The sequence below is a fragment of the Streptomyces sp. 1114.5 genome, assembly GCF_003635085.1.
Taxonomy (GTDB): domain Bacteria; phylum Actinomycetota; class Actinomycetes; order Streptomycetales; family Streptomycetaceae; genus Kitasatospora.
In genome coordinates this window covers 4,160,754-4,391,439 of the sequence record NZ_RBXE01000001.1, presented here as the reverse complement: position 1 = coordinate 4,391,439, position 230,686 = coordinate 4,160,754, and the positions used below count along the sequence as shown (strand labels likewise).

Sequence of the window (230,686 nt, the reverse complement as noted above, 5' to 3'; positions counted from 1 at the left end):
ACGCCGGTCACTGCGCACCGTCCGGGGCCGGTGCGGAGTGGCGCAGTTCCAGGGTGCAGCACTTGACGCTGCCGCCGCCCTTGAACAGCTCGGAGAGGTCGACGCCGATCGGCTCGAACCCGCGCTCGGCCAGCCGGGCCATGAGGTCGCGCGCGGTCTGGGACAGCAGCACGTGGCGCCCGTCGGAGATCGCGTTGAGCCCGAAGGCCTCGGCGTCGGCCTCGGTGGCGAGGAGCGCGTCGGGGTACAGCGAGCGCAGGATCTCGCGGGACTCCGGCGAGAAGGCGCCCGGGAAGTACATGATCTCGTCGTCGTCGAGCACGGCGAGCGCGGTGTCCAGGTGGTAGAAGCGCGGGTCCACCAGGGTCAGGCTCACCACCGGGGCGCCCAGCACCTGCTCGGCCTCGGCGTGCGCGGCCGGGTCGGTGCGGAAGCCGGTGCCGGCCAGGATCCGGTCGCCGACGACCAGGTAGTCGCCCTCGCCCTCGTTGACGTGGCGGGGGGCGTGCACCTCGGTGTAGCCGTGCTGCTCGAACCACGCCTGGTAGGCGGGCGCCTCGGCGACGCGTTCGGCGTGCCGGAACTTGGCCACCAGGACCCGGTCGTTCAGGACCGTGGCGCCATTGGCGGAGTAGACCATGTCGGGCAGGCCGGGTACGGGTTCCACCAGTTCGACGGTGTGACCGAGCTCCTGGTAGAGGGCGTACAGCCGCTCCCACTGCAGGACGGCCAGCGCCGTGTCGGTCGGCTTGGCCGGATCCATCCACGGGTTGATGCGGTAGTCGACGGTGAAGTGGGAGGGGCGGCACATCAGGTAGTGCCGGGGGCGGGCGGTGCGCTGGATCGGCATCGGATCACGCCTCCTTGAGGGCGGCGATCAGGCTCGCCGGGCGCAGGTCGGTCCAGGTGTTCTCGATGTGGTCCAGGCAGTCCTGCCGTCCGGCCGGGCCGTGGGTGGCCGTCCAGCCCGGGGGGACCGCGAGGGAGGCGGGCCACAGGGAGTGCTGGTTCTCCTCGTTGACCAGGACGAGATAGGTGGCGTCCTCGTCCTCGAAGGGGTTGGTCACGGATGCTCCTCTTGCGTCGTGTGACGGATGACGTCGTGTCGAAGGGATGGGTCGCCGGCGATGCGCCAGCCGCTGAGCGGAGGTGAGATCGCGAGCGCGCGGCGGCAGATGGCCAGCGCGGCGTCTCCGGCGGTCAGTCCGGGCGTCGCCACGGTGAACATCCCGAGGCGGATGCCGTGCGGGCGAACCTGCACGCTGACGTGCTCCAGGCGTTCCCCGGGGGCTGCCGCGGCCCAGAGCAGATCGATGATCCGGCGGCGGTCCGGCGGGCGGACCACGACCGGGTCGGCGGGGGTGAGCGCGATGAGGGTCAGCTCCACGCCGGGCTGCGTCAGTCCCAGATGAGGCCGTCGGCGGCCACGGCCGGTCCTGCCGCGTGGAGCGCCCCCGCGGCGCGCACCTGCGGGTGCCCCTGCCCACCCGGCTGCCCGCCGGACTGCCCGGCGACGGCGGTCGCCAGGACGATGGCAGCGGCGCAGGCCGCACGGACGACGTGGATGCGAGAAGTCATGGCGGTGCCCTCATCGGAAGTGGGAGAGAGGTGGCCGGGTGAGCCCCCGGCGGGCGCCCGGCACCGGCCGGAGCGACGTGTCCATCCTCGCCGCCCGGACTCCTCCGGGGGAACGGGTGCAGGACCGGCAAAACCGTCCAGGCCGCTTTGTGACACCCGCTCACCTGCGTAGACCTGGCCGTGTATGGCTCGTAGATGCCCGGCGGGCAGGCTGGACGCGGATCCACCGGGTGACCACAGGAGGGAAGGCGGTGTCCGTGACGCTCTGCCTGGAGACGCTGGACCAGACGGTGTACGAGGAGATGCTCAGCCACACGGCGCTGGGCGTGGACGAGCTCGCGGCCAAGCTGGACGTCGGGCCCGACCGCATCCGCGACTGCCTCGACAGGCTGTTCGCGCTGCAGTTGGTCCAGGCGTCCTTCGAGGCCCCCAGCAGGTTCACCGTCGTGGACCCGGTCCTCGGGATGCAGCGGCTGCTGGAGCAGCAGCACGAGGAACTGGTCCGGAGCCACCGCCAGGCGGCGGGCAGCCAGCAGGCCCTGATCAGGATCCTGGCCGGCGCGGGCGGCGGCGCCCAGCAGGCGGACGGCGTCGAGCGGCTGGCCGGACTCGATGCGGTGCAGCGGCGGCTGGAGCGCCTGGCCCTGGAGGCCGGGAACGAGATCCTGACCCTCATGCCCGGCGGGCCCCAGTCCCCTGCCTCGCTGGAGGCCGCCCTGCACAACGACGCCCTCGTCCTGCAGCGCGGCGTGGCGATCCGCACCATCGGCCTGGACGCCGTCCGCGGCGACGCCGCGACCCTGCGCTACACCCGCGCCCTGGTCGAGCGGGGCGGTGAGTTCCGTACGGCCGCCGCGCTGCCGACCCGCATGGTGGTGGTCGACCGGGCGTACGCCCTGGTGCCGATCGATCCCGGGGACAGCCGCAAGGGCGCGCTCTTCCTCTCCGCACCGGGCATGATCGCCCCGCTGCTCGCCCTGTTCGAGCGGGAGTGGGGAGCGGCCGTACCACTCGGCAGCGACACGTCCGATGCCTCGTACGTGCCGAACGAGCAGGAACGTTGTCTGCTGGCTCTCCTCGCGCAGGGCCACACCGACGAGTCGGCCGCGGGCCAACTGCACATCTCGGCCCGCACCGCCCGGCGGATCATGGCGTCGATCATCGAGCGGCTCGGCGCCCGCAGCCGCTTCGAGGCCGGCCTGCGCGCGGCCCGGCTCGGCTGGGTCTGACCGTTCCCGGCCCGTGAGCAGGAGCCACCCGACGGGTGACGTGTCAATGTCATGATCTTGCCCCTTAGGATGACGACACCGGCGTGCACCCAGAACTGGAGACCAGCCGCCGGTGAGAGCTGTGCAGCCTCGGGGGGACTGTGGAATTCTTCGTGCTCGGACCTGTGGGCATGCGCATCGGCGGGCCCGTCGTCTCCGCCGGCCCGCCCCAGCAGCAGGCGACCCTGGCCGCGCTGGCTCTCCGTTCGGGCCATGTGGTTCCCCTCCACGAACTGATCACCGCCGTGTGGGGCGAGGCGGCACCGGACTCCGCGGTGATGATCCTGCGGACGTACGTGTGGCGGCTGCGCAAGCTCCTGGAGGCCGGTGGCCTCGATCCGCAGGTGCTGGCGTCCGCGAACGACGGCTATCGGCTCACGGTGCCGCCGGCGTCGGTCGATGCCTCCCGGGTCGAACAGCTGGCCGCCGACGCGGCGCGCGCTCGCGAGGCGGGCCGCTACGACGCGTCCGCCGAGTCGCTGGCCGAGGCCGTTTCGCTGTGGCGGGGAGAGCCGCTGGCGGGGGTACCGGGGCCGTTCGCGCAGAACCAGCGCTCCCGCCTGTCCGAGCTGCGCCTCCACCTGCTGGAGGAGCGCTTCGACCTCGACGTCCTGCGGGGGCGGCACGCCCAGGCGGTCCCTGAACTGACCGGCTTCATCCACGAGGAGCCACTGCGCGAGCGGCCGTACGGGCTCCTGATGCGCGCGCTGTACGCCGCCGGGCGTCAGGGCGACGCCCTGGCCGTGTTCGCCAGGGCGCGCGAGGTGCTGGCGGACCAACTCGGGCTGGACCCGGGCCCCGAACTCCGCGCGCTGCACGGCCGGATCCTGGCCTGCGACCCCGAACTGGCCGGCCCGGCACCGGCACCCGCCGGCACCGGGGCGGCGTCGGCGCGGGCGGAGGCCGGCGACGCCCGGGAAGCGGGTCCGCCCCCCTTCGTCCGCCCGGCCCAACTCCCCGCCCGCATCGCCGACTTCACTGGCCGGACCGCCGAACTCGCCACCCTGTCGGACGCCCTCGCCGACCGGGACCGCACCGCCCTGGCCGTCGCCACCGTCAGCGGGATGGGCGGCATCGGCAAGAGCGCGCTGGCCCTGCGGGTGGCGCATCAGGTCAAGGAGGAGTTCCCCGACGGCCAGCTCTACGCCGACCTGCGCGGCACCGGCACGGACCCGGCCGATCCGGGAACGGTCCTGGCCAGTCTCCTCGCCGCCCTGGGAGTGCCTCGGCGGGAGATACCCGGCTCATTGGACGACCGGGCCCGGCTGTTCCGGACGGTCCTCGACGGACGCCGGGTGCTCCTCCTGCTCGACGACGCGCGCGACACCGCCCAGGTCAAACCCCTGCTCCCGGGGTCCGCCCGGTGCGCGGTGATGGTGACCAGCCGGGCCCGCCTCGCCGGCCTGCTGTCGGGCAGCCACGTCCAGCTGACGGAGTTCAGCCCGGCGGAAGCCCTGGGCCTGCTGAGGAAGATCGTGGGCCCGGAGCGGATCGACCGGGAAGGGCCCGCCGCGGCCGCGCTCGTCGGCGCGTGCGCCCAACTGCCGCTCGCGGTGCGCATCGTGGCCGCACGGCTGGCGGCCCGGCCGGGCTGGACGGTGGCACACCTCGTGGGCCGGCTGGCCGACCAACGGCGACGACTGGCCGAACTGCGGGCCGACGACCTGGCAGTCGCCGCCGTCTTCGAACTCGGCTACCGCCAGCTGACGGACCGACAGGCGGAGGTGTTCCGCCGGCTGGCCTCCGTGGCCCGGCCGAGCATCGGCCTGGCCGCCGCGGCCGCGGCGCTGGACCTGGCGGAGGCCGACGCGGAGACACTGCTGGAAGCGCTGGTCGACGCCGCGCTGCTCGAATCGCCGGAACCCGGCCGGTACCGGCATCACGAACTCGGCCGGGACTTCGCGCTGAACCTGACCGGGCCGCACACCGATCTCCCGGACGAGGACGACAGCGTGGTGCAGCGTCGCCTGCTCCACCACCTGATGGGCATGGCCGCCGAGGCTTTCCAGCGGATCGTGCCCGGGGACCCGGTGCACAGCACGTTCACCGCCACGACTGCGGAGCCGGGCGACGAACGGCTCGGGGACCTGGCCGAGGCCCGGGCCTGGGTCGTCGCGGAGTTCGACTTCGCGCTCCATGCCGTCCAGCTCGCGCTCCGACGGCAGGACGGCGCCGAATCGGAGCTGCTGACGGTGGCCGCCGACCTCCTGGTGGCCCTCAGCTCGTTCGGCCAGGACATCCCGTACGCACGCATCGCCGTCACCGCCGAGGCACTCGCCCGGGCCGCGGCGCTGAGCGGGAACCACCGTGCGGCCGGACGCGCCCGATTCATCTGCGGCAACGCGGCCCTCCAGGCCACCCGGTTGACCCACGCGCGCGCCAACTCCCACCTGGCGGTGGAGGCGTGCCTCCGGGCCGGCGACCGCGCCATCCTCCAGCAGGCGTACAACGACCTGGGCGTCATCGCCCAGTTCGAGCAGCGCTACGACGACGCGGCCGAGTGCTTCGACCGGGCGCTCGCCCTGGCCCGGGAGCAGGGGCACCGCTCGGGCGCACTGACCATCACGCTCAACGCCGCACTGGCCAGGATCCGCGGCGGTCGCGCCGCCGAGGCGCTGCCCGCCTGCGAGGAGGCGCTGGACGCGCTGCGCGCGCTGGCGGACCACCACGGTGTCGCACACGCGCTGTGCGTCCGCGGCCAGGCCCTGCACGAACTGGGCCGCCTGCACGAGGCGCTGGCCACCTACGAGGAGTGCCTCGACCTCTGCGAGACCGTACGGATACCGGGCCAGCAGGCACAGGCACGCTACCGGTACGCGGACACCCTGAACGCTCTCGGCCGTACCGAGCCCGCGCTGGACGCGGCGGCCAAGGCGGTGGCCCACCTTCGCACCGTGCCCGACCGTTACCGGGACCAGGGCTACGCCCTGCTGATCCACGCCCGCATCTCGCTCGACGCCGGCCACCGTGACGACGCGCTGGCACACTCCCGCGAGGCGCTGGAGGTCTTCACCCGGGCCGGACTGCCCGAGGCCGCGCAGGCGCGCCTGATCGTGGACACCGCCGCTGCCCCGCTTCCGGCGGTCTGAGCCGGAGATCGCAGCGGGCGGCGTCCGGACGCCGTCAGGCCTTGGTGTTGAACTCCGAGGTCCCCTTGTCGGACCGCTCGGCCGAAGAAGCCGGTCGCGTGTCACCGGAGTGGCCCGTGTCGGCCACGGTTCCCAGGACGGCCAGGACGGCGGCCAGGGCGGCGGGAACGAGGAAGGCCAGACGGTGCGGGACGGACTTCTGGATGCGCTGCACGGGAGATCCCTGTCTGTTCGTCCAGGAGCCCGTGGGTGACACCTGGCGTGCGAGTTGTTCTGCGACCGACTATCGCAGGGCGCCATCTACGTCTCATATACGCGCCGAGCACGGGGCCGTCGCACGGCCGGGAACGACACCTGCCGAGGTCACGCAGGCCCCGGACGTCACCCGTGCACGCAGGTTACCGATCGGGTGAACGGCGCGGAAGACCTAGATGAATATGATTATCACCGCTACTCTGTCCCCGGCTCCCCGGACATGACGGTGAGCAGACAGGTCTCGTCGGCGGATCGGCGGCGAGTGGGCTGAGGGGCGGTCACCTTGGTGGAGACGAGTCTCGGCAGCGTCCGGCACCTCCCGGTGGCACCGGCGGAAACCCCGCCACCACGCTGGAGGTCGGCGCTGCTGATCGGAGTACCGGCGGTCGTGGCGGCGGCCGCGTTGGTAACGGTGTGGGACGCGGGGGGTGTGCAGACCTGGCGGACGGTCATGGTCGCAATCGTCGTGCAGGGCGTGCCGTTCCTGGTGCTGGGCACCGTGGTGTCGGCCGCGATCGGGGCGTTCGTCCCGGAACGGGTGTTCACCCGGGTGCTGCCGAAGAACCCGGCGCTCGCCGTGCCGGTGGCGGGGGTGGCCGGCGCCGTCCTGCCCGGCTGCGAGTGTGCGTCCGTCCCGGTGGCCGGCAGCCTGATGCGGCGCGGAGTGGCCCCGGCAGCCGCCCTGGCCTTCCTGCTCTCCGCGCCCGCGATCAACCCGGTCGTCCTGGTCGCCACCGCGATCGCCTTCCCCGGCAAGCCGGAGATGGTGCTGGCCCGGCTGCTGGCCTCGCTCGCCACCGCGGTCGTGATGGGCTGGCTCTGGGTGGCGTTCGGCCGGCCGGAGTGGCTGCGGCTGCCGAAGAGCTCGGCCGGTCACGGCGAGGGCGGCGCGCGCAACCCGCTGGAGGAGTTCCGGCGCGGGCTGCAGCACGACTTCCTGCACGCCGGCGGCTTCCTGGTGGTCGGCGCGGCGGCCGCGGCGACGTTCAACGTGCTCGTCCCGCCGTCGGTGCTGCGGATCTTCGCCGACTCGCCGTGGCTGGGCGTGCCCGTCCTCGCCTTCCTCGCCGTCATCCTCGCGGTCTGCTCCGAGGCGGACGCCTTCGTGGCCGCCTCCCTCACCGGCTTCTCCCCCACCGCCCGGCTCGCCTTCATGGTCGTCGGCCCGATGGTCGACCTCAAGCTGATCGCCCTCCAGTCGGGCGCGTTCGGACGCGCCTTCGCGCTCCGGTTCTCCAGCGCGACCTTCCTGGTCGCCGTCCTCGCCAGCATCGTGATCGGAGGCGCGCTGTGAAGGCCGCCACTGTGAAGGCCACCGTCCGGGGGCTCGCCCCGTCCCTGCTCGTCGCGCTGGTCGGCGCGGCCCTGCTGCGGATCACCGTCGGCAGCGACGTGTTCCTGCAGTACGTCAAGGAGGGCCTGCGGATCCCGCTGATCGCCTCGGGGATCGTGCTGCTCGGGCTCGGGATCGCGGGCGTGGTGCGCCGCGTGACCGCCAACCGGCAGGAGCCGGTGATGCGGTTCGGGCGGGACGCCGAGGGCAACGCGGTCTGGCTCCGGCCCGTCACGGACGACGGACACGGACACGGGAAGGGGCACGATCACGACCACGGCCCGCGCGTGGCCTGGCTGCTGGCCGTCCCCGCCGTGCTGCTGCTCTGCTTCACCCCGCCCCCGCTCGGCTCGTTCACCGCCTCCCGGGACGGCACGGACGCCGTCGTCGAGCCGGCGAGGTACACCGACCTGTCCGAGCAGCCGGCCGCCCCGGGCAGCGCGGCCGGTGCCTCCGGTGCTTCCGTCACGCTGCCGACGCCGATGTCGCTGACCGAGTTCATCGGCCGCAGCCGCGACCCGCAGAAGAGCCTGGCCGGCCGCAAGGTCCGCCTGACCGGCTTCGTCTCCCCCGGCGCGCAGCCCGGCGAGTGGTACCTCAACCGGCTGGTCGTCAGCTGCTGTGCGGCCGACGCCAGGAGGCTGCGCGTCCTGGTGCACGCCTCCGGCCCGGCCCCCGCCGCCGACAGCTGGGTGGACCTCACCGGCACCTGGAAGCCCACCCCGGACGCGCCCGCCACCGCCGCGCCGCGGATCGATGTCACCGAACAGCACGCCGTCCCCCAGCCACGTGCCCCCTACCGGGACATCCCGCCCGCGGACCAGTAGGCCTAAACGGGGCAGTCGCCGTGCGCCTCCCAGGCGGGGAACGGGTCCTCATCCCGCAGAATCGGCTCGCCGTCGGCCAGCAGGCAGGCGGTGAGCCGGTCGTGCAGGGCGTCGGCGTTCAGTGCGGTGCCGATGAAGACCAGTTCCTGGCCTTGGCCGTCCGCGTGGACGCCGGCGGGCTCGAAGCGGGCGACGGAGCCTGCCTGGGACCAGAGGCCGGTGACGTGCGGGCGGGTGGCCAGGCGGAAGAAGCCCTTGGAGCGCAGGACGGTGCCGTAGGCGCCGCCCTCCAGGTCCTCGGTGACGAACTCCCAGAGCCGGCCGGGGTGGAAGGGCCGCTCGGCGCGGAACACCGTGCTGGAGATGCCGTACTCCTCGGTCTCGGGGATGTGGTCGCCGTTGAGTTCGGCGACCCAGCCGGGGGCCTGCTGGGCGCGCTCGACGTCGAAGCGGCCGGTGCCGAGCAGTTCGGCCGGGTCCACCCGGCCGTGCCGGACCGGGACGATCCGGGCGGCGGGGTTGAGCCGGGTGAGGGCGGCCCGCAGCCGTACGGCTTCCTCCTCGCCCACCAGGTCGAGCTTGTTCAGGACGATGACGTCGGCGAACTCGACCTGGTCGATCAGCAGGTCGCTGACGGTTCGTTCGTCGTCCTCGTACTGGTCGAGGCCGCGCGCGGCCAGCTCGTCGCCGCGGGCGAGTTCGGGCAGGAAGTTGGCGGCGTCGACCACGGTGGCCATGGTGTCCAGGGCGGCGACGTCGGTGAGCGTGGCGCCGTCGTCCCGGGCGAAGGAGAAGGTGGCGGCGACGGGCATCGGCTCGGAGATCCCACTGGACTCGATCAGCAGGTAGTCGAACCGGCCGTCCCGGGCGAGCCGGTCCACCTCCTCCAGCAGGTCGTCGCGCAGGGTGCAGCAGATGCAGCCGTTGGTCATCTCGACCAGCCGCTCCTCGGTGCGGGAGAGCGCGGCTCCGCCGTCGCGGACCAGCGCCGCGTCGATGTTGATCTCGCTCATGTCGTTGACGATCACGGCGACCCGCATGCCCGCGCGGTTGTGCAGGACGTGGTTGAGCACGGTGGTCTTGCCCGCGCCGAGGAAGCCGGACAGGACGGTGACGGGCAGGGGGCGGTGGATGGTGGTCACTCGGTTCGCTTTCCTAGTCGACGGTGGTGCAGCCGGCGCAGACGCCGGCGAGTTCGACGGTGTGGTGGACGTCGCTGAAGCCGGACTCCTCGGCGATCCGGGCGGCCCAGGCCTCGACCTGTTCGGAGTCGACCGCGAGGCTGCGACCGCAGCGGCGGCAGACCAGGTAGTGCTGGTGGTGGGCCTCCGGCCGGTGACGGTAGAGGCGCTCGCCGGAGTCGTCCCGGACGATGTCGGCGAGACCGGCTCCGGTGAGTGCGGCCAGGGCCCGGTAGACGGTGCTCAGACCGACCGCACCGCCCTCCGTGACCATTCGCCGGTGCAGCACCTGGGCGCTGACGAAGCCGGGGCTGGCGGCGAGCGACTTCCGGACGAGCGCCTGCTGCGGTGTCGACCGCCAGGCCGGCACCGGTGTCCGTCGGGTCCTCGTCACGTCGTCCCTCCGCCGGTCAGGCCGTGGCCCGGCGAGTCGCCCGGCGGACGGCCGGGCGGACCAGGGCGGAGGCGCCGTAGCAGGCCGCCGCGATCGCCATGATGGCGAAGCTCGGCGGCAGTCTGGGCGCGGCGGCACTCAGTGCGAGACCCGCCCACAGTTCCAGCACGGCGAGGGCGGCGGAGAGTGCGAGGGCCCGGTACGGACGGTCGGTCAGGCGCAGGGCGGTACCGGCGGGCGCGGCCAGCAGGCCGAGCAGCAGCAGGGAGCCGACCGCCTGGGTGGCCTCGGCGGCGCAGGCACCGACCAGGGCGAGGAAACCGAGGCCGAGCGCGCCCGTCCGCACCCCGCGCGCGGTGGCGACAGCCTCGTCGAGGGTGGCGAACAGCAGCGGCCGGGCGATCAGCAGCGCGGCCGCGCTGACCGCCACGGCGACCAGGACGGCCATCGCGGTCTGGGCGCCGCTCAGGCCGTAGATGGAGCCGAACAGGACGCTGATGCCCGCGTTGCCCTGGGTGGTGCTGCGATGGGTGGTGTAGAGGGTGAGGAAGAAGGTGCCGAGGCCGAGGATCCAGGAGAACAGGGTGCCGATGACGACGTCGTCGGGCCGGCCGCGCCGGCCGAGCAGGCCGAGCAGCAGGGCGACGCCGATGGTGGCGGCGAACAGGCCGAGCCGCAGGTCGTAGCCGCCGGCGAGGGCCGCCATCGCGCCGGTGAAGGCGACGTGGCTGAGGGTGTCGCCGGTGAAGGTCTGGGCGCGCAGCACGAGGAAGTAGCCGACCAGGCCGGAGGCGAGGGCGATCGCGGTGCCGGCGAGCAGGGCGTGCTGGAAGAAGGCCTGGTGGAGGACGCTGGTCATGCGGGTGCTCCTGTCGGCAGCGGGGCGCGGCCGAGGAAGCCCGCCACCGCGCGGGCGAGGTGGGCGAGGAGGTACCCGGCGAAGGCGAAGGTGGTCACGAAGAAGCCGAGCGGGTAGGGCTGGTAGAACGCGGCGATCAGGCCGAGCCAGCAGGCGGCGAGGGCGAGCAGGACCCCGAGCAGCAGGCCGAGGGCCGGACGTGCGGTGAGCACCTGGGCGGTGGCGGCCGGGATGACCAGCAGCGCGAACACGAGCAGGCTGCCGGTGATCTGGCCGGCCTCGGCGGCGGCCGCGCCGAGCAGCAGCAGGAAGCCGAAGCCCAGCAGCCGCACGGGCACTCCGCGCGCGGCGGCGACCTCGCCGTCGAGCGAGGCGAACAGCAGCGGCCGCCCGATCAGCGCCAGCAGGGCCAGCACGGCCGCGCCGACGACGCTCAGCACGATGACCTGCTCGGTGGTGATGCCGAGGAAGGTGCCGAACAGCAGCGCCTGCGGGCCGCCGAGCAGCCCCTTGTACAGGGTGACGAACAGGAACCCGCAGGCCAGCGCGAAGGCCTGCACGGTGCCCGTCCCGGCGGACTCCTCGACGACGCCGGCCCGGCCCCGGTCGCGCAGCAGGGCGATGACGAACGCGCCGCCCAGGCAGGCCCCGAGGTAGCCGAAGGTGGTGGAGATCCCGAGCAGGGTGGCGAGGGCGGCGCCGGGGAAGGCGACCACCGACAGGGTGTGGCCGGCGAAGGTCTGGCGGCGCAGCACCATGAACCAGCCCACGGCGGCCGCGACGACGGCGACGACGGCACCGGCCCGGAAGGCGTTGACCATGAAGGGGTAGGCCCACATCTGCTGGAAGTCGGTCACCAGGTTCCAGGAGAAGGCCGGTGAGGCGGTGTCGGCTAGCAGCACGGGCCACAGCTCCTGCAGTCCTCCGGGACGCCGACCACGACGAGCCGTCCGTCGGCGGTGCGCAGGACGTCGACGGGCGCGCCGTAGAGGCGGCTGAGGGTGTCCGAGGTGATCACCTGCTCGGGCCGGCCGGTGACGGCCCGTCCTTCGGCCAGGTACACCACGCGGTCCAGGTGGTGGAGGATCGGGTTGACGTCGTGGGCGACCATGACGACGGCGACGCCGTCCTCGCGGCAGATCCGGCCGAGCAGGGCGGCCATGGCGCTCTGATTGGGCAGGTCGAGGCTGTCCAGTGGCTCGTCGAGCAGGAGCAGGCGCGGGCGGGTGACCAGGGCCTGGGCGAGCAGCAGCCGCTGCTGTTCGCCGCCGGAGCACTGCCCGATCGGCCGGTGCGCGTAGCCGGTGGCGCCGACCGACGCGATGGCCTCGTCGATGCGTCGGCGTTCGGCGCGGCGGCGGGCGCGGCGGATTCCGGGCAGCGGGACGCCCCAGCGGTGGCCGTCCAGGCCGAGGCGCACGACGTCGATGCCGCGGATGCGGACGCCTGGGTCGAAGCTGCGGCGCTGCGGGAGGTACCCGATGTCCGCGCGGGCCGGGACACGCACCGCGCCCGCGGCGGCGGGGTGGGCGCCGAGGAGGGTCCTGACGAGGGTGGACTTGCCGACCCCGTTGGGGCCGAGGATGGCGGTGAACTCCCCGGCCCCGACGGTGAGATCGACGTCCGACCAGAGCGTTCGGCCGCCCACCCGCACGGCCGCGCCGTGCAGCTCCAGGACCGGAGCGGGGGTGGGGGCCGGGGCCTCGGTGGCCACGGCGTGCTCGACCGGTGCGATGGTCACTTGCCGGTCGCCTGCTTCAACGCGTCGGCGATGCCCTGGAGTTCGGTGATCTGCCAGTCCTGGAAGGCGGCGCCGGCCGGGGTCGGGGTCTCGGTGACGGTGGCGACCGGGATGCCCTGGGCCTTGGCGGCTTCGACCTGGGCCTTGATGTCCGGGGTGTCGTTCTGGCTGTTGTAGACGTAGACCTTGATCTGCTTGCTCTTGATCTGCTCGTCGGCGGTCGCCTTGTCGGCGGCGGTCGGGTCGGTGCCCTCGCTGACGGCGTCCAGCAGGCCCTCGGGGGTGACCAGTTTGAGGCCCAGGCCCTCGGCGAGCGGGGTGACGATCGACTCGGAGGCGCCGATCGGGGTGCCGGCGTACGTGGCCTTGATGTCGGCGATGAGCCGGTCGTACGGGGCGAGGGTCTTGCCGAGGAAGTCGGTCTTGTGCTGGTCGAAGTAGCCGGCGTCGGCCGGGTCGAGCTTCTTGAGGTCGGCGGTGATCCGGTCGACCACCTTGTGGACGCTCTCCGGGGAGTACCACTGGTGCGGGTTGCCGCCCTCCTTGACCCCGACCAGGTCGCCGACCTTGAGGGCGGCGCGACTCGGCGCAGGATTGGCGGCTATCAACTTGTCGGACCAGGCGTCGTAACCGATGCCGTTGGTGATGACGTACTGCGCGCCGGCGACGGTGCGGCCGTCGGCGGCGGTGGGCTCGTAGTCGTGCGGGTCGGCGTCGGGGTTGCTGATGATGTTCGTCACCTTGACGTGGTCGCCGCCGAGTTGGGCGGCCAGCGAACCCCAGAAGCTCTCGGCGGCGGCGACCTGGACGACCTTGCCGGAGCCGCCGGCGGTGTCCTGGGCCGGGGTGCTCTTGGCCGGCGCGGTCGAGCAGGCACTGGTGGCGGCCAGCGCGGCGACCGCGACGGCGGCGAGTCTGACGAAACGGGCAGGCAGGGCAGTACGCATGGTGGGGCGCTCCTCGCGGATGGGAGAGGGGGAGACGAGGCCACACACTAGATGGAAACGGTTTTCATCACCAGCCTGTTTAAGCAAATATGAAAATCATTACCGAACTTTGACCTCGCCCACGGCGGGTTCCGTGGCCCGCCGGTCCGTCAGCGGCTCGCGAGCCACCTCAGGGCCGATTCGGCCGCGTGGAAGCCGGCCATGCCGTGGACGCCGGCGCCCGGTGGGGTGGCGGCGGAACAGAGGTGGACGCCGGGCACGCCGGTGGCGTACGGGTCGGCTGAGAGGCGCGGGCGCAGGGCGAGTTGGCGTGCGGTGTTGGCTCCGCCGGTGATGTCGCCGCCGACCTGGTTGGCGTTCTCCGACTGCAGCCGGGCCACCGTGCGGACGGCCCGGGCGCGGATGCGGGTCCGGAAGCCGGGGGCGAAGCGCTCGATCCGGTCCAGCACCGCCTCGGTCGCGTCGCCCCGGTAGCCGTGCGGGACGTGGGCGTAGGCGTAGACCGGGTGGAGGTCCCCGGCCGAGCGGGACGGGTCGGCCAGGTACTGCTGGCCGACGAGTACGAAGGGCCGGCGGGGCATCCTGCCGCGGAAGGTCGCCTCCTCGGCGGCGGCGACCTCCTCGAAGGTGCCGCCGAGATGGACGGCGCCCGCGGACCGGCAGTGCTCGTCGGTCCACGGGATGCCGCCCTCGACCGCCAGGTCCACCTTGAAGGCCGCCGGGCCGTACCGGTAACGCCGGTAGGCGCGGGCGGTGCGGGGCGGAAGGCGATCGCCGAGGATCCGGGCGGCGGCGTGCGGGCCGGTGTCCAGCAGGACGAGGTCGGGCCGGTCGAGTTGTTCGAGGTCGAGGACCTCCGCGCCGGTCTCGACGGTGCCGCCGAGCCGTGCCAGCAGCCGCGCCATCGCGGTGGTGATCGCCTGTGAGCCGCCCTCCGCCACCGGCCAGCCGTGGGCGTGGCCGACGGCGATCAGCATCAGGCCGATGGCACTGCTGAACGGCGTGCGCAGCGAGCTGAAGGCGTGGGCCGCCGCCCCGCCGAACAGGGCCCGGGCCTGGTCGCCGCTCCACCTCCCGGCCGTCCAGGAGGCGGGCAGCAGGGCCTGGGCGCCGAACTCGGCGAGGGCGAGCGGCGAAGCGGGCAGGTGCAGGACGGGGCGGAGGACGTCGTCGGCGAGCCGGTCGAAGCGGCGCGACAGGCGGCCGAACACCCGCCGCCACGTCCTGGCGTCTGCCGGAGGCATCTGCCCGGCCGTCCGGTCCAGGTCGCGCCACAGCACTCCGGCGGCGCCCGGGTCCAGCGGGTGGGCGAGCTCCACCGGGGCCCAGCGCCAGCGCAGGCCGTACTCCGCCAGGCCCAGCGACCGCAGGAACGGCGAGGCGACGCCGGTGGGGTGGAAGGCGGAGCAGTCGTCGTGGATCAGCCCGGGTAGGGTCCGCTCACCGGACCGGGTGCCGCCGCCGATCGTCTCCCGCGCCTCCAGCACCCGGACCCGGACGCCCGCCTGCGCGAGGCGGATCGCGGCGGCGAGCCCGTTCGGCCCGCTGCCGACCACCACGGCCGTCGTCATGGCGTCGGTCCCGTCCGTCTCCCCGAATGCGGGGCTCGCAGCTGCGAGGCGGTTTCTCGCGCCCGCCCCCGGAATGCCAGGAGGAACGGGGGAATTCCGGGGAAACGCCGGGGCAGCGGGAATTCCGGCCGCATTTCCATCGGCTGCGCCGGCGCCCTCGGCGGGCGCATTTCAGTCCGTGGCCAGGGCCACCTCGGTGGCCTTGATGAGGGCGACGACCGACGATCCGGCGCTCAGGCCGAGCTCGGCCACCGCCTCCCTGGTGACGGCCGCCGTCAGCTCGCCACCGGTGACGGCGACCTTGACGGTGGCCATCGCGGCGCCCGCGGACACCTCGGTGACCGTGCCGGGCAGCTGGTTGCGGATGCTCAGGCCGCCCACCGGGCCGGTGGCGAGCGCCACTTCGGTCGACTTGACCACCGCCCGCACGGAGCTGCCCTCGGCCAGGCCGAGGTCCTGCACGGCGTCGGCGGTGACGGCGGCGGTGATCTTCTGGCCGCCGTCCAGGCGCGCCTTGACCGTCGCCATCGCCTCGCCGGTGGTGACCGAGGTGACCGTCCCCGGGATCTGGTTCCGAATGCTCAGGCTCATGGGTCGACCTCACGAAAAGGAGAACGGTCGGTTCAGGGGTTCGGGGTTTTCCGGGAATCACTGTACTACCGACCCGAATTCCGGTCCGCTGCACGGAATTCCCGTACCCTACGATGTGCACATGAGCGCAAGCACGCACCTGGCAGGTGCGCACGATTCGCAGGAGCAGGCCGACGAGCGGCTGGAGGTCGCCGCCGCCGTGCTCGCGCTGCTCGCGGACCGCACCCGGCTGGCGCTCCTGCAGCGCCTCGGCGAGGGCGAGGCCGATGTCACCACCCTGACCGAGATGAGCGGCGCGGCCCGGCCCTCGGTGAGCCAGCACCTGGCGAAGCTGCGGCTGGCCGGTCTGGTCGCGACCCGCAAGGACGGCCGCCGGGTGGTGTACTCGCTGCGCCACGGCCACCTGCGCCGGCTGGTCGACGAGGCGCTGAGCGTCGCCGACCACCAGATCGGCGCGCTGCCGCCGCACGACTGACCGTACGGGTCGCCCCGCACCGGGGGTGATCACCAGACAATGGGTGCACAAGTACGCACATGTTGGCTAGGCTGGTGGTGTCTCACCGCACCGCCGACCGGGGACGGGCCCGATGCTCGCCGTACTGCGCAACCGCACCTACCGCCACCTGTTCACCGCCCAGGTCGTCGCCCTGGTCGGAACCGGGCTGGCCACCGTCGCACTGAGCCTGCTCGCGTACCGGATCGCCGGGAACGACGCCTCGGCCGTCCTCGGCACCGCGCTGGCGATCAAGATGGTCGCCTACGTCGCCATCGCCCCGCTGGCGGGCGCGCTCGCGGACCGAATACCGCGCCGGGCCCTCATGGTCGCGATGGACCTCACCCGGGCCGGCGTCGCCGCCACGCTGCCCTTCGTCACCCAGGTGTGGCAGATCTACCTGCTGATCCTCCTGCTCCAGGCCGCCTCCGCCGCGTTCACCCCCACCTTCCAGGCCACCATCCCCGAGGTGCTGCCCGCCGAACGCGACTACACCGACGCGCTTTCGCTCTCCCGCCTCGCCTACGACCTGGAAAGCCTGTTCAGCCCCGCGCTCGCCGCCGGCCTGCTCGCCCTGGTCTCCTACGGCTGGCTGTTCGCCGGCACCACGGCGGGCTTCCTCGCCTCCGCCGCCCTCGTCGTCTCCGCCGCCCTGCCGAAGCCGAAACCCGTCGAGCGGACCGGCGGGGTCCACGCCAGGGCCGCCTTCGGCACCCGGCTGTTCTGGGCCACCCCCCGGCTACGGGCCCTGCTCGCCCTGGACCTCGCGGTCGCGGCCGCCGGGGCCATCGTCTTCGTCAACACCGTCGTCCTCGTCCAGGGCCACTTCCACCGCAGCGCGGGCGCCGTCTCCCTCGCCCTCGGCGCGTACGGCGCCGGGTCGATGGTCACCGCGCTGCTGCTGCCCCGGGTACTGCGACGACGCGGCGACCGCGCCGTCATGCTGCCCGCCGCGTACGCGCTGCCGCTGGTGCTCGCCGCCGTCGCGGCCGTCACCGCGGCAACGGCGGACCTCTGGACCTGGACGGCGCTCCTGGCGGCCTGGGCGGCGATCGGCGCCGCCTCCTCCGCGGTCCTCACCCCCGGCGGCCGGGTCATCCGCCGCTCCGCCGCCGACGCCGACCTCCCCGCCGCCTTCGCCGCCCAGTTCTCCCTCTCCCACAGCTGCTGGCTGCTCACCTACCCCCTCGCCGGTTGGCTCGCCGCCGGTGCGGGCCTGCCCGCGACCGCACTCGTCCTCGGCGCCGTCGCCCTGGCCGGCAGCATCGCCGCCACCGCCGTCTGGCCGCGCCGCGACCCCACCAGCCTCGGCCACCTCCACCACGACCTGCCCGCCGGCCACCCGCACCTCGCCGACGCCCGCCCCACCCCGGACGGCTGGCGCCACGGCCACGACTTCGTCATCGACCACCTGCACGACCACTGGCCCCGCCCGGCGGCACAACGGCCCACCGCCGGCGTCTGACCCACGGCCACCGGGCCACCGGGCCTGCCCACCGAGGGGTTCGAAGACAGGCCCTTCGGCCCGAGGCTGCCGGGTGGGCGGGTGTGGGGGGAGGATAGGAGGCAACCCGCCACACCGGCTCGGGAGCGGCTGCGCCGCCCGCGCCCGGCAGAAGGAGGCCGAGCATGACTGCTTCCTCCGATGCTTCCTCCGGTGCGCCGCTGACGCCGTCCGGGCCCGGCGGGCTGCTGGATCTGCTCGGTGTCGCCGCGGCGGTGCTGGACGCCGACGGGCGGATCGTCCTGTGGAGCCCGCAGGCGCAGGACCTGTTCGGGTGGAGCGCCGAGGAGGCGCTGGGCCGGTACGCGGCGAAGCTGCTGGTGCGCGAGGAGCACGTCGACCAGGTCCTCGAACTGTTCGCGAAGGTCATGGGCGGTGCCGGGCCGTGGGCCGGGGTCTTCCCGGTACGGCACAAGGACGGCAGCACCCGGCTGATCGAGTTCCGCAACATGCGTCTGCAGGACGCGCACGGCGGCCTCTACGCCCTGGGACTCGCCACCGACATGGGCGTGCTGCGCGGCGTCGAACGCGATCTGGCCCTGTCCGTACGGCTGGTCGCCCAGTCCCCGATCGGGCTGGCCGTCTTCGACCCGCAGCTGCGGTTCGTCCTGGTCAACCCGGCGCTGGAGCGCATCAACGGGCTGCCGGCCGCGCACCACCTCGGCCGCACCGTCCGGGAGACCCTGCCCTTCCTCGACGCGGACGACGTCGAGGCCGTGATGCGCCGGGTCCTGGCCACCGGTACGCCCCGGCTCGACCACTACACGACCGGCCGCACACCCGCCGACCCGGACCACGACCACGCCTGGCTGGTGTCCTACTACCGCCTGGACGACCCGGCCGGACGGGTGATCGGCCTGGCGACCTCCGTCCTGGACGTCACCGAGAGCCACCTCGCGGCGACCGAGGCCGCCAAGACCAGGCGGCGGCTGGTCCTCATCGCCGAGGCCTCGACCCGGATCGGCACCACCCTCGACCTCGACCGGACCGCCCGGGAGCTGGCCGACCTCGTCGTCCCGGAGCTCGCGGACGTCGCCGCCGTGGACGTCCTCGACTCCGTCCTGGAACCGCGCACCAGCGCCGGGCCCGGCACCGGCCCGGCGACCTTCCGCGCCCTGGCCGTCCGGGCCACCCGCCCCGGCGCCGCCGTCCAGGCCGCCGACCCACCCGGGGAGATCGCCAAGTACGACGCCGACCGCCTGGTCACCCGGAGCGTCCGGACCGGCCGCCCGGTGCTCGTCGCCCGCGTCCGCGAGCAGGCCCTGCCGCGGATCGCCCGCGACGAGGCGGGTGCCGCCCTCCTCGCCGAGGCCGGCCTGCACTCCTACCTGGCCGTACCGCTGATCGCCCGCGGCGAGGTGCTGGGCGCCCTGGACCTCAAGCGCACCGACAACCCGCTGCCGTTCGACGAGGACGACGTGGTCCTGGCCGGCGAGCTGGCCGCCCGCGCCGCCGTCTGCATCGACAACGCCCGCTGGTACCAGAGCCAGCGCAACACCGCCCTCACCCTCCAGCGCCACCTGCTCCCCCGCCCGCCACCGCACGCCGCCGGTCTGGAGCTCGCCTACCGCTACCAGCCGGCGGCCGCCGCCTCCGAGGCCGGGGGCGACTGGTTCGACGCCATCCCGCTCGGCGGCGACCGGACCGCGCTGGTCGTCGGGGACGTCATGGGCCACGGCATCAACGCCGCCGCCACCATGGGCCGGCTGCGCACCGCCACCAGCACCCTGACCGGCCTCGACCTCGACCCGGCCCAGGTGCTGCGGCACCTCGACCGCACCACCGCCGACCTCGACGACGTGATCGCCACCTGCGTCTACGCCGTCTTCGACCCGCACCGGCAACAGTGCCGCATCGCCCTCGCCGGCCACCTGCCCCCCGTCCACCTGCGGCCCACCGGCCCGCCCGAACTGCTCGACCTGCCGACCGGCACACCCCTGGGGATCGGCGACACCGCCTTCCGCACCACCGAGCTCGACCTGCGCACCGGCGACCGCCTGCTGCTGTACACCGACGGCCTCGTGGAGACCCGCGACCAGCCCATCGACGCCCGCCTGGACCACCTCCTCGCCCTCCTCACCGGCCCGCCCCTGCCCCTGGAGGCCACCGCCGACCGGCTGCTGACCGACCTGCGGCACCGGGACGACGAGGACGACGTCGCCCTGCTCATCGCCGAAGTCGCCGAGGAGACCGAAGGACCCGACTGACCGACTGACCGACTGACCGACTGACCGACACCATCCGTTCGCCACCTCACCGATGGATCCGGAAGGCTCCCCACGCACGGTTCACACCGTCCGTCCGGTGCCGGTCGGCGATCACCAACAGGTACGCGGCGAGGACGGTCGCCAGGAAGGCGATCGCGGTGGCGAGGACGGCCACGAGCGTCGCCCGCCGGCCGGGGGGCGGTGCGGCGGCGGGCCGCACGGGGTCGCCGTCCGGGCTCGCAGGCTCGGCCGGCCCGGGGGGCGGGGATTCGCGACCGGGGGGCGGGGGTTCGCGACCGGCCAGGCACATCAGGCTTCTGCGGCCCTCGTCGTCCAGGCCCAGCGCCTCGGCGAGCAGCCGGATGGACTTCCGGTGGGGCCGGGCGACCTTCCCGCGTTCCAGGTCCCCGATCGCCCGCACGCTCAGCCCGGACCGCTCGGCGAGCTGTTCCTGTGTCAGTCCCGCCTCGATGCGTCGGTCCCGTAGCGCCGCCGCGAGCTCTGCCGCGTCCACCACACCCCCCGTGTGATCTCCACTCCGCCGATTGACGAGTACAGCACATGGCGGCTTCGGGCGAAACTGCCGGATTTTCTGCCAGTGCCTTCTGCCTGGTCACCACGGTGGCGGCTGTGAAGCATGGGTCCGGCCAAGTCGCCCCGGCCGGTCCGGGGCCCTCACGCACCGGGAGGACCGATGAAACGCATCGCATCGATCGGGATCGTCGCGGCGGCCGTGGCCGCCACGCTCGGCGTGACGACGAACTCGGCGTACGCCGCCGGGCCCGGGGGTTCCGAGGCCTGCCCCAGCGGGAGCATCTGTCTGTACTACAACTCCCCGCAGTACGGCTGGGGTGCCTTCGAGCACTGGAGCCCGGGCGGGTACGGCGACCTCGGCGAGTTCACCTTCAGCAACTGGGGCAACGGCTCCGGCTACGGGGTCAGCGTCGGCGGCCACGCCGCGTCGGTGGTCAACAACACCGGGAACCAACTCACCATCTACAACGGCACGTGGGGCCACGGGTCGGTCGTGGGCTACATCGGCCCCGGCTACGCGGGTGTCCTGCCGAACGGGCTCTACAACGCCGAGTGGTCGATGTACAACTGACGACGGGACGGAGAATCGCGTGAATCGGAAGATCGCCGCCGGCATCGTGGCGGCGGCCGCAGTGGCCACGCTCTGCGGGATGACGGGTTCGGCGTACGCCGCGGGGCCGGGCGGCGCCGAGGCGTGCCCCTCGGGGAGCCTCTGCCTGTACTTCAACTCGCCGCAGTTCGGCTGGGGTTCCTTCGAGCACTGGTCCCCCGGCAGCTACGGCAATCTCGGCAACTACCAGTTCCGGAACTGGGGCAACGGCTCCGGTTACGGGGTCACGGTCGGTGGCCACGCGGCCTCCGTGGTCAACAACACGAATCAGGACTGGATCATCTGCGCCGACACCGGCTGGTACAACTGCCAGAAGTTCGGTCCGGGATTCTCCGACGCTCTGCCGGCGTTCCTGCACGACGCCGAGTGGGCCATGGAGTCCACCGGCTGACCACGCGCGTGAAGGCGGCCCCGGTGTGCGCTCCGCCCGCACACCGGGACCGCCGGTCTGTTACTCCCCCTTCTCCCCCGCGAGGAGCCCGGCCTGGCGGTCGGTCAGCCGCCCCTGCCGGTGCAGCCAGCGCACCGTGTCGGCCATGGTCTCGGCGGTCGGCCTCGGCGTCAGCCCGCCGGTGCTCGCGGCCGGGTCCACCGGCGCCGCCCAGGCACAGGTGTAGACGGCGCCGAACTCCGCGGGGATGTGCCAGGGCCAGCCGCGCTGGACCAGGGAGACCAGCGCGCCCACCGGCAGCATGGCGCGGGCCGGCAGGAAGGCCGCGGGCAGCCGCCGCCCGGTGACCTCCCGCAGGATCCGCAGGTACTGCCGGGTCTCCAGGTGGAAGCCGGGGCCGAAGTGCCGGTCCGGGGCCGTGCTCGGCGCGGTCAGCAGGTGGCCGTGCAGGCGCGCGGTGTCGCGGACGTCGCCGACCGGGTAGCCGCCGAGCGGCCAGATCGGCATCAGCCCGCGCAGCGTGTTGCGCAGCCGGGCGTTCTGGTCGCCCTCCCGCGGGTCCTGCGGGCCGAGCAGCGCGGGCGGGTAGCTGATCACCACGGGCGCGCCCTCGCGCTGGTGGCGGCGGGCGATGCGCTCGGCGCCGGCCTTGGTCGCCATGTACGGATCCCGGGGGCGGCCGACCGGGGAGTGCTCCGCGAGCGGGCGCCCCCCGGAGGGCAACAGGGCGACGATGCTGGAGACGTGGACGATCCGGCCGGCGCCGGACCGCCGGGCGGCGGCCAGCACCACCTCGGTTCCCCGTTCGTTGGTCCGGCGCATCGCCGCGTACTGCCGGCTGTCGAAGGAGTACACGCCCGCAGCGTGCAGCACGGCGTCGGCGCCGCGTACGGCGCGGGCCGCGTCGCCCTCGTCGGTGACGTCCCCGACGACCAGGTCGACGCTCCCCCGGTCCACCTCCAGCAGGCCGAGGGCCCGTTCGGCGGCGGCCGGGTCGCGGACCAGCATCCGCACCCGGTGTCCGCGGCGGACCGTCTCCGCGACCGAGTGGATGCCGACGAACCCGGTGCCGCCGGTCACGCTCACCAGCATCGGGTCACCCCCTCGCCCGGCCGGCGCTCGCCCCGCCGGCGCCGCCGACGCCCCGGTGGAAGGCGCCGCCGTAGAACAGCAGCGCCTGCCGGTTCTCGGCCCAGACCGAGGCGAGCACCTCGCCCAGGAAGATGGAGTGGTCGCCGCCGTCGTACTGTTCGGCGAGCTTGCACTCCAGCCAGGCGAGCGAGCCGGTGAGCAGCGGGGCGCCGGTGAACGGGCCGGGCTGCCAGTCGACGCTGTCGAACTGGCCGGCGCCGCGCGGCCTGCTCTTGTTCGCGAAGTACCGTGCCAGCGGCTCCTGTTCGTCCGCGAGCACGGACACCGCGAAGGAGCGGGTCGCCGTGATCGCCTGGTGCATGGTCGCGCTTCGGGCCACGCAGCACAGCACCAGTGGCGGTTCCAGCGACACCGAGGTGAACGCGTTGGCGGTCATCCCGTGGACGTACTCGCCGCCCGTGGTCAGCACGGTGATGCCGGTGGCGAACCGGGCCATCGTCTCGCGCAGGGTGCCCGGGAGGACGGTGATGTGCTCGGTGGCCGTCGGCGTCGGGGCCGGCGGCTGGGTGTTGACCAGGGCCCTGCCGTTCTCGATCACTGCGCCCTCCCCGCCGCCAGGGACCGGACGGTCGCCGGGTCGTCGGCGTACGGCGCCAGGGCCAGGCGCAGTTCCTCGGGTACCCGGGCCGGGACGGTCGCCGAGTTCGGCCCGCGCATGCACGCGATCCGCTGCCGGCCGCGGGCGATCAGGCTCTCCTGCCCTCCGTCGATGCGCAGGTAGTCGAAGCGGAACTGGATCTGGGTCTGGGTCAGCTCCTCCAGCCGCATCCGGACGGACAGTTCGGCGAAGGAGGTGATCTCGGCGATGAAGTCGCACTCCACCTTGAGGGTGAACAGCTTCAGGTCGTCCTGCAGCTCGGCGAGCACCCCCGGCGCCTTCTCCTTGAGGAACATCTCCCGGCAACGCCCCTGCCAGCGCAGGTAGTTCACGTAGTAGACGTTGCCGACGAGGTTGGTCTCCTCGAAGCCCACGGTGTGGCGGATCTCGTAGTAGGCCGACATCAGTTCTCCTTCCCGACGAGCGCCGCGAAGACCACCGGCTCCGTCCGGTCGTTGACGGTGGTCACCCAGGTGGCGACGGTCGCGTCACCGGCGGACAGGACGACCCAGCCGTCCGGGTGGGCGCGGTCCAGGGTCAGCGCCTGGCTGGTCGCGCCGGCCTTGCGCAAGCACTCCAGCGCGCTCCAGACCCTGGTGCCGGCCACCGCCGGGGTGTCGGCCGCCTCGGTCACCAGCAGGTCCCGCAGCGGGAGTTGGCCGCTGCCGAGCAGCGCCTGCCAGTCCTCGGCGCTGCGCTCCAGGACGGTTTCGAGGTCGCAGGCGAGCCGTCCGCGGCCCACCACCGCCATGGTCATCCCGGCGCCGTGCGAGGCCGAGACCGTCCAGCCCTCGCGTCCGGGCGCACCGGCGAGTTCGGGCTTGCCGTCCGGGCGGTGGCGCAGCTCGACCGGGCGGCCCAGGGCCCGGGCGACGGCCGTCCGGGTGCGGGTCCGGCGGTCACCGAGCGCGCCGGCGGACTCCACCGCGGCCTCCACGGCGGGTTCGGTGGCGGGTTCGACCACCACCGCGCGGCTGCCGCCCAGCACCCGCTCCAGGCTGCGCTCCAGGTACGAGCCGAGCATCGCGGGCACCCAGGGGCCGGCCCCGTCGCGCTTGCGGACGGCGACCAGGGTCAGACCCTCCCAGCGCTCGACCACGGTTCCGGAGGGGGTGCGCACGTCGAGGTCGTAGACGTAGCGGTCCCCGTCCTGCGAGCGTTCCCGGGCGTCGAGCACCACGTACTCGGCGTCCTGGTCGGCCCGGTCGGCCAGCCAGAGCCGTTCGATGCTCTCCGGCAGCAGCGTGGCGTCCGGCACGCAGCACTGGATGGCGTGCATCATCGCGTCCCGGGTGCCGGGGTCGGCGAGCAGCTGGTCCTGCGGCAGGAAGGCGGCGAACCACGGCGTCTGGGCGGTGGTGGAGATCTCCGCGAGCGCGTGCCGGGCACTGGCCCGCCGGTACTCCAGCAGGCGCTGGAACCGCTTGCCCTGGAAGAGCACGCTGCCGTACAGCTCCGTCACCGGGTCCACCTGCACCGGCGGCAGGCCGAAGCCGGCCGGCACCGGGGTGCCGGGCAGTTCGGGCCGGGGGTAGCGCAGCGTGGCCCGGAAGTGGTCGGCGGCGAAGTCGGTGTCCTCGCTGCGCAGCACCACGTCCACCGTCTCGGGGCTGCGGACCAGCGCCGCGATCCGGATGGTGGTCGAGCCGCCGGGACGCACCACGACGGGGCGGCGGAACTCGACGTCCTCCAGCAGCGGCGGGCCCTGGTGCCCACTCACCGCGGCGGCGACCTGGGCCATCGCCTCCATGCCGATCACGGCCGGGAAGAGCAGGTCGTCCTGGAGCCGGTGGTCGCTGAGGTACGGGTCGCCGCCCTCGGTCAGTTCGGCCTCGGTGATCAGCTCGATGTCCGGGTGATGTGCGACGACGCGCTCCACGAACCGGGTCAGTGGCAGTTCCCGCTGGGCGGTGGTGAGGGTGGGCAGGCCGCCGGCACGGCCGCTGACCACCAGGACGGGCCCGGCCGTGGGGTCGGCGAGGACGTCGCGGAGCACCTGGATGCCGTTCTCGGTGGAGATCGGCGTGATGCCTTCGCGGATCAACGCCTCGACCACACCGAGCCGTTCGCCCATTCCGGCGCCGGACCAGACCGACCACTCCAGGGCGAGGGCGCGGGCGTTCGGGTGCTGCTGCTGGAAGCGGACGGTCAGTTCGGTCATCCAGTCGTTGGCGGTCGCGTAGTGCGCCTCGCCGCGCAGGCCGGCCCGGCCGATGATCGAGCCGAAGGTGATCAGCAGCTTCAGGCGGTCCGGTTCGACGGCTGCCAGCACGGCCTCCAGGCCCGCGGTCTTGGGCGCCAGGGTCCGCCGGAAGTCCTCGGCGGTCAGGGCGTCCAGGGCGGCCGGCTCGTTGCGGCCGGCGCCGTGCAGGACGGCGGTGACCGGGCCGAGCTCGCCCTCCAGCAGGCGCACCGCGGCGGCGACCTGCTCGGGCGAGGTGACGTCGGCCCGGGCGTAGCGGTAGCGCAGGCCGGCGGCGTCCATCCGGGCGAGGTTGTCGGCGAGTTCGCGGTCGTCGGCCGGGTCGGCGCGGCCGATCAGGGCCAGGCTCGCGCCGGAGTCCTCGGCGATCGCCAGGGCGCACTCGGCGGTGATGCCCTTGCCGCCGCCGGTGACCAGCAGGACGTCCCCGGTGTCGAGCGGGGAGGCGCCGGCCGGGGCCGGGCGGGGCTGCAGGGGGCGCAGCACCGGGACGGTGCGGCGGCCGTCCTGCTGGTAGCGGACCTCCGCGAAGCCGGCCGTGGCGGCCGCCTCGGCGACCACCCGGGCCACCGCCTCGTCGCGGGCCGCTCCCTCGGGGGCGGTGTCGGGCAGTTCGACCACCGTGGTCGGCACCGACGGGTGCTCCAGGTGCAGGGTCTTGGCCAACCCGCTCGCCCCGAGCCGGTGTTGGACCACGACCAGCCGGGTGCCGGCGGGGCCGGCCAGGGCTGCCCGCCCGGCGGTCAGGAAGAGCTCGGTGTCCTGCGGGCCGCACTCGGCCGGGAGGCAGAGCAGCACGCCGGAGCCGATCCCCGCCTGGGCGAGGGCGGCGCGCAGCGGTTCGGCCAGCGGGTGGCCGGGGGTGCTGTGCACCGTCCAGTCGCCGTCGGTGGTCCCGGGCGCGGGCTGCGGCCGGGCCGGGAGCGCGGCGTCCAGGTGCTCGACGGCGAAGGCCCGCACCCAGGGGGCGACCCCGGGGACCTCGCCGGCTGGGGCGGCGCCCTCCTGCGCGGTGTCCGCCAGCTGGTCGATCAGTTCGGCGATCTCGCCCAGGCGCACGGTGGCGTAGTTGGGCGTGGCGGCGAGCACGGGGCGGCCGAGCGCCCGGGCGGCGTCGTTGACGATCTGGCCGATGGTGATGGAGCTCAGGTGCAGGTCGTCCATCGGGTGGGTCTGCGCGGTGACGGAGTCCAGCGGCAGCTCGACCCGTTCGGCGGCGAGCCGGCGCAGCAGTTCCAGGGTGTCGGCGGCCTCGGTGGCGGTGTCCGCGGACGCGGGCCCGGACGCGAAGGCGGGTGCGGGCCGTACGGACTGCTCGTCCTGGCCGGGGCCGTCGGCCCGGCGGTGTCCGTCCTGTGGCGGCAGCAGGTCCGCGCCGATGGCCGGAGCTGCCTCGCAGGGGTTGGCCAGGAAGGTCATCACCCCGTCCGCCGGCAGCGGGCGGACCAGGCGGTCCTCGAACAGCGCGGCGGTGCGGACCGGCGCGCCGAGCACGTACGCGGCGCCGACGATCCGGAGCAGCGCGCCGATCGAGGCGCTGTCGGTGTCGACCGCCAGGGTGGTGGCGCCGGGTGCGACCTCCGCCAGCAGGCCGGAGAGGACCCGGCCCGGCCCGACCTCGACCAGCAGGTCGGCGTCGGCGGCGACCGCACCGGCGGCCTCGTGGAAGCGGACCGGGAGCAGGACCTGTTGGCGCAGCAGCTCGCGCAGGTCGGTACCGGGGTCGAGGAGGCGGCCGGTGACCGTGGAGGCCATCGGACGGACCGGCTCGCTCAGCTCGAAGGCCGCCAGTTCGGCCGCCATCGCGACCGCGGCCGGCTCGACCAGCGGAGAGTGGAAGGCGTGCGAGACGTTCAGGCGGGTCGCCGGGACGCCCTCGGCCGCGGCTCGGCGGCAGACCTCGTCCACCGCCTCGGCGGGGCCGGATATCACGGTCTGCCGGGGCCCGTTGTAGCCGGCGATCACCACGTCCTGTCCGGCGGACAGTTCGGCGGTGCGCTCCGGGGTCGCCGCCAGGCCCGCCATCGCGCCGCCGCCGTGGCTGGCGCTGGCCATCACCCGGCCGCGGATCGTCGCGAGGCGCACCACCTGTTCCTCGTCCATCGCGCCGGCCCAGTGCAGCGCGGTCAGTTCGCCCAGGCTGTGGCCGACGGCGGCGTCGGCCCGGATGCCGAGGCCGGCCAGTACCCGCAGGGCGGCCAGCGAGCCGGTGACGATGCGCGGTTGGGCCACCTGGGTGGCGACCTGGTCGCCGCCGGTGGGCAGCGGGAAGGCGCGGAAGACGTCCTCGGCGGTGGCGAAGCGGCGCCGGATGGCGCCGACGGCGCCGCGGCCGGAGCCCTGGCCCGGGAAGAGGTAGACGATCCGGGGGGCGGTCCTGGCCCGGGCGAGGAAGATGCCCTCGCCGGCCGAGAAGGCCTCCCGGGCCCCGGAGTCGAGCAGGGCGAGCAGCTTTTCGAGGGCGCGGGCGGCGTCCTCCGGGGAGCTCGCGACGACGGCGGCGCGGACCGGGCCTGCGGTGAGCCGGTCGGCCAAGGTCCCGGCCAGGTCGGCCAGTTCGGCCTGTGCCAGCTTGGGCACCAGGTCGAGCAGCCGGGTCAGCTCGGCCCGCAGCGCGGCCGGGTCCGCGGCGTCCAGCAGCAGGAGTTCGGCGTCCTGGCGGCCGGCGACCAGCCGGGTGGTGCGCTCGTCCAGCGCCTCGCGGCGGGTGGCGCCGGGCGCCTGGGCGACGGTGACGTGGGTGTTGATCCCGCCGAAGCCCATGGCCGACACCCCGGCCCGGACCGGCTGGTCGGCCGGCCAGAGCTCCGCCTGGCGGGGCACGTACATGGTGGCCGTGTCGCCGAGCAGGCCGGGGTGCGGGTCGACGTGGCCGGTCGCCGGGGGGATCACCTGGTGGTGCACGGCGAGGGCGGCCTTGATCAGCCCGGCGACGCCGGCCGCGGCCTTGGTGTGCCCGAAGTTGCCCTTGATGGTGCCGAGCGCGGCCGGGGCGGCCGTCGGGTCGGCGTTGCGGCGGGCGGAGGACAGCGCCTCGATCTCGGTCGCGTCGCCGAGGGCCGTACCGGTGCCGTGGCCCTCGAAGTACGAGACGGTCTCGACGCCGTAGCCCGCCCGCCCGTAGGCGCGGGCCAGGGCGAGCCGGTGGCCGCCCGCCTCGGGGCGGGTGATGCCGCCCTTGCCGTCCGAGGAGACGCCCCAGCCGCTGATGCTCGCGTAGATCCGCCGCCCCTGGGCCAGCGCGTCCTGTTCGCGCATCAGCACCAGCATGCCGGAGCCCTCGCCGGGCCAGAAGCCGTTGGAGTCCTTGTCGTAGACCTTCATCTCGCCGGTGGCCAGCGCGCCGGTCTTGGCGAAGCCGATCACCTCGAAGGGGTCGATGGACAGGTCCACCCCGCCGGCCAGGGCCACGTCCAGCTCGCCGTCGGCCAGCGCCTTCGCGGCCGTGACCACGGACAGCAGGGAGGAGGAGCAGGCGCCGTCGACCGTGTACCCGCCGCCGCGCAGGTCGAAGTGGTTGCAGATCCGGCCGGCGATGGTGTTGGCCAGGCCGCCGGCCAGCGAGTCCTCGTCGATGGGCGGGAAGGCGGACTTGTACTGGGGCTCCAGTTCCGTCAGGAACGTCGCGGCCTCCTCCGGGGACCAGCCCCGGCCGGCCAGTGCGGCGGCCACCGTGCGGCGGACGTAGGGCCACCGCAGCCGCATGATGTTGGCCCGCGAGAATTCCCCGGTGAGGCTGTTTCCGACCACGACGCCGGTGGACTGGTGGGGCAGTCCCGAACCGTCCGGGAATCCGGCGTCGGCGAGTGCCTCGTCGGCCACGTCGAGGGCCAGCCAGTGGGTCAGGTCGGTCGCCCGGTAGGTGCTTCCGGCAACGCTGTACTTGATCCGGTCGAACGCGTAGTCCCGCAGGACGGCGGCCTTCGTCGTGTAGTGGCGGTCGGGTGCGCCACGGTCCGCGGACCAGTAGTCCGCCTGGTTCATCCGCTCGTCCGGCAGCCTCCGGAAGGCCCTCCGGCCGCTCAGGACGTTCTCCCACAGTTCGCTCGCCGAATTGGCATCCGGGTATCGGAGGCCGATTCCCACGATAGCGATCCGCTCACTGCTCATGTATTCACCGCCCGTGGAGATGAATTGACGTCGAATCTCTTCGCCGACTCGACAGACCTGCACTGGTCAAGGGTGCATCGAGGCACGTCCGGAAGTCTTCTCCGAGTTTGCTTTGCGCTCGGCCGGGGCCGCGGTTTTGACATAACGGTGTGATTTCATCACGCTGTTATTCGATAACGTCGTTATTCGATAACGCCGTGATTAAATGCCGAATAAAGCGTTCCCGGCCGGAACGGTCGGTGCGATCGCTGCGATCGGCACGGTCCGTGCGGCCGGGAACGCGCCGAGGCTCCCGCCGGTGGCGGGAGCCTCGGGTGTGCGGGCGACTACCTGCTCAGCTGTGGCCGGCCGTGGTCACGCGCTCGGCGAGCCGGGAGCCCAGCTCCCGAGCCGCCGTCAGGGCGGCCCAGGAGGTGAGCTCGATCAGTGCGGTGTCGCCGGGCCGCCCGTGCCGGAACTCGGCGACGAGACGGTCGTCGACCTGGTACGAGGCCTTGGCGGTCAGCAGGGCCAGCCGGCCCGCCGCACGCTGTTCCTCGGGCAGGGCCGAGACGGCCTCCTCCACCCAGGCGCGGCCCAGTCCGGGCGCCTCACCGCTCCACCCGGCCAGTTCGGCCGTCACCAGGGCCCGGACGCCCTCCGGCACCGCACGGGCCCCCGCCGCGTCGACCGCGGCGGCCGCCCGTGCGAAGGCGCCCGCGACGCTCGGGGTGCCCGCCGCCCAGCGCAGGTCCCCGGGCAGGGGCGCGGACGGCAACAGGTCGAGCGAGGTGCCGGCCGGCGGGGCGCCGCGCGCGGCCCTGCGCATCAGCCGGCCGAGCACGGCCAGCGCCGCCGAGCGCGCGGCCGGCGGGAGCCCGGGCGGCACCGGGCTCTCCGCGAGGAACAGGTTGACCATGCGGTTCAGGTAGTGGAAGGTGACCGCCACCCCGACCAGTTCGGGAGCCGCCTGCGCGGGGAAGCGCGCGCCCCCGGCCCCCCGGAGCCAGTCGGCCACCCCGGCGGCGGTCGCCTCGGCCTCCGCACCGGCCCCTGCCCTGGCCCCCGGACGGCCCGGGGCGGACCCGGCCGCCCCGGGCAGCAGCGCGGCCAGCGTCGCACCGTGCACCTGCACGCAGTACGGGCAGGAGTTGGCGGCCGAGACGGCGGCGGCCACCGCCTCCTTGGTCGCCCGGTCGACCCGCCCGCCGGCGACCAGCGTCTCCCGCAGCATCACCCAGGAGGCGGCCAGCACCTCGGGCGCGGCCGCGTGCAGGGCGATCGGCGGCGGGAGCATGCCGAACTCCCGCTCGGCCTCGGCGAAGACGCCGGCCACCTCCTTCCCCGCCCCGGCCGGCCGGGGCGGGGCGACCCGGCGGATCTGCGCCAGCGCCCGGCGCAGCGCGGGCCGCAACAGCGTTGTCGTCATGAGCTGCCCCTACCGGCGCATCAGGCCGGGCAGTTGCGCCTGCACCCCGCGCCGGCCGCTGGTTCCGCCGTCCGGCGAGGGCGCGCCGTACCGGACGTCGACGCCGCGCTCCTGGGCGGCGCGCACGATGCCGGGGATGGCGCGTTCGGCGAGCGCGGAGATGGTCAGCGCGGGGTTGACGGTGAGTGCCCCGGGGACGGCGGAGCCGTCGGTGACGAAGATGCCCGGGTGGTTGCGGAGTTCCTGCCGGTCGTCCAGCGCCGAGGTCTGCGGGTCGTCGCCGATCCGGCAGGAGGCCAGCGGGTGCACGGTGTACGCGCCCACCAGGTCGTTGGTCCAGGGCATGACGCGGGCCAGCCCGTCACGCTCCAGGATGTCCTTCACCACGGCGTCCGACTCGGCCCAGCCGCGCAGGGTGTTGGCCGTCGGCCGGTAGCTGATCGTGCCGCGCCCGAGCATCTGCTGGGAGATGCGCGCCGCGTTGCCGGTGGGCGGCGGCGGGCCGAAGACGCCCTCGTTGTCGTCCTCGACCATGGTGAAGACGGTCAGCCAGGACTGCCACTGCCGGACGAGTTCCTTCTTCTCCACGCCGAACCAGCTGGGGCCGGTGGCGTCGGGCACCTGCGCCAGGATGGTGCCGAACCCCGGGGGGAAGTAGAGCTGTTCCAGCGAGAACCGGGAGTGCTCCGGCAGCGAGCCGTCGAGGTTGTCCCAACTCGCCACGACCGGGCCCTTGCCGATCTGGTTGGCCCGGAACGCCCGGCCGTCGCCACGCTTGAGCCCCAGCAGGTCCCGGGCCCGGTCCTCGTTCACCACGGCCGTGTTGAGGCGCTCGCCGTTGCCGGAGAAGTAGCGGCCGACGGCGTGCGGCATGGTGCCCAGAGTCGCCTCGGAGCGCTGGAGGATCACCGGGGTGGCGCCGGCGCCGGCGGCGAGCACGACGATCTTCGCGTCGATGGTGCCGCTGCCCACGTGCACCCGGTAGTCGGTGTCGTCGATGACGTTGTAGTGCACCCGGTAGCCGCCGCCGTCCGTGCGGGAGAGGTGCTGCACCTCGTGCAGCGGCCGGATCTCGGCGCCGTGCGCGAGGGCCGCGGGCAGGTAGTTCAGCAGCAGCGAGCGCTTGGCGTCGAACCGGCAACCGGACATCATCCAGTTGCAGTTGGTGCACTTCGCCCGGTCGATGGCGGCCGGGACGGGGTTGGCGGTGCGTCCGGCGTGCTCGCAGGCGGCGGCGAACAGGCCGCCCGCGTAGGTGACGTCGTTCCAGTCCTGCTGGGTGATGGGCAGCGCCTCGACCACCCGGTCGTACCACGGGTCGAGGACGTCCCGGTCGATGGCCGCCGGCCACATCCGCCGGCCGATGCTGCCCCGGCGGTCGAAGACGAACCGCGGCGCGCGCGGCATGGCGGCGAAGTACACCACGCTGCCGCCGCCGACGCAGTTCCCGCCCAGCAGGCTCATGCCGTCGCCGACCACGAAGTCGAAGATCCGGGTGTACGAGGAGCCGAGCAGGAAGTCGTGCTCGAAGTCGTTGGCCTCCAGCCACGGGCCGCGCTCCAGCACGGTGACCCGCGCGCCGCCGGCCGCCAGGTGGTAGGCCGCGATCGCGCCGCCGAAGCCACTGCCCACGATCAGGACGTCGGTGCTCTCGGTGTTCGTCATTCGGGGCTCCCTGAGGAGGTGGTGCCCGGGTGGGGATCGGCCAGCTGCTTGCCGTACGAGTACTCGGGGAACCGCCACAGGCCGTCGTCGCCCGGCTGCATGAACCCCATCATGGTCAGGCCCGGGTGGCCTGCCGCGAGCGCGTCCGTGGTGTGCAGGTGCGCGGCGGTGTCGAAGGCCATGTTGGCGAACAGCGCCAGCAGCACCCAGAGTTCGCGCTCCTGGTGGCCGGTCCCGGTCAGGGACTGCACCAGGCTGGTGCGGTCCGCGAACGGCAGGGCGACGAACGGCGGCACCGAGTCGTCGAGGCGCAGGCCGTGCTCGGCGGCGTACGCGCCGGCGTGGGCGTTCAGCGCCTGCTGGTAGTCGTCCAGGGCGTTCGACAGGCCGGTCGCGGGTGTCTCCAGCAGCTCGATGGCGCCTGCCTGCACGGCGCCGCCTCCGGTCGAGGCGCCGGCCACGGCCCGGTCGTCGGGGGAGCGTTTCTCACCCGGAACGATCGTGTCCGCGAACGCTTCCAGCGTCATGGTCCGGTATTCGTTTCCATCGGGGGTAGGTGAGCCCATCGGCGTCTCCTAGCTACTCGTCGAAAATCGGGTCCGGCAGATCGGCCGACCACGATTCGCATGCACGACTTTGGCATCGTCCGCGTAATGCGCCCTCCTCTGCATCTCCTGTGTTGCTGAGCGCCTTGGAGGGCCGTTCAAACGCGAATCCCCGGGTATCTCTTCACCGGGCATGCCAACGGCACGTGCCACCAGACCATTGCGGGTGACATGCTCCTGCTGCTACGGTCGTCACTTGCTATGGCGGCGACACATTTCAGCTTCGCCTTTCCGAAGGGTGGGTACCTCCCTTCGCTCGCCCTGGCACTTCTGACCACCGGCCTGGACGTACGGCCGCGACCTTCGTTTCCGATCGTTTCCGATCATCGCAAGGTGGAATTTCTGTTCATCCGCAGGTGCAACAGAGAAGCTGGAGTCAGTCATGACAACTGCCATCGAGCAAGCCGTGACCCGGGCCATCGAGACCATGCACGACAACATCGGCGAACTGTTGACGATCGACGATATGGCGCAGGCCGCCATGTACAGCAAATTCCACTTCTCCCGGGAATTCCAGCGGATGACCGGGGTGTCCCCGCGGCGGTTTCTCTCCGCCATCCGCCTGGAAACCGCCAAACGCCTCCTGGTCGAAACCTCGTTCACGGTGACCGAGATCAGCCACCGGGTCGGATACAACAGCGTCGGGACTTTCAGCTCGCGCTTCGCCAGCAGCGTCGGCATCCCTCCCACCGTCTTCCGTCAGCTCGGGGGTTACACCACCCGGATCGAAGTGGACCTCCGCGGCCTGGTCCGCAGCACCGAACTCTCCACCTTCCGGGGCGAGATCCGGCCCCCGGCCGGCGGCGCCCTCGGCCGGGTCTTCGTCGGCCTGTTCCCGACCCGGGTGCCGGAGGGCAAACCCGCCGCCTGTACCGTCCTCCCCCGCCCCGGGGTCTTCTTACTCGACCAGGTGCCGGCCGGCACCTGGTACCTGCTGGCCCACTCCGTCCCGGCCGCCTTCGACGAGGTGCTGACGGGTGACCACGCGGTCTCGGTCGGATCGGTCGGACCGATCGAGGTACGGCCGACCGTGCCGCTGCTGCCGATCGAACTGCGGCTGCGCCCCGCCCGCGTCCTCGACCCGCCCGTCCTGCTGGCCCTGCTCGACGCGCGGACGATCGCGCTCAGCGAGCGGACCGCGGTCACCGACAGCGCGTGACCCGGCGACGGCCCAGAGCCCCCGCGACGTCCACCGCGGGGGCTCTGCTCGTGGGGAGGGTCCTTCGGACCGGCCGTCAGCGGGAGTGCACGGTCATCGGCAGGCCACCGCGCACCCGCAGCGACAGCATCGGCTCGGCCACCACCCGGTACCCGGGCACCTTGGCCAGCCGGAGGTCCCGGGCGACCATGGCGATGGTGAACGTGGCCTCCAGCAGCCCGAGGTGGTTGCCGACGCAGAAGCGCGGCCCCGCCCCGAACGGGATGTAGGCGTAGCGCGGCCGGTCCGTGGCCCGGTCCGGATCGAAGCGCTCCGGGTCGAACTGCTCGGGGGCGTCCCAGAACCGGGGGTGCCGGTGCAGGGTGTACGGGCAGATCAGGACGTCGGCGCCGGCCGGCACGTGGTACCCGCCCACCTCGTCCTCGGCCTGGGCCTGCCGCGGCAGGATCCACACCGGCGGGTAGAGCCGGATGACCTCTTCCACCACCCGCGCCGTGTAGCGCAGCCGGTGCAGGTCCTCGAACTCGGGCATCCGGTCGCCCAGCACCTCGACCGCCTCGGCGTGCAGCCGCTCCGCCACCTCGGGGTGACGGTCGGCCAGGTAGAAGGTCCAGCCGAGGGTGCTCGCCGTGGTCTCGTGGCCGGCCAGCAGCAGCGTGACCAGTTCGTCGCGCATCCGCTGCCGGCCGACCCGCTGGTCGGGCTCCTGCCGGGTGGCGACGATCAGCCGGGACAGCGCGTCGTCGCCCTCGATCCGCTCGCCGTCGCGGGAGATCCGCTCCGCCACCAGCCGGTCGACCACGCCCTGCAGGGACTGCCGGGCCTGCCGGAACCGGAGCTGCTTGGCGAGCGGCACCCAGCCGGGCACCATGCCCATGGTGACCATGTCGAACATCGCCTGGTCCTGGACGGCCTCGAAGTCGTGCCCGACGGCCTCGAAGGCGCTGAGGTCGACGTCGAGCAGCGTGCGGCCGAGCACGCCGAGGGTGAGCGCCGTCATCTCGCCGACCACGTCGACCGGTCCGCCGCCCTCGTGCGCCCGCAGCCGCCCGACCAGCTTGGCCGCCTCCTCGGCGACGACGCCCGCCTGCTGGGAGATCCGCTTGTGCTGGAAGACCGGCTGGATCTCCCGGCGCTGCTTGCGCCAGAGCTCGCCCTCGCTGGTCAACAGGCCGTTGCCGAGCGCCCGTCGGGCCTGGGCCAGGCCGATGCCCTTGTGGTAGTTGGCGGCGTTGTCCGCCAGCACGTGCTTGGCGTGGTCGGGGTGGTTGAAGAAGTAGAGCGTCTTGGGGCCCATGGAGATCCGGACCGCGTCGCCGTACTCCGCCGCGGCGGAGCGCATCAGTTCCAGGCGGTCCCCCACCAGCCGGCGCAGCAGCACCGGGGCGGCCCGGCGCGGCGGGCCCGGCGGCACCCGGCGGTTCGCGGCCACGGCTAGCACCCCCCGACGGCGGTGAAGCGCTCGGCGATGGCCTGGCGCCACACCTCGTAGGCGGGCAGCGCGCCGGCCGGCGCGAACCCGGTCGGCCGCACCTCGTGGGTGACGGCGGCCGCCTCGGCGGGCGGCATGCCGCAGAAGACCCTGGTGGCCAGCTCGGTGTGCGGGATCAGCAGTCCGGAGCGGATCCTGGCCTCGGCCGCGAACGCGCTGCCCTGCGCGACCATCGAGCGGTGCGCGCCGGCCCGGTCCCGGAAGGCGCACAGCTCCGACTCGTCCACACCGCCGGCGTAGGTGGCCGCCAGGCCGGCCCCGCCGTAGAGGTCGGACCGCCGGGACTCCGGGAACTTCTCGATCATGGTGGCGATCAGGTCGACGTCGGTGCCGCCGACGAACCACAGCGCCCGGCCGATGCCCTGGTCGATCGCGCGGCCGGTGTACGACGGGGTGTCATGGGCCGGCCAGGGGAAGGCCTGGTCCCGGTACTGCTCGTGGACGTACTTGGCGGTGCGGAAGTACGCCTGGTGGAAGCCGTACCCGTCGAGCACCAGCCAGCGCAGCAGCGGGTCCATCGCGTCGATGTCGGGCCAGCAGAACCTCGGCAGCCGGGCCATCGCCCAGCCGACGCCGACGTACACCATGTAGTTGTGCTCGGCGCCCCCGCCGTTGAGGAAGCGGGCCACCGAGCCGCCGCGGCGGTTCAGCCTCAGCCCGTCCAGCATGGCGAAGCCCATGCCGGCGCCCTCGTAGGCGAAGCCGCGGAACTGGACCGGGATCCGGTCCAGCGGGATCTCCGCGTCCGCCGGGTACCGGGCCTCCACGGCGTGGGCGTAGCCCTCCAGGAACCGTGCGCCGACCGTCTCCAGGAGGTGCTGGGCTTCGGGGTTCTTCCGGTGGAAACCACGGGTTTCCAGGAGCGTTTCGGTCGTGCTCGGGGTGAGCACACGACGTCGGAGCGACCGCCATCCGCTGGCCACGCGATTCTCCTCTCGGGTTTGCGCGGGACGGCCGATCCGTCCCGCGGAGGTCTTCGGACCGGTCCGGCCCGGAACTCCTCCGGTCGCGGTCATTTCTCGGCCGCGGTCACTTCTCCGGCCGCGGCCGCTTCACCGGTGGCGCCGGGCGCGGTGCGGCGTTCTGGACCGGTTTCCCCACCGGGGCCGCCTGGGCCCCTTGGGCCACCGGGCGCGGTGCGGGCCGGAGCAGGTCCCCGGTGTCGCGGAAGTGCGCCCGCACGTTCGCCCGCCACAGCTCGTACGGCGGCAGCCCACCGGAGCCGGCGCCGGCCGGGCCGGCGGCTTCCGGCGCGCACTCGTCCGCCAGCTTCGCGGCCGCCTCGACCGACAGGCCGGTCAGCGCCGTCGAGGCCGCCTCGGTGTGCCCGGGCACGAAACCGGCGTAGGCGCGCGCCTTGGAGGCGAACACCGACCCCTGGGCGAGCTCCGCCCGGTACGGGCCGGCCTCCTCGCAGAGCACGCCCAGGCCCTCGGACGGGCTGCCGCCCGCGAAGGTCGAGGCCAGCCCCACGCCGCCCCACAGGTCGGCCTGCCGGTCCGCGGCGAACCGGCGCACCGCGGCGGCGACCTGCCGCGGCGCGCCGCCGTGGATGAACCACAGCGCCCGGCCGATGCCCTGGTCGACCGCCCGCTGGAAGTACTCGGGGGCGCCCTGCCACGGGTACGGCTTCGGCCGGCGCTGCTCGTCCACCCAGCGGCGGGTGTGGAAGTAGGCGAGGTCGAAGCCGTACCCGTCGACCGCCAGCCAGCTCATCGTCGGGTGGTACGGCGTGCCGGTCAGGTCCGGCAGCACTTTGGTCCACAGCGGGCGCGGCAGCCGCGCCATGGCGAAGCCGATGCCGATGTACGCCAGGAAGATGTGCGGTTGCCCGGACCCGGTCAGCAGGTCCCGGGTGCGCCGGCCCCGGCCCATCGCGTCCAGGACGGTGAAGGCCATCGTGGCGCCCTCGTAGGCGAATCCGCGCTGTTCGGGGTCGACCAGGGCCAGCCGGCGCTCGACCTCCCACTGGCTCCGCGCGTCGATGCCCCACTCGAAGCCGCAGACCACCGCCCGGGGCACCGCCTCCAGCCGCTCGGTGGTCTCCGTCGGCTCCGCCGGGAATCCGCGCCCGGCGAAGGTCACCGATGCCAGTGACGGTGTCAGTACCAGCCTGCGCAGCGATCCGAAGGTCGTCGGCACGATCACTCCCCTGCCTCAAGTCCCGGATGACGGTCCCTCCATGGTCGTGAGGCGCCGTCACGGCCCGCATCTCCGCGGTTGCCGTCCTGGGACCTGTCCCCGGGCCTGCCCGGGCCGGGCCTGGGCCGTCTTCAAAAACCTCCGCCCGTCGGGCATCTTCGGACGTGCTGCGCCCGCGGTCTCGCGGACCGCCGCCCGCAGGACCGGCACCAGAATGGGACCGGCCCGTACGGCCCGGGGCCCGGCGGCGTCGGTCCGTCTCCCGGCAGGGCCGTCCGACCCGTCCAACCGAAGGAGAGCTCAGATGACTACGCATCGGCCGCACGTCGAGGCAGCGCCCGGGTCGCTCTGGGAGCGGGCGCCCGACCATCTCGCCTACCGCGGCTCCCGGGAGAACATCACCGGCCTGCTGGAGGACCGGCCCGACGTGGCCGGCGTGCCCGTTCCGGCCTGTCCGGGGTGGACGGTCCGGGACGTGGTCGGCCACCTGGTGGAGGTCTGCCGGACGGTGGCCGCCGACGCGCCCGGCAACCTGTGGGAGGTCCCGCACGCCGAGCCCGCCGCCGACTCCGCCGACGGCGTCGGTGACGGCCCCGGTGGCGGCCTCGGCGGCCTGCTCGCCGAGTGGTCGCAGCTGGACGTCCGGGTGGAGCACGTGGTCACCACGGCACCGCAGTTGCGGCACACGATGCTGATGATGGACGCGTTCACCCATGAGCTCGACCTGCGCGGCGCGCTCGGGGTGCCGGTGGTCAGGGACCACGCGTCCTACCCCTCCTCGCTTGACCTGGTCGTCCGGGGCTTCGCCAACGCGGTGCGCACGCACGGACTTCCCGCTCTGCGCATCGAGGCGCCGGGCGCCGCCTGGACGGCCGGCGACGGCGAGCCGGCCGCCGTCCTGCGCGGTCACCGCCACGACCTGCTCCGCTCGCTCACCGGCCGGCGCTCGCTCGCCCAGATCGCCGAACTGGCCTGGAGCGCCGCCCCGGAGCCGTGGCTGCCCGCCTTCACCTGGGGGCCGTTCCACCCGCCGACGGTGCCGGTCGAGGCCACCGTCGAGGGGTAGCCGGCGCGGGAAACGGCTCCGTGGCGCTGCCCGAACGGGGCAGCGCCACGGAGCCGTTGCGGTGTCAGGCGCCGGATGTCAGGCGCCGGATGTCAGGCGCCCGGCGTCACGCGCCGGGTGTCGGGGCCCCGGCCGGCCGCGGGGTGCCGAGCGGGGCGGCGCCCGCGCCACCGGCCTGCTGCTGCGCGCCCGTCCCACCCGGGGTGTACGCGCCGCCCGCCTCCCGGGACCGCTTGATCCAGTGCGCGACCCACCAGCCCAGCCCGCGCAGGCCGCAGACGATGGTGGTGGCGAAGAACAGGGTGTAGACCACGTTGAACACCATCAGCACCGCGTAGACCGTGGCGACCGCCGAGCCGAACATGAACTGGGGCCAGGCCTTCATCGGGGTCGTGCCCGGGTCGCTGATCATGTAGTTGGTGAACAGCACGAAGGCGACACCGGTCATCGCGCCGAGGGCGGAGAACAGCGCGACGTCCCAGATCCAGTGCCGGACGAAGGCCTGGATGGCGAAGGCGCCGAGCCAGCCGACGATCAGCGGGGTCCGCTTGGTGAGCAGGGCGTTGATCACCGTCCCCGCGGTGGCGATGATCAGCGGGATCATGATCCGGAAGAAGGTGTTCGCGTTCTCCGTGAACTGGTACGGCGGCGCGATGCTGAACCAGGAGCCGAAGCACACCAGCGACATCGTGATCCCGAAGTTGGACGGGTTCATGAAGTGCCGCATCCGGCCGGCGACCGGCGCCTGCAGGGCGTGCTTGCCGCCGACGCCGATGACCACGCCGAAGATCACCGGCAGCAGCTGGTTGTTCCCGTAGGTCAGCATGTTGACCGCGAGCGCCGTGATGTGCGCCGGCAGCAGGAACTCGTAGAGCCCGCGCATGCCGTTGCCGAGGAAGCGCGGCCCGCGCCGCTGCGCCCAGGCGCTGATCAGCTCGAAGCAGATCTCACAGGCGTAGGCGGTGAACACCGCGATGAACGCCCAGAGCCAGGGCTGCTCGAAGCCGAGCAGGGTGTACCCGAAGGTGTTGAACACGCTGATGGAGATCGCGAAGTTCCGCAGGGCGAGGTAGCGCGGGTCCTTCAGCTTCGCGGGGGCGGCCGGCGCGGGCGCCGCGGGGGCGGCGCCGGGCCTGGATTGCGCGGTCACGCTCATCGGTTGGGGACCTCCTGGACGTCGCTGGTCAGCATGAGGGAGTGGGTGCCGGGGGTGAACTCCTTGGTCGTCTCGTGCGGTTCGCCCTTCGCGTCGCGCCAGGTCAGGTGGACGCTGACCGGACCGTGGTAGGAGCCGAGACCGAAGCGCACGTCGAAGCTGCGGTAGCCGCCGTGGCCGCCGCCGCCGTCGAGCTGGGAGACCTGGGTGCCCTCGGGGGTGGTGATGCTCACCTTGGCGTCGTAGGCCGGCGCCCCGGTGTTCACCAGGCCCTGGCCCGCCGTGTCCTCGCCGGTCGGCCGGTAGAGCCGCAGGTTGAGGTAGTCGCCCAGGTCCTTCGAGGTGTTGCAGTAGAAGGCCGGCGGGCCCCACTGGCGGGCCACCGCGAAGTCCAGCGCGCCGGTGCCCGTGGTGTCGCCGGTGGCGATGCCGCGGGTCGGCGTCGGCACCGCGATGCCCAGCTGGGAGCTGATGTTGGCGTACTTCCCGCCGGGGGTCTTGGCGTAGAAGGCGATCGCCTCGTCGCCGGCGATGTCGTCACCCGGCTGGACGTTGGGCCACATCGCGGGGTTGGACAGCAGGTCGTCGTTGGTCATGGCCATCTCCTGCAGCCACGGCCAGCGGTCGATCTTCCCCTTCACGAAGCCGGTGGCCTGCAGGACGTTCAGGTCGCCGTTGTTGAGGAAGTCGCCCATCTTGGCGTCCCAGCCCCACCCGGTCCAGGCCATGCCGTACTCCTCGGCCTCCTGGGTGAACGGTGCGACGCCCTGCTCCATCTTGCTGCGCATGTCGGCCTCGTCCTTGGCCCGGTTGATCCAGACGAAGTTGCTCTCCTCCAGGCCCCAGGCGACGGTGATGTTGCTGACCACCATGTCGAACTTGCCGTCGTGGCCGAGGTCGCCGAAGTCGACGCCCATGCCCTTGAACGAGCCGTTGCCGAGCACGAAGGACTTGGGGGTGGTCGGGGTGCGCTCGCCCTTGGCCTCGGTGAACCTGATCTTCCCGGGCGTGGACTGGTTGTAGAGCAGGTGCCCGTGGCCGAAGTCGTTGGCGATGTACAGGTCGGGCAGGGTGTCACCGGTCAGGTCGGCGCCGGAGATCGCCAGCGTCCACCCGGTCGACGCGTCCCACGGGATGGCGCCCTTCTCCTCCACGTAGGAGGCCGTGGGTGCCGGGCCCGTGGTGGCCTGCTGCCAGCGCAGCACGTGGTCACCGCCGGCGTTCTTGGCGCTGGACAGCGAGTTGTTCATCACCACGTTGTTCAGGCCGTGCGGGTCGAGCACGTCGGAGTCGGGGAAGTAGTTGCCGATCACGATCGACGGGTGTCCGCTGCCGTCGAGGTCGCCGACGTAGGCGGCGTCGGTGTTCCAGCGCGGCCCGTGGTACTTGCCGTCCAGCGACTCCGAGGGCACCAGCTCGCGCGCCGCGTAGGCGCTCGGGGACGGTTCGGCGGCGTCCGACCTGGCCATGAACAGGATCGGCGTGCGGCCCCAGTACGTCACCAGGAGGTCCATCCGGCCGTCGCCGTTGAAGTCGCCGGGCGTGCAGCCGGTGGGCGCCATGGTGGAGTCCATCGGCAGCGGCGAGCCGTCCAGGACGAAGGGCGTGAACCGGTCGGCCGGCCGGGCGGTCGGCGTGTACGTCACGATGACGCTGTCGGTCCTGGTGTCGACGATGCACATGCTGTCGGCCACACCGTGCCCGGTGAGGTCGTTGATCGCGATGCTGGCGCCGACCGAGGAGATCCACGAACGGATCTTCTGGTAGGCCGGGTTGACGTCCCGGACCGTCCTCATCGGCTTCTGGTCGTAGCCCGGCGGCATCGCGATGGGCATCTCCTTGAAGCCGTACTGCTTCGCCGCCTCCTCCGCCCCGGCCACCGCGACCGAGCTCCGTACGGCGAAGAACAGCGAGGCGGCGACCAGCACCACCACCAGGCCTGGTATCAGTCTGCGGAATCGTTCACGGAATGCCACCGCGTTCCCCTCTCGACAGATCGCATACGACCCTGTAATCGCATTCGAGTTCCATGGCGCGGCCGGCTCCGACGGACAGGAAAGTCCCGGGCCCTGGAATCCGCGCTCTCGAATTGCGTCGGTGAATCCCACTTCACGCGCAGGTCTACCCCACGAGCATGGCCGCCGGGCACCCGAAACGGCTTCTCTCACATTGCTCAGCGGCCCACCGCGGATTTTGCCAAGAGTTTTCCCGTGCAAATGCACGGTCAATGTGGGGGGTTGGATATGCGGAAACGCCCCCCGCAGGTGCTGCGGAGGGCGTTTCGAAGGGAGTTCACAGGGGAGTCGCCTGCCGTGCTCAGTACAGGGCGCAGGCCCCCGGCGGGACGTCGTGGCGCAGCCGCCCGGCGGGGTCCACCCGACGGCGGACGGCGTCCACCCGCTCGACCTCGGCGGCGGACAGGTGCCGCTGCGGCTGCTCCAGGCGCTCGACCAGGGTCGGCGCCGTCCGCCCGGTGTCCCAGGGCGCCAGCGCGGCCCGGGCCTTGGCGCAGTGCGCCCGGACCGCCGCCGAGGCGGCCGGGTCCAGCGCCAGCCCGCCGGCCGTGAAGGCGAAGGCGGCGTCCAGGTGGCTCAGCGCTCCGCCGTCCGGATCGGGCACCGCGAGCGCCCCGCCGAGCTGCCGCAGTTCGGCGTTGACCAGCGGCGAACCCGAGCCCTCGCCGAGCACCCTCAGGAAGGCCTCGGCGCCCTCCTCCCCCAGGTCGGAGAGCAGCAGGTGGTCCCCCAGGACGGGCACCGGATCGGTCGGGTCCATGTGCGTGCGGACCACGGCGGGCGGGGTGGTGGTGCACCAGGTGTCCAGCACCGGGTCGGCGACCGCGCGCAGCGGGCCGAGCAGGTCGGCGGCCTGGCCTTCGGCGTCCGTCAGGTCCTCCTCGGCCGGGGCGAGCACCACGCCGGCCGCGCAGACCACCGGTCCTGCGGTCAGCGCCGACGGGATCTCGGGCACCTTCGGCAGGTTCATCACCCGGAACACCGTGGTGACGGCCTCGGGTGCGCCGCGGCTCCAGCGCAGCCAGCGGGACAGCAGCTCGGGGCCGTGCGCGGCGGGCCAGAAGGCCGCGCCGGTGACCACCCGGGCGGCCGGGAAGAGACCGAGCTCGATCGCGGTGACGATGCCGAGGCCGCCCCCGCCGCCGCGCAGCGCCCAGAACAGCTCGGGGTCCTCGCTCGCCGAGACCCGGCGGAACTCGCCGTCCGGGGTGACGAGTTCGACGACCCGGACGCTGTTGACGGCGAGCCCGGCCCGCCGGCCGTAGAAGCTGATCCCGCCGCGCAGCAGGTAGCCGACCACGCCGACGGTCGGCGAGGAGCCGTGCGGGGCGGCCAGTCCGAACTTCGCCGCCGCCTCGACCACCTCGCCCCAGCGGGTGCCGGCCGGGATGCGGGCGGTGCGGGCCACCGGGTCGACCTCGACCGGGCCCGCGGGTTCGGTGCGGATCAACAGGCTGCGGTCCATCGGGCGGGCCGAGGAGGAGGCGTGCCCGGTGGTGTGCACCCGGACCCACTGCCCCAGGCGTTCCGCGTGGCGCAGTGCCGCCCGGACCTGCTCGACGGTACGGACCGTCACCGCCGCCGCGGGCCGGACCGGCGCCGCCAGGTTGAACACGGCGCTCGCGGCGGCGAAGGCGGGCTCCCCGGGCAGTGCGACGGCCTGCTCGCTCTCGGTCATGGCTCGAACTCCCGCTCTGGCTAGGCGACTTGGTGATACTCGGGTTACCTGGGGGTACGCGGTCTACTTGACGCCGAAGCGGGCTCGGGCCAGCTCCCGGGTGGTCACCGCGGACAGGAAGACGCCGATCCCGGCGTGGCTGTGCAGCGTGGACAGGTCGCGCCAGACCCGCTCGATCCGCTCGCCCTGCCGCACCGAGCTCGACCCGGCCGTCGGGAACAACTGCCCCTCCACGGCGTGCCAGCAGAGCCGGATCACCTCGCGGCAGATGGTGGCGATCCGCAGGTCCTCCTCCCGGGTGAAGGCGCCGGGCCCCTGCGCGCACAGGTCCTGCCACTGCTTGACCGCGTGCAGCACGGCCGCCTCGGCGGTGGCGATCATGCCGGCCGCCTCGCCGTACCAGAACTGGTAGTCCGGGTCCTCGGCCCGGGTGACCACGGGCGGGAACAGCGTGGTGCGGCTCTGCATCAGCTCGCCGTAGGCGTCCAGCGCGCCCTGGGCCATGCCGACCGCGAGCGAGGCCACCTCCAGCACCATGAAGCTGAGCGAGCCGCCGCCGTACTCCGGGTTGCCGTGCAGCCGGTAGCCGGGCGTGCCCCCTTCCACGACCACCTCGCTCATGTGCGTCCCGGGCAGGGTGAGGTGGTCCGGGACGTGGCCGCCCTCGATCACGATGCTGTGCGAACCGCTGCCCTTGAGGCCGAGTTGGCCGCCCCAGTCGTCCAGCCGGCGGAACTGGCTGCGCGGGGCGACGAACAGCATCGGCGCGGGCGGCTCGCCCTCCGCGCCGGGCATCGGGACGTGGCCCATGAAGTGCGTCGCGTACGGCGAGCCCGAGCAGTAGTTCCAGGTGCCGTCGACCCGCCAGCCGCCGTCCTCGGCCCGCTCGGCGGAGCCGTTCGGCACGATGGTGGCGGGGCAGATGAAGTCGCCGCCGGCGAACAGCTCGGCCTGCGCCTGCTCGCCGAACAGCGAGGCCGCCGGGAGGGCGTGGGTGGCGCCGAGGCAGTACATCCAGCCCGTCGACGGGCAGCCCCGGGCGAGGATGGTCGCCACCCGCAGGAAGGTGTCGACGCCGAGCTCGTACCCGCCGTACCGCTTGGGGACGAGGATCCGGTAGAAGCCGGCCGCCGCGAACTCCCGGTGGGTGTCCTCGGCGTAGTAGGTGCGCTGTTCGGTCTCGGCCTGCCGGGGGACCAGGAGCGGGGCGATGGCCTCGGCCCTGGCGATCAGCTCGCTCGGCGTCGGCGCGGACTCGGGCGGCAGCGGCGAGCCGGACCCTGCGACATTCGTGGCGACCGTCATGGCGGCACAGCTCCTCTGCGGTTCGACCGGGCGTTGGGGAGTGTCCCGGCCAGCCTCGCGCGCGGGCGGGCCGCCGCGCACCTCCCCGATTGCCAGCACGATCGAAGAACCGCCCTGGCAGGGCAGTTGCTACGGTTCCGGGGCGAAATTCCGGCTGGATCCAGCGAAAGGAATTCCCGATGAGTCCCGATGCGAAGCCTTCCTCCGACGGCCCGGTGATCAGGCGGCCGCTCTCCTTCAACCAGGAGTTCCTCTGCGGCTTCGACCGCGGTGACGAGGAGGGGCCGTTCGGCCCGCGGTTCCACATCGTGCACGGCTGGCGCCTGCGCGGGAAGGTCGACGTCGAAACGCTGCAACTGGCGCTGGACGACGTGGTGGTGCGGCACGAGGCGCTGCGCACCGCCATCGTCCGCGGCGAGGGCGAGCGCCACCAGGAGATCCATCCGGCCGCGCCGGTGCGGCTGGAGCTGCGGGAGCTGGCCGGAGCGGACTCCGCGGCGCGCGACCGGGCGGTGGAGGAGCTGATCACCGAGGTCGAGTCGGGCACCATCAGCGCCCGCCGACTCCCGCTGATCCAGGGCACCTTGCTCCGCTTCGACGAGGAGGACGCGGTCCTCGCCCTGGTCGTGCACCACACCGCGGCCGACGGCTGGTCGGTCCGGCTGATCATCCGCGATCTCGCCGTCCGCTACGCCGAGCGCCGCGGGCACCGTCAGCCCGAACTGCCGACCGCCCTGCCCTACCGTGAATTCGCGGCCTGGCAACGGGAGTTCGCGGCCGATCCGGCGCTGGAGGGGGCTCGGGCGTTCTGGCGCAAGCAGCTGGCCGGCGCCCGGATCCTCTCGGTGCCCACCGACCGGCCGAAGTCCACCGGCCTGCCGGAGTCCACCGCCGTCCACCGCTTCACCGTCGACGCCGAACTGACCGCCCGGGCCGTGGAGATCGCCCAGGCGCTGCGCAGCACGCCCTTCATGGTGCTGCTCGGCGCGTTCGCGGTGATGGTCGCGCGCGACACCGGGAACCCCGACGTGGTGGTGCCGACCTTCTCGCCGGGGCGCGGCGAGGACCGGTTCCACCACACCGTCGGGCCGTTCTTCAACTTCCTGCCGCTGCGCACCGATCTGTCCGGCGCCCGGGACTTCGCCGAGGTGGTGACCAGGATCCGCACCACCAGCCTGGAGGCCTACGCCCATGACATCCCGTTCGGACAGATCCTCGCCCAGGCACCGGAGTTGATGCTGCCGACGCTGGAGGACGGGCGGGCGGCCTGCGTCTTCCAGGTGTTCCCGTTCCCGTTCCTGCTGGACGCGGAGCTGATCGGGGACCTGGAGTACACCGAAGTGCGGCGCCGGCTCACCTCGCAGCCGGTGGGCTCGGACGTGCCCAACGGCGCGCTGTGGACGCTCAACCTCGACCCGGCCGGCGACGTGGTCGCGGGCATCCAGTACAACAGCAACCTCTACGACGAGCGCTCGGTGGCGGAGCAGGTGGACCGCTTCCGCGCGGTGCTGCGGGAGCTGGTCGGCGCGCCGGACGCGCCGCTGGAGCTCCGCCCCGAGCGTTCGTGACGACGCCGGTCAGCCGACCCTGACGGGGCCCCGGGGGCGCAGCCCCCGGCAGGCCTCGTTGTAGTGGTCGAGGAGTTGCTGGGCCTGCGCGTTCGCCTCGGCGAAGCGGACGCGCGGGTCCACCTCCGTGACCAGGACGTCGTGCATGGCGGTGGTCAGCACGTCCTGGATCGCGGCGAACTCCCCGAGCAGCGCCCCCTGGGCGGCGGGCGTGCCGGCGTTGGCGCCGAGCTGGTCCAGCGCGGTGCGGAAGTGCGGCTTGTCGCGGAACCAGCCCTCCTGCTCCAGCAGGTCGATCGCCCCGCCGGTGACCGGGATGAATCCGGTCTCCCGGTGGCGGTCGGCGGCGATCCTCGGGGAGTTCAGGTACTGCATGAAGGCCAGGGCGCCGTCCTGGGTCGCCTCGTCCAGCCCGGCGGCCAGCCAGAGCGCGTCCCCGCCGATCACGTTGCCCGCGTAGGGCACCCGGTCGTTGTACGGCATCCGGCAGGTCTGCACCGTGAAGCCGCCGTCCCGGCCGGCCTGGGCCATCCGGGCGGCCTCGACCGAGGTGGTGAGGGTGAAGGCGACCTGCCGGTCGGCGAAGGCCCGGAAGTTGCCGTCCCAGTCGACCTCGCTGTTCACCCGGCTGGGGTGGTAGCGGTACAGGCCGGCCCGGTGGAGCCCGCGCCACCACTCGACGTAGGCGAGCATCGCGTCCGAGTCGAGGTACACCCGCTCGGCGCGGCCGGAGCGGCCGTTGTCGTGGTCGGCCAGCAGGGCGCCCTGCTGGGCCACCGACTGCTGGAACCACCAGCCGTGGTTGGGCCAGGTGATGGCGTGGGCCGGCCCGTCCGGGAGGGCGGCGACGGCCCGGCAGGCGGCCTCGATCCCGGCCCAGGTCTGCGGGACCTCGGTGATCCCGGCCCGTTCCAGCAGGGTGGTGTTGGCGTAGAGCAGGGTGGTGGAGGTGAGCGGCGGCATCGCCGCCACCGCGCCGTCGTGGCGGTAGTACTGCCGGGCGGTGGCCGTGACGTCGCCGAGCACGACCGGCTCGCCGAGGATCTCGGTCCGGCCGGCGATCGCCCGCTCGACCGAGGTGAACAGCGGTGAGCCGTCGGGCCGCCGGGCGTCGAGGGCGTCCTGGGTCGAGGTGTAGAAGTACTGGGCGATGGTCGGCGCGCCGTCCTTCAGGGCGGCGTCGGCCACGGCCTGCGGGACGGAGAGCCAGTCCGCGCCGGTGACGTGGATCCGGTACTCGGGGTGGGCGGCGGTGAACGTCTCCGCCAACTCCCTGGTCCGGTCCAGGAAGTAGGGCATGAACGGGTAGAGCGGCACCACGATGTCGATGTCGATTCGCTTGCTCATTTCCGGATTCCTTCCTCGGGCCGGGCGATCCAGATGCTCATGCTCCGGGGGCGGCCGGGCCGGGGCACCTCCGTTCTTGCTGAGTCCGGTAGCCGGTGGAAGACCAAGCGCGCAAGCCGTGAGAAGCGGCCACCGGGGCCGGACTGTCAGGCTCGGTTCGTCCGGTGAACCGCCAGCAAGGAGAGGCGTCTCTGATGGCCGAAGCCCCCGAAACCTCCGCCGGCGAACCACGCGGGACCCGCCCGCTGACCGGTTCCGAATACATCGAGAGTCTTCGCGACGACCGGGAGATCTTCCTCTACGGCGACCGGGTCAAGGACGTCACCGCGCACCCGGCGTTCCACAATCCGGTCCGGATGACGGCCCGGCTCTACGACGCCCTGCACGACCCGCAGTACCAGGAGGTGCTGACCACCCCGACCGACAGCGGCCGGGAGGGTTTCACGCACCGTTTCTTCACCACCCCGCGCAGCGCGGACGACCTGGTCGGTGACCAGCGGGCCATCGCCGCCTGGGCGCGCATGAGTTACGGCTGGATGGGCCGCAGCCCCGACTACAAGGCGTCCTTCCTCGGCACGCTCGGCGCCAACGCGGACTTCTACGAGCCGTTCGCGGACAACGCCCGGCGCTGGTACGCCGATTCGCAGGAGAAGGTGCTGTACTGGAACCACGCGATCGTCCATCCGCCGGTCGACCGCAGCCTGCCGCCGGACCAGGTGGCCGACGTCTTCATCCACGCCGAGAAGGAGACCGACGCCGGCCTGGTGGTGTCCGGTGCGAAGGTGGTCGCGACCGGCTCCGCGCTGACGCACTACAACTTCATCGCGCACCACGGCCTGCCGATCAAGGACCGCACCTTCGCCCTGGTGGCGACCGTGCCGATGAACGCACCCGGGATGAAGCTGATCTGCCGCCCGTCCTACACCGCGACGGCGGCGGCGATGGGCAGCCCCTTCGACTACCCGCTCTCCTCCCGCCTGGACGAGAACGACACCATCCTGGTGCTCGACAAGGTGCTCATCCCGTGGGAGAACGTCTTCATCTACGGGCAGCCGGAGAAGATCCGGATGTTCACCGGTCAGTCCGGGTTCATCGAGCGCTTCACCTTCCACGGCTGCACCCGGCTCGCGGTGAAGCTGGAGTTCATCGCCGGGCTGCTGGCCAAGGCCCTGGACATCACCGGCACCGGCGACTTCCGCGGGGTGCAGAGCCGGCTCGGCGAGGTGCTGGCCTGGCGCAACCTGTTCTGGGGGCTGTCGGACGCGGCCGCCCGCAACCCGGTGGCCTGGCGCAACGGCGCGGTGCTGCCCAACTCCCAGTACGGGCTGGCCTACCGGTGGTTCATGCAGACCGGCTACCCGCGGATCCGGGAGATCGTGCTGCAGGACGTGGCCAGCGGACTGATCTACACCAACTCCAGCGCCAAGGACTTCGACAATCCGGAGATCCGGCCCTACCTGGACCGGTTCCTCCGCGGCTCCGGCGGCGTCGACGCGGTCGAGCGGGTCAAGGTGATGAAGCTGCTCTGGGACGCCGTGGGCAGCGAGTTCGGCGGGCGCCACGAGCTGTACGAGCGCAACTACGCCGGGAACCACGAGAACACCCGGATCGAACTGCTCTTCGCCCAGCTCGCCAACGGCCAGCTGGACTCCTACAAGGGCCTGGTCGACGAGTGCCTGGCGGAGTACGACCTGAACGGGTGGACCGTACCCGACCTCGCCTCCTTCACGGACCTGCGGGATTCCGTCCAAGGACTGCTCGACAGCTGATCCCCGGCGCCGACAACCGGCCGGCAACCGGCCGACGACCAGCCGACTGGCAGCCGACAACCAGCGGTCAACCACATCGATGAGGATCGGAGGGCATGGTGGCTTCCCCTTCCCTTCAGGGGCATTTCACGGAACAGGCGCTCAGGACACCGGACGCGATCGCCGTGTCGTCCGGCGAAGTCCGGCTCAGCTACCGCGAGTTGGACGAGCGGGCGAACCGGCTGGCGCACCGGCTGCGGGAGCTCGGCGTCCGCGAGGAGTCGCCGGTCGCCGTCCTGATGCAGCGCTCCGCCGACCTGGTGGTGGCGGTCCTGGCCGCGCTCAAGGCCGGCGGCTGCTACCTCCCGCTGCACAGCGCCTACCCGCTGCAGCGCAAGCAGTGGATCCTGGAGCACTGCGCGGCGCCGGTGCTGCTGACCGACGAGACGATGCGCCGCGACGGACTGCCGGAAGGCGCCGAGGTGGTCGTCGTCGACGGCGAGAAGGGCCTCACGGACTTCCCCGCGACGGCCCCGGTCCTCGCCGACGACCCGGACCGGCTCGCCTACGTCATCCACACCTCGGGCTCGACCGGGGAGCCCAAGGGCGTCGCGATCGCCCACCGGGACGCGCTCGGCCTGGCCCTGGACTCGATCTGGGCGGACGGCCGGCACGAGCGGGTGCTGATGGTGGCGCCGTACGCCTTCAACGTCTCCACCTACGAGTTCTGGGTGCCGCTGCTGCACGGCGGGCGGATCGTGGTGGCCCCGCCGGGCGACCTGGACGTGCACGCCCTGCGCCGGCTCATCGCCGAGGAGCGGATCACCGGCATCCACCTGACCGCCGGGCTGTTCCGGGTGCTCGCCGAGGAGGACCCGGGCTGCCTCGCCGGGGTCCGCGAGGTGCTCACCGGCGGCGACGTCATCGCGCCCGCGGCCGTCCGGCAGGTGCTCGACCACAACCCCGGCCTGACCGTGCGGGCCATGTACGGCGCGACCGAGGCCACCCTGTTCAGCACCAGCTCGCCGATGACGGCCCCGTACCGGGCGGAGGGCGCGGTGGGCGTCGGCCGGCCGATGGACAACGTCCGGCTGCACGTCCTGGACGCCGGGCTGCGGCCGGTGCCGGCCGGCGGGGTGGGCGAGCTGTACATCGCCGGACGCGGCCTGGCCCGCGGCTACTTCGGCCGGCCCGACCTGACGGCCGAACGCTTCGTGGCCAACCCCTTCGACGGGCCGGGCGAGCGGATGTACCGCACCGGGGACCTGGTCCGGGTCGGCCGGGACGACGGGCTCGAATACCTCGGCCGGGCCAACGACCAGCTCAAGGTGATGGGCTTCCGGGTGGAGCCCGCCGAGGTGGAGGCGGCGCTGGCGCGCTACCCCGGCCTGGCCCATGTCGCCGTCGTGGCACGGGAGTCGGAGTCCGGTGAGCGGCGCCTGGTGGCGTACTACGTCCCGGAGTCCGAGGGCATCGAGGCCGGGGCGCTGCGGGCGCACGCGACGGAGCTGCTGCCCGCGTACATGGTGCCGACGGCCTTCGTGGCCGTGCCGGCCCTGCCGCTGACGCCCAACGGCAAGCTGGACCGGCGGGCGCTGCCCGAGCCGGTGACCGGCTCGACCCGCCGGGCGCCGGCGACGGAGCGCCAGCGGCAGCTGTGCGCGCTCTTCGCCGAGGTGCTCGACGTGCCCGAGGTCGGCGTCGACGACAGCTTCTTCGAGCTGGGCGGGCAGTCCCTCACCGCGATGCGGCTGGTCAGCAGGATCCGGGCGGCGCTGGAGGTCGAGCTGACCGTCACCCAGTTCTTCGACGTCCCGTCGGTGGCGGCCCTGGAGGGCCTGCTGGACCGGCCGGAAGGAGCCCGGGAATGAGCGCGGGAACGACCGCAGGAACACCCGCGGGCACGAGCGCGGGCACGACCAACCCCTTCGACGTCGAGGACGCCGAGTTCCTGGTCCTGGTCGACGCGCAGGGCCGGCACTCGCTCTGGCCGGCCGCCCTCCCGGTGCCGGCGGGCTGGACGACCGCCCACGGCCCGGCCGACCGGGCCGCCTCCCTCACCTACGTGAACGTGCACTGGACCGACCTGGGGCGGCCCGACCGCCTCAGCGGGCGCCCGCCGGGGCAGCCCGACAACTGACGAGGAGTCTGGACATGAGCCTTGACGCGAGTCAGGCGACGACCTTCGGCGACATGATCCTCGACCACATCGCGTGCTACGTGGCCGACCTGGCGGCCGCCACCGACTGGCTGGTCGGCGGCTACGGCTTCGAGGTGTACGCGGCCTCGCCCCCGCAGTCGCGCGAGCTGCGCTCGGTGGCACTGGGCCGCAACGGCATCCGGGTGCTGCTCAGCCAGCCCCTGGTGGGCGACCACCCGGGGGCGGCCTACGTCGAGAAGCACGGCGACGGGGTCGCCGACATCGCGCTGCGCGTCCCGGACGCCGCCGCGGCCTTCGCGACGGCCGTCCGGCGCGGCGCCCGGCCGGTCTCGGCGCCGGTCGCGCACGACGGGCTGGTCACCGCCACCATCATGGGCGTCGGCGACATCGCCCACACCTTCGTGGAGCGCCCCGCCGGGGGCGACGACCGGCTGCTGCCCGGCCTGTCGCCGACCGGCACCGGCCCGACCGAGCCGGACTGCGGCCTGCTGGAGGTCGACCACTTCGCGATCTGCGTCGAGCCGAGCCAGATCGACCCCGCGATCACCTTCTACCGCGAGGTCCTGGACTTCGAGCCGACCTTCACCGAGCACATCGAGGTCGACGGCCAGGTGATGATCACCAAGGTGGTGCAGAGCGGCACGGTGACGCTCACCCTGATCGCCCCGGACCAGTCCAAGGTCAGCGGCCACCTGGACTCCTTCCTGAAGGACCACGGCGGCGCGGGCGTGCAGCACATCGCCTTCACCACGGACGACATCGTGCGCTCGGTCGGCGGCATCGCCGCCCGGGGCGTGGAGTTCCTGGGCACCCCGCAGGCGTACTACCGGCTGCTGCCGAGCCGGCTCACCCCGCTGCGGCACGCGGCGCCGGAGCTGGAGCGGCTGAACATCCTGATCGACGAGGACCACGACGGGCAGCTGTTCCAGATCTTCACCCGCTCCGTGCACCCCCGCAACACCCTGTTCCTGGAGATCATCGAGCGGATGGGCGCCCGCACCTTCGGCAGCGGCAACATCAAGGCGCTGTACGAGGCCGTCGAGCACAACCAGGGCAGGGGTGGCCGCGATGACGTCTGACGTGGACGCCGACGGGCGGTTCCGGGCCGCGGTGGAGCGGCTGCGGGTCCCGGGCATGGGCACCGAGGTGGTGGCGCCGCTGCTCTCCCAGCTGGTCCACCTGCTGCGGCCGCGCCGGGTGCTGGAGGTCGGGATGGGGTACACGACCCCGTTCCTGGCGAAGGCGCTGGCGGAGGCGGAGGAGCTGGCCGAGGCCGAGGCCGCCGCGCTGGTCCGCAAGACCCAGCCGTACCTCGCCAAGGGCTGGGAGCTGGACGAGGCGTGGATCGACAGCGAGCCCGCGCTGCTGCTGCCGGCCGCCTACCACGAGCCGTACCGGCCCCGGTTCGTGGCGATCGACGACCTCTCCGACCCCGACTCCTCGGCGGGCCGGGTGACCGAGGCGCTGACCGGACTCGGCCTCGCCGAGCGCGTCACCGTCGTCAACTCCGACATGCGCGGGGCCGTCGGGCGGCTGCCCGCCGAGTTCCGGCCGATCGACTTCGCCTGGGTGGACGCCTGGGACTGCCTCTACTTCTTCGAGAACTTCTGGGAGTTGATCGACCCGGACGGCGGGATCGTGGTCATGCACTACCTGATGACCTACCCCGAGGGCGAGGCGATCCTGGAGTACATCGCCGACACCCAGCGGCTGAAGCCCGGCGAGTTCGAGGTGCTGAACCTGCTGGAGAGCCGCAAGCTCCGGCAGAACAGCATGACCGTGCTGCGGCGCACCGCCGGCAGCCGGCCCCGGCAGTACTCCGACACCGGCCAACGGCCCCGGCTCGGCGGGCAGGTGCGCGCGGACGCCGTCGCGCTGGCCCGCTCCCTGGAGCGACCCGACGCACCGGACGCACCGGACGCCTCCTGAACCGCATCCGAAACACCTGACGCACCCCGAAACACCCGACGCGTCTGACGCACCCGACGCATCTGACGTACCTGACGCACCGTCAACTACCGGGCCGTCCGGGCAATCTGGAAGATGGCATGCCCACGAGGCCTGGCTAGATTGATGCACATCCACTGCGAGCCTTGCGAACAGAGGGGAACCACCGGCATGAGCACACTCTCCGAGGACCCGGACCTCGTCAAGTTCGTCTACTGGGACAACCTCACCTACGCGCCGCCCGGATCCCGCGCGCCCGAGGAGTGGGACCCCAAGCTCGGGGCCAAGCTCTACGAGAGCTACCTCGACCACTGCGTCGAGGCCGAACGCCTCGGCTACGCCGGACTCAGCGTGCCGGAGCACTTCGGCCCGTCCTCGCTGTCCCCGCACCCGAACGTCATGCTGGCCGCGCTCGCCGCGCGGACGACCCGGGCCCGGCTCGTCTCCGGCGTCAACCTCGCCCTGCTGCACCACCCGCTCCACCTCGCCGAGCAGTTCAACATGATCGACGTGCTCTCCGGCGGCCGGCTGGAGATCGGCCTCGGCCGACGCGGGGACCGTGCCCTCTTCGAGAAGAACGTTGACATCATCGACGGCGCCGTCAACCGGATCGACCACCCGGTCGCGCCGGCCGACCTCACGCCCACCACGTCGGCCTTCCTCCAGGAGGCCGAGGTCGCCAAGGTCACCGTCTGGCCCCGGCCGGTCCAGCCGCAGGTGCCGCTCTGGGTGGCGGCGGAGACCGACGAGTCGCTGGCCACCGCGGCCCGCCGCGGCTGGAACGTCTTCACCGGTCTGAACCTCGACCCGGCCGCGGGCGGCATGTCCAAGATCAGCGTGGAGGAGATGGTCGCCCGCCTGCACCGCTACTTCGAGGTCGGCAAGGAGCACGGCCACGAGCTGTCCATGGCCAACACCGCGGCCAGCTGCTTCACCGTGATCGCCGACACCGACCGCGAGGCCGCCGAGCTGGTGCGCGACGGTTTCATGTCGCACGTTTCCGCCGCCGGCGGCTTCCTGGCCCGGATGGCCGGGGCCGCACCCGACGACAGCCCGCTGGAGCAGCTGGCGAAGGAGGGCGACACCGGCGTGCAGGGCGTGTTCGAGGCGCCCGCGGACTCCTACCTGCGCAACCCCTTCGCCCTGGTCGGATCGGTCGAGACGGTCCGGGCCAAGCTGGACGCCCTGGTGGCCGGCGGCTTCCGGCGCTTCGTGCTGCTCTGCGGCGGGGTCGGCAACGCCCACGAGCTCGGCTGGCAGTCCGCCACCGCGATGGCCCGCGACGTGGCGCCCGAGCTGTTCGCCAAGACGGCCGCCCTCGCCCCGACGGCCGAGTAGCGACGAACGAGCATGACCGACACGACCGTTGACCCGACCGGCCCGGTGGTGATCACGCCCGGGGACCCGAGGTACGAGAACCTCGTCCAGGGCTACAACCACCGCTTCGTCGGACGCCCCGACCAGGTGCGCCTGGTGACCAGTACCGAGGACGTGGTGGCCGCCGTCGACGAGGCGGTGGCGGCCGGCCGGCGGATCGCGGTCCGAAGCGGCGGGCACTGCTTCGAGGACTTCACCGCCTCCCCGGACGTCCAAGTGCTGCTGGACGTCTCCCAGTTGAACCGCATCTCCTACGATCCCGGGCGCCGCGCCATCGAGGTCGGCTCCGGCGCCCTGCTCGGGGACGTCTACCGGACGCTCTTCAAGCGCTGGGGCGTGACGATCCCCGCCGGCACCTGCCTGGACGTCGGTGTCGGCGGGCACATCGCGGCCGGCGGCTACGGCCCCCTCTCGCGCCGTGACGGCCTGGTCGTCGACCACCTCCACGCCGTCGAGGTGGTGGTCGTCGACGAGTCCGGCCGGGCGCGGGCGGTGGTGGCGACCGCCGACCCCGAGGACCCGCACCGCGACCTCTGGTGGGCCCACACCGGCGGCGGCGGCGGCAACTTCGGCGTGGTCACCCGGTACTGGCTGCGCACCCCGGGGGCCGACTCCGCCGACCCGGCCGAGCTGCTGCCCAGGGCCCCGGCCCGGGTGTGGAAGCGGCTGGTGATGTGGCCCTGGGCGGAGATGACCGAGCAGGCCCTGACCACCCTGCTGCGCAACTACTGCACCTGGTACGAGCAGAACGAGGCCGTCTCGCCGGCGGCCGGCCTGTGGAGCAACCTGATCGTCACCCACCGCAACTCCGAGGCCTTCGGCATGGTCGTGGTGATCGACCAGGAAGGGCCGGAGGCCGAGAAGGTGCTGGCCGAGCACTACGAGTCGGTCACCGCCGGGGTCGGCGTGGAGCCGTCGGTGCACACCGTCGAGGTCGTCCCCTGGCTGAGCTCCTGGCTGCCCTCGTACAGCTTCCCGAACGACCCCAAGGGCCGCTACAAGGACAAGGCCGCCTACCTGCGCAAGGGCTTCACCGATCACCAACTCGCGGTGATCTGGCGGTACCTGAGCGACCCGGCGCACAGCAACCCGACGTCCTGCCTGGTGGTCGCCGGCTTCGGCGGGAAGGTCAACACCGTCCCCTCCGACGCCACCGCCACCGCCCAGCGGGACTCGATCCTCAAGGTGCTCTACGGCGGCGGGGTCTGGCAGTCCGCCGACCAGGACGAGGCCTGCATCGCCTGGGTCCGGGAGTTCTACCGCGAGGTGCACGCCGGGACGGGCGGCGTCCCCGTCTGCGACGGGCGCACCGACGGCGCCTACATCGGCTACCCCGACAGCGACCTGGCCGACCCGGCCTGGAACACCTCCGGGGTGCCCTGGTCGGCGCTCTACTACGGCGCCAACTACCCGCGCCTGCAGCAGGTCAAGCACACGTACGACCCCCGGAACGTGTTCCGCCACGCACTGTCGATCCAACCACCTTACGAAAAGCCGGACTTGCTGGAGGATCAGGATGCTTGAGGACAAGGTCGTCGTGGTCTCGGGGGTCGGCCCCGGTCTGGGGCGGTCGATCGCCCTGCGCGCCGCACAGTCCGGGGCGGACGTGGTGCTCGCCGCCCGGACCGAGTCCCGGATCGCGGAGATCGCCCGCGAGGTCGAGGCCACCGGGCGCCGGGCGCTGGCGGTGCCGACCGACATCACCGACGACGAGTCGGCCTCCGCCCTGGTCAAGGCCGCGACGGACGCCTTCGGCCGGGTCGACGCCCTGGTCAACAACGCCTTCGCGGTGCCCCCGCTGGTCGACCTCGGCGAGGTCGACTTCGCGGACGTCCGCGCCGGCTTCGAGACCAACGTCTACGCGGCGCTGCGGCTCACCCGGCTCTTCTCCCCCGCGCTGGCCGAGCACCGGGGATCGGTCGTCATGATCAACTCGGCGGTGATCCGGCACTCCAAGCGGCTGTTCGGCAGCTACAAGATGAGCAAGGCCGCCCTGCTGTCGCTGGCCCAGAGCCTCGCCACCGAGCTCGGCCCGCAGGGGATCCGGGTGAACACCGTGGCCCCCGGCTACATCTGGGCGGACGCGCTGCGCGAGGGCTTCGGCCAGTGGGCGAAGCAGCGCGAGGTCACCGTGCAGGACATCTACGACGAGGTCGCGGCCACCCTCGACCTGGGCCGGCTGCCCGAGCCGGACGAGGTCGCCGACTCCGTGCTGTTCCTGCTCTCCCCGCTCTCCCGGGCCGTCACCGGCCACTGCCTGGACGTCAACGCCGGCGAGTACCACCACTGACCCCACCGAGAGCCACTGGCGCCACTGGCATCACTGGCGCCACTGCCACCACTGGCGCCACTGCCACCACTGGACCGTCCGGACCGAACAGGGAAGTCGAGGAGCAACGGTGACACAGAACACGGAGCCGTCCGGGGCGCTGGCCACCGGACCGGGGCGCGCGAGACCCGCCAAGGCGGCTGCGGCCCGGCCGAGTTGGTGGCAGAGCCCATGGGTGGCGGCACTGGCCGTCCTCGTGGTGTTCAACCTCCTGTACGCCTTCCCCCGCTACCTGACCGGCGGGCCGGGACAGGCCCGGATCCCGCTCGACCCCTCCTTCCCGGCGCACTACGCGGTCCTGGTGGGGCACGTCGTCTTCGGCAACATCTCGCTGGTGACGGTCTTCCTCCAGGCCCTCCCGTGGATCCGCCGCCACTACCCCCGGGTGCACCGGGTGAGCGGCCGGGTGTACATCTTCGCCGGGGCGCTGCCGGGCGGGCTGCTGGCCCTGGTGCTGCTGCCGTACTCCACGGCGCCGAGCGGCCAGATCGGGCTGGCGATGATGGGCGTGCTCTGGCTGCTCACCACCGTGCTCGGGCTCAGGGCCGCTCTGCAGCGCCGGTTCGTCGACCACCGCCGCTGGATGGTCTACAGCTTCGCGATGGCCCTCGGCACCAGCTGGGGCCGGGTGGTGGTCGAGCTGATGGCGCACATCCCGGGCTTCAAGATCGACCTGCCGACCCTGCTCGACGTGGCCAACTGGGCGGGCTGGGTGCTCAATCTGCTGGTCGCCCACTGGTGGCTGGAGCGGACCGGCCCCCGGGCGGCCCACCTGGTGCGCTGACCTCGTCCCACCCCGTCCGCGGCCGGCCGTGAACCCTCACGGCCGGCCGCGCACGTGTGTCCCGGCCCAACTCTGGCCCGCACCGAAGACGGGCGCCGGAACGTCGAGAACGGGCCGTCGGCTCCGACGTCTCCTGTGGAGGCCTCGGGAGACGCCCGGCGGTCACGGTCCAAGGAGTGAGAATCATGAAGTACCTGCTCGTGATGCACATGGACTCGGCGCTGTGGGACGGCCTGTCCGTGGACGAGCAGCAGGAGGTCCACGCGGGCCACGGCGACTTCATGAAGCTCATCAAGGAGTCCGGCGAACTCGTCACCACGCACGCGCTGGCGGTGCCGGAACAGTCCACGACCGTCCGGGTCCGCGACGACACCCCGGTGCGCACCGACGGCCCGTACCTGGCCGGCCCGGCCTTCGTCTGCGGCTTCTACCTGGTCGACGTCGAGACCAGGGAGCGGGCGATCGAGCTGGCCGGGCTGATCCCGGATGCCCGGCACACCGGGGTCGAGGTCCGTCAGGTGATGTTCGACCAGGGCCTGGAGATGTGAACGGCAGCGGCGGGCCGGGCCACCGAGGGCCCGGCCCGCCGCTCCGTGCGGAACCGCTTCGAGCAGGATCAGCAGGTCAGTCGACGATCTCCATCTGGCCCATCATGCCCGCCGAGGAGTGCTCCAGCATGTGGCAGTGGTACATGTAGCGCCCGAGGTAGTCGTCGAAGGTCGCCTGGAGGCGCACGGAGGTGCCGGGCGGGACCGGCACGGTGTCCTTCCGGCCGATGTCGCCGGGCAGCGGCGGCCGGCCGTCCCGGTCGAGCACCCGGAACTCGGTCAGGTGCAGGTGGAACGAGTGCTGGATCGGCCCGTACTTGGTGGCGGTGTCGCCGTTGGTGACCGTCCAGATCTCGGTGGTGCCGCGCCGGATCCGCTGGTCGACCCGGTCCGCGTCGAACGGCAGGCCGTTGACCAGGCCGACCGGCGTGCCGTTCAGGTCGAAGGAGAGCGTCAGCTCGCGGTGGACGGTGGCCGGCGGCAGGTCGGGCAGCGGGCGCAGCGTGCCGGGCAGCCGGCTGCGGTCGCGCTCCCTGCGGTCCACCGTGAAGCAGAGCACCGGCTCGATCCGGTCGTCGCCGGTGAACTGGCCCTGGTTGGTGAGCATCGCCTTGCTGCCGACGGCCAGCCCGGAGAAGTCCACCACCAGGTCCAGCCGTTCGCCGGCGGCGAGCGGGAAGTCCGTCCCGGTGCGGTCGACGGGCGCGGGCAGCAGGCCGCCGTCCGAACCGATCTGGTGGACGGGCAGGGAACCGAAGTTGAGCTTCAGGTACCGCAGGGTGGAGCTGTTCAGCACCCGGAGGCGGTACTTGCGCGCGGCCACCGGGAACCACGGCTTCGAGCGGCCGTTGACCAGGATGACGTTCCGTGCCGCCGGATCCCCGTGCACCAGGCCGCCGTTCGGGTCGAACTGCGCGTCGCGGATGGCGATCGGGACGTCGTACTCGCCGCTCGGCAGGCGCAGCCGGCTCTCGTCCTCGCCCTCGATGAGGTAGAAGCCGTGCATGCCGCGGTAGACGTGCTCGGCCTCCAGGTGGTGGCTGTGGTCGTGGTACCAGAGGGTGGCTCCGGGCTGCCGGTTCGGGTACTCGTAGCGCCGTTCGGCCCCCGGGTCGATGACCTGCATCGGGTGGCCGTCGCTGTCGGCCGGGACGTGGCCGCCGTGCAGGTGCACATTGGCGGTCTCGGGCAGCCTGTTCCGGTAGGTGACCAGGACGCGGCGGCCCTCCCGGGCCCGGATGGTCGGGCCGACGAAGCTGCCGCCGAAGGTCAGGCACGGGGTCCGGACGCCGGCTTGCAGTTCCAGGTCGGCGGGCAGGATGTCGAGCCGGTAGACGTCGGTGTCCTCGGTCCGGGCCACCGGACGCAGGGTCGGTGGCACCGGCATCCGTACGGAGAACGGCCCCTTGGCGCTCCCCCGGCCGGGCTGTCCGGGGGGCTCCGGGTCGCCGAGGGCCAGTGCGCTCACCGGCAGCGCCACGCCGGTGGCGGCGGCGAGGCCCGCGAGGCCCAGAAATCGTCGCCTGTACAGGGTGTCCTCCCCAGGTCGTTCGGTCGGTGGTGCGGGACGGCGGTCCGGGCGTCAGGCGTAGCTGACGACCGCGCGGAAGCGGACCTCGCCGCGCTCGACCCGGTCGAGCGCCTCGGCGACCCGCTCCTTGGCGAAGGTCTCCACCATCGGGGTGACGGCCCCGGAGGCGACCAGGTCGAGGGCTTCGGTGAGCTGGTCGAGGCCGTTGTGGGTGGCGCCGATCACCTGCTGGCGCTGCGCCCAGAACGGGCTGGTGGGCGGAATCGTGAAGGAGTTCACCGGGTCGATGGTGGCGAGCACGAGCCGGCCGTTCGGCCGCAGGCCCTGCAGGGTGTCGGTGGCGGCCCGGTAGGAGGTGCCGGTCACCAGGACGACGTCGGCGCCGCCGGCCGCCCGCAGCTGCTCCCCGTCGGCGACCACGTGGTCCGCGCCGAGCGTCCGGGCCAGGCCGTGCTTGTCCGGGGAGCTGGTGACGGCCACCGTCTCGAAGCCGGCGGCGTGGGCGAACTGCACGGCGAGGTGGCCGAGTCCGCCGATCCCGAGGACCGCGACCCGCTCGTGCGGCTCCGGGTTCGCGGCGCGCAGCGCGCTCCACGCGGTGTACCCGGCGCACAGCACGGGCGCGGCGTTCTCGTACGAGAGGGCGTCCGGCAGCAGCACGGTGCTGTCGGCCGCGACCGCCACGTACTCGGCGTGGCCGCCCTGGACGGTGAGGCCGCTCATCACAGACTCCGGGCAGTTCATGCCGGACTGTCCGGTGAGCGGGAGGTTGAGCCGGCAGTACTCGCACCGGCCGCAGGTGGACTGCACCCAGGTGGTGCCCACCCGGTCACCGACCCGGCGGGTGGTCACGCCCGGGCCGACCTCGACGACCTCGCCCGCGGCCTCGTGCCCGACCACCACCGGGTCGAGCGGCGGGAAGGGGAACACGCCCTGGCTGACCCACAGGTCGTTGTGGCAGACCCCGCAGGCGTGCACCCGGATCAGCACCTGACCGGGCCCGGCCTTCGGGGTGGGGATCTCGCGCAGTTCCCAGCGCGCCTTCGCCTCGGGTACGACAGCTGCCCACATGGTTCGGACCACCCTTCCGGTCAGCGGCTCTGCGGCGTGAGGCGGACCGGGAGGGTCTCCACGCCGTTCATGATGAAGGTGACCTGCGGCGACAGGTCCTGTGCGGGGACGGCGAGTTCGAGGTCGGGGAAGCGCCGGAACAGCGCGGCGAGGGCGATCTCGGCCTCCATCCGGGCCAGCGGCATGCCGATGCAGCGGTAGATGCCGTGGCCGAAGGAGAGGTGTTCCTTGTTCGGCCGGGTGGCGTCGAAGGTGTGCGCGCTGTCGCCGTGGACGGTGCGGTCGCGGCCCGCCGCCGCGAAGTTGATCAGAACCGGCTCGCCCTTGGCGATGACCACACCGCCGAGCTCGATGTCCTCGACGGCGAAGCGGAACGGCAGGTGGGCGACGGGCGCCTCGGCGCGCAGCGTCTCCTCGATCACGTCCGCCCAGGTCACCTTGCCGTTCTTCAGCAGCGCCAGCTGCTCGGGGTGGGTGAGCAGGGCGCGGGTCGCGTTGGCCAGCAGGTTCATCACCGGCTCGGTGCCGGTGGCGAGCAACAGGTGCAGGGTGCCGACGAGTTCGGAGTCGTTCAGCCGGGAGCCGTCCTCCGCCTGGGCCTGGACCAGGTCGCTGGTCAGGTCGTCCCCGGGGTCGCGGCGCTTGGACTCGACGAACTCCGCCATCTCCCGGTGCCACTGGGCGACGTTGGCGGCCGACTCCTCGGGGGTGAGGGTGGTGTCGATGTTCGCCTCGCCGCCGCGCAGCATCTGCACGCGGTCCTCGGCGGGCACGCCGAACAGGTCGCAGATCACCCGGGCCGGCATCGGGCGGGCGAAGCGGGCCTTGAGGTCCACCACCTCGCCGGGTGCGCAGCCGTCGAGTTCGTCCAGCAGCTCGTCGACGGCCTTCTGCACCTCGGGCCGCAGCGCCTCGACGCGACGCGGGGTGAAGGCGCCGGCGGTCAGCTTCCGCAGCCGGGTGTGGTCGGCGCCGTACCGGGTGGTGAGGTTGTCCATCAGCACCCAGCCGATGAGCGGGAAGTCCTCGCCGATCCGGCCCTCGGCGAAGGCCGTCCAGTGCTGCCGCGGGTCCTTGGAGAGGCGGTGGTCGGACAGGGCCTGCCGGGCGAGCTCCTGGTCGGCGATCGACCAGGCGAGCACGCCGCCGGGCAGTTCGATCCGGGCGACCGGGCCGTTGGCCCGGATCCGGGCGGCCTCGCCGTGGATGTCGCGTCCGGCGGGGTCGAGGACGACGGGGGCGGGGTTTTCCATGGCAGCCTCCGGGCTGTCGGTGCGGGAGACGGACAGGGGTACGGACGGGCGTGCGGCCGTGCGCTCGTGCGCGCAGGGGTACGGACGGGCGTGCGGGCAGGCAGGAGCACGGGCAGGGCCGCCGCGGGTGCGGCCCTGCCCGGCAGGGGTATCGCCCTACAGGTACAGGGTGTTGGGCCCGAGGCCGCAGGCGATCCGGCCGTAGAGTTCGAGGTTGGTGTTCGGGTGGAGGATGGCGTGCAGGTTGAGGGCCTGGACGTCCCGCTCGATGCGCTGGATCGGGACGGCGGAGTAGATCGAGGAGCCGCCGCTGGCGGTGTTGAGGATGTCCACCGCCTCCTTGGTGCGCGCGCAGACCCCGCCGAGGTCGAGCCTGATCCTGGCCCGCTCCTCCAGCGTCCACTCCTCGCCGGTGGGGCCCTTGGTGTCGATCAGGGCGGCGGCGCGGTGGGCGTGGAACTCGGCCTCGTCGATCCTGGTGATGGCGTCGGCCACCTGGAGGTGGGTCACCGGGGCCTCGGACTGCTCGGTGTAGTCGGTGTAGCTGATCTTCCGGCCGGGGAGCCGCTCGAAGAACGCCTCCCGGGCGGCGCGGCCCAGCCCGAGGGCGGGCGCGGCCACAGTGGCACAGGCGGTGGGCATGAACGGCGCCCGGTAGATGGGGGATTCGGCGTTCGCGGCGGAGCGGTGCCGGCCCTGGAGGACCGGGACCATCGGCAGCACCCGCGCCTCGGGGACGAACAGGTCGGTGGCGATGGTGGTCACGCTGCCGGAGCCGCGCAGGCCGACGGTGTGCCAGTCGTCGACGATCTCCAGCTCCGCGAGCGGCACCGCCACCATGATCGGCTGCGGCCCCTCCGGGGTCATCAGCACGGCCGCGTTGGTGTTCCAGCTGCTGTGCAGGGCACCGGAGTTGAAGGACCACTTGCCGTTGAGCAGCACGCCGCCCTCGGCCGGGACGGCGACCGCGGTCGGGCTGAGGATGCCGCTGACGCGGACCCCGGGGGCGGTGAAGATCTCGTCCTGCACCTCGTCCGGGAAGAGGCCGGCCATCCAGGAGCTGATCGCGTAGACCGACATGACCCAGGCCGTGGAGCCGTCGCCGCGGGCCAGCTCGGCGATCACGTCCACGACGGTGCGCATGTCCGACTCGTAGCCGCCGTAGCGGACCGGTACCCGCAGCTGCAGCAGCCCGGAGTCGGCCAGGGCGGCCAGGGTGTCGTCGGACAGTCGGCGGTTCTCCTCGTGCCACACCGCGTTCTTCTGCAGCAGCGGCACCAACTCTGCTGCGCGGCTGACGAGTTCTTCCCTCGACGGGGATTCCTTGGCTGTCATCCGGGGGCTCCTCCGAGGTGGCGCGGCCCGCAGCGGACGGCTGACCGTCCGGGCCGCGGTCGTTGGTCGTTGACCGTTGGTCGTTGATCGGCCCTGTCGAGGCTGACACCCGGGCGGGGTGCTCGCATCTCCCTGATTGCGGCGCGCCGGGCGGCCCCACTACCGGTATTCGCGTCAACCGACCAGCGCAATCAAGGAGTTGTCGCACCTCCCGACCAGGTGTGAGGCTGGCCGCCACCCCGGCCTGCGCGATCGCGGCCGCGGGACCACCGGAGAAGGAGAACACCATGTCCGCCACTCCCTCGTCCAAGACCACCGAAGCCGCCCTGCGCGCCGTCCCCGAGCAGATCGTCGCGGCCTGGGCGCAGCACGACGCCGACGGCTTCGCCGAGGCGTTCACCGAGGACGCGACCCTGATCCTGCCCGGGGACATCTACCTGACGAGCCGCCAGGCGATCCGCGCCTTCATGACGCAGGCCTTCGCGGGCCCGTTCAAGGGCACCCGGGTCACCGGGCAGCCGACGTCGATCCGTGCGCTGGCCGACGGCGTGGCCGTGCTGGTCACCCAGGGCGGCGTGCTGGCCCCCGGGGACACCGAGGTGACGGCCGAGCGGGCGATCCGCGCGACCTGGGTGCTGGCCAAGCAGGGCGACGACTGGCGGATCGCCTCGTACCAGAACACCCCGATCGCCGGCTGAACGACCCGATCGCCGGCTGAAGCGCCGCAAGCAGCAGCCCCCGGCACGCCGTCCGCACCTCCCGCCCCCGCCCGTCCCGCCGACCCGTCGGCCCACCGAGAGGACCCGGTATGCGTCCCTTCCGTATCGACATCCCGCAGGAAGCCCTCGACGATCTGAACCGCCGGCTCGCGGCGACCCGCTGGCCCGGTGAACTGCCGGGCGTGGGCTGGGAGCGCGGGGTGCCGCTCGGCTACCTGAAGGAGCTGGCCGAGTACTGGCGCACCGGCTTCGACTGGCGCAAGGCCGAGGAGCACCTGAACTCGTTCCCGCAGTTCCTGACCGAGATCGACGGCGTGGACGTCCACTTCCTGCACGTCCGCTCGCCGGAGCCGGGCGCCGTGCCGTTGGTCATCACCCACGGCTGGCCCGGCTCGGTGGCCGAATTCCTGGACGTCATCGGGCCGTTGACCGACCCGCGGGCACACGGCGGCGACGCCGCCGACGCCTTCCACGTGGTCGTCCCCGCCCTGCCCGGGTACGGCTTCTCCGGCCGGCCGCAGGAGACCGGCTGGGACACCGCCCGGGTCGGCCGGGCCTGGGCCGAGCTGATGCACCGGCTCGGCTACGAGCGCTACCTGGTCCAGGGCGGCGACTGGGGCATGCCGGTCTCGCTCCAGCTCGCCCTGGCCGATCCGGAGCACGTCGCGGGCGTGCACCTCAACATGCTCGCCACCTTCCCGCCGCAGGATCCGGCGGAACTGGCGAAGCTGGCCGGCTCGGACCTGGCCCGGCTGCAGTTCGCCGCGCACTTCGAGCAGGACGGGGCCGGCTGGCGGAAGATCCAGTCCACCCGGCCGCAGACCCTCAGCTACGGTCTGACCGACTCTCCGGTGGGGCAACTCGCCTGGATCGTCGAGAAGTTCAAGGAGTGGACGGCCGCCGAGTCGGTGCCGGAGGACGCGGTGAGCCGCGACCGCCTGCTGACCAACGCCGCGATCTACTGGTTCACGGCCTCCGCCGGTTCCAGCGCCCAGCTCTACTACGAGTCCAACCGGCTCGACGTGGACTTCATCCGCACCTGGGCCGGCCCCTGGCCGCTGGCCGCGCCGGTCGGGGTGGCCGTGTTCCCCGAGGACGCCGTCCGGCCGATCCGCCAGTGGGCCGAGCAGATCCTGCCGACCCTCACCCACTGGTCCGAGTTCGACCGCGGCGGGCACTTCGCGGCGCTGGAGGAACCCGAGCTGTTCGTCGGCGACGTCCGCGCCTTCGCCCGCCAGGTGCGCCAACTCCCCTGAGGCTTTCCCGAAACCACTCCAACGGTACCGATCAGAAAGGGAGTCGACTTGTCCATCATCCTCAGGACCCGCGGCGTCGGGCGCCGCGGGCGCCGCACCCCCGGCTGGGCCGGATTCACCGCGCTGGCAGCCCTCGTGCTGGCGATCGGACCCGGCATGGCCGCCCCAGGGCCGGAGGCCGCGCCCGATCCGGCGGCCGTCGCGGAGAGCCACGGCCGCGGGGCCCACGCACGGGACTGGCCCCTTTCCAACGGCGATCTGACCAACACCCGCAACGTGACCCGGACGGCGATCGACTCCCGGACCGTCAAGGACCTCAAGGTCAAGTGGCGGCTGCCACTGGAGGGCAAGCCGACCTTCGCCGGCGTCATGGCCTCCAATCCGATCGTGGTCGGCGACACCGTCTACCTGATCAATCTGGACTCGGACGTCACCGCGGTGGACAAGGAGACCGGGAAGGTCCGCTGGAAGCGCGTCTTCGACAGCCCCTCGGTCGGGCCGAACGGCGTCGCGTACTCCCACGGCCTGCTCTTCGGGACGACGTTCACCGGCGTCTTCGCCCTCGATCCGGCGACCGGCCGGACGGTCTGGACGCGGGAACTGATCCCGGCCGGCCAGGGCGGCATCGACGTCGCGCCCCACGTGTACGAGGACACCGTGGTGGTCAGCACCGTCCCGAACACCTTCGGCAAGTACGTGCCGGGCGCCATGGGCACCATCTACGCGCTGGACGCCGCCACCGGCAAGGAGCGCTGGAACTTCAACACCATCAAGGACGGCGACCTCTGGGGCCATCCGGAGATCAACAGCGGCGGCGGCACCTGGTACGCCCCGGCCCTCGACTCGCACGGGCGGCTCTTCGTCACCATCGCCAACCCCGCCCCGCTCCCCGGGACTCCCGAGTACCCCAACGGCGCCAGCCGGCCGGGCCCCAACCTCTACACCAACTGCCTGCTGGCCATCGACAGCAGGACCGGCAAGCTGCTCTGGTACCAGGCGACCGCGCCGCACGACATCCGGGACTACGACCTCCAGGACCCGCCGATCGTCACCACCACCCAGGTCAACGGCGTGCGCACCGAAGTCGTGCTCGCCGCGGGCAAGATGGGCAAGGTCTTCGCCTACCGGGCCGACAACGGCACCCCGCTGTGGACACTGTCGGTCGGCACCCACATGAACGACGAGGGCCCGCTGCCGGACACCCCGACCGTCGTCATGCCGGGCATCCTCGGCGGCGTCGAGACCCCGATGGCGCTCTCCCGCGGCCGGCTGTTCGTGCCGTGGGTCGACACCCCGAGCACACTCACCGCCACCGGCGGGCTCCAACTGCCCGACTACAGCGTCGGCCGCGGCGGCCTCACGGCGGCGGACGTGTCCACCGGCAAGGTGCTCTGGAAGCGGGACCTGCCGCAGATGGCGCTCGGGGCCGCCACGGTGGCCAACGACGTGGTCTTCACCTCCACCTTCGACGGCCAGGTCTTCGCCTTCGACACCGCCACCGGCAAGACGCTCTGGTGCGACAAGACGCCGGCCGGCATCATCTCCTTCCCCGCCATCAGCGGGAACACGCTGTTCGTCGGTGCGGGCGCCCCCGGGCTCTCGGGCTCCTCGCAGTTCGAGCTGATCGCCTACTCGCTCTGACCCTCTCCTGATCCCTCCGGATCCCCGCACTGATCTCTGTTCTGATCGCTGCACTGATCGCTGTCAGACGGCCACCGGCCCGGCGTCCCACGCCGCGCCGGTGGCCGTCGTGCGTGCGTCCCGGGGACGCCCCGCCCGCCCGAAGCCCTCGCGCACGACGGCCCGTCGGAAGATCTCCGAAAAATTCTCCCGCCCGATGTCGAGACGCGCCGCCCGGCTCCGTCTACCAAGTGCCGGGCTCGGACCCCGGCGGTCGAGGACCCCGTGCCTCGACACCGCGCGGTCGTCGGGGAAGGAGTGGACGCCCTCCCCGGCGACCGCCGTCCTCCGCCGCCCCCCGGCAAAGGAGCCCAACAGGGACCACCGAGAGTGACCGGACGCCCGCAGCCCGGCCCCCGGAGCGCCCGCGGACGGTGTCCGCCCGAGGCCCGTCACCGCTGGCGCAAGCCCCCGGGCCTTCTCTCGTCGTGCGGTGCACAGCGGCCCCGACAGGCCCGATCCGGCAGCCTCCGAATGGCCTCCGTACACGGTCCGACCTGTGCTTTCCCGGGTCAAACCGGTGATCGTCCGGCCTGTCCCGCGGCCTCGGACGGTTCTTGACCATGCTTTCCGGACGCTGCTACACATCGACCCGTCGCCGACCGCACGTAGGCGGCTGATCTTCTGTGGGCACGACCGTGGAGGAGCCGTGGTGCAATCACCGACCGTAATGGCCGATGGACTGGACTTCCCGACCAGCCTGGCCTTCGACGACCAGGGCCGGGTCTACCTGGCCGAGTCCGGACTCCCCTTCGGAGGCGCCGCCCCGGGCGGCCGGATCTGGCGTCTGGAACCGGGAACCGACACCTCCGCGCGCACGCTGCTCGCCGACGGCCTGGCCGCCCCGGTGACCGGGCTGCTCTGGCACCAGGGCCACCTGTACGTCTCCGAGGGCGGTGCCGGCCGGATCACCCGGATCGGCCCGGACGGCGGGCGGACGGTCATCGTCGACGGCATGCCGGGGCCCGGCAACTACCACATCGACATGGCCGTGGCCGGGCAGGACGGGAAGCTGTACTTCGCCCAGGGGGCGATGTCCAACCTGGGGATCATCGGCCTGGACGCCTACGAACTCGGCTGGCTGGGACGGCTTCCGCACTCCTACGACGTCCCCGGCCTCGACGTGGTGCTCACCGGCGTCAACGTCACCACCGACGACCCGCTGGCCGGGCGGCCCGGCGCGAAGACCACCACCGGGGCGTTCGTCCCGTTCGGCACCCCGACCACCCCCGGGCAGCGGATACCCGCCGGACTGCCGTGCAGCGCGGCCGTGCTCCGCTGCGACCTCGACGGCGGCAACCTGGAGCTGGTCGCCTGGGGCATGCGCAACGCCTTCGGCCTGGGCTTCCTGCCGGACGGCCGGCTGCTGGCCGTCGACCAGGGCGCCGACGACCGCGGCAGCCGGCCGATCGGCAACGCCCCGGACCTGCTGTTCGAGGTCCGCGAGGGTGCCTGGTACGGCTGGCCGGACTTCGTCGGCGGCATCCCGGTGACGGACCCGGCATTCAAGCCCACCCGCGGCCCGCAGCCGACCTTCCTGCTCGCCAACCACGACGAACTCCCCGCCCCCGAACGGCCGGTGCTCGACTTCGAGTCCCACGTCGCGGCCACCAAGTTCGCCGTGGCCCCGCCGCGGTCGCCGCTGGCCGGGCAGCTGGTGGTCACGCTGTTCGGGGACGAGGCGCCGATGACCCTGCCGCCGGGCGGTCCGCAGCTCGGCCGCGACCTGCTGCTGGTCGACCCGGCCGACTGGTCCACCCGGGGCCTGCCCGCCGGCCCGCCGCTGCACCGGCCGATCGACGTCGGCTTCGCCCCGGGCGACGACGCGCTGCTGATCCTGGACTTCGGCGAGTTCGAGATGACCGACCACGGCGTCGAGGCCCGCAAGGGCACCGGCCGGCTCTGGCGCTGGACCGGCTGGGACCAGGCCTGAAGCGTGTCATCTCCGTTCGACGACAAGGGAGTTGCACCATGGCAGGCAGAAGCGGACTCTGGCTGATCGGCGGCAGGGGATCGGTGGCAACCACGGCCGTCTGCGGCCTCGCCGCGCTGCGGGCCGGGCTCGTTCCCGCGACCGGCAGCGTCAGCGAACGGCTCGGCCTCGACCCGGCCGTCTTCCCCGGCTGGTCCGAGCTGGTCACCGGCGGTCATGACCTCGTCCCCACGCCGCTGGGCAAGCGGGCGGAGGAGCTCGCCGCCGCCGGTGTGCTGCCCGGCTGGCTCCCGTCGGCGGTCGCCGAGGAACTCGACGCCGCCGACCGGGAGATCCGCCGCGGCTACGACCCGGCCGACCCGGCCGACCAGCCGCCCACCCAGGCCGAGGCCGCGGCCCGACTCGCCGCCGACATCGCGGAGTTCCGGCGCTCGCACGGCCTGGAGCGGGTCGTGGTGGTCAACGTGTCCTCCACCGAGCCCCCGCTCCCGCCGGCCCCCGAACTCGCCGACCTCGCCGCCCTCGAACCGGCCCTCGCCCAGGCCGGACGGCGGGTGCTCGGCCCGTCCGCCCTCGCCGCGTACGCCGCGTTCTCGGCCGACTGCCCGTACGTCGACTTCACCCCGTCGCCCGGCCTGCGCATCCCGGCGGTCACCGAACTCGCGGACCGGCGCGGCCTGCCGTACGCGGGCTGCGACGGCAAGACCGGCGAGACCCTGCTGCGCAGCGCGCTGGCACCGATGTTCATCGCCCGCGGGCTGCGGGTGCGGTCCTGGGCGGGGACCAATCTGCTCGGCGGCGGGGACGGCGCCAACCTCGGCCAGGAGGGCCGCGCCCAGGGCAAGTTGGCGGCGAAGTCGCGCGGGCTGGCCGCGCTGCTCGGCGAGCAGGTCACCGCGCCGCTGCACATCGACCACGTGCCGGACCTCGGCGAGCGCAAGGTCGCCTGGGACCACGTCTCCTTCGAGGGCTTCCTGGGCACCGCGATGAGCCTCCAACTGAGCTGGGACGGCTACGACTCGACGCTGGCCGCGCCGCTGGTCCTCGACCTCGCCCGCCTGGTGGCCGGGGCCCACGCGGCCGGACAGCGCGGGCCGCTCGGCGCGCTGGCCTTCTTCTTCAAGGACCCGCTCGGCAGCGAGGAGCACCGACTCGCCCAGCAGGAGCAGGAGTTGGCGTCCTGGGCGCGGCGGATCGCGGTGGCCCGATGAGCGTCACCGCACGCACCTGGCTGGACCTCGTCCGGGCACCCGCCGCGCTCACCGTCCTCGGGGACACCGTGGCGGGCGCGGTCGCGGCGGGCCGTCCGCTGCGCGGCCGGCGGCTGGCCCTGCCGCTCGCCTCGGTCGCCCTCTACTGGTCCGGGATGGCGCTGAACGACTGGGCGGACCGGGCGGTCGACGCGCGGGAGCGCCCCGAACGCCCCATCCCCTCCGGCCGGATCGAACCCGAGACCGCGCTCGCGACGGCCGCCGGGCTCGGCCTCACCGGACTGGCCCTGGCCGGCCTCGCGGGCGGCGCCGACGCGCTGCGGATCGCCGTCCCGCTCACCGCGGCGGTCTGGGCCTACGACACCGTGCTGAAGCCGACCCCGGCCGCGCCGCTGGGCATGGCGGCCTGCCGCGGCCTGGACGTCCTGCTCGGCGCCGGAGCCGCACACTGGCGGGCGGCCGGGGCCCCGGCCCTGGCGCTGGCCACCCACACCCTCGGGGTGACCGCGCTCTCCCGCGGCGAGGTGGACGGCGGCCGCGCCACCGACCGCCGGATCGCCCTGGCCGCCACCGTCTCCACCGCACTGCTGGCCGGCACCGGCCGGGCCGCCTCGGTACGGCACCGGACGGCCGGGGCGCTCTGCACCCTCGGGTACGCGGCCGCCACCGGAAGCGCCCAACTCGCCTCCGGGCAGCAGCAATTGGCGAAGGCCAAGGCCGACGCCGAGCCCAAGGCCGACGCCGAGCCCGGGTCCGACGCCGAGCCCGGATCGGCCCGGACCGCCCGAGCCGCGGCAGCCGTCCGGCGCGCCACCGTGGCCGGCATCCACGGCATGCTGCCGCTGCAGGCCGGACTGGCCGCCCGGCTGGGCTCGCTGCCGGCCGCGGCGCTGGTGCTCACCGCCCTGCCGCTCGCCCGGCGGCTGTCGGCCCGCCGGAGCCCGACATGAGCGCCCTCGCCATCGGGTACGGCACCAACGGGTTCTCCAACCACCGGCTGCCCGACGCGATCCGGGTCATCGCAGACCTGGGCTACACGTCGGTCGCCCTCACCCTCGACCACCACCACCTCGACCCCTTCGGCCCGGACCTGGCCCGGGAGACCGACCGGGTCGCGGCGCTGCTCTCCGCCTCGGGTCTGCGCTGCGTCGTCGAGACCGGCGCGCGCTACCTGCTCGACCCGTACCGCAAGCACCACCCCACACTGGTGTCCGGGGAGGCCGGGCCGAGGATCGACTTCCTGCTCCGCGCCCTGCGGATCACCGAAGCGCTCGGGGCCGACTGCCTGTCCTTCTGGTCCGGGGTGCGCGAGCCCGGGGTGGACGGCCCGACGAATCGTGCGCGGCTGGTCCGCCACCTCGACCCGGTGCTGGCCGAGGCGCAGCGCCGCTCCGTGCGGCTCGGCCTGGAACCCGAGCCCGGCATGGTCGTCCAGCACCTCGACCAGGCGCTCGACCTGCGTCGCGAGCTCGGTGGGCCCGACTGCCTGGGCATCACCCTCGACGTGGGGCACTGCGTCGCCGTGGAGCCGGTGGACGCCGCGGGTTGCATCCGGCACGCGGGCGGGCTGCTGGTCAACGTCCAGCTGGACGACATGCTCCCGGGCGTCCACGAACACCTGGAGTTCGGGCAGGGACAGCTCGACCTGGCCGCCACCCTGGCCGCCCTCGACGGCATCGGCTACGCCGGTGTCGCGGCGGTCGAGCTGCCCCGGCACAGTCACGCCGCACCGCACACCGCACGCACGGCCCTGGCGGCGATCCGCCGGGCCATGAAGACCGTTTCCGTTCCGCCGGTGCACACGGGCGCGCCGGCGTCGTCCACGATCGGAGACCTCCCGTGATGGCGTACAAACAGGAACACCCCTGGCTCGAAACCAGCGTCTACGGCGGGAGCCGGCCGGAGACGCTGCCGGAGCCGCCGCCCGACTGGCTGGCCGAGGCCGAGCGCCGGGTCCGCGAGTGGCCGGGCACGATCCACCAGGAGTTCCCGCTGGCCGGCCGGATGGTCGGCCGCGAGCCGGTGCGACCGGAGGCCGACCCGCAGGGGCTGGTGCACGGCACGGTCGACGACCGGGCCCGCGAGCGGCTGCTCACGGCGCTGGCCGACTCCCTGCCCGGCGCCGTCCTGGCGGCCGAGGTCGAGAAGCTGTACCGGCACGGCGACGACGCCGAGCGGCGCGGGGTGCTGCGCGCCCTGCCGGTGCTGCCGGACAGCGCGCGCCGGCTCGGCCTGGAGCTGGTCGCCGACGGCCTGCGCACCAACGATCCGCGGCTGGTCGCGGCGGCGATGGGCCCGTTCGCGGCCCGGCACCTGGGTCAGCACCAGTGGCGCCACGGCGTGCTGAAGTGCCTGTTCACCGGGGTGACGCTGGGGGCGGTGGCGGACCTGGTCGCCCGGACCGACTCCGAGCTGCTGCGGATGGCCCACGACCTGGCCGCGGAGCGCCGCGCCGCCGACCGCGAGATCGGCCCCGACCTGCGGGCGCTGCTCGGCATGACCGTACTGCTCTCCCTGGTCCCCCCGCTCCCGGATGACCACGCACCGCAGGACTGCGCAGCGGAGCACTCCCGGCCGACGGACTGCCACACGGAGGACTGCCGCACGGAGGACTGCCGCACGGAGGACTGCCGGTCATGAGGATCTTCGACCCCCACATCCACATGACCGCCCGCACCACCGACGACTACCGGAACATGCACGAGGCCGGCGTCCGGGCCGTCGTCGAACCGGCCTTCTGGCTCGGCCAGCCCCGCACCAACCCCGGTTCCTTCACCGACTACTTCGACACCCTGCTCGGCTGGGAGCGCTTCCGGGCCTCCCGGTTCGGGATCAGCCACAACTGCACGATCGCCCTGAACCCCAAGGAGGCCAACGACCCGCGCTGCGTCGAGGTGCTGGACGTGCTGCCGCGCTACCTCGGCAAGGACGGCGTGGTCGCGGTCGGCGAGATCGGCTACGACTCGATGACCAGGGCCGAGGACGAGGTCTTCGCGCACCAGTTGGCGCTGGCCGTCGACCACGACCTGCCGGCCCTGGTGCACACGCCGCACCGGGACAAGCAGGCCGGCACCCGCCGCTCCCTGGACGTGGTCCGCGAGTCCGGCATCGACCCGGGCGCCGTCGTGCTGGACCACCTCAACGAGGTCACCGTGGCGATGGTCGCCGACTCCGGCTGCTGGATGGGCTTCTCGATCTACCCGGAGACCAAGATGGACGAGCAGCGGATGGTCGCCGTCCTGAAGGAGTACGGCACCTCCCGGATCCTGGTCAACTCGGCGGCCGACTGGGGGAATTCGGACCCGCTCAAGCCGCACCTGGTCGGCCGGGCGATGCTCGCGGCCGGCTTCTCCGAGGCGGACGTGGACGCCGTCCTGTGGCGCAACCCGGTCGAGTTCTACAGCCGCAGCGGCCGGCTGATCCTCGACGAGCAGCTGCGGGCCGCCGACACCGGCGCGGCCTCCTTCGAGGGCAACTCGGTGCTGCGGGGCGGCTCGTGAACCCGGCCGCGCACCGGACCGCCCACCGCCCGGCGAGCCAGACCGCAAGCCGAGCCGTGAGCCGAACCGCGAACCGGCTCTGCTACTCGACCAACGTCCACCCGGCCGAGGACCTGCCCGGCATCCTGCGCCAACTCGACACCTGCGCCGTGCCGGTGCGCGAGCGGACCGGGTTCGACCGGCTCGGACTGGGCCTGTGGCTGGCCGCCGACGCCGCCGCCGAACTGGCCGCCGACCCGGCCCTGCTCCGGCGGCTGCGCACCGAACTGGACGCCCGGGAGCTGGCGGTGCTCGCCCTGAACGCCTTCCCGTACGGGGGCTTCCACCAGCGGGTGGTCAAGCACGCGGTGTACCGGCCGGACTGGACCGAGCCCGACCGCGCCCGCTACACCGCCGACTGCGCGACCGTCCTGGCCGGGCTGCTGCCCGACGACGCCGACGGCGGCAGCATCTCCACCCTGCCGCTCGGCTGGCGCCGGCCCTGGTCCGCCGCCGCGGACCGGGCCGCCGAGGAGGCGCTGCGGCGGACCGCGGCGGTGCTGCGCACGGTCTCGGGCCGGGCGGGCCGGCCGATCCGGCTGGCCGTCGAACCGGAGCCGGGCTGCGTCCTGGACAGCGTCTCGGACGCCGTGCGCTGGCTCGCCCCCCGCGCGGACCTCGAATTCGTCGGCCTCTGCCTGGACACCTGCCATCTGGCGGTCTCCTTCGCCGACCCGGAGCGGACGGTGGCCGAGGTCGAGCGGGCCGGCCTGCGGGTGGTCCGGATCCAGGCCTCGGCCGCCCTGCACCTGGACGACCCGGGCGACCCGCAGGCGCGCCGGCTGCTCGCCCGGTACGCCGAACCCCGCTACCTCCACCAGGTGCGGGAGCTGGACGGGTCCGGGCGGGTGCTCACCGCCGACGACCTGCCGGAGGCCCTGGACCGGCTGCCCGGCCGGGGGCCCTGGCGGGTGCACTTCCACGTGCCGCTGCACGCCCGCCCGCCCGCGCCGCTGCGCGCCACCACCGACGTTCTCCGCCGGGCGGTGGCAGCGGTCGGTGAGCGCACGGTGATCGAGGTCGAGACCTACACCTGGCCGGTACTGCCCGGGGAGAGCGTCGGCACCCCGCCCGGCGCCGCGGCCGGCGCGCCGGCCGGTGTCCCCGCCGGCATCGCCGCCGAACTGGTTTGGGCGGAACGCGAGTTGATCGGCGAGGGGGTGGTCCGGTGAAGCCCGTGGTGCTGCTGGACGTGGTCGGCCTGACCCCGCGCCTGCTGCCGTACATGCCGAACCTGGCCCGGCTGGCCGAGCAGGGCGGGTCCGCCCCGCTGCGCACGGTGCTGCCGGCCGTCACCTGCAGCGTGCAGTCCACCCTGCTCACCGGCCGGCTCCCGGCCGAGCACGGCATCGTCGGAAACGGCTGGTACTTCCGGGAGTTGGGCGAGATCCACCTCTGGCGCCAGCACAACCGGCTGGTCCGGGCCCCCAGCGTGTGGGAGCGCGCCCGCGCCCTGCACCCCGGCTACCGGGTCGCCAACGTCTGCTGGTGGTACGCCATGGGCGCCTCCACCGACCTGCTGGTCACCCCGCGCCCGGTCTACCACGCCGACGGCCGCAAGTCCCCCGACTGCTACACCCGGCCGCCGGCGCTGCGCGACGAACTCACCGACGCGCTCGGGCCGTTCCCGCTCTTCCAGTACTGGGGCCCGACCGCCGGGATCGCCTCCAGCCACTGGATCGTCTCGGCGGCCCGCCGGATCCTGCGCACCGAACGGCCCGATCTGCTGCTGGTCTACGTCCCGCACCTGGACTACGACCTGCAGCGCTACGGCCCCGACTCCTCGCAGGCCATGCTCGCGGCCCGCGCGGTGGACTTCGAACTGGCACCGCTGCTGGAGCAGGCCGAACGGGCCGGCGCCACGGTGGTCGCGCTCAGCGAGTACGGCATCACCCCGGTGAGCCGCCCGGTGGACATCAACCGCGAGCTGCGCCGGGAGGGCCTGCTGGAGGTGTACACCCAGGCCGGCATGGAGTACCTGGACCCGTGGACCTCGCGGGCCTTCGCCGTCGCCGACCACCAGATCGCGCACGTCTACGTCCCCGACGAGTCCGATCTGCCCAAGGTGCGCGACCAGTTGCTCCGGCTGCCGGGCGTGGCCGAGGTGCTGGACCGCGCCGACCAGGCCCGCCACGGGCTCGACCATCCCCGGGCCGGCGAACTGGTGGCGGTGGCCGCCCCCGACTCCTGGTTCACCTACTACTACTGGCTGGACGACGCGCGCGCCCCCGACTTCGCCCGGTCCGTCGAGATCCACCGCAAGCCCGGTTACGACCCGGCCGAGCTGTTCTTCGACCCGGCGGACCCGATGGCCAGGGCCAGGGCCGTGCTCGGCCTGGCCCGCAAGAAGCTCGGCCTGCGCTACGCCATGGACGTCGTCCCGCTGGACCCGTCCTGGGTCCGAGGTTCGCACGGCCGCCTGCCGGACTCCCCCGCCGACGGCCCCGTGCTGATCTGCTCCGACCCGGCCTGGCAGTCCGTCCTGGATGCGACCGGCGCGATCAACGCCACCGATGTCTCCCGACTCCTCCTGAAACTCCAGGGTTTGGCGAACTGACGATCCGTCAGCTCTTCCCCAGCCCGTCGGCCCGGCTCTCCAGGTAGCGGCGCTCGGGAATGCTCCCGGTGCGCTTGGCCGCCTCCCGGAAGCTCTTCCGGGCCGCCTCCAGGTCCCCGCTCATCTCCAGCAGGTGGGCACGGACCGCGGCCAGCCGGTGGTGGCCCGTGAGCCGGCCGTCGGCCTCCAGGGTCGCCAGCAGGTCGAGCCCGAACTGCGGGCCCTGCACCATCGCGGCGGCGACCGCGTAGTTGAGCGTCACCATCGGGCCGGGGGACATCCGCTCCAGCACCTCGTACAGCGCCATGATCTGCGGCCAGTCGGTGTCGTCCGCGTGCGCGGCCTCGCCGTGCACGGCCGCGATGGCCGCCTGCACCTGGTACGGCCCGGCCACCGCCTTCGGGAGGGTCTCGGCGATCAGCGCCAGGCCCTCCTTGAGCGCGGCCTGGTCCCAGCGGGAGCGGTCCTGCTCGGCGAGCGGGACGAGGCTGCCGTCGGGCCGGGTACGGGCCGGGCGGCGGGCGTCGGTCAGCAGCATCAGCGCCAGCAGGCCGGCGACCTCGCCCTCGTCGGGCAGCAGCCGGTGCAGTTCACGGTTGAGCCGGATCGCCTCGTAGGCGAGTTCGGGCTGCTGCAGGTCGGGGCCGCTGGTGGTGGTGTAGCCCTCGTTGAAGATCAGGTAGAGCACCTGGAGCACGACCGCCAGCCGTTCGGTGCGCTCGCTCTCGGGCGGCATCCGGAACGGCAGCCCGGTGCTCTTGATCCGCTGCTTGGCCCGGCTGATCCGCTGGGCCATGGTCGACTCGGGCACCAGGAAGGCGTGCGCGATCTGCGCGGTGGTGAGGCCCCCGACGGCCCGCAGGGTGAGCGCGACCTGCGAGCCGGGGGTGAGCGAGGGGTGGCAGCAGAGGAAGAGCAGGGTGAGCATGTCGTCCTGCTCGGCCGCCTTGGGCTCCTCGCCCGGGCCCGGCGTCACCGTCTCGTCGGTCGGGGTGAGCGCGGCGGCGGTGGCCTCCCGGCGCTGGCGGGCCTGCTCGCTGCGCAGCGCGTCGATCACCCTCCGGGCGGCCACGGTGATCAGCCACGCCCTGGGGTTGCCGGGGACGCCCTGGTCGGGCCACTGGACGGCGGCCGCCAGCAGGGCGTCCTGGACGGCGTCCTCACAGGCGTCGAAGTGCCCGTAGCGCCGGACGACCGCGCCGAGGACCTGCGGTGCCAGCGATCGGAGCAGGTCCTCGACCCGGGCGTCAGGGTTCATCTGCTCAACTCTCCGTATCGGCTTCGAAGACGACCTGGCGGACCTCGATGCCGGTGTACCGGGCGTCGGGGATCTGGCCGGCCAGTTCGACGGCGCGTTCCTTGGAGACGCAGTCGACCAGGTAGTAGCCGGCGATGAATTCCTTGGCGTCCAGGTACGGGCCGTCGGTGACAGCGGGCCGTCCGCCGCGGAGCCTGACCGTGGCGCTGCCGGACGGGTCGGCGAGGGCCTGGGTCATCACCATCTCACCGGAGTCGAGGATGTTCTGCTGGAACGTGGCGTGTCCGGAGAAGACCGCGTTGCGCTCTCTCTCGGACAGGCCGTCCCAGACTACCGGGTCCATGTGGATCAGCAGCATGTACTTCATCTCATCATTCCTTGATCCCTTGCGCGGCCGACAGGTGCTCTCCACCTGAGACTGTTCTCTACCTGAGACGTCGCCGCGGGCGGCCCGCCCTCGACATCCAAGCCGAGATCAAGCCGCCCGGTCCCGGTTTCCGCGCACCGGCCGCCCACCGGCCGGCCACGTGCTACCGGCCGGGAGCGCCCGCTCACCCGTACGGCCGACGCCGCCGTGCCCCGGCACGAGGACCGTCGTTGGGAGGGCGGGCGCCCGTCCGTACGGATGACCACCGCACGGATGACCACGGTACGGACGGCCGGACGCGCCCACCCCCGAGGAGAGGTGTGGAAGGCATGACGCAGCTGGTGTCGGTGCAGTGCTTCAACGTGTCACGGGACGGGTTCGGCGCCGGTGAGGGGCAGTCGCTGGAACGGCCCTTCGGCCATGCGGACCCCTCCCCCCTCTTCTCCTGGGCCGGTGCCACCGCGAGCTGGGTGAACCGCACCGACCCCGGCGGCACCCGCGGCCTGGACGACTACCTGACCCGCGACCACGCCCGCCCGCCCGGCGCGGTGATCATGGGACGCAACAAGTTCGGCCCCCAGCGCGGGCCCTGGGAGAACCACGACTGGAAGGGCTGGTGGGGCGCCAACCCGCCGTTCCACGCGCCGGTCTTCGTGCTCACTCACTACGAGCGCCCCTCCTTCACGCTGGCCGACACCACCTTCCACTTCATCGACGCCAAGCCCGCCGAGGCCCTGGACCAGGCCAAGCAGGTCGCCGGGGACCGCACCATCCGCATCAGCGGCGGGGTCACCACCATCCGCGAGTTCCTGGACGCCGACCTCATCGACACCCTGCACATCGCCGTCGCCCCCGTCGACATCGGCCGGGGCGAACGGCTCTGGCGCAGCCACACCGAACTGCTCGACCGCTTCCACCTCGACACGGTGCCCAGCCCGAGCGGCGTCACCCACCTGCTGTTCTGGCGCCGCTGAGCAGCAGCGACCAGCGACCCGCGACCCGTAGGAAACCGAAAACCGACGACCGACGGCTGTGGCCGGGGCCTTCCGCCCCGGCCACAGCCGTTCTCCTTTCTCGCCCCCGTTCAAACCTCCGGCGGGCAGCACGTTGGAAGAAACGACGATGTCGAATCCCTCCGTCCGGGTCCGACCTACGGGCGAGTGGCGCCGCGCCGCGTGCCACCCAGCAAAAGATCGGAAGGTACCACCGCCCGTTCCCCGCCCCGGGAGAGAGAGGTTGCACATGAGCTCACCAGCACCCACCCGTACGGCAACACTGCCGTCACTGGAGGGACTTCGCGCCATCGCCGTCGTCTTCGTCTTCGCCAGTCACGCGCTCGTCCTCGGCGCGTTCAAGGACCCGGACGCGCTCTCCGTCTTCAGCACCCTGACCGGAGACGGACGGATCGGCTTCCTCGCCGTCTCCTTCTTCTTCGTCCTCAGCGGCTTCGTGCTCACCTGGTCCGCCAAGCCCGGCCAGACGGCCACCGGCTTCTGGCGGCGCCGGGTGATGCGCATCGGGCCCTCCCACGTCCTGATCGGCGCCATCGCCCTGACCCAGTTCGCCGCTGCGGGCGAGACGATCAGGTGGGGGCCGGCGATCGCCAACCTCTTCCTGGTGCAGAACTGGTTGCCCTCCCAGGACCTGATCATGTACCAGTTCAACGGCGCGACCTGGACGCTCGCGGTGGAGATGCTCTGCTACGCGATGTTCCCGCTGCTGGTGCGCTACGTCCGGCGCCTGGACACCCGGGCCCTGTGGTCCTGGATCATCGGTCTCGGCGCGACCGCCATCCTGCTCCCGGCGATCAGCTACCCGCTGCTCTCGGGCTTCCCGCCGAGCCACTTCTACCCCCTGGGCTCCTGGCCCCAGCTGTGGGCGCTGTACTTCTTCCCGCCGGTCCGCTGCATCGACTTCGTGATCGGCATGTTCCTCGCCCGGATCGTCGCCTCCGGCCGCTGGCCGAAGATCCGGATCCTGCCGGCCGTGCTGCTCAACCTCGCCGCCTTCCTGCTGCTCTACCACCTGCCCATCCCGTTCGGGATCGCGGCGTTCTACCCCGTCCCGGCCGCGCTGCTGATCGGCTCGCTGGCCGCCCGGGACCTCTCCGGCAAGCGCACGATCCTCAGCACCCGGCCCATGGTCTGGCTCGGGGAGCTGTCCTTCGCCTTCTACATCATCCACATCACCGTGATGTTCGCGGTGCACGCGGCCTTCAAGGGCGAACTGGTGGGCTACGCGCACTCGTACACCCCGACCGCGTTCTCCACGCCCGTCGCCGTCCTGTTCATCATCGGCCTCTACGTCCTGATCGTCGCGCTCGCCTGGGTGCTGCACCACACCGTCGAGCTCCCGGCCATGCGCCGCTGGAGCCGCCCGGCACCCCGGCCGGCCGCCAACCGCCCGAAACCGGAACCCCAGCCGCAGACCTGACCGCCCCCACCACCGGAGACCGCCATGGACTCGTCCCCCCAGTCCGCGACGACCACGCCGACCGAGACCACGACGACCGCCACGACGACCGCCACGACCGGCACGACCACGACGACCGAGCACCCCGAGCCGCTGTCCTACCCGATCCGCCGGACCTGCCCGTACACGCTCCCCGAGGACTACCGCGAGCTCCTGGAGCGGCCGACCCCCAGCCGGGTCCGGCTGCCCAGCGGCAAACTCGCCTGGGCCACGGCCCGCTTCGAGGACGTCAAGGCGATGCTGGGCGACAACCGCTTCAGCTCCGACCTGCGCCGCCCGGGCTACCCGCTGATGATGGACCACCAGGTCCCCCCGCCGGAGTTCTCCACCTCGCTGGTCGGGATGGACCCGCCCGACCACACCCTGGCCCGCCGCGCGGTGGCCGGGGACTTCACCCCCCGCAGCATCAACCGGCTGCGGCCCCGGATCCAGGAGATCACCGACGAGCACGTCGACAGGCTCCTGGCCGGGCCCCGCCCCGCCGACCTCATCGACGCCTTCGCCAACCCGGTGCCGCTGCTGGTGATCTGCGAACTGCTCGGCGTCCCGTTCGCCGACCGCGAGTTCTTCCTGCGGACCTCCTTCATCCTGATGAACGCCACCACCCCCGAGGCCGGCGGCCAGGCCACCGGTGAACTCATGGGCTACATGGACGAGTTGGTCACTCGCAAGGAGCAGGTGCCGACCGACGACCTGCTCGGCCGGCTCGCCGCGCGGCGCGGCGAGCCGGGCGTCCCCGACCACCGCGACCTGGTGGGCATGGCGTTCATGCTGCTCATGGCGGGCCACGAGACCATCGCCAACGTCGTCGGCCTGAGCGCCATGCTGCTCCTCGAACGCCCGGAGCTGCGCAGCGCGCTGGCCGCCGACCCGTCGCGCTGGCCGGCGGCCGTCGACGAACTGCTGCGCTTCTTCACCATCGCGGAGATCGCCAACTCCCGGGTGGCGCTGGAGGACGTCGAGATCGGCGGGGTCACGATAGCCGCCGGCGAGGGCGTGCTCGGCCTGACGGTGGCGGCCAACCGGGACCCGAAGCGGTTCCCGGACCCGGACGCCTTCGACATCGGCCGCGTCGACCGCAGCCTGGCCTTCGGCTTCGGCGCCCACCAGTGCCTCGGCCAGCACCTGGCGAAGACCGAACTGGAGGTCCTCCTCGGGACGTTGTTCACCCGCGTCCCCGAACTGCGCCTGGCCGAGCCGGCCGACGCGCTGAGCTTCAAGGAGTACCACGTCAACTACGGCCTGCACACGCTGCCGGTCACCTGGTGAAGGGGGAACCCATGCAGATCCGTACCGATGCCGACCGCTGCATCGGCGCGGGCCGGTGCTTCCTCGCCGCGCCCGCGCTCTTCGACCAGAACGACCACGACGGGACGGTCGTGGTACTGGTCGAGCAGGTCACCGGCGACCAGGTGGAGGGCGCGCGGGCGGCGGTCGACGACTGCCCGACGCGCACCCTGTCCCTGATCGAGGGGTAGCGACAACGGAAGCCGGCGCGGGACCCGAAGGTCCTGCGCCGGCTTCGTCGTTGCCCGGTCCGTCAGGTCACTCGCCGCTGTCGGCACCGGCGGCGGCGCTGTTGCGGGCGGCCCGCTGGAAGTAGATCCCCGCCAGGACCGCCAGCAGGGCGAAGACCCCGGTGGAGACGGCCGCGACGGTGTTCAGCCCGCTCACGAAGGCCGCGTGCGCCGTCTTCAGCAGCGCCGCGGAGGCGTCGGCCCCGAGCTGCGCCGCCTCGGCGGCCGCCCCGGCGACGGTCTCCTGCGCCTGGTCGGAGCCGACCCCGCTCATGTTGCTGGTGTAGACCGCGGAGCCGATCGTGCCGAGGACGGCCAGACCGAGCGCACCGCCCAGGTAGTTCGCGGTCTCCGCCATCGACGCGGCCGAACCCGCGCGCTCCGGCGGCACCGAGCCCACCACCAGTCCGATGCCGAGCGCGAACATCGGGCCCGCGCCCAGGCCGATGATCGCGGTGCCGAGCACGATCGGCCAGGCGCCGTGGTCGCCGTTCACCAGGATCAGCACCGCCGCGCCGACCGCGGAGAGCAGCATGCCGCCGGTGATCGCGGTGCGCGGGGTGATCTTCCGCATCAGGGCCGGCGTGGACATCGTCCCCACCGCCATGCACAGGCCCATCGGGACGAACCACATGGCCGAGGCCAGCGGGGAGTAGCCGAGCACCGTCTGCAGCAGCTGGGTGACGTTCAGCGCGGTGCCCGCCAGGACCATCCCGGCCAGCGCCAGGGCGGTCAGCATGATCGTGAAGGAGCTGTTCGCGAAGAGCCGCAGGTCCAGCAGCGGGTCGTCGCCCTTGAGCTGCCGGCGCACGAACGCGGTGCCGAACACCAGGCCGACCGCCAGCGCCACCAGGCCGGGCACCGGGCTGCCGTTGCCGAGCGAGAGCACCTTGATCGCGTACACCACCGGCAGGATCCCGAGCAGGGAGAGCACGACGCTGACCAGGTCCAGGCGCTTCGCGTGCTCGGGGCGGAACTCCGGGAGCAGGACGGGCCCGGCGATCAGCACCACCGCCGCGACCGGGACGGCCAGCAGGAACACCGCGCCCCACCAGAACGGCACCAGCAGCACGCCGCCGAGCACCGGGCCGAGGGCGGCGCCGGTGAAGGTGCAGGTGGCCCAGATCGAGATGGCCTTCCCGCGCTGCTTGTCGTCACGGAAGATGTTGGTGATCAGCGCGAGGGTGGAGGGCATCAGGGTCGCGCCCGCCATGCCCTGCACGCCGCGGGCCACGATCAGCATGATCGGGCTGGTCGCCCAGGCGCAGGCCAGCGAGGCGAGGGCGAACACCGCCATGCCCGCCATGAGGAGCTTGCGGCGCCCGATCCGGTCACCGATCGAGCCCATGGTGATCACCAGGCCGGCGACCATGAAGCCGTAGGCGTCGGTGACCCAGAGCTGCTGGACGCTGCTGGCACCGAGGTCGGCGGTGAGCCTGGGCAGCGCCAGGAACAGGACGTTCGAGTCGAGCGCGACCAGCAAGGTCGGCAGTGCGAGGATCGCGAGTGCGAGCCAGGGCCGTGCGCTCGTGCGTGGGAGGTCTGTCTCCGCTGTAGTGACGGACATGGCCTGTCGCTTCCCTTCGCTCATGTCGTAATGCCGTTCACTACGTTGTCGAGACAGCGGGCCGATTCTTGCGCCGCTCCGGGGAACTTTTTCGCGGAACTTTTTTCCCGGGGGTTGCCACCGCCGCATCGACCACTCCCGACCCGGGCCCCGGCCGGGGTCCGGACACGAGAACACCGGCTGCCGATCGGGTCGGCAGCCGGTGTCAGGTCCGCGAGGTTCCTGCAGGTCAGTGGTGTTCGGTCAGTGGTGGTACTCACCGCAGTTGACGTCCAGGCAGTGGCCCGTGACGGCGCGCGCCAGGTCCGAGGCGAGGAAGATCACCACGTCGGCGGTCTCCTCCGGGGTCTGCAGCCGGCGCAGGTCCATGTCGGCGGCCACCTCGCGGTAGCCCTCCTCCAGCGACATGCCGCGCATCTCGGCCAGCCCCCCGATGAACTCCTTCACCTTCTCCGTCCACATCGGCCCCGGCGCCACGGTGTTGACCCGGATGCCCTGCGGGCCCAGCTCGGTGGCGAGGACCTGGGCTGCCGCGAGCAGCCCCGCCTTCGCGATCTTGTACGCCCCGCAGGCGCGCTTGGAGTGCCGCAGGACCGACGAGTTGATCATGACGATCGAGCCGCGGCTGTCCCGCAGCGCCGGGGTGAACAGCTTCGACAGCCGCAGCGCCGCGTAGACGCCCACCTCCATGCTGGGGCGGATGTCCTCCGTCGCGGTGTCGTTGAGCTCGGTGTGCGGCGGCTCCACCAGCGCGTTGTTGATCAGGGCGTCGACCCGGCCGAACCGGTCGAGCGTGGCGGCGACCAGCGCCTCCGCGGCGGCCTGGTCGGTGATGTCGGTGGGCACCGCGAGCGCGCGGCGCCCGGTCTCCTCGACGGCCTTGGCCACCTCGTCCAGGTAGGACGAGGTGCGCGCCGCGAGCACGACGTCGGCCCCGGCCTCGGCGCACCGCACGGCGAGCGTCCGGCCGAGCCCGGCCCCCACGCCCGACACGACGACGACCTTGTCGGTCAGCAGCTCCGGAACCTTGATGTGTTCGTCGATGTGCTCGTCCATGTGGTCGTCCTCTCGATGCAGTCGGCACGGGAGTGCCGAGGAAGAGGGGAGCCCGGGGGCCCCGAGACCCCCGGGCAACCGGTCAGGCGATTCAGGCGGACGCGCCCTCGCTGTAGACGATCGGCCGGACCTCGATGCCCAGGCCCTCGACGGCCGCGTCCGGGATCATCGCGGCGACCTCGTGGGCGCGGGCCAGGTCGGCGACCTCGATGATGTAGGCGCCGCCCACGTACTCCTTGGCCTCGGCGTACGGGCCGTCCGTCACCGCCGGCACACCGCCGCGAACCCGGACCACGGCGCTCTGGTCGGGACCGGCCAGGGCAAGGGTGCCGACGAACTCGCCGGTCGCCTTGATCTTCTCCATGAACCCGCCGTGCCCCTGGAAGACGGCGTTGCGCTCCTCCTCCGACAGGGCGTCCAGGACCTCGGCGTTCGGGTACATCATGATCAGGTACTTCATGGTCCGCTCCTTGCGACGAGAGGCGCCCGCTGCGCCCCCTCCACTTCACAGTCGGCGCCGCGGCGCCGTTCTCGACATGGTCGCGAAAAACTTTTTGCTTGCCCAACCGGACGGCCCGCCACCGCTTCCCGGCCCGCCACTCGCCTCCCGGCCGGCCACCGCGTCACGCCGTCGGCCCGCCGAGGGCCGAGGGCGGTACCGGCCGCCGGGCCGCCAGCAGGACGCGCAGCAGGGTGCGCGGGCGCATCAGGGACTGCGGGGAGGCCACCAGCCCGGCGATCCGCACCAGTGCGTCGGTGACCCGGGCGTCGCGGACCGCCGCCCGCTGGGCCAGCCCGACGTACCGGTTGACCAGGACGGTCTGCACCGTCCGACGGCCCTTGACCCCCGGGTAGCCCAGGTCGGACACGGCGGCGAAGGACCAGGGGGCGCGGATCTCCCGCGCGACGTCCCGGAAGAAGGCCTGGTGGCGCGGCAGCCGGCGCCCCGCGGTGTGCCGGCGCAGCACCAGCGCCTGCAGCGCGGCCGAGGTCATGCCCTGGGCGTAGGCGGGGTTGAAGCTGCACACCGCGTCGCCCATCACGAGCAGGCCCTCGGGGAAGCGCTCCAGCCGGTGGTAGTCCCGGCGGACGCTGGCCGGGAAACGGAACCGCAGGGGCTCGTCGAGGGGTTCGGCGTCGCGGATCGCCTCGTGGATCTCGGGGGCGGGCAGCGAGCGCACGTAGGCGTGGAACCCCTCGGGGTCGGTGGGCGGGTGGTCGCCCACGATCCCGGTCACCGACAGCTCCACCCGGTTGTCGTCGCCGGGCACCCGGTAGAAGAAGGCTCCGCGCGGGTGCGAGGGCGTGGCGGCCGGAATGATCGCGATCTCGCTGCCGAACGGGTCCTTGTCGAGCCGGTAGTGGCGGGTGGTGTACGCCAGGTCGATCTCGATCCGTTCCTCGGGCGGCGCGTCGTAGCCCAGTTCGGCCAGCCACAGCGGGGTCCGCGAGCCGCGGCCGGTGGTGTCCACGACCAGGTGCGCGTCGAGCGTGCGCTCCTCGGCTCCCGGGGTGCGCTGCTGCACCCTGACCCCGGTGACCCGGCGTCCGTCGGCATCGGCCACCGGGGCGATGATGTCGTGCTCCTCCAGGAACGTCACCTCCGGCAGCGCCCGTACCCGTTCGCGCAGGTGGTGTTCGAGCACCGGCCGGGTGGCGGGCACGGACGGCAGGCCGGTGCGGGCCTGCCGCAGCCGCAGTCCGTTGAAGTACCACCGGATGTCGCCGCTGAAGTCGCCCGGCCGCACCCCGGCGGCGATCAGCTCGTCGGTGAGGCCGGGGAACAGCGACTCCATGATCTGGTGGCCCCGGGCGACCAGCCCGTGGGCGTGGTTGCCGTGCGGGACTCCGCGGCGAGGACCGCGGGTCCCGAGGATCTTGTCGCGTTCGACGATCACGACCCGGGGATAGGACTCGGAGAGCACCCTGGCCGCCAGCAGGCCCGCGATGCTTCCGCCGAGAACCACGGCACATTCGTCGGTACGGGTGCCCATGACGACTCCTTCTCTCGGATTCTCTCGGTTCCGGATACGCCGTAACTGCGTCAGCTGAACTGGCCGGGGGTGCGGCCGGGGCCGGCCGGGCCGCGGTAGGCCTGGGCGATGTCCAGCCAGGCGTCGGCGTCCTTGCCGTGGGCCGTCAGGGCGAGGTCGTCGCGGTGCCGGCGCCGGGTCACCAGGAGGCAGAAGTCGACGGCGGGGCCGCTGATGCACTGCTCCGCGTCGGCGGGGCCGAACTCCCAGCGCGCGCCGGAGGGGGCGGTGATCTCGTAGCGGAACTCGGTCTCGGGCGTGGCGAGTTTGCGGGCCTGGTAGCCGAAGTCCCAGGTGCGGACGGCGAATTCGACCAGGTAGCGGAGCCGGTCGGTGGGCTCGCGGCGCACCCCGAGCGTGTCGGCGATGTCCTGGCCGTGGCCGAACAGCTCCATCATCCCGGCGGCGGCGAGAATCGGCGCCGTCAGCGGGCGGACCAGCCACGGCACCGGCCGGTCCGCCGGGACGGCCGCCAACGCCTGCTCGGCGGCGCGGCGTTCGGCGTTCCAGCGCTCCAGCAGGATCTGCGGGGTGCTCGCCGCCAGGTAGGGCTTCAGGGCCTGCTGCACGGCTCCGTCGAAGTCCGATCCGATGCTCGCGGCCAGTGCCTTGAACGTCTCGGGGTCGCCCGCCGCCGTTCCGGCCAGCTTGAAGGTGGCCGCGAGGTGGGCGATCTGGTGGGCGATGGTCCAGCCGGGCGCCGGGGTGGGGCGTGCCCAGTCGGTGTCCGCGAGGTCGGCCACCAGGGCCTCGACGGCCTCGCCCTCTGCCACCAGTGCGGAGATCACGTCCTGCGAGCCGGCCATCTCTCTTCCCTTCCGTCGAGCGGATCCGGATATCTGATGCACCGTCAACACTCAAGCCAGAGCGGTTAATCGGGGCACATCCAGTATCATCCGCCCGGCGACCGGCAGGCTTCTCCGTCCGTGCTCTGCGCCCCCGACGACCACTCCCCGTCCAGGGCGCACGCACGGCGGCGGCGTCCCGACGGGGAGTGGTGGGCAGTGCCGGACCGGCCCTAATCGGCCGCCGGGGCCAGGGTGACGGCGGCGAGCCGGCTGCGCCGGCTGATGTACCAGGCGGCCGCCCCGCAGAGCAGGGCGAGCGCGGAGACCGCGAGCAGCACCGCGGAGGCCGAGGAGACCAGACTCGCCAGCAGCAGCGGCCCGGTCAGGCCGCCGAGCCGGTTGAAGAGGGAGACCAGGCCGGTGGTCCGGCCGCGCCGTTCCGGGTCCGCGAGGTCGGCGGCGATCGGGAGGAAGATCGCGGCCATCGAGTTCACCGAGAACAGCGCCGCCACCAGGGCGCCCGCGCAGATCCAGCCCACCTTGGCCACCGCGCCGCTGGCGGTGAGCGCCACCAGCAGCACCGCGGTGGCGGTGGCCAGGCCGGCCGCCATGGACGTCGGTCCGAAGCGGCGGTAGCCCACCATCAGCAGCAGGGCGCACGGGATCATCGCGACCGCCGCCACGGTGAGCATCAGGTTGGCGGTGTGCACCGGCACCCCGCCGATCCTGGCCAGGCTCGGCACCCAGGTGCTGAGCCCGAAGGTCAGCAGTCCGATCAGGGTGGCGAAGGCGCGCTGCAGGCCGTGGGTGAGGGTCCGCGAGGAGTTGGGGAGGTGCTGGACGACCGGTGTGCGCCGGGCCGCGGGGGCGCGGGCGGAGCCGCGGTTGGGGACGAAGGGGGTGAGCAGGGCCAGGGCGGCTCCGGTGGGGGCGCCGATCAGCCAGAGGATCCGCCAGCCGAACACCGGCTCCAGCCAGAGTGCCGAGCCGGCGGCGATCAGGTAGCCGACGGCGGTGGCGACGACGGAGAGCGCCACCACCACCGATCCGCGCACCGGTCCGCCGACGGTCTCGGTGAGCAGGGTGATCAGCAGCGGGGCGAGGCCGCCGACCGCCAGGCCCATCAGGGCGCACATCACCAGGTTCCCGTGGAAGGTGGGCATCGAGCCGCACATGCTGGTGGCGGTGAATCCGAGGGTGGCGATCAGGTAGGAGCTGCGCCGGCCGATCCGGTCGGTGAGCACGCCGAACAGCACGGCGCCGACGGCCGTTCCGCTCAGTCCGCTGACCGCCAGCAGGGAGGCCGTCCGGGGATCGAGGCCGTACTCGGCCCGCATGCCGGGGATGACGAAGCCCAGGGTGGAGGTCTTGCTGATGTCGATGGTCAGGGCGGCCGTGCCGATGGCGGCGATCAGCAGCCGGCCGCGTCGGCCGGTCCGGGTGTCGGCCGCGTCGGCCGGGTCGGCCTGCGGCCGTCCGCGCAGGGCGGCGCCGACCACGACGAGCAGCAGCCCGGCGAGGGCGGTGAACATCTCCGGCATGTCCGAGAGGGCCATGCCGTGCAGCTTCCGTCCCGGGTCGGCCGGCATGTGGTCCATCGGCATCGCGGGATCCATCGCGAAGGAGTGGTGGAAGGCCACTGCGGAGGAGACCAGCACGATCACGCCGCCCAGGGTGAGGAGCAGGGTGGCGGCGGTTGCCCTGCCGGGGGCTTTGGTGGACAAGGGCGGCCTCCGTTGACCAGCGGGGTGACGGTCGGCGCGATGGGACGTCGACCTACTCGCTCCGGCCCTCGCCCGACCCTGGAACATTGCGTCAGGTGACTGGAAAGCTACGGGTGGCACCCGGAGCGCCGCTTCTCGCATCGTGCGGGGATCAGGGGGTTGTGCACCGCGAACGGCTCTGCCATAACGGCGTTTTGCTTCACTGGGGGGATGAGTCCGCGTCGATCGGATCCCAGTGCCCGTCCCACCCTGGTGGACATCGCCGCCCGGTTGCTGGCGGAGGAAGGCCCGCAGGCGCTGTCCGCCCGCCGCATCGCGAGCGAGGTCGGCACCTCGACGATGGCTCTGTACACCCACTTCAACGGAATGCGCGGGCTGGTGCGCGCCATGGTGCACGAGGGGTTCACCCGGCTCCAGCACTATTTCACCCGGGTCGAGTTCAGCGACGACCCGGTGAGCGACCTGGCCCTGCTGGGCCGCGCGTACCGGTGCAACGCGCTGGCCAACCCCCACCTGTACGCGGTGATGTTCGGCGGTTCCTCCTTGGCCGGTTTCTCGCTGGACGAGGAGGACCGGCAGTACGGCCGGTACACGCTGGCCGGCGTGGCCGAGTGCGCCGCCCGCTGCATCGAGGCCGGGCGGTTCCACGCGCAGGACGCCGAGCTGGTGGCCCATCAGATGTGGTCGGCGGTGCACGGCTTGGTCGTACTGGAGCTCGGCGGCTACCTGACCGAGCCCTGGGACGCCGACCGCCTGCTGGAGGCGCAGTTGGTGGGGCTGATGGTCGGGGTCGGCGACGTGCGGGAGTCCGCCGCCGGGTCGGTGGCGGAGTCGGCGCGACGGCTGCGGGAGGACCTGGAGGGCCTGGAGGGCCTGGAGGACCACCGGCAACACCCGTAACACCTGCCCCGGCCACAACAGGCGTAACAGCCCCCTCCGGTGCATCTTCTGAATTGCTGCGGTATTTCAAACATATACCAGCCAGTATCCCGCACCGGAGTTTGCCAATTGAAAGCACTGGGCATCCGTTGAACTTGTCATGCCCACCTGCTAAGGTCATCAGTTATTGTGACGCAACTCTGCGTCACCGACTCATTACGGAAAGGAGTGAGAAACCTCGCAGGCTCCGGTGGTCCAAGGACATCCGAAACCTCGGCGTCCCACAATTCGATACCGGAGCCGAGTCTCTGTCGACCAGCGGTACGGGAGAACCTGGAGTCGCTTTGAAGCCCGCTATCGAACAGGCCGTGGCTCGGGCCATCGAGGTCATGCACGAGAACATCGGCGAAATACTGACCATAGACGACATGGCACAGGCAGCAATCTACAGCAAATTCCACTTCTCCCGGGAATTCCAACGGGTGACCGGCGTCTCGCCGAGACGCTTCCTCTCAGCCATCCGCATCGAAGCCGCCAAACGCCTGCTCATCGAGACGACCTACACCGTGACCGAGATCAGCCACCGCGTCGGCTACAACAGCGTCGGCACCTTCAGCTCACGGTTCGCCAGCAGCGTCGGCACCTCCCCCACCATGTTCCGCCAGTTACGCGGCTTCACCACCAGCATCGAGATCGACTCCCGCCGCCGGAGCCCCCTGGCGGAACTCACCACCGTCCGCGGCGAGATCCGGGCCTCCGTCGCCGAGGACCTCGGCCGCGTCTTCGTCGGACTCTTCCCCACCCGCATCCCCGAAGGCCGGCCCGTGGCCTGCACCGTCCTCCCCCGTCCCGGCGCCTTCCACCTCGACCGCGTACCCCCCGGGACCTGGTACCTCCTCGCCCACTCCGTCCCCGCCTCCTTCGACGAAGTCCTCACCGGCGAGGTCTCCGTCGGCTCCATCGGCCCCCTCGAAATCCGGCGGGACACACCGGTACGGCCACTGGGACTGCGCCTGCGCCCGGTCCGCGCCCTCGACCCCCCGGTCCTCCTCGCCCTCCTGGACGTCCGGGCAGCGGCCTTCAACGGAGGCACCGCCATCCCGGAAGCCGGCTGAACCCACCGTCGCGACGGGCGTCCACCTCGTCGGGGCATTACCCCGTTCAGCAATCCCCACGCGTCATTTCACCCCCCTCGGAACGGCCCGAAATGCGCGCGCGTCGACCCACTCGTGATCCGCGTTCCCCTGGCAGTGCGTCGCGATCACGTGAACGGCACCCGAATTCAGCGCGAACAACCCTTCGGGTGCGGGCGGAACGGCGGCGCCGATGCCGAGATCGCGCGCCTCCTCCGGCGTCTCGATCCGGTCGATCGACAGGCTCGCCAGGTCCGCCGAAATGCTCGTGTCCCGGATATCGGAGAAGAGGACATCGATGCGCTCGTCGGCCTCGAACCTCGGCTCGCTGCGGAACAGGAGCCTGGAACGACCGAATCCGTAGGACCAGACCATGAATTCGCGATCCCATTCGGTCAGACGCATTCGCTGACCCCATCCGGTGTGACGCAACGGCCGAGAGGCCCCCTCGCGTGGCAGCAGCCACGGCGGAGGGGACCTCTCGGCCCGGCTATCCGATTCGACGAGCGGATCGACTACGTCCCGCCATTACCGGCGCCGGCACGCGCGGCCCGGAATCCCGGTCATCCGGCGGCCCGCAGGGCGGCACGGTCGGGCATGTCCGGCCGGACGTCCTTGCCCCCGGGACGGAAGGTGATCGAGTCCCATGACCGGTTGCCCCACCTGACGGCCGCACCGATCTCATCCGCGGTGAATGACGCACAGTCATGGATGCTCGCTCCGCTCACCGTTCGGCTCCTCCGCGACGACGGTCGTCGATGCTCAGCCGGAGGACCAGGCCGACGATCACCGCGCCGAGGACCAGACTCACCGGGCCGGTGCCCAGGTCGAGGCCGCCCCGCTGGTGGCTGACTCCGGCCCAGTCGGCGAAGCAGGCGCCGAGCGGGCGGGTGAGCACGTAGGCCCACCAGAAGGTGAGTACCGGCGGAGCGCCCAGCAGCCGATGGGCGAGGGCGGGCACCGCGATCATGGCGGCGAAGAGCAGGCCGGAGGGCAGGTAGCCCCAGCCGAGCGTGGCAGCGGTCAGGTCCCCCACCGCCGTGCCCAGCGCGAAGGTGGCCAGGACGGCCGACCAGTAGAGGACCTCCCGGCGGCCGCCGGCCACCGACTCCACCGCCAGGGTGCCCTCCAGCCGCCGCCACAGGCCGAACACCGCTGCCAGGGCCAGTGCGAAGGCGGCGGTGGAGACGGCGTACGGCACACCCAGCGCGACGTGCGCGACATCGGCGGCCATCGTCCCGAACACGCTGACCATCACCACCGCCGTCCAGTACACGGCCGGCACGTAGCGGCGGGCCCGGGCCTGTGCCGCCAGCGCGGCGGCCAGCAGGAGGCCCGCCGACGCGACGGCCGGAACCGGCCCCAGCACCCGGGCGAGGTAGTCGGAGGTGGTCTCGCCCATGCCGGTGGTGAGGATCTTGACGACCCAGAACACCGCCGTCACCTGCGGGACCTTGCTCCGCAGCAGGCCTACGGGGACGGGCCGGCGGTGGTCGGTCCCCCGCGGGACCGTGGTGGCGCCCACGATTGCGGCGCTCCCTTCTCTCGGGGTCAGCTCTCCTGAGGCCGGCTCTCCTGAGGCCGGCGCTCGTGAGATCGGCTGGAGCCTGGGGTCAGCGGCCCAGGACGGTGTTGCCGGTGATCGCACCGCTGGTGCCGTCCAGCGTCACCAGGTGCCGCACGCCGTCCGGGCCGAGGACCACGGCCTGCCAGGCGCGGCCACCGCCCTGCTCGGTGACCGGGCTCAGCGACTCCACCTTTCCGCCGGCCACCGCCGCCGCGGCCTTCGCCACCGCGTCCGCCGCATCGGTGGACGGCAGCGGGGCCGGAGCCGGCCGGCCGACGGCCCGGGCGCCGCCCTGCCGGCCGCCGTTCCCGCCGTTCCCACCGTTCCCGGGGTGCTCCCGCTTGGCCTGGCCGTGCTCGCCACGCTCGCCGTCGCCGTACCCACCGTGACCGTGGTCGGCCGCGGCCACCTCCTTGCGGTCACCGCGGTGCTCGCCGTGGTGCCCGGCCACGTGGTGCGCCGCCACCGCGGCCCCGCCGGCCACCACGACCACCGCCGCACCGGCCGCCACCCACCGCACCGGACGCCCGCGCAGCCACCGCCGCGCTCTGCGCGCCTTGCCGACGGGCTTCGTTCCCGGCTGCTCCTCCGGCCGGCCCTGCTGCGGGCCCTGCTGCCGACCCTGTGCCTGCTCGAACTCCATGGGCTCGCTCACTGCGCCCACCCCTTTGCATCCCGGCCCGGTCCGGGCCCTGTGCCCGGATCACGGTCGGCACAGCATGTCCGGCCCTTGCTGAAGATCGGCTGAAGACCCGAGGGGGCCTTCAGCTGCCACTCATCGCGACCTGCCACCCTGGAGGGCATGCGCGTACTGGTAGTAGAGGACGAGCGCCGTCTGGCCCTGGCCCTGCAGCACGGACTGACCACCGAGGGCTTCACCGTCGACGTCGCCCACGACGGCCTGTCCGGCCTGGCCAAGGCCACCGACCACGCCTACGACGTGATCGTCCTCGACATCATGCTGCCGGGCCTCAACGGCTACCGGGTCTGCTCCCGGCTGCGCGCCAGCGGCAGCGACGTCGGCATCCTCATGCTCACCGCCAAGGACGGCGAGTGGGACGAGGCCGAGGCCCTGGACACCGGCGCCGACGACTACCTGTCCAAGCCCTTCTCCTTCGTCGTCCTCGTCGCCCGCCTCAACGCCCTCGCCCGCCGGATCGGCACCCGGGCCCCGCGCCGCACGGTCCTGGGCGACCTGGTCGTCGACTCCGCCGCCCGCACCTGCACCCGCGCCGGCGGCACGATCCCCCTCACCCCCCGCGAGTTCGCCCTGCTGGACCACCTCGCCCGCCGGGCCGGGGAAGCCGTCTCCAAGCGGGAGATCCTCGACCAGGTCTGGGACAGCGGCCCCGACGCCGACCCCAACACCGTCGAGGTCCACATCAGCGCGCTGCGCCGCAAGATCGACGCCCCGTTCGGGCGCGCCGCGGTCCAAACCGTGCGCGGGGCCGGCTACCGACTGGCGGCCGACGGTGGCTGACCGACCTACGGTGGCTGACCGGCCGACGGCCCGCCCGCTGCGCCACCGGGCCCGGGCCGCCCTGCGCCGGGCCACCCGGCACCCCCGCACCACCGCCCTGATCCACCGGCTCGCCCCCCGCTCGGTCCGCACCCGCACCACGCTCGCCGCCTGCGCCAGCGTCGCCGTCGTCCTGCTGGCCGCCTCCGCCGCCGTCCTCCTGCTGCTGCGCGCCAACCTGGAACGCACCGTGGAGACCGGCGCCCGCGAACAGGCCCAGGCCGTCGCCCGGCTCGCCGCCGACCGCCAGCTCACCGCGCAGCTGCCGCTCGGCCACGGCACCGACTTCATCCAGGTCGTCAACGCCACCGGCCACGTCATCGCCGCCAGCGGCAACCTCGCCGGCCAGCCCCCGCTCGCCCCCGTCCGCACCCGGGACGGCCACCGGAGCTACAACGTCCACGCGCTCGGCGCCGAACGCCACCAGCGCGTCACCACCGTCACCGCGGCCTCCCCCACCGGCCCGGTCACCATCCACGTCGGCGTCTCGCTGCGCACCGTCGACGCCGCCGAGGACGTCACCACCGCCGCCCTCGCCGCCCTCAGCGGGCTGCTGCTGCTCACCACCGCCGTCCTCACCTGGCGCGCCACCGGCCGGGCGCTGCGCCCGGTCGAGGCCATCCGCGCCGAGGTCGCCGCCATCGGCGACCGCGACCTCGCCCGGCGCGTGCCGGAGCCGCGCAGCGACGACGAGATCGCCCGGCTCGCCCACACCATGAACGCCATGCTCGAACGCCTGGAAGCCGCCGGCACCCGCCAGCGCCGCTTCATCGCCGACGCCTCCCACGAGCTGCGCAGCCCGCTGACCGTGCTGCGCACCCAGCTGGAGGTGGCCCTCGCCGTCCCCGACCCGGACGTCCGCGCCGACCTCGTCGCCGGCGCCCTCCAGGACACCGAACGCCTCCAGGCGCTGGCCACCGACCTCCTGCTGCTGGCCCGCCTGGACGCCACCGGCCGGGAACGCCCAGGCCAGCGCGTCGATCTGGGCGAGCTCGTCGACACCACGGTCCGCGCCGGAGGCCCGCAGCCGCGCCCCGTCACCGTGCACACGGCGGCCGACATCGCCGTCCCCGGCAACCCGCAGTGGCTGGGCCGGCTCCTGACCAACCTGCTGGACAACGCCCGGCGCCACGCCCGGCAGGAGGTCACCGTCCGGCTCCACCGGGACGACGCCACCGGCGAGGCCGTCCTGGACGTCTCCAATGACGGCCCGGGCATCCCACCCGCCGATCGCGAGCGGATCTTCGAACGCTTCACCCGCCTGGACGACGCCCGCAGCCGCGACGACGGCGGCACCGGCCTCGGCCTGCCCATCGCCCGCGACATCGCCACCCTCCACGGCGGCACCCTCGCCGTCCTGGACACCCCCGGCCCGGAGGTCACCTTCCGGGCCCGGCTCCCGCTCGCCACCGCCCCGGCACCCGCACCGTGACACCCGGGCGGCCCGGGAAAAGCCGAGGGGCCCGCACCGTGCGCAGTGCACGGTGCGGGCCCCTCGTCGCCGGACGGAGCCGGCGTGCGTCACATCAGACCGGGCGGATGTTCTCCGCCTGCGGGCCCTTCTGGCCCTGGGTGACGTCGAACTCGACCTTCTGGCCCTCGATCAGCTCGCGGAAACCGCTGGCGGCGATGTTCGAGTAGTGAGCGAAGACGTCAGCGCCGCCGCCGTCCTGCTCGATGAAGCCGAAGCCCTTTTCCGAGTTGAACCACTTCACGGTACCGGTAGCCATGAGAAATCTCCTTCGAGACTGTGCGAAGTCTGCACCGTGCAGACTTTCGAGTCGCCGCGATGAGAACCCACCGGAAGAGCCGGAAACAAAAAATGCGCCTGCAAGGATCAGCAGGCGCACACAAAGTTCATGGGAACCACTACTGCAACTGCTTCGACTGTAGCAGGCCCGGGGCCGCCCCGACGGAAATTCCGGGTGAATTTTTTTCTCCACCCCGCACCGGGAGGGGGCTCAACCGGCCCGCCGGGGGCAGCAACAGGCCTACCCCGCGGGCCAGTTGGGCCATCCGCCGCGGCACGCGCGGCCCGCTCCGACCCGGCCGGATTTTCCACCCTCCAGGGCGCCCCGTTCCCCCGATTTTCAGAGCATACTGACCAGGGTGAGGAAAACACCGGCAGTCCGGCGCCCCCTGCCCACCAGTCCCTTCAAGGCCAGGCCCGACGCGCCGCCCAAGCGGTTCGCCGTCGGGGACCGCGTCACCCACGACAGGTACGGCCTCGGCCGGGTCATCGAAATCGAGGACGAGGGCAACGCCTCGGTCGTCGTCGACTTCGGTGCGCGAAAGGTACGGATCACCCCGCCCTACGCCACGATGTTCGTCCTCTGATCGACGGACACCCAGGCGAGCGCCCCGAGAACCCCGCGCGCCCCACCGAGCATCCCCGCGCCGTCCGCCGCCCCGTGGTGCGGGCGGTGTACGTCGCCGCGTCCCGGCTGGACGCGGGCCGGAGCATGGCGTCCTTCCTGGGGACACCCGTGCCGGACGACGGCACGGGCCAGGCCCCGCCCGTACGAGGACTCCCGGACCGTGCTCTTCGGTGACGTTCCGGACGGCGAGGCCCCTCCACCTACATCGTCTGCGACCGGGACCGGGCCCTCGAACCGGCCCGGCAGGAGGAGCTCGCCACCCGCTCCGAGGCCGTCCACCGACTGCCCGGCAGCCACTCGCCGTTCCTGTCCATGCCCCGGGAGCTCGCCGGCTTCCTGGGGCGGACAGCCGCCCCCGCCACGGTGGGCTGACCGGCCGGGGGCCGCAGGGAACAGGGCCGGGGCCGACGCGGCACCCGCGTCAGCCCCGGCCGCAGCGGTGGCCCGGCAGCAGTCGGTCAGAACCACTCGGGCCGGCACTCCGCCGCCGTCCGGTCCAGGCCGTCGAGCAGGTCGAACTGCGGGCCGGTCCGCGGGAGTTCGACCCGGAAGAAATACCGGGCGGCCTGCCGCTTGCCCTCGTGGAAGGCCTCCGTCCCGGCGCCGAGGGCGAGGAACTGCTCCAGCCAGATCCAGGCCAGCACCACATGGCCGACCGCCTCCAGGTAGACGGTGGCGTTGGCCAGCGCGGCCGCCGGATCGCCGGTCGACCAGAGTGCGGCGGTGGTCCGCCCGATCCTGGCCGCGGCCGCCTCCAGGCGGGCGGCCAGCTCGGCCGCCTCTCCCCCGGCCTCGGCGGCCCGGGCGGCCGTCTCCCCGATGGTCTCCAGGAGCAGCGCCAGGCCCGCGCCGCCGTCCATGACGACCTTGCGGCCGAGCAGGTCCAGCCCGTGGATGCCGTGGGTGCCCTCGTGGATCGGGTTGAGCCGGTTGTCCCGGTAGAACTGCTCGACGTCGTACTCGCGGGTGTAGCCGTAGCCGCCGTGCACCTGGATGGCGAGGTCGTTGGCGGCCAGGCACCACTGCGAGGGCCAGCTCTTGGCGATCGGCGTCAGCACGTCGAGCAGCAGGTGGGCGCGGGCCCGCTCGGCCTCGTCCTCGGCGGTGGCCTCCTCGTCCAGCAGGCGGCTGCAGTACAGGCCGAGCGCCAGCGCCCCCTCCACGTAGCTCTTCTGGGCCAGCAGCATCCGGCGCACGTCGGCGTGCTCGATGATCGGGACCTGCGGGGCGGTCGGGTCCTTGTGCCCGAGCGGGCGGCCCTGCGGGCGGGTGCGGGCGTAGTCGAGGGCGTGCAGGTAGCCGGTGTAGCCGAGCGCGGTGGCGCCCTGGCCGACGCCGATCCGGGCCTCGTTCATCATGTGGAACATGTAGGCCAGCCCGTGGTGGGCCCGGCCCACCAGGTAGCCGACCGCGCCCGGGGCACCGCCGGGGGTGTGGCGGCCCTCGCCGAAGTTGAGCAGGGTGTTGGTGGTGCCGCGGTAGCCCATCTTGTGGTTGAGGCCGGCCAGGACCACGTCGTTGCGCTCCCCGAGCGTGCCGTCCGGCTCGACCAGGAACTTGGGCACGACGAACAGCGATATGCCCTTCACGCCCGCCGGAGCGCCGGGGATCCTCGCCAGCACCAGGTGGACGATGTTCTCACTGAGTTCGTGGTCGCCCCCGGAGATCCACATCTTGGTGCCGGTGATCCGGTGGCTGCCGTCGTCGGCCGGCACCGCCCGGGTGGTGATGTCGGCCAGCGAGGAGCCGGCCTGCGGCTCGGACAGGCACATCGTCCCGAAGAAGCGGCCCTCGGCCATCGGCGGCACATAGGTGTCGATCTGCTCCCGACTGCCGTGCGCCAGCAGCAGGTTGACGTTGCCGACGGTGAGCAGCGGGTACGAGGCGGTGGCGATGTTCGCGGCCTGGAACCAGGCCCGGCAGGCGTTGGCGACCACGACGGGCAGCTGCTGGCCGCCGACCTCGTAGTCCATGGAGACGCCGACCAGGCCGGCCTCCGCGTAGACCTGCAGGGCCTCCTTCACCTCGGGGATGATGTGCACCCGCTCGCCGTCGAAGCGGGGCTCCTCGGCGTCGTTCTTCTTGTTGTGCGGGGCGAAGTGCCGGGTCGCGATGGTCTCGCTGAGCTCCAGCGCCGCGTCGAAGGTGTCCCGGTCGTGGTCGGCGTAGCGGGGGCGGCTGGTCAGGGAGGTGACGTCCAGCCAGTCGTACAGCAGGAAGGCGAGGTCGCGGCGGGAGAGCAGCAGGGAGTCCAAGGCGGGGCATCCGATCGGGAGGGCGGGGCGGGTACGGGTACGGGTACGGCGGCAACCGGGACCTTCCCACCGGCCGCACCGCCGACACCACGGCTTGATCCCCGGGATCGGGGCCTCGGCTGATCCTCGGTGCCCAGCGGCTGACCGGCGTCGGTCCCGGACTGCAGCGCCCGGACCGCCCCTGCTTCCTCCGACGCGAGCCCCCGCAAACCGTCGGGCCCGGCGCCCCTGTCGAGAGGGGTGCCGGGCCCGGCGGTTGCTCGCGCACGCCCCCGCCGGGGCATCGACGGGGTTCGGCGGGGGCGCGGCGAGTGCTCAGAGGTGGGCGGCGAGTTCCTTGGGGCTGAGCGCGTCCTCGCGCAGCCGCTCCTCGGCCGTCTCCTCGATCCGCGCCATGAACCGGCGCAGCAGCGGGGGCGCCATCAGCGAGGTGACGATGGCGACCAGGATGACGACGGTGTACATCTCCTGGCTCAGCACGCCGAGCTTGAGGCCGACCATCGCGACCACGACCTCGATCACGCCGCGGGCGTTCATCCCGGCGCCGAGCGCCAGGCCCTCCCAGTGGCTCATCCGGCTGATCCGCGCGCCCAGGTAGGCGCCGCTGAACTTGCCGATGATGGCGATCGCCAGCACCGCGAGGCCGGCGAGCAGCACGGTGGGCCGGGTGAGGGCGGTGAGGTCCATCCGCAGTCCGGCGGTCGCGAAGAACACCGGGGCGAGGATCGAGACCACGACGGTGCGCACCGGGGCGAGCCGGTTCGGGTCGGCCAGCGGGGTGCCGGTCAGGGCGAGACCGCACAGGAAGGCGCCGAAGACCGCCTCCAGGCCGAGCGCCTGGGTGCCGGCGGCGGCCAGCAGCAGCGCGGCGACCAGGAGGGCGAGGACGGACGGGCCGGCCGCGCCGTTGGCGAGCCGGGGCCCGGCCGCCTTGGCGATGCGGCGCAGCACCAGGGCGAGCACCACGACGACCACCAGGTTGGCGATCGAGTGCAGGATCTGGCCGCCGGAGACGCCGACGGTGGCCATCGCCGAGACGACCGAGAGCAGCAGCCAGCCGACGATGTCGTCGACGGTGACGGCGCAGAGGGTCAGCTGGCCGATGTTGCGGTGCAGCAGGCCCAGTTCGATCAGGGTCTTGGCGATCACCGGGATGGCGCTGACGCCCATCGCGACGCCGACGAACAGGGCGAAGGTGCTGCGGTCGGAGACCCTGCCGAGCAGCGAGTCGGGCAGCATAAAGGCCAGCCCGATGCCCAGGGCGAGCGGGACGACGATCCCGGGGACGCTCACCCGTACGGCGGTGGCGCCGCGCTTGCGGACCAGCCCGAGGTCCATCTGCAGGCCGGTCACGCCGACCATCAGGATGACGCCGATCTGTCCGAAGGCGTCCAGCAGGTGGAAGCGGGCGGGGTCGTGCGGCAGCAGCCACTCGGAGAAGCCGGGGGCGAGGTGTCCGAGCAGCGACGGTCCGAGCAGCACGCCGACGAACAGCTCTCCGACGACGGCGGACAGCCCGAGCCGGGTGAACAGGCGTCCGAGCAGGACGGCGAGCCCGAGCAGCAGGCCCACTTGGAGGAGGAAGACCATCAGGTCATGGGCGGCGAGCGGCGCGACCGGTCCGACGGCCAACGGCACGGGGACTCCCTTGGTGAGGATAGGGGGCGGACGGTGTCGGAGCGCCGGAGGCCGGGTCAGGAGCGGACGCAGAGCCGCTGGTCGATCAGTCGCGCATGATCCGCTCGGGGTCCTCCATGGTGAACGCGCTCACGGCAGTGATCCTCTCCTCGCACTGCGGGGGAATGTCGGTTCTTCAGTCCTGAGTGAAGAACCGACAACGGGCGGGCGCCGCCTACGTGGTGTGCACGGTCTTCGTGGTGTGCACGATGCTCGGGCAGATCCGGCAGGCGTCGGCGCCGCCCTGGGCCCACCAGCGGCAGGTCGGCCGGACGGCGCAGGGCGGCGGTGCGAGCGCGCCGTCCTCGGCGCGCTCGGCCCGGCCCAGCTCCGACACCGCGTCGCCGAGCGAGCACCGGCCCTGCGCCCACTGCCGGCACGCCGACTCGACGCACGGGCCGGCGAAGCGGAACCGGGCCTCGGGCGGGCGCAGCCCGGGGGCGGCCGCGCGCTCGGCGAACCCGGCGGTCACCGGCAGCGGCGGGTGCAGCGCGGCGACGCTGCCGTCCGGCCGGACGATGCCGAGCAGCAGGTGGCCGGGGGTGCAGGAGCTGCTGGGGCAGGTCGTGCCGCCCCTGTCCTGCGCACGGCCGGTGTCCGCACGGCCGGTGTCCGCGCCGACGGCCTCCGCCCCGGGCACTCCCCCGGCCACTACCTCTCCGGCTCGAAGATGATTCCCAGGAACGGGCCGCCCAGCGGGCCCGGCTTGGGGGCCACCTCGTTGGGAGCCACCTCGCGCAGCGGGGGCGCGAGGTCGAGCTCGGCGACCTCGTCGAGCACCGTGCGCCGCACGGCGTCCGCGATCCGCTCCATCGTCTTCGGCGGCAGGTCGCCCTGCACGGAGACCTTCAGGCCTTGCTTGGACATGCTCTTGTCCTCTTCTTCCGGGGATCGGGCCGACGGTCGGCCGACCCACCGACGACGCTCCCACCGCGCCCGGGGACCCGCGAACCCGGTTGGCCGACTCGGGTGAGCGCGCCGCACCGGGCCGGACTCCGCCTCGGGCCGGGCGCGGCTCAGGCCGGGGCGCCGTGCCACGGTGCGTGCACCGCGACCTGGGCGCGCAGCTGCCGCAGTGCCCGGGCGGAGGCGATGCCCACCGCGCCGTGGACGTGCCCGTCCCGTACGCAGGCGGCGGCGTAGCGGCGCTCCGCGAGGCTGCCGTCGACGGGCTCGAAGCGGTCGGCGTCGCCCGGGCTGCCGAAGGCCTGGATGCGCAGCCCGTACTGGTCGGTCCACAGGTACGGGACCGGTTCGTAGGCCTGGCGGGCGCCGTCCGGGCCGGCCAGCAGGTTGCGGGCGACGCACTGCGCCTGTTCGGTGGCGTTGGTGCGCTGTTCGAGGCGGCGCAGGCGCCCGGTGCGGGGGTCGGGCCAGGCGGCGGCGTCGCCGGCGGCCCAGACACCGGGGCCGGCGGCGCAGTGGACGTCGCAGACCACGCCGTCGCCGAGCCGGACGCCGCTGTCGGCCAGCCATGCGGTGTCCGGCACGGATCCGATGGCCATCAGGACGACGTCGGCGGCGAGTTCGGTGCCGTCCGTGAGCCGTACGCCGGCGGCCCGGCCGCGGTGCCGGACGAGCTCCGTGGCCGTGCCCTGTCGGATCCGCACCCCGTGCTCGCGGTGCAGGCCGGTCAGCAGCGCGGCCGTCTCGGCGCCGAGGACGCCGGCCAGGGGTGCGGCGGTGGACACCAGCCAGGTCACCTCGGCACCGAGCTCGACGGCGGTGGCCGCCGCCTCGGCGCCGAGCAGGCCGCCGCCGACCACCAACAGCCGTACACCTGCGTGGAGTTCGGCGCGCAGGGTGAGGGCGTCGGCGAGGGTGCGCAGCACGTGGGCGCCGGCTGTCGGCTGCTCGGCGCCGGGCAGCCGGCGGGGTCGGACGCCGGTGGCGAGGACGACGGCCTCGCACCGCACCCGCCCGCCGTCGGACAGCTGCACCGTCCGCTCCCGCCGGTCGAGGCGTTCGGCCCGGACCCCCAGGCGCAGGTCCAGGTCGAGGTCGTCCAGCGCCTGCGGGGCCCGCAGGGTCAGCCGCTCGGGCGTCCACTGCCCGCCGAGCAGGTGTTTGGAGAGCGGCGGTCGGTCGTACGGCGGCTCGGCCTCGGCCCCGATCAGGGTGAGGCGGCCGTCGTAGCCGGCCCGGCGCAGCGCTTCGGCGGTGTGCAGTCCCGCTGCGCCGGCGCCGACGACGGCGACCGCGCTCAGTGCGCTCACGCCTCCTCCAGCCGGATCGCGGCGGCGGGGCAGACCGCGGCGGCGTCCCGGACGGCCTGGTGGATGTCGGCCGGGGGTTCGGCGTCGAGGAGGACGACGATGCCGTCCTCGTCCCGCTGGTCGAAGACCTCGGGGGCGGCGAGCACGCAGCTGCCGGCGCCGCAGCACTTCTCCTGGTCGATGTGGACGAGCATGGGGGCGGTTCCCTTCGGAGCGATGGCCGGATGGGCCCGGGTGGGCCCGGGTGGGTCCTGGGTGCCGGTGGTCACCAGGCGACGGGCAGCTCGTGGACGCCGTAGACGAGCATCTCGCCGCGGTAGCGGATGGACTCGAACGGGACGGCCAGGCGCAGTTCGGGCAGCCGCCGCAGGACGGTGTTCAGGGCGATCTGCAGTTCCAGGCGGGCGAGCGGCTGGCCCAGGCACTGGTGGACGCCGAAGCCGAAGGCCAGGTGGCGGCGGGCGTCGCGGGTCAGGTCGAGGGCGTCGCCGTCGGGGAACTCCTGCTCGTCCCGGTTGGCGGTGTTGACCATGCAGATCACGCCCTCCCCGGCGCCGATCCGCACCCCGGCCACGGTGACGTCCTCGGTGGCGACCCGGGTCAGTCCGGAGTGCACGATGGTCAGGTAGCGCAGCAGTTCCTCGACCGCGCCGGCCACGGACTCGGGGTGCGCGCGCAGGTGGGCGAGCTGGTCGGGGTTGCGCAGCAGGGCGAGGACGGACAGCGCGGTCATGTTGGCCGTGGTCTCGTGTCCGGCGACGAGCAGCAGGCGGCCCATCGCGCCGATCTCCCGGCTGTCCAGTTCGCCGCGGGCGACCAGGCGGCTGAGGATGCCGTCGTCGGGGTCGGTCCGCTTGGAGTCGGTGAGCCCGACCAGGTAGTCGGCCAGTCTCCGCTGGGCGGCCTCGACCTCCTCGGCCGAGGAGTCGCGGCGGAGCAGGACGCGGCTGCACTCCTGGAAGAAGTCGTGGTCCTGGTACGGGACTCCGAGCAGCAGGCAGATGACGAGGGAGGGCAGCGGGAGCGCGAACTCGCGGAGCAGGTCGCCGGAGGTGCGTCCGGCGGTCATCCGGTCCAGCAGGTCGTCGGCGATGCGTTGGATCTCGGGGCGCAGCGCCTCGACCTTCTTGATCATGAACTCGCCGGTGAGCATCCGGCGCAGCCGGGCGTGTTCCGGGTCGTCCATCCGGATGAAGGTGGGCTGACCGGTGCTCAGCTGCCGGGTGCCGGCGCTGACGAACGGGAAGCCGGCGCGGGTGGAGTCCGAGCTGAAGCGGGCGTCGCCGAGCACCGCCTTGACGTCCTCGTGGCGGGTGACCAGCCAGGTGGGGGTGCCGTCCCACAGGGTCACCCGGCTGACCGGCTCGTCCTGCTGGGCCTGGCGGTAGGCGGGCGGCGGGTCGAAGGGGCAGCCGCCGCGGGCGGCGGGGTGGACGGGGTGGGCGGAGCGGGGGGTGTGAGCGGCAGTGGCCATCAGGGGCTCCCTTCGCGGAGCGGTTCCGAACCATTTACATGCCCTAAGCAACTAACTCACCGTCACGCTAACTCGCGGTCCGTGGCGCCGAAAGGGCCTGCCGGGTGACGGCCGAATCTGTCCGAAAAGCAGTCACCGGTCGGCACCGCAGCCGCACCCCGCACCGGATCGCTACAGTTCCCCCATGCCGGACGCCACCGATCATCGGACCGCCACCTCCGACCTGGAGGCCGTGCTGGCCTCGCTGGCCTACCTGCTCACCCGCTCCCAGGAGCACGAACGGCAGACCGCCCGGGCCAGCATCACGGCGGCCCGCTCGGACGTCTACCTGCTGCGCGCACTCGCCGAGACGCAGGGCGCCAGCCGGGTCGGCGACCTGGCCGCCCGGCTGCTGGTCAAGTCCTCGCACGTCACCCGGCAGATCGACCGGCTGCAGAGCCAGCAGCTGGTAGAGCGCACCCCGGACGCCGCGGACCGGCGAGCCCGCCAGGTCGAGCTGACCGCCGAGGGGCGCGCGCTGCTCGGACGCCTGAAACAGGCCAACATCACCGGCCTCACCGCCGCCCTGGACGGCATCCCGGAGTCGGACGTCGCCGCCACGGTCTCCGTCCTGCGCCACCTGGTGGAGCGCTACGTCCACGGGGTCCGCGCGACGGCCCTCGCCGAGGACGACGCGGATCCCACCCGCGAGGACCCGCCGGGGGCCTGACCGGCCCCCGGATCCCCCTCCCCCGCCCCGGCCCGGGCGGGCGACACGGAACAGCTGAACCCGCACCTCTTCCGGTCCGTGGCTTCTTGCAGCGACTATCTTCCTCGTGCGCAGCAGCAGCAGCTGCCGCACCGGAGGAACCGCGCAGGTCAGGACGACCGGGGGTTGCGCGCCGCTCAGGGGAATCAGTTCTAGGGGGGACTGTCACTCATGATCCAGCCCATCCGCTTCCGCCTGCTCGGACCGATGGCGGCGCACCGGGACGAGGAGGGCCTGGTCGTCGGCTCGCCGCTGCAACAGGCCATGATGGCCGCCCTGCTGCTGCGCGACGGCCGCGCCGCCAGCGCGGGCGAGCTGATCGAGGCCGTCTGGGGGCCCACCGCACCCGCCAGCGCCTCCGCCATGCTGCGCACCTACGCCTGGCGCTGGCGCAAGGCGCTCGAACGCGACCGCAGCGCACCGGTCGTCCTCACCTCGGTGGGCGACGGCTACCGGACGGTGCTGCCCGCCGAGAACGTGGACGCCGTCCGGGTCGAGTCGCTGGCCGCCGCCGCGCTCGCCGCGACCAGGAAGGCCGAGGACCACCCGCGGGCCCGGCAGCTGCTCGACGAGGCCCTGGACCTCTGGTACGGCGAACCGCTGGCCGGCATCCCCGGCCCGCTCGCCGAGCAGCACCGCGCTCGCCTGGAGGACCTGCGGATCAGCCTGCTGGAGGAGAAGTGCGGCCTGGACCTGGAGCTGGGCGTGCCGGGCCGCGCCGTCCCGGTGCTGCGCGAGCTGAACGCCGACCACCCGCTGCGCGAACGCCCGTACGTGCTGCTGATGCGCGGGCTCTACCAGAGCGGGCGGCAGGCCGACGCGCTGGCCGTGTTCGAACGGGTCCGCCGGCTGCTCGCGGCCGAACTCGGCATCGACCCGGGCCCGGAGCTGCGGGCGATGCACCAGCGGATCCTGCGCAACGACCCCTCGCTGCTGCCCGCCGCCCCGCCCGAACCGGAGCCCTCGGCCACCGACCGGACCGCCACCGGAACCGCCCCGGCCGTCCCGGTCCCGGCCCAACTGCCCGCCGACATCGCCGACTTCACCGGCCGCGAGGACGAACTGGCGGCGCTGCACACGGCGCTCGGCAAGGCCGTCCAGGACACCGCCGGCCACACCGTGCTGCCGATCGCGGCGATCTCCGGCATGGGCGGGGTCGGCAAGACCACCGTCGCCCTGCGCGTCGCGCACCGGTTGCGCGCCGGGTTCCCGGACGGCCAGCTCTACGCCGACCTGCGCGGCGACCAGCCCAAACCGGCCCAGCCCGGCGTGCTCCTGGTCAGCTTCCTCACCGCCCTGGGCGTCGCCCCCGGCGCCGTGCCCGAGACCCTGGAGGACCGCTCCCGGCTGTTCCGCTCCCTGCTCGACGGGCGGCGGGTGCTGATCCTGCTGGACAACGCCCGGGACGCGGCCCAGGTCAGACCCCTGCTGCCCGGCTCGGCCCGCTGCGCCGTCCTGGTCACCAGCCGGACCAGACTCTTCGGGCTCGCCACCGCCGTCCAGGTCGACCTCGACGTGTTCAGCGTGGACGAGGCCACCGGCATGCTGGCGCAGGCCGCCGGCGACGACCGGATCGACGCCGACCCGGCGGCCGCCGGCGAACTGATCCGCTACTGCGGCCGCCTCCCGCTGGCCATCCGGATCGTCGCCTCCCGGCTCGCCTCCCGCCCGTCCTGGTCGGTGGCCCGGCTCGCCGACCGGCTGGCCGCCGAACAGCACCGGATGTCCGAACTGCAGCTCGGCGACCTCGCGGTGGCCAGCGCCTTCGAATGGGGCTACCGGCAGCTGCCCCCGGAGCAGGCGACCGCGTTCCGGGTGGTCGCCGCAGTGAGCCGGCCGGACATCGGGGTGCCGGTCGCGGCCGTCGTCCTGGGCGTGGAGCAGCGCCGGGCCGAGGACCTGCTGGAGGCCCTGGTCGACGCCGGCATGGTCAGCGAGACCCACGCCGGCCGCTACCGCTACCACGAGCTGCTGCGGGTGTTCGCATCCCAACTCACCGAGCCGGACGACGCGGTGGACTCCGCGACGGCGCTCAGCCGGCAGCTGGACTTCCTGCTCGCCACCGCGACCGCCGCCTTCCAGCAGGTCGTCCCCGGCGACCCGATCGGCTCCGCGCTGCGCACCCCGGCGCTGGCCGGGCTGCGCTTCGACACCCCGCGCGCGGCCGCCCGCTGGGTGGGCGAGGAGTTCGACACGGCGATCGCCGCGATGCAGGCCGCGACGGCGCCCGACGGCTCGGCGCAGGACCTGCGGACCGCCGCCGACCTGCTGATCGCGCTCTGCCCCTTCGACGCCGACCCGCGCTACGAGCGGCTGGCGGTGGCCGCCGCGGCGGTCTCCGCCGCCGCCACCGGGCGGGCCGACCGGCACTCGCTGGGCCGGGCCGAGTTCATCCGGGGCAACCTCGCCGTCCAGGCGACCCGGCTGGGCGAGGCCACCGAGCACTGCCGCCGGGCGGCCGAGGCCTGCCGGGAGGTCGGCGACCGGGTGATCCTCCAGCAGGTGCTCAACGACCTCGGCCTCCTCGCCCAGTTCCAGCACCGCTTCGACGAGGCGGTACGGCTGTGCGAGGAGGCCCACGAACTGGCCGTCGCGCTGGGCCACCACACCGGGCGGACCGTCACCCTGCTCAACGCGGCGATGGCCCGGGTGCGCGGCGGCGCGCCCGCCGAGGGGGCGCGGGTCTGCCGGGAGCTGCTGCCCGCCCTGCGCGCCGAGGAGGACCTGCCGGGGGTCTCGTACGCGCTGTTCGTGCTGGGCCTCGCCGCCCACCAGTGCGAGTCCTACCAGGAGGCGGCGGCCACTTTCCGGGAGTGCCTGGAGCTCTGCCGCTCCGCGGGCCTCGCGCTGCGCGAGGCCCAGGCCCGCTACCGGCTGGCGGACACCCTGCGCCGGCTGGGCCGCGGCGCCGAGGCGGTGACGGGGGCGCGGCAGGCGGTGGCGGAGTGCGAGGCGCTGACCGCCGACCGGGACCGGGCGCACGCGCTGGTGGTGCTGGCGCGGGCGCTGGCCGACCGCAGCCGGATCGCGGAGGCGCGGGAGCACCTGACCGAGGCCGAGGCGCTGTTCGACCGGCTGGAGCTGCCCGACGGCGAGCTGGTCCGCGCCCTGCTGGCCGACCTGGACGCGGCGGGGGCCGCGGAGTCGGCGGCCGGGTAGCCGGGCGGGGTGCCGGCCCGGTCAGAAGGGCGGGGTCAGGAGATGACCTTCGGCGGGGTGACCGAGGAGGTGTTGTTCCAGACGTCGCCGGGGGTGCCCGGCGGGGTGGTGGTCGGCGCCGGGGTGCCGCCGCCGGAGGCGCCGTCGGCGACCGAGACCGTCACCCCGGCGGGGGCTGCCGCGCCGGTGTCCGACACCGCCGCGACGGCCGCCGCACCGCCGAGCACGGTCAGCGCGACGACGCTCAGGCGGACGGCGATGCGGTTGCGGACGCTCTTCATGTCATTCTCCTGGGTCGGTGTGCTCCGGTGTGCTGCGGTGTGACGAGCGTCGCAGTCGCCGATATCCGCCCGATAACCGCCGCCCGCGGGGGCGCGGATAGCGGCCGCCCGCGGGCGTCCCGACCAGGCACTCCGTCAGGCCCCGGCCCCGGCCCCGCTCTGCCGGAACTCCACCGGGAGGTTGCGCAGGAAGCGGAAGTTGATGCTGTCGAGCCAGTCCACCTCGGGGTTCACCAGCCGCAGGTCCTCGGTGCGGCGCAGCAGCGTGGAGATCGCGATGTCGATCTCGGCGAGGGACAGCGCCGCACCCAGGCAGTAGTGGATGCCGTGCCCGAAGGAGAGCTGGTCGTTGGCCCGGCGGCCGACGTCCAGGGTGTCCGGGTCCTCGTAGCGCAGCGGGTCGCGGTTGCCGGCGCCCAGGACCAGGATGACCGACTGGTTCTCCTCGATCCGCACGCCGCCCACCTCGATCGGCTCGGTGGCGATCCGGGTGGTGAACTGCACCGAGCTGTCGTAGCGCAGGAACTCGTGCGCGGCATTGGCGGACAGCTCCGGGTCGCGGCGCAGCCGCTCCGCCTGGTCGGGGTTGCGGATCAGGGCGAGGACGGCGTTGGCGATCAGGTGGGTGGTGGTGGCCTGTCCGGCGTCGATCAGGAGCAGGAAGTTGGCGTACACCTCGTCGTCGGTGAAGTCCTCCTTGGCGATCTGACCGGCGATCATCTCGCTGAAGCGGTCGGTGGCGACGCCGGCCCGGCGGCGCTCGGCGACCAGGTCGAAGGCGGTGCGCAGGCCCTCCAGCCGGCCGAACTCGCGGGTGGACTGGCTGAACAGCTCGTGCAGCAGGCTCTGCCAGTCCTCCAGCAGGTGCGCCGCGTCGTCCGGGACGCCGGCCAGCGAGGCGATCATGCCGCGGGCCAGCGGCTCGGAGTAGTCGGCGACGACGTCGAAGCGGCCCTGCTCCATCACCCGGTCGAGCAGGGAGTCGGCGAGGTCCTGGATGACGGGCCGCATGGAGCGGATGAAGCGCGGGGTGAGCCCGGGCTTGATCAGGCCGCGCAGCCGGGTGTGCCTGGGCGGCTCGTTGAACAGCATCATGTCCGAGAGGGTGTGCGCCAGCGGCTCCATCTCGGCCTGGGCGGCGGGCGGCAGCGAGGCGTGGAAGTCGCCCACGCGGGCGCCGGACAGCCGCTCGTCGCGGCCCAGCTTGCTGATGTCGGCGTGGTCGAGCACCACCCAGGCGCGCATCATGTCGTCCCAGTAGACCGGGCCGCGCTCGCGGAGGATCCGGTAGAGGCCGTACGGGTCCTGGGTCCACTCGGGACGGAAGCCGTCCATCAGCGTGGGGGCGGGGGTGGTCTTCGCGGTCTTCGTGGTCTGCATGGTGTGTCCTGGTCTCCGGTCGGTGCGGCGGGGACGGGCGGCGGTGCAGCGGCGGGGCGGGGCAGCGGCAACGCGTACGGGCGGTGCGGGCGCGGGCGGGGACGAGCGGGGCGGCGGGCCCGCCCGGGCGACCGGCGGGCGGTCGGCGGGCGGGCCCGCGGCCGGTCAGCGGTGGGCGTCCCAGGCCGGCGGCTGCTCGCTCAGGCCGTGGTGCAGGTCCACCAGGGCGCCGTGCAGGGCGCGGGTGACCGGGCCGGGCGTGCCGTCGCCGACCACCCACTCCTCGCCGCCGTCGTGGAACGACTTGACCGGGGTGACCACCGCGGCCGTGCCGCAGGCGAACACCTCGGTGATGACGCCCCGTTCGACCTCGTCCTTCCACTGCGCCAGCGAGATCCGCTCCTCGCGCGGGGTGTGGCCCAGGCGCTCGGCCAGGGCGAGGACGGTGTCCCGGGTGACGCCCGGCAGCAGGGTGCCGGTGAGCAGCGGGGTGACCACCTCGGCGGACGGACCCTCGCCGCGGACGAAGAAGACGTTCATGCCGCCCATCTCCTCGATCCACCGGCGCTCGACCGCGTCCAGCCACAGCACCTGCGGGCAGCCGGCCTCCTGGGCCTGGCGCTGGGCGGCGAAGGAGCCGGCGTAGTTGCCGGCCACCTTGACGTTGCCGGTGCCGCCGGGGAACGCCCGGACGTAGTCGTGGCTGACCCACGCGGACACCGACTCGATGTCGTCGCCGAAGAACCCGGCGGCCACGAAGGCCATCAGCAGGAAGCGGTAGGTGTTCGAGGGCCGAAGCATCAGCGTGACGTCGGTGGCGAACATGATCGGACGCAGGTAGAGGCAGTGCGTCGGGTCCTCCGAGAGCATCCCGCCGTCGCGCTCGATCAGCTGCTCGATGGCGTCGGTGAAGACCTCCTCGGGCAGTTCGGGCATGGCCAGCCGGCGGGCGGAACGCTGGAAGCGGCGGGCGTGGTCCTCGGGGCGGAAGGCGGCGACGGTGCCGTCCACCCGGCGGTGGGCCTTCAGGCCCTCGAAGATGACCTGGCCGTAGTGCAGGCCGAGCGTGGCGGGGTGCAGGGAGAGGTTGTCGAGCGGCTTCAACTCGGCATTGTGCCAGCCCAGTTCGGGCGACCAGTCGATGCTGAAGAGGTGGTCGGTGAAGGCCTCGCCGTAGCCGGGGTCGGTGATGACGCGGGCGGGGTCGATCGCGATGGGCTTGCGCTGCGCAGCGGAGGTCACGGGTGCTCCTTCGGTGGGTTTCCGGTAGGTGGGTTTCCGGTAGGTGGGTTTCCGGTAGGTGCGGGCGGGTGTGCCGGGCGGTTCCCGGCGCACCCGCCGGATGTGCTCAGACCAGCGAGGTGAAGAAGAAGGTGTCGCGGCGGGCGATCAGTCCGTCCGGCGTCGACTCGAAGAACTCGGCGAAGCGGTGGGCCGCCCGGCGGCCGTCGTGCAGGGTGCCGCGGAAGCTGCCGTGCACGGCGGTCAGTCCGTCGGCCTCGACCACCCGCTCCAGGGTGTGCCGGCCCTCCTTGATCACCCGCTCCTCGGCGTAGAAGCGGCGCAGCCGCTCCCGGCCGACCAGCGGGTCGTAGCCCGGCCGGTGGTAGGCGGCCTCGGGGGCGAACCGCCCGATCAGGCCGTCGATGTCGTCGGTGTCGATCAACTCGTAGAACTCGCGGGCCTGTTCGACGTTCATGCGGTGGTCCTCCTCGGGGTCGGGGCCTGCCCGGCCAGGACGGCGCTGACGGCGGCGATCGGTTCCGGCTGCGTCAGGGCGCCGTGGTGGCAGGCGAGATCGTGGCGGTGGACGGCCCCGGTGACGTACGGGCGCCAGTCCTCGGCGGTGGGCGCGTCGGCGGGCTTGCCGAGCGTGGCGGTGACGTGGATCAGGTCGCCGTCGTAGACACCGGAGACCCCGGTGTGCACGAGCTCGGCGTTGTTGGCGAAGACCGCGACCAGCGCCGCGAGCCGGTCCTCGTCGAGGCCGGACAGCGGGCTGCCCGCCTGCTCCAGCACCTCCCGCAGCCGGGCCCGGTCCAGCTCTCCCCCGCCCTCGGCGGGGTCGGGCACCGGGTGGCCCAGCGAGTGGAGCAGCGCGGTCAGCGTCTGCGGCTCCGGGGCGTCGGCGGGCAGCCGGCCGGCCTCCGGGTGGACGGGGAAGCCGTCCAGCACGGTGAGCTGTTCGACCTGCTCGCCCTCGGCCTGCAGCCGCACGGCGACGGCGTGGGCGACCTGGCCGCCGAAGGACCAGCCGAGCAGCCGGTACGGGCCGTGCGGGCGGGCCTTGCGGATCTCGGCGACGTAGTCCTCGGCCATCTCGGCGATGCTCCTCGGCAGCGCCCCCGGCTCGGTGAGCCCGCGGGCCTGCAGCCCGAACACCGGCACCTGCGGGTCGAGGTGGCGCAGCAGCCCCGAGTAGACCCAGCTGACCCCGGCCACCGGGTGGACGCAGAACAACGGGGTGGCCTCGCCGTACGGGCGCAGCGGGAAGAGCACGCCGAGCGCATCGCCCTGCCCGCCGTCGTCCAGCGCGGCGGCCAGGCCGGCCGGGGTGGGTGCCGCGAACAGGTCGCGGATGCCCGGCTCCACCCCGAGGGCGGCGCGGATCCGGCTGGTCAGGCGGGTGGCGAGCAGGGAGTGGCCGCCGAGGTCGAAGAAGCTGTCGTCGACGCCGACCGTGGCCACGTCGAGCACCTCGGCGAACAGGGCGCAGAGCACCTCCTCGCGCGGGGTGCGCGGGGCCCGCCCGGTGCCCGCGTAGGCGGGGGCGGGCAGGGACGTGCGGTCGAGCTTGCCGTTGGAGGTCAGCGGCAGGGCGTCGAGCACGAGGACCGCGGAGGGCACCATGTACTCGGGCAGCCGGCCACCGACGTGCCGGCGCAGCTCCTCCGGGGCCGGCGGCGTGGCACCGGGCCGCGGCACGACGTAGCCGACCAGCCGCTGCCCGCCCGGCCCGTCCTCGCGGACGGCCGCTGCGCTCTGCAGCACCGCCGGGTGCGCGGCCAGGACGGCCTCGACCTCGCCGAGCTCGATCCGGAAGCCGCGGACCTTCACCTGGTGGTCGACGCGGCCGACGAACTCCAGCTGCCCGTCCGGGCGGCGGCGCACCAGGTCACCGGTGCGGTACATCCGCTCCCCCGCTGCGAACGGGTCGGCGACGAAGCGCTCGGCGGTGAGCCCCGGCCGGCCGAGGTAGCCGCGGGCCAGGCCGGTCCCGGCGAGGTAGAGCTCGCCGACGACCCGCGGGGGCACCGGGTTGAGGTACCCGTCCAGGACGTACGCCCGGGTGTTGCGGATCGGGTGGCCGATCGGCGGGGTGCCGGGGCGGGCGGTCAGCTCGGCGGTGGTGGACCAGACGGTGGTCTCGGTCGGCCCGTAGCAGTGGACCAGCCGGGAGCCGGCCACCGCCAGCCGGGCCGCCAGGGCCGGCGGGAGGGCGTCCCCGCCGACCATCATCCGCAGGCCCCGGACGGCGTCGGGGCGCTCGTCCAGCAGCGCCTGCCACAGGCTCGGCGTGGCCTGGCAGACCGTGACGCCGTAGCGCCCGATCAGTTCGGCCAGGACGGCCGGGTCGCGGACCTCCTCCCGGGTGGTCAGCGCGGTGGCAGCGCCCTGCATCAGCGGCAGGAACAGCTCCGCCACCGAGATGTCGAAGGCGGCCGTGGCCTGCTGGAGCATCACGTCGCCGACGGCCATCGGCAGCTCCTGGGCCAGCTCGGTCAGCAGGTTGACCAGGCCCGGGTGGTCGACCACGACGCCCTTGGGGCGGCCGGTGGAGCCCGAGGTGTACATCACGTAGGCCGTCTGCGCCTCGGCCTGCGGGACGGGGGGCGGGGCGGTGGCCGGTCGGGCGGCCAGCTCCGTCCGGGTGGACTCGGTGTCGAGGACGATCACCCGGGCGGCGCTGTCGGCCCGGCTGGTCGGGGACGCCTGGTCGACCGGGGCGGCCGGGGCGACCTGGGTGGCCCACTCGGAGCGCGCGCCGGCCCTGTCGGTGAGCAGCACCGTCGGCCGGGCCTCGGCCAGGATCTGCCGGATCCGGTCCGCCGGGTGGCCCGGGTCGACCGGGACGTAGGCGGCCCCGGTCTTCAGCACGCCGAGCAGCGCCACCGGCAGCTCCGGCGAGCGCGGGACGGCGACGGCGACCAGCTGGCCGGGTCCGGCGCCGTGCGCCAGCAGGTGGTGGGCCAGCCGGTTGGCCCGGGCGTCCAGTTCGGCGTAGTCGAGCTCGGTGTCCGCGAACCGGACCGCGACCGCCCCGGGGGTGCGGGCCGCCTGGGCCTCGACCAGCCCGTGCAGGGTGGTCGCCGGGACGGGCCACTCGGTGTCGTTCCAGGCCGCCAGCTCGCGCCGCCCGGCCGCGGAGAGCACCGGGAGCGCCCCGATCCGCGCGTCGGGATCCTCGGTGACCACGCCGAGCAGGTCGACCAGGCAGCGCAGCAGCCACTCGGCTGTGCTGCGGTCGAACAGGTCGGCGGAGTACTCCAGCGCGGCGGCCAGGCCGGTCACGGTGCCGGCCTGGTCGCGGACCTCGGTGAAGTTGAGGTTCAGGTCGAGCTTGGCCGCCCCCAGTTCGACGGGCTCCGCCTCGGCCGGCAGGCCGGCGAACTCGCCCTCCTCGATCGCGTGGTTGTGCAGGGCCAGGACGATCTGGAACAGCGGGTTGCGGGCGGCGACCCGGGCCGGGTTGAGCACGTCGACCAGGCGCTCGAAGGGGACGTCCTGGTGGTCGAAGGCGCCCAGGTCGGTGTCCCGGACGCGGGCCAGCAGCTCGCGGAAGGTCGGGTTGCCGGACAGGTCGGTGCGCAGCACCAGGGTGTTGACGAAGAAGCCGACCTGGCCGTCCAGCGCCTCGTCGGTGCGCCCGGCCACCGGGGTGCCGATCGAGACGTCGGTGCCCGCGCCCAGCCGCGACAGCACGGTGGCGACGGCAGCGTGCAGCAGCATGAACAGGGTGACGCCGCCGGCCCGGGCGAGGCCGGCGAGCTCCTTGTGCACCGCCGCGTCCAGTTCGGCGTGCACCATGCCGCCGGTGTGCGAGGAGACGGCCGGTCGCGGCCGGTCCACCGGGAGGCTGATCTCCTCGGGCTGGCCCGCCAACGCCTGCTTCCAGTAGGCGATCTGGGCCGCCGCCAGGCTGTCCGGGTCGTCCTCCTGGCCGAGCAGTTCGCGCTGCCAGAGGGTGTAGTCGGCGTACTGCACCGGCAGCGGCTCCCAGCCGGGGGCCCGGCCGGCCCGGCGCGCGCGGTAGGCGGCGGCGAGGTCGCCCATCAGCGGGGCCATCGAGGAGCCGTCGGTGGCGATGTGGTGGATCACCAGCAGCAGGACGTGCTCCTCCGGCCCGACCACCATCAGGTGGGCGCGCAGCGGCAGTTCGGTGGTGACGTCGAAGCCGCGGCCGACGGCGGCGGCCAGCGCCTCGGCGGGGCCGGTGGCGGTGCAGTCGTGGACGGTGAGGCGCAGCCGGCCCGCGACGTCGTCCAGGACGTGCTGGCGCGGGACGCCGTCGGTCTCGGGGAAGACGGTGCGCAGCGACTCGTGTCGCCCGACCACGTCCAGCAGCGCCTGCTCCAGCGCGGCGGCGTTCAGCGGGCCGCGCAGGCGCAGGGCGAACGGGCAATTGTAGTAGGCGTTCTCGTCGGTCCGCTCGATCCGGTTGATGAACCAGACGCGCTGCTGGGCGGAGGAGAGCGGGATGTCGCCGGTGCGCGGCATCGGGGTGAGCGGGGTGCGCACCGCCCCCTGCTCGTCCAGGGCGGCGGCCATGGTGCGGACCGTCGGGTACTGGAACAGCTCGCGGATGCTCAGCTCGGCGTCCAGGGTGGCGCGGATCCGGCTGATCAGGCGGGTGGCGAGGAGCGAGTGGCCGCCCAGTTCGAAGAAGCCGTCGTCGATGCCGACGCCCTCCAGGCCCAGCACCTCGGCGAACAGCACGCAGAGGATCTCCTCGCGGGCGGTGCGGGGAGCGCGGGCGGTGCTGCCGGCGGTGTAGTCGGGGGCGGGCAGGGTGTTCCGGTCGAGCTTGCCGTTGGGGGTCAGCGGCATGGCGTCGAGGACGATCACGGCGGAGGGGACGAGGTATTCGGGCAGCCGCTCCCCGACCAGGTCGCGCAGAGCAGCCGGGTCCAGGCCCGGTTCACCGACCACGTAGCCGACCAGGCGCTTGTCGCCGGGGGTGTCCTCGCGGGCCAGCACGACGGCCTGCCGGACGCCCTCGCAGCGGGTGAGTGCGGCCTCGACCTCACCGAGTTCGATCCGGAAACCGCGGATCTTCACCTGGTGGTCGACACGGCCGACGAACTCCAGCTGCCCGTCCGGGCGGCGGCGCACCAGGTCACCGGTGCGGTACATCCGCTCCCCCGAAGCGAAGGGGTCGGCGACGAAGCGCTCGGCGGTCAGCCCCGGCCGCTTCAGGTAGCCACGGGCCAGGCCCGGGCCGGCCACGTAGAGCTCACCGATGACCCCGACCGGGACGACGTCGAGGCGGCCGTCCAGGACGTAGACGCGGGTGTTCCAGATCGGGCCGCCGATCGGCGGGACGCCCGCGCTGTCGGTCAGCGGCAGGCTCATGGTGGCGCAGACCGTCGCCTCGGACGGGCCGTAGGCGTTGATCACCCGGCGGCCGGGCAGCCAGCGCTCCACCAGTTCGGCCGGGGCTGCCTCGCCGGCCAGCACCAGCGTCATCCCGTCCGGCAGCCCGCCCTCGGCCGGCTGCTGCGCCAGCGCCGCCGGCGGCAGCGTGACATGCGTGACGGCCTGCTCGGCCAGCAGAGCGGCCAGCGGCTCGCCCGGCATCAGCCGCGCGCTCGGCGCCAGCACCACCGTCGCACCGGAGAGCAGGGCGGTGCTCAGCTCGGAGAACGCCGCATCGAAGCTCAGCGAAGCGAACTGCAGCACCCGGCTGCCCGGCACGATCCCGAACCGGTCCACCTGCGCCGCCGCCAGGTTGGCAATGCCCCGGTGCGTGACCACCACGCCCTTCGGGCGGCCGGTGGAACCGGAGGTGTAGATCACGTACGCGGGCCGGGCCTGATCACCGACGGCCGGCAGGTCGTCGGCGGACTGCTCGGCCACCTCGGCGGCGATGTCCGCCAGGACCAGCCTCGTGGTGGTCCTGGGTGCCGGGACGGTCATCGCGCGGTCGGTGAGGAGGAGCACCGGGCGGGCGTCGGCGAGCATGAAGGCCTGCCGGTCCTCCGGGTAGGCCTGGTCGATCGGCAGGTAGGCGGCGCCTGACTTGGTCACCGCCAGGGTGGCTACCACCAGGTCGACGGACCGCGGCAGCGAGAGCGCGACCAGGGTCTCCGGACCGGCCCCGGCCGCCACCAGGTGACGCGCCAACCTGTTGGCACGGGCATTCAGCTCGGCGTACGTCAGGCTCTCGCTCTCGAAGACCACCGCCACGGCCTCGGGCGTCCGCGCCACCTGGGCCTCGAACAGCTCGTGCAGGTCACCGGCCGGCACCGCGTGGTCGGTGGCGTTCCACCCCGCCAGCACCTTCCGGTCGGTGTCCGAGAGCAGGGCCAGTGCACCGATCCGGGCCGCCGGGTCGGCGGCGACCGTGCCGAGCAGCCGCACCAGGCAGTCCAACAGCCACTGGGCGGTGCCCCGGTCGAACAGGTCCGCGGAGTACTCCAGCGAGGCCACCAGCCCGGCGGGCCCGCCCGTCTCGTCCCTCCGCTCGGAGAAGACCGCACTGAGGTCGAACTTGGCGCGTTCCCAGCCGAAGTCCTCGAAGTCAGCCTCCACGCCCGGGAATTCGGGCCGCACGTCGGCCGTGTTCTGCAGCTGCAGCAGCACCTGGAACAGCGGGTGGCGGGCACTCAGCCGGGCCGGGTTGACCAGCTCGACCAGCCGCTCGAAGGGGACGTCCTGGTGGTCGAGCGCCCCCAGGTCCGTCTCCCGGACGCGGGCCAGCAGCTCGCCGAAGGTCGGGTCGCCCGAGACGTCGGTGCGCAACACCAGGGAGTTGACGAAGAAGCCGACCAGCTCGTCCAGCGCCTCATCGGTGCGCCCGGCCACCGACATGCCGATCGGGATGTCGGTGCCGGCGCCCAGCCGGGAGAGCATCGCGGCCAGCGCGGACTGCAGCACCATGAACAGTGTGACCCCGTGGTCGCGTGCCAGGGCCGTCAGGGCGCCGTGCACCTCGGCGTCGACCCCGGTGGAGACCACCCCGCCGGTGAGCGAGGCGTCGGCCGGGCGCGGACGGTCCGCCGGCAGCGCCAGCTCCTCCGGCAGGTCGGCCAACACGCCGCGCCAGTAGTCCAGTTGCTGCGACAGGCGACTGTTCGGGTCGCTCTCCTCGCCGAGCAGTTCGCGCTGCCAGAGGGTGTAGTCGGCGTACTGCACCGGCAGTGGCACCCAGGCGGGGGCCCGGCCCGTGCAGCGGGCGCGGTAGGCGGCGGCGAGGTCGCGCAGCAGCGGGCCCATCGAAGAACCGTCGGTGGCGATGTGGTGGAAGGTCAGGGCCAGGATGTGGTCCTCGCGGTCGACGCGGAGCAGGTCGGCGCCGAGCGGCAGGTCGGTCGCGATGTCGAAGGCACGGCCGACGGCGGCGGCCAGGGCCTCGGCGGGGCCGGTGGCGGTGCAGTCGTGGACGGTGAGGTGCAGGCGGCCGGCCACGTTCTCCAGGACGTGCTGGCGCGGGACGCCGTCGGTCTCGGGGAAGACGGTGCGCAGCGTCTCGTGCCGGCCGACCACGTCCAGCAGCGCCTGCTCCAGGGCGAGGGCGTTCAGCGGGCCGCGCAGGCGCAGCACGACCGGGCTGTTGTAGGTGCCGTCGGGGCCGTCCAGCCGGTTGATGAACCAGAGGCGCTGCTGGGCGGAGGAGAGCGGGATGTCGCCGGTGCGCGGCATCGGGGTGAGCGGGGTGCGCACGCCGCCCTGCTGGTCGAGGGCGGCGGCCATGGTGCGGACCGTCGGGTACTGGAACAGTTCGCGGATGCTCAGCTCGGCGTGGAGCGTGGTGCGCACGCGGCTGATCAGGCGGGTGGCGAGCAGGGAGTGGCCGCCCAGTTCGAAGAAGCCGTCGTCGATGCCGACGGCTTCCAGGCCCAGCACCTCGGCGAACAGCGCGCAGAGGATCTCCTCCTGCGGGGTGCGCGGTGCGCGGCCGGTGCTGCCGGCGGCGAAGTCGGGGGCGGGCAGGGCATTGCGGTCGAGCTTGCCGTTCGGGGTGAGCGGCAGTGCCTCCAGGACCACGACGGCGCTCGGCACCATGTACTCGGGCAGCCGCTCGCCGATCAGCTCGCGCAGGGCGGCCGGGTCCAGGCCGGGTTCACCTTCCTGCTCGGCCACGACGTAGCCGACCAGGCGCTTGTCGCCGGGGGTGTCCTCGCGGGCCAGCACGACGGCCTGGCGGACGCCCTCGCAGCGCGACAGCACCGACTCGACCTCACCGAGTTCGATCCGGAAACCGCGGATCTTCACCTGGTGGTCGACACGGCCGACGAACTCCAGCTGCCCGTCCGGGCGGCGGCGCACCAGGTCACCGGTGCGGTACATCCGCTCCCCCGAAGCGAAGGGGTCGGCGACGAAGCGCTCGGCGGTCAGCCCCGGCCGCTTCAGGTAGCCACGGGCCAGGCCCGGGCCGGCCACGTAGAGCTCACCGATGACCCCGACCGGGACGACGTCGAGGCGGCCGTCCAGGACGTAGACGCGGGTGTTCCAGATCGGGCCGCCGATCGGCGGGACGCCCGCGCTGTCGGTCAGCGGCAGGCTCATGGTGGCGCAGACCGTCGCCTCGGACGGGCCGTAGGCGTTGATCACCCGGCGGCCGGGCAGCCAGCGCTCCACCAGTTCGGCCGGGGCTGCCTCGCCGGCCAGCACCAGCGTCATCCCGTCCGGCAGCCCGCCCTCGGCCGGCTGCTGCGCCAGCGCCGCCGGCGGCAGCGTGACATGCGTGACGGCCTGCTCGGCCAGCAGAGCGGCCAGCGGCTCGCCCGGCATCAGCCGCGCGCTCGGCGCCAGCACCACCGTCGCACCGGAGAGCAGGGCGGTGCTCAGCTCGGAGAACGCCGCATCGAAGCTCAGCGAAGCGAACTGCAGCACCCGGCTGCCCGGCACGATCCCGAACCGGTCCACCTGCGCCGCCGCCAGGTTGGCAATGCCCCGGTGCGTGACCACCACGCCCTTCGGGCGGCCGGTGGAACCGGAGGTGTAGATCACGTACGCGGGCCGGGCCTGATCACCGACGGCCGGCAGGTCGTCGGCGGACTGCTCGGCCACCTCGGCGGCGATGTCCGCCAGTAGCAGGGTGCGGACGTCCTCCGGCGTCCCGGTCGGACGGTCGGTCAGCAGCAGGGCGGGGCGGGCATCGGCGAGCATGAACGCCACCCGGTCGGCGGGGTAGGCCTGGTCGATCGGCAGGTAGGCGGCGCCTGCCTTGGTCACCGCCAGGGTGGCCACCACCAGGTCGACGGACCGCGGCAACGAGAGCGCGACCAGGGTCTCCGGACCGGCCCCGGCCGCCACCAGGTGACGCGCCAACCTGTTGGCGCGGGCATTCAGCTCGGCGTACGTCAGGCTCTCGTCCTCGAAGACCACCGCCTCGGCCTCGGGCGTCCGGGCCACCTGGGCCTCGAACAGCTCGTGCAGGTCACCGGCCGGGACCGCGTGGTCGGTGGCGTTCCATTCGGCGAGGGCGCGGCGGTCCGCGTCCGAGAGCAGGGGGAGGTCGGCGATCCGGGCCGCCGGGTCGGCGGCGACCGTGCCGAGCAGCCGCACCAGGCAGTCCAACAGCCACTGGGCGGTGCCCCGGTCGAACAGGTCGGCGGAGTACTCCACCGAGGCGATCAGTCCGGCCTCCGCGCCGGTCTCGTCCCTCAGCTCGGAGAAGGCCGCGCCGAGGTCGAACTTGGCGCGCTCCCAGCCGAGGTCCTCGAAGTCGGCTTCGACGCCCGGGAACTCGGGCCGGACCTCGTCGGTGTTCTGGAGTTGCAGCAGCACCTGGAAGAGCGGGTGGCGGGCACTCAGCCGGGCCGGGTTGACCAGCTCGACCAGCCGCTCGAAGGGGACGTCCTGGTGGTCGAGGGCGCCGAGGTCGGTCTCCCGGACACGGGCGAGCAGCTCGGTGAAGCTCGGGTCGCCGGAGACGTCGGTGCGCAGCACCAGGGAGTTGACGAAGAAGCCGATCAGGTCGTCCAGCGACTCGTCGGTGCGTCCGGCCACCGACATGCCGATCGGGATGTCGGTGCCGGCGCCCAGCCGGGAGAGCATGGCCGCCAGCGCGGACTGCAGCACCATGAACAGGGTTGCACCGTGGTCCCGTGCCAGGGCGTTCAGCGCCCGGTGGACCTGTGCGTCGACCTCGGTGGAGACCACCCCGCCGGCGAAGGTGGCGACGGCCGGGCGGGGACGATCCGCCGGCAGCGCCAGCTCCTCCGGCAGGTCGGCCAACACGCGGCGCCAGTAGTCCAGTTGCCGTGACACCAGGCTGTCCGGGTCGCTCTCCTCGCCGAGCAGTTCGCGCTGCCAGGCCGCGTAGTCGGCGTACTGCACCGGCAGCGGCTCCCAGCCGGGTTCGCGGCCGGCGGTGCGGGCCTCGTACGCGGTCGTCAGGTCGCGCAGCAGCGGGCCCATCGACCAGCCGTCGGTGGCGATGTGGTGGCTGACCAGGACCAGCACGTGGTCGTCCGGGCCGAGGGTGAGCAGGGTGGAGCGCAGCGGCAGGTCGACGGCCAGGTCGAAGAGGTGGGTCGCGGCGCGGTCGGCGGCCGCGGCCAGCTCCTGCGGCGTGCAGGCGGCCTCGGCCAGTTCGACGGTCGCCTGGTCGGGGTCCAGGATGTGCTGGTACGGCTCGCCGTCGTGCTCGACGAAGACGGTGCGCAGCGACTCGTGCCGGCCGACCACGTCGGTGAGGGCGGCACGCAGGGCGGGCACGTCGAGCGGGCCGCGCAGGCGCAGGGCCATCGAGCTGTTGTAGGTGTCGCTCGGGCCCTCCAGGCGGGAGACGAACCACAGGCGCCGCTGCGCGGAAGACGGGGGTATCACGGCAACTCCTTCTACCGCGGCCGCAGAGCGGGCCGGGCCTTGTCGGCGCCGGCCAGCCGCTTCGCGACACCGGCGACGGTACGGGCTTCGAAGATCGTGGTGATGCTCAGTTCGGCATCGAGTTCGGTGCGGATCCGGCTGATCAGCCGGGTGGCGAGCAGGGAGTGGCCGCCCAGCTCGAAGAAGTCGTCGTCGACGCCGGCCACGGCGTCCAGGCCCAGCACCTCGGCGAAGAGCGTGCAGAGGGCCTTCTCGTGCGGGGTGCGCGGTGCGCGGCCGGTGCCGGCCACCGGCAGGAGCGGGACGGGCAGGGCCTTGCGGTCCAGCTTGCCGTTCGGGGTGAGCGGCATGGCGTCCAGCGTCACGATGGCGCTCGGCACCATGTATCCGGGCAGTTGCGCGGCCAGGAGCGCGCGCACTTCCCCGGCCAGGACGGCCTGTTCGCGCGAGCCGGCCGGCACGTTGGTGCAGGCGGCCAGGACCGGCGTGGGCCCGGTGCGCGGGGCGGCGGGTGCGGCGGGTGCGGCGGGTGCGGCCTCCGATGCGGTGAACAGGACGTCGAGCGCGCCGGCTTCGGCCGGGGCCCAGCCGACCGCGACGCGGTAGCCGAGCCTTCGCCGAGGCGGTGGAACTCCTCCGGGTCCGGGTCCGGGGCGGTGCCGGGGCCGGCGCGGTGGGCGGCCAGCGCCTGGGCGACCGTCCCGTCCGCCTCCAGCACCCGCAGGGCAGCGAGTTCGTGCGCGAGCCGGCCGTTGGGCACGTCCGTCACCCGCAGCCGGGCTGGGCGCTGCGCCTCCAGCCGTAGGGCCAGGGCATCCAACCCACCCTCGGGCCAGCGTAGTTCGGGCACGGGCACCGAGGACTGCTCACCACCCGTCCGGCGGCGCAGCACCGCGTCGTAGCGGTGCCGGGTCAGCTCGTTGTGGTGCCCGCCGCGGCGCAACAACACCTCGGCGTCGGCCAGTTCGGGCAGCAGGCCGGGCAGCGCCGTGAACAGCGCCGGGTCGACGAGCAGTTCCTCCTCGGCGAGCACCGCGGCCTCGATCTCCTTGCGCAACACCCCGGCGTCGTCGGTCGGTTCGGCGCCGGCCAGCCGGATCGCGGCCTGCAGGCAGCGCTGCGTGCGCAGGTTGCGCAGGTCGCCGAGGAAGACGGTGCCGCCGGGCGCCACCAGCTCCAGGGCGCGTTCGATCACGCGCAGCAGGTACCCGCCGCTCGGGAAGTACTGCGCCACCGAGTTGAGCACCACGGTGTCGAAGCCGCCCAGCGGCAGCTCGGCGACGGCGTCCGCGGGCTGGACCGACAGCCTTACCCGGTCGGCGAGTTCGGGCACCCGGGCGATCTTTCCGCGCAGCGCCTCGATCGCGGCCGCCGACACGTCGGTGGCCCAGTAGGACGCGCAGTGCGGTGCCAGCGGTGCCAGCAGCAGCCCGCTGCCGACGCCGATCTCCAGCACCCGGCCGGGGCCCGGGCCGAGCGCGCGGATCCGGGCGACCGTGGTGTCCTGCCACTCGGCCATCTGCTCCGGCGGGATCGGCCGGCCGTCGTAACTGCTGCGCCAGAGCCGGAAGTCCTCACCGAGGGGGATCCCGGCGCTGGCCCGGTACTCGGCGTCGAAGACGGCCTGCCAGCCCTCGACCTGCCGGGCGTCCTGGGTCTCGGCCCGGTCGGCCGCCGGGCGGGCAGGCACCGCGTAGCCGACCAGCCGGACGTCGCCGGGCCGGTCCTCGCGGGCCAGGACGGCGCTCTGCGCGACGCCGGGGTGGCGCAGCATCGCCGCCTCGACCTCGCCCAGTTCGATCCGGTGGCCGCGCACCTTCACCTGGGTGTCGGCGCGGCCCGCGAAGCGCAGTCCGCCGTCGGCCCCGCGGCGGGCGAGGTCACCGGTGCGGTACATCCGGGTGCCCGGCGCGAAGGGGTCGGCGACGAAGCGTTCGGCGGTGAGCGCCGGCTGGCCCGCGTAGCCGCGGGCGAGGCCCGCACCGGCGATGTACAGCTCGCCCAACTCGCCGTCCGGGACGGGGCGCAGGGCCTCGTCCAGGAGGTGCACCCGGGTGCCGGCGATGGGTGCGCCGATCGTCGGGTCGCCGGTCGCCGGGTCGAGCTGGGCGGCCGTGGACCAGACGGTGGTCTCGGTGGGGCCGTACAGGTTGGTGACCTCGCCGAAGCGGCGGATGGCCGCCGCGAGCGGTGCCGGCAGCGCCTCGGCGCCCACCAGCACGCGCAGCCGGGGCAGTTCACCGCCGTGCTCGACCAGGGTGCGCCAGAGCGAGGGGGTGGCCTGCAGGACGGTGGCGCCCGAGCGGTGCAGCAGCCGGCCGAGCGCCGCCGGGTCGCCGACGACGGGCCGTGGCACCAGGACCACCCGGGCACCGCTGACCAGCGGCAGGTACAGCTCGGGGACGGCCATGTCGAAGGCGACGGTGGCCACCGCCGGCCAGCGGTCCCGCTCGGTGAGCGGGAAGCGCCGGCGGAGGTCGTCGAGCAGGTTGGCCAGGGCCGCGTGCGGCACCACGACGCCCTTGGGGCGGCCGGTGGAGCCCGAGGTGTAGACCACGTACGCGGGGTGCTGCGGGTGCAGCGGGGCGGTGCGCTCGGCGTCGGTGACGACGCCCGCCGCGCGCCGGGCCAGGGCCTCGGCGGTGGCGGCGGAGTCGACGGTCAGCGCGCCGGGCGGCAGCCGGTCGGCCAGGGCCTCGGTGGTGAGCACCAGGGTCGGCTCGGCGTCGGCCAGCACGTGGGCGATCCGGCCGGCCGGGTGGTCCGGGTCGATCGGCAGGTACGCGGCACCGGACTTGAGCACGGCCAGCAGGGCGACCACCAGCCCGGCCGTGCGCGGCAGCACCAGGGCGACGGTCCGTTCGGGGCCCGCGCCGTGCTCGATCAGCAGCCGGGCGAGACGGTTGGCGGCGGCGTCGAGTTCGGCGTAGCCGAGCACGGTGCCCTCGAAGACCACGGCGGTGGCCCGCGGGGTGCGGGCGGACTGGGCCTCGAACAGCTCCGGCAGCAGGGCGGGCGGCGCGGGGGCCGGGTGGGACGCCGCCAGGGGCGGCGCGGGGGCCGGGGCCGGGTGCGTCCCCGCGGCAGGCAGCCCGGGTGCGGGCGGTGCGGGGGGCCGGCTCACGGTGTCTCCTTGCTCCGGCGCCGCAGGGCCGGGCGGGCCTTGCCGGCACGGGAGAGCCGCTGGGCCAGGGCGGCGACCGTCCGGGCCTCGAAGACGGTGCGGATGCCCAGTTCGGCGTCCAGGGCGGTGCGGATCCGGCTGATCAGGCGGGTGGCGAGCAGGGAGTGGCCGCCCAGGGCGAAGAAGCTGTCGTCGATGCCGACCTTCTCCAGGCCCAGCACCTCCGCGAACAGCGCGCAGAGGACCTCCTCCTGCGGGGTGCGCGGGGCCCGGCCGGTGCTCGCCGCGCTGTAGTCGGGGGCGGGCAGCGCCTTGCGGTCCAGCTTGCCGTTGGGCGTGCGCGGGATCGCCTCCAGGACCACGACGGCCGAGGGGACCATGTACTCGGGCAGGAAGGCGGCCACCTGCTCGCGCAGGTCGGCCGGGTCCAGGTCGGCCTGCCGGCCCTGATCGCCGATGACGTAGCCGACCAGCCGCTTGTCGCCGGGGGTGTCCTCGCGGGCCAGCACCACGGCCTGCCGGACGCCCTCGCAGCGCGACAGCGCGGCCTCCACCTCGCCGAGTTCGATCCGGAAGCCGCGGATCTTGACCTGCTGGTCGGCGCGGCCGAGGAACTCCATCACGCCGTCGGCGCGCCAGCGCACCAGGTCGCCGGTGCGGTACATCCGGGTGCCCGGCTCGAAGGGGTTGGCGACGAAGCGCTCGGAGGTGAGCGCCGGCTGGCCCGCGTAGCCGCGCGCCAGGCCCGGGCCGGCCATGTACAGCTCCCCGGCCACGCCCGGCGGGACGAGGTTGAGGAAGTTGTCCAGCACGTAGACCCGCTTGCCGGCGATCGGCCGGCCGACCGGCAGCGAGACCGACGAGGCGTCCGCCGGCACCGCCGTGTGGCACATGGTGAAGATCATGTTCTCCACCGGCGAGTAGCCGTTCACCAGCCGGAGGTCGGGACGCTGCTCCAGGAGCTTGCGCACGTGCGGCATCGAGGCCGGCTCGCCGCCGGTCATCACCTGGCGCACCGAGCCGAAGACGCCCGGGTACATGTCCAGCAGGAAGTTGAGCAGGCTCGCCGACACGTGCATCGTCGACACCTTGTGCTCGGCGACCAGCGCCTCGATCACCGCCGGCTCGGGGCGCTGGCCCGGCTGGAGCACGCAGGTGCCGCCGGAGAACAGCGCGCCGAACAGCTCCAGGGCGAAGGCGTCCCAGGAGACGGGCGAGCACTGCAGCCAGACCTCGTCCGCACCGAAACCGACGAACTCCTGGCCGACCAGGGTCGCCACCAGAGCACGGTGGGAGGCCACCACGCCCTTGGGACGGCCGGTCGAGCCGGAGGTGAACATCACGCAGGCCACGTCGTCCAGGCCGACGCTCAGGCCCGGGTCCGCCGGGTCCTGGGCGGCGATCCGCGCCGCATCCGCGTCCAGCCGCACCGCCCGCAGCTCGGGCAGCCGCTCGGCGTACTCGGCCGTGGTGACCACGACCTCGGCGTCCACCTGCCCCAGGACGGCCTTCCAGCGGTCCGCCGGGAAGTCGGTGTCCAGCACGGTGTAGCCCGCGCCGGCCTTCAGCACGCCCAGCACCGCCACCACCAGGTCGACGCCGCGCTCCAACAGCACCCCGACCACCCGGCCGCGCTCGACGCCGGCCGCGCGCAGCTGCCGCGCCAGCCGGTTCGCCCGGGCGTTCAGCTCCGCGTACGTCACCCGCTCGTCGCGGAAGACCAGGGCCGTCGCCTCCGGGGTCTCCGCGGCCCGGGCCTCGACCACCCCGTGGGCGCACTGCGCCACCGGCACGCCCGCCGGGCCGTTCCACTCCTCCAGCAGCGCCAACTCCTCGTCGCTGAGCAGGTCCAGCTCGCCGACCCGGGCGTCCGGGAACGCGGCCACCGCCTCCAGCACCCGCAGCAGGCTCGCCGCCAGCCACTCCGCCGTCCGGCGGTCGAACAGGTCGGCCGAGTACTGCAGGGTGCCGCTCAGCCCGGCCGGGCCGCCGAAGAGGTCCTGGCGCTCGGCGAGGTCCAGGGTCAGGTCGAACTTCGACCCGGTGCTGGCGGCGATCCGGTGCTCGGCGTCGAGGCCGGCGAAGTCCAGGCGCGCGGTGGCGGCGTTCTGCAGGACCAGCATCACCTGGAACAGCGGGTTGCGAGCGAGCGAGCGGTCCGGGTTGAGCTCCTGGACCAGCTGCTCGAAGGGCACGTCCTGGTTCTCGAAGGCCGCGAGGTCGCTGCGGCGGACCCGGGCCAGCAGCTCGGTGAAGGTCGGGTTGCCGGAGAGGTCGGTGCGCAGCACCAGGGTGTTGACGAAGAAGCCGACCAGCTCGTCCAGCGCCTCGTCGGTGCGCCCGGCCACCGGCGTGCCCAGCGGGATGTCGGTGCCGGCGCCCAGCCGGGAGAGCAGGACGCCGAGCGCCGCCTGCAGCACCATGAACAGCGTGCCGCCGTCGGCCTGGGCCAGCCGCGCCAGCCGGCGGTGCACGTCGGCGTCACCCTCGAAGCGGACGGTGCCGCCCAGGTGCGAGCCGACCGCCGGTCGGGGCCGGTCGGCGGGCAGCGCCAGCTCCTCCGGAAGATCGGCCAACTCCTGCTTCCAGAAGGAGAGTTGACGGGACAGCAGACTTTCCGGGTCGTCCTCCTCGCCGAGCAGTTCGCGCTGCCAGAGGGTGTAGTCGGTGTACTGCACCGGCAGCGGCTCCCAGGCGGGCGCCCGGCCGGCGCAGCGCGCCTCGTACGCGGTGGCGAGGTCGCGCAGCAGCGGGGCCATCGACCAGCCGTCGCTGGCGATGTGGTGCATCACCACCACCAGCACGTGCTGCTCCGGGTCGACGGAGAGCAGCAGCGCCCGCAGCGGCATGTCCACCGCGAGGTCGAAGGGCCGCGCGGTCTCCGCGTCGACCAGCTCCTCCAGCTCCGCCTCCGTGCAGTCCCGGGTGACGAAGGTGAGCTGCACCGACTCCTCGTCCGCCACCTCCTGCCACAGCTCCCCGTCCCGCTCGCAGAACGTGGTGCGCAGCGCCTCGTGGCGGACCAGGACGTCGTGGAGGGCGCCGCGCAGGCTCTCGACCTCCAGCGGTCCCCGGAACCGTACGACCACGGGGACGTTGTACGTGCCGTTCGGCTCCTCCAGCTGGTTGATGAACCACAGCCGTCGCTGGGCGTAGGACAACGGGATCACGGGGACTCCTAGGGGTCGCGCGGGGCGGGTCAGTTCGACGCGTTGATCAGGCTGTTGGGCCGCATGTCCGTCCACGCGGACTCGATGTGGGCCAGGCACGCCTCCCGGGTGTCCTCGCCGTGGGCCGAGGTCCAGCCCTCGGGGACGGGGATCGAGGCCGGCCAGAGGGAGTACTGGCCCTCGTCGTTGACCAGCGCGTAGTACGACTCGTCCGGGTTCTCGAAGGGGTTGCTGCTCATGTCGGCTCCTGTGTCCGGGAATTCACTGCGGTATCGGGGTCCGCTGCGGGTTTCTGCTGCGGGTTTCTGCGGGGGGATTCGCTGCGGGGGTCTGTCACCAGGGGATTCGCACGCGCCGCGGCCACGCCTACGACCGTACGAGCGGGGGGAAGCGCCGGGGGGCACTCGCTGAGGCAGTCCGGCGGCACTTCAGTCCAGCCGGGCCTTGCCGATGGCGGGCCGGAGGGCGGCGATGAGCGCCGCCAGCCCGGCCAGGGCGCCGTGCAGGAGCATCGTGGCGGGCAGCCCGACGGCGTTGACCAGCACGCCCAGCATCAGGTTGCCCACCGGCACGGCCGTGAAGGCCGTCATGTTGAGGACGGACATCACCCGGCCCCGCACCTCCGGCGCGGCCCAGCGCTGTACCAGCGAGCCGAGCACGTTGCCGACCAGCCCGGAGAGCATGCCGAGCCCGAAGTAGACGGCCACGGCCGGCCCGAAGGACCCGATCAGGCCGAGGACGGCCAGCAGCAGGCCCTGCCCCGTCACCCCGACGACCACCATGCCGCCGCTGCGGCGGCGGGTCGGCCAGGCCGTCGAGATCAGGAAGCTGGCGACGGCGCCCAGGGTGAAGGCGGTGAGCAGCGCCCCGACGCCCAGCGGGGTGCCGTAGCGGTCGGCGAGCAGCACCAGGCCGACGTTGACCGGCCCCATGCTGGCGAGCTCGCTCAGGCCGATCAGCACGATCAGCCAGAACAGGTCGCGGTGGCCGCGGATGTACCGCAGGCCCTCCCGGATCCGGGCCGGCAGGCCCTCCGGCGGCGGGCCGCCACCGTCCTCGGCCTTTCCCGGGGACGGTGCCGCTGTCGGTACCGCTTGCCGTACGGCCGGGGCCCGCAGCAGCAGCACCGCGACGGCCGAGACGGCGAAGCTGACCGCGTCGAAGCCGGCCACCAGGGCCGCGCCGCCGACGCCCATGAGCAGCGCCCCGACCGGCCCGCCGAGTGCCTGGCCGCCGCGCGCGCCCAGCAGGAACAGCGAGTTGCCCCGCAGCAGGTGCTCGCGCGGCAGCAGGCGGGGGCGCAGCGCCCCGGAGGCCGGCATGAAGAAGGCGTCCATCAGGTTGGTCAGCAGCAGCACGGCCACGAAGACGGGCACCGACAGGTGGCCGAGCCAGGCGACGACGGCGGCCGCCGCCTGGACGGCGCAGCGCAGCAGGTCCGCCACGACCATGACCCGGCGCGGGCCGGTCCGGTCGACCACCGCCCCGCCGATCAGCAGGCCCAGCAGCGCGGGCAGCGAGCAGAGCGCCAGGACGGCGCCGGTCACGGTCGGGGAGGCGGTCTCGGTGAGCACCACGGTGAGGGCGACGAACCAGGCGGAGTTCCCGACCGCGGAGAAGCCGTTCGCGGCGACGAAGCCGAGGTAGCCGGGGCTGAACGGGCTTCCGTAGGCGTGCGGTTCGGGCTGTCCGGGCTGCCCCGGCCGGCCGGGCGGCTCCGGGCCGTCCTTGCGGACCAGGGTCTCGGCCTCAGCCACGGAGGTGGCCCTCCGCCTGGCTCCCCACCCGATGTTCGGCGGTGGCGGTCGTCGTGGGGTCCGCGCCGAACCAGACGTCCTCCGGGGTCAGCGCGCCGGTGGAGTAGACGCCGAGCGCGCTGGTGATCAGCCGCAGCTCCAGCGCCAGGCACTCCACCAGGCGGGCCAGGCCGTCCTGCGGGTCCTCGTCGACGGCCAGCAGCGCCGCCCGCCCGAGGCCGACGGCGGTGGCCCCGAGGGCGAGCGCCTTGGCCGCCCGGGCGCCCTCCCAGATCCGGCCGGCCGCGAGCAGGCAGCCGGTCGGGCTGACCCGGCGCAGGCACTCGTGCAGCGGGAGGCCGACCTGCGCCGGGAAGGCGCTGGGCGCCCAGCCGGAGCCGCCCTCGGCGCCGTCCACGGTCACCGCGTCGGCGCCGGCCGCCCAGGCCACCGCAGCGGCCGCGGCGACGTCCCGGGCCGGCGGGAGCTTCACCCAGACCCGGGCGTGCGGGAAGTTGTTGCGCATCAGCCGGATCTGCTGGCGCAGGATCTCGTCGGTGAAGGTGCCGGGGCTGCCGCTGCGCAGGACCCGCGGATCGTCCGGACCGAAGACCTCCTGGAGCTGGAAGCGGTCGGCGAGCCGGGCCGCCTCGGCGCGCGGCAGGACGGTCATTCCGCCGAGGCCGGGCTTCGCCCCCTGGCCGACCTTCAACTCGAAGCCCAGGCGCCCGGATTCGAGCAGTCCGCGGGTGCCGGGGTCGCTGTAGACCAGGTTCCAGACCTCGGCGTCGGCGTCCTCGGTGCTCTGCTGGACCACCAACCCGCCCAGTCCGTCCGGGAGTTCACCGGCATAGGCCTCGATCCTGCGCAGCAGGGCGCGCTGTTCGTCGGTCTCGGCGCGGCCGTAGCCCTGGACCGGGACGATGTTCTCGCCGATCACCATCGGCAGGCCGAGCCGGCCGGCCTGCCGGGCGGCGGCCACCCCGAGGTCGCGGCTGGCGACCTGGGTGGAGCCGAAGGCCGACACGTACAGCGGCAGTGCGGAGGCGAAACCGCCGACGGTGGTGGCGAGTTCGACGTCGGAGAAGAGCGGTTCGCGGCCCAGGTCGATCAGCTTCTCCAGCCGCTGCGGGACGAACACCGGCGGGACCAGCCGGGCCCGGTCGAGCGGGTCCGCGGCGGGCCGGCCGTCGTCGCCGTAGAGGGTGTGGCCGTAGTCGTCCACCGAGGGGAAGGCCGCGGCGGTGCCGGTGCGGGCGCGGGTGCGGATCTCGGCCTCCGGCAGGCCGACGGCGTGCAGGGCGCTCACGGCGACACCGTCCCGACCAGCTTGGGGAACGCGCTGGCCTGCCAGACGGCGTCCAGCCCGGCGACGTAGCGGGTGAGGCGCTGCAGGCCGATGCCGAAGCCGGAGCTGGCCGGGATGCCCTCACGGGCGGTCTCCAGGTACCAGGCGTACTTGGCCGGGTTCTCGCCGGTCTCGCGGATCCGGGCGACGATCCGCGCGTAGTCGGACTCGCGCTCGCTGCCGCTGCACAGTTCGCCGTAGCCCTCGGGCGCGATCAGGTCGAAGTTGCGCAGCACGCCCGGGTTTTCCAGGTTCTCCCGGTCGTAGAAGCCCCGCGAGCCCTTGGGGTAGTCGGTGACGAAGAACGGGCGGCTGGCCTTGCCGGAGAGCAACGCCTCGCCGGGCCAGTCGAGTTCGGCGTCCGGGCTCTGCCCGTGGCCGAGCTCGTGCAGCCGCTCGACGGCGGTGGCGTGCGAGATCCGGTCGAAGGCGGTGTTGATCAGGTCGGTGAACGCGCCCGGGTCGCGGCCGAGTTGCTCCAGGTCCTCGGCGTGCTCGGTGACCACGTGGCGGGCCATGTGGCGCACCAGGTCCTCGATCAGCTGGAGGATGTCGTCCCGGGTGGCGCCGGCCACCTCGACGTCCAGCTGGTGGAACTCGGTGAGGTGGCGGCCGGTGCCGGCGGTCTCCACCGGCTCCAGGCGTACGTTCGGCGCCACGTAGAAGATCTTGTCGAAGGCCAGCAGCGAGGCCTGCTTGTACAGGATCGCGCTGGTCATCAGCTTGTAGCGGTGGCCGTAGTAGTCGATGTCGACCTGCTTGGCACCGCGGTTGCCCGGGTCGGTGACCGGCCCGATGATCGGCGGGAGCAGCTCGGTGAAGCCGTTGTCGCGCAGGAACTGGCGGGCGGCGGTCAGCAGGCCGCCCTGGATGCGCAGCGCGCCGCGGGTGACCGGGGAGGTCAGGTGCCGGCGGGGGTGCGGGAGTTCGGGCGTCTCGAAGGGGGTGTTCACGGTTGGGGCCTCGTGCTCTCTGGAGTGGATGAAGGAACAGTGGTGATCGACCGGCCCGCGGCGCGGCCGAGTTCCGCGCGGTCGTAGCCGCGTTGGACGTACGACAGCGAGGTCAGCAGTCCGGCCGAGGTGAGCGGCCGGGTGAGCCCGGTGACGGCGGCGCGGCCGAGCGGCATCGAGCCGGTCGCCGTCCAGCGCAGTCGGCCGGAGTCGTCGATGGTGCTGCGGGACAGGCCCGCGTTGTCCGGGTGCAGGCAGAACGGGACGTCCAGGTAGCCGCGTTCGAAGGCGGTCGGCAGGGAGCGGGCGACCACGCCGTCCAGGTCCAGCACCGCCTCCACGAAGGCCCGTGCCTCGGCGTAGACCTCGCTGTCCTCCTCGACCCCGGTGCCCGGTAGGGAGGTTGTCCCGGCTGCCACCCGGGCGGCGTGCTCCAGGGCGGTCACGTTCTCCCCGACGGTCGGGATCCCGAACGCCTCGGCGGAGGTCTTCACGATCAGCCGTGAGGCGCCCGAGCGGACCGCGAGCCGCGCCGAGGCGGCGAGCAGGTCGGCCGCCCCCTCGGGGGTCTGCGGGAAGACGCCCATGTAGGTGTAGACCACGATGTGCCAGGAGGGCGTGGGCAGGAACTCGGCCGCCAGCCGGCGCAGCGCGGCCACGGCCTCCTCGTCCTGCGGGCCGCTGGTCTGCTGGGCGTAGCTCAGCGAGACGTCGGTCACCCCGTTCTGGCAGAAGAACAGTCCCTCCAGGAGGCTGATGGCGACCAGCAGCGAGGGCGGGCAGAGCTGGCCCATCATGCAGCCGCCGAAGGTCTCCAGGTGCGGCTCCTCGCCGAAGTCCCTTACGGAGCCCAGCAGTCGGCAGCACTCGACCCAGTTCTCCACCGACTCGCGCAGCGGCACCCGGCCGTACGGCAGGCAGTAGGAGGCCGGTCCGCCCTCGGTGGCGTGCAGGCCGGCCTCGGCCAGGGCGGTCATGATGCGCTGCGGCCGCGCCGAACCGTGCCGGACCTGGACGGGGAAGCCCTCGTCCAGCGCCCCGTCCAGGACCGCCCCGGTACGGGCAGTGCCGTGGGCGACGATCGGGTAGCCGTTGAGGCGCACCCCTGCGGCCAGCGCCCGGCGGGCGGCGTCGTGCTCGCCGACCCGGGTGTAGCTGTCCAGGGTGAGCGTGCCGACGGTGGTGGCCCGGGCCCGCTTGGTCGCGAGCAGCCCGCCGCGCATCTCCTCGGGGTCGCTGAAGCCCATCCGGGGCTGGACGACCAACTGCCCGCGGGCATGCGCCCGGGCGACGAACTCGCCGAAGCCGGACCGCCGGACCGGGAGCACCCGGGCGGCGGACCGGGCGACCTCGGCGGTCCGCTCCGGATCGGCGGTTCGTACCGGTCGGGCGGTCCGGTCCGGTCCGGCGGTCCGCTCCGGCTCGCCGTTCATCGGGCGCCTCCCGCTTCCAGGGCCAGCGACGCCGGCGCCGTTCCGAGGCCGGCCTCCGACGTCCCCGCTCGCAGGGCCGCCTTCTCCAGGGATCCGACGAAGGAGCGGAAGGCCGTCACCCCGCCCGCGTCGTCGAAGACCGCGTCGAACCCGGCTGCCAGCAGCTCGGCCGAGCGGTCGCCTTCGTCGGCGCCGCGCACGCCGAGCTTCCCGCCGATGATCACCGGGCAGTCCGCCAGCTCCGGGCAGGCCCGCAGCCGTTCGATCGCCAGCAGGCCGTCCTGGGCACCGTGCCCGTTCACGCTGCTGAGCACGATCAGGTCCGGGCGGCGCCACTCGCACTCGGCGACCAGCAGGTCGCCGGGCACGCAGGGGCCGAGGTTGACGACTCGGTGCCCCAACTCCTCCAGCAGCAACTGGAGGTAGACGAGGTTCCAGGTGTGGGCGTCGGACATCACTCCGGAGACGACGACATCGAGTCCGGTTCTCGCGATGGCCGAGCGCGTGTTCTCTGTTTCCATAGTTCGCTTCCGCCGGGATGCCGCTTTTCGCGTCGCATCTGACGTCTCGATGAGCTCGCTGAGGTCGACTGTTTGCCGACTGAGCCGAACGTAGTGACGGCCCCGGCCCCCGAAGGGCACTCCCAGGGGCATCCGAGCGGTAGTTTCGGACCCACCGCGGGGTTCCCGCCGCGTGCTGCGACGCCACGAACCCCGCCCCGGGCCCTCCCCCGGACCCCACGCCGAATCCCGCCCCGGCGCGTCAGACCCCGCCCACGGGCACCGGCACGCCGGCCCCGACCGGCCGCTCGGCGGTCAGTGCGCGAATCAGGTTGAGCACGGTGAACCGGCGCCGCAGCCCGTCGGCGGTCTCCCGCAGCAGACCGTGCACCAGCAGCCCGTGCACGGCCCGCGTGGCCTCCGCGTACCCGGCCGGGTCCGGCGCGGGGCCGGCCGCCTCGGCCACCGTCCAGGGCTCGGCCCGCCCGCCCATCCGCTCCAGCACCCTCCGCCCGGCCTCCGGCAGCGCGGCCAGGCTCCGGCCGAGGTGGCGACGGGCGTCCGCGTGCTGGCCCACCCCGCTCGGGGAGGAGGCCAGGATCAGCGGACTGTGCGTGGCCAGCGCCAGCAGGTCCGCCGGGCCCTCCGTCAGGAACCACTCGGCCGCGTGCGCCAGTGCACTCGGCACCCCGTCGAGCCGGCGGCAGATCGCCGCCACGGCCGGCGCGGTCGCCGCGTCCAGCCGGAACCCGGGGTGGAACCGGTGGACGTGCGAGACCAGCAGCCGGACGGAGTCGATCCTGGCCAGCTCGGCGGCCCCGGCCACCGGCTCCGCCGGCACCGCCAGCGGACCCAGCGGGACGACCTGCTCCCCCGCCGTCCGCAACGGCGCCCGGGAGGTCACCACCACCCGCAGCCGGGGGCACCGCTGCAGCAGCCCCGCCAGCTCCGCCGCCGCCTGCTCACCGTCGGCATCCGATCCGTCGATCACCAGCAGGAGCTGCGCGTCACCGATCAGCGGACCGAGCGCGGCCAGGGCCCGCCGGGGGTCCTCCGCCGCCTCGGGCAGCAGCCTGCCGATCGGCAGGTCCGCCAGCCGACGGCCGCCCGCCTCCCGGCCCGACAGGGCCTGCCACGGCAGCCACAGCACCGGCCACCCGCACCCGGCGTGGACGGCCCCGGCGAGTTCGAGCGCCAACCGGGTCTTGCCGACACCCCCGAGCCCGACGATGCTCAGCGACCGATGACCGTCCACCGTCAACATCCGCATCAGACCGTCGAGTTCGGCGATCCGGCCGACCATCGGCGCGGTCGGCGCGGGCGGGGCCACCGACTCGCCGATGCCCCGCCGACCGACCGGCACCGGCGCGTACGCCGCCGACTCCAGCTCGGCCCGACGCGAGTCGTTCAGCCGCAGCACCTCGCTCAGCAGCCGGACCGTCTCCTGCCGGGGCCGCTGCGCCTTCCCCAGTTCGAGGTTGCGCACGGCGCGCACACTCAGCGTCGCCAGGTCGGCCAGCTGACGCTGGGTGAGCCCGCGCCGGTTCCGGTGGGCCCTGAGGAGTTCGCCGAATTGAGTCCCGTCCATGATGGTCTCCCCACGCTCATTCCCGCCCGGTCGGCCTCTGCCCCGCCGACCGGCGCGACGCCGCCGAGTCCAGCCCGACGACCGCTGGAGCGATCTTCCCGACCGGGGATCCACACCCGATCTCCGAGCGATCTGCGCCCCCCGAACCCCCAGCTCAACCCCCCTTCACCGCAGGGACCGGACGCCACCCCTCCGCCCCACCGCACCCCCCACTCCCGCGTTCCCCTGCCCGGTCGGCGCCCTCCCCGCGCCTCATCCCGACCCACCGCGCTCCGCGTCCCCCGAAAGCCACCCGGGCGGCCCCTCCACCGCTACCGGTCTGTCTCACCCTCCCAGCGGGGCGGGCAGTGGCCGGGTGTGGAGGATGTCCAGCCGGGAGACCGCCCGGGTCACCACGACATAGAGCCGGTGGAGGCCACGCGGCTCGGCTGCCACGATCGCCGCCGGCTCCAGCAGCACCACGTGGTCGTACTCCAGTCCCTTGACCAGCGAGGCCGGCAGCACCGTCACCCGGGCCGTGGTGCCCACCTGTTCGGCCGAGGCGGTCGGGATTCCGGCCGTCCGGAGGGCTTCGACGGCGTCCGCCAGTGCGCCGTCCGCCGCGATCACCGCGATCGATCCCTCCCGTTGCAGCGCGGCCCGCACCGCCGCGACCGCCGCGCCACCGAGGTCGCCGAGGTCGCCGCCATCGGCCTCGCCGACCCGCCGTACGGTCAACTTGCCGTCCTGCCGCAGCGAGACGGCCTGCGGCACGTCCACGTCCAGCGCGTCCAGCAGCCGGTTCGCCAGTGCCATCACCGCGGCCGGGACGCGGAAGCCGGTGGTCAGGGGCACCACGGTGGCCTCCGGCTTTCCGAGGTGGGCGAGCTGTTCGGGCCAGCTGCGGGCGGCCCAGGGGGCGGTGGCCTGGGCGAGGTCGCCGAGGACGGTGAGGGAGCCGAAGGCGCTGCGGCGGGCGATCGCCCGGCACTGCATCGGTGAGAGGTCCTGGGCCTCGTCGACGACGACGTGGCCGAAGCCGGCCGGGCGCTCGATCAACCCGGCCACCTCGTCCAGCAGCATCAGGTCGTGCTCGCTCCACTTGGCGCTCTTCTCGGAGCGTGGTGGCCGCCGCCAGAGGATCGCCGCCTGTTCCTCCGGGCTGAGCACCCCGTCGGCGGCTTCGGCCAGTACGGCGGGGTCGCCGAGCAGCGAGGCGACCACGGCTTCCGGGCGCAGGTTGGGCCAGGCGGCTTCCAGGAAGGCCGCGACGGGCTTGCAGCGCCCGACCTTCGCCCTCCAGGCGCCGGACATCACGCCGGCCCGCCGCTCGGCCTGGTCCTGCAGCAGGGCCACCACGCGGGTGCGGACGCTCTCCCGGCCGATCGCGTACGGCGGCGCCTGCTCGCGCAGTTCCGCGACGACCCGGTCGAGCTCCTCCGGCGGCACCCGCCACCGGTAGGAGCCGTCGGGGACGACCAGCGGCTCCGCGCCGGCCGCTCGGATCCGCCCGTAGAGGGCCCGGCGCAGCACGGTCGCCATCCGGACGTCCTGCTTGATCGTGGCGGCTCCTTCGTCGTCCACGGCGGTGACCGGCCGGGTGGCGACCAGGTCCGCCACGGTGCTCTGGGTGACGTCGATCTCGCCGAGCGCGGGCAGGACCTGGGCGATGTAGCGCAGGAAGGTCCGGTTGGGGCCGATGACCAGCAGCCCGCTGCGCCGGATCCGTTGCGGGAAGCTGTAGAGCAGGTAGGCGGCGCGGTGCAGGCCGACGGCGGTCTTGCCGCTGCCGGGGGCGCCCTGCACGCACACGGACTCGCTCAGCTCGCCGCGGACGAGTTCGTCCTGCTCGGGCTGGATGGTGGCGACGATGTCCCGCATCGGGCCGGTGCGGGGCCGTTCGATCTCGGCGGCGAGAATCCCACCCACCCCACCGCGCCCCGCCCCACCGCGCCCCGCCCCACCGCTCCCGGCTCCGCCGTTCCCCGCCGCTCCCCGACCGATTCCGTCGAGGCACTCGTCCTCCAGCCCGGTCAGTTCCTCCGGCGCGCCGAGGCTCCAGGGCGCCCAGCCGAACCGGCGGCGCTGCGCGAGCCCCTGCGGGTCGTGGGCGCTGGCCCGGTAGAAGGCGCGGGAGACCGGGGCCCGCCAGTCGACCACCAGGGGCGGCACGGTCGGGTCCTCGGAGATCCGTTGACGGCCCACGTAGTAGCGCTGGCGCCGGTGCTCCCCGGCCTGCGGGGTGTCGGCGAAGTCGAGGCGGCCGAAGAAGGACGGGCTCTCCGGCAGCTCCTTCATCTGCTTGGCGCGCGTCCGCAGGTACCGGCCGAGCGCCTCCGCGCTGGCGCCGTCGCCGGAGACGTCCTCTCCGGCGACGACCTGGTGGCTCGCGTCCTCGATCTGCCGGGCCAGTGCCGCCCGGCAGACCTCGACGTAGGCCCGTTCCCGCCGCAGCTCGCCGTCGAGGTCCCGGGCTTGCGCCGCGGCGTCCGGCCGCCGGATTTCCGAGGTCATCGTGCACGTCCCTTTCCCCGTAGCGGGCTCACTCACTGGTCTGGAACCAGCTTAACTGAACCCAGTCAATATTCTTACTTGGTTACGCCAGCCCGGGGGGCGAGCCGGGTGAGCGCCACCGGAGGGAAGGGACGGCAGGCTCGACTCAGGACACCAATGGCGCCTCCGCCAGCTCGGTCAGCGTCACGGTGCACAACCCGCCCCGCTCGGTCCGGACGTCCGTGACCTCCAGCTGCGTGCCCGGCAGCAGGATGAACTCCTCCTCGCCGGTGAACGCCGAGAAGCTCTGGATGCCCGTGGCCCGCACCGGTCGCACCTCGAAGAGCGTCCGCTTGCCTCGGCTGCCCAGGAAGGCCTGCGCCACCCCGAGCTCGGAGGTGCAGGAGGAGACGCCCCACCACGTCACCGTCTTGCCGAGCGGGTACTGCCGGCGGAGGTCCAGCGACACCCCGCGCCAGAGCGGCGCGGTGCGGACGGGCAGCCTCGACACCGCCGCGAACAGCAGCCGCAGGTACGGGAGGTAGGGCACCAGCCGGGCGCGGTCGGGCGAGCGCAGCACCGCGTTGATCTCCCGGTAGAACGCGGACTCACAGGTGTACAGGTACAGCGCGGCTATCTCGTCGGCGGACAGACCGGGAGCGGCCGCCTCGTCCACCCGCCGCTTCCCGAAGTCGTGCGACAGCGTGACGTGCCGGTCCAGGCCGCGCAGCAGCTCCGCGACCGGGGCGACGGCCTCCCGGAAGCCCATCAACGGGGTGTCGAACACCCCGGTGATGGCGGGCAGGACGAGGCCTTCGTCCTTCACGCTCGCGAGGCGGTCCAGGTAGAGCTGGTGCAGCTCCATCGTGGAGGCGATGAAGGCGCCCATCCGCTCGGCGACCCCGCCCTCCGCCCCGCCGCCCTCGACCGGCTGCGCGTTCCACCCGGCGCTGGGCAGCCAGTCGACCTCCTCGGCACCCAGCGAGGCGAGGGCGGCGTTCACCGTCCCGAAGTGCTCGCCGTCGCAGAAGATGTCCCCCTGGGCGGCCGGGTTGGCGTGGTCGATGTGCCGGACCTCGACCTCGGGGTACTTCTTCTGCAGCCGCAGCACGACGCTCTTCAGGTTGCGCGCGTGCGCACCCCACCAGGCGAAGACGACGTGGCGGTCCTCCTCGGCGGCCTGCTGCTTGGCCCGTAGGATCTCCTCGACGATCCGCTCCGCGACGGGCCGCCAGAACGCGGTGTGCTGGTCCGGGCCCATCGCGCCGTCGCTGCTGGCGGTCAGCGCCGCGTTCAGCAGCAGCACGCCCTGGGTGAGCATCGCCTGGAACCACTCCGGCGGCTGGACGGTCTCCTGCTCCTTCAGCAGCGCCCGTATGTCGGCGATCGGTGTCTTCTTGGGGATGCCGTACTTCCACATCGCCGCGGCCTTGATGATGCAGCGGATGCTCACCACCCGGCCGAACTTGCTGTCCTTCCAGTCGTGGAAGGTGTTGTCGAACATCGCGATGCCGGTCGCGCTCTCGGGCCGCGGGTACGGGTTCTGACCGAAGACCACGACCTTCCACTTGTGCGGCGCGTGCGGCTTGAGCGCCTGGAAGGTCAGCTCACGGACCGGGACGACGTCCGGGCCGCGGGCGGGGCCGATGAAGGAGGCCGCGCCGGGCTGAGCCTCGATGACCGGCTTCAGCAGCGGGAGCCAGGGCTCGCCGCCGCCGGTGAACAGCTCCGCCAGGGCGAGCGGGTCGTTCGGGTCGGGCTGGGGGACGGTGGGGGTGTCGACAGCACTCATGGTGGTGCAACTCCGGCTGGTCGGGGCCGTGCCAAGGACGGACGGGTGGCAGACGAATGGCAGATGACGATCCGTCAGTTTCCCCTGGCGGACACCACAGTCCTACCAGCCGGGTCCGACAATCCGGGCCGCCCCGACAGCCGCCCGGAGGCCCGATCCGGCACCCGGACGGATTGTCAGTGGCGCGCGCTAGCTTCGTCCCCGTCAGCAGGAACCGCACCGACCGACAGGAGCCCCGCCATGTCCGCGGACCGTACGCAGTCGCCGCTCAAGGTGGTGCTGACCGACCTCAACGCAACGGTGGTCGAGTCGTGGCGCGCCGCCTTCGCCGACACCCCCGGCATCGAGATCCGGCACGCCTCGATCCTCACCGCGGAGGTCGACGCCTGGGTCAGCCCCACCAACTCCCGCGGCCGGATGGACGGCGGGACGGACGCGGCGATCAAGCGGCACCTGGGCGCGGGCATCCAGCTGCGGGTACAGAAGGCGATCCGCGACGGCCACGGCGGCACGCTGCCGGTCGGCAGCGCGGTGTGCGTCCCCTCCGGGGCCGTCACTCCCAGGTTCCTGATCTCGGCCCCCACCATGCAGACCTCCTCGCAGAACGTGAGCGAGACCTTGAACGTCGCGCTGGCCTGCGCCGCCGCCTTCCAGGCGGTCCACCGGCAGAACCAGCTGGAGCCGGGCTCCATACGGTCGGTCGCGCTGGTCGGCATGGGCGCCCAGACCGGCCGGGTGCCGGCCCGGGTCTGCGCCAACCTGATGTGGACGGGCCACACCCTCTTCAACGACCACCACTTCGAGGACGACGACGCCCTGCGCGCCACCATCCTCGCCCAGCTGGACGACCTCGAACGGGCCCCCGCCACCGAGCGGGTGCGGATCGCGCCGCCCGCCCGCGTCGCCTCCTCGCCCCGAAGGAGCTGACCACCGACCGAAGGCCCCCCATCCCCCGTCCCGCGACATCGCCTGACACGAAGGCAGCCGGCTCCACCAGCCCGAGCAGGCAAGGACCGACGGCACCGACCTCCTGGTCACCGCCCGCGGCCACACCGACTTCTGGCGCACCACCAGCTACGCCTTCGTCCGCGACGACGGCACGCGCTGCTCACCGGCTTCCCGCCGGGCAGCGCGACGGAGGTGACCACGGTCCGGGCCCGCTCCGAGGACGGCCCCTGGCGCCCGGTCAGACTTTCGCCGCTGCCCCCGGCCGCACCGGCGTCAGCCGGACCGTTCTGCGCCTCCCCCGAACGGGACGGCCTGCAGGTCCGCTTCACCCGGTTCGCCCAGGGACCGGCGGACGTGGCCCTGCACCTGGCACACTGACCGCCGACCCGGCCCACCACGCCAAGCCCCCTCCGTCTCACGGAGGAACCCCACCGAAGACACCCTGCCGGAAACGCCCACCGGAGCCGCCCCGTGACCACCCTCCACCTCGGCGTCGACGCCGGCGGCACTCACACCCGCGCCGTTCTGCTCGACACCACCGGCGCGCCGCTCGGTCGGGGCACCAGCGGCGGCGCCAACCCTGCCGGACGCGACCCGGCCAAGGCGATCGAGCACCTGGCCGCCGCCGTGTCGGCCGCGCTCGGCCCCCGGGATCCGGGCCGGGTCGGGTCGTGCCTGGTCGGCCTCGCCGGGTACCGGGCGCTGCCCGACCCGGACGGCTTCGCCCGCCGACTCGCCGCAGCCCTCAGCCTGAACTGCCCGGTTCGGCTCGTCCCGGACACCGTCCCGGCGCTGGCCTCCGGCGGCGTCACCGACGGCCGCGGCACCGTGCTGATCGCCGGCACCGGCGCGATCTGCGTCCGCCTCGACGGCACCCGCACGCTCACCCGCGCCGGCGGGCTCGGCTGGCTGCTCGGCGACGAGGGCAGCGGCTTCTGGCTCGGCCGCGAGGCGCTCCGACACGCCCACGCCCACCCCGACCCGGCCGACGCCCTCGGCGGCGCCGTCCGCGCCCACTGCGCCGCCGACTCGCCCGACGAACTGCTGCGATGGGCCTACGACGGCCCGCCGCAGCGGCTCGCCGGCCTCGCCCCGCTGGTCTCCCGACTGGCCGCGGACGGCGACCCCGCCGCGCTCGCCATCGCCCGCACCGCCGCGGACCACCTCGCCGACCTCGTCCGCGCCACCGTCGCGCCCACCGAACCGCTCGTGCTCACCGGCGCGGTGGCCACCTCACCCGGCCCGATCCGCACCCACCTGCTCCACCTCCTCGCCGACCTCACCCCACGCCTGCCGGTCACGGACGCCGCCACCGCCGCCGCCCGCCTGGCCGCCGGCCTCGCTCACCGCCCCCTCTGACCCCTCCGACCGCCTGCGCGGCCGACCGTCCGACCGACCGCCGCTACTCCAGCAGGCTCCCCATGTGCCCGTCCTCGATCCGTATCGGCCAGAAGTGGTCCTCGGAGGCGAAGGCCTCCGGATCCAGCCCGCGCAGGGCCCCCTCCGCCGCCCAGTCCAGCAGCTCCCGCGGATGGAAGACCGCCCACGGCACCGAGGTGTGCGGGTGCTCCCAGGGCCGCCGGTCGGCGCGCAGGCGCTCGTACGTCCAGACCACGTAGAGCAGCGCCGAGACGTCCTGGTGCAGGTACGCGGCGGGCGCGGCCCCGTCGAACCAGGCCGGGAGTTCGAGGCGCCCAGTGGCACCGTCGAGCGCGATGGGCATGTCGTACAGCCAGTCGGCGAAGGCCAGGAACCCGCCCTGGTAGGCGCGGTGGTGCTCCCCCTCGCCGTCCTCCGACTCGCCGTCCTCCGAGTCGCCGTTCTCCCCCTCGCCGTTCTCCGACCCGAAGGAGTCCGGGTACGTCTCCGCCATGGTCAGGAACGGACCCACCGGGTCGATCCCGAGCAGCCCCCGGTCGGAGACCGGCAGACCGAGCGAGCCGAGCAGCTGCCGGGTCGGCGCATGGCTGAGGGCCGCGGGCAGGTCCTCCTCGTGGAAGCGCCGTACGGTGCCGTCGGTGAGCGCCGCGAGGTCCTCGACCAGCGACGCGTCGAGGGCGTACCGCAGGCCGCCCGGCTCGCCGGGCAGTGCGCCCCAGGCGAGCGCCCTGACCCGCAGCGCCGTCTCCCAGTGCGCGGGCCGGTCGTCCGTCCGCCGGAACAGCTCCGGATCGGCCTTGCGCATCCGCTCCAGGGAGATCCCGGCGACCTCGGCGACCGTCCCCGGGCCGCGCGGCTCGAACTCCTCTCCCTCCTCGGGCTCGTACGGCTCGGCCGCCCCCACCGTGACGGCCTCGACCTCGACCATCAGGGCGACCAGCGTGTCCAGGCTGCTGGCCAGCACGTCCCGCAGCAGCGCGCCGGACTCGTCCAGGCACGCCAGGTACACCTCGCCGGTGGCCCCGTCGAGCAGGACGTCCGCAGTGGAGAAGCCGAAGCAGTCGCCGTACCGCGTCTCGCCCAGCACGATCAGGCCCTCGACGCCCTCCAGCCGGATCCCGTCGTCGTACCAGGCCTCGGCCGTCAGCAACGGCTCGTGCCACGACGCCTGCAGGTCCAGGTACGCGTACGAGGCGGGCAGGCCCCCGGCGGCCAAGCGCTCGCGACTCGGCCCGTGGGTGAGCCCGGCGGGCAGCTCCCGGGGCACCCCCGCCCCCGCATTCGTCTCCACCATTCCTCCCCCTACCTCCCCGCCGCCTTCGACGGACGATCTTGCCTCCGACGCGACCGACCATAACCGACAGCACTGACAACCGGCCCGGCCCCCCGCAGCCCCCCGCCCGGACCCAGAGCCCGGCCCCCGCAGACCCTCGCCCACACCCTCGCCCACACCCCCGACCCAAGCCCGCCCGAACCCACGCCCCACCCCACTCCCGCCCCGTCAACTCCGCCCCACCCCAAGGAAAATGGCATGCACGCCACTAGCCAACCGTCCAGTAGCCCCCCTACCGTCGATCCCCCGTGGTTTCGACGGAGGAGTCCTCCTTGCGCCTACGCCCCCACCCCCTCCGCTTCCCGGCCGCCGCTCTCGCGTCGGCCCTGCTCGTCACCGCCGCCCTGACCACCCCCACCGCGACCGCCGCCCCCACCACACCCACCAAGTCGGCGACCACCACCACAGCCGCCACAACCGCCGCCGCCAACGACTACTGCGGCGGCCACTGCGCCGACATCCTGCCTCCCGGCGAGAACGGCAACGCCACCCTCGCAGACATCCTGCTCAACCGGATGTTCGGCACCCGCCCCGCCCACACCGACGACCAGCTCGGCCCGTACGCCGCACTCGCCTCCGGCTACCCCGGCCTCACCGACGCCAAGCTGCGCGACTTCTTCAACGACGCCTCCTTCGGCGTCCCCGCCGACCAGGTCGCCGGCAGCACCAGCCCCCGCCCCGACGTCACCATCGTGCGCGACAAGGCCGCCGGCATCCCGCACATCACCGGCACCACCCGCTACGGCACCGAGTTCGGCGCAGGCTACGCCGCCGCCCAGGACCGGCTCTGGGTGATGGACCTCTTCCGGCACGTCGGCCGCGGCCAGCTGTCCGGCTTCGCGGGCGGCGCCGCCGCCAACCGCCAGCTGGAGCAGAGCTTCTGGCAGGCCGCGCCGTACACCGAGACGGAGCTGCAACAGCAGATCGACGCCATCGCCGCCCGCGGCGGCCGGGCCACCCAGGCCCTCGCCGACGCCAACGCCTACCTCGACGGCATCAACCAGTACGCCAAGGAGGCCTACAACGCCCGCACCTTCCCCGGCGAGTACGACCTGACCGGACACATCGACCCGATCACCAACGCCGGGTCGATCGAGCCGTTCAAGCTGACCGACCTGGTCGCCCTCGCCTCCGTGGTCGGCGCACTGTTCGGCTCCGGCGGCGGCAACGAACTCGCCTCCGCCCAGGTCAAGTCGGCCGCCGAGGCCCGGTACGGCAAGGACGCCGGGGACGCGGTGTGGAAGTCGCTGCGCGAGGCCGACGACCCGGAGGCCGTGCAGACCCTGCACGAAGGGCAGAGCTTCCCGTACGCCACCGTGCCCGACCAGCCGCAGGGCGAGGCCCTGCCCGACCCCGGCTCGGTGGTGCCCGAGCGGATGATCTACGACGCCACCGGATCCGGCAACACCGCTGCCACCAAGGCGAACGGCGTGCTGCCCGGCAACCTGCTCACCGCCAAGCACGGCATGTCCAACGCGCTGCTGGTCTCCGGCGCGCACACCGACGACGGCCACCCGGTCGCCGTGTTCGGCCCGCAGACCGGTTACTTCGCCCCGCAGTTGCTGATGCTGGAGGAGATCCAGGGCCCCGGGATCAGCGCCCGCGGCGCCGCCTTCGCTGGCCTGAGCTTCTACGTGCAGCTCGGCCGCGGCCAGGACTACGCCTGGAGCGCCACCTCCGCCGGGCAGGACATCACCGACTCCTACGCCGTCCCGCTCTGCACCACCGACGGCTCCCCGGTCACCACGGCCGCCAACTCCTACCTGTGGCACGGCCAGTGCCTGCCCTTCGACCGGCTGGACCGCAAGAACGCCTGGAGCCCGACCACCGCCGACTCCACCGCGGCCGGCTCCTACACCCTGGTGATGTACCGCTCCAAGTACGGCCTGGTCACCGCCCGCGGCACGGTCGGCGGCGCGCCCGTCGCCTTCACCTCGCTGCGCTCCACCTACCGCCACGAGGCCGACTCCATCATCGGCTTCCAGGAGCTCAACGACCCGGGCGCGGTGCACGACGCGGCGAGCTTCCAACAGGCCGCGCAGGACATCAACTACACCTTCAACTGGTTCTACGCCGACTCCCGCGACATCGCGTACTACAACTCCGGCAGCAACCCGGTCCGCGCCCCGGGGGTCGACGCCGGACTGCCCGTACTCGCCCAACCAGCCTACGAATGGGCGGACTTCGACCCCGCCTCCAACACCGCCCGGTACACCCCGGCGGCCCAGCACCCGCAGTCCGTCGACCAGGACTACTACATCTCCTGGAACAACAAGCAGGCCGACGGCTTCACTTCGGCCGGCTTCGGCAACGGCTCGGTACACCGCGGCAACCTGCTCGACGACCGGGTCAAGTCGCTGCTCCAGGGCGGTGGCAAGGTCAGCCGGGTCTCGCTCACCCAGGCCATGGAGAGCGCCGCGCTCGCCGACCTCCGGGCCGAGGACGTCCTGCCGGACCTGATCCGGGTGCTGCGCAGCGCGCCCGTCACCGACCCGGCGACCCTCACGGCACTCCAGCAGCTGGAGGCCTGGCTGGCCAATGGCGGTCAGCGGAAGGAGACTTCGGCCGGCAGCCACACCTACGCGGACGCGACCGCGATCCGGGTGATGGACGCCTGGTGGCCGCTGGTGGCCGAGGGTGTGATGCGGCCCGGGCTCGGCGACCAGCTGTTCGGCGCGCTGACCGGCGCCCTGCAGATCAACGAGTCCCCCTCCGGCGGCCAGAGCGGCCCGGCCACCGGCCCGGTGAGCGCCAACGAGGGCATCCCGCACAAGGGTTCGGCCTTCCAGTACGGCTGGTGGAGCTACCTGGACAAGGACCTGCGCTCCGTCCTCGGCGACCAGGTGAAGGGCCCGCTGGCCCGGCCCTTCTGCGGCGGTGGCGACCTCACGGCCTGCCGATCCGTCCTGCTGGACACCCTCAAGCGCGCGGCCGCCCAGACCCCCGCCCAGGTCTACCCGGGCGACGCGGACTGCTCGGCCGGAGACCAGTGGTGCGCCGACAGCATCATCCAGCGCCCGCTGGGCGGCGTCACCGACCCCAAGATCACCTGGCAGAACCGCCCGACCTACCAGCAGGTCGTCCAGTTCCCGACCCACCGCTGACCCGCCACTGACCCACCGCCGACCCACTACCGGCCCACTACCGAGCCCCACCACCCCGCCCCCGCCGGACTGTCGGCGGGGGCTGCCATCATGACCGCCATGAACACAGAAACGCTGCTGCACAAGCTGGCCGAGGAGTTCACCGACGAGTACCTCGGTGACCGCCCGCAGGAGTTCCACCAGATCGGCGGCCTGACCGTCGTCTCGGCGCTGGTCTTCAGCAGCCCCGACGCCCAGGAGTGGTCCGGCTGCGACGACGTGCCCGCCGGCACCCACCCCGTGCACATCGGCGTGGTCCGGCGACAGGACGCCGAGAGCGGCCGCGAGTCGGCGCACGTCACCATGGCGCTGATCCCCTTCGCCGACCCCGAAGCGATCGCCGAGGCCGAGTTCGAGGACGCCATCGAGGACTACCAGCCGCTCGGCCCCGACCACGGCTTCCTCTGGGACTCCACCGCGATGGACGCCCTGCGCTTCGACGGCCCGCGCCCGGACGCCTTCCCGGACCTCGACGCCTTCGTGGCGCACGTGGAGTCCGAGCTCGCCACCGCCGACGCGGCCGGCCGCATACCCGCCTGGGTGGACGTCACGGTGGACGAGCGCACCGGCGTCAACGTCCTGGCCTTCCCGGTCAACGCCGAGTCGGCCGGCTGCTACGAGGCCCGCGACGCCGACGGCCGCCTGGTCGCCCTCCTGTTCACCGCGTCGTGACCCTCCTCACCGCATGACCGTCCCCCGCCGGGTCAGGGCGCCTTCGCCGGCCCGGCGGGCTCCGGTTCGACTTCGACCGCCACCTTCCGCGCGCCGTCCGCCAGGTTCCTGGCCTCGTGCCGCAACCGCCCGGTCGCGAGGTAGTAGGTGGTCCGGCCCACCGGACGGGTCATCCGCATGTGGATGACGTCGACGAGCTCCGCCGCCGTCCCGACCAACTCGGCCAGGGCGCCGAGCAGCGCCGCCTCGTCGTTCGGCGGAACGTCGCTGCCGCGTGTCCGGGCCTTCGGCAGTGCGTCCTCCAGGAGCTTCGTCCTGGCTGCCCGGACCGCCTCGACCATGGCCTCGATCTCGCTGTCCATTGCTCCCCGCTTCCCCGTCCGACCTCGTCCGACCTCCACCGACCCGGGAAGTGTGCCCGCGCGCACAGGAATCGCAAACCCACCCTGTAGTACCTGAAATGCCATTAGGCTACTTACATGGCACCAGCAGACTCCCTCGCGACCGGTCAGCGCTCGCTCGGCGACCCCACCCTCGACTACCCCCTCTGGCCCCCGCTCACCGCGGGCTGCCCCCGGACCGGCACCGAGGACGTCTCCTACCCCGTCGAGGTCGACTACGCCTACGACAAGGTCGACCCGGCGGCCCTGTTCGCCCCCGCGCCCACCCGCGGCGGCCTGGAGCAGTGGGCCCCACTGCTGCCGCCGCTGCTCGCACCGGGCCTGGGCGAGGGCACCACGCCGCTGGTCGAGCTCTCGCCCGGGGTGTACGTCAAGGACGAGTCCCGCAACCCCACCTGGAGCCACAAGGACCGGCTGAACCGCTGCACCACGAGCGCCGCCGTCGGCGTCGGCGCGCCCGGCATCGCGGTCGCGTCCTCCGGCAACCACGGCGCCTCGGCCGCCGCCTACGCCGCCCGCGCCGGGCTGCCCTGCGTCGTGTTCACCGGCCCCGACCTCCCCCCGAACGTCGACGCCTTCCTCAACGCCTACGGCGCCGTGGTGCTCCCGGTGCCCTGGGAGGCGCGCTGGCCGCTGCTGCGGCAGGTGGTCGACCGCCTGGGCCTGCACCCGGTCAGCAACCTCACCCCCACCCACACCGGGCACGCGTACGGCCCCGAGGGCTACAAGACCGTCGCGTACGAGATCTTCCGGGACATCGGCCTGCCGAGCGCGGTGTTCGTCCCCACCGGGTACGGCGAACTGCTCTTCGGCGTCTGGAAGGGCTTCGCCGAGCTGCACCGTCTGGGCCTGACCGACCGGGTGCCGCGCATCCACTCCTGCGAGGCCGCCGCCTCCGGCCCGCTGGCCCGGGCGATCGCCGACGGCCTCCCCGCCGCCCACGTGACGGTCGGCCCGAGCGCCGCGTACTCGATCGCCTCCCCGGTCAGCGGCTACCGGGGCGTCGTCGCGGTCCGCGCGAGCGGCGGCCGGGCGCTCACCCTGGACGACAGGCAACTCGCCGACGCCCAGCAGGAGTTGGCCCGCGCCGGACTCTGGGCCGAGCTGTCCTCGGCGGCCGGCCTGGCCGGGCTGCGCAGCCTCGGCGAGCCGGACCTCTCCGACGGCCCGGTGGTCTGCGTGTCCACCTCCAGCGGCTTCAAGGACCTGGGCGTCGGCACCCGCCGCACCGACCCGGTCGCCCCGGAGTGGGACGCCGTCCTGCGCCGCCTGCGGACCGCCGGGATCGCCACCGGCTGACCGCGCTCACCCCTTCACCGCGTACCCCGGACAGGTGACCCGCGCCGCCTCGCCGCCCCACCACCCGCCCCACCACCCGCCCCACCACCCGCATCGCCCCCCGAGGCCTGTCCGGCGGATCCCGCCGAGCCGAGATCCGCCGGACGCGCCCTAACCCACGCCGACCGCCCGCCGATGCGCACTCGGCGTCACCCCCCGCACCCGCTTGAACGCCGCGCTGAACCCGAAGGCATCCGCGTACCCCACCCGCCGCGCCACCGCCGCGACCGTCTCCGGCGACCGCACCAGCAGATCGGCCGCCCGCGCCATCCGCCACTGCGTCAGATAGGTGAGCGGCGGCTCCCCCACCAGCTCGGTGAAGCGCTTGGCGAGCGTCGTCCGGGACACCCCCGCCTCGGCGGCCAGCCCGGCCAGCGTCCAGGGGCGCTCCGGGGCCCGGTGCATGGCCCGCAACACCGGCCCGACCACCTCGTCCCCCTGCGCGCGGTACCAGCCCGGGGCAGCCGCCTCCGGCCGGTCGAACCAGTCCCGCAGCGTGCAGACCAGCAGCCAGTCCAGCAGACGGTCCACCACGATCTGACGGCCGGGGCGCCCGGCCGTGAACTGCGCCTGGAAGAAGTCCCGCAGTGCCGCACAGCCGGCCAGGTCCTCCTCGTCATCCGGGACGACCAGCACCGGCGGCAAGGCCCGCAGCAGCCGCTGCGGCACCTCACCCCGCACCCGGTAGGCCCCCGCCATGAGCACCGCGCCGCCGGCCGGCTCCCGCTCCGCCTCCCCGCCCGTCCGCCCGTCCAGCTCCGCACCCGGACGCCCGTCCACCTCCGCACCCGGAAGCCCGTCGGCCTCCGCACACCGGACGTCCCGCAGCAGCTCCGGACGGCCGGCGTCGGCCGGGTCGGCCGCGAACACGAACGGCTCCGGGCCCCGCACCACCGCCGTCTCCCCCTCCCGCACCCGCACCGCCCGCGCGCCCGCCTCCCGGACGATCCAGCCCTCCCCGGCCAGCGGCACGCACAGCGTCAGCTCCGCCGCGTCCGCGAAGCGCAGCGCCCACGGCGGCGTGAGCACCGACCGCCCGAACACCGCACCCTCCGCCCGCAGCCCACCCAACAGCTCGTCGAACACGTCCATGCCCCGACCCTAGGCGAACGAACGGACATGCCCGCCGGACGATCTCCCATGGCTCCCACCCCCTGCCCGCGAGTTGACTTGCCGCCATGACCACCGAACACCACGAGATCCTCGTCCTGGGCGCGACCGGCAAGACCGGCCGCCGACTCGTCCGCCGCCTGCGCGAGCACGGAGGACTGCACGACCACGGACTGCGCGTACGGGCCGCCTCCCGCAAGGGCGAGACCCGCTTCGACTGGGACGACCCGGGCAGCTGGGACACCGCACTGGCCGGCGCCGGGTCCGTCTACCTGATCGCACCGGAGGACCCGGCCCCCGTCCCCGGGTTCGTCGACCGGGCCGTGACGGCCGGCGTGCGACGCTTCGTCGTGCTCTCCGGGCGCGGGCTGGACCGGGTCGGCCCGGACTTCGGCCAGGGAATGGCCGCCGCCGAGCGCGCCGTCCGGGCCTCCGGCGTCGACTGGGCGATCCTGCGGGCCAACAACTTCCACCAGAACTTCGACGAGGACCTCTGGCACGCCCCGCTACGCGCCGGCCGACTGGCCCTGCCGATCGGCGCGGTCCCGGAGCCCTTCGTGGACGCCGAGGATATCGCCGAGGTCGCCGCCGCCCTGCTCACCCGCCCGGCACCCGACACGCCCGCCGCGCCCGACGCCCCCAACACCCCCGACGGCCTCACCGCGCTCGGCGGGCGGACGCACGAGCTGTCCGGCCCGCAGCCGCTGACCTTCGACGAGGCCGTCGACGTGATCGCACGGGCCGCCGGCCGGCCGATGCGCTACGTCGAGCTGACGCCCGAGGAGTACCGGGCGGAACTGCGGGCCGACGGCCACCCCGAGGCCGCCGTACGGGCGCTCGACGCCCTGTTCGCCCTGCACCGCGACGGCCACACCGCCGAACCGACCGACGGGGTACGGCAGGTCCTGGGGCGGGAGCCGCGCAGCCTCGCCGACTACGCGGCCCGCGCCGCGGCGGCCGGCGCCTGGGCGTAGGCGAGCCCCGCAACGCCGGTCTTCCCCAGCGGACTTCCGCCCGAGGGGAGACCGGCCCCGGCCCCGACGACCACCGGAAGCCTGTTGTTCGCCGCCCCGTTCGCCGACCGCGGGCCGGCGTTCGCCGAAGCACACCACGCTGGCAGCGTCCCGACTCCCCCGCGCCATCCCCCGCGTCATCCCCGCGTCGAAGGGTCTGCCACCGTGTCGCGTTCCCCCCGCCGTCTGCTGCCGCTGGCCGTCGCCGTCGCGGCGGTGCCCGTGCTCGCCGCCCTGCCCGCCGTCCCGGCCTCGGCGGCGTCGTACGGCACCCCGACGATCTCCTTCTCGGCCGGCTACCTCTCAGGCGCGGTCGGTGCCACCGGCGACCCGACCGTGACGGTCACGGTGGCGCAGAGCGGCGCCTCGGCCTCCGCGCTGACCGTCGCCGCCACGGCCAGCACCCGCAGCACCGTGGCCCGCACCGGCGACGTCACCGTGACCGGCACCGGCGCCGCCCGCACGCTGTCGGTCGCCGCCCAGGGCGTCGGCTACACCGACCTGACCGTCAAGGTCACCGGCCTGGGCGGCCTGAGCGCCACCCGCACCCTGCACTACGCCGCCTCCGCCGCCGTCCAGTACTCCGCCGCCAGCCGCTACCTGACGGGCTCCAGCGACGCCTCGGCCGCGGTGGACGCGGGCGGCGGCTTCATCGTGGTCGGCGACGACGAGTCCAACACCCTGCGTCTGTACGACCGCAACAACTCCGGTGCGCCGGTGCGCAGCTGGGACTTCAGCACGGCCCTCGGCGTCTCCAAGGAGATCGACATCGAGGCCGCCACCCGGGTCGGCAACACCATCTACTGGACGGGTTCGCTGGGCAACAACAAGGACGGCGTGGTCAAGCCGGACCGGCACACCGTCTTCGCCACCACGATCACCGGTTCCGGCGCCGCCACCCAGCTCACCCTCGCCGGCCAGTACCACGGCCTGCGCGACGACCTGATCGACTGGGACTCCGCGAACGGCGACCGCTACGGTTTCGCGGCCGGCGCCGCCGACGGCCAGGTGCCCAAGCAGATCGACGGGTTCAACGTCGAGGGCCTGGAGTTCGCCCCCGGCAGCAGCACCACCGCCTACGTGGGCTTCCGCGCGCCGCTCACCCCGGCGGTCACCGGCGGCCGGGCGCTGCTGGTGCCGGTCACCGACTTCCCGTCCCTGCTGGACGGTTCGGCCTCCCACGCGACCTTCGGCGACCCGATCGAGCTGGACCTCGGCGGGCTGTCGGTCCGCGACATCCGCCGCAACGACCTCGGCCAGTACCTGATCGTGGCCGGCTCCTGGGCCGCGGAGGACAACTCCGCGCCGTACGCCCTGTACCGCTGGAACGGCCTGCCCGGCTCCCAGCCGGTCAAGCTGGTCGACCTGCCGACCGGCGACTACGGCGCCTGGGAGGCCGTCCCCGACGTCCCGGACCTGGACGCCCCGGGCGCCCGCGCCCAGCTGATCACCGACGACGGCTCCGCCGACCTCTACCACGACGGCACCGCCGCCAAGGACCTCACCCACCCCGAGTGGAAGAAGTCCCGCAGCACCTGGTTCACCCTCAACTGACCGCGCACCGGGGCCCCTCGGCCACCCGCACCGAGGGGCCCACCGGGCAGTCCGTGGCTCAGAGCTCGACCAGCACCTTCCCCCGCATCGCCGACCGGTCGAGGTAGAGCCCGCGGTAGGCGGCAGGGATGGTGTCGAACCCGTGGTGGACGGTCTGCTGGTAGCGCAGCTCCCCGCTGCGGACCAGCGCCCCGAGGTCCCGCCGCAGCGCGGCCCAGTTCTCCTCGGTGAACCACTCCAGCGAGAAGATGCCGCGGATCGTGGTGCGCGGGAACATGATCAGCGGCAGCAGCCGCGGGCCCGCCCAGTCCCCGCCGACCTGGCTCCCCCACTGCCAGCAGACGGCCACCCGGCTCTCCACCGCGAGCATTTCGAAGACCACGTCGGTCAGCGCCCCGCCGAGGCTGTCGAAGTACCGGTCGATGCCGTCCGGGGCCAGCTCGGCGAGTTCCTTGCGCAGCCGGTCCGGGGCGTCGCCGTCGCGGTACAGCAGCACCGCGTCGAAGCCCAGCTCCCACAGCCGCTCGGCCTTCTCCGGCGTCGCCGTGGTGCCGATCACCCGCGCACCGCGGTGCCTGGCGAGCTGCCCGACCAGCGAGCCGACGGCCCCGGAGGCCCCGCTGACCAGCACTGTCGAGCCCGGCCGCACGTCCAGGAACTTCTCGACCGTGCCCCAGGCCGTCATCCCCGGCCCGCCCAGGACGCCGAGCGCGGTGGAGAGCGGCAGCGCCTCGTCGTAGTGGTCGCGGTCCAGCCGGCGGAAGGCCGGGAAGACCATCGGGAAGGTCCCGGTCTGCCAGAGCCTGGGCGCGCCGTTGCTGACCAGGTGGGTGCGCCAGCCGCCGAAGCCCTGGACGAGGTCGCCGGCCGAGAACCGGGCGGCCGGCCCGGCCTCCAGCACCTCCATGATCGAGTCGGCGCCCATGTGGTCGCCGATCGGGGTGTCCAGCGCGATGCCCTGCAGGTACGGGTCGACCGACACGTACCGGGTGCGCAGCAGCATCTCGTCCTCGGCGAGCCGGACGTCCACCTCCTCCACGACCTTCCGGTACACCCGCTCGACGTCCGGCACGCCGTCCACGTGCTCCTGGACGATCCACTTCTCGATCCTCACGAGGTGACTCCAAACTGCCGGTCCGCGGGCCCGACCGGTTCGATGAGCAGGACGGGCGGCGGCGCGCTGTCGTCCACCTCGGCGGTGAACGGCTTGCGGTCGTCCCGGCAGATGAACTGGACGACGTGCCGGCCGGCCGCCGCCGCCCGGATCAGCCCGCCGGTGGTCGCCCAGACGCCGGAGAGGTAGAAGTTGGCGAGGCCGGGCAGCCCGGGGCCGTTGCGCTTGATCTCCTCCTCCAGGGTCTCGCCGCTCTCCACGAAGGGCTGCCAGCCCAGCACCGTGCCGTCGTAGTTGCCGGTGTAGCGGACCTGGGTGAGCGGGGTGGAGACGTCCTTGACGGCCACCGCCTCCTTGAGGCCCGGGTGGTGGCCGTCCAGGTACTCGATCAGGGTGTCCCGCACCCGGCGCTTCTCCCGCTGGTACTCCCGGCCCCGCCCGACCGGCAGGGTGTGCAGCTCCTCGCCGCGCCGCAGCCGGGGCGTCTGCTCGGGGCCGGTGCTCAGCTTGCGCCAGGGGGCGATGTCGCAGAAGTAGCTGGCGTACACCACGGTGGTGCCGGCCGGGGACAGCTCCGGGTAGTGCCGGCTGCGGAACTGGACGTTGATGCTCGGGTGCCGGATGCCGGTGAGCCGGGCGGCGACCTCGTCCTCCAGCAGGTAGGTGGTGCAGGGGTCGCCGGCCGGGAAGGGCCGGCGCAGACCGAGGAAGACGGTCACGTAGCCGGGGAAGACCATGCCGGGTTCGGTGATGGTCCGGGTGTACAGCCGGCGGTAGGTGTCGTTCAGGTAGCGGCCCTTGAGCAGGTCCATCATGGTCGTCCGGCCGTCGCAGGCCGCCACCACGATGTCCGCCCGCACCTCCTGCCCGTCGCTCAGCCGCACCCCGACCGCCCGGTCCCGCTCGACCAGGATCTCGGTCACCTTGGCGTTGTACGTGATCTCCCCGCCGAGCCGGCGGTAGCGCTGCTCGATCGACTGCGCCAGGCCGAGCGAGCCGCCCTCCGGTACCCCGGCCGACTGCCCGGCGTGCGAGGCGAGTTGGAAGTAGGTGGGCAGCACCGGGAAGTTGGGGTGCTTCTCGTACAGGACGAAGTTGAACGCCTCGCGCAGCAGCGGGCTCCGGAACCGCGCCGAGTAGTCGCTCATCAGCACCGTGATCGAGCGGCGGATGACGTTGAAGTACGGCAGGAAGGAGGCGAGCATCCGCCACCGCTCCCGCCGGCCCATCAGCCCGACCGGCTTGAGGAAGGGGTAACGGGCCAGCGCCAGCCGGAACTTGCGCAGTCCGGCGCAGAACTGCCGGATCTGCCGGGCGTCCTCGGGCGCCAGGTCGAGCAGGTGGGCCTCCAGCCGGTCCGGGTCGGAGTAGAAGTACACCGCCCGGCCGTCCCGGGTGCGCACCACGTTGAAGACGTCGAAGTTGCGCATCCGCTTGCCCTGCAGCGCGCCGAGTTCGAGCCAGATCCGGTGCATCTCGTTGCCCGGTCCGCTGCCCAGCAGCCAGCTGACGCAGCAGTCGAAGGTGAACTCGCCGCGGTCCCAGCCGGTGCAACAGCCGCCGGGGATCTCGTGCATCTCCAGGATCCGGGTGCGGTAGCCGTTCATCTGCGCGTAGCAGCCGGTGGACAGACCGCCGAGCCCGCCGCCGATGATGACCATGGTCTGCCTGCTGCTGGTCGTCGTCCCGCTCACTCAGGTACTCCCACGGTGGCCCGGTCGAGTTGCGGCAGGCGGCCCCACTTGCCCGCGTGCCAGGGTTCCTGGTTGTCGCTGGGCCAGGCCCGGAACGGCCGGCCGAGTTCCCGGCAGAGGTACTGGGCGGCGTACCGCCCGCTGGTGGCGGCGCGGATCAGCCCGCCGAGCGAGGCCCACTGCCCGGCCATGGAGAAGCCGCGCAGCCCGGGCAGCCGCATCCGGTCCCGGTTGACCAGCCGGTTGGCGGCGTCCTCGGCCTCGGAGAAGGCCTGCCAGGCGAGGATGCTGCCGTAGGTGTTGCCGGTGAACCGCTCGGTGGTCACCGGCGAGGCCACGTCGACCAGTTCGATCCGACCGCGGAGTTCGGGGTAGGTCCGCTCCAGGAACTCCCGGACGAACGCGGCGACTTCCTGTTTGCGCGCCCGGTACGCCCGGCGGTCCCGCAGCCGCAGGTCCTTCCAGGAGCGGTAGTCGCTGAAGTAGGTGCAGTGCAGCACCGACTTGCCGGGCGGCGCGAAGCCCTCCGCGTAGGCCGAGCGCAGCTGCACCACCAGGCTGCACTGCAGCGAACCGGGCAGCCGGTCGCCGTCCTCCGGCGCCAGCAGGTAGGTGGTGCTGTGCGGTTCGCCCTCCGGCAGCGGGCCGTCGATGCCGACGAAGGCGGAGACCACGGCCGGGTACAGGTTGCCCGGCTTGTTCAGGAGTTCGCCGTACAGCCGGTCGGTGGCGGGGCTGGAGTAGCGGCCCTCCAGCAGCCGGTCGAGCACCGTCGGGCCGTCGCAGGCGGCGACCACGTGGTCGGCGAAGTGCCGGGTGCCGTCCCGGAGTTCCACGCCGACGGCGCGCCCGTCCTCGACCAGGATCCGTTCCACCCGGCAGCGGTAGCCGATCGTCCCGCCGAGCGAGGTGTACCGCTCCTCCACCGAGCGGGCCAGCCCGAGCGAACCGCCCTGCGGGAAGCCCGCGTTGCCGTTGTGCGCGGCGGCCAGGGTGTACAGGTAGGGCAGCAGCGGGAAGCCGGCGGGCTCCTGCAGGAACATGTTGGGGAAGGCCCGGCGCAGCAGCGGGTCCTGGAAGCGCTCGGCGAAGCCGCTCATCGGGGTGGTGGCGGTGCGCCAGAACAGCCGGAAGGCGGGCAGGACGGCGCGCAGGGTGCGCAGCCGCTCGGCCGTGCTGCGCAGCGGCGGCGGGGTGAGGTCCCAGGGCAGGTCGATGGCGGCGTAGCGGCGCAGGTCCCGGCAGAACGCCCGGATCGGCTTGGCGTCGCCGGGCGCGAGGGCCAGCAGGTGCTCCTCCAGCCGGTCCGGGTCACCGAAGAAGGTGACGGCGCGGCCGTGTTCGTCGACGACCCGGTTGAAGGTGTCGAAGCGGGTCACCGACTTGCCGTCCAGGGCGCCGAGTTCGCGCCAGACCTGGTGGGCACCGGTGCCCTCGGCGGTGCCGATCAGCCAGTCGATGCAGTAGTCGAACAGGTAGCCGTGCCGGGACCAGGCGGTGCAGCAGCCGCCGGGCAGGACGTGCTTCTCGAAGATCCGGGTCTCCAGGCCGCTCATCTGCGCGTAGCAGCCGGTGGCGAGGCCGGCCAGGCCGGCCCCGATCACGATGACCCGGGGCGGGCCGCCGGGGGCCCGCTCCCGGCCGGACCAGTCCGGTCCGCGGTCAGTCGCGGCCATCGACGGTGCCTCCGGCCAGGATGGCGCCGGCCAGTTCGGCGTTGCGGGCGGCGTGCTCGCCGTCGAGCATCTCGGCGTGGCTGCCGTGGCCGGCGTACACGGCGGTGCCGGTGGTGGAGGCGCCGTGCCAGGAGCCCTCCTCGCCGCCGACGTGCACGGCCAGCCGTTCCCGTTCGCAGACCACGTCGAGATGGGCCGCCACGGTGCCGGAGTTGGGGGTGCGGCTGCAGAACTCCAGGTAGTCCCGGGCCTGTTCGAGGGTTTCCTGGGCGACGATCCGCGAGCCGGTGTGCCGGTGCAGGTGTTCGTGGAGTTCGCGCTCGAAGACGGCCACGTGCTCCTCGCCGAGGTCGAAGGCGTCCCGGACCCGGTAGGCGTCCACCAGCAGCACCGAGCTCACCGTGCGGCCCCGGCGTTCCAGTTCCTTGGCGACCTCGAAGGCGAGGTTTCCGCCGAGCGAGTAGCCGAGCAGGACGTACGGCCCGTCCGGGTGCAGTTCCTCGACCAGGTCCGCGTAGCGGGCGGTCTTGTCGTCGCCGGTGAGGTAGTTGAAGGCGGCGATCCGGTGTTCCGGCAGGTGTGCGGCGAGCTGCCGGTAGACCAGGCCGTGGCCGCCGGCCGGCGGGAAGCAGAAGACCGTACGGCCTTCGGTCGCCTCGGGGTTGAACCAGAGGTGGGGCTGGCCGCCGGCCAGTTCGCCGGTGATGATCTGCTCGACGGTGCGGGCCATGCCGTGCAGGGTGGTGACCTTGAACAGCTGGCCGACCGGGATGCTGATGTTGAACTCGGTCTGCAGGTGGTGGATCAGCTCGATGAGCCGGATCGAGCTGCCGCCGAGTTCGAAGAAGTCGTGCTGGAGGCCGACTTCGTCCAGGCCGAGGAGGTTCCGCCAGTGCTCGGCGACCCGGATCTCGTAGAGGGTGACGGGCGGTTCGTGCTGGGCGCCCGCGGTGTCGGCCTTGGGCTCCGGCAGGGCGGCGAGGTCGACCTTGCCGTTCGGGGTGAGCGGCAGGGCGGGCAGTTCGGTGAGGTAGGAGGGGATCATCACGGTGGGCAGGTGTTCGGCGAGGTGCCGGCGCAGCTCCCGGCGGTCCAGCACGGTGCCCTCGGCGGGGACGACGTAGGCGGCCAGCACGGCCTCGCCCGCGGCGTCCTGGCGGACCGCCACGCAGGCCTGGGCGAGTTCGGGCCGGGCGGTGAGGTGAGCCTCGATCTCGCCCGGTTCGATGCGGTGGCCGCGGACCTTGACCTGGTTGTCGATCCGGCCGAGCAGGTGCGCGGTACCGGCGGTGTCCCAGTGCCCGAGGTCCCCGGTGCGGTAGAGCCGTACGGGTGTGCCGTCGAGTTCCAGGGTGACGAAGCGCCGGGCGGTCTGCTCCGGGTCGTTGGGGTAGCCGGCGGCGACGCCGGCGCCGCCGATCCACAGCTCGCCGGGCACGCCGGCCGGGACGGGCTCGCCGTACGGGTCGAGGATGTACAGCGCGCTGTTCGGGAAGGGCCGGCCGATCGGCACCATCCGGCCGGGTTCCAGGCTGTCGGCCGGGCCCTCGTAGTAGGTGCTGTCGACGCTGGCCTCGGTCAGGCCGTAGGAGTTGACCAGCCGGGTCCGCTCGCCGCACAGGGCGCGCAGCCGCTGGTGCTCGACGGCCTTCCAGGAGTCGGAGCCGACGATGAGCAGCCGCAGGAAGTCCAGCCGCAGGCCCTCGCGTTCGCAGTGCGCCAGCAGGGCGCGGGCCACCGCGGGCACGAACTCGCCGCAGTCCACGGCCTCCTCGCGCATCACCCGGTAGAGCCGGGCGGTGTCGAAGAGCAGTTCGCGGTCGACCAGGACGAGGGTCCCGCCGGTGCCGAGGGCCCGGGCGAGGTCGCCGGAGAAGACGTCGAAGGCCGTGCCGGCCATCTGCAGGTGGGTCCGGGCCTCGGTGTCCAGGCGGTACTCGGCGCGCCAGCCGGCGGTGACGGCGGCCAGGTTGCGGTGGTCGACGCGGACGCCCTTCGGGCGGCCGGTGGAGCCCGAGGTGTGGATCACGTAGGCGGCGCGGTCCGGGTCGGCGGCGGGCAGCGGCCCGGTGGCTGCGGCGGGCCGGTCCAGTTCCTCCAGGGTGACGGGCGTGGCGGGCAGGTCGGCCGGGAGCGGGCGCCGCTCGTCGACCACGACCAGGGTGGCGCCGACGTCGGCGAGCTGGTGGGCCAGGCGGTCGGCCGGGTGCCCGGGGTCGAGCGGCAGGTAGGCGGCGCCGGCCCGCCAGATCCCCAGCAGGGTGGTGATCAGCTCGGGTGACTTGTCCAGGCAGACGGCGACCACCGAGCCTTCGCCGACGCCGAGTTCGCGCAGCCGCAGGGCCGTGCGCTGGGAGAGCCGGTCGAGTTCGCCGTAGGTCAGCCGCCGGGTCTCCTCCCGGCCGGGGGCGACCACGGCGACGGCCTCCGGGTGTTCGGCGGCGGCCTTGGCGATCAGCTCCGGCACCGGGGTGTCGTGGTCGATCCGCCGTTCGGCGCCGCTGAATGCGGTGAGGATCTCCCGGCGTTCGGCCGCGTCCAGCATCCGCAGCCGTCCGACCGGCTCGCCCTCGGCGGCGCGGGTCATGGCGTCCAGCAGGTTGCGGTAGTGCGCGGCGAGCCGCTGGACGGTGGCGGGCTCGAAGAGGTCGGAGTTGTACTTGAAGACGCAGTGGAAGCAGCCGTCCGACCGGTCCTCGTAGGCGGACAGGGTGAGGTCGAACTGCCCTTCTTCTTCAGGGAGTTCGATGTACTCCAGGCGGTAGCCGAAGCGCTCCACGGCGACCTTGTGGGTGAGCAGGATGAACATCGCCTGGAACACCGCGGACCGGCTCGGGTCGTGCTGCAGCCCCAGCTGCTCGACCAGCAGCGGGAAGGGGTACTCCTGGTTGTCCAGCCCGCCGAGCACGCTCTCCCGCACCCGGGCCAGCAGCTCCGGCACGGTCGGCTCCCCGGCCAGACTGATGTGCAGCGGCAGCGGGTTGACGAAGTAGCCGTAGACGGAGGCGAACTCCTCCTGGGTGCGGCCGGTGACGGGGCTGCCGACCACGATGTCCGGCTGGCCGGACCAGCGGTGCAGCAGCAGGTAGTAGGCGCCGAGCAGCACCATGAAGGGGGTGGCGCCGTTCGCCCGGGCCAACTCGTGGACCCGGGAGGTCAGTTCGTCGTCCAGCCGGAAGAACTCGGAGGCCCCGTTGTGGGTCTGCACGGCCGGCCGCGGCTTGTCGGTGGGCAGCGCCAGCACCGGCATCTCGGCGGGCAGGTGGCCGCGCCAGTAGTCGAGCATCCGCTGGGCGTCGGGGCCGGCCAGGAAGCGGTTCTGGTGGTTGAGGAAGTCCAGGTAGCGGGCGGCCACCGGGGGCAGTTCGGGGGTGCGGCCCTGCCGCAGCGCCTCGTAGACCTCGAACAGCTCCTCGATGAAGGTGAAGGTGGAGATCGCGTCCGAGACGATGTGGTGGACGGCCTTCATCAGCACCCAGCGGTCCGGCCCGCGCCGGAACAGCCGCAGCCGGACCAGCGGGTCCTCGGCCAGGTCGTACGGCCGCCGGTGCTCGCGGACGATCAGCTCGTGGATCTCCTCCCACGGCCGGCCCTCGACGTCGAACAGCCCGGTGTCGGCCACCGCCTCCTCGCGGATGCGCTGGACCGGCCGGCCCTCCTCCGCCGTGAAGGCGGCCCGCAGGCCGGGGTGGCGGGCGACCAGGAAGCGGAAGGCCGCGAACACCAGCTCGGGGTCGAGCACGGCGCGCACCTCGACGGCGCCGCCGATGTTGTACGCGAAGCCGTCCGGGTGCAGCTGGCGCAGGAACCAGAGCGCCTGCTGGTTGTGGGTGAGCGGGTAGCGGCTCTCGTCGGTGTGCAGCTCGATCTCGGCCCGGGCCGGGCCGCCGTCGGCGAGCCGTTCGGCCAGGCCTTCGGTGAGCAGGTCGACCAGGTCTCCGACGGTGCCGTTGCTGAGCAGGGCCACCACCGGGAGGGCGACGCCCAGTTCGCCGTGCACCCGGGCGCGCAGCTCCATCGCGAGCAGCGAGTCGAGGCCGTGCGCGCCGAGCCTGGTGTCCGCATCGATCCGTTCGGCGCCGGTCCGCAGCACGGCCGCGGCGGCGGCGGTGAACCGCTCGGTGACCAGCTCCCGGCGGCTCTGCGGGTCGGCCGTGCGGTAGGCGTCCAGGAAGCCGCCGGTCTCGGCCGGGGCCTGTTCGGCGGCGTCGGCCGCCAGGTCGGCGACCAGCGGCGGCGGCTCCGGGTACCAGGCGAGGAAGGTCGGCCAGTCCACGACAGTGGCGACCAGCAGCTGGGCCCGGTCCTGGCCGAGGACGCGTTCCAGGACGGCCGTCCCGGCGTCCGGCGGCAGCGAGCTCATGCCGCGGGCGTCGCGGTAGTGGGCGACCAGGCCCAGTTCCTCGATCATGCCGGTGGCCCAGGGGCCCCAGTCCAGGCTGAGCGCGGGCAGGCCGTCGGCCCGGCGGTGGTGCGCGAGGGCGTCCAGGAAGGCGTTGCCGGCCGCGTAGTTGGTCTGTCCGGCGGTGGTGAGCAGCGAGGCGACGGAGGCGAACAGGACGAAGTGGTCCAGCGGTTCGTCGCGCAGCAGCCGGTGCAGCAGGTGGCCGCCGACGACCTTGGGGGTGTACCCGGCGTCGAAGGAGCTGCGGTCCATCTGCGCCAGCAGGGTGTCCTTGACCTGTCCGGCGAGGTGGAACACGCCGCGGATCGGCGGGAGTTGGCGCTCGCGGTAGTCGGCGAGCCAGGCCGTGAGGGCGGCCTCGTCGGTGACGTCCACCGGGGCGAGCAGCGGTTCGGCGCCGAGTGCCTGGAGTTCACGCAGGAAGGCGATCCGCTCCCCGGCGGGGGTCTGCGGGTCGGTGTGGGCCCACTGGGAACGCTCGGGCAGCGGGGTGCGGCCGACCAGGATCAGGCGGCGGGCGCCGCGTCGGACCAGGGTGCGGCAGAGCAGCCGGCCGAGGGCGCCGAAGGCGCCGGTGACGAGGTAGCTGCCGTCGGGGCGCAGGACGGGCGGCAGCGGCCGGGTGAGGCCTTCGGCCTGGTGCAGCCGGCTGGTCAGGCGGGCGCCGGCCCGCAGGGCGATCTCCTGCTCGTCCCGGGCGGTGAGTTCGGCGAGCAGCGCCTCGGCCTGTGCGGGGGTGTCGACGGCGGGGTCGAGGTCGATCAGGGTGCCGCGCTGGGTGACGAGTTCCTGCTGCCAGAGCACCCGGCCGATGCCCCAGGCGGGGGCGCCGAGCGGTTCGACCCGGTCGCCGGGGGCGGCGGGCTGGGTGCCCCGGGTGACGATGTGCAGCCGGCCGTCGGGGCGGGCGGCGGGCAGGGCCTGGGCGAGGGCGATCAGGGAGTAGGCGCCGTGGGTGGCGAGCGGGCCGAGCCGGTCGGGTGCGGTGCTGTCCAGCGCGGGCAGGTCGAGGTTCCAGAGGTGGACGACGGTGGCGTAGCCGGGGTCGAGGTCGGCGAGCAGCTGCTGGACGTCCTCGGCCGAGTCGGGCCGTACGGTCGAGTGCCCGTCCTCGTGGCGGTACTCGGTGCCGGGCCGGACGAGGTGGCAGCGGGCGCCGCGTTCGGCTGCCAGCGCGGCCAGCCGTTCGGCGAGGCCGCCCTCGTCGGCGAGGAGCAGCAGGTCGCCGGGGGTCCGGTCGGCGGGCGCCTCGGACGCCTGCACCCAGGCGGGTTCGGTGAGCCAGCCGTCGATGGTGGCCAGCCCCACCGTGGCCGGGGCCTGGGCGACGTCGGCGACCCGGAAGCCGGTGATCCGGCCGATCGGGGTGCCGTCCTCGCTGTGCAGGGCGATGTCGCCGACGAGCTCGTCGCCGCTGTCCCGGGTGACAGTGGCGCGGGCCCAGAGCGGCCGGGCGCCGATCTCGTCGAGCCGGACCTCCTCGATGGAGACCGGCAGCCGGACGCTGCCGACCTCGGGGGCGTGCAGCGTGGTGGCGAGCAGGGTCTGGAAGCAGGCGTCCAGCAGCACCGGGTGGAGGTGGTGGTCGGCGGCGTCGGGGCCGAGCAGGTCGGTGGCCCGGATCCGGGCCAGGGCCTCGCCGGGGCCCGTCCACACCTCCTGGACGGCCTGGAAGGCGGGCCCGTAGTGGTAGCCGCGTTCGGCCAGCTGCCGGTAGCAGTCCGGGCCGTCGAGGTGGCGCCCGTGGGCCTGCGGCGTGGCGACGTCCAGCGCGGGGCCGTAGGAGCGGCGCTGGCCGGTGCGGACCCGGCCGCCGGCGTGCACGACGGGTTCGCCGCCGGGCGGGGTGGAGGCGATGGTGAACCGGGCGTCCTCCGGTGCGTAGCCGAGCTGGACGGTGGCGGGCTCGGCCTCGGAGAGGAACAGCGCCCGGTTGAGCTCGACCTCGGCCAGCACGACCTCGGTGCCGCCGGTGAGCGCACGCACGGCCTGGGCGGCCATCTCCAGGTATCCGGCGGCCGGGAAGACGATCTGGCCCTCGATCCGGTGGTCGTTCAGGTACGGCAGCCGCTCGGGGTCGAGCGCGGTGGTCCAGCCGGGCTGGGCGCTGGGCGTGCGGCGGCCGAGCAGCGGGTGGTCGACCTGTCCGAGCCGGACCTGCTCGACCGGCTTGGGCTCGACCCAGTACCGGTCGCGCCGCCACGGGTAGCCGGGCAGCGGTGCGGGGCGCCCGCCGGGGTGCAGCGCGTCCCAGGTCAGCTCGACGCCCAGGGTGTGCAGTTCGGCGAGGCTGCGGGTGAAGCAGGCGGTCTCGTCCTGGCGGCGGCGGATCGACGCCACGGTGTGCGCCTGCCCGGCGCACTCGCGGATCGCGTGGCCGAGCACCGGGTGCGGGCCGAGCTCCAGGAAGAGAGCGTGTCCGTCCTCGGCCATCCGCTCGACGGCGGCGCGGAAGCGGACCGGGTTGCGGACGTTCTGCCACCAGTACTCGCCGTCCAGTTCGGGCCCCTTGGCGAGACCTTCGCGCGCGGTGAGGTAGAGCGGCAGCCGCGCGTCCTGCGGCTTGATGCCGGCGAGCGCGGCGACCAGCTCGTCCCGGATCGGGTCCATCCGCACGCTGTGGTAGGGCACTTCGACGTCCAGGAGGCGGGCGAACACGCCCTGCGCGGTGAGCTCTTCGGCCAGTTCGGCCAGCGCCTCAGTGTCCCCGGCCAGGGTCACCGCCGAGGGGCTGTTGACGGCGCCGAGCGAGACCCGGGTGCGGTACGGGCGGATCCGGCGCTCCGCCTCGGCCTCGGGCAGGCCGACGGCGAGCATGCTGCCGGTGCCGGCCAGCCGCTGCTGGAGCCGGCTGCGGGCCAGCACCACCCGGACGGCGTCGGCCAGGTCGTAGACCCCGGCCTCGTGGAAGGCGGCCACCTCGCCGGTGCTGTGGCCCACCACCGCGTCGGGGCGCAGTCCGTGGCTGCGCCAAAGCGCCGAAAGTCCCACCTGGACGGCGAAGTTGGCGGGCTGGGCGAGCCAGGTCCCGGCCATCCTGGAGTCGGCCTCGTCCCGGCCCAGCTCCTCCAGCAGCGACCAGTCGGCCTGCGCCCGGATCTCGCGGTCGACGGCCGTGACGGCCTCGCGGTAGACCGCTTCGGTCTCGTACAGGCCGCGGCCCATCCCCCACCACTGCGGGCCCATGCCGGTGAACACCCAGGCCAGGCGCCGCTGCCGGCGCTCCCGGGCGCGGCCCCGCACCACCTGCGGGTGGTCCTCGCCGCGCTCGCAGGCGGCCAGTGCCTCGTCCAGGTCCTGCCGGGTGGAGTACGTCACCGCGAGCCGCTCGGGAAGGTGCTGGCGGCGGTGGGCCAGGGTGTGCCCGAGGTCGGCCGGCGAGGCGCCGGCGGCGAGCTCCTGCCGGACGGCGGCGGCGAGTTCGGGCAGTCCGGCGGCGTCCTTGGTGCTCAGCGGGAGGATGGTGCGCACGGGCTCCGCGACCGGCGCGGCGGGCCCGGGGCTCGGCGGTTCCTCCAGCAGGACGTGGGCGTTGGTGCCGCCGAAGCCGAAGGAGTTGACGCCCGCGCGGGCCGGGCCGCGGTGCTCGGGCCAGTCGACCGGCTCGGTCGGGATCTCGAAGGGCAGCGCGGCGAGATCGATGCCAGGGTTGGGGCGTTCCAGGTTGAGGTGCGGCGGGATGCGGCGGTGCTTGAGGGCGAGCGCGGTCTTGATCAGCCCGGCGACGCCGGCCGCGGCCTCGGTGTGCCCGATGTTGGTCTTGACCGAGCCGACGTAGCAGCGGTCCCCGGAGCGGCGGCCGATGCCGAGCACCCGGCCGAGCGCGGCCGCCTCGATCGGGTCGCCGACCGGGGTGGAGGTGCCGTGCGCCTCGACGTACTGCAGGCTGCCGGGTACCACTCCGGCCTCGGCGCAGACCCGTTCGATCAGGGTGACCTGGGCGTCCGCGCTGGGGACGGTGATGCCGTTGGTGCGGCCGTCCTGGTTGACGCCGCTGCCGAGGATGACGGCGTGCACCGGGTCCCCGTCGCGCTGCGCGTCGGAGAGCCGCTTGAGCACGACCACGCCGACGCCCTCGGCCCGGACGTAGCCGTCGGCGGAGGCGTCGAAGGCACGCGAGCGGCCGTCCGCGGAGAGGAAGCCGCCCTTGGTCTCGGCGATCGTGTACTGCGGTGCCATGTGCAGCAACGCGCCGCCGGCCAGGGCGAGTTCGGTCTCGCCGCGGAGCAGGCTCTGGCAGGCGAGGTGGACCGCGACCAGGGAGGAGCTGCACGCGGTGTCGATCGAGACGCTGGGGCCGCGGAAGTCGAAGCAGTGCGAGATCCGGTTGGACACCATCGTCATCATGGTGCCGGTGGCGGTGTGCGCGGCGATGGTGGCGAAGTCGAGGTCGGCGAACTGCAGGATCTTCCAGTCGAGGGTGAAGGCGCCCATGTAGACGCCGACTTCGCGCCCGGCGAGTTCGCCCGGGCGCAGGCCGCCGTCCTCCAGCGCCTCCCAGCTGACCTCCAGGAGCTTGCGCTGCTGCGGGTCCATGTGCTCGGCCTCGCGCGGGCTGATCCCGAAGAACTCCGGGTCGAAGGTGTCGAAGCCGTCGATGTAGCCGCCCCGGCCGCCGATCAGCCGGCCCCGCTTGGCCCGGTCCCGACTGCCCAGGGTGCCGGTGTCGTACCGGTCGGCGGGGGTCTCGGTGAGACAGTCCCGGCCCTCGATCAGGTTGCGCCAGTAGGTCCGGTGGTCGTTGGCGTGTCCCGGCAGGCGGCAGCCGATACCGGTGATCGCGATGGGCTCGCGGGGCACGGCGAAGGGCGAGGAAGTCATGATCCAATCCGAGGGTGATGGCGTGGCGCCGTGGACACGGGCAAGAGGGGGCTGCGTGGGCGGGTCAGGCGGACTGCTCGGTGGTCTTCGCCCGGCGCCAGGGGTGCAGCAGGGTGGCGCCGAGTTCACCGGTGGCGGGGAACGCAGCGGGATCGGTGAGGCCGACGGCCTTCGGCGCACGGCCGGGACGCCAGGTGAAGCTCCCGAAAACGTGGTCCCAGAGCGAGAGGTCGGAGGAGTAGTGGCCGGCTTCGCCGAGGTCGGTGCTGTGGTGCAGGCGGTGGAGCTCCGGGCCGGCCAGGACGTGGCCGAGCGGACCGAGGTGGACGTCGATGTTCGCGTGGACGAAATACCCCTGAGCCAGAACGAATATTCCGACCACGAACACCGAATCCGCAGAGAATCCGATCAGCGCCAACGAGAGCTGGACCACGGACTGCGCGACGAAGACGTCCAGGAAATGGTTGACGCCGTTGTTCGCGACGTTCACCTTGTCCGGGACGTGGTGCACTCCGTGCAGCCGCCAGAGCCATCGGTTCCGGTGCGACCAGCGGTGCACGAGGTAGTCGCCGAGCGAGCCGACCAGCAGCGCGAGTGGGATCTCCACCGCGAACGGCAGTGCCGGGTGTGCCGGGCCGAGCACCTCCACCAGCGCCGTCACCAGCCCTTGGGCCAGTCCGCCGCCGACCATGCTCAGCACGAAGTAGACGCTGTACCAGCCTAGTTCACGACGGCTCGGGTGCCAGTCGGTCCGGTACGGGATCACCCGCTCCAGCACCGCCAGGTATCCGATGACGGCGATCAGGACGAGCGGGGAGACCCGGTCGGGTGCCCAGTGGAAGTGCAGGGTCGCAACGGAAATGGACAGGACACCCAGGAGCAGGAGCGGATGGGCGAGCCGGCGCGCAAGGGCTGAAAGCACGCGCCCCCCGTTCTTCGCGGACTAACGACTGGAAACGTCAGAGACTCTAGCGGGAGCCGCAAGCCCAGGAAGTCATTCGACGTGTTAACGCCATGAATGACCCGATCGGCGGAAGAATCGCGCACGAAGTTGACGCTCGAACGGCGTGAAGGGGGCGCATTTTGTGGCAGGAGTAGGAATTATCGGCGTGCGGCACCACTGTTCACCACCCCTCTTTGGTCGCACGCCCTCCCATGCGCCCCTGACGGGTCGGGAGTCCCGAACGCCGCTCGCGGTCAGGACCGGGCCAGCTCCGCCAGCCGGTGCGCGGCGCGCGGTTCGTGCGCCGCGAGGCGTCCGCGCAGGCCGCGCAGCTCGTGCTCGACCAGCGCGGGCAGGGCGGTCGCGGGAGCGGCCTCCAGGGCGGGGGCGAGGATTTCGAGGGCCGTGCGCGGATCGTGCGCGCAGGCATGGCAGTCGGCCGCCCGGACGATGAACAGCAGTCGACTGGCCGGCAGTTGGTTCGGGCCGAGCAGACTCAGCGCGGTCTCGGTGGCGCTCAGCGCCCGGCGGGCCAGCCGCAGGTCGTCCCCGGCCGCGGCGAGATCGCGCAGCGCGGCGGCCGCCGCGGACTCGACCCGCATCCGCATCGAGGCGATGGAGAGCCAGGGCACGTCGACCTCGTCCTGCGTGCCGATGTGTTCCAGGTGCGCCCGGGCCAGACCGATCTGACGGACCGCCGCCCGGACGTCGCCGGTGAGGGCGTACGCGCGGGCCCGGCTGACCCGGTCCATCGCCCCGGCCCAGGGCCGGCCGGGGGCGATGCGGTCGATCTCGCGGGCGTAGCCGAGCGCGGCCTGCGGATCCCCGTCGAGCCGGGCCAGGATGCTCAGGTCGCTGAGCGTGCCGACCTGGGTGGCCAGGTCGCCGGCCAGCCCGGCCCAGGTCAGCGCCCGGTCGTAGCAGGCCATCGCGGTGGCGTTGCGGCCGTCCTGCATGCGCAGTGCGCCGGCGGCGTGGGCGTGCTCGGCCGCCAGCCGGGCCAGCGGTGCGCGCCGGGCGGCGGGCGCGGTGGCGAGCCGGGCGAGCACGGCGTGCAGGGTGCGTTCGACGGCGGCGGCCAGGCCCGGGCGGCCGCCGATCTCGCCGGCCCGCAGGTGGGCGGCGAGCAGTCCGGTGAGGGCGTGCGCGGTGCCGGCGTCCAGCGGCGGCGCGGCGGCCGGGTCGACGAGCACCTTCGGTGAGCAGAACTCGGCGTAGCGGGCCGCGAGTTCGGCGGGCCCGGGGACCTCGCAGCCCTCGGCGCCGTGCAGCGGGCAGAGCAGACCGTAGTCGGGCAGCCGCGCCGGGGACGGCAGGACGGCGGCGGGCAGGACGGCGTCGGCGGGTGGGACGGCGGCCGGCGCCCCGGCGGGCAACGGGGGGCGCAGCAGCGCGGGTGAGAAGGAGTCGAGCGCGGACAGCTCGGCGGTCTCGGCGTGCAGGCAGGCGGCGCTCAAGTCGCCGCCGGCGCCGAGGAGTCCGTCGATCCGGTCGGCGGTCCTGGGGGCGACCCGGCGGGCGCCGTGCTCGATCTTGCTGACCGCGGTGTGGTCGTAGCCGATCCCGGCGCCGAGTTGGGCCTGGGTGAGTCCGGCCCGGCGACGCCAGTGCCGCACCCGGGCGCCGAACTCCCGCCAGGCGCCCTGGCCCTGGCCGGTCGGCGACGCCGGTAGCGCCGCCGCAGGGGCCACACGGTTCCGCTGCACGGCTGCCTCCCCGGGTGCGCCGTTCGTCCCCGGCCGGTCGCGGGGCCCGTCGGCGATTCCAGTGATTCCGACGACTCCGATGACTCAGATGACGAGGACGGTACTCGATGGCCACCCGCCCCGTACATGACGTGGTCTCAACCACTTGAAGAAAACCCCAGCTTGACGCGAAGCGGAGGGGCCGGCTTGACGGAATTTGCCAACCCTATGCATCGCCTGCACCGGCCATTGACCCGAGCATGACGCCATGTGAGGGTTCGGGCACCCGAGCGCGGACGGCCCGCACGGCCGTCCCCCAGGCACGGCCTGCGGTGCGCCACCAGCCATGCCCGTCCGCGGTCGAGGACCCCCACACGCGAGGAGCCTCGATGCAACGCAGAGTTTCCACAGGTCGGTTGCTGACCACGGCGACCACCCTGACCGTGCTGGCCGGCATGATCGCCGCCGCCGCGGGGCCGGCCACCGCCGCGCCCACCCCCTCCCCCACACCTCCGAGCGCCCTGGCCGCCGCCGTCAACGCCGCCGACGCCGCCGCCGCGGCCGGCCTGGACGCCCTGGCCAAGGGCCCCGGCGAGACCTACGAGCGCCGCGCGGTCACCCCCTGGGTCGGCGGCCTCTACTCCGTCGCGTACGAGCGCAGCTACCGCGGCCTGCCGGTGGTCGGCGGCGACGCGGTGGTGCTCGCCGACGGGCAGGGCAAGGTCCGCGGCCTGCAGTCCGCCGCGACCGGCCCGGTCGGCGGCTCCGTCACCCCGCAGATCGGCGCGGACAAGGCGGAGAGGACCGCCCGCACCAGGCTGCCCGTCGTGGACACGGTGGAGTCGAACCGGCTCGTCGTCCGGGTCAAGGACGGCAGCGGCGGCCGGCTCGCCTGGGAGACCGTGCTCAGCGGCAGCAAGGGCAGCGCCCCGAGCCGGCTGCACGTCTTCGTGGACGCGGCCACCGGCGAGGTCATCGACAGCTACGACGACGTCCGCGCCGGCACCGTCAACAGCAAGTGGAACGGCCCCGCGCCGGTCACCATCAGCACCACCGGCTCGGGCGGCTCCTACTCGCTGCGCGACCCGAACCGCCCCGGCCTGTCCTGTTCCGACTACAGCACCGGGCAGGTCTTCTCCAAGTCCAGTGACTCCTGGGGCACCGGCAGCCCGACCAGCAAGGAGACCGGCTGCGGCGACGCGATGTTCGCGGCCCAGAAGGAATGGGACATGCTCCGCGACTGGCTGGGTCGCAACGGGCACAACGGCAACGGCGGCAGCTGGCCGGTGAAGGTCGGCCTCAACGACGTCAACGCCTACTGGGACGGCAGCTCGATATCCATCGGCCACAGCCAGTCCAACGAGTGGATCGCCGCGATCGACGTGGTCGGCCACGAGTTCGGCCACGGCATCGACCAGTACACCCCGGGCGGCGCCAACAACGAGTCCGGCCTGGGCGAGGCCACCGGCGACATCATGGGCGCCCTCACCGAGGCCTACGCCAACGAGCCGGGGCCGTACGACAGCCCGGACTACACCGTCGGCGAGATGATCAACCTGGTCGGCAACGGCCCGATCCGGAACATGTCCAACCCCTCCTCGGTCAACAACGATCCCAACTGCTACTCCTCGTCCATCCCGCAGACCGAGGAGCACGCGGCGGCCGGTCCGCTGAACCACTGGTTCTACCTGCTGGCCGAGGGCTCCAACCCGGGCGGCGGCAAGCCCTCCAGCCCGACCTGCAACAACTCCTCCGTCACCGGCATCGGCATCAAGGACGCCGGCCGGGTCTTCTACGGCGGCATGCTGCTCAAGACCAGCGGCATGACGTACAAGCGCTACCGCACCGCCACCCTGACGGCGGCCAAGAACCTCGACCCGTCCTGCACCTTCTTCAACCGGGCCAAGGCCGCCTGGGACGCGGTCAGCGTGTCCGCGCAGAGCGGTGACCCGACCTGCACGCCGTCCGGCACCAACGACTTCTCGCTCTCGCTCGGCCCGGCGTCCGGCTCCGTCCAGCCCGGCTCCTCGACCACCGCGACTGTGAACACCGCGCTCACCTCGGGCACCGCGCAGTCCGTCAACCTGAGCGTCTCCGGCTCCCCGGCCGGCGTCACCGCGACGGTCAGCCCCTCCTCCGTACAGACCGGCTCCTCCGCCACCCTGACCCTGTCCGCCTCCTCGGGCGCCGCGGCCGGGACGTACGTGATCACCGTCACCGGTACCGCCGGCGCGGCCACCCACACCGCCCAGTACACCCTGACCGTCGGTGGCGGGGGCAACCCCGGCGGGCCCGCGCCCGACATCGACGTGGCCAAGGTCCAGGCCCACCTGGCGCAGCTGAACGGCATCGCCAACCAGAACGGCGGCAACCGCCGGGCAGGCAGCGCCGGGCACAGCCAGTCGGTGGCGTACCTCAAGGCCAAGCTGCAGGCGGCCGGCTACACCGTCAGCGAGCAGACCTGCACCTCCTGCACCTACCAGTCCGACAACCTGATCGCCGACTGGCCCGGCGGCCCGTCCGACCAGGTCACCATGTTCGGCGCCCACCTGGACAGCGTCGGCGCCGGCCCCGGCATCAACGACAACGGCTCCGGCTCGGCCACCCTGCTGGAGAACGCGCTCGTGCTCGCCCAGCAGAACCCGTCCCTGACCCGGCACGTCCGCTTCGCCTGGTGGACCGGCGAGGAACAGGGCCTGCAGGGCTCGCAGTTCTACGTCGGCCGGCTCGGCTCCGGCCAGCGCTCCGCGATCAAGGCCTACTACAACTTCGACATGGTCGGCTCGCCCAACGCCGGCTACTTCATCAACAACCTCACCTCCGCCGCCTCCGCGCCGATGAAGGCCTACTGGGACTCCCTCAACCTCCAGCCGGAGGAGAACGTCGAGGGCCAGGGCCGCTCGGACGACTACTCCTTCCAGCAGGCCGGCATCCCGACCTCGGGCTACGCGGCCGGCGCCAGCGACACCAAGACCTCCGCCCAGGCCGCCAAGTGGGGCGGCACGGCGGGCCGTTCGTACGACTCCTGCTACCACCAGTCCTGCGACACCACCGGCAACGTCGACGCAACGGTGCTCAACCGCAGCGCCGACGGCGTGGCCTACACCATCTGGAAGACCTCGGTCGGCGGCACCACGCCCGCCAACGACTTCTCCCTCGCGGTGAACCCGGCCACCGCCACCGTCCGGCCCGGTGACACCGCCACGGCGACCGTCGCCACCGCGACCACCTCCGGCTCGGCCCAGACGGTCAACCTGACCGCCACCGGCGCCCCGGCCGGCGTCACCGTCTCCTTCAGCCCCTCCTCGGTGCAGTCCGGCGGCTCCGCGACGCTCACCGTCGCGACCTCCGCCTCCACCGCGGCCGGCACCTACAGCATCACCCTCACCGGGACCGGCTCCGCCACCCACAGCACCAGCTTCTCCCTGGTCGTGGGCAACGGGAACCCCGACCCCGGCGGCACCTGGACTCCCGGCACCACCTACAAGGCGGGCGACACCGTGACCTACAACGGCGTCAGCTACGTCTGCGTCCAGGGTCACACCGCCCAGGTCGGCTGGGAGCCGCCGATCGTCCCGGCCCTGTGGCAGCCGGTGTGACCAGCGTGACCGGGGCGTTCTGACGCCACCTGAAACCGCTGCGCCGCGGTCCGTCGAGGGGGACGGACCGCGGCGCAGCCGTCTGTGCGGGCCCGGTTCTCAACCGGCGTGGAAGGCCACCCGGACGTCGGCGCCGACCGGGAGGACCAGCACGTTCCCGGTCTCCCACGTCCACTGCCGCGGGATCAGGAACATCCGGCCGCCCGCCTGCGCCAGCAACCGCAGGCCTTCGTAGCGGTAGCGGAAGTGCGCCCCGGCCTCGGCGGCCGGCAGCGGTGTCTCCCGCACCCCGGACCAGCCCAGCGAAAGCCGCTCCGACGTGTCGAGCACGACCGCCGGGCGCAGATGGAGGTTGTGGGAAAGCTGTTCGGCGTCGGCTTCCCCCTTCTCCTGGGCATAGCTGCCGACCGCCCAGTACGCACACAGTGCGATGATCGCCACCGTGACGCCCAACGCCGCCCGCTCGCCCGCCGCGGGGAACGCCGCGCCGGTGCCCCGCACATTCAGCAGCCGCGCCAGGAGGGCGAGCAGCAGTGCGCCGCCGATCAGCACCGGAGTGCCCATCGGGCCCGCGTCGATCGCTTCGATCCCGGCCAGCAGGCCGAGCACCAGCAGTGCGGCCACCGGCAGGACGAGAGCCAGGCACACCCGGCGCAGTACCCGGGAACTCCCCGCACTGCGACGGGCTCTGCCGGACACGAGCGGGATCGCCAGGGCGGCCACCAACACCCCGCTGAGCACGACCCCGGCCGGCAGGTAGAGCGCCGAGGAGCTGCGCAGGAGCAGTTCCTGGGTGGAGAAGCCGATCGTCGCGGCGTCGATGCCGAAGTAGCTGTAGAGGGAGTTGGTGTAGGCGTAGCCGAAGAAGAAGAGCATTGCGGTGACGAAGGTGGTCGGGGCGATCCAGCCCGTGAGCGTGGCGATCCAGCCGCTCCACGGGCTTGCGGCGGGCCGTTCCTCGTCGGACGGCCGTTCCCCCTCCTCCACGGGCCGGTCCTCCCTGGCAGGGCTCAGGGTGCGCTCCCGCTCTCGGTGTCGGTCCCCCCGCTGCTTTCGTACGAGGTTGCGCCTCCGCCAGGGCTCGTCGATCCGCCACTCGGACCGGTCCCGCCGGTGCCGGGCGTGCCCGTGTCGGCCGTGCCGGCGACCGCTCCCGTCGCCTGGAGGTCCTGGCTCTCCCCGTCGATGGTCACCGTGTAACAGACCGGTCGAGTCGTCCCGCTCGACGTCGGGAGGGTGAACTCCACCGGTTCGCTCCCGGCGTCGGTCACGGTCACCGTGGCCTCGCTCGGGGTGGCGGGCGTGGCGTTGTCCGTGCAGTCGGTCACGTTGCTGATGACGGCCTCGGCCGGGGTGGGCGAGGAGCTCTTCAACATGACGACGGCCTTCGTGCCGGAACCGCGCGCGCTGGCGGACACCGCGCCGGCGTTCTGGAAACTGCCCTGGATCTCACGCGCCTTGGTTCGCCGGTCGTCGGGCTGCGGGCCGCTGCTCTGCCCGTTGTCGGCCTGGCCGCTGTCGGAACCGCCTCCGCCGCCGCAGGCCGCCAGGGCCGGGGCGAGCAGGGCGGCCGCCAGCCACCGGGCCGCTCGGCGGGTCCAGCCGCCTCCGAAGTTCCGGGTCACGGGCATGCCCTCTCCCATCCGCGCAGCGAGCCGGGGCCGGTCGGCCCCGCCGCACGGTACCCGTTCGCATACGGCCCGGCGGGTTGCCGCGCGGGCTCCGGCCCGGCCGGCCACCCGGTCGGCGCAGCCCGCCCGACTCGGCCGGGCCGGCCGTCGAGCTGGCATAGAGTCTGAACGGACGAACCGTCAGCAGACCGGAAGGAACCCGCCCGTGAGCACGGAAACCCGCCCGGTACCGGAGTTGGGCCCCGAGATCGTCGAGCAGTGGCGGGCCGAGGAGGCCGAGCTGGTCGAGCTGCTGGCCCGGACACAGCGCGGCGTCGGCGGTGTCGCCGCGTTCCGGCTCGGCCCGAGGCCGACCGTCCTGGTCACCGACCCCGCCGCCGTGCAGCACGTCCTGGGCCGCCACCCGGACCGGTACGTCAAGCGCTCGCACCGGGCCAGGATGCTCGTCGGGGACGGCGTGCTGTCCGCCACCGGTGACCCCTGGAAGCGCCAACGGCGGTTGCTGCAGTCGCAGTTCACCGGCACCGGGATGCGCAGGTATGAGCAGCGGATCGCCACGGCGGCGCGCCGGACGGCGGAGCGCTGGGAGCACCACCGGCGTACCGGGGAGACCTTCGACGTGGCCGAGGAGATGCGCCGCTTCGCCCTGGACACCGTCTGGCGGGCGCTCACCGGGCTGCCGCTGGACGACCGGACGGATCGCGAACTCCGGTCAGTGGAACGGGTGGTGGCCGCCATGCCGAAGCTGCCCACCGACACGGCGGACGCCCGGGACGCCGTCGCCGAGGACCTGGCCCGAATCGACGTCGTCGCTCACGCGGCGATCGACGCGGCGCGGGCGGGCGGCCCGGTGGAGGAGCCGGGCCTGCTCCGGGTGCTGCTGGAGGCGGGCGACCAGTACCCCGAGTACACCGACCGGTTGATCCGCGACGAGCTGGTCACCCTGCTCGTCGCCGGGCACGAGACCACCGCCACCACGCTGACCTGGCTCTTCCTGCTCCTCGACGAGCACCCCGAGGCCCGGACGGCCGACCCGCAGGCGCTGGTCAGCGAGGCCCTGCGGCTCTACCCGCCGGCCTGGCTGCTCCCCCGGCACGCCGTCGAGGACGACGTCATCGCCGGCCACCGCGTCGCCGCCGGGACGGACGTCCTGGTCTGCCCCTACCTCACCCACCGCGACCCCGCCCTGTGGACCGACCCCGAGCGCTTCGACCCGGCCCGCTTCGCCCCCGGCGCGGACCGCCCGCGCCAGCTCGGCGCCTACCTCCCGTTCGGCCTCGGCGCCCGCGCCTGCCTGGGCACCCAGTTCGCCCTCCGGGAGACCACGGCCCTGCTGGAACTCCTGCTGCCGATGGGCCCGTTGGAGTTCCGCGCCAAGCCGACGGGCGCCGCCTACAGCATCACCGTACGGCCGGACGGGCCCACACCCGCCGTCCTGCGCCCGGGCCCGGGCCGGCCCTGACCTCGACCGCGCGCACCGCGCCGCCGGGCCGCTCGCCCGGCTCACCCGGCTCACCTGGCTCACCCGGCTCGCCCGGCTCGCCCGGCTCACCACCATCGGCCCCGACGACGGGCGGTGGAACTCCTTTCGGCAGCGGTGTCACAACCGTGCCTCGGGATCCGTCGGAGCAGTGACAGCACCGCTGATCACGCCGACATCACGGCATCCCGAGAGGAACACCACGTTGACCACCCGATCGATCACCACCGAGATCCCGCAGCGCCCCCGCATGGCCCAGGACCCGGTGCAGCTCATCCCCGAACTCGCCGAGGTCTCGGCCGCGTTGTTCAAGGCCGTCGGCAACGGCTCGGTGCCCCGCAGCACCATCAGCCTGGTCCAGCTGCGCGCCGGCCAGATCGCCGGCAACACCTACCTGACCGTCCTGCACACCGGCTTCCTCCGCAAGGCCGGAGTGAGCGAGGAGCAGATCACCTCGGTCTCCTCCTGGCAGGACTCGCCGTACTTCACCGCCCCCGAGCGCGCCGCGCTCGCCCTGGTCGAAGCCACCCTGCAGCCCGCCGCGGACGGCGAACGCGTCAGCGACGCGCTGTACGCCGAGGTCGCCGGGCACTACGAGGAGAAGGCGCTCGCCACCCTGATGATCGCCATCGGCCAGGTCAACTTCTTCACCGCCATCGCCCTCATCGCCAAGCCCGTCCCGGGCCGCTCCTTCACCGATCCCTGGGCCTGACCCCCGCCCTCCCCCGGGAGGCCCGCCGGCCGAGTCTTCACGGCCGGCGGGCCTCCCGCTCTCGACCGATCCCGGCGCTCGGCTTAGGCTGGTCCGCGCCCGAACTGATCATGAACGGTTCGTCCGGGCGCGGCGGGCCGGGATGCCGGAGGGGGCAGGTCCGCGACAGGAGAAGGACCAGGGGGGACCGAACATGCAGGACGAACAGGAATACGACGCGTACGAGGACGAGGCGCAGGAGCGGGCCCCGCGCCGGCCGGCCGCGAAGCGGATCCTGCTGGTGACGGCCGGCGGGGTGTTCGCCGCGCTGCTGGCCGTCGGCGGGTACGGCGCCTACAACATCGTGAACGCCGTCTCGAACGGCAACAGCTCCCCGGGTGCCGCCGGCCACCAGGGCTCCACCGGCGCCGCGCAGACCCCGCAGGAGCCGGCGACGGCCGAGCAGGCCGAGAAGGTGTCAGCGGAGTTCCTGGCGGCCTGGAGCCGGGGGGACGTCGCGGCCGCCGCCGGGCTGACGGACAGTCCGGAGACGGCCCGCGCCGCGCTGGCGACCTTCCACGAGCAGGTCGCTGCCCGCACGCTCACGCTGACCGGGACCGGCCCCGCGCCGGCCGCCCCGGCGGGCCGACCGGCCGCGCCGGCCGCTACGACCTCGCCGAGCGCACCGACCGCGCCTGCCGTCGGCTTCCGCGCGAAGGCCGAGTTCGACGGCGCGACCGGCGCCTGGGAGTACGACAGCGCGCTGAGCGTCGTCCGGGCCCAGGACGGCCGGGCCGTCGTGCACTGGACACCGACGGTGATCCACCCCCGCCTCGGCCCGGGCCGCACGATCGCCGTGAAGGCGCTGCCCGACCCGGTGTCCAAGCCGACCGACCGCAACGGCAAACCGCTCGACGGCTTCCCGTCGCTGAGCGCCGTCCTGCCCCTGATCGCGCCCGCCGACGGCACGACGGCCGTCACCGGGCGGGCCGTGGTCGTCTCGGGCGGCGCCGGCAAGGAGCCCGAGCAGCTGTTCGTGCTGACCCCGCCGAGCGCGCCGCAGGTCAAGCTCACCCTGGACGCCGACCTCCAGCAGGTCGCCGAGGAGGCGGTCAAGCAGCAGTCGGCGGGCGGCAAGCCCGCCTCCCTGGTGGCCGTCCAGCCGAGTACCGGCCACATCCTCGCGATGGCCTATTCTCCGAGCGGGTTCAACCGCGCGGTCGCGGGCGGCCAGCCGCCCGGCTCCACCATGAAGGTGATCACCTCGGCCGCCCTGCTGCAGGCCGGGGTGACCCCGGACACCGTGGTGCCGTGCAAGGAGACCACCTACTCCCCGCGGGCCTGGCACAACGACGACAGCGGCGACTTCCCCTCGTACACGCTCACCGACGACTTCACCCACTCCTGCAACACCGGCTTCATCGACAAGGGCCTGGAGAAGCTGCCGCCCGGCACCCTCACCAAGGTCGCCCGCGACCAGTTCGGCCTCGGCCTGGAGTGGCACATCGGCATCCCGAGCCGGGACGCCACCATCCCGGTGCCGGGGACCAAGGACGAGGCGGCCGCCGAGTACATCGGCCAGGGCCAGATCCAGGTCAACTCGCTGCTGATGGCCTCCGTCGCCGCCACCGTGCAGAACGGCACCTTCCGTCAACCCGTCCTGCGGGAGGACGCCAAACGGGTGACGGCCCCCGGGACGCTGCCCGCCGACGTCGCCCGGGACCTGCGCGCGATGATGGCCAGGACCGCCACCCAGGGCACCGCCCGCGCCCCGATGTCCGGCCTGTCCGGCCAGATCGGCGCCAAGACCGGCACCGTCGAGGCCGGCAGCCAGGCCACCAACAGCTGGTTCATCGCCTACCGCGGCGACCTCGCCGTCGCCGCCGAGGTCGAGGGCGGCGGCCACGGCAACAGCGCCGCCGGCGTCGCGGCCGCCCAGGTCCTGAAGGCCGGCGGCAAGGGCTGACGGCCGGGCTCCCTCCCCTGCGGGGGGCAGGGAGGGAGCCCGATCGGAAAACCAGTTGCCAAGCCGGGAGTTCGGGTGCCACCATCGGCGCCATGATCACGAGAATCGAGCCCACCGACCGCTGGTGAGCGCCACGTCCGGGCGCCGGGCGCCCGCACCCACGAGCGGTCTGTACGACCACGCGCTGCGCCTGCACCGGCGGACACCGGACGGGCCGCTGCCCCGGGGCGGGAAGCCGTACCCCGGCGGCCGTCGGCCCCGCCCCGAACCGCCCGAGGACTACCGCACGGCGGGCGTCCCGGTCGCACGCCTCCTGGACGAGCACTTCGCGCAGCCGCTGGCCCAACCCCGGGGGCTGGCGCAGGCGTTCCGCGAGGTCCACGTCCCGATCCACCCCGACGAGCACATCGCCGGGGCCGCGCACCGGGCCGCCCCCGAGCGTGCCCGGCGCACCGGGCGGTGGCTCGTGCGGCACGGGTACGAGGAGAGCACCGTCACGGTGGGGCTCGCCCTGCTCGCCGCGGTCGGGACGGCGGACGACGCCCCGCTGATCCGGACCATCGGCCTGCTCTCCGACACCTTCGGCCCGCTCGCGGCGCACGCGCTCGAACGGACCGAGGGCGGTGCGGCGCACCTGCTCTGGCTGGCCGACCGGGTCACGGGCTGGGGGCGGGTCCACGTCGTGGAGGCGCTGTGCCGGCTCGACGACCCGGCGACCCACCCGTGGCTGCTGCGCAAGGCGATCGACGGCGACTTCCTCAACGGCTACTTCGCGGGCAAGGTCGCCACCGCCGCCCGACTCCACGAGGTGCTGCCCGAGTTGGGGCAGGACCGCGGACTGCTCGACCACACCGGGCAGTTGCTGCGGATGCTGACGCACAGCGCCGGCATGGGCATGGCCCTGCGGCACTACCCGCACGCCGCCACCGTCCTGGCCGCCCACGCCCGCCACGCCGGCGGCCCGCCACCGACCGTCGAACGCTTCTGCGTGGTGGCCACCCTGGCGCTGCACCTGGCCACCGAATCCGCCGAGTACTCCGGCTGCACCGAGGCGCAGCGCGAGGCGATCCTCGCCTCCTACCTCGCCCTCCTCGACCGCGAGGACTGGTACGCGACGGCCCGCGCCGCCCTGGCCGCGCAGAACAGCTGGCTGCTCTGGTTCGCGGACTTCAGCGAATCCGGACTGCGGCTTTGGGTGTTCGAGGACTGGAAGGCTGCCGCCGACGGCGCCGGGGAGGGACGCTGATGTCCAGCGGGAACGCACCCCGACGCTGGGAGGAGGCGCGGATGACCTCCTCCCCGCCTCAGTGATTCCGTGCTGCGCGGCGTCGCCGCCAACCCGGCGCTGTCCGCCGCACGCCTCCACGCGCGGGGCCGGCGCCCGGCTCGGTAACGGACTTGTCCTTCCCGCAGCCTGGCACAGGCCCTGGCCGGCGGGAAGGACCTGCCGTCAGGCGAGGGCGGTGAGCTGCTTCGCCACCGTGGTGGGGCTCGGCATCCTCGCGATCTCGGCGCTGACCTCGCGGGCGGTGCGGGCCAGGGCGGTGTCGGTGAGCAGCCGGTCGAGCAGGGCCGGGCCGATCTCCTCGGCGGTGGCGCTGAGGCCGGCGCCGCGGTCGCGGACCGCGTGGGCGTTGATGTGGCGGTCGGAGCCGTCAGGCAGGGCGAGTTGGGGGATGCCGGCGTCGAGGGCGGCGAGCGCGGTGCCACTGCCGCCGTGGTGGATGGCGGCCGTGCAGGTGTCGAGCAGGGCGCGCCACGGCACCCAGCCGTGGGCGTGGACGTTGTCGGGCAGGGTGCCGAGGGTGGCGAGGTCGAGGTCGCCGGTGGCCAGGACGAAGTCGGCGTCGGTGTCGGCGGCGGCCGCGATCACCCGCTCGATCCTGGTCAGGCCGTCGGTCTTGGGCGGTACGGTGCCCAGGGTGACCGCCACCCGCGGGCGGTGCGCGGGTGCGGCCAGGGGTACGGGGAGAGCGCCGTCGCCGTTGTAGGCGACGGGCCGCAGGAAGCAGCCGTACGGCTCCGGTCCGGCCATGCTCGGCGGGGCGAGGTCGATGGTCTCCGCCGGCTGCGGCAGCGGGTCGACGCCGTACCGGGCGAAGGTGTCCGCCATCTCGGCGAGCATCAGCGCACGCAACCGGGGGGTGCGGACGAATCCGAGGTCGTGCTGGACGGCGGGCACGGCCAGGACGGTCGCCGCGAGCAGGGCCACCGGGAACTGGTAGTCGTACACCACCAGGTCCGGCCGCCACTGCGTGGCGAGTTCGACGGCGGCGTCGGCCACCGCGCTGTTGACGTGGGCGGCGAGGGGGACGAAGGCCTCGCGGTCGGCCGAATTGGTCTCGATGGTCCGCTGCAACAGCTCGGGCCGTTTGGTGCGGCCGGCCTCCCGGATCTCCCGGCCCCAGTCCACGCCCGGGGTGAGGGGCAGGTAGGGCAGCCCGGAGGCGGCGACCGGTTCGCCACCGTCCATCGAGGTCACCGCGACCTCGTGGCCGAGCTCGCTCATCGCTCTGGCCAGCGGTATCAGCGGGAAGAGATGGCCGGCGCCGGGCACGCCGGCGAACAGTACACGCATCGAAGAACCTCGGTAGGGAGGACGACAGAAAGAAGGGGGTCAGCCGGCGGCGCGGTGCAGGGCGGCTTCCAGGCCGTTCAGCACGGCGTTGCAGTCGCGCTGCAGGGTGGCGGCGTCGACGGCGCTCAGCAGGTAGACCCCGAGCCAGTTGCGCGAGCCCGCGTTGGGGTCGAAGGCGGGCACCGGCTGTCCGGCCGGCATGGCGAAGGCGGGGACGGCCTCGATGGTGCTGCCCGGGGACAGCAGGCTCTGCCAGTCCACGGCCTGCGGGTTCCAGACCGGCCTGGTGCGCCAGGGCACGCCGAAGGCGTCGGCGGGGACGACGGCCACCGACGCGGCGGCGCGGATGCCGTCGGTGAGCATGGCCTCGGGGTAGTCGACCGGTTCGCCCAGCAGTTGCCGGACCAGCATGCCGATCGGGTCGAGGCCGAACACCTCGTGGACCTGGCGGGTCGTCAGCAGGCCGCCGAACCGGGCGGCGGTCTCGATGACCACCAGCTCGCCGTCCTTCATCAGCTTGAGCTCGGTGTGGGTGCCGCAGTTCTCCAGGCCGAGCGCGTCGACGGCCTGCCGCGAGACCTCCTCGATCCGGCGTTGCAGCGGTACGGCCATGACGGAGGGTGAGGTGCTGGCCACCTCGACGAAGGACGGGACGGTCGGCAGCTTGGCGGTGATGGCCAGCGGGCGGTAGACGCCGTCCGCGACGATGCCCTCCACGCTCACGTAGTCGCCGTAGCCGGGGTCCTGGTACCAGCCCTCGGTGGATCCCTGGGCGATCTCCTCGACCAGCCGGTCCCGGTCGGTGTCGGCGGCGTAGAGCTCGTTCATGCCGACCCGGCTGCCGGCCTGGAGGCCGCGCTCGATCTCGGCCCACGCCGGGGCGGCGTCCGCGGCCGAGTCGAGCACGATCTGGGCGACCGATCCGGCGCCCCAGGCGGGCTTGAGCAGCAGCGGGGGCGTGAACGCGGCCAGTGCGGCGTCGAGGTCGGCGAGGCTGTCGACCCGGCGGAACCCGGGGATCGGCACCCCGGCGGCGGCCCACGCCTCCCGCATCAGCCGCTTGTCCCGGGCGCGGACGATCCCCTCGCCGGGCCCGGCCAGGCCGAGCCGGCGGGCGGCGTGCGCGACGGCCAGCACCGCGAACTCCGAGAGCGTCAGCACCGCGTCGGCGCCGATCGCCTTCGCGTACCGGGTGATCAGCTCGACGAGTTCCTCGCCGCGCGGCGCGTCCGGCACCAGTTCGATGCTGGTGCAGCTGGGCCGCCACGCGTCCTGCGCGGTGGTGGGCAGCGGGGCCAGTGCGAGGACGTGCAGTTCCCCGCAGGCGGCGATGCGCGGGAAGGCGTACTCCAGCGGGGCGCCGCCCTTGACGTAGACGTACAGGATCCTCTTCAACGTGCTTTCTCCTGAGGGAAGTTCGCTCGGCCGTGGCGCACGCGGGGACGGTGACACCGGGCACCCGCCGCGCATGGGTCAGCGGGCGGCGGTGCGGAAGGGGCGCAGCTGCAGCAGGTCGATCCGGTCGCCCTCGATCGCCCACTCGATGTCGACCGGGTCGGCGTAGCTCTCGTCGGGCGAGAAGTGGGACTGCAGCAGCCGGCTGATCAGGGCCAGTCGGCCCACCAGGTCCTTGGTCGCGGGGTCCAGGTCGGTGCCGTCGGTGCCCAGCGAGACCGTACGGCTGCCGCCCTCCATGGTGTTGCACAGGTACTGGAGCGGGGCGCCCTGACCGGTGACGACCTCGGTCACCGAGCGCGGCGAGATGTTGACGTAGACGTCGCGGAAGTCCTGCGGGCTCAGCGGGTTGCAGGTGACCAGCACACCGCCGACGGCGGCGCCGACCTGCTCCTGGACGATGACGCCCATGCCGCAGTGGTCCAGCGGGATGCCCGCCTGCTGCCGCAGCAGGACGGCGCGGGGCGAGAGCAGCGAGGCCCAGACCTCCCGGACCGCGGCGAGGACGGCATCCGGGCCGCTGACGTTCGCCACCGATTCGTAGAGTCCGGCTGCGGAGAAGCCGGGCAGGTCCTCGGCGTTGGAGGAGCTGCGCACGACCACGAGCGGTGCGCCGTACAGGTGCCGGTCGAGTGCCCGGTCGATCTCGGTGCGGATCGGGTCGGGCAGCGGGGTGGCGCGGATCAGCTGCTGTGCCGCGCGGCAGAGCTCTTCCAGCTGCGCGGCCGCGGCCGCATCCGCCCCCGTCCCCGCCGTCCCCGTGCTCGGCCCCGAAGTTCCGTTCAGGAGCGCGGAGTCGAGCCGGTCGAGGGCTTCCCGGAGTTCGGCCGAGGAGTCGAGGAAGCGCTGCTGGAGCGAGAACGGCAGCACGATCCCGCGCGGCACGTGGGCGTGCTCCTTCACCAACCGCTGTGCAGCGGTGTCCAGTTCGGCCTCGTCGGCGTGCTCCGGGAGGCCGAGCTGCCGGGCCAGGTAGCGCAGCAGGTCGGCCCGGGGCGGGCGGGGGACGCGGTAGAAGCCGAGCCAGCGGGGCGAGCCCTGCTGGAGGAGGTGGGTGAGTTCGCCGAGGTTGGCGGCCTTGGTGCCGAAGCGGACGTGGTCGCCCGCGCGCAGGTCGGACAGCGCGGTGACCGGGGTGGGCGTGCGGTCGGGCCGGTCCACGGTGACGCGTTCGGCCGGCGGTGTCGGCGCGGCACCCTCGGTCCGCGGCGGCGCGGCTTCGAGGTGGAGGTCGGAGCCGTCGGCGTCGACCCGGTAGTGGACCCACCGACCGGCCAGCCCGGCCCGCTCGATCCGGTCGACGGCGTCGATGCCGACGGCGTTGGGGATCCGCCACCCGGCGGCCATCACGTTGATGTGGGAGAGCGGGGTGGTGTGCTCGGTGTGGATGATGCCCGACACCCGGGGAACGTCCTCGGGCACCCGGGGCATCACCACGATGTCGTGCCACTCCAGCGGTTCGGGGTCGGCCCGGTACTCCGCCTCCGAGCGGAACACCCGCAGCCGCCCGTGGGCCTCCCCGGCGTTCAGCGGCACGAAGGAGGCCGTGGAGTAGAGCTCGTGGGAGAGGACGCGCGGGATCTCGCTCTCCGGGATCCCGGCGACGTAGGCCTCCTGCCGGTGGTTGGCCGGCTTGAGGAGCAGCGGCAGCGCGGGGTCGATGTGGGCGCGCACCCGGTGGTAGAAGGCGCGCAGCATGTCCTGGGACATGGTGTCGACGTCGACGGTTTCCAGGGAGAGGAAAGCGGAGCCGCGCCGGTCGTGCAGGGCGAGGGTTCCCAGACAGAAACGGCGGTCGGGATTCCGGTAGACGTCGTCATTGAACGAATCGAGCCCGCGGGCCAGTTCGTCGATCGACATGCCGAGGATCTCGCACGCGATGTAGCGGACGTGGAGGGTGCCGTCGGCGCTGTCGATGAAGTGGAGCACCGACTCGGTGCGGTCGAGCACGATCTTCACGTAGGGGTAGCCGCCGACGGTGCCGGCGAGCCCCCGGAACTCCCGGGTGGTGAGCTTTTCGCCGGTCAGGCGGGGCCGCGTGGTCGCTTCGTTGCGATCCGAACGGGTCAGGCGCACAGTTCAGCCATTCGTCATCATGTACACGATCGGTGTGCAGCAGGTCAGAAGGTGGTACGGCTACATACACACTGCCATCAAATCCGAACAACTGACGAATAGTCATGTGACATCAGGCCACCACGAAGTATTTCAGCCATGTGAACGGCATCAATTTGCCGTGGCGGCAAGTCAAGTCGTGGCAAAGGTCACAACAATGAGGCGCCTTGACGATCAAAAACGATCAAACATCGCCAAACTGTTAATTCTTGTACGATCTCCCGCCGGTCACGCCGACGGAACGACGGCGCCGGGGGACGGGCGCACCGCGCAGTGCGGAGGGTGCGGCATTACTGCTTGACAGAGTGCGTAATACTGTAACGCGCGCGGGTCCGGGACGGCGGTGGAGCCGGGCTGCGCGGCGTCCTCTCCCAGCAGCTCGGAGCACCACATGCACCCCTTCCTCGACCACCCGGGGCCGCTGGCCTTCGCCCACCGCGGTGGCGACCTCGGCCACCCCGAGAACTCGCTGGCCGCCTTCGAGGCCGCCGTCGCCCTCGGGTACCGCTACCTGGAGACGGACGTCCACGCCACCGCCGACGGCGTACTGGTGGCCTTCCACGACTCCCGCCTCGACCGGGTCACCGACCGCGCCGGAGCCGTCGCGGAGCTGCCCTGGGAGGCGGTCGGGCGGGCCCGGATCGGCGGCACCGAGCCCGTGCCGCTGCTGGAGGACCTGCTCGGCGCCTTCCCCGAGGCCCGGTTCAACATCGACGTCAAGGCCGCGCCGGCCGTCGCACCGCTGGTCGAGGCGATCCGCCGGACCGGCGCCTGGGACCGGGTCTGCGTCGGCGGCTTCTCCGACAGCCGGCTCGCCGCCGTCCGCGCCGCCGCCGGCCCCCGCCTGGCCACCTCGCTCGGCCCGCGCGAGGTGGCCCGGCTGCGGCTGCGCTCGCTGGCCGGGCCGCTGCTGCCGGGACGCGGGGCGCCGTACGCCGGGGTGTGCGCGCAGGTGCCGGAGCGGCACCGGGGCGTGCGGGTGGTCGACGGGGCCTTCGTCCGGGCCGCCCACCGCCTCGGCCTGCAGGTCCACGTCTGGACTGTGGACGATCCCACACGGATCAGGGCTCTCCTGGACCTGGGTGTGGATGGCATCATGGCCGATCGCATCGACGTCCTGCGGGACGTCCTCGGCGAGCGCGGCTGCTGGACCGACGGCAGCACCGGCTCCAGCACGGTGATGGGGACCCCATGAGCACCACGAACCCGGCGAAGCACCTGCCGGACGATCCACCGGCCGACCCGGCGGCCCCCGCGGCGACGGGCGGCGACGACGGCCGTGCCCTGCGCCGGGTGCAGTTCGGCTGGTACATCAACGACTGGGCCAACGCCGCCTTCTCCGCCACCGTCCTGACGGTGTTCCTCGGGCCGTACCTGACCACCGTCGCCAAGAACGCCGCCGACGCGTCCGGTGACGTGCACCCGCTCGGCCTGTCGATCCGCGCCGGCTCCTACTTCCCGTACACCGTCTCCTTCTCGGTGCTGATCTCGGTCGCGGTGATGCTGCTGACCGGCACGGTCGCGGACCGCACCGGGCGGCACAAGGAGCTGATGTGCGGCTTCGCCTACGTCGGCGCGGTCGCCACGATGGGGATGTTCTTCCTCGACGGCGACCGCTACCTGCTCGGGGGCGCGCTGCTGGTGGTCGCCAACATCGCGTACGCGGTGTCGGTCGCGCTCTCCTACGCCTACCTGCCGGGCCTGGCCGCTCCCGACGAGCGGGACGCCGTCTCCTCCAAGGGCTGGGCGTACGGCTACGCGGGCGGCGGACTGCTGCTCATCGCCAACCTGGCGCTGTTCCAGGGCCACGACGCGCTCGGCCTGTCCTCCGGCACCGCCGTGCGGATCTGCCTGGCCTCGGCGGGCCTGTGGTGGGCACTGTTCACGATCGTCCCGTTGCTGCGGCTGCCCTCCCGGGCGGGCGTCGCCCCGGGCACGGCCGGCACATCCCGTACGTCCGGTGCCTCCGGTACGTCCAGTACGTCCGGTGTCTCCGGTACGTCCGGTGCCTCCGAGGAGCCCGCCGCCGGCAGCCTGCGCGAACTGGGCCGGACCCTGAAGGGCATGCGCCGGCACCCGCTGACGCTGCTCTACCTGGCGGCCTTCCTCTGCTACAACGACGGCATCCAGACCGTCGTCTCCCAGGCCTCGCTCTACGGCAGCGAGGAACTCGGCATGGACCAGACCTCGCTGGTCGCCGCCGTCCTCATGGTCCAGGTCGTGGCGATCGGCGGCGCCCTGCTGCTCGGCCGGATCGCCCGGCGGTACGGCGCCAAGCGGACCATCCTCGGCTCCCTGGTCGGCTGGGTCGTCACCCTCGCGCTCGGCTACTTCATGCCCGCCCACCAGCCGCTCTGGTTCTACGCCCTGGCCTGCATGATCGGGCTGGTGCTCGGCGGCAGCCAGGCGCTGTCCCGCTCGCTGTTCTCCCACCTCATCCCGGCCGGGAAGGAGGCGGAGTACTTCAGCGTCTACAAGGTCAGTGACCGCGGCACCAGTTGGATGGGCCCGCTGGTCTTCGGCCTCGCGTACCAGATCACCGGCAGCTACCGGTCGGCGATCATCTCGCTGCTGGTGTTCTTCGTGATCGGCTTCGCGGTGCTGGTGAAGGTCCCGGTGCGGCGGGCCATCGAGGCCGTCGGGAACCCCGTCCCCGAGCGGCTGTGACGGGCCGGGCCCGGCGGCTCCTCGGCTCAGCCGACCGGTCAGGAGAGCCGACCGGCTGAGCCGGTCAACTGCGCCGGTCAGGAGAGCAGCAGGGCCCGGTCCCACCCGGGTGGCACGCGCGTCGTCGCGGCCAGCAGCACCAGCAGCACCCCGGCGGCGCCGTCGAGCAGCCCCGGGGTGAGCGCGGGGGCCCGTGCGTCACGGTCGTCCAGGCGTTCCAGGCCGTCCGGGCCGTCCGGGCCGTCCAGGCGGTCGATCAGGCGGTCGGCCAGGCTCCCGGCGGCCTGCCGGAAGGCCGGGGCCACCGGATCCCCCCGCTCCCCGGCGTCCCGGGCGAACCGGAGGGTGATCAGCAGCAGGCCGGCCAGGCCGTGGCAGAGGCCCGGCCGGCCGTCGACCCGCCGCAGCCCGGGCGGTCGGCGCAGCGCGGCCAGCAGCGTGTCGCGGGCGAGTTCGCGCAGGGGCGCGTCGTCGAGGGCGGTGCCGGCCAGCCAGAGCGCGCGGGCGATGCCCGGACCGCCGTGGCACCAGGAGGCGGGCACGGATCGGCCGTCAGGGCCAGCGTCCCGGTCCCCCGTCAGGTGCCAGTCCGGGCCCCAGTCGTCGTCCCGGCGGTGCTCCAGCAGCCGTTCCAGGGCCCGGTGGACGGCCGCGCGCTGCCCCGGCACCTCGACGCCAGCCGACAGCGCCAGCGAGAGCAGCGCCAGCGGGCCGGCCGGGCCGTGGGCCATCCCCGGTGACTCGCCCGGGAACGCCGCCACCCGACGGCCGAGGTCGGTCAGGGCGGCGTGCAGCCGCTCGGCGGCGGCCGGGTCCTCCGTACGGCCGTCCTGACGGTCGAGCGTGCGGTCGAGCAGGACCGCGCCGCTCCCGGTCAGGCCGGAGCTGAGGTCCAACCCCCGGCGGTCGGCCGGCCCCGCGTGGTTGTCCGGCCGGAGGGTGAGCGGTCGCCCCAGCCGGCCCGCGGCGAAGGCGAGCCCGCCGAGACCGCCGAGCAGCCCCGGGGCGCGCAGGCGCATCCGCTCCGCGCCGCGGACGGCGGCGTCCAGGTGGCCGACGGCCACCGCGTGCCAGCCCTCACCGGGGCGGCAGAGGTCGAGCTGGTGGTAGGCGAGGGCCAGGCCCGCGCCGCCGCTGCCGAGGTCGGGCCGCACCGCTCGGGGCGCCGGGCGCGGTCGGCCCGCGACGGCGTCGACCAGCCGCCGGGCCGCATCGGCCGCGGGGCCGTCGAGCAGGACGGGCCAGGCCGGGCCCGAGGAGCTACCGGAGTCGCCGGTCAACGGCCCCACTCCGTCGATAGGGGTGCTCTGAGGATCGGGTGCTCTGAGGATCGGGTGCTCTGATGATCGGGTGCTGTGATGATCGGGTGCTGTGATGATCGGGTGCTGTGAGGCGCCGGTGGCGGCTCTCACAGCACCACGGGGGTGGGCCGTCAGTCGACCGGGTCGAGACAGAGGTCGGTCGGCTCGTAGCTGTGGTGGCCGGTGTCGCAGCACATCATCGGCTCCAGCGGCTGCTCCTCGGTCTCGGGCAGCTCCTGCAGCTCCAGGACGGTGCTCTCCATGGTCATCCCCCCTCTCCGGGGCTCGGGTGATGGTGGTGGTGCGGGTCCGCGGCCGGCCGGTCGACCAGCCACGATCGGGGGCCGCCGTGCAGGCGGCGGAGCAGGAGGTCGAGCACGCCGCCGTAGCCGACGTTGTAGGCGGCGGTGACCTCCCTCAGGGTGTCGTCGGGGACGAGGTGGCGGCCGTCGCGGAGCGTGGCGCGCAGGGCGATGCCCTGGATGAGGTCGTCGGCGCGGGCGAGGTGGCGGTCGTCGCCGGTGGCGGCGGCCAGGTCGAGGAGCAGCTCGGCGTTGCCGGCCAGCCCGTGGCAGCTGCCGGGCCCGAGGCGGTGGCGGTCGCGGTGCACGGCGAGCGCGGCGCCCTCGGCGTGGGCGAGGTGGCGCCGGTCGCCGGTCTCCTGCCAGAGCCGCAGCAGGAAGGTGCCGATGCCCGAGGAACCGTGGCACCAGTAGTTCAGGCCCGGGCGTTCGGTGCGGCCGGGGCCCTTGGGCCAGTACGCGGCGCCGTCGCGCCAGTCGGTGAGCGCGCACAGGGCGTCGCCGCCGCCGAGTGCGATCCCGGTCAGTTCGGGCCGGCGCAGTTCGCGGCCGGCGGCGAGCAGGAAGGCTGCGTTGCCCGCGACTCCGTGGGCGAAGCCGTAGTGGGTGGAGCCGGCCAGTTCGGCGCGGAACCGCGGGCCGAGCGGCCAGTCCACGCCGGACCGACGGGGCTGACCGGACCCGCCGGACTGGTCGGACTGGTCGGACTGGCCGGACGTCAGCAGCTGCAGCAGCCCGTCCGCGCACTCCCGGGCCCGGTCGGCGAAGCGGCGGTCGTCGGTGCGGCGCCAGAGGTGGAGCTGGGTCAGGCCGGCGCCGGCGAGGCCGTGGCACACGTCGGCGCTGCCCGAGGCGAGCGGGATGCGCAGGGCGAGGGCGAGGGCCCGGTCGGCGAGTCGGCAGTCGTCCAGGGTGGTCGCCGCGTCGTGCAGGGCCCAGGCGGTGCCGGAGCGGCCGAAGTGGAGCCCGGGCAGGATCCGGTCGGGCTCGGCGAGCCTGGCGTCCAGCCAGTCGGCGGCCTCGCGCAGCGCGGGCCGGGCGGCCTCGTACCCGCAGCGGACGGCCCGGGCGAGCACGGCGAGCAGACCGGCGGCGCCGAGCTGCACGTTGCAGGGGTCGCCGTTCGGGAGGGAGCGCGGGGCGGGCCAGAGGTATTCGGCGGCGGTGTCCATGGTGGCGGCGAGGTGGGCGAGGCCGTCCTCGATCAGGCGCTCGGCGGTCACGCGCGAGGCGGTCGGCGGTGCGGCCGGGTACCCAGCGGTAGGCACGGCGGGCGCGGCCGGCGCCGCCTCGCCGTCGAGGAACGCCGCCGCCCTGGCCACCGTCCAGCGCCGCGGCATCTCCGCCGTCAGCCCGGTGATCAGGGGCGCCAGGGCGCGCAGCGCGGGCAGGTCCGCAGCGGCGGCGGCGAGCAGTGCGGCGAGCCGTTCGCCGGCCGGGCGGGCCGGTGCGCTGTCCGCGGCGAGCACCGGGCTGATGCCGGCGACGGCGTGCAGCAGGGTCGCACCGAGGCTGAAGCAGTCCGCCTCCGGGCCGGGCGCGGGAACCGGCCCGACCACGGGCTCCACGGACGGACCGTCCAGGTACCCGGGGTCGGTGAAGCCGCGGGTGCCGGCCGGGTGGGCGGTGGCGCCGAACCGTACGGCGAGTTCGAGGTCGACCAGGACCGGCCGGTCCTGCGGGGTCATGATGACGTTGCCGGGCTTGAGGTCGCGCAGGACGAGCCCGGCGGCGTGCAACTCCCCCACCAGCCCGACGAGTCGGCGGGCGAGCGTGCGCGCCGCGGCGACGGGGACCTGCCCGTCGCCCCGGTCCAGGTGTTCGGCGGTCCACTGCTGGAGGTTCCGGCCGGGGATCAGGTCCTCGACCAGGAACAGGTGACCGCCGGCCTCGAAGAGTTCCCGCACCCGCGGGGTGATGCCCCGGGGAGCGAGTCCGTCCAGGACCTCCGCCTCGTAGCGCAGCCGGTCCCTGGCGTCCCGGCCCTGCGGGTCGACGCCGACGTGCGGCCGGGCCTCCTTGAGCAGGACGGTCTCGCCGCTGCGGGTGTCCTCGGCGCGGTAGACGCCGCCGCGGTTGGAGTGCCGGATGGCCTCCTTGACCAGGTACCGTCCGGCCAGCAGGACGGGCTCGCCCTTGCGGCGCGGCTCTCCCTCGCGCCGGGGCGCGGCGGGCACCCGCTCCGCAGCGGCGAACGGGTCCTCGGCCCACGGGGGCGGCGAGAACCAGGGGTTGCGCTCGTCCGGATGGAGGCTGCCGTCCGGCGCGACCAGCCGGCCCTCGTAGAACCCCTCGTCGTTGAGCAGCCGGGGCCGCGCGAAGCAGCCGTAGCGGTAGTGCACCAGGCTGCCGGGGCGGTGGCGGCGGTCGGAGAGGATGGCGGGGCCGGGCAGTCCGGCCGTCGCCTCGGACAACTCCTCGGCGATGAGCCGGAGTTGGTCGTCGTCGGCGGGGTAGGCGGTCAGGAACTTGCCCGACTGCGCCCGTACGGCCCGGGTGCCGGTCAGCTCCGCGGTGACCTTCGGCCGGGTCGCGAACTTGAACGCGCAGCCGTGCGCGACGAGCACCCGGCCGGCGCGCTCCAGCACCTGCGGCGCCGAGACCACGGTCGCCGAGACGTGCAACTTCCATCCCTGGCGCCGCGGTTGGTGGCGCGGTGGGGTCACCATCCACCACGGCTCGACATGGCGGACGCGCCAGCCGGCATCGTGATCGGCTCGCGTCAGGACTTCCGCGAGAACGGACCGGTAGGCCTGGGTCACACGGCGACGCTAGCAACGGTCAAATCGCCAACACAAGCCTACTGCAGGCGATTTGATGCCGAGTTGGGGTCTTGATCAGCGTGGGAACCCCCAGGGCGGGCCGGTCCCGGCGCACCGGTACCGACCCGCTCCCGGGGAAGGGTGCGTCAGTTGGTGGTGGCGGCGATGCCCTGGATGCTGCTGCTGGGGACGAGGTAGAAGGTGGTCCAGCTGCCGTCGGCCTTCTTGTCGGCGGTCCAGATCCGGTCGTCGCTGCCGATGGCGAACACCCGGGTGGTGTCGCCGATGGCGGTGGTGGCGACCTGCTTGACGCCACTGGCGTTGGGGACGGCGTCGAAAGCGCTCCACGGGCCGTTGTCGGTGCTGTCGGTGATCCAGATCTGCTGGTCGCCGCCGATGGCGAACAGTCGCACGGTGCTGCCGACGGTGGTCGCGCCGATGTGCTGGATGCTGCTGCTGGGGATGACCGCGAAGGTGGACCAGCCGCCCGCGGTGTAGTCACCGGTGGTGGTCCAGATCCGCTGGTCGCTGCCGATGGCGAACAGCCGCACCGTGTTGCCGACGACGGTGGCGGTCACCTCCTTGACCCCGGAGGCGCCGGGCAGCGCCTGGAAGGTGGACCAGGTGCCGGCGGTGTAGTCGCCGGTGGTGGTCCAGATCCGCTGGTCGGAGCCGACCGCGAACAGCCGGACCTTGTTGCCCATGGCGACGGCGGTCAGCTGCTGGATGCCGGCGGCGTCGGGCAGCGGCTGGAAGGTGGACCAGGCGCCGTTCACGCCGTCCTTGCTGGTGGTCCAGATCCGCTGGTCGCTGCCGACCGCGAACAGGCGTACGGTGCTGCCCATGGTGACGGCGGCGACCTGGCGGATGCCGCTGCCGTCCGGCACGGCGTCGAAGGTGCCCCAGGTGTTCGTGGTGTACGAGCCTTCGTTGCCCCAGATCTTGGTGTCACCGCCGATCGCGAACAGCCGGCTGCCGGGGCGCGACGCCTTCACCTGCTGCACCCAGGTGCCGAGGTCGTCGACCCGGCTGTTGTAGGCGCCGGTGCGGGTCTCGGTGGCCGGGGTGCCCAGGCAGCCGCCCTGCCAGGAGCGGGAGGCCACCGCGACCAGCTCGGCCTTGCCGTTGGTCTCCCGGATCGCCGGGGCACCGGTGTCGCCCTTGCAGACCGCGGCGCCGCCGGTGCCGGTGGTGCCGATGCCCGTCGCGCTCACCGTGTCCAGCGAGAACGCGCCGGTGTGCAGCTTCAACGGCGCCCACTCGTCCTTCGTCCGCCCGAACCCGGCGACGCGCAGCGTCTGCCCGGCGGTCGGTGCGGTGCCGGCCAGCGCCAGCGGGGCCACGCCGTCCACGGCCGCCGTCAGCCGGGCCATCACCAGGTCACGGTCCTGACGCGGCACCAGCTCGGCGACCTCGGCGGACTTCCCCGCGATGGTCGCGGTGGTCTTCCACTTCGGCGCACCGGCGGCCACTGCCTGCGGCTGCGCCGGGTCGTCGGCGAAGCAGGACGCGGCCGTGACCACCCAGTACCGGTCCACCAGGGCACCGGTGCAAGCCCGCAGGTTGTCGCCGATCGTCAGGCGTGCGGTCGAGGCGTAGGAGCCGTCGGCCGCAGCGTCACCGACCACCGCACCGGCCGGAGCGCCGGAGAAGGTGGCCAGCGCACTGGTCGCCGCAGCCGCAACCAGCACCCCCGCCCGTCGGTTGCGGGGCTTGGTCTCGCGGTTCATGGGGTTCTCTCCTCGGAGGTATGGGACGGTCGCGCCCCGTGGATGCCGGGGGCGAATCGGATGGACCGGGTGGACCGGATGCCGGTCAGGGCGCGGAGGGGCCGCCGTGGTAGCGGACCCAGCCCGGGCCCTGCGGGTCGACGGACCACAGGGTGCCGTTGCCGTCGCGCACGAAGGTGACCAGGTGCTTGCCGACCGGGTCCACGACGGTCTGCGGGACGGCGTCGGCGGCCAGGGCGGTGCCGGCCGGGGTGAGGATGAACTCGGTCCACTTCCCGGTGGAGAAGTCCAGCGAGTTCAGTCGGTTGTTCGGGCCGTTCACGTACACCACGGCCCTCCGGGCGCCCTGGTCGGCGATCGCGACCGGGTCGGTGGCGGCCATCCCGCCCCAGTCGCGCCAGCCGGGCCCGTACGGGTCGACGGACCACAGGTGGTGGGCGGTGTCCCGGACGAAGGTGGTGAAGTGCCCGGTGGCGGGGTCGACGACCGTCGAGGGAACGGCGTCGGCAGCCAGCACCGTGCCGGCGGCGGTCGGGACGAACTCGACCCGGCCGGCGCCCCGGCGGTCGATCGAGTTCAGCTTGTTGTCGGGCCCGTTGACGTACACCACGATGTGTCCGTCGTTCGGGTTGACGACCGGCACGGGGTCGGTGGCGGCCAGCGGGCCGTAGTCGTACCAGCCCTCGCCCTGCGGGTCGACGGACCACAGGTGGTGCGCCGTGTCGCGGACGAAGGTCACCAGGTGCCCGGTGGCCGGGTCGACCACCGTACGGGGCACGGCGTCCGGGGCGAGGACCGTACCGGCGGTGGTGCGGATGAACTCCGTCCACTTGCCGGTGGTGCGGTCGTAGGACCAGAGCTTGTTGTCCGGCCCGTTGACGTACACCATCACGTGGTTGTCGGCGGGGTTGACGATCGCGGTGGGGCGGGTGGCGGCGTAGCCACCCAGGTCGTTCCAGCCCTCGTTCTGCGGGTCGACGGACCACAGGTGGTTCTTGCTGTCCTGGACGAAGGTGACCAGGTGCCCGCTGACCGGGTCGGCGACGGTGAACGGCGAGCCGGTCACCACGGTCCCGGACGGGGTGCTGTGCCGGACCTTCTCGATCCAGGCGCCGAGGTCGTCGACCCGGGTGCCGTAGGCGCCGGTGCGGGTCTCGGTGGCCGGGGTGCCCAGGCAGCCGCCCTGCCAGGACCGCGAGGCCACTGCGACCAGCTCGGCCTTGCCGTCGGCCTCCCGGATCGCCGGGGCACCGGTGTCGCCCTTGCAGACCGCCGCACCGCCCGTGCCCGTGATGCCGATCCCGGCCGCGCTCACCGTGTCCAGCGAGAAGGCGCCGGTGTGGAGCTTGAGCGGCGTCCACTCGTCCTTGGTGCGCCCGTACCCGGGAACGCGCAGCGTCTGCCCGGCGGTCGGTGCGGTGGTGGCGATCGTCAGCGGGGTGATGCCGTCGACCGGCGTGGCCAGACGGGCCATCACCAGGTCCCGGTCCTGGTGCGGTACCAGCTCGACGACCGCGGCCTCCTTGCCGGCCTGGGTGGTCAGGTCGGTACGGCCTATGGTCGCGGTGGTCTTCCACTTCGGTGCACCGGCGGCCAGTGCCTGCGGCTGCGCCGGGTCGTCGGCGAAGCAGGAGGCGGCGGTGAGCACCCAGTACTGGTCGACCAGCGCACCGGTGCAGCCTCGCAGGTTGTCCCCGATCACCAGCCGGGCGGTCGAGGTGTAGGAGCCGTCGGCGGCGGCGTCACCGGCCACGGCACCGGCCGGGGAGGTGGCGAAGGTGGCCAGTGCGCCGGTCGCGAGAGCGGCGGTCAGTGCGCCGGCCCGGCGGCGGGGCGAGGAGTTGCGAGGCATGGGTTGGGTTCCCGGGGGTGAGAGAGGGGTGCGGGGAGCGGTGTCAGCCGGTGACGGTGAGTTCGACGAGGCTGGTCGGGGCGCTGCCGGTGCCTTCGCCGGTGCCCTTGAAGCCGTCCTTGGGGACGTCGAGGGTCTGGGTGGCGGTGCCGGCGGTGAGTCCGGCCCGGATAGCGCGGCCGGTGGTCTGGAGGGCGAATACGTCGGGCAGTTGCAGGGTGAGTGAGCCTGTGGTGCCGTCGGCGGTGAAGCAGATCTTGTTGTCCAGGTTGCCCGGGGCGCGGGTCCAGATCTGGATCTGGGTGGGCTTGGCGCAGTCGCCGAGCAGGATGTGCCCGTCGCCGCGTATGAGTTTGACGCGGGTGATGGTTGTGGCGCCGGGGTAGCCGAAGTCTTCGACGGCGGGGGGTGCGGCGGAGTTGTCGGCGGGCGGTGTGGTGTCGGCCGCGGCGAGTGCGGTCGCGCCGAGGAGGGCTGCGGTGGCCGCGGCGAGGGCGGCCGTCCATCGGCGGGCGGTGGTGCGGCCGGTCGTCTTCGCCGTGCGCGGGGGGTTGTGGGTCACCTGGGCTCCTGGGGGGAGGGTGAGCGGGTGCCGGCGGTGGTCAGCCGATGATCCGCAGTTCGAGGAGGGCTGCGGGCTTGCCGGTGCCGGTGCCGCTGCCGATCCCGACGCTGGCGCCGCCGGGGCCCTTGGCGATGTCGATGGTCTGGGAGACGCCTTCGCTGGTGAGTTTGGCGCTGACTGCGTAGTCGTCCGTGCGGATCCGGATGACGTTCGGCACTTCCAGGGCGAGGTAGCCGGTGTTGGTGGTGGCGCGGAAGCAGATCTGGTTGCCGCTCTCGTTGGGCAGGTCCATGCTCAGGACCTTGATCTGGTCGTCGACGGCGCAGTCCGACAGCAGGATGTGGCCGTCGCCGCGCAGCAGCTTGACGTTGCTGTAGGGGGCCGGGCCGGGGTAGGTGAAGTCCTCGACCGCGGGCGGTGCGGTGGAGTTGTCCGCGGGGGTGCCCTCGGCCGAGGCGAGCGCGGTGGCGCCGAGCGTGGTCGCCACCGCGACGGCGCCGGCGGCGATCCACCGGGACACGTGCTTTGCCATGACTATTCCTCTTCGTTCATCTCGTGTTGCCCGTTGGGCGGGTCCTCGGAATGCGGTGAACCGACCTGGACGGCAGGCGAACCGACTCGCTTCGACGGCGCGTCAAGGGGGGCGGAGGACACCTCGGAACGATCGCTTCGCCACCCCCGGCGATCACAACGGAATCCGGGCCATCGAACCAGAGAGTCTGACATTACGCCAACTTCCGACCCGTTCTGAGCAGGCACTATGTCACGTTTTCGAACAGCCTGGGCGCTTGCTGACGATGCGTCGGAATTTACTGACTATGCATGGCTAACGGCAGTCCATTGCAGGCCGCATACCTCTCAACTTCGCGAGTTCATGCACTTTCTGTCACGGCAGAATGTGTCGGTAAGCTCCACTGCGGCCTTATTCGGCCGACATCGACAGTGGAGGTTCCTGGTGCGTCATCCGACATCCCGTTCACGCCGGCCTTCACCGCCTGGCGAACGAGCGGGATCGGGATCTCCGAATGGTCGGCGAACTGGGTCATGTTCCACCCGGCCGGGAACTGCCGTAGGACCACGACACGCCCGTGGGAGAAGCGGCCTCCGCCCCCTGAACGGGCGGAGGCCGCTTTCGTGTTCCGGGGACCGTCAGCCGGCGTCCGGGGTCTCCGCCGTCGGTTCGGCGCCGGTCCAGCCCTGGTTGGCGTCGACGGTGGTGAGGGGGGCGACGGAGGTGGGGCCGGCGGTGCCGAAGGCGGCGCAGACGGGGTCGGCGGTGTCGACGGTGACCAGGGGGTCGCGCAGGCTGGTGTCGAGTTTGGTGTAGAGGAGGAGGGTGCCGCCGGTGGTCTGGGCCGGGGTGCCCGGTTGGACCGTCACCGGGTGCTGCCAGCGCCAGGCGCCCCAGGTGAGGGTCACCGGGGTGTCGGCGGGCTTGCCGTCGGGGCGGGCGAGCAGGGCGTAGACCTGGCCCTGGTAGCTGTGGTCGTACTGGTAGACCCAGTGGGTGCGGGCGTCGCAGCCGGAGCCGGCGGCCGGCCAGGGCAGCGGTGCGGGCGGCGGGACGACGACGACGGTGGGCAGTGCCCGGGAGGGTGTCGGCTGGGGGCCGGCCTCGGCCGAAGCGGTGTCGCGCGGGAGTCGGAGGCCCGTCAGCAGGCCTGCGGTGAGGCCGACGACGAGGGCTGCGGCCGCGGTGGCGGGCCGTGAGGTCCACCACCGCGGGGTGGCCGAGGAGACGGGCCGTAGGGCCGGCGGCCGGGGCGGTCCGGCGTCGGCGGGCCGTGCGGGGACGGAGCCGTCCTCCGAGGTGGCCGGCTCGCCCAGCGCGTCGCGCGCCCGCTCCCAGTGGTCGCGCCACGGGGCGGGGTCGGTCTCCCCGCAGGCCTCCAGGAAGGCCTCGACCGTCGCCCAGGTCGGCAGGTCCACGCCGCCGGCGGCCTCGGAGAGGACCGTGGTCGAGCGGTGCACGCGCCGGCTCATCGTGGCGAAGGTCGGGTCGCCGGCCCGCTCGCGCAGGGCGCGCAGTCGCAGGGCGAACTCCGCGACCGGCCCCGCGCCGGGGTCCAGGCTCCGTTGTCTGCGGCCCACCGGTGCTGCCCTCCCCCGTACTGCGGCTTCGCGCTGATTGATTGTCCGGACGAAATTGTCCGCAACCATCTGCCCGGTGACCAGGGGTTGATCTTTTTCCGTGATTGTTTGTCCGAGTCCCGACGGTGTTGGCCACGACCGACCGGCCCGCCACTGTGGTGGGCGCACCGGGACCGCCGGACTCACAGGTGCACCACCAGCCCCGTCCGGGAACCGTCCACACCCCTTCCGGGAGACCGCTATGAAACCCCTCGCACAGTGGCTCGGACGCATCGTCGCCACGCTGGCCGTCCTCGCGGGCGGGCTGGTGGCGTTCGCCGCGCCCGCCTCGGCCGCCACGATCTGCGGCAACTCGCCCGTCCCGCCCGGGCAGGTGATCACCGCCGAGCGCACGAGCAACAGTTGTGGTGGCTACCTGGAACTGACCGTCCAGCCGCCGTTCAACGGCATCGGCATCTGCGGCGGCTCCCCGATCCCGCCCGCCTACGTGATCACCTCGGAGCAGACCAGCAACAGCTGCGGCGGCCACCTGACCCAGACGATCAACATCGCCGCCTCGCGCATGGGCATCTGCATGGACTCCCCCATACCGCCGGGCTACGTGATCCTCTCCGAGCAGCAGACCAACAGCTGCGGCGGATACCTGGGCGGGTACATCAGCAACGAGCTGTTCCCCGGGATCGGCGTGTGCGCCGACTCGACCGTTCCGGCCGGCTGGGTGATCCTCGCCGAGAACCAGACCAACAGCTGCGGCGGGCACCTGGCCGAGACCATCACCAACAGCCTCTTCAACGGCATCGACGTCTGCGCCGACTCCACCGTCCCGGCCGGCTACGTCATCACCTCGGCGCAGCAGAGCAACGGCTGCGGCGGACACCTGTCGGAGAACCTCAACACGCCGTTCCCCGGCATCAACGTCTGCGGTGACTCGCCGATCCCGGCCGGGTACGTGATCACCTCGGCGCAGCAGAGCAACGGCTGCGGCGGGCACCTGGTGGAGATCATCACCAACAACCTGTTCAACGGCATCAACGTGTGCGCCAACTCGACGGTCCCGGCAGGGTGGTGGGTCGCGTCGATGTACACCACCAACGGCTGCGGCGGGTACCTGGGCGAGATCCTGCAGCACTGACGGCACCGGCGAACGCAGGTTCGTCACCCCTGATCCCCCGGCCCCGGTCGCCCGCAACCCCCGCAGGGCGACCGGGGCCGGGTCGTGGACTCCGCCAGGACGGCGGCCGCCCCCAGGGGGGAGGGGCGGCCGACCGCCGGCTCTGTCCGGCCGCCCGGGCGGGCGTCCGCCGGGGCTGCCGATCGGCACCCCCGCATGCGGCGGAGATCTGCCGATCGGCACTACCGGAGGACCGTGCGGAAGGGGGAGGGTGAGGGGCACCAGGGGCCGCCGAAGGAGTGGCCCGCAAGGAGGTGAGTCGCTTGCGCACGTCGACGTGGGGAGCCCCCGGGCTCAGCGCACCCGCCCGTCCCACTGCCAGCCCTCGGCCGGGCGACGGGGGTGCCCGGGGAGAGCGGTCCGGCCGGTGCACCAGAGCAGGGTCTCGGCGTTGCCGTGGCCCGTCGGCGCCTCCGGGAACAGCCTGGCCACGGCCGGGCCCGCAAGGTGCTCCGGTGGCTGCCAGTCGAGCTCGAATGCCTGGGTCAGGTCCCAGCCGTGGACGAGGAGTTCGACCACGGCCATGGCCGCGAAGCCCGGACCGTCCGCGTGGCCCCAGGGGTGCCAGGCCCTGGCCTCCGGCGGGGTGTCCCGCACGGTGGCGGCGAGCAGGCTGCCCGCGATGCGCAGGCCCTCCAGGCAGTGCGGGATCGGGGCGCCCGGGTCCAGGGAGCCGAACAGGGTGATGTAGCGGTCGGTGGGGCGAGCGGTCAGCAGGCCCGCGTAGCCCAGCACGCCGAGCGCGAGGTGGTCCAGCATGGCCCGGGCTGACCAGTCGCTGCCGGCGGCGTGACGAGTCCAGTCGGCATCGGCGGCCCGTTCGAGGACGCTGGTGGTCGTCGCGGCGGCCTCGACCACCAGCGCGGCCCAGTCGGCCCGGGAGAGCGGGGTGGTAGCGGGGCCGCTGACGCCCACAACGGAAGCAACGGGAACAACGGTATTCAGGGGAGGAACAGTTGACGGTTCGATGAGCATACGAACAGTATCCGGCATCAGCGTGGTGGAAGGAGCGCTCACTTCTCGATGACCTCGATGAGGCGCGCGTAACTGTCGGCCCCGTGGCCGGCGTCGATGGCCTGGCGGACGTGGCCGGCGAAGACCTCCGGCAGGGTGGTGTCGATGCCGCGCGCGTGGCTGGCGTGCAGCAGGTGCTCCATCGCGGCCAGGTGGATGTCCAGGCTGGCGTCGTCGCCCGGGTAGCTGCGGGCATCGGTCTGAGCGGCGTAGCGGCTGATGAACCCGGTCACCGCGCCGGACAGCCAACGGTTGGCCACCGGCGTGAAGTCGGCGGCCCGGACACCGTCCGCGCCGACCAGCGCGACGCCGTGCAGCCAGCCGCTCAGCGCGGACCACATCAGGCCGAGCAGCGCCGTGTCGTACAGGCCGGCGACCCCGGCGTCCGGACCGAGCTCCACCGGCTCGCCGAGGGCGGCGAGCGTCGCGTGATGGCGGGTCAGGACGTCCGGTGCGCCGCTGTAGAGCACCGTGGCGTCCGGGCCTCCGATGCCGGGCGGGGTGATCATGATGGCGCCGTCCAGGTAGGCCAGGCCCAGCCCGGCGGCCCACTCGGCCATCTCCCGGGCCTGCTCGGGCGAGCCGGAGGTGAGGTTCACCAGGGTCCGCCCGGCGAGCGCCGCCTCCTGACCGGCCAGCACGGAGCGCAGCGTGTCGTAGTCCAGCACACAGGCGACGATCAGCTGACTGGCCGTCACCGCGGCCTCGGGCGAGGCGGCTGCGACGGCACCGCGCGCGACCAGCGGCTCGGCCTTGGCGGCCGTACGGTTCCAGACGGTGGTCGGGTGGCCGGCGGCGAGGAAGGCGCCCGCCAGCGCGGTGCCCATCGCGCCGAGGCCGAGGACGATGACGGATTCACGCGCCGGCTCGTTGGACGACTCGTTCGACGGCTCGTTCGACATGGTGTTCTCCTGCTTCCGGTGGTTCAACGGGCCGGGCGCGCCCGGGCCTTGATCGACATCACCTACTTTCGCAATGGCCGAACGCCGCCGACAGTGGCAGGATTGCCCTTTACCGAACGGTTCCTGCCAGGGAGGTATCCACCGCCATGTCCGTTCCCACCACCGGTCCCACCGCTGGTCCCGGCTTCGGCCCCGCCACTGGTCCCGGCACCGTGGCCGTCGCCGTCCTCGACCATGCCGAGCTCCCGCTCTGGGACCTGTACGAACTCGGCATGGCCTGCGCGGTCTTCGGCATCCCGCAGCCCGAGCTCGCCGACCGCTGGTACGAACTGCGACTGTGCGCCGAGACCCCGGACGCCCCGGCCCCGCCCCGGGCCCCCGGCGGCTTCGGCTTCTCGCTGCGCGCCGAGTACGGCTGGGACGCGCTCGCCGGGGCCGACACCGTGATCGTCACCTCCGTCCCGGACACCTGTGTGACCGGCGAACGCGAGGTGCCGCCCGCGCTGGTGGCCGAACTCCGTCGCGCCGCCCAGGCCGGCGCACGGATGGTGTCCCTGTGCACCGGCGCCTTCGCGCTCGCGGCCGCCGGCCTGCTGGACGGCCGACGGGCCACCGCGCACTGGTCGCACACCGCCGACCTGGCCCGCCGCTACCCTGCCGTCACCGTGGACGACGGCGTGCTCTACGTCGACGACGGCGACGTGCTCACCAGCGCCGGCGTCGCCGCCGGGCTCGACCTCTGCCTGCACCTCGTCCGGCGCGACCTCGGCGCCCACGTGGCCAACCAGCTGGCCCGCAAGCTGGTGGTGCCCGCCCACCGCCCGGGCGGACAGGCCCAGTTCGTCGACCTCGCCATCCCCGTGGCCGACGACGACAGCCTCTCCCCCGTCCTCTCCTGGGCCACCGAGAACCTCGACCGCCCCATCACCACCGACGAGTTGGCCCGCCGGGCCAGGATGAGTCCACGCACCTTCTTCCGCCGCCTCCAGGCCGCCACCGGCACCACCCCGCTCCAGTGGCTCCTCAACCAGCGCCTCGCCCGCGCCCAGTCCCTCCTCGAAGCCACCGACCTGCCCGTGGAACAGATCGGCGAACGCAGCGGCCTGGGCAGCGCCACCAACCTCCGCCGCCACTTCACCGCCCGCGTCGGCGTCACCCCCACCGACTACCGCCGTGCCTTCCGCTCCCCGACCGCCTCGATCTGACCGGAGTTCCACCCCGGCCGTGGCAGGCCCGGTCAGCACCGATCAGTGCCGGGCCGTTCCGATCAGTGCCGGTCCCCGTCGGGGTCGGGTGCTGTGAGCCGGGACACAGTTGAGGTTGACCCTGGGTCAGGGTGAAAGCTCCTCGCAACGGCCCGACAGCGAGTCGGGACCGTCCCACCTGGAGGAGCAATCATGACCGTCACCCTTTCCGTGCAGGGGCAGCACCGTCCGGAGCTGCGGCAGGCGATGGAGGAGATCGTCGCGTCGGGGTTCCTCGGCGTGCAGCTGCGGGTGAATGACGAGCGGGGCGAGTGGGTCGGCGGAGCCGGGGTGCGCGAACTGGGCGGGACCTCCGCGCCGTTGACCGAGGGACACTTCCGGGTCGGCAGCATCACCAAGAGCTTCGTCGCGACCACGGTGCTCCTGCTGGTGGCCGAGGGCAGGATCGGCCTCGATGCCCCCGTCGACGGCTACCTGCCCGGGTTCGGGCTGGACCGGCGGATCACCGTGCGGATGCTGCTGCAGCACACCAGCGGCATCTTCAACCACACCGGCGAGCTCGGCGCGGACGGGACCTTCGAGCCCGGGGTCGCCTGGCGGGGCAAGGAGTGGGTGGACGGTCGGTTCCGCTCCTACCCGGCGGAGGAGCTGGTGCGGCTGTCGCTGTCCAAGCCGCCGCGGTTCGCGCCGGGGACGGACTGGAGCTACGCCAACACCAACTACGTGCTGGCCCGCCTGGTGGTCGAGAGCGTCACCGGCCGTCCGTTCGCCGAGGAGTTCCGGCGGCTGGTCCTGCGACCGCTGGGCATGACCGGCACGGTGGCGCCGGGCACCTCCCCGGAGCTCCCCGAGCCGCACCACCACGGCTACTACCGCTACGAGGACGCCGGGCAGCAGAGGACGATCGACATCACCCGTCACAACCCCTCCTGGGTGTCGGGCGGCGGCGACATGATCTCCACCACCCGGGACCTGCACACGTACTTCTCCGCCCTGATGGGCGGCAGGCTGCTGCCCGCCGGGCTGCTGGCGGAGATGCGCACCCCGGAGGCGAAGGCCGGCTACGGCCTGGGCGTGTTCGTCCAGGACACGGGCGCAGGCGGCACCCTCTTCCACCACAACGGCGCCACCATCGGCTCGGCCGCGCTGATGTACAGCACGCCCGACGGCCGCACCACCCTCACCGCCGGGCTGAACTACGTGGACGACCCCGACGTGTCCATAGCCGCGGCGTTCCAGCAGGCCCAGCAGCGCCTCGTCAACGAGGTCTTCCGTGGCGGACCGGCCGAACACGAGGCAGGCTGAACGGATGATCAACGGAGTCACGATAGGACAGGCGGCGGCGTTCGTCGGCGTCACGGTGAAGACGGTGCGGCACTACCACCGGCACGGGCTGGTCGCCGAACCGGAGCGCGACGGCTCCGGCTACCGCCGGTACGGCTCGGAGGAGTTGCTCCGGCTGGTCCAGGTCCGGACGCTGGCCGCCGCCGGGGTGCCACTCGCCGAGATCGGGCCCCTCCTCGACGCCGACGCGGACGACTTCGCCGCCACCCTCGCCGACGTCGAACGGCGCCTCACCGAACGGATCGCCGACCTCACCGCACGCCGCGACACCCTGCACCGCCTCGCCGCCGGCGACCGCGCCCTCCTGCCCGACCGCGCCTGCACCATCCTGGAACGCATGCCCGGCCTCGGCTTCGGCCCCGACTACGTGGCCGCCCAACGCGAAGCCCTGGTCCTCGCCCGGGCGCTCGTACCGGAGGGCTTCGACGGCTTCCTCACCCAACTCGAACACCGTCTCGACGACCCCGAGTCCGTCGAACTGACCAAACGCGGCTGGGAAGCCGAGTCCTGGGAACCGGACGACCCGCGGATCGAAGAACTCGCCACCGCCATGGCCGACCACTACCTCGCCAACCCCGCCCTCCTCGGCAACCCCGCCAGCCTCCGCGCCTGGAGCAGGGCCGCCGCCCAATACCGACTGATCAACAACCACCGCGAAGCCCAGGCACCCATCTCCGCCCGCCTCACCGCCCTCACCGAGGCCAAACTCCGTGCCGCCGGCTTCCCCCTCCCCCACCGCTGACGACCCCACCCGCGGCCGCCCACCCGCCACCCGCCGCCGTCCGCGCACCCGCCAGCCGCCGCCCGCTGAAACCGTCGGCGCCTCAGTGGCGGTCGTGGTCGTCGGGTGGGGCACTGGGCGGGAGGGGGTAGCCGTCGAGCAGGCCGAGGACGGCCGTCATGCCTCCACCACCAGGGCCACCGTCGGGGCGTACTGGCAGCGGCCGAACCACATCACCTTGGCGAGGGCCCAGAACGAGCCGGGCTCTGCGGATTCGGCGGCGGACACCGTGAAGTCGACCACCGTGGAGGAGCCGGCCGGAACGGTGAAGCCGCGGACCGGGTCGGCGACAGCCTCCCAGGTGCCCCAGGGCGAGACCAGTTGCAGCTCGCCGCGGATCTCGCCGCGGGTGCGGTTGGTGAGGGTGAGGCTCAGCACGGATCGGCCGCCGGGGGTGACGCGGACGGTCTCGGTGGAGACGGTGACGTCCAGGCCGGTGGCACGTCCGGTGGTGGCCTTGGTGCCCTGGGCGGCCGTCCAGTCCTCGGGGGCGTCCCCGGGGAGGGGCAGCAGGTCGGGCAGGTCGCCGACGGCGATCGTGACCACGTCCTCGATCTGCTGGCCGCCGTGTTCGATCCGGACGGCGGCGAAGTGCAGCCCGGGCTGGGCGTCGGCCGGCGGGGTGAGGGTGACCGGGAAGCGCAGGTGCCCAGCGGGTGCGAGCCGGTACGGGCGGCTGCCGAGGCTGGTGGCCCAGCCCTCGGGCGGCAGTACGGTGGCCGTGCCCTCGACGGCTGCGTCCTGCAGCTGCGAGGAGAGGGCGACGGAGAGCGTCACCGCCTCCCCCGCCGTCCGCAGCAGCCCGGGCGAGGCCCCGACGGACACCGGAAGGTAGCCGAGCGGTGCCGGGCCCCGGTTGTGCAGCCAGTAGCGGGCATGGACCGGCTGGGCGGGTTCGGCGGTCGGTCCGAGCGTCGGTCCGTCGGCCGGTGCCGTGACGCTGGGCGCGGCGAGCAGGGTGGCGATCCGGGAGCCGGGGAGGTTCAAGTCGGCTGGACCGTACGGGTGTTCCAGCAGGTCGGCGGAGCGCAGGTCACCCAGGCCCAGAGCGCCGCCGAGCTGTGCCGTCCGCCCGAGGCCCGTGGACTCGACCAGGCGCACGGTGAGGTCGCCCCTGCCGTCACACCCGGCCGGGGCCGCCGAGCCCCGTGCGATCGGGTTTCCGGCCGGTTTGAGGGCGCCGAGCAGCACCTCGCGCTGCGGCTCGACCCGCAGCCAGGAGAGGGTGGCCGGGAGTGGGCCGTCCTGGGCCGAGGTGATCCGCGCGTACAGCGGGTGGTTGAACTCCTGGCCCTGCGCGGGCAGGGTCTGGTCCCGCCAGTCGCCCTCACCGCCCACCAGTGCGTAGCTGAACTCATGGGTCCAGTGCTGGAGTTGGAAGGAGGTAGCGTCGGGCAGGGTGCGCCGGGGCGGGTCGATCCAGACGCCGGACGGCCAGCCGGTGCAGGACCGCATCAGCGACAGGTGCAGGGCGCCGGTGGTGTCCACCGCGAAGCCGGGCAGGCCGAAGCTGAGCAAGGCCACGGTGTGGTCGGCGAGTTGGTCGTCGACAGCGGACGGGCGGACGACGGAGGGGCAGACGACGGTGATCCGGGCGTCGGCGAGGTCGTCGACCAGCGAGGAGGGGTCGGACACGATCAGCGCGGGCAGCGACCGCAGGTCGCGCAGGTCGGCATCCGGCCGCCAGACCTCGGCGAGCGGGGTCAGCGCCGGCACCCACACCGCGCCGTGCGCCTTGAGCACGGCCGCGCACTCCTCGCCCGCCTGCTCGATCAACTCCCGTGCCACGTCGTTGACTTCGGGCGCACCGACGACGATCCGGAAGTCCGGCAGGTTGGAGTCCACCGCCAGCCAGCCGTACCGGGCCCAGTCCGCCGCCGAGGTCGTGGCGGTGACCCCGACCCGGGCGAGGGCGACCACCAGCGGGCGGGCGTCGGCGGCTTCGTCCAGGGTCGGGACGACGACTTCCGCCACGCCGAGGGCGCGCGAGCCGATCACCGTCCCGGTCGTGTCGGTCAGCACGGCCCGCGCCGTGGCGCCCACCCCGAACCAGGTGTGGGCCGGATTGTCCAGCGTCCACGGCGCCTCCGCCGAGTCCACCTCGGGCATCGCGAAGCCGCGCCCGATGACCGCGCCCGCGACCTCGCTCACCGGCAGGCCGCCGGGGACGTCGACCGGGAAGCGCAGCCGTAGCAGCCGGTCGGCGCCGGAGTGGTCCAGGACCCGGGTGCGGCAGTCCACCCGGTCGAGGCCGCGCCACAGCGTCACGGTCTGCGCGTACCGGACGGAGTCGACCGTCCCCTCGATCACCAGGCGCTCGCCGAGCGGCCCGGTCTCCCGGCGGACGGATGCAGCCGGGGCCCCGGAATCGCCGGAGCCGACGACCGGGCCGCTCGGCACCAGGTGCCAGGGGCCCTCGCCGAAGTCGGGGTGCTGCGGGTACTCCTCGTACACCCGCAGTTCGTTGCCGATCCGGCCGTCCTGGATCAACTCCCGCTCGCACCGGAGGTCGTAGACGGAGCAGAGCCCGCCGCCGCGCGCCGGGTCGGCGGTGACCCGGTACCGCTGGTTGGTGATGCAGACGCCCTCCACCGCCGTCCAGGGCTGCTCCGCGTCGCCGTCCACCAGGCGCCAGGTGCGCCAGCCGAGCGCCGGCACGGAGGAAGCGAGGAACCGCAGCGTCCCCCGGTCGACGGCGCTCGGTACGGCCGCACCTACATCGTCCACGACCCTCACCGACCGTACACCGGCAGGGAGTTCGACCGTCACCAGGTCACTCCGGTCGAAGGAGAGCGTGTTGGTGACCACGACGGCCGCCCCCTCCCCCACCGTGGAGATCCGCGCCGTGAGCGCGTCCAGCGAAGCGTCCCGGACGGCGGCGGCCAGGTCGTACGCCTCCCGCCAGCCGCCCAGCAGGTCCAGGTACACCTGGTCCGACTCGGAGCCGGTGATGGCGTCGTGGTGGGCGCCGTAGGCGAGGTGGCGCCAGACCTTGTCCAGCGCCGCGCTCGGGTAGCGGCCGAGTCCGTGGACGGCGGCGAGGGTGGCGAGCTTCTCGGCGTCCACCGCCGCGACCTCGCCGGCCCGTTGGGCCTGCTTGGTGTCGATGTAGGAGACGTCCTTGCCGGTGTAGACCGGGTTCATGTCGCGGGTCTGGGGGCTGGGTCGCCGTCCCGTCGAGGCGAGTTCGGCGCGGACGGCGTCGAGGAAGTCGCGCGGGGTGGCGCAGACGAACCGGGGCCAGAGGTACTTGGCCGGCCAGGAGCGGTGGATCTCGGTGACCCACTTGTTCGGCGGGGTGTAGTCCGTCCCGACGGGCAGCAGCAGGTTCTTCGTGGCGCCGACGGGCTTGAGCTTGCGGTACAGCGCGTAGACGGCCTGCTCGGCGGTGGCGAGATCGGGCGAGGAGTCCATCCACCAGCCGGCCGAGTAGTGGTGCGGCATGTAGTGGGTGAGCACGCCCTCGCCGCCGGGGGCGATCCACTCGAACTCGCTCGGGAACTGCATCACCCGGGCGTCGTCCTCGGCCTCGCGGAAGTTCTTCTGGATCGGGCCCCACTGGTGGAACGGGCCGCGGGCCCAGGCGCTGCCGGTGAGGCCGGCCGCGGCGAGGTGGCCGGGGAACTGCGGGTCGTGTCCGAACACGTCGAGCTGCCAGGCGGTCTGCGGGTCGCCGCCGAGGATGTCGCGCTGGTAGCCGATGCCGTGGACGAGGTTGCGGATGGTGGCCTCGGCGCCGGTGAGGTTGGTGTTCGGCTCGTTGTAGGTGCCGCCGACGAGTTCGACCTGCCTCCGCTCCAGCAGCAGCCGCAGGGTCGCGCGGCGTTCGGGATGCTGGTCGAAGTACGGCTTCAGGTAGTCGACTTCGGCGAGGACGAACTTGTACACCGGGTCCCGCAGGGCGAGGTCCAGGTGGGCGTCGACGAGTGCGAAGCCGTTGCGCTCCCAGCGGGGCCGGGTGGTGGCGTCGGCGGCGAGCAGGTCCCATGGGGAGGTGTAGGCAGCCTGGGTGTTCCACCAGACCGGGTCGTAGTGGAAGTGCGAGACCAGGAACATCGTCCAGCCCGGTTCGGCAACCTCCAACACCCCTTCCGCACGGGCGTCTTCGCAGCCGACCGTGACCGGGATCCGGTCGCCCGGCCGGGCTTCGGCGGCGATCTCCAGCGGGACTTCGACCGGCCCCGTGCCGGTCGCCTCGCCGCGGACGCCCGGGCCGCTGACGGTGATCCGGGCGGCGGCCGGGCCCTCGATCGTCACCCGCAGGAGCTGGCGCGGGGCGTCCTCGGGGCCGACGAACAGGTCGGTGCTTTCTACGGCGGTGATGGTGACCGGCACGGGGGTGGTCCTTTCCGGAGATCGAACTTCCGAAGACCAGGGCGGGGCTATACGCCCCAGGCCTCGAACTCGTAGATGCGGGCGGCCGGATCGGTGGTCTGGGTCGGCTTGGTGACGACCAGCCGCACGTAGCGGGCGGTGGTGTTCACCGGATGGGTGGTGGTACCGGCGGTGTTGCCGGTGACGGTGGCGACCGTCGTCCAGGGGTCGCTCGTGCCGGACCGGACCTGGACGGAGAAGTCACGGGTGTTGTACGAGGCGCTCTCGCCGCCCGCCGACGCGTGCTTGACCACGAACTTCGACAGCTGCTTCGCCGAACCGAGGTCCACCTCAAGCCACTTGGCGGAGGTCAGCGTGCACCACTTGTCGCTGTTGCCACCGCTCACACTGCCGTTGACGGCCTTGCCCGGGCCCTCGTTGGTGTTGCACTGGCCGGAGGCGGTGGCCGGCCGGTTGAGCGCCAGGTTGGCGGAGGTCGGCGGCGTGCTGTTCCACCCCACGCTCGTCGAGGCCGCGTTGGAGCGTCCGTAGGTGGTGGACACGGCCTCGACGTCCAGCGTGGTGGCCGCTTCGCCGCCGGCCCGGTCGAGGCGGCCGACGAAGTAGGCGTCGTTGGGCGTCGCGCCGAGGAAGGTCCGGCTGCCGTCGGCGTTGCGCCGGTACACCTCGTAGTGGTGCACGTTGCCGCCGGGCGCCGCCGTCCAGGACAGCCGCAGGGACTGGCTGGAGCCGGCCGTCACGTCGCTCGCGCCGAGCACGGTGAGGCCGCTCGGCGCCGCCGGGGTCTCCGCCGCGCCGTCGTACACGGCGATTCGGCCGACCCGCAGGTCGTACGCGGGGTCGGAGCCCTCGACCCGGAGTGCGATCTGGGCGATGGTGCGGCCCGCGTACGGGGAGAGGTCGAGGGTGTGGCGCTCCCAGCCGCTGCCGGCGTCCGCTCCGACGTCGATCGTGGTGAAGCTGTTCGGCGCGTCGGTGAAGGCGACGGCGGCCTTGAGCTTGGTCGGCCCGGCGGCCGGGGTCTTGACGACCAGGTCCAGCTTGGTGGTGGCGGCGACCGGCAGCTTGGTCTCGTACAGCCGGACGGTGTTGGCGGCGTCCAGGGTGCCGGTGAGCCGCAGCGAGGAGCCGCCCTGGTAGGAGTCCGTGAAGTCGACGGACGGGGTCAGCCTGCTGCCGCCGGAGTCGACCACCCAACGGTAGGTGGGCGGGACGTCCTGGAGCGAGAGGTTGTTCCAGCCGCCGGTGGCGACCCGGATGCCGGCCGCGTTGTAGAAGTCGCCCTGCCCGGTGTCGAAGTTGGTGACGAAGGGCTTGGCGGTGATCGGTGAGGACTCGGCGACGTAGCCGGCCAGGCCGGGCCAGCTCGACGAAAGATCCGTACGGGACGGGTCGTTGGCGGCGCCGACCCAGTAGCGGGCGTCCTTGGCGTAGAAGTCGGCGCGGTCGGTGGCGGACTTCCAGGTCCACTCCGGGCGGTAGAGGCCCAGCGAGGTGGTGTGCGGGCTGCCGGGCGGGAAGAGGGTGTTCCAGTCCACCGAGGAGTTGTAGCCGTTGGCCTCGGTGTCGATGCCGGAGTAGAGCTCGTACTCGCTGCGGCCGAGTTGGCGGGCGAGTGTGCGCGAGGAGTCCAGGCCGCCGGCCGACCAGTCGAAGTTCAGGAACATCGAGTCCGAGGTCCGCTTCGAACCGTCCTGCAGGAAGGGCGAGTTGGCGGAGGTGAGGGCGTTCTGCCAGTTGACCGAGCCGGAGGTGGTCATCGCGTCGTACCACATGAACTCGGTGCCGCTCTGCGCCTTGGTGTACTGCATGAGGTTGCGCAGCTCGCCGGCGAGGGTCGAATCGCCGCCGCCGGTCTCCTGGTTGATGAACCAGCCGTCGAAACCGTAGTACTGCGCGGCCTGGGTGAGCTTGTCGGCGACGGGGTAGCGGCTGCCGGACTTCTGGACGAAGTCGCGCACCCACTGGAGCTGGCCGCCGTACGCGGCGGGCGGGAAGAGGACGGTGCCGTAGACCTTGACGCCGTTGCGGTGAGCGGCGTCGATCACCGTCGGGTTGGGGGCGAGGATCAGACCCTCGCTCGCCGAGCCGCCCCAGAACACCAGCTTGTCGACGTACTGCCAGTAGCCGAAGGCGTAGTAGTTGGGGTCGCCGGAGCCCTGCGAGGGGTTGTTGGAGGTGGGGGCGAAGGAGACCAGCGAGGCGACCTTCCCTTCGCCGGTACGGGCGTTGGGGTTGGCCTTGAGCACCGGGTCGCTGGTGCGCGGCTGGAGCGGGACGCGGGAGCGGTTGAAGCGGGCGTCCGGGTCGGTGGCCGGGTCCCAGGTGAGGATGGTGCCGGGGTACCAGTAGGAGGCGAAGGGCTGGCTGCCCGGGCCGGCCGCGGCGGTCGGCGCCACCGCGGAAGCCGCGGCCGGTGGCGGCGCGGCCCAGGCCGCGGGGGTGGCGGTCAGCACCGCCGTCGTTAAGGCGGCGCTGAGCAGCAGAGGAAGGCGTCGTGACATGCGGGGCTCCGATCGCGCGGAGGGGGTGGGGGCGGGCCGGCCGTCGCGTACGGGGCCCGGGGTGCATGCGGGCGGTGCCGGTGCTGGAAACGCGTGCCAGGAAACGCGTGCCGGGAAACGCGTGCCGGAAGGCCGAAGGATTCCGGAGCAGAGCGCGCCGAGCGGGCCCGCTCGGCGCTGCGAGGCTAAACCGGTTCAGAATCGCTGTCAACGACTCGCGCAGCAACCACTCCGGAGGAGGAACCGGAGCTGGAACCCGCGACGGACGCGCGGCTCAGGCCACGGAACCGGCTCCGCCACCCCCCGGCGGCGAGGTGGACTCCCGCACGGTCAGCCGCGGTGTCGGCATCTGCAGGTCCCGCCCCGGCCCGGCCTCGTCCAGCGCCTCCAGCAGGCTGCGCGCGACCTGCTCGCCGAGCGCGAAGGTGTCCCGGCTGAGCGCGGTCAGCGGCGGGTGGACGATCCGGGCCAGCACCGAGTCGTCGAAGGAGACGATGGACAGCTCCCCGGGCACCGCGACGCCCATCTCCCCGGCCACGCCGAGCCCCGCGACGGCCATCACGTCGCTGTCGTACACGATCGCGGTGGGCCGCCGGGCCCGGGAGAGCAGGGTGCGGGTGGCGGCCGCGCCCTCGGCGTCGCTGAAGTCGGTGGGCACCGACACCGCCTCCTCCAGGCCGAGCCGGCGCGAGGCGTCGCGCAGCGCGCGGATCCGCCGCTGGGTGTGCTGGAAGTGCGGCAGCCCGGCGAGGTGGGCGATCCGGCGGTGCCCGATGGCGGCCAGGTAGTCGACGATCGAGAGCATCGCCTCCCGGTCGTCGGCCCAGATCCGCAGCTGGTTGCCGCCCTTGCCGGGCCCGCCCAGGACGACGGCGGGCAGCCCGAGTTCGTCCAGCACCGGCAGCCGCGGGTCCTTGACCTGCAGGTCGACCAGGACGAAGCCGTCGACCCGGTGCTCGGAGGCCCAGCGGCGGTAGACCTCGATCTCGGCGGCGGTGTCCTCGACGACCATCAGGTGCAGCGCGACGGAGCTCGCCGAGAGCACCGCCTGGAGCCCGGAGAGCAGTTGGCTGAAGAACGGCTCGACGCCGATGGTGCGGGCCGGGCGGGCGATCACCAGCCCGACGGCGTCGGCCCTGGCGCCGCCGAGGGCGCGGGCGGCGCTGTGCGGGCGCCAGTTCATCTCCTCGGCGACCCGCAGGATCCGGGCCCTGGTCGCCTCGCTCACGCCCGGCCGGCCGTTGAGCGCGAAGGACACCGCGCCCTTGGAGACACCGGCCTGGCGGGCGATGTCGGCGATCGTCGGTCTGCCCACAGATCCCGACTCCTCTCTTGACAGCCAAGTTTAGGCCGGAGCATAGTCCCTGCCAGAGCTGGACCGGTTTAGTTATGCAGGTTCTGAAACACACCCCCCACCCCATCCCAGAACCCCAGGACCACCGGGAGACCCTCATGCGAAGAATTTGGGCGGCACTGACGACAACGGCCCTCACCGCCGCCGCACTCACCGGCTGCGGGCTCGGCTCCGGCGACACCGGGAACAGCGACAGTGTGGCGAGTGCGGCCGCCACCGGCGAGGTCAAGGGCAAGGTCTCGCTCCAGACCTGGGCGCTCAAACCGAAGTTCACTGCCTACATGCAGGGCGTCATCGACGGCTTCAAGAAGAAGTACCCCGGCGTCGAGGTCGAATGGCTCGACCAGCCCGGCGAGGGCTACTCCGACAAGGTGCTCAGCCAGGCCGCCGCCGGCACCCTGCCCGACGTGGTCAACCTCCCGCCCGACTTCGCCCTCCCGCTCGCCAGGAAGGACCTCCTGCTGGACGTCGCCAAGGCCGACCCCAAGCTCGCCGACGAGTACGTCGCCGGCGGCGTCGACGCCTACCGCTACGCCGGCCTCCAGGGCACCTTCGGCTACCCCTGGTACCTCAACACCGATGTCAACTACTGGAGTTCGGACCTCCTCACGCAGTACGGCCTGGACCCGAAGAAGCCTCCGACCACCCTGGACGAACTGATCGCCCAGGCTCGGGTGATGAAGGAGAAGTCCGGCGGCAAGGCCTACTTGATGAGCCGCAAACCCGGCATCGGCGACCTCTACAACGCCGGTGTGAAGATCATGTCCGACGACGGCAAGAGCTTCACCTTCAACACCCCCGAGGCCGCCGCGCTGCTCGACAAGTACCGCGACGCCTTCAAAGCGGGCCTGCTGCCGAACGACGTCCTGACCAACACCTACGCCGGCAACTCCAAGCTCTTCAACGCCGGCACCGTCGCCTGGACGACCGCCGGCGCCAACTACATCACCAGCCTCGCCACCGACAACCCGACGCTCGCCCCGAAGGTCGTCCCGTCCCCCGCGATGGCCACCCCGCCGCTGTACGTCCAGGGCCTGTCCATCCCCAGAAGCACCAGGAACCCGGCCGCCGCGGTCGCCCTCGCCCGCTGGGTCACCAGCGCCGAGAACCAGGCCGCCTTCGCCCACCTGACCAGCATCTTCCCGTCCACCAAGGCTTCGGCGAACGACCCGTTCTTCAGCAGGAGCGACGGCGGCAACGCGGGCGACGCCAAGGTGATCGCCTTCAAGTCGCTGGCCGAGGCCAAGCTCATCCAGCCGGTCCAGGTCGACGACGCGATGAGCACCATCGTCAACCAGCAGATCGCCCTGGCCATGAGCGGCGACGCCGGCTCCAAGCAGGCGCTGGACTCCGCCGTCGAGCAGTGCAACAAGCTGCTCAAGGGCTGAGCCCGCGCCCGGGGCTGATCCCCGCTCCCACACAACCGCCCCACCCGGCACCGGCGCAGCGGCGGGCCCCGCACACCCGCCGCTCCCGGGAACGACCCGCACCCGCCCCGCACCCGCACCATCCCCCCGGCCCCACTCCCGGCCCAGGAAGGCAGGCGCATGACCCACCGGCGTTGGTTCACTCCCTGGCTGCTCGCCGGGCCCGCGATCGTCTGGCTGGCCGTCTTCAACCTCTGGCCGGCCGTCAACACGGTGATCCTGTCCTTCACCAACGCCAAGCCCCTGGGCGGTGGGCAGTTCACCGGCCTGGAGAACTACGGCCGGCTGCTGGACGACGAACAGCTCGCCGACGCCCTGCTCAACAGCATCGTCTTCATGCTGGTCTGCCTGCCCCTGCTGACCGTCCTGCCGCTGCTGCTCGCCCTGCTCGTCCAGCGCAGGATCCCCGGCATCACCTTCTTCCGCACCGCCTTCTACACCCCGGTGATCGCCTCCGCCGTCGTGGTGGCGCTGATCTGGGGCTGGGTGCTGGACGACCGCGGCCTGGTCAACGGAGTGCTCCAGCAGAGCGGGCTGACCGACTCCCCGGTGTCCTTCCTGACCGGCCGCTGGCTGCTGCTGTTCAGCGCGATCGCCCTGACCGTCTGGAAAGGCCTGGGCTACTACATGGTCATCTACCTGTCCGCCCTCGCCAACGTCCCGCGCGAGCTGCACGAGGCGGCGGCCGTGGACGGTGCCGGGCCGCTGAGCCGGTTCCGGCACGTCACCCTGCCCGGGGTCCGGCCGACCATGGTCCTGATCTCCGCGCTGATCTCGGTGAGTTCGCTGCGCGTCTTCTCCGAGCTGTACGTGCTCTCACACGGCCAGGGCGGCCCCGGCGGGCGGGACATGTCGGTGGTGATGCTGATCCAGATGTACAGCCGCGGCTTCAACGGCCACCTCGGCTACGCCTCCGCGCTCAGCCTGCTGCTGTTCGTCGTCACGCTCGGCCCGATGCTGTTCCTGATGCGGCTCAACCGGAAGGCGGCCTGACCCCGTGACCACCAGCCGCACTCCCGCGACCAGCGTCCGCCCTCCCGCGTCCACCGCCCGCACCAGGGCCGTGCACGGCCCCCGGGGCTCCCGGGGCTCCCGGGGCTCCCAGGGCTCCCGGGGCTTCAACACCCCCTCCCCCGCCGACACCGCCGTCCGCTACCTGCTCCTGCTGCTCGTCCTGCTCCTGGTCATCGGCCCCTTCCTCTGGCAGCTGTCCACCTCCCTCAAGGGCCCGGCCGAGGACGTCTACACCAGCACCCCGGCCTTCCTGCCCGACCAGCCCACCATCGGCAACTACGGCAAGGTCGCCGACACCGTCCCGGTGTGGACCTACGCGCTCAACTCGGTGATCGTGGCCGCGGTCTGCATCACCGGCAACGTGGTCGGCTGCACCCTGGCCGGCTACGCGCTGGCCCGGCTGCGCTTCCGCGGCGCCAAGCTGCTCCTCGGCCTCCTCCTCGCCACGCTCGTCCTGCCCGGCGAGGTCACCATCGTCTCCCAGTACGTGCTGGTGCGCAGCCTCGGTCTGGCCGACACCCTGGCCGGCGTCGCATTGCCGGGCTCGGTCGCGATGCTCAACGTGCTGCTGATGCGCACCGCCTTCGCCGCCGTCCCGGCCGAGCTCGACCAGGCGGCGCTGGTGGACGGCGCCAACGTCTGGCAGCGGCTGTGGCACATCGGCCTGCCGAACGTGCGCGGCATGCTCAGCGTGATCGTGATCTTCACCTTCATCGGCGCCTGGGACGACTTCCTCTGGCCGCTGATCGTGCTCAACGACCCGCAGAAGTACACCCTCACCGTCGGGCTGCAGTACCTCAACGGCACCTTCTCCGCCAACCCCCGGCTGATCGCGGCCGGCACCATGATCGCCTTTCTCCCGATCGTCGTGGTGTTCGGCGTCTGCCAGCGCTTCTTCTTCCAGGGCGTCGAGCAGGGAGCCGTCAAGGGCTAGGCCTGCCCCCGGGGCGTCCTGTGACGCGCCCCAGGCGAAGTCCGGCCCCGGCCCACCGTCCGTACGCCCCACCACCGTCGAGGAATCCACCGAAGATGACCGGCACCCCGCAGGCGCCCCGTTTCGGCGTCAACTACACCCCCACCGTCGGCTGGTTCCACCACTGGCTCGACTTCGACCTCGACTCCGTACGCGCCGACCTCGACTCCATCGCCGCCCTCGGCCTGGACCACGTGCGGGTCTTCCCGCTCTGGCCGCTGTTCCAGCCCAACCGCACCCTGATCCGCCCGCGCGCCGTCGACCAGTTGGCGGCCCTGGTGGACGCGGCCGGCGAACGCGGGCTGGACGTCGCGGTGGACGGGCTGCAGGGCCACCTGTCGAGCTTCGACTTCCTGCCCTCCTGGACCCGGACCTGGCACCGGCGCAACCTCTTCACCGACCCCGAGGTCGCCGACGGCCAGGCCGCCTACCTGCGCACCCTCGCCGAGGCGCTGAACGGACGGCCCAACTTCCTCGGGATGACGCTCGGCAACGAGATCAACCAGTTCTCCGGCGCCCCGCACCCCGACCCGGACCGGGCCACCCCCGCCGAGGCCGAGGCCTGGCTGCGCCGGATGCTCGCCGCCTGCGAGGCGGGCGCCCCCGGCCGGCTGCACCTGCACGCCTCCTACGACGCCGCCTGGTACCTGGACGAGCACCCGTTCACGCCCTGGCACTCGGCCCGGATCGGCGCCGCCACCGCCGTGCACTCCTGGGTGTTCAACGGCACCGCCCAGCGCTACGGCGCCCGCTCCACCGCGACCGCGCAGCACGCCGCGTACCTGGTCGAGCTGTCCAAGGCCTGGGCGGAGGACCCGGCCCGCCCGGTCTGGCTGCAGGAGGTCGGAGCGCCCGCCCCGCACATCGCCCCCGGGGACGCCGCGCGCTTCACCGGCGCCACCGTCGAGGCGGTGCTGGACTGCCCGGACCTGTGGGGGGTCACCTGGTGGTGCTCGCACGACGTGGACCGCTCGCTCGCCGACTTCCCCGAACTCGAATACGGCCTGGGCCTGTTGACCACCGACCGGATGGTCAAGCCGGCCGGCATCCGGCTCGCCGAGGCCGCCGCCGAGGCCCGCCGCTGCTGGCAGCCGCCGAAGCCGCGCGGCACCGCCGTGGTGGTCGCCACCGGCGACGAGGTGAACTCCCCCGAGCGCTCGGTCTGCGGCCCCGGCGGTCCGGTGTTCGAGGCGTTCATGCGCCTCACCGAGGCCGGGGCCCGCCCGACCACCGTGCTCGCCGAGCGCGCCGAGGACCGGGCGCACCTGGCCGCGCGCGGCATCACCGAGGTGGTCCGCCCCGAGGACGTACGTTCTCCCTGACCCACCGCCCCGCCGACCGACCGACCCGCTGTCCCACCGACCCGCTGTCCCATCGCCCCACCGACCCACCGACCCTCCCGCGACTGTCCCTCCCGCCTGCACGCAACGGAGCCTGCCGACATGCACGATGACCGCACCCTGGTCGAGTCCCGCCTCAAGCGAGTCCTGGAGGAGCGCATCCGCCCGGCCGTCTACCCCGAGTCCGTCCCGCTGGAGGTCGGCATCTGGACGGCGCCGGGCGAGCCCGTCCCGGTCGCCGAGGGCCTGGCCGCCCCGCGGACCCCGATCGCGGTCGGCGACTCCTGGGGCGCACCGTGGGGCACCAGCTGGATCACGGTGACGGGCACGGTGCCCGAGGCCTGGGCGGGGCGCACCGTCGAGGCGCTGATCGACCTGGGCTTCGACGCCAACATGCCCGGCTTCCAGTGCGAGGGACTGGTCTACCGCCCGGACGGCAGCCCGGTGAAGGGCCTGAACCCGCAGAACCAGTGGGTGCGGATCGCGTCCCCGGCGGCCGGCGGGGAGCAGGTGCTGCTGCACGTCGAGGCCGCCGCCAATCCGGTGATCCTGGACTACCACCCCTTCCTGCCCACCGAGTTGGGCGACAAGGAGACGGCCGGCGACCGGCCGCAGTACCGGCTGGCCCGGATGGACCTCGCCGTCTTCGACGAGACGGTCTGGCAGCTGGTGATGGACCTGGAGGTGCTCGGCGAGCTGATGGCCGAGCTGCCGGTGGAGGGCGCCCGCCGCTGGGAGGTGCTGCGCGCGGTCGAGCGGGCGCTGGACGCCGTCGACCTGCAGGACGTCAACGCCACTGCGGCCCGGGCACGTTCGCACCTCGCCGGGGTGCTGGCGGCGCCCGCCGTGCCGTCCGCGCACCGGATCAGCGCGATCGGCCACGCGCACATCGACTCGGCCTGGCTCTGGCCGCTGCGCGAGACCGTCCGCAAGGTGGCCCGCACCACCGCCAACATGACGGCGCTGCTGGAGGACGAGCCGGACTTCCTCTACACCATGTCCCAGGCGCAGCAGTTCGCCTGGATCAAGGAGCACCGCCCCGAGGTGTACGCCCGGGTCCGCAAGGCCGTGGCGGAGGGCCGGTTCGTCCCGGCCGGCGGCATGTGGGTGGAGTCCGACACCAACATGCCCTCCTCTGAGGCGATGGCCCGTCAGTTTGTGCACGGCAAGCGGTTCTTCCTGGACGAGTTCGGCGTGGAGAACCACGAGGCCTGGCTGCCGGACACCTTCGGCTTCGCCGGCGGCCTGCCGCAGATCATCCGCAACGCGGGCTCCCGGTGGCTGCTGACGCAGAAGATCTCCTGGAGCCAGGTGAACCGGTTCCCGCACCACACCTTCCTGTGGGAGGGCATCGACGGCACCCGGATCTTCACCCACTTCCCGCCGGTGGACACCTACAACTGCTCCATGAAGGGAAGCGAAATCGCCCACGCGGCACGGAACTTCAAGGACAAGGGGGTGGCCCGGCACTCGCTCGCCCCGACCGGCTGGGGCGACGGCGGCGGCGGCACGACCCGCGAGATGGTCGCCAAGGCGGCCCGGATGCGGGACCTGGAGGGCTCGGCCACCGTCCGCTGGGAGAAGCCCGCCGAGTTCTTCGCCAAGGCCGAGGCCGAGTACCCGAACCCGCCGGTCTGGGTCGGCGAGCTCTACCTGGAGCTGCACCGGGCCACGCTGACCAGCCAGGCGAAGACCAAGCAGGGCAACCGGCGCAGCGAGAACCTGCTGCGCGAGGCCGAACTCTGGTGCGCCACCGCCGCCCTGCGCACCGGCGCCGGGTATCCGTACGAGCAGCTGGACCGGATCTGGAAGACCGTCCTGCTGCACCAGTTCCACGACATCCTGCCCGGCTCGTCCATCGCCTGGGTGCACCGCGAGGCCGAGGCCACGTACGCGGCGCTGGCCGGGGAGTTGGAGGAGCTGATCGGCGCGGCCCAGCGGGCGCTGGCCGGGCAGGCCTCGGGCGGGCGGGAGTTGGTGTTCAACGCGGCGCCGCACGCGCGTTCGGCGGTGCCGGCGGGCGGCGCCTCGGCCGCCGCGGTGGACGGCCCGGACCGCCCGGCCGACACGGACTGTACGGCGGTCGAGCGGCCCGGGGGCGGCTTCACGCTGCGCAACGGCCTGGTGGAGGTCGTGGTGGACGCCGACGGCCTGGTCGCCTCGGTGGTCGAGGTCGCGAGCGGCCGGGAGACCGTCGCGCCCGGCAGCCGCGCGAACCTGCTGCAACTGCACCCCGACTTCCCCAACATGTGGGACGCCTGGGACGTCGACCAGTTCTACCGCAACACCGTCACCGACCTGACCGGCGTGGACTCCCTCACCGCCTCGTGCACTGCCGGGCGGGCCTCGGTGCGGATCGCCCGCTCCTTCGGCTCCTCCACCGTCGTGCAGACGCTCACCCTGCGGGCCGGCGAGCAGCGCCTGGACATCGACACCGAGGTCGACTGGCACGAGACCGAGAAGTTCCTCAAGGCCGCGTTCCCGCTGGACCTCCACACCGAGCGCTACGCCGCCGAGACCCAGTTCGGCCACCTCCACCGGCCCACCCACACCAACACCAGCTGGGACGCCGCCAAGTTCGAGGCCTGCAACCACCGCTTCGTCCACCTGGAGGAGCCCGGCTGGGGCGTCGCCCTGGTCACCGCCTCGACCTACGGCCACGACGTCACCCGCACGGTGCGCGACGAGGACGGCGGCACCACCACGACCGTCCGCTTCTCGCTGCTGCGCGCCCCGCGCTTCCCCGACCCGGAGACCGACCAGGGCCTGCACCGCTTCCGGCACGCCCTGGTCCCGGGCGCGACGATCGGCGACGCCGTCCGCGAGGGCTACCGGATCGGCCTGCCCGAGCGCCGCGTCACCGGCTCTGCCGAGCGGGTCGCGCCGCTGGTGGCAGTGGACGAGGACGCGATCGTGGTCAGCGCGGTCAAGCTCGCCGACGACCGCAGCGGGGACCTGATCGTCCGCGTCTACGAGGCGGGCGGCGGCCGCGCCCGGGGCCGGCTGACCACCTCCTTCCCGCTGGCCGACGCCGTCCCCTGCGACCTGCTGGAACGGCCCTGGGACGGCACCCGCGGCGAGGTCGCGGTCGAGGACGGCTCGGTGCGCCTGGCGCTGCGCCCGTTCGAACTGGTCACCCTGCGGCTGCGCGCGGCCGAGTAGCGACAGGGCTCCGGGCCCTGCTCTACGCTGTGCGGCGCCCCGCCCCTCACCGGCCGGGGCGCCGCCCCTACCTCCACTGGAGCCCATCGTGCCTTCCACGCCGCTGTTCGCCGCCGTCGACATCGGCGGCACCAAGATCGCCGGAGCGCTGGTCGACGGCGCCGGGCGGCTGCGGCACTCGCTCCGGCTGCCCACCCCGGCGACGGAGTCGGGCGCGGCCGTGCTCGCCGTCGTGCACAAGGTGCTGGACCAGCTCTCCGGCACGGCCGACTGGGCCGCCGTGACGGCCGTCGGGATCGGCAGCGCCGGCCCGGTCGACCTGGTCGGCGGCACCGTCAGCCCGGTCAACATCCCCGGCTGGCGCGGCTTCCCGCTGGTCGCCGAGGTCGCCGCGCACCCGGCGGTGGCCGGGCACCCGACAGCGGCCGGGCACCCGATAGCGGCCGGCGGCGCGCTGCCTGTCCGCCTCGCCGGGGACGGCGTCGCGATGGCCGCCGCCGAGCACTGGCAGGGCGCCGCCCGGGGCGCCGCCAACGCGCTCTGCCTGGTGGTGTCGACCGGTGTCGGCGCCGGGCTGGTGCTCGACGGCGCCGTGCGCCCCGGCCCCAGCGGCAACGCCGGGCACCTCGGGCACATCACCGTCGACCTGGACGGCGAGCCCTGCCCCTGCGGCTCCCGCGGCTGCCTGGAGGGCCTTGCCAGCGGCACCGCGATCGCCCGCCGGGCCCTCGCCGAGGGCTGGCGGCCGGACGGCGAGGACCGCTCTGCCCGCGCCGTCGCCGCCTCCGCCGCCGCGGGGGATCCGGTCGCGCTCGCCTCCTTCGACCGCGCCGCCCGGGCCCTGGCCGCCGGGATCGCAGCCACTGCCGCCCTGGTGGACCTCGACCGGGTGGTCATCGGCGGCGGCGTGGCCACCGCCGGGGACCTGCTGTTCGCCCCGCTCGCCCGCCACCTGGACCGCTACGCGGCCCTCTCGTACATCCGCGGCCTGGACGTGCGCCGCGCCGAACTCGGCACCGACGCCGGGCTGATCGGCGCCGCCGCCCTCTGCCGCTGAGCCACCTCCGCCGAGCCGACTCGGCTGAGTCACCTCGGCCGAGCCAGGGGATTCCCCTCGCCCACCGAGGAGTTCACGTTCTCCGGGCCCGACCGGACTCCCCGACGGCGCCGGACTCGCCCTTCCGGCAGGCGGGTCCGCCGACCTGCCCCCGGGCGCCGGGCCGGTCGGGCTGACCGGCCCGGAGGCGGAACTGCACCGGGCCACCACCGGGCCACCACCGGGCCGCCACCGGACGAAGCCCGGCGCGACCGCTCGGACGGACGCAAGCCCTCGGGCGCCGGGTACCGGCGCTCAGGCCGGCGTCGGGTGCCCGAACAGCAGGTCGTAGCCCGCCGGAAGCTGCTCGACCACCCGGTCGACCAACTCCCCGGGAACGAGGTCCGCCAGGGTGCTGAGCACCGCCCCGATGTCCCACTGCGCCGTCGCAGGGGTCGCCCCGTCGATCCAGCCGACCACGGCCTGGACGAAGCGTTCGGCGGTCAGCGGCTCGCTCGCGGGCTGGGCGTCGCGCAGCAGCGAGGCGTACGTCCCGGGCAGCGCGTCGGCGAGTTCGCTCCGATCGGAGCCCACCAGGTGCTCGCCGAGCAGGGCGAGCACGACCCGGGCGGCGTGGTCGGCCTCCGCCTCGCCCCGGTACTCGCCGCGCTCCACGACGCGGGCGAGGAAGTCCTCCCAGGAGATGGTCATCGTGTCCTCCTTCCGGTCGGCGGGACCGGTAGGGCCGACGGCGCTCTGCGCCTGGACCGGGGAGGGGAGGTCGCAGCCCGTGACCGCCGTGGGACGAACCGGTTGCCCGTGCTGCTCAGCGTAACTCCGCCCGGGGCGTTCGGAACCGGCCGGGCACCGGGAAGCCGGTCCGGCGGATCGACGCCGTTGTCGATCACGCCGCCGGCCCGGGCACCGGCCCGGGATCGCGCGCCGCCACAGCACGGCTACAGCGCGGTGCGGCTGCGGCCGGCACCGATCGGACGCCGAGCGGTCCTCAGCCCGCCGAGGCGCGACACCGCCGCCGCGGCCTGCGCGCGGACGACCGCCCGCCACCGGCGGCCCCCGAGGCCACCGAGGTCACCGGCGTCACCGCGGTCACCGAGGTCACGCGCTGCGCCGGCGCCGTCGCCGTCGCGGTGGTCCTCGCAGAGGCCAGCGCGGCCTCGGTGCGCGCCGTGTCCGGCATAAACGCCGACAGAAAGCGCCGCTCGTTCTCGCTGAGTTTGCGCGAGCGGCCGGTCTCGCGGTCCCGCGCGACCACCACGGTCCGCGCCCGCATAAACGTCCGCGGATCCCGGCAGACATTCACCTCGACGTGCGCGGAACTCCGTCCGAGCCGTTCCACGGTGAGCCGGACCGCCAATGGCTCGGGCTGGTGGTGCAGCTGCTCCAGGTAATCGATCTCGTGCCGCGCGATGATGAATCCGGACGGGAACAGCGATTCCCGGACGGCGGTCGCGTGGTGGCAGAACAGGTCGTAAATCCCCTCCTGGATGTAGCCGACCAGCCGGGCGTTGTTGATGTGCCCGTTCTCGTCGACGTCGCTCCACCGGGTGGGGCAGGACAGCACGTGCGCGCCCGGGTGCACCGCGCTCACTGCTGCGTCAGCCCGGCACCGGCACCGGCGGGGAGCAGCGCGCGCTGGAGCCTGGCGTAGTAGGCGGAGTGTTCGGCTGCCATCCGGGCCGCCGTCCAGCCCTCCTCGGCGGCCTCCGCGGCCGCCTGGACGACCAGGCTGTCGAGCACCGCGTCGACCGACCGGCACAATTCGGCGACGGCCGCGAGCCGCTCGGTCACATCGGATCCGCCCGGCGCGTTCCGGGCCGGGAATGCGGACAGCGACTCGACCGCGAGCTGCAGATCGTCGAGCGTGTCCGGCCGGTTTTCCGAAGGGGAATTCCGCATGTTTTTCTCCATGACTCATTCGGCCATTACGGCCCGGTAGCTGGCGTTCGAATGCACCTGATCGGTGCCGACCCCCCGACGCCTTCGACGCTATCCCAGCCGACCGGGGTCGACGGATGGTTTTCGGACCGCGACGGGAAACTGACTTCCATCGGAGTAGTTTGCCGGGGTACACAATATGCCCCATCAGCCGAATGCTGTCCGCAATTCGGGTGGTATCGCCGACGCGAGCTCCAAGATCGACTACTCCGGGCCTCAGATCTGCTAATAGCCACTCCACCACCTCCCTCGTGCCGGTCCCACCCTGCCGCCCCGCCGCACCTACCGCCCCGCGACCAGGTCGGCGAGCCGGGCGATCGGCGAGGTGGTGGCCCGTCCGGTCGCCTCCTGCCGGTCGGCCGCGTGGTAGGCGGCGTACATCGCCTGCACCCCGAGCCAGCGCAGCGGTTCCGGTTCCCAACGCCGCACCGTGTGGCCCACCCAGGGCAGCCGGGTCAGTTCGCTGTCCCTCCCGAGCACCAGGTCGCACAGGGTGCGCCCGGCCAGGTTGGCCGTCGTCACCCCGCTGCCGACGTACCCGCCGGCCCAGCCGAGCCCGCTCGACCGGTCCAACTCCACGGTGGCGCACCAGTCCCGGGGGACACCGAGCACGCCCGCCCAGGCGTGGTCGATCCCGGCCGTCGCGGCAGCGGGGAAGAACCGGTCCAGGATCGCGCGCAGTTGGCGCACCGTCTCCGCCTGGGTGCTGCCGTCCGAGTCCGTCCGCGAGCCGAAGCGGTACGGGATCCCGCGTCCACCGAGCGCGATCCGGTCGTCGGCGGTGCGCTGCGCGTACATGTAGGCGTGCGCGAAGTCCCCCAGCACCTCGCGGCCCTGCCAGCCGGTCTCCGCCCAGAACCCGGCGGGCAGCGGCTCGGTGACGACCATCGCCGAGTTCATCGGCAGCCAGGTCCGCTTCTCGCCCCGCAGCCCGGCGGTGAACCCCTCGGTGGCGCGCAGCACATGGTCGGCGGTGACGGTGCCGAGCGGGGTGACAGCGCGGGGCCTGCGGTGGGCGGTCCCGGGGAGGCCGGGGAGGATCGCGCCGACGGCCGTCCCCTCGTACACCTCGACTCCCGCGTCCCGTACGGCCCGGGCCAGTCCGCGCACCAGCTTCGCGGGCTGGATCCGCGCACCGTACCGGGACCAGCAGCCGCCGAGCGTGCCGGCCACCGCTACCCGGTCCGTGGCCTCCTCGGCGCTCAACAGCTCGACCCGGTCCGCCCCGTACGCCCGCTCGGCCCGGACGAAGGCCCGAAGCCGCTCCAACTGCGGCCGGTTGCGGGCGACTTCCAGCACACCGCCGCGCACCAGGTCCGCGTCGATCCGCTCGGCGACCGTGACGTCGACGACCTCGCCGACGGCCTCGTCCATCACCCGCTGCATCGCCGCCGCCCGCTGCTGCCCGTACCGCCGGGCGAATGCGGCGCGCCCCGCGAAGCCGTTGTACAGCCAGCCGCCGTTGCGCCCCGAGGCGCCGTAGCCGCAGAAGCGCTGCTCCAGGACCGCGATCCGCAGCGAAGGGTCGGCCTTCTTCAGGTAGTAGGCCGTCCAGAGCCCGGTGTACCCGCCGCCGACCATGCACACGTCGACGTCCCGGTCCCCCGGCAGCCCGGGCCCGGGCTCGGGCACCCCGTCCGCCGCGTACCAGAACGACACCCCGCCGTTGACCGCCGCCACCGGACACCTCCTGCACCCTCGCCGACCTGCCCGGACGCTACCTCCGGACGATCGGCGTGGACCACCCCGCACAGTGCCAGGATCGCCGGCCGCGATCAGCCACCCTGTCAGTCCCGCAGCAGCTCCAGGGCTCGTGTCCAGCTGTACGCCCCCGGCACGAACTCCGCGACCCGCACCCCCATCGCCCGCAGCCTCGCCAGGCTCTGCTCGTACGCCGGATGCGCGGCCTGCGCAGCGCTCAGACACGGCTGGACGGCGACCGGGATCCCCCACCCGTAGGACTCGCAGAGGATCCCGAGCGCGAGCGTGTCCGAGATCCCCAGGGCCCACTTGTTGACCGTGTTGAACGTCGCCGGGGACACCACGATCGCCTCCGGATCCGGCAACGGCCGCGGCTCCCCCGGCCTGCGCCAGGCCGACCGGATCGGATACCCCGTCTGCGCGGTGATCGCCTCCGCGTCGATGAACCCCATCGCCTGCGGAGTGGCCACCACCCCCACCTGCCACCCCTCCGCCTGCGCGGCCGCGATCAACTCCCCGACCCCGCCCGCGACCCCCGCCGCACACACCACGACGTACAGCACCGGCTTCCGCACCTCGGACACCCCGCAACCCCCGCTCTCGAACACTCTCGAACCGTCGTCGGATCCCAGAACAGTAAGCCGCCGACACGGCCGGGGACGGTGTCAGTGGCTTCGGGGCCGTCGAAGCCGATGCCGCTGCCCGCCCCCGGTGAGCTCGCGGGGGCGGGCAGCGGCGTTCGCGGGGCCGGTCAGCCGATGGTGGAGCCGGCGATCGGGGCGGACAGCTCGACGGTCTCACCCTTCAGACCGGTCTTGACGAACTGCCAGGTGAGGCCACTGATGACGCCCTTGTCGAGCGGGGCCAGCTTGGCGAAGGCGGGCTGGCTGAGGTCGATGTGGGTGGAGTCGCAGGAGGGGCACTGGTCCTTGACCGGGACGGTGATGGTCTTGCCCTGGTAACTGACCTTGACCGAAATGCCCTTACAAACCGGGTCGTTGTTGGGGTTGGCGGTGGTCCACCAGGTGTGCGAGACGGCGACCAGCATCTGCGAGGAGGCGTTGATCTGGGTGCCGCAGGCGCCGTAGCCCGAGTCGGTGTAGTAGGTGGCCTTGCCGGTCATGGGCTTGTTGATCGGGATCGCGGCGCTGGCGGTGCCGGCGGTGAAGGCGATGAGAGCGGCTGCGGCGAGCGGGGCGCCCGCGAGGATCCTGAGGTTCTTGCCGATGGCGCGCATGATCGTTCCCTCCGGTTGCAGTGCTGGCAGACGTACTGCTGGTCATGGGCATGACAGAGCGAAGTCGCGCCTTCTGCAAGGAAGTTCAGCGACTCCGTGTCCGCCCGGTGAAGGGAACGTATGCGCCCGTCCTCGGTATGGTCCAGACCTCCGCGATGTTGGCATGAACACAAGGCAAGGATCTTTACGAATGCGTCCGAAGGGGCGAAGATACGTGACCGCACCGACACGGAGGGTGTTGACAGTCCGTCACCCGCATGCCCGCACCTCGCATGCCCGCACCCCGCACCGGAGGCCCCGTCCCATGCGTCGCACCGTTCTCGCCGCCCTGTTCCTCGGCGCCCTCCTGGTCCCGGCCGGCACCGCCACCGCTGCCGCCGCCGACTCCACCGCCACTGGCTCCACCCCGCGCGAAGTCAACCAGGGCTACAGCATCCCGGTCGGCGGGGTGACCGACCTCGGCGCACTGCCCGTCCTCGGCAGCCTCGGGCTGGACTTCGCCCGGCTCCTCGGCCAGTAGCATCCACAGCAGTCACGGAACGTAACGCCACGCCGCCATCCGGGCAGGCCGAAGCCCCGGCGCGGGAACCCCCGCGCCGGCCCGGAATTACTTCCGCTCCGAAAATTAGTAACCCCCGCACCCGCAGGACAAGGCCGAACGCCCGCGCGAAGCGCGCCCGCCATCCGCCCGCCATCCGCCGCAACGGGCCGACACAGTCCGCAAGCGGCCGAAACGAAGCGGCAACAGCCTTTCCCACCAGGCAAGATGACGATTGACAGGCGGGCGCGGGCGTCCGCACCATGAACCCCGAGCCCACTCGCAACGAGCCGGAAGGAGGGCCGATGCACACCGCCGTCCGCCCCGTTCCCCGCCGTTGCCGGCGCCGCTGTTGTCGCGGCGCGCTCGCGTTCTGACCGTCCGCACGACCGGACCGGCCCCCTTCACCCCGCCTTCCGTGCACCCTGCCGCGCCCTGCCGGGCGCCGCGGACCCGCGCCCCACCGCGCCCGCCACGCCCCGCCACACCCGTTGCGCATCACTCACCGTCACCACACGCACCCGAAAGGGCCCCGCCATGACCACCGTCCCGACCGCCCCGACCACCGTCCCGACCGCGACCACCACCTCGGCCACCACCCCCACCGCCCTGCGCCTCACCCCCGCCGCCGGCCGCCTCGGCGCCGTCGTGCACGACATACGCCTGGGCGGCGACCTCCCCGCCGAGACCGTCACCGCCCTCGAAGCCGCCCTGTACGAGCACAAGGTGCTCTTCTTCCGCGGCCAGCAGCACCTGGACGACGCCGAGCAGGAGGCCTTCGCCCGCCTGCTGGGCCACCCCGTCGGCCACCCCACCGTGCCCAGCGCGGACGGCCGCTACATCTTCGAGCTGGACGCCACCAAGGGCGTGCGCGCCAACAACTGGCACACCGACGTCACCTTCGTCCCGTCCTACCCCAAGGCCTCGATCCTGCGCGCCCTGGAGGTCCCGCCGGCCGGCGGCAGCACCGTCTGGGCGAACACCGCGGCCGCCTACCGGGACCTGCCCGCCCCGCTGAAGGTCCTCGCCGAGTCCCTGCGCGCCGTCCACACCAACGACTACGACTACGCCGCCCGGCTCGCCCTGCGCCCCGAGCTGGCGAACAACGCCGAGGTCGCCAAGCTGTTCCGGGACGTCTTCGTCTCCACCGCCTTCAAGACCGAGCACCCGGTGGTCCGGGTCCACCCCGTGACCGGCGAGAAGTCCCTGCTGCTGGGCGCCTTCGCGCAGCGGATCCAGGGTGTGTCCGGCGACGACAGCAAGGCGCTGATCGACCTCTTCCAGCGCTACGTCGAGCGGCTGGAGAACACCGTCCGCTGGGACTGGCAGGTCGGCGACGTGGCGATCTGGGACAACCGCGCCACCCAGCACTACGCGGTCGCGGACTACGGCGACGAGCCGCGCCTGGTGCGCCGGATCACCCTGGACGGGGACCTGCCGGTCGGCGTGGACGGCGCCCCGAGCCGCCTGCTGGAGCCGGCCGACCCGCCGCGGGTGCCCGGCCTGGTGCCCGCCGCGGAGCTCGAAGCAGCCCACTGACCCGCAACGACCGCCCCGCTACGACCGCCCCGAACCCGCCGCCCGACGACTCCCCGCGAACGAGACCATGCCCACGACCCTCCGCGCCGGCGATGACCGCCGGGACGCCAACGCCGCCGCCGTCCTGCGCACGGTGCTCGACCACGGGCCGATCGCCCGCAGCCGGGTCGCCGAGCTCACCGGGCTCAGCGCCTCGGCGGTCTCCCGGCAGACGGTGGACCTGGTACGGCTCGGACTCCTCAGCGAGCGGCCCGAGTTGGCGGGCGGCGGCACCGGAACGGTCGGCCGCCCGCAGCTCCCGCTGGCCGTGGACACCGACCAACTCGCCGTCGCCGGGCTGCACATCGGCGTGCCGTACACCACCTTCGCGCTGCTCGACCTGCGCGGCCGGGTGCTGCGGCGCAAGGAGATCTCCAACCGCGGCCGGACCGGACTCGCGGTGCTGAAGCCCCTGCTCGCACGACTGCCACGGCTGATCGACGCCCTGGCCGGCGGCCGTACGGTGGTCGGGCTGGGCGCCGTGAGCGGCGGCTCGGTCGATCCGGAGCGCGGCCTCGTGCTCCGCCACGGCCCGCTGGACTGGCAGGACCTGCCGCTGCGCGCGCTGCTGCGGGAAGCCACCGGGCTGCCGGTCCGGGTGGACAACCACGCCCGGGCGCTCACCCAGGCGGAGATCCTCTTCGGCCACCCGGCGGCCCGCCGCAGCATGGTCCAGCTGTTCGTCGGCCACGTCGTGGACGCGGCGCTGGCGGTCGCGGGCACGGTCCACCTGGGCCCGCCCTCGACCACCGGCGACCTCGGCCACCTGCCGGTCACCGGCACCGTCACCGACCCGGACGCGCAGAGCGAGGCGCGCTGCCACTGCGGCCGGCTCGGCTGCCTCTCGGTGGCCGCCTCCGACACCACGCTGTTCGAGGCGGCCGCCGCCGAGGGCGTCACCGCCGAGCCCGACCGCGCCCAGCTGATCGCGGCCGTCAAGCGCGGCGACCCGGGCGCGGACCGGCTGGTCCGCAACCGCGCCCGGATCATCGGCCGCGCCCTGGCGCTACTCGCCGACGTGGTCAACCCCGACCTGCTGGTCCTCACCGAGACCTTCTCCTTCCTCGACCCGCGCTACCTCGACGTCGTCCGCGCCGAGTTCGCGCTCCGCTCGCACCTGCGCCGGGACGCCGACCTGCTGATCGCCCAGCGGCGCGGCCCGGACGTCCTCGCCGTGGCGGCCGGCACCCCGGTGCTCGGCGAGCTGTACGCCGGGCCCGTCCGCGCGCTGGCCCACCACCACTGACCGTCGTCCCCCTCCCGAAGGACCGCCATGACCGCGCTCACCCGTCCCTCCGCCCCGAGCCGCCGCGCCCTGCTGCGCGCGGGCCTCGCCGGCGCCGGCCTGCTGACGCTCGCGGCCTGCCGGTCCGCCGTCGACGAGGCCTCGAACTCCGCGAAAACGGCGGGCAGTTCGGACGCCCCCCGGAAGGGCGGGGTGCTCTCCGTGGCCACCGGCGTCGACTTCACCCCGAGCCTGCTGTTCGCCCAGAGCGCCAACACCCTGGTCCAGCGAC

Annotated in this window: 174 protein-coding genes and 1 pseudogene (1 of these 175 running past the window's edge); 73 read left to right on the top strand and 102 right to left on the bottom strand. The window is 73.3% G+C overall.

Annotated features, from left to right (window positions below; translation table 11 throughout):
• Window positions 1–7: 7 nt before the first annotated feature.
• Genes ddaH through BX285_RS19535 form a run of 4 tightly spaced genes read right to left on the bottom strand, consistent with a single transcriptional unit; the run spans window position 8 to window position 1,578 of the window.
• Complete coding sequence (gene ddaH / locus BX285_RS19550; RefSeq protein ID WP_121175982.1) at window positions 8–850, bottom strand: dimethylargininase; 843 nt, start codon at window positions 848–850, stop codon at window positions 8–10.
• 4 nt (window positions 851–854) lie between these two features.
• Window positions 855–1,067 (bottom strand): MbtH family protein, encoded by a 213-nt coding sequence (locus BX285_RS19545; protein WP_097239155.1) that lies wholly within the window; start codon window positions 1,065–1,067, stop codon window positions 855–857.
• Window positions 1,064–1,387: a hypothetical protein gene (locus BX285_RS19540; RefSeq protein WP_097239154.1), complete on the bottom strand. Its 324-nt coding sequence runs from the start codon at window positions 1,385–1,387 to the stop codon at window positions 1,064–1,066. The genes BX285_RS19545 and BX285_RS19540 overlap by 4 nt, the downstream gene beginning before the upstream one ends.
• 11 nt (window positions 1,388–1,398) lie before the next feature.
• Window positions 1,399–1,578, bottom strand: a complete 180-nt coding sequence (locus BX285_RS19535; RefSeq protein WP_121175979.1) for a hypothetical protein — start codon at window positions 1,576–1,578, stop codon at window positions 1,399–1,401.
• A 251-nt stretch (window positions 1,579–1,829) separates the two neighbouring features.
• Between BX285_RS19535 and BX285_RS19530 the strand changes: the two genes are divergently transcribed.
• The gene (locus tag BX285_RS19530) at window positions 1,830–2,807 is read left to right on the top strand and encodes a helix-turn-helix transcriptional regulator (protein WP_097239153.1); all 978 of its coding nucleotides are present in this window, start codon (window positions 1,830–1,832) and stop codon (window positions 2,805–2,807) included.
• Window positions 2,808–2,959: 152 nt separating this feature from the next.
• Window positions 2,960–5,935 (top strand): BTAD domain-containing putative transcriptional regulator, encoded by a 2,976-nt coding sequence (locus BX285_RS19525; RefSeq protein WP_259470589.1) that lies wholly within the window; start codon window positions 2,960–2,962, stop codon window positions 5,933–5,935.
• 34 nt (window positions 5,936–5,969) lie between these two features.
• Here BX285_RS19525 and BX285_RS19520 read toward each other — a convergent pair whose 3' ends face one another.
• Entirely contained in the window at window positions 5,970–6,149 is a 180-nt protein-coding gene (locus BX285_RS19520; protein WP_097239151.1) for a hypothetical protein, read from the bottom strand.
• A gap of 363 nt (window positions 6,150–6,512) precedes the next feature.
• On the opposite strand from BX285_RS19520, the gene BX285_RS19515 reads away from it, so the two are divergent.
• On the top strand, window positions 6,513–7,484 hold the full coding sequence (locus tag BX285_RS19515; RefSeq protein WP_121177688.1) for a permease: 972 nt from the start codon (window positions 6,513–6,515) through the stop codon (window positions 7,482–7,484).
• Entirely contained in the window at window positions 7,481–8,350 is an 870-nt protein-coding gene (locus tag BX285_RS19510; protein WP_121175973.1) for a TIGR03943 family putative permease subunit, read from the top strand. The genes BX285_RS19515 and BX285_RS19510 overlap by 4 nt, the downstream gene beginning before the upstream one ends.
• Window positions 8,351–8,352: 2 nt before the next feature.
• Here the strand turns inward: BX285_RS19510 and BX285_RS19505 are convergent, their stop codons facing one another.
• From BX285_RS19505 to BX285_RS19470, 8 genes are all read right to left on the bottom strand, one after another.
• Complete coding sequence (locus BX285_RS19505; RefSeq protein WP_121177686.1) at window positions 8,353–9,483, bottom strand: GTP-binding protein; 1,131 nt, start codon at window positions 9,481–9,483, stop codon at window positions 8,353–8,355.
• A 22-nt stretch (window positions 9,484–9,505) separates the two neighbouring features.
• Window positions 9,506–9,925, bottom strand: coding sequence for a Fur family transcriptional regulator (locus BX285_RS19500; RefSeq protein ID WP_121175971.1), 420 nt, complete (start codon window positions 9,923–9,925; stop codon window positions 9,506–9,508).
• Window positions 9,926–9,941: 16 nt separating this feature from the next.
• Complete coding sequence (locus BX285_RS19495) at window positions 9,942–10,784, bottom strand: metal ABC transporter permease (protein WP_097239148.1); 843 nt, start codon at window positions 10,782–10,784, stop codon at window positions 9,942–9,944.
• Window positions 10,781–11,686, bottom strand: a complete 906-nt coding sequence (locus BX285_RS19490) for a metal ABC transporter permease (protein ID WP_259470588.1) — start codon at window positions 11,684–11,686, stop codon at window positions 10,781–10,783. The genes BX285_RS19495 and BX285_RS19490 overlap by 4 nt, the downstream gene beginning before the upstream one ends.
• Window positions 11,677–12,525, bottom strand: a complete 849-nt coding sequence (locus tag BX285_RS19485; RefSeq protein ID WP_257032910.1) for a metal ABC transporter ATP-binding protein — start codon at window positions 12,523–12,525, stop codon at window positions 11,677–11,679. The genes BX285_RS19490 and BX285_RS19485 overlap by 10 nt, the downstream gene beginning before the upstream one ends.
• Complete coding sequence (locus BX285_RS19480) at window positions 12,522–13,472, bottom strand: metal ABC transporter solute-binding protein, Zn/Mn family (RefSeq protein ID WP_121175968.1); 951 nt, start codon at window positions 13,470–13,472, stop codon at window positions 12,522–12,524. The genes BX285_RS19485 and BX285_RS19480 overlap by 4 nt, the downstream gene beginning before the upstream one ends.
• A 149-nt stretch (window positions 13,473–13,621) precedes the next feature.
• The gene (locus BX285_RS19475) at window positions 13,622–15,043 is read right to left on the bottom strand and encodes an NAD(P)/FAD-dependent oxidoreductase (RefSeq protein WP_121175966.1); all 1,422 of its coding nucleotides are present in this window, start codon (window positions 15,041–15,043) and stop codon (window positions 13,622–13,624) included.
• Between the two features lie 171 nt (window positions 15,044–15,214).
• Window positions 15,215–15,634 carry a molybdopterin-binding protein gene (locus BX285_RS19470; protein ID WP_121175963.1) on the bottom strand — a complete coding sequence of 140 codons (420 nt, stop codon included), beginning with the start codon at window positions 15,632–15,634 and terminating at the stop codon, window positions 15,215–15,217.
• Window positions 15,635–15,755: 121 nt separating this feature from the next.
• Here BX285_RS19470 and BX285_RS19465 point away from each other — a divergent pair, with 121 nt between their 5' ends.
• The 3 genes from BX285_RS19465 to BX285_RS19455 all read left to right on the top strand — a co-directional run bounded on the left by BX285_RS19465 (window position 15,756) and on the right by BX285_RS19455 (window position 19,838).
• A complete protein-coding gene (locus tag BX285_RS19465; RefSeq protein ID WP_097239144.1) occupies window positions 15,756–16,109 on the top strand; it encodes a metalloregulator ArsR/SmtB family transcription factor in 354 nt (117 codons plus the stop codon).
• A gap of 112 nt (window positions 16,110–16,221) precedes the next feature.
• Window positions 16,222–17,592, top strand: a complete 1,371-nt coding sequence (locus BX285_RS19460) for an MFS transporter (protein ID WP_121175961.1) — start codon at window positions 16,222–16,224, stop codon at window positions 17,590–17,592.
• Between the two features lie 164 nt (window positions 17,593–17,756).
• The gene (locus BX285_RS19455) at window positions 17,757–19,838 is read left to right on the top strand and encodes a SpoIIE family protein phosphatase (protein ID WP_121175958.1); all 2,082 of its coding nucleotides are present in this window, start codon (window positions 17,757–17,759) and stop codon (window positions 19,836–19,838) included.
• Between the two features lie 46 nt (window positions 19,839–19,884).
• Here the strand turns inward: BX285_RS19455 and BX285_RS19450 are convergent, their stop codons facing one another.
• Window positions 19,885–20,352: a helix-turn-helix domain-containing protein gene (locus BX285_RS19450; RefSeq protein WP_121177681.1), complete on the bottom strand. Its 468-nt coding sequence runs from the start codon at window positions 20,350–20,352 to the stop codon at window positions 19,885–19,887.
• Window positions 20,353–20,532: 180 nt separating this feature from the next.
• Here BX285_RS19450 and BX285_RS19445 point away from each other — a divergent pair, with 180 nt between their 5' ends.
• Together BX285_RS19445 and BX285_RS19440 are read left to right on the top strand one after the other, a co-directional pair.
• On the top strand, window positions 20,533–20,943 hold the full coding sequence (locus BX285_RS19445) for a peptidase inhibitor family I36 protein (RefSeq protein ID WP_097239141.1): 411 nt from the start codon (window positions 20,533–20,535) through the stop codon (window positions 20,941–20,943).
• A gap of 19 nt (window positions 20,944–20,962) precedes the next feature.
• Window positions 20,963–21,373, top strand: a complete 411-nt coding sequence (locus BX285_RS19440; RefSeq protein ID WP_097239140.1) for a peptidase inhibitor family I36 protein — start codon at window positions 20,963–20,965, stop codon at window positions 21,371–21,373.
• 60 nt (window positions 21,374–21,433) lie between these two features.
• On the opposite strand, the gene BX285_RS19435 is transcribed toward BX285_RS19440, so the two are convergent.
• The 7 genes from BX285_RS19435 to BX285_RS19405 form a co-directional block, all read right to left on the bottom strand.
• The gene (locus BX285_RS19435) at window positions 21,434–22,465 is read right to left on the bottom strand and encodes an SDR family NAD(P)-dependent oxidoreductase (RefSeq protein WP_121175955.1); all 1,032 of its coding nucleotides are present in this window, start codon (window positions 22,463–22,465) and stop codon (window positions 21,434–21,436) included.
• A gap of 4 nt (window positions 22,466–22,469) precedes the next feature.
• A complete protein-coding gene (locus tag BX285_RS19430; protein ID WP_373560532.1) occupies window positions 22,470–23,063 on the bottom strand; it encodes a flavin reductase family protein in 594 nt (197 codons plus the stop codon).
• Window positions 23,060–23,527: a thioesterase family protein gene (locus tag BX285_RS19425; RefSeq protein WP_097239138.1), complete on the bottom strand. Its 468-nt coding sequence runs from the start codon at window positions 23,525–23,527 to the stop codon at window positions 23,060–23,062. Before BX285_RS19425 ends, BX285_RS19430 begins: the two co-directional genes overlap by 4 nt.
• Window positions 23,527–29,436: a type I polyketide synthase gene (locus BX285_RS19420; protein ID WP_121175953.1), complete on the bottom strand. Its 5,910-nt coding sequence runs from the start codon at window positions 29,434–29,436 to the stop codon at window positions 23,527–23,529. Before BX285_RS19420 ends, BX285_RS19425 begins: the two co-directional genes overlap by 1 nt.
• Window positions 29,437–29,770: 334 nt before the next feature.
• Complete coding sequence (locus BX285_RS19415; protein ID WP_097239136.1) at window positions 29,771–30,844, bottom strand: carboxymuconolactone decarboxylase family protein; 1,074 nt, start codon at window positions 30,842–30,844, stop codon at window positions 29,771–29,773.
• Window positions 30,845–30,853: 9 nt separating this feature from the next.
• Complete coding sequence (locus tag BX285_RS19410) at window positions 30,854–32,509, bottom strand: FAD-dependent oxidoreductase (RefSeq protein WP_097239135.1); 1,656 nt, start codon at window positions 32,507–32,509, stop codon at window positions 30,854–30,856.
• Window positions 32,506–33,075: a DUF5987 family protein gene (locus BX285_RS19405; RefSeq protein ID WP_097239134.1), complete on the bottom strand. Its 570-nt coding sequence runs from the start codon at window positions 33,073–33,075 to the stop codon at window positions 32,506–32,508. The genes BX285_RS19410 and BX285_RS19405 overlap by 4 nt, the downstream gene beginning before the upstream one ends.
• A 421-nt stretch (window positions 33,076–33,496) precedes the next feature.
• Here BX285_RS19405 and BX285_RS19400 point away from each other — a divergent pair, with 421 nt between their 5' ends.
• Window positions 33,497–34,273, top strand: a complete 777-nt coding sequence (locus tag BX285_RS19400; RefSeq protein ID WP_257032909.1) for a helix-turn-helix transcriptional regulator — start codon at window positions 33,497–33,499, stop codon at window positions 34,271–34,273.
• Window positions 34,274–34,349: 76 nt separating this feature from the next.
• Here BX285_RS19400 and BX285_RS19395 read toward each other — a convergent pair whose 3' ends face one another.
• From BX285_RS19395 to BX285_RS19385, 3 genes are all read right to left on the bottom strand, one after another.
• Window positions 34,350–35,615, bottom strand: coding sequence for a cytochrome P450 (locus BX285_RS19395; RefSeq protein WP_373560576.1), 1,266 nt, complete (start codon window positions 35,613–35,615; stop codon window positions 34,350–34,352).
• A gap of 92 nt (window positions 35,616–35,707) precedes the next feature.
• Complete coding sequence (locus BX285_RS19390) at window positions 35,708–36,688, bottom strand: DUF1702 family protein (RefSeq protein ID WP_257032908.1); 981 nt, start codon at window positions 36,686–36,688, stop codon at window positions 35,708–35,710.
• A gap of 106 nt (window positions 36,689–36,794) precedes the next feature.
• Window positions 36,795–37,907, bottom strand: coding sequence for a DUF1702 family protein (locus BX285_RS19385; RefSeq protein ID WP_121177678.1), 1,113 nt, complete (start codon window positions 37,905–37,907; stop codon window positions 36,795–36,797).
• Between the two features lie 304 nt (window positions 37,908–38,211).
• Between BX285_RS19385 and BX285_RS19380 the strand changes: the two genes are divergently transcribed.
• Entirely contained in the window at window positions 38,212–38,973 is a 762-nt protein-coding gene (locus tag BX285_RS19380; RefSeq protein ID WP_183107111.1) for a maleylpyruvate isomerase family mycothiol-dependent enzyme, read from the top strand.
• Window positions 38,974–39,079: 106 nt separating this feature from the next.
• Here BX285_RS19380 and BX285_RS19375 read toward each other — a convergent pair whose 3' ends face one another.
• From BX285_RS19375 to BX285_RS19360, 4 genes are all read right to left on the bottom strand, one after another.
• Window positions 39,080–40,129: an enediyne biosynthesis protein gene (locus BX285_RS19375; RefSeq protein WP_259470587.1), complete on the bottom strand. Its 1,050-nt coding sequence runs from the start codon at window positions 40,127–40,129 to the stop codon at window positions 39,080–39,082.
• Window positions 40,126–42,060 (bottom strand): CRTAC1 family protein, encoded by a 1,935-nt coding sequence (locus BX285_RS19370; RefSeq protein ID WP_097240426.1) that lies wholly within the window; start codon window positions 42,058–42,060, stop codon window positions 40,126–40,128. The genes BX285_RS19375 and BX285_RS19370 overlap by 4 nt, the downstream gene beginning before the upstream one ends.
• Window positions 42,061–42,445: 385 nt before the next feature.
• Window positions 42,446–43,822 carry an FAD-binding oxidoreductase gene (locus BX285_RS19365; RefSeq protein WP_121175947.1) on the bottom strand — a complete coding sequence of 459 codons (1,377 nt, stop codon included), beginning with the start codon at window positions 43,820–43,822 and terminating at the stop codon, window positions 42,446–42,448.
• A 63-nt stretch (window positions 43,823–43,885) separates the two neighbouring features.
• Window positions 43,886–45,127 carry an acyl-CoA dehydrogenase family protein gene (locus BX285_RS19360; RefSeq protein WP_121175945.1) on the bottom strand — a complete coding sequence of 414 codons (1,242 nt, stop codon included), beginning with the start codon at window positions 45,125–45,127 and terminating at the stop codon, window positions 43,886–43,888.
• A 179-nt stretch (window positions 45,128–45,306) separates the two neighbouring features.
• Between BX285_RS19360 and BX285_RS19355 the strand changes: the two genes are divergently transcribed.
• A complete protein-coding gene (locus tag BX285_RS19355; RefSeq protein WP_220783920.1) occupies window positions 45,307–46,695 on the top strand; it encodes a condensation domain-containing protein in 1,389 nt (462 codons plus the stop codon).
• Window positions 46,696–46,704: 9 nt separating this feature from the next.
• Here BX285_RS19355 and BX285_RS19350 read toward each other — a convergent pair whose 3' ends face one another.
• The gene (locus BX285_RS19350; RefSeq protein WP_121175943.1) at window positions 46,705–48,042 is read right to left on the bottom strand and encodes an extracellular solute-binding protein; all 1,338 of its coding nucleotides are present in this window, start codon (window positions 48,040–48,042) and stop codon (window positions 46,705–46,707) included.
• 194 nt (window positions 48,043–48,236) lie between these two features.
• On the opposite strand from BX285_RS19350, the gene BX285_RS19345 reads away from it, so the two are divergent.
• The 10 genes from BX285_RS19345 to BX285_RS19300 all read left to right on the top strand — a co-directional run bounded on the left by BX285_RS19345 (window position 48,237) and on the right by BX285_RS19300 (window position 58,936).
• Window positions 48,237–49,811 (top strand): 4-hydroxyphenylacetate 3-hydroxylase family protein, encoded by a 1,575-nt coding sequence (locus BX285_RS19345; protein ID WP_097239128.1) that lies wholly within the window; start codon window positions 48,237–48,239, stop codon window positions 49,809–49,811.
• Window positions 49,812–49,906: 95 nt separating this feature from the next.
• Window positions 49,907–51,661, top strand: coding sequence for a non-ribosomal peptide synthetase (locus BX285_RS19340; RefSeq protein WP_220783919.1), 1,755 nt, complete (start codon window positions 49,907–49,909; stop codon window positions 51,659–51,661).
• Window positions 51,658–51,930: an MbtH family protein gene (locus BX285_RS19335; protein ID WP_121175940.1), complete on the top strand. Its 273-nt coding sequence runs from the start codon at window positions 51,658–51,660 to the stop codon at window positions 51,928–51,930. Before BX285_RS19340 ends, BX285_RS19335 begins: the two co-directional genes overlap by 4 nt.
• 14 nt (window positions 51,931–51,944) lie before the next feature.
• A complete protein-coding gene (gene hppD, locus BX285_RS19330; protein ID WP_218893129.1) occupies window positions 51,945–53,030 on the top strand; it encodes a 4-hydroxyphenylpyruvate dioxygenase in 1,086 nt (361 codons plus the stop codon).
• A complete protein-coding gene (locus BX285_RS19325; protein WP_220783918.1) occupies window positions 53,020–53,880 on the top strand; it encodes a class I SAM-dependent methyltransferase in 861 nt (286 codons plus the stop codon). The genes hppD and BX285_RS19325 overlap by 11 nt, the downstream gene beginning before the upstream one ends.
• A 189-nt stretch (window positions 53,881–54,069) precedes the next feature.
• Window positions 54,070–55,236 (top strand): LLM class flavin-dependent oxidoreductase, encoded by a 1,167-nt coding sequence (locus BX285_RS19320; RefSeq protein ID WP_097239126.1) that lies wholly within the window; start codon window positions 54,070–54,072, stop codon window positions 55,234–55,236.
• A gap of 12 nt (window positions 55,237–55,248) precedes the next feature.
• On the top strand, window positions 55,249–56,799 hold the full coding sequence (locus tag BX285_RS19315; RefSeq protein ID WP_121175938.1) for an FAD-binding oxidoreductase: 1,551 nt from the start codon (window positions 55,249–55,251) through the stop codon (window positions 56,797–56,799).
• Window positions 56,792–57,565 (top strand): SDR family oxidoreductase, encoded by a 774-nt coding sequence (locus BX285_RS19310; protein WP_121175935.1) that lies wholly within the window; start codon window positions 56,792–56,794, stop codon window positions 57,563–57,565. Before BX285_RS19315 ends, BX285_RS19310 begins: the two co-directional genes overlap by 8 nt.
• Before the next feature lie 109 nt (window positions 57,566–57,674).
• On the top strand, window positions 57,675–58,388 hold the full coding sequence (locus BX285_RS19305; RefSeq protein ID WP_121175932.1) for a DUF2306 domain-containing protein: 714 nt from the start codon (window positions 57,675–57,677) through the stop codon (window positions 58,386–58,388).
• A gap of 185 nt (window positions 58,389–58,573) precedes the next feature.
• Complete coding sequence (locus tag BX285_RS19300; RefSeq protein ID WP_097239122.1) at window positions 58,574–58,936, top strand: YciI family protein; 363 nt, start codon at window positions 58,574–58,576, stop codon at window positions 58,934–58,936.
• A gap of 76 nt (window positions 58,937–59,012) precedes the next feature.
• Here BX285_RS19300 and BX285_RS19295 read toward each other — a convergent pair whose 3' ends face one another.
• The 4 genes from BX285_RS19295 to BX285_RS19280 form a co-directional block, all read right to left on the bottom strand.
• Window positions 59,013–60,404, bottom strand: a complete 1,392-nt coding sequence (locus BX285_RS19295) for a multicopper oxidase family protein (RefSeq protein ID WP_259470586.1) — start codon at window positions 60,402–60,404, stop codon at window positions 59,013–59,015.
• 114 nt (window positions 60,405–60,518) lie between these two features.
• Window positions 60,519–61,538: an alcohol dehydrogenase catalytic domain-containing protein gene (locus BX285_RS19290; RefSeq protein WP_121175931.1), complete on the bottom strand. Its 1,020-nt coding sequence runs from the start codon at window positions 61,536–61,538 to the stop codon at window positions 60,519–60,521.
• A 20-nt stretch (window positions 61,539–61,558) separates the two neighbouring features.
• The gene (locus tag BX285_RS19285; protein WP_121175929.1) at window positions 61,559–62,791 is read right to left on the bottom strand and encodes a cytochrome P450; all 1,233 of its coding nucleotides are present in this window, start codon (window positions 62,789–62,791) and stop codon (window positions 61,559–61,561) included.
• A gap of 156 nt (window positions 62,792–62,947) precedes the next feature.
• On the bottom strand, window positions 62,948–64,126 hold the full coding sequence (locus tag BX285_RS19280) for an acyl-CoA dehydrogenase family protein (RefSeq protein WP_121175926.1): 1,179 nt from the start codon (window positions 64,124–64,126) through the stop codon (window positions 62,948–62,950).
• Window positions 64,127–64,413: 287 nt separating this feature from the next.
• Here BX285_RS19280 and BX285_RS19275 point away from each other — a divergent pair, with 287 nt between their 5' ends.
• The 11 genes from BX285_RS19275 to BX285_RS19220 all read left to right on the top strand — a co-directional run bounded on the left by BX285_RS19275 (window position 64,414) and on the right by BX285_RS19220 (window position 77,021).
• The gene (locus BX285_RS19275) at window positions 64,414–64,824 is read left to right on the top strand and encodes an SgcJ/EcaC family oxidoreductase (RefSeq protein ID WP_097240421.1); all 411 of its coding nucleotides are present in this window, start codon (window positions 64,414–64,416) and stop codon (window positions 64,822–64,824) included.
• 110 nt (window positions 64,825–64,934) lie between these two features.
• Window positions 64,935–66,101, top strand: coding sequence for an epoxide hydrolase family protein (locus tag BX285_RS19270; protein ID WP_097239117.1), 1,167 nt, complete (start codon window positions 64,935–64,937; stop codon window positions 66,099–66,101).
• Between the two features lie 48 nt (window positions 66,102–66,149).
• Window positions 66,150–67,742: a PQQ-binding-like beta-propeller repeat protein gene (locus BX285_RS19265; RefSeq protein ID WP_121175924.1), complete on the top strand. Its 1,593-nt coding sequence runs from the start codon at window positions 66,150–66,152 to the stop codon at window positions 67,740–67,742.
• 709 nt (window positions 67,743–68,451) lie between these two features.
• The gene (locus BX285_RS19255; protein ID WP_218893126.1) at window positions 68,452–69,714 is read left to right on the top strand and encodes a sorbosone dehydrogenase family protein; all 1,263 of its coding nucleotides are present in this window, start codon (window positions 68,452–68,454) and stop codon (window positions 69,712–69,714) included.
• A gap of 38 nt (window positions 69,715–69,752) precedes the next feature.
• A complete protein-coding gene (locus BX285_RS19250) occupies window positions 69,753–70,925 on the top strand; it encodes an inositol-3-phosphate synthase (RefSeq protein WP_097239115.1) in 1,173 nt (390 codons plus the stop codon).
• Entirely contained in the window at window positions 70,922–71,875 is a 954-nt protein-coding gene (locus BX285_RS19245; RefSeq protein ID WP_097239114.1) for an SCO3242 family prenyltransferase, read from the top strand. Before BX285_RS19250 ends, BX285_RS19245 begins: the two co-directional genes overlap by 4 nt.
• Window positions 71,872–72,768 carry a sugar phosphate isomerase/epimerase gene (locus tag BX285_RS19240; RefSeq protein ID WP_121175919.1) on the top strand — a complete coding sequence of 299 codons (897 nt, stop codon included), beginning with the start codon at window positions 71,872–71,874 and terminating at the stop codon, window positions 72,766–72,768. Before BX285_RS19245 ends, BX285_RS19240 begins: the two co-directional genes overlap by 4 nt.
• Window positions 72,768–73,565, top strand: a complete 798-nt coding sequence (locus BX285_RS19235; RefSeq protein WP_121175917.1) for an EboA domain-containing protein — start codon at window positions 72,768–72,770, stop codon at window positions 73,563–73,565. Before BX285_RS19240 ends, BX285_RS19235 begins: the two co-directional genes overlap by 1 nt.
• The gene (locus tag BX285_RS19230; protein ID WP_121175914.1) at window positions 73,562–74,425 is read left to right on the top strand and encodes a TatD family hydrolase; all 864 of its coding nucleotides are present in this window, start codon (window positions 73,562–73,564) and stop codon (window positions 74,423–74,425) included. Before BX285_RS19235 ends, BX285_RS19230 begins: the two co-directional genes overlap by 4 nt.
• 56 nt (window positions 74,426–74,481) lie before the next feature.
• Entirely contained in the window at window positions 74,482–75,636 is a 1,155-nt protein-coding gene (gene eboE, locus BX285_RS19225; RefSeq protein WP_121177668.1) for a metabolite traffic protein EboE, read from the top strand.
• A 5-nt stretch (window positions 75,637–75,641) separates the two neighbouring features.
• Entirely contained in the window at window positions 75,642–77,021 is a 1,380-nt protein-coding gene (locus BX285_RS19220; protein ID WP_373560575.1) for an alkaline phosphatase family protein, read from the top strand.
• Between the two features lie 7 nt (window positions 77,022–77,028).
• Here BX285_RS19220 and BX285_RS19215 read toward each other — a convergent pair whose 3' ends face one another.
• Both BX285_RS19215 and BX285_RS19210 read right to left on the bottom strand, forming a co-directional pair.
• Complete coding sequence (locus BX285_RS19215; RefSeq protein WP_097239109.1) at window positions 77,029–78,279, bottom strand: RNA polymerase sigma factor; 1,251 nt, start codon at window positions 78,277–78,279, stop codon at window positions 77,029–77,031.
• Window positions 78,280–78,283: 4 nt separating this feature from the next.
• Entirely contained in the window at window positions 78,284–78,646 is a 363-nt protein-coding gene (locus BX285_RS19210; RefSeq protein WP_097239108.1) for a YciI family protein, read from the bottom strand.
• A 329-nt stretch (window positions 78,647–78,975) separates the two neighbouring features.
• Between BX285_RS19210 and BX285_RS19205 the strand changes: the two genes are divergently transcribed.
• The 4 genes from BX285_RS19205 (at window position 78,976) to BX285_RS19190 (ending at window position 82,596) form a co-directional block, all read left to right on the top strand.
• Complete coding sequence (locus BX285_RS19205) at window positions 78,976–79,620, top strand: dihydrofolate reductase family protein (RefSeq protein ID WP_097239107.1); 645 nt, start codon at window positions 78,976–78,978, stop codon at window positions 79,618–79,620.
• 268 nt (window positions 79,621–79,888) lie between these two features.
• On the top strand, window positions 79,889–81,079 hold the full coding sequence (locus BX285_RS19200; protein ID WP_179852959.1) for an acyltransferase: 1,191 nt from the start codon (window positions 79,889–79,891) through the stop codon (window positions 81,077–81,079).
• A 24-nt stretch (window positions 81,080–81,103) separates the two neighbouring features.
• Window positions 81,104–82,387 (top strand): cytochrome P450, encoded by a 1,284-nt coding sequence (locus tag BX285_RS19195; RefSeq protein WP_097239105.1) that lies wholly within the window; start codon window positions 81,104–81,106, stop codon window positions 82,385–82,387.
• 11 nt (window positions 82,388–82,398) lie between these two features.
• Entirely contained in the window at window positions 82,399–82,596 is a 198-nt protein-coding gene (locus BX285_RS19190; RefSeq protein WP_097239104.1) for a ferredoxin, read from the top strand.
• A gap of 67 nt (window positions 82,597–82,663) precedes the next feature.
• On the opposite strand, the gene BX285_RS19185 is transcribed toward BX285_RS19190, so the two are convergent.
• The 6 genes from BX285_RS19185 to BX285_RS19160 all read right to left on the bottom strand — a co-directional run bounded on the left by BX285_RS19185 (window position 82,664) and on the right by BX285_RS19160 (window position 89,803).
• Window positions 82,664–84,202 carry an MFS transporter gene (locus BX285_RS19185; protein WP_097239103.1) on the bottom strand — a complete coding sequence of 513 codons (1,539 nt, stop codon included), beginning with the start codon at window positions 84,200–84,202 and terminating at the stop codon, window positions 82,664–82,666.
• Window positions 84,203–84,445: 243 nt separating this feature from the next.
• Entirely contained in the window at window positions 84,446–85,258 is an 813-nt protein-coding gene (locus BX285_RS19180) for an SDR family oxidoreductase (RefSeq protein WP_097239102.1), read from the bottom strand.
• Between the two features lie 91 nt (window positions 85,259–85,349).
• Window positions 85,350–85,718, bottom strand: a complete 369-nt coding sequence (locus BX285_RS19175) for a YciI family protein (RefSeq protein ID WP_097239101.1) — start codon at window positions 85,716–85,718, stop codon at window positions 85,350–85,352.
• A gap of 163 nt (window positions 85,719–85,881) precedes the next feature.
• Window positions 85,882–87,252 carry an NAD(P)/FAD-dependent oxidoreductase gene (locus BX285_RS19170; protein WP_097239100.1) on the bottom strand — a complete coding sequence of 457 codons (1,371 nt, stop codon included), beginning with the start codon at window positions 87,250–87,252 and terminating at the stop codon, window positions 85,882–85,884.
• Between the two features lie 50 nt (window positions 87,253–87,302).
• Entirely contained in the window at window positions 87,303–88,097 is a 795-nt protein-coding gene (locus tag BX285_RS19165) for a TIGR03084 family metal-binding protein (RefSeq protein ID WP_121175911.1), read from the bottom strand.
• A 212-nt stretch (window positions 88,098–88,309) separates the two neighbouring features.
• Window positions 88,310–89,803, bottom strand: coding sequence for an MFS transporter (locus BX285_RS19160; protein WP_257032905.1), 1,494 nt, complete (start codon window positions 89,801–89,803; stop codon window positions 88,310–88,312).
• A 210-nt stretch (window positions 89,804–90,013) separates the two neighbouring features.
• Here BX285_RS19160 and BX285_RS19155 point away from each other — a divergent pair, with 210 nt between their 5' ends.
• Window positions 90,014–90,703 (top strand): TetR/AcrR family transcriptional regulator, encoded by a 690-nt coding sequence (locus tag BX285_RS19155; protein WP_121175909.1) that lies wholly within the window; start codon window positions 90,014–90,016, stop codon window positions 90,701–90,703.
• A 368-nt stretch (window positions 90,704–91,071) separates the two neighbouring features.
• On the top strand, window positions 91,072–91,797 hold the full coding sequence (locus BX285_RS19150; protein ID WP_097240417.1) for a helix-turn-helix transcriptional regulator: 726 nt from the start codon (window positions 91,072–91,074) through the stop codon (window positions 91,795–91,797).
• Between the two features lie 63 nt (window positions 91,798–91,860).
• Here the strand turns inward: BX285_RS19150 and BX285_RS19145 are convergent, their stop codons facing one another.
• The 3 genes from BX285_RS19145 to BX285_RS19135 form a co-directional block, all read right to left on the bottom strand.
• Entirely contained in the window at window positions 91,861–92,220 is a 360-nt protein-coding gene (locus BX285_RS19145) for a hypothetical protein (protein ID WP_097239097.1), read from the bottom strand.
• 319 nt (window positions 92,221–92,539) lie between these two features.
• Window positions 92,540–93,340 carry a hypothetical protein gene (locus BX285_RS19140; RefSeq protein WP_398900585.1) on the bottom strand — a complete coding sequence of 267 codons (801 nt, stop codon included), beginning with the start codon at window positions 93,338–93,340 and terminating at the stop codon, window positions 92,540–92,542.
• Between the two features lie 88 nt (window positions 93,341–93,428).
• Window positions 93,429–94,037: a hypothetical protein gene (locus BX285_RS19135; RefSeq protein WP_147465193.1), complete on the bottom strand. Its 609-nt coding sequence runs from the start codon at window positions 94,035–94,037 to the stop codon at window positions 93,429–93,431.
• A 147-nt stretch (window positions 94,038–94,184) separates the two neighbouring features.
• Here BX285_RS19135 and BX285_RS19130 point away from each other — a divergent pair, with 147 nt between their 5' ends.
• Window positions 94,185–94,862: a response regulator transcription factor gene (locus tag BX285_RS19130; RefSeq protein WP_097239095.1), complete on the top strand. Its 678-nt coding sequence runs from the start codon at window positions 94,185–94,187 to the stop codon at window positions 94,860–94,862.
• A gap of 10 nt (window positions 94,863–94,872) precedes the next feature.
• Complete coding sequence (locus tag BX285_RS19125) at window positions 94,873–96,333, top strand: ATP-binding protein (protein WP_259470585.1); 1,461 nt, start codon at window positions 94,873–94,875, stop codon at window positions 96,331–96,333.
• A 94-nt stretch (window positions 96,334–96,427) separates the two neighbouring features.
• On the opposite strand, the gene BX285_RS19120 is transcribed toward BX285_RS19125, so the two are convergent.
• Window positions 96,428–96,631 carry a cold-shock protein gene (locus BX285_RS19120; RefSeq protein WP_097239093.1) on the bottom strand — a complete coding sequence of 68 codons (204 nt, stop codon included), beginning with the start codon at window positions 96,629–96,631 and terminating at the stop codon, window positions 96,428–96,430.
• A 379-nt stretch (window positions 96,632–97,010) separates the two neighbouring features.
• On the opposite strand from BX285_RS19120, the gene BX285_RS19115 reads away from it, so the two are divergent.
• On the top strand, window positions 97,011–97,238 hold the full coding sequence (locus tag BX285_RS19115) for a hypothetical protein (RefSeq protein ID WP_097239092.1): 228 nt from the start codon (window positions 97,011–97,013) through the stop codon (window positions 97,236–97,238).
• A gap of 499 nt (window positions 97,239–97,737) precedes the next feature.
• Here the strand turns inward: BX285_RS19115 and BX285_RS19110 are convergent, their stop codons facing one another.
• The 7 genes from BX285_RS19110 to BX285_RS19080 all read right to left on the bottom strand — a co-directional run bounded on the left by BX285_RS19110 (window position 97,738) and on the right by BX285_RS19080 (window position 104,901).
• The gene (locus BX285_RS19110) at window positions 97,738–99,534 is read right to left on the bottom strand and encodes an acyl-CoA dehydrogenase (RefSeq protein WP_121175904.1); all 1,797 of its coding nucleotides are present in this window, start codon (window positions 99,532–99,534) and stop codon (window positions 97,738–97,740) included.
• A 315-nt stretch (window positions 99,535–99,849) separates the two neighbouring features.
• A complete protein-coding gene (locus tag BX285_RS19105; RefSeq protein ID WP_259470584.1) occupies window positions 99,850–101,172 on the bottom strand; it encodes a cation:proton antiporter in 1,323 nt (440 codons plus the stop codon).
• A gap of 214 nt (window positions 101,173–101,386) precedes the next feature.
• Window positions 101,387–101,863 carry a hypothetical protein gene (locus BX285_RS19100; RefSeq protein ID WP_097239090.1) on the bottom strand — a complete coding sequence of 159 codons (477 nt, stop codon included), beginning with the start codon at window positions 101,861–101,863 and terminating at the stop codon, window positions 101,387–101,389.
• Complete coding sequence (locus tag BX285_RS19095; RefSeq protein WP_097239089.1) at window positions 101,863–102,078, bottom strand: hypothetical protein; 216 nt, start codon at window positions 102,076–102,078, stop codon at window positions 101,863–101,865. The genes BX285_RS19100 and BX285_RS19095 overlap by 1 nt, the downstream gene beginning before the upstream one ends.
• 149 nt (window positions 102,079–102,227) lie before the next feature.
• Entirely contained in the window at window positions 102,228–103,427 is a 1,200-nt protein-coding gene (locus BX285_RS19090; protein WP_259470583.1) for an NAD(P)/FAD-dependent oxidoreductase, read from the bottom strand.
• On the bottom strand, window positions 103,424–103,621 hold the full coding sequence (locus BX285_RS19085) for a ferredoxin (RefSeq protein ID WP_097240413.1): 198 nt from the start codon (window positions 103,619–103,621) through the stop codon (window positions 103,424–103,426). The genes BX285_RS19090 and BX285_RS19085 overlap by 4 nt, the downstream gene beginning before the upstream one ends.
• A gap of 71 nt (window positions 103,622–103,692) precedes the next feature.
• Entirely contained in the window at window positions 103,693–104,901 is a 1,209-nt protein-coding gene (locus BX285_RS19080) for a cytochrome P450 (protein ID WP_121175902.1), read from the bottom strand.
• Window positions 104,902–105,085: 184 nt separating this feature from the next.
• Between BX285_RS19080 and BX285_RS19075 the strand changes: the two genes are divergently transcribed.
• Together BX285_RS19075 and BX285_RS19070 are read left to right on the top strand one after the other, a co-directional pair.
• Window positions 105,086–105,610 (top strand): MarR family winged helix-turn-helix transcriptional regulator, encoded by a 525-nt coding sequence (locus BX285_RS19075; protein ID WP_121175900.1) that lies wholly within the window; start codon window positions 105,086–105,088, stop codon window positions 105,608–105,610.
• 210 nt (window positions 105,611–105,820) lie between these two features.
• Window positions 105,821–108,808, top strand: coding sequence for a BTAD domain-containing putative transcriptional regulator (locus tag BX285_RS19070; RefSeq protein WP_259470582.1), 2,988 nt, complete (start codon window positions 105,821–105,823; stop codon window positions 108,806–108,808).
• A 35-nt stretch (window positions 108,809–108,843) separates the two neighbouring features.
• Here BX285_RS19070 and BX285_RS19065 read toward each other — a convergent pair whose 3' ends face one another.
• From BX285_RS19065 to BX285_RS18980, 17 genes and pseudogenes are all read right to left on the bottom strand, one after another.
• The gene (locus BX285_RS19065) at window positions 108,844–109,089 is read right to left on the bottom strand and encodes a hypothetical protein (RefSeq protein WP_121175898.1); all 246 of its coding nucleotides are present in this window, start codon (window positions 109,087–109,089) and stop codon (window positions 108,844–108,846) included.
• A gap of 135 nt (window positions 109,090–109,224) precedes the next feature.
• Window positions 109,225–110,469, bottom strand: a complete 1,245-nt coding sequence (locus tag BX285_RS19060) for a cytochrome P450 (protein ID WP_097239085.1) — start codon at window positions 110,467–110,469, stop codon at window positions 109,225–109,227.
• 165 nt (window positions 110,470–110,634) lie between these two features.
• Complete coding sequence (locus tag BX285_RS19055) at window positions 110,635–111,711, bottom strand: branched-chain amino acid aminotransferase (RefSeq protein WP_218893125.1); 1,077 nt, start codon at window positions 111,709–111,711, stop codon at window positions 110,635–110,637.
• Window positions 111,712–111,817: 106 nt separating this feature from the next.
• Window positions 111,818–112,168: a nuclear transport factor 2 family protein gene (locus tag BX285_RS19050; protein WP_121175895.1), complete on the bottom strand. Its 351-nt coding sequence runs from the start codon at window positions 112,166–112,168 to the stop codon at window positions 111,818–111,820.
• Entirely contained in the window at window positions 112,165–122,466 is a 10,302-nt protein-coding gene (locus BX285_RS19040) for a non-ribosomal peptide synthetase (RefSeq protein WP_259470581.1), read from the bottom strand. The genes BX285_RS19050 and BX285_RS19040 overlap by 4 nt, the downstream gene beginning before the upstream one ends.
• An 11-nt stretch (window positions 122,467–122,477) precedes the next feature.
• Window positions 122,478–122,927, bottom strand: a complete 450-nt coding sequence (locus BX285_RS19035; RefSeq protein WP_183107109.1) for a phosphopantetheine-binding protein — start codon at window positions 122,925–122,927, stop codon at window positions 122,478–122,480.
• Complete coding sequence (locus BX285_RS37410; protein ID WP_183107108.1) at window positions 122,828–125,590, bottom strand: amino acid adenylation domain-containing protein; 2,763 nt, start codon at window positions 125,588–125,590, stop codon at window positions 122,828–122,830. The genes BX285_RS19035 and BX285_RS37410 overlap by 100 nt, the downstream gene beginning before the upstream one ends.
• A pseudogene (locus BX285_RS19025) lies at window positions 125,587–128,757 on the bottom strand (amino acid adenylation domain-containing protein); the annotation flags it as partial. The pseudogene BX285_RS19025 and the gene BX285_RS37410, both read right to left, overlap by 4 nt.
• 32 nt (window positions 128,758–128,789) lie before the next feature.
• Window positions 128,790–128,999: an MbtH family protein gene (locus BX285_RS19020; RefSeq protein WP_097239080.1), complete on the bottom strand. Its 210-nt coding sequence runs from the start codon at window positions 128,997–128,999 to the stop codon at window positions 128,790–128,792.
• A 189-nt stretch (window positions 129,000–129,188) separates the two neighbouring features.
• Entirely contained in the window at window positions 129,189–130,517 is a 1,329-nt protein-coding gene (locus tag BX285_RS19015; RefSeq protein WP_183107107.1) for an MFS transporter, read from the bottom strand.
• A complete protein-coding gene (locus BX285_RS19010; protein WP_097239078.1) occupies window positions 130,510–131,805 on the bottom strand; it encodes a glutamate synthase-related protein in 1,296 nt (431 codons plus the stop codon). Before BX285_RS19010 ends, BX285_RS19015 begins: the two co-directional genes overlap by 8 nt.
• Window positions 131,802–132,797 (bottom strand): asparagine synthetase A, encoded by a 996-nt coding sequence (locus tag BX285_RS19005; RefSeq protein ID WP_097239077.1) that lies wholly within the window; start codon window positions 132,795–132,797, stop codon window positions 131,802–131,804. The genes BX285_RS19010 and BX285_RS19005 overlap by 4 nt, the downstream gene beginning before the upstream one ends.
• A complete protein-coding gene (locus tag BX285_RS19000; protein WP_121175883.1) occupies window positions 132,794–134,230 on the bottom strand; it encodes a methylaspartate mutase in 1,437 nt (478 codons plus the stop codon). Before BX285_RS19000 ends, BX285_RS19005 begins: the two co-directional genes overlap by 4 nt.
• Window positions 134,227–134,751: a cobalamin B12-binding domain-containing protein gene (locus BX285_RS18995; protein WP_097239075.1), complete on the bottom strand. Its 525-nt coding sequence runs from the start codon at window positions 134,749–134,751 to the stop codon at window positions 134,227–134,229. Before BX285_RS18995 ends, BX285_RS19000 begins: the two co-directional genes overlap by 4 nt.
• 241 nt (window positions 134,752–134,992) lie before the next feature.
• Entirely contained in the window at window positions 134,993–136,318 is a 1,326-nt protein-coding gene (locus tag BX285_RS18990) for a helix-turn-helix domain-containing protein (protein WP_121175880.1), read from the bottom strand.
• A 324-nt stretch (window positions 136,319–136,642) separates the two neighbouring features.
• Window positions 136,643–138,811, bottom strand: a complete 2,169-nt coding sequence (locus BX285_RS18985) for an AAA family ATPase (RefSeq protein WP_183107106.1) — start codon at window positions 138,809–138,811, stop codon at window positions 136,643–136,645.
• A gap of 145 nt (window positions 138,812–138,956) precedes the next feature.
• Entirely contained in the window at window positions 138,957–140,582 is a 1,626-nt protein-coding gene (locus BX285_RS18980; RefSeq protein ID WP_097239073.1) for an ADP-ribosyltransferase domain-containing protein, read from the bottom strand.
• A 240-nt stretch (window positions 140,583–140,822) separates the two neighbouring features.
• Here BX285_RS18980 and BX285_RS18975 point away from each other — a divergent pair, with 240 nt between their 5' ends.
• From BX285_RS18975 to BX285_RS18965, 3 genes are all read left to right on the top strand, one after another.
• Window positions 140,823–141,509, top strand: a complete 687-nt coding sequence (locus BX285_RS18975) for a macro domain-containing protein (RefSeq protein ID WP_121175877.1) — start codon at window positions 140,823–140,825, stop codon at window positions 141,507–141,509.
• Window positions 141,510–141,722: 213 nt separating this feature from the next.
• Complete coding sequence (locus BX285_RS39240) at window positions 141,723–141,908, top strand: DUF1349 domain-containing protein (protein ID WP_310794221.1); 186 nt, start codon at window positions 141,723–141,725, stop codon at window positions 141,906–141,908.
• A gap of 93 nt (window positions 141,909–142,001) precedes the next feature.
• Window positions 142,002–142,889, top strand: coding sequence for an N-acetylglucosamine kinase (locus tag BX285_RS18965; protein WP_121175875.1), 888 nt, complete (start codon window positions 142,002–142,004; stop codon window positions 142,887–142,889).
• Window positions 142,890–142,932: 43 nt separating this feature from the next.
• Here the strand turns inward: BX285_RS18965 and BX285_RS18960 are convergent, their stop codons facing one another.
• Window positions 142,933–144,204: an SUKH-4 family immunity protein gene (locus BX285_RS18960; RefSeq protein ID WP_121175872.1), complete on the bottom strand. Its 1,272-nt coding sequence runs from the start codon at window positions 144,202–144,204 to the stop codon at window positions 142,933–142,935.
• A 311-nt stretch (window positions 144,205–144,515) separates the two neighbouring features.
• Between BX285_RS18960 and BX285_RS18955 the strand changes: the two genes are divergently transcribed.
• Together BX285_RS18955 and BX285_RS18950 are read left to right on the top strand one after the other, a co-directional pair.
• Window positions 144,516–147,347, top strand: a complete 2,832-nt coding sequence (locus BX285_RS18955; RefSeq protein WP_220783917.1) for a penicillin acylase family protein — start codon at window positions 144,516–144,518, stop codon at window positions 147,345–147,347.
• Between the two features lie 99 nt (window positions 147,348–147,446).
• A complete protein-coding gene (locus BX285_RS18950) occupies window positions 147,447–148,058 on the top strand; it encodes a hypothetical protein (RefSeq protein WP_143685848.1) in 612 nt (203 codons plus the stop codon).
• Window positions 148,059–148,090: 32 nt separating this feature from the next.
• On the opposite strand, the gene BX285_RS18945 is transcribed toward BX285_RS18950, so the two are convergent.
• Complete coding sequence (locus tag BX285_RS18945; protein ID WP_121175867.1) at window positions 148,091–148,420, bottom strand: hypothetical protein; 330 nt, start codon at window positions 148,418–148,420, stop codon at window positions 148,091–148,093.
• Window positions 148,421–148,537: 117 nt separating this feature from the next.
• Between BX285_RS18945 and BX285_RS18940 the strand changes: the two genes are divergently transcribed.
• On the top strand, window positions 148,538–149,758 hold the full coding sequence (locus BX285_RS18940; RefSeq protein WP_121175865.1) for a pyridoxal-phosphate dependent enzyme: 1,221 nt from the start codon (window positions 148,538–148,540) through the stop codon (window positions 149,756–149,758).
• Between the two features lie 150 nt (window positions 149,759–149,908).
• On the opposite strand, the gene BX285_RS18935 is transcribed toward BX285_RS18940, so the two are convergent.
• A complete protein-coding gene (locus tag BX285_RS18935; protein ID WP_121175862.1) occupies window positions 149,909–150,889 on the bottom strand; it encodes an AraC family transcriptional regulator in 981 nt (326 codons plus the stop codon).
• An 86-nt stretch (window positions 150,890–150,975) separates the two neighbouring features.
• On the opposite strand from BX285_RS18935, the gene BX285_RS18930 reads away from it, so the two are divergent.
• A complete protein-coding gene (locus tag BX285_RS18930) occupies window positions 150,976–151,881 on the top strand; it encodes an NAD(P)H-binding protein (RefSeq protein WP_121175859.1) in 906 nt (301 codons plus the stop codon).
• A gap of 234 nt (window positions 151,882–152,115) precedes the next feature.
• Window positions 152,116–153,474: a hypothetical protein gene (locus BX285_RS18925; protein ID WP_183107188.1), complete on the top strand. Its 1,359-nt coding sequence runs from the start codon at window positions 152,116–152,118 to the stop codon at window positions 153,472–153,474.
• Window positions 153,475–153,532: 58 nt separating this feature from the next.
• On the opposite strand, the gene BX285_RS18920 is transcribed toward BX285_RS18925, so the two are convergent.
• The 6 genes from BX285_RS18920 to BX285_RS18895 form a co-directional block, all read right to left on the bottom strand.
• Window positions 153,533–154,588, bottom strand: coding sequence for an NADP-dependent oxidoreductase (locus tag BX285_RS18920; RefSeq protein WP_121175854.1), 1,056 nt, complete (start codon window positions 154,586–154,588; stop codon window positions 153,533–153,535).
• Complete coding sequence (locus BX285_RS18915) at window positions 154,585–156,249, bottom strand: NAD(P)/FAD-dependent oxidoreductase (RefSeq protein ID WP_097239063.1); 1,665 nt, start codon at window positions 156,247–156,249, stop codon at window positions 154,585–154,587. The genes BX285_RS18920 and BX285_RS18915 overlap by 4 nt, the downstream gene beginning before the upstream one ends.
• A gap of 29 nt (window positions 156,250–156,278) precedes the next feature.
• Entirely contained in the window at window positions 156,279–157,958 is a 1,680-nt protein-coding gene (locus BX285_RS18910; RefSeq protein ID WP_121175852.1) for an NAD(P)/FAD-dependent oxidoreductase, read from the bottom strand.
• Complete coding sequence (locus BX285_RS18905; RefSeq protein ID WP_121175849.1) at window positions 157,945–167,184, bottom strand: non-ribosomal peptide synthetase/type I polyketide synthase; 9,240 nt, start codon at window positions 167,182–167,184, stop codon at window positions 157,945–157,947. Before BX285_RS18905 ends, BX285_RS18910 begins: the two co-directional genes overlap by 14 nt.
• Window positions 167,185–167,248: 64 nt before the next feature.
• Entirely contained in the window at window positions 167,249–168,106 is an 858-nt protein-coding gene (locus tag BX285_RS18900) for a sterol desaturase family protein (RefSeq protein WP_097239060.1), read from the bottom strand.
• A gap of 275 nt (window positions 168,107–168,381) precedes the next feature.
• Complete coding sequence (locus BX285_RS18895; protein ID WP_259470578.1) at window positions 168,382–169,833, bottom strand: helix-turn-helix domain-containing protein; 1,452 nt, start codon at window positions 169,831–169,833, stop codon at window positions 168,382–168,384.
• 368 nt (window positions 169,834–170,201) lie between these two features.
• Here BX285_RS18895 and BX285_RS18890 point away from each other — a divergent pair, with 368 nt between their 5' ends.
• Window positions 170,202–173,411 carry a M28 family peptidase gene (locus BX285_RS18890; RefSeq protein WP_398900568.1) on the top strand — a complete coding sequence of 1,070 codons (3,210 nt, stop codon included), beginning with the start codon at window positions 170,202–170,204 and terminating at the stop codon, window positions 173,409–173,411.
• Window positions 173,412–173,510: 99 nt separating this feature from the next.
• On the opposite strand, the gene BX285_RS18885 is transcribed toward BX285_RS18890, so the two are convergent.
• Window positions 173,511–174,398: a hypothetical protein gene (locus BX285_RS18885; protein WP_097239059.1), complete on the bottom strand. Its 888-nt coding sequence runs from the start codon at window positions 174,396–174,398 to the stop codon at window positions 173,511–173,513.
• Window positions 174,399–174,421: 23 nt separating this feature from the next.
• Entirely contained in the window at window positions 174,422–175,042 is a 621-nt protein-coding gene (locus BX285_RS18880) for a hypothetical protein (RefSeq protein WP_097239058.1), read from the bottom strand.
• Between the two features lie 205 nt (window positions 175,043–175,247).
• Between BX285_RS18880 and BX285_RS18875 the strand changes: the two genes are divergently transcribed.
• From BX285_RS18875 to BX285_RS18855, 4 genes are all read left to right on the top strand, one after another.
• Entirely contained in the window at window positions 175,248–176,504 is a 1,257-nt protein-coding gene (locus BX285_RS18875) for a cytochrome P450 (RefSeq protein ID WP_259470577.1), read from the top strand.
• A gap of 223 nt (window positions 176,505–176,727) precedes the next feature.
• Entirely contained in the window at window positions 176,728–177,234 is a 507-nt protein-coding gene (locus BX285_RS37405; protein WP_257032898.1) for a carboxymuconolactone decarboxylase family protein, read from the top strand.
• Between the two features lie 193 nt (window positions 177,235–177,427).
• Window positions 177,428–179,179, top strand: a complete 1,752-nt coding sequence (locus tag BX285_RS18860) for a penicillin-binding transpeptidase domain-containing protein (RefSeq protein WP_183107105.1) — start codon at window positions 177,428–177,430, stop codon at window positions 179,177–179,179.
• A gap of 124 nt (window positions 179,180–179,303) precedes the next feature.
• Window positions 179,304–180,425 carry a hypothetical protein gene (locus BX285_RS18855; protein ID WP_183107104.1) on the top strand — a complete coding sequence of 374 codons (1,122 nt, stop codon included), beginning with the start codon at window positions 179,304–179,306 and terminating at the stop codon, window positions 180,423–180,425.
• 204 nt (window positions 180,426–180,629) lie between these two features.
• Here BX285_RS18855 and BX285_RS18850 read toward each other — a convergent pair whose 3' ends face one another.
• The 3 genes from BX285_RS18850 to BX285_RS18840 all read right to left on the bottom strand — a co-directional run bounded on the left by BX285_RS18850 (window position 180,630) and on the right by BX285_RS18840 (window position 185,288).
• Window positions 180,630–181,757 (bottom strand): glycosyltransferase, encoded by a 1,128-nt coding sequence (locus BX285_RS18850; protein WP_121175830.1) that lies wholly within the window; start codon window positions 181,755–181,757, stop codon window positions 180,630–180,632.
• A 39-nt stretch (window positions 181,758–181,796) separates the two neighbouring features.
• Window positions 181,797–183,152 (bottom strand): acetyl-CoA carboxylase biotin carboxylase subunit family protein, encoded by a 1,356-nt coding sequence (locus BX285_RS18845; RefSeq protein ID WP_097239054.1) that lies wholly within the window; start codon window positions 183,150–183,152, stop codon window positions 181,797–181,799.
• A 78-nt stretch (window positions 183,153–183,230) separates the two neighbouring features.
• The gene (locus BX285_RS18840) at window positions 183,231–185,288 is read right to left on the bottom strand and encodes a PEP/pyruvate-binding domain-containing protein (RefSeq protein WP_121175828.1); all 2,058 of its coding nucleotides are present in this window, start codon (window positions 185,286–185,288) and stop codon (window positions 183,231–183,233) included.
• Between the two features lie 430 nt (window positions 185,289–185,718).
• On the opposite strand from BX285_RS18840, the gene BX285_RS18835 reads away from it, so the two are divergent.
• Window positions 185,719–186,522, top strand: a complete 804-nt coding sequence (locus BX285_RS18835) for a glycerophosphodiester phosphodiesterase (protein WP_121175826.1) — start codon at window positions 185,719–185,721, stop codon at window positions 186,520–186,522.
• Entirely contained in the window at window positions 186,519–187,994 is a 1,476-nt protein-coding gene (locus BX285_RS18830; RefSeq protein ID WP_121175824.1) for an MFS transporter, read from the top strand. Before BX285_RS18835 ends, BX285_RS18830 begins: the two co-directional genes overlap by 4 nt.
• Before the next feature lie 77 nt (window positions 187,995–188,071).
• Here BX285_RS18830 and BX285_RS18825 read toward each other — a convergent pair whose 3' ends face one another.
• From BX285_RS18825 to BX285_RS18795, 8 genes are all read right to left on the bottom strand, one after another.
• Window positions 188,072–189,274 (bottom strand): lanthionine synthetase C family protein, encoded by a 1,203-nt coding sequence (locus BX285_RS18825; RefSeq protein ID WP_183107103.1) that lies wholly within the window; start codon window positions 189,272–189,274, stop codon window positions 188,072–188,074.
• Between the two features lie 152 nt (window positions 189,275–189,426).
• A complete protein-coding gene (locus tag BX285_RS37400) occupies window positions 189,427–189,564 on the bottom strand; it encodes a hypothetical protein (RefSeq protein WP_179852953.1) in 138 nt (45 codons plus the stop codon).
• Window positions 189,561–192,266, bottom strand: a complete 2,706-nt coding sequence (lanL, locus tag BX285_RS18820; RefSeq protein WP_121175820.1) for a class IV lanthionine synthetase LanL — start codon at window positions 192,264–192,266, stop codon at window positions 189,561–189,563. Before lanL ends, BX285_RS37400 begins: the two co-directional genes overlap by 4 nt.
• A gap of 239 nt (window positions 192,267–192,505) precedes the next feature.
• Window positions 192,506–194,089, bottom strand: coding sequence for a trypsin-like serine protease (locus BX285_RS38485; RefSeq protein WP_097239048.1), 1,584 nt, complete (start codon window positions 194,087–194,089; stop codon window positions 192,506–192,508).
• 85 nt (window positions 194,090–194,174) lie between these two features.
• Window positions 194,175–195,941: a trypsin-like serine protease gene (locus tag BX285_RS38480; RefSeq protein WP_183107102.1), complete on the bottom strand. Its 1,767-nt coding sequence runs from the start codon at window positions 195,939–195,941 to the stop codon at window positions 194,175–194,177.
• Between the two features lie 43 nt (window positions 195,942–195,984).
• Window positions 195,985–196,503: a hypothetical protein gene (locus BX285_RS18805; protein ID WP_121175818.1), complete on the bottom strand. Its 519-nt coding sequence runs from the start codon at window positions 196,501–196,503 to the stop codon at window positions 195,985–195,987.
• Between the two features lie 40 nt (window positions 196,504–196,543).
• Entirely contained in the window at window positions 196,544–197,038 is a 495-nt protein-coding gene (locus tag BX285_RS18800) for a hypothetical protein (protein WP_097240532.1), read from the bottom strand.
• Between the two features lie 617 nt (window positions 197,039–197,655).
• Window positions 197,656–198,597 carry a helix-turn-helix transcriptional regulator gene (locus BX285_RS18795; protein ID WP_097239045.1) on the bottom strand — a complete coding sequence of 314 codons (942 nt, stop codon included), beginning with the start codon at window positions 198,595–198,597 and terminating at the stop codon, window positions 197,656–197,658.
• Between the two features lie 241 nt (window positions 198,598–198,838).
• On the opposite strand from BX285_RS18795, the gene BX285_RS18790 reads away from it, so the two are divergent.
• Complete coding sequence (locus BX285_RS18790; RefSeq protein WP_147465191.1) at window positions 198,839–199,729, top strand: hypothetical protein; 891 nt, start codon at window positions 198,839–198,841, stop codon at window positions 199,727–199,729.
• Between the two features lie 333 nt (window positions 199,730–200,062).
• Here BX285_RS18790 and BX285_RS18785 read toward each other — a convergent pair whose 3' ends face one another.
• Together BX285_RS18785 and BX285_RS18780 are read right to left on the bottom strand one after the other, a co-directional pair.
• The gene (locus tag BX285_RS18785) at window positions 200,063–200,683 is read right to left on the bottom strand and encodes a maleylpyruvate isomerase N-terminal domain-containing protein (protein WP_259470576.1); all 621 of its coding nucleotides are present in this window, start codon (window positions 200,681–200,683) and stop codon (window positions 200,063–200,065) included.
• Between the two features lie 98 nt (window positions 200,684–200,781).
• The gene (locus BX285_RS18780; protein WP_121175812.1) at window positions 200,782–201,684 is read right to left on the bottom strand and encodes an NAD(P)-dependent oxidoreductase; all 903 of its coding nucleotides are present in this window, start codon (window positions 201,682–201,684) and stop codon (window positions 200,782–200,784) included.
• A 146-nt stretch (window positions 201,685–201,830) separates the two neighbouring features.
• On the opposite strand from BX285_RS18780, the gene BX285_RS18775 reads away from it, so the two are divergent.
• The 3 genes from BX285_RS18775 (at window position 201,831) to BX285_RS18765 (ending at window position 204,975) form a co-directional block, all read left to right on the top strand.
• Window positions 201,831–202,889 (top strand): GlxA family transcriptional regulator, encoded by a 1,059-nt coding sequence (locus BX285_RS18775; RefSeq protein ID WP_121175810.1) that lies wholly within the window; start codon window positions 201,831–201,833, stop codon window positions 202,887–202,889.
• A gap of 192 nt (window positions 202,890–203,081) precedes the next feature.
• Entirely contained in the window at window positions 203,082–204,194 is a 1,113-nt protein-coding gene (locus tag BX285_RS18770) for a serine hydrolase (RefSeq protein WP_121175808.1), read from the top strand.
• Between the two features lie 4 nt (window positions 204,195–204,198).
• Window positions 204,199–204,975: a MerR family transcriptional regulator gene (locus BX285_RS18765; protein ID WP_121177645.1), complete on the top strand. Its 777-nt coding sequence runs from the start codon at window positions 204,199–204,201 to the stop codon at window positions 204,973–204,975.
• A 156-nt stretch (window positions 204,976–205,131) separates the two neighbouring features.
• Here BX285_RS18765 and BX285_RS18760 read toward each other — a convergent pair whose 3' ends face one another.
• From BX285_RS18760 to BX285_RS18750, 3 genes are all read right to left on the bottom strand, one after another.
• A complete protein-coding gene (locus BX285_RS18760; RefSeq protein ID WP_121175807.1) occupies window positions 205,132–209,349 on the bottom strand; it encodes a glycoside hydrolase family 38 C-terminal domain-containing protein in 4,218 nt (1,405 codons plus the stop codon).
• A gap of 47 nt (window positions 209,350–209,396) precedes the next feature.
• A complete protein-coding gene (locus BX285_RS18755; protein WP_121175804.1) occupies window positions 209,397–211,853 on the bottom strand; it encodes an endo-beta-N-acetylglucosaminidase in 2,457 nt (818 codons plus the stop codon).
• Window positions 211,854–212,127: 274 nt separating this feature from the next.
• Window positions 212,128–213,168 carry a LacI family DNA-binding transcriptional regulator gene (locus tag BX285_RS18750; protein WP_097239036.1) on the bottom strand — a complete coding sequence of 347 codons (1,041 nt, stop codon included), beginning with the start codon at window positions 213,166–213,168 and terminating at the stop codon, window positions 212,128–212,130.
• A gap of 137 nt (window positions 213,169–213,305) precedes the next feature.
• Here BX285_RS18750 and BX285_RS18745 point away from each other — a divergent pair, with 137 nt between their 5' ends.
• The 6 genes from BX285_RS18745 (at window position 213,306) to BX285_RS18720 (ending at window position 222,180) form a co-directional block, all read left to right on the top strand.
• A complete protein-coding gene (locus BX285_RS18745) occupies window positions 213,306–214,595 on the top strand; it encodes an ABC transporter substrate-binding protein (RefSeq protein ID WP_121175802.1) in 1,290 nt (429 codons plus the stop codon).
• Window positions 214,596–214,754: 159 nt separating this feature from the next.
• Complete coding sequence (locus tag BX285_RS18740; RefSeq protein ID WP_097239034.1) at window positions 214,755–215,627, top strand: carbohydrate ABC transporter permease; 873 nt, start codon at window positions 214,755–214,757, stop codon at window positions 215,625–215,627.
• 4 nt (window positions 215,628–215,631) lie between these two features.
• Window positions 215,632–216,582 carry a carbohydrate ABC transporter permease gene (locus BX285_RS18735; protein ID WP_257032896.1) on the top strand — a complete coding sequence of 317 codons (951 nt, stop codon included), beginning with the start codon at window positions 215,632–215,634 and terminating at the stop codon, window positions 216,580–216,582.
• A 95-nt stretch (window positions 216,583–216,677) separates the two neighbouring features.
• Window positions 216,678–217,943 carry a glycosyl hydrolase gene (locus BX285_RS18730; protein WP_097239033.1) on the top strand — a complete coding sequence of 422 codons (1,266 nt, stop codon included), beginning with the start codon at window positions 216,678–216,680 and terminating at the stop codon, window positions 217,941–217,943.
• A gap of 120 nt (window positions 217,944–218,063) precedes the next feature.
• Complete coding sequence (locus tag BX285_RS18725; protein ID WP_121175800.1) at window positions 218,064–221,123, top strand: glycoside hydrolase family 38 C-terminal domain-containing protein; 3,060 nt, start codon at window positions 218,064–218,066, stop codon at window positions 221,121–221,123.
• A gap of 88 nt (window positions 221,124–221,211) precedes the next feature.
• On the top strand, window positions 221,212–222,180 hold the full coding sequence (locus BX285_RS18720) for an ROK family protein (protein WP_121175798.1): 969 nt from the start codon (window positions 221,212–221,214) through the stop codon (window positions 222,178–222,180).
• 294 nt (window positions 222,181–222,474) lie between these two features.
• On the opposite strand, the gene BX285_RS18715 is transcribed toward BX285_RS18720, so the two are convergent.
• The 6 genes from BX285_RS18715 to BX285_RS18695 form a co-directional block, all read right to left on the bottom strand.
• Entirely contained in the window at window positions 222,475–222,870 is a 396-nt protein-coding gene (locus BX285_RS18715; RefSeq protein ID WP_097239030.1) for a DUF2267 domain-containing protein, read from the bottom strand.
• Window positions 222,871–223,165: 295 nt separating this feature from the next.
• The gene (locus BX285_RS37390) at window positions 223,166–223,768 is read right to left on the bottom strand and encodes a thioesterase family protein (RefSeq protein WP_179852952.1); all 603 of its coding nucleotides are present in this window, start codon (window positions 223,766–223,768) and stop codon (window positions 223,166–223,168) included.
• Window positions 223,765–224,076, bottom strand: coding sequence for a hypothetical protein (locus tag BX285_RS37385; protein WP_179852951.1), 312 nt, complete (start codon window positions 224,074–224,076; stop codon window positions 223,765–223,767). The genes BX285_RS37390 and BX285_RS37385 overlap by 4 nt, the downstream gene beginning before the upstream one ends.
• Window positions 224,077–224,397: 321 nt before the next feature.
• Window positions 224,398–225,795, bottom strand: a complete 1,398-nt coding sequence (locus BX285_RS18705; RefSeq protein WP_121175796.1) for an FAD-binding oxidoreductase — start codon at window positions 225,793–225,795, stop codon at window positions 224,398–224,400.
• Between the two features lie 107 nt (window positions 225,796–225,902).
• On the bottom strand, window positions 225,903–226,400 hold the full coding sequence (locus tag BX285_RS18700) for a flavoprotein (protein WP_121177642.1): 498 nt from the start codon (window positions 226,398–226,400) through the stop codon (window positions 225,903–225,905).
• A gap of 167 nt (window positions 226,401–226,567) precedes the next feature.
• Entirely contained in the window at window positions 226,568–227,053 is a 486-nt protein-coding gene (locus BX285_RS18695; RefSeq protein WP_121175794.1) for a cysteine/serine endopeptidase inhibitor, read from the bottom strand.
• 304 nt (window positions 227,054–227,357) lie between these two features.
• Between BX285_RS18695 and BX285_RS18690 the strand changes: the two genes are divergently transcribed.
• The 4 genes from BX285_RS18690 to BX285_RS18675 form a co-directional block, all read left to right on the top strand.
• Window positions 227,358–227,573, top strand: coding sequence for a hypothetical protein (locus BX285_RS18690; RefSeq protein WP_097239025.1), 216 nt, complete (start codon window positions 227,358–227,360; stop codon window positions 227,571–227,573).
• A gap of 555 nt (window positions 227,574–228,128) precedes the next feature.
• A complete protein-coding gene (locus BX285_RS18685; RefSeq protein WP_121175792.1) occupies window positions 228,129–229,130 on the top strand; it encodes a TauD/TfdA family dioxygenase in 1,002 nt (333 codons plus the stop codon).
• A 67-nt stretch (window positions 229,131–229,197) separates the two neighbouring features.
• Window positions 229,198–230,415, top strand: a complete 1,218-nt coding sequence (locus BX285_RS18680) for an ROK family transcriptional regulator (RefSeq protein ID WP_121175790.1) — start codon at window positions 229,198–229,200, stop codon at window positions 230,413–230,415.
• Window positions 230,416–230,442: 27 nt separating this feature from the next.
• Window positions 230,443–230,686 carry the 5' end (the start) of an ABC transporter substrate-binding protein gene (locus tag BX285_RS18675; RefSeq protein ID WP_121175788.1) on the top strand. The gene runs 1,346 nt beyond the window's last position, so only the first 244 of its 1,590 coding nucleotides appear in the window; its start codon is at window positions 230,443–230,445; the stop codon falls past the right edge of the window.

Bases quoted from the DNA above. Each gene is read 5' to 3' on its own strand.
- BX285_RS19400 (WP_257032909.1), top strand. From the start codon at position 33,497: ATGACAACTGCCATCGAGCAAGCCGTGACCCGGGCCATCGAGACCATG.
- BX285_RS18995 (WP_097239075.1), bottom strand. From the start codon at position 134,751: ATGGAAACAGAGAACACGCGCTCGGCCATCGCGAGAACCGGACTCGAT.
- BX285_RS19065 (WP_121175898.1), bottom strand. From the start codon at position 109,089: ATGAAGAGCGTCCGCAACCGCATCGCCGTCCGCCTGAGCGTCGTCGCG.
- hppD (WP_218893129.1), top strand. From the start codon at position 51,945: ATGAGCCTTGACGCGAGTCAGGCGACGACCTTCGGCGACATGATCCTC.
- lanL (WP_121175820.1), bottom strand. From the start codon at position 192,266: ATGGTGACCCCACCGCGCCACCAACCGCGGCGCCAGGGATGGAAGTTG.
- BX285_RS18725 (WP_121175800.1), top strand. From the start codon at position 218,064: ATGCACGATGACCGCACCCTGGTCGAGTCCCGCCTCAAGCGAGTCCTG.
- BX285_RS19205 (WP_097239107.1), top strand. From the start codon at position 78,976: ATGACGCAGCTGGTGTCGGTGCAGTGCTTCAACGTGTCACGGGACGGG.
- ddaH (WP_121175982.1), bottom strand. From the start codon at position 850: ATGCCGATCCAGCGCACCGCCCGCCCCCGGCACTACCTGATGTGCCGC.
- BX285_RS18910 (WP_121175852.1), bottom strand. From the start codon at position 157,958: ATGGCCGCGACTGACCGCGGACCGGACTGGTCCGGCCGGGAGCGGGCC.
- BX285_RS18765 (WP_121177645.1), top strand. From the start codon at position 204,199: ATGATCAACGGAGTCACGATAGGACAGGCGGCGGCGTTCGTCGGCGTC.
- BX285_RS18850 (WP_121175830.1), bottom strand. From the start codon at position 181,757: ATGCGTGTACTGTTCGCCGGCGTGCCCGGCGCCGGCCATCTCTTCCCG.
- BX285_RS18935 (WP_121175862.1), bottom strand. From the start codon at position 150,889: ATGGACGTGTTCGACGAGCTGTTGGGTGGGCTGCGGGCGGAGGGTGCG.
- BX285_RS18835 (WP_121175826.1), top strand. From the start codon at position 185,719: ATGCACCCCTTCCTCGACCACCCGGGGCCGCTGGCCTTCGCCCACCGC.
- BX285_RS19180 (WP_097239102.1), bottom strand. From the start codon at position 85,258: ATGGACGAGCACATCGACGAACACATCAAGGTTCCGGAGCTGCTGACC.
- BX285_RS18770 (WP_121175808.1), top strand. From the start codon at position 203,082: ATGACCGTCACCCTTTCCGTGCAGGGGCAGCACCGTCCGGAGCTGCGG.
- BX285_RS18945 (WP_121175867.1), bottom strand. From the start codon at position 148,420: ATGGACAGCGAGATCGAGGCCATGGTCGAGGCGGTCCGGGCAGCCAGG.
- BX285_RS18940 (WP_121175865.1), top strand. From the start codon at position 148,538: ATGGCACCAGCAGACTCCCTCGCGACCGGTCAGCGCTCGCTCGGCGAC.
- BX285_RS19380 (WP_183107111.1), top strand. From the start codon at position 38,212: ATGACTACGCATCGGCCGCACGTCGAGGCAGCGCCCGGGTCGCTCTGG.
- BX285_RS19200 (WP_179852959.1), top strand. From the start codon at position 79,889: ATGAGCTCACCAGCACCCACCCGTACGGCAACACTGCCGTCACTGGAG.
- BX285_RS19420 (WP_121175953.1), bottom strand. From the start codon at position 29,436: ATGAGCAGTGAGCGGATCGCTATCGTGGGAATCGGCCTCCGATACCCG.
- BX285_RS38480 (WP_183107102.1), bottom strand. From the start codon at position 195,941: ATGCCTCGCAACTCCTCGCCCCGCCGCCGGGCCGGCGCACTGACCGCC.
- BX285_RS37400 (WP_179852953.1), bottom strand. From the start codon at position 189,564: ATGACCATGGAGAGCACCGTCCTGGAGCTGCAGGAGCTGCCCGAGACC.
- BX285_RS19475 (WP_121175966.1), bottom strand. From the start codon at position 15,043: ATGACGACGGCCGTGGTGGTCGGCAGCGGGCCGAACGGGCTCGCCGCC.
- BX285_RS19215 (WP_097239109.1), bottom strand. From the start codon at position 78,279: ATGAACCCTGACGCCCGGGTCGAGGACCTGCTCCGATCGCTGGCACCG.
- BX285_RS19270 (WP_097239117.1), top strand. From the start codon at position 64,935: ATGCGTCCCTTCCGTATCGACATCCCGCAGGAAGCCCTCGACGATCTG.
- BX285_RS19210 (WP_097239108.1), bottom strand. From the start codon at position 78,646: ATGAAGTACATGCTGCTGATCCACATGGACCCGGTAGTCTGGGACGGC.
- BX285_RS19290 (WP_121175931.1), bottom strand. From the start codon at position 61,538: ATGTGGGCAGCTGTCGTACCCGAGGCGAAGGCGCGCTGGGAACTGCGC.
- BX285_RS19315 (WP_121175938.1), top strand. From the start codon at position 55,249: ATGACCGACACGACCGTTGACCCGACCGGCCCGGTGGTGATCACGCCC.
- BX285_RS19310 (WP_121175935.1), top strand. From the start codon at position 56,792: ATGCTTGAGGACAAGGTCGTCGTGGTCTCGGGGGTCGGCCCCGGTCTG.
- BX285_RS19360 (WP_121175945.1), bottom strand. From the start codon at position 45,127: ATGACGGTCGCCACGAATGTCGCAGGGTCCGGCTCGCCGCTGCCGCCC.
- BX285_RS18980 (WP_097239073.1), bottom strand. From the start codon at position 140,582: ATGAGTGCTGTCGACACCCCCACCGTCCCCCAGCCCGACCCGAACGAC.
- BX285_RS19075 (WP_121175900.1), top strand. From the start codon at position 105,086: ATGCCGGACGCCACCGATCATCGGACCGCCACCTCCGACCTGGAGGCC.
- BX285_RS18990 (WP_121175880.1), bottom strand. From the start codon at position 136,318: ATGGACGGGACTCAATTCGGCGAACTCCTCAGGGCCCACCGGAACCGG.
- BX285_RS19300 (WP_097239122.1), top strand. From the start codon at position 58,574: ATGAAGTACCTGCTCGTGATGCACATGGACTCGGCGCTGTGGGACGGC.
- BX285_RS18745 (WP_121175802.1), top strand. From the start codon at position 213,306: ATGCGAAGAATTTGGGCGGCACTGACGACAACGGCCCTCACCGCCGCC.
- BX285_RS18975 (WP_121175877.1), top strand. From the start codon at position 140,823: ATGTCCGCGGACCGTACGCAGTCGCCGCTCAAGGTGGTGCTGACCGAC.
- BX285_RS19410 (WP_097239135.1), bottom strand. From the start codon at position 32,509: ATGACGAACACCGAGAGCACCGACGTCCTGATCGTGGGCAGTGGCTTC.
- BX285_RS19350 (WP_121175943.1), bottom strand. From the start codon at position 48,042: ATGAGCAAGCGAATCGACATCGACATCGTGGTGCCGCTCTACCCGTTC.
- BX285_RS19480 (WP_121175968.1), bottom strand. From the start codon at position 13,472: ATGCGTACTGCCCTGCCTGCCCGTTTCGTCAGACTCGCCGCCGTCGCG.
- BX285_RS19190 (WP_097239104.1), top strand. From the start codon at position 82,399: ATGCAGATCCGTACCGATGCCGACCGCTGCATCGGCGCGGGCCGGTGC.
- BX285_RS19120 (WP_097239093.1), bottom strand. From the start codon at position 96,631: ATGGCTACCGGTACCGTGAAGTGGTTCAACTCGGAAAAGGGCTTCGGC.
- BX285_RS19195 (WP_097239105.1), top strand. From the start codon at position 81,104: ATGGACTCGTCCCCCCAGTCCGCGACGACCACGCCGACCGAGACCACG.
- BX285_RS19150 (WP_097240417.1), top strand. From the start codon at position 91,072: ATGCACGAGAACATCGGCGAAATACTGACCATAGACGACATGGCACAG.
- BX285_RS18695 (WP_121175794.1), bottom strand. From the start codon at position 227,053: ATGCGCGCCATCGGCAAGAACCTCAGGATCCTCGCGGGCGCCCCGCTC.
- BX285_RS19060 (WP_097239085.1), bottom strand. From the start codon at position 110,469: ATGCAGACCACGAAGACCGCGAAGACCACCCCCGCCCCCACGCTGATG.
- BX285_RS19185 (WP_097239103.1), bottom strand. From the start codon at position 84,202: ATGTCCGTCACTACAGCGGAGACAGACCTCCCACGCACGAGCGCACGG.
- BX285_RS18790 (WP_147465191.1), top strand. From the start codon at position 198,839: ATGAAACCCCTCGCACAGTGGCTCGGACGCATCGTCGCCACGCTGGCC.
- BX285_RS19425 (WP_097239138.1), bottom strand. From the start codon at position 23,527: ATGTCGGCCTACTACGAGATCCGCCACACCGTGGGCTTCGAGGAGACC.
- BX285_RS19145 (WP_097239097.1), bottom strand. From the start codon at position 92,220: ATGCGTCTGACCGAATGGGATCGCGAATTCATGGTCTGGTCCTACGGA.
- BX285_RS19070 (WP_259470582.1), top strand. From the start codon at position 105,821: ATGATCCAGCCCATCCGCTTCCGCCTGCTCGGACCGATGGCGGCGCAC.
- BX285_RS38485 (WP_097239048.1), bottom strand. From the start codon at position 194,089: ATGAACCGCGAGACCAAGCCCCGCAACCGACGGGCGGGGGTGCTGGTT.
- BX285_RS18755 (WP_121175804.1), bottom strand. From the start codon at position 211,853: ATGTCACGACGCCTTCCTCTGCTGCTCAGCGCCGCCTTAACGACGGCG.
- BX285_RS18950 (WP_143685848.1), top strand. From the start codon at position 147,447: ATGAACACAGAAACGCTGCTGCACAAGCTGGCCGAGGAGTTCACCGAC.
- BX285_RS19355 (WP_220783920.1), top strand. From the start codon at position 45,307: ATGAGTCCCGATGCGAAGCCTTCCTCCGACGGCCCGGTGATCAGGCGG.
- BX285_RS19155 (WP_121175909.1), top strand. From the start codon at position 90,014: ATGAGTCCGCGTCGATCGGATCCCAGTGCCCGTCCCACCCTGGTGGAC.
- BX285_RS19415 (WP_097239136.1), bottom strand. From the start codon at position 30,844: ATGACGACAACGCTGTTGCGGCCCGCGCTGCGCCGGGCGCTGGCGCAG.
- BX285_RS19495 (WP_097239148.1), bottom strand. From the start codon at position 10,784: ATGACCAGCGTCCTCCACCAGGCCTTCTTCCAGCACGCCCTGCTCGCC.
- BX285_RS19050 (WP_121175895.1), bottom strand. From the start codon at position 112,168: ATGAACGTCGAACAGGCCCGCGAGTTCTACGAGTTGATCGACACCGAC.
- BX285_RS19320 (WP_097239126.1), top strand. From the start codon at position 54,070: ATGAGCACACTCTCCGAGGACCCGGACCTCGTCAAGTTCGTCTACTGG.
- BX285_RS18860 (WP_183107105.1), top strand. From the start codon at position 177,428: ATGCAGGACGAACAGGAATACGACGCGTACGAGGACGAGGCGCAGGAG.
- BX285_RS18685 (WP_121175792.1), top strand. From the start codon at position 228,129: ATGACCACCGTCCCGACCGCCCCGACCACCGTCCCGACCGCGACCACC.
- BX285_RS19435 (WP_121175955.1), bottom strand. From the start codon at position 22,465: ATGCTGGTGAGCGTGACCGGCGGCACCGGGTTCGTCGGCATCCACTCG.
- BX285_RS19280 (WP_121175926.1), bottom strand. From the start codon at position 64,126: ATGACAGCCAAGGAATCCCCGTCGAGGGAAGAACTCGTCAGCCGCGCA.
- BX285_RS18800 (WP_097240532.1), bottom strand. From the start codon at position 197,038: ATGGCAAAGCACGTGTCCCGGTGGATCGCCGCCGGCGCCGTCGCGGTG.
- BX285_RS18960 (WP_121175872.1), bottom strand. From the start codon at position 144,204: ATGGTGGAGACGAATGCGGGGGCGGGGGTGCCCCGGGAGCTGCCCGCC.
- BX285_RS19020 (WP_097239080.1), bottom strand. From the start codon at position 128,999: ATGAGCAGCAACCCCTTCGAGAACCCGGACGAGTCGTACTACGCGCTG.
- BX285_RS19395 (WP_373560576.1), bottom strand. From the start codon at position 35,615: ATGCGCTCCGCCGCGGCGGAGTACGGCGACGCGGTCCGGATCTCCATG.
- BX285_RS18985 (WP_183107106.1), bottom strand. From the start codon at position 138,811: ATGACCTCGGAAATCCGGCGGCCGGACGCCGCGGCGCAAGCCCGGGAC.
- BX285_RS18775 (WP_121175810.1), top strand. From the start codon at position 201,831: ATGTCCGTTCCCACCACCGGTCCCACCGCTGGTCCCGGCTTCGGCCCC.
- BX285_RS19460 (WP_121175961.1), top strand. From the start codon at position 16,222: ATGCTCGCCGTACTGCGCAACCGCACCTACCGCCACCTGTTCACCGCC.
- BX285_RS19085 (WP_097240413.1), bottom strand. From the start codon at position 103,621: ATGCTCGTCCACATCGACCAGGAGAAGTGCTGCGGCGCCGGCAGCTGC.
- BX285_RS18880 (WP_097239058.1), bottom strand. From the start codon at position 175,042: ATGCCCGTGACCCGGAACTTCGGAGGCGGCTGGACCCGCCGAGCGGCC.
- BX285_RS18890 (WP_398900568.1), top strand. From the start codon at position 170,202: ATGCAACGCAGAGTTTCCACAGGTCGGTTGCTGACCACGGCGACCACC.
- BX285_RS19235 (WP_121175917.1), top strand. From the start codon at position 72,768: ATGGCGTACAAACAGGAACACCCCTGGCTCGAAACCAGCGTCTACGGC.
- BX285_RS18730 (WP_097239033.1), top strand. From the start codon at position 216,678: ATGACCGGCACCCCGCAGGCGCCCCGTTTCGGCGTCAACTACACCCCC.
- BX285_RS18930 (WP_121175859.1), top strand. From the start codon at position 150,976: ATGACCACCGAACACCACGAGATCCTCGTCCTGGGCGCGACCGGCAAG.
- BX285_RS19335 (WP_121175940.1), top strand. From the start codon at position 51,658: ATGAGCGCGGGAACGACCGCAGGAACACCCGCGGGCACGAGCGCGGGC.
- BX285_RS19375 (WP_259470587.1), bottom strand. From the start codon at position 40,129: ATGAGCGTGACCGCGCAATCCAGGCCCGGCGCCGCCCCCGCGGCGCCC.
- BX285_RS19455 (WP_121175958.1), top strand. From the start codon at position 17,757: ATGACTGCTTCCTCCGATGCTTCCTCCGGTGCGCCGCTGACGCCGTCC.
- BX285_RS19535 (WP_121175979.1), bottom strand. From the start codon at position 1,578: ATGACTTCTCGCATCCACGTCGTCCGTGCGGCCTGCGCCGCTGCCATC.
- BX285_RS19240 (WP_121175919.1), top strand. From the start codon at position 71,872: ATGAGCGCCCTCGCCATCGGGTACGGCACCAACGGGTTCTCCAACCAC.
- BX285_RS19255 (WP_218893126.1), top strand. From the start codon at position 68,452: ATGGCCGATGGACTGGACTTCCCGACCAGCCTGGCCTTCGACGACCAG.
- BX285_RS19465 (WP_097239144.1), top strand. From the start codon at position 15,756: ATGAGCGCAAGCACGCACCTGGCAGGTGCGCACGATTCGCAGGAGCAG.
- BX285_RS19250 (WP_097239115.1), top strand. From the start codon at position 69,753: ATGGCAGGCAGAAGCGGACTCTGGCTGATCGGCGGCAGGGGATCGGTG.
- BX285_RS19345 (WP_097239128.1), top strand. From the start codon at position 48,237: ATGGCCGAAGCCCCCGAAACCTCCGCCGGCGAACCACGCGGGACCCGC.
- BX285_RS19230 (WP_121175914.1), top strand. From the start codon at position 73,562: ATGAGGATCTTCGACCCCCACATCCACATGACCGCCCGCACCACCGAC.
- BX285_RS19165 (WP_121175911.1), bottom strand. From the start codon at position 88,097: ATGGCCGGCTCGCAGGACGTGATCTCCGCACTGGTGGCAGAGGGCGAG.
- BX285_RS19170 (WP_097239100.1), bottom strand. From the start codon at position 87,252: ATGGGCACCCGTACCGACGAATGTGCCGTGGTTCTCGGCGGAAGCATC.
- BX285_RS19285 (WP_121175929.1), bottom strand. From the start codon at position 62,791: ATGGAAAACCCCGCCCCCGTCGTCCTCGACCCCGCCGGACGCGACATC.
- BX285_RS19245 (WP_097239114.1), top strand. From the start codon at position 70,922: ATGAGCGTCACCGCACGCACCTGGCTGGACCTCGTCCGGGCACCCGCC.
- BX285_RS19325 (WP_220783918.1), top strand. From the start codon at position 53,020: ATGACGTCTGACGTGGACGCCGACGGGCGGTTCCGGGCCGCGGTGGAG.
- BX285_RS19365 (WP_121175947.1), bottom strand. From the start codon at position 43,822: ATGACCGAGAGCGAGCAGGCCGTCGCACTGCCCGGGGAGCCCGCCTTC.
- BX285_RS37385 (WP_179852951.1), bottom strand. From the start codon at position 224,076: ATGCGGAATTCCCCTTCGGAAAACCGGCCGGACACGCTCGACGATCTG.
- BX285_RS19470 (WP_121175963.1), bottom strand. From the start codon at position 15,634: ATGAGCCTGAGCATTCGGAACCAGATCCCGGGGACGGTCACCTCGGTC.
- BX285_RS19095 (WP_097239089.1), bottom strand. From the start codon at position 102,078: ATGTCCAAGCAAGGCCTGAAGGTCTCCGTGCAGGGCGACCTGCCGCCG.
- BX285_RS18915 (WP_097239063.1), bottom strand. From the start codon at position 156,249: ATGGTCATCATCGGCGGCGGGCTCGGCGGTCTGTCCACCGGCTGCTAC.
- BX285_RS19175 (WP_097239101.1), bottom strand. From the start codon at position 85,718: ATGAAGTACCTGATCATGATGTACCCGAACGCCGAGGTCCTGGACGCC.
- BX285_RS19000 (WP_121175883.1), bottom strand. From the start codon at position 134,230: ATGAACGGCGAGCCGGAGCGGACCGCCGGACCGGACCGGACCGCCCGA.
- BX285_RS19080 (WP_121175902.1), bottom strand. From the start codon at position 104,901: ATGGCCACTGCCGCTCACACCCCCCGCTCCGCCCACCCCGTCCACCCC.
- BX285_RS18690 (WP_097239025.1), top strand. From the start codon at position 227,358: ATGCGTCGCACCGTTCTCGCCGCCCTGTTCCTCGGCGCCCTCCTGGTC.
- BX285_RS18830 (WP_121175824.1), top strand. From the start codon at position 186,519: ATGAGCACCACGAACCCGGCGAAGCACCTGCCGGACGATCCACCGGCC.
- BX285_RS18740 (WP_097239034.1), top strand. From the start codon at position 214,755: ATGACCCACCGGCGTTGGTTCACTCCCTGGCTGCTCGCCGGGCCCGCG.
- BX285_RS19445 (WP_097239141.1), top strand. From the start codon at position 20,533: ATGAAACGCATCGCATCGATCGGGATCGTCGCGGCGGCCGTGGCCGCC.
- BX285_RS18680 (WP_121175790.1), top strand. From the start codon at position 229,198: ATGCCCACGACCCTCCGCGCCGGCGATGACCGCCGGGACGCCAACGCC.
- BX285_RS19405 (WP_097239134.1), bottom strand. From the start codon at position 33,075: ATGGGCTCACCTACCCCCGATGGAAACGAATACCGGACCATGACGCTG.
- BX285_RS18780 (WP_121175812.1), bottom strand. From the start codon at position 201,684: ATGTCGAACGAGCCGTCGAACGAGTCGTCCAACGAGCCGGCGCGTGAA.
- BX285_RS18905 (WP_121175849.1), bottom strand. From the start codon at position 167,184: ATGACTTCCTCGCCCTTCGCCGTGCCCCGCGAGCCCATCGCGATCACC.
- BX285_RS18715 (WP_097239030.1), bottom strand. From the start codon at position 222,870: ATGACCATCTCCTGGGAGGACTTCCTCGCCCGCGTCGTGGAGCGCGGC.
- BX285_RS19275 (WP_097240421.1), top strand. From the start codon at position 64,414: ATGTCCGCCACTCCCTCGTCCAAGACCACCGAAGCCGCCCTGCGCGCC.
- BX285_RS19130 (WP_097239095.1), top strand. From the start codon at position 94,185: ATGCGCGTACTGGTAGTAGAGGACGAGCGCCGTCTGGCCCTGGCCCTG.
- BX285_RS19340 (WP_220783919.1), top strand. From the start codon at position 49,907: ATGGTGGCTTCCCCTTCCCTTCAGGGGCATTTCACGGAACAGGCGCTC.